The 188,989-nt window shown below is 43.4% G+C and carries 177 protein-coding genes, 1 tRNA gene and 1 pseudogene; 98 read left to right on the top strand and 81 right to left on the bottom strand.

All coding sequences use genetic code 11. The features are described from left to right. Positions 1-107: pseudogene (locus AAEO56_RS19315) on the bottom strand (PorP/SprF family type IX secretion system membrane protein); the annotation flags it as partial. 168 nt (positions 108-275) lie between these two features. Next, positions 276-7,580 (bottom strand): fibronectin type III domain-containing protein, encoded by a 7,305-nt coding sequence (locus AAEO56_RS17760; protein ID WP_341698419.1) that lies wholly within the window; start codon positions 7,578-7,580, stop codon positions 276-278. 172 nt (positions 7,581-7,752) lie between these two features. On the opposite strand from AAEO56_RS17760, the gene hflX reads away from it, so the two are divergent. The 3 genes from hflX (at position 7,753) to AAEO56_RS17745 (ending at position 11,005) form a co-directional block, all read left to right on the top strand. Further along, positions 7,753-8,988: a GTPase HflX gene (gene hflX, locus AAEO56_RS17755; RefSeq protein ID WP_341698418.1), complete on the top strand. Its 1,236-nt coding sequence runs from the start codon at positions 7,753-7,755 to the stop codon at positions 8,986-8,988. A 101-nt stretch (positions 8,989-9,089) separates the two neighbouring features. After that, a complete protein-coding gene (locus tag AAEO56_RS17750) occupies positions 9,090-9,680 on the top strand; it encodes a TetR/AcrR family transcriptional regulator (protein ID WP_341698417.1) in 591 nt (196 codons plus the stop codon). 38 nt (positions 9,681-9,718) lie between these two features. Then, on the top strand, positions 9,719-11,005 hold the full coding sequence (locus tag AAEO56_RS17745) for an MFS transporter (protein WP_341698416.1): 1,287 nt from the start codon (positions 9,719-9,721) through the stop codon (positions 11,003-11,005). A gap of 184 nt (positions 11,006-11,189) precedes the next feature. Here AAEO56_RS17745 and AAEO56_RS17740 read toward each other — a convergent pair whose 3' ends face one another. Together AAEO56_RS17740 and AAEO56_RS17735 are read right to left on the bottom strand one after the other, a co-directional pair. Further along, entirely contained in the window at positions 11,190-12,077 is an 888-nt protein-coding gene (locus AAEO56_RS17740; protein ID WP_341698415.1) for a DUF3078 domain-containing protein, read from the bottom strand. A gap of 35 nt (positions 12,078-12,112) precedes the next feature. Next, a complete protein-coding gene (locus AAEO56_RS17735) occupies positions 12,113-12,622 on the bottom strand; it encodes a DUF2480 family protein (RefSeq protein ID WP_341698414.1) in 510 nt (169 codons plus the stop codon). Positions 12,623-12,790: 168 nt separating this feature from the next. On the opposite strand from AAEO56_RS17735, the gene AAEO56_RS17730 reads away from it, so the two are divergent. Further along, complete coding sequence (locus tag AAEO56_RS17730; protein ID WP_341698413.1) at positions 12,791-13,057, top strand: hypothetical protein; 267 nt, start codon at positions 12,791-12,793, stop codon at positions 13,055-13,057. Positions 13,058-13,073: 16 nt separating this feature from the next. Further along, complete coding sequence (locus AAEO56_RS17725) at positions 13,074-13,688, top strand: hypothetical protein (RefSeq protein ID WP_341698412.1); 615 nt, start codon at positions 13,074-13,076, stop codon at positions 13,686-13,688. A gap of 121 nt (positions 13,689-13,809) precedes the next feature. On the opposite strand, the gene AAEO56_RS17720 is transcribed toward AAEO56_RS17725, so the two are convergent. The 4 genes from AAEO56_RS17720 to AAEO56_RS17705 form a co-directional block, all read right to left on the bottom strand. Beyond that, complete coding sequence (locus AAEO56_RS17720) at positions 13,810-14,133, bottom strand: SUF system Fe-S cluster assembly protein (protein ID WP_341698411.1); 324 nt, start codon at positions 14,131-14,133, stop codon at positions 13,810-13,812. 170 nt (positions 14,134-14,303) lie between these two features. Continuing rightward, positions 14,304-14,723: a SufE family protein gene (locus AAEO56_RS17715; RefSeq protein WP_341698410.1), complete on the bottom strand. Its 420-nt coding sequence runs from the start codon at positions 14,721-14,723 to the stop codon at positions 14,304-14,306. A 10-nt stretch (positions 14,724-14,733) separates the two neighbouring features. Then, positions 14,734-15,171 carry a hypothetical protein gene (locus tag AAEO56_RS17710; RefSeq protein ID WP_341698409.1) on the bottom strand — a complete coding sequence of 146 codons (438 nt, stop codon included), beginning with the start codon at positions 15,169-15,171 and terminating at the stop codon, positions 14,734-14,736. A gap of 131 nt (positions 15,172-15,302) precedes the next feature. Then, positions 15,303-16,517 (bottom strand): aminotransferase class V-fold PLP-dependent enzyme, encoded by a 1,215-nt coding sequence (locus AAEO56_RS17705; RefSeq protein WP_341698408.1) that lies wholly within the window; start codon positions 16,515-16,517, stop codon positions 15,303-15,305. A gap of 329 nt (positions 16,518-16,846) precedes the next feature. Between AAEO56_RS17705 and AAEO56_RS17700 the strand changes: the two genes are divergently transcribed. The 4 genes from AAEO56_RS17700 to AAEO56_RS17685 all read left to right on the top strand — a co-directional run bounded on the left by AAEO56_RS17700 (position 16,847) and on the right by AAEO56_RS17685 (position 20,792). Beyond that, complete coding sequence (locus AAEO56_RS17700; RefSeq protein WP_341698407.1) at positions 16,847-17,734, top strand: heme/hemin ABC transporter substrate-binding protein; 888 nt, start codon at positions 16,847-16,849, stop codon at positions 17,732-17,734. A gap of 193 nt (positions 17,735-17,927) precedes the next feature. Continuing rightward, complete coding sequence (locus tag AAEO56_RS17695) at positions 17,928-18,962, top strand: FecCD family ABC transporter permease (protein WP_341698406.1); 1,035 nt, start codon at positions 17,928-17,930, stop codon at positions 18,960-18,962. 4 nt (positions 18,963-18,966) lie between these two features. After that, complete coding sequence (locus AAEO56_RS17690; protein WP_341698405.1) at positions 18,967-19,743, top strand: heme ABC transporter ATP-binding protein; 777 nt, start codon at positions 18,967-18,969, stop codon at positions 19,741-19,743. 11 nt (positions 19,744-19,754) lie between these two features. Then, positions 19,755-20,792, top strand: a complete 1,038-nt coding sequence (locus tag AAEO56_RS17685; RefSeq protein ID WP_341698404.1) for a hemin-degrading factor — start codon at positions 19,755-19,757, stop codon at positions 20,790-20,792. 256 nt (positions 20,793-21,048) lie between these two features. Here AAEO56_RS17685 and AAEO56_RS17680 read toward each other — a convergent pair whose 3' ends face one another. Then, on the bottom strand, positions 21,049-21,747 hold the full coding sequence (locus AAEO56_RS17680; RefSeq protein ID WP_341698403.1) for a DsbA family oxidoreductase: 699 nt from the start codon (positions 21,745-21,747) through the stop codon (positions 21,049-21,051). A 156-nt stretch (positions 21,748-21,903) separates the two neighbouring features. Between AAEO56_RS17680 and AAEO56_RS17675 the strand changes: the two genes are divergently transcribed. Beyond that, a complete protein-coding gene (locus AAEO56_RS17675; RefSeq protein WP_341698402.1) occupies positions 21,904-22,995 on the top strand; it encodes a hypothetical protein in 1,092 nt (363 codons plus the stop codon). Between the two features lie 133 nt (positions 22,996-23,128). Here the strand turns inward: AAEO56_RS17675 and AAEO56_RS17670 are convergent, their stop codons facing one another. The 5 genes from AAEO56_RS17670 to AAEO56_RS17650 all read right to left on the bottom strand — a co-directional run bounded on the left by AAEO56_RS17670 (position 23,129) and on the right by AAEO56_RS17650 (position 28,985). Further along, the gene (locus AAEO56_RS17670) at positions 23,129-24,187 is read right to left on the bottom strand and encodes an HmuY family protein (protein WP_341698401.1); all 1,059 of its coding nucleotides are present in this window, start codon (positions 24,185-24,187) and stop codon (positions 23,129-23,131) included. 12 nt (positions 24,188-24,199) lie between these two features. Beyond that, complete coding sequence (locus tag AAEO56_RS17665) at positions 24,200-26,359, bottom strand: TonB-dependent receptor plug domain-containing protein (protein WP_341698400.1); 2,160 nt, start codon at positions 26,357-26,359, stop codon at positions 24,200-24,202. 127 nt (positions 26,360-26,486) lie between these two features. Beyond that, entirely contained in the window at positions 26,487-27,713 is a 1,227-nt protein-coding gene (locus AAEO56_RS17660) for a DUF6895 family protein (RefSeq protein ID WP_341698399.1), read from the bottom strand. 71 nt (positions 27,714-27,784) lie between these two features. After that, positions 27,785-28,003, bottom strand: a complete 219-nt coding sequence (locus AAEO56_RS17655; protein ID WP_341698398.1) for a hypothetical protein — start codon at positions 28,001-28,003, stop codon at positions 27,785-27,787. Positions 28,004-28,103: 100 nt separating this feature from the next. Beyond that, on the bottom strand, positions 28,104-28,985 hold the full coding sequence (locus AAEO56_RS17650) for a hypothetical protein (RefSeq protein ID WP_341698397.1): 882 nt from the start codon (positions 28,983-28,985) through the stop codon (positions 28,104-28,106). Positions 28,986-29,257: 272 nt separating this feature from the next. Between AAEO56_RS17650 and AAEO56_RS17645 the strand changes: the two genes are divergently transcribed. The 4 genes from AAEO56_RS17645 to AAEO56_RS17630 are packed head-to-tail and all read left to right on the top strand — an operon-like array spanning position 29,258 to position 32,057. Next, positions 29,258-30,004 carry a hypothetical protein gene (locus AAEO56_RS17645; RefSeq protein WP_341698396.1) on the top strand — a complete coding sequence of 249 codons (747 nt, stop codon included), beginning with the start codon at positions 29,258-29,260 and terminating at the stop codon, positions 30,002-30,004. 9 nt (positions 30,005-30,013) lie between these two features. Further along, complete coding sequence (locus AAEO56_RS17640) at positions 30,014-30,667, top strand: hypothetical protein (protein ID WP_341698395.1); 654 nt, start codon at positions 30,014-30,016, stop codon at positions 30,665-30,667. Further along, the gene (locus AAEO56_RS17635; RefSeq protein ID WP_341698394.1) at positions 30,646-31,419 is read left to right on the top strand and encodes a sensor histidine kinase; all 774 of its coding nucleotides are present in this window, start codon (positions 30,646-30,648) and stop codon (positions 31,417-31,419) included. Before AAEO56_RS17640 ends, AAEO56_RS17635 begins: the two co-directional genes overlap by 22 nt. Then, entirely contained in the window at positions 31,416-32,057 is a 642-nt protein-coding gene (locus AAEO56_RS17630; RefSeq protein ID WP_341698393.1) for a response regulator transcription factor, read from the top strand. Before AAEO56_RS17635 ends, AAEO56_RS17630 begins: the two co-directional genes overlap by 4 nt. A gap of 66 nt (positions 32,058-32,123) precedes the next feature. Here the strand turns inward: AAEO56_RS17630 and sufD are convergent, their stop codons facing one another. The 7 genes from sufD to AAEO56_RS17595 form a co-directional block, all read right to left on the bottom strand. Then, positions 32,124-33,440, bottom strand: coding sequence for a Fe-S cluster assembly protein SufD (gene sufD, locus AAEO56_RS17625; RefSeq protein ID WP_341698392.1), 1,317 nt, complete (start codon positions 33,438-33,440; stop codon positions 32,124-32,126). A 1-nt stretch (position 33,441) separates the two neighbouring features. Beyond that, positions 33,442-34,188, bottom strand: a complete 747-nt coding sequence (sufC, locus tag AAEO56_RS17620; RefSeq protein WP_341698391.1) for a Fe-S cluster assembly ATPase SufC — start codon at positions 34,186-34,188, stop codon at positions 33,442-33,444. Between the two features lie 41 nt (positions 34,189-34,229). Then, positions 34,230-34,619 (bottom strand): four helix bundle protein, encoded by a 390-nt coding sequence (locus tag AAEO56_RS17615; protein ID WP_341698390.1) that lies wholly within the window; start codon positions 34,617-34,619, stop codon positions 34,230-34,232. Between the two features lie 51 nt (positions 34,620-34,670). Next, on the bottom strand, positions 34,671-36,119 hold the full coding sequence (gene sufB, locus AAEO56_RS17610) for a Fe-S cluster assembly protein SufB (protein ID WP_341698389.1): 1,449 nt from the start codon (positions 36,117-36,119) through the stop codon (positions 34,671-34,673). Between the two features lie 29 nt (positions 36,120-36,148). Then, entirely contained in the window at positions 36,149-36,520 is a 372-nt protein-coding gene (locus AAEO56_RS17605; RefSeq protein ID WP_341698388.1) for a four helix bundle protein, read from the bottom strand. A 38-nt stretch (positions 36,521-36,558) separates the two neighbouring features. Then, on the bottom strand, positions 36,559-36,888 hold the full coding sequence (locus AAEO56_RS17600) for a HesB/IscA family protein (protein WP_341698387.1): 330 nt from the start codon (positions 36,886-36,888) through the stop codon (positions 36,559-36,561). 152 nt (positions 36,889-37,040) lie between these two features. Continuing rightward, positions 37,041-37,547 (bottom strand): hypothetical protein, encoded by a 507-nt coding sequence (locus AAEO56_RS17595; protein ID WP_341698386.1) that lies wholly within the window; start codon positions 37,545-37,547, stop codon positions 37,041-37,043. A gap of 185 nt (positions 37,548-37,732) precedes the next feature. Here AAEO56_RS17595 and AAEO56_RS17590 point away from each other — a divergent pair, with 185 nt between their 5' ends. From AAEO56_RS17590 to AAEO56_RS17580, 3 genes are all read left to right on the top strand, one after another. Continuing rightward, positions 37,733-38,593: an MBL fold metallo-hydrolase gene (locus AAEO56_RS17590; protein WP_341698385.1), complete on the top strand. Its 861-nt coding sequence runs from the start codon at positions 37,733-37,735 to the stop codon at positions 38,591-38,593. 72 nt (positions 38,594-38,665) lie between these two features. Continuing rightward, positions 38,666-40,279, top strand: coding sequence for a S8 family peptidase (locus AAEO56_RS17585; RefSeq protein WP_341698384.1), 1,614 nt, complete (start codon positions 38,666-38,668; stop codon positions 40,277-40,279). Positions 40,280-40,338: 59 nt separating this feature from the next. Further along, positions 40,339-42,237 carry a M1 family metallopeptidase gene (locus tag AAEO56_RS17580; RefSeq protein ID WP_341698383.1) on the top strand — a complete coding sequence of 633 codons (1,899 nt, stop codon included), beginning with the start codon at positions 40,339-40,341 and terminating at the stop codon, positions 42,235-42,237. Positions 42,238-42,645: 408 nt separating this feature from the next. Here AAEO56_RS17580 and AAEO56_RS17575 read toward each other — a convergent pair whose 3' ends face one another. Together AAEO56_RS17575 and AAEO56_RS17570 are read right to left on the bottom strand one after the other, a co-directional pair. Then, entirely contained in the window at positions 42,646-42,933 is a 288-nt protein-coding gene (locus tag AAEO56_RS17575; RefSeq protein ID WP_341698382.1) for a hypothetical protein, read from the bottom strand. A 210-nt stretch (positions 42,934-43,143) separates the two neighbouring features. Continuing rightward, a complete protein-coding gene (locus AAEO56_RS17570) occupies positions 43,144-43,839 on the bottom strand; it encodes a S24 family peptidase (protein WP_341698381.1) in 696 nt (231 codons plus the stop codon). 178 nt (positions 43,840-44,017) lie between these two features. Between AAEO56_RS17570 and AAEO56_RS17565 the strand changes: the two genes are divergently transcribed. The 12 genes from AAEO56_RS17565 to AAEO56_RS17510 all read left to right on the top strand — a co-directional run bounded on the left by AAEO56_RS17565 (position 44,018) and on the right by AAEO56_RS17510 (position 58,669). Beyond that, entirely contained in the window at positions 44,018-47,650 is a 3,633-nt protein-coding gene (locus AAEO56_RS17565; RefSeq protein ID WP_341698380.1) for a hypothetical protein, read from the top strand. A gap of 95 nt (positions 47,651-47,745) precedes the next feature. Then, positions 47,746-50,517, top strand: a complete 2,772-nt coding sequence (locus AAEO56_RS17560; protein ID WP_341698379.1) for a nucleotidyltransferase family protein — start codon at positions 47,746-47,748, stop codon at positions 50,515-50,517. 4 nt (positions 50,518-50,521) lie between these two features. Then, on the top strand, positions 50,522-50,737 hold the full coding sequence (locus AAEO56_RS17555) for a hypothetical protein (protein ID WP_341698378.1): 216 nt from the start codon (positions 50,522-50,524) through the stop codon (positions 50,735-50,737). 123 nt (positions 50,738-50,860) lie between these two features. Next, the gene (locus AAEO56_RS17550; protein WP_341698377.1) at positions 50,861-51,148 is read left to right on the top strand and encodes a hypothetical protein; all 288 of its coding nucleotides are present in this window, start codon (positions 50,861-50,863) and stop codon (positions 51,146-51,148) included. Between the two features lie 2 nt (positions 51,149-51,150). Next, a complete protein-coding gene (locus AAEO56_RS17545; RefSeq protein ID WP_341698376.1) occupies positions 51,151-51,423 on the top strand; it encodes a hypothetical protein in 273 nt (90 codons plus the stop codon). 181 nt (positions 51,424-51,604) lie between these two features. Then, positions 51,605-52,231, top strand: coding sequence for a zincin-like metallopeptidase toxin domain-containing protein (locus AAEO56_RS17540; protein WP_341698375.1), 627 nt, complete (start codon positions 51,605-51,607; stop codon positions 52,229-52,231). A gap of 7 nt (positions 52,232-52,238) precedes the next feature. Next, positions 52,239-52,502 (top strand): hypothetical protein, encoded by a 264-nt coding sequence (locus AAEO56_RS17535; RefSeq protein WP_341698374.1) that lies wholly within the window; start codon positions 52,239-52,241, stop codon positions 52,500-52,502. A gap of 196 nt (positions 52,503-52,698) precedes the next feature. Continuing rightward, positions 52,699-53,079 carry a ribonuclease P protein component gene (gene rnpA / locus AAEO56_RS17530; RefSeq protein ID WP_341698373.1) on the top strand — a complete coding sequence of 127 codons (381 nt, stop codon included), beginning with the start codon at positions 52,699-52,701 and terminating at the stop codon, positions 53,077-53,079. Positions 53,080-53,233: 154 nt separating this feature from the next. Continuing rightward, the gene (locus tag AAEO56_RS17525) at positions 53,234-54,871 is read left to right on the top strand and encodes a S41 family peptidase (protein ID WP_341698372.1); all 1,638 of its coding nucleotides are present in this window, start codon (positions 53,234-53,236) and stop codon (positions 54,869-54,871) included. A 33-nt stretch (positions 54,872-54,904) separates the two neighbouring features. Next, a complete protein-coding gene (locus tag AAEO56_RS17520; RefSeq protein WP_341698371.1) occupies positions 54,905-55,750 on the top strand; it encodes a sulfurtransferase in 846 nt (281 codons plus the stop codon). A 105-nt stretch (positions 55,751-55,855) separates the two neighbouring features. Further along, positions 55,856-57,850, top strand: coding sequence for a KUP/HAK/KT family potassium transporter (locus AAEO56_RS17515; protein WP_341698370.1), 1,995 nt, complete (start codon positions 55,856-55,858; stop codon positions 57,848-57,850). A 3-nt stretch (positions 57,851-57,853) separates the two neighbouring features. After that, entirely contained in the window at positions 57,854-58,669 is an 816-nt protein-coding gene (locus AAEO56_RS17510) for an OmpA family protein (RefSeq protein WP_341698369.1), read from the top strand. A gap of 250 nt (positions 58,670-58,919) precedes the next feature. On the opposite strand, the gene AAEO56_RS17505 is transcribed toward AAEO56_RS17510, so the two are convergent. The 4 genes from AAEO56_RS17505 to AAEO56_RS17490 form a co-directional block, all read right to left on the bottom strand. Then, a complete protein-coding gene (locus AAEO56_RS17505) occupies positions 58,920-59,384 on the bottom strand; it encodes a GNAT family N-acetyltransferase (RefSeq protein ID WP_341698368.1) in 465 nt (154 codons plus the stop codon). Further along, positions 59,381-60,352 carry a DUF4837 family protein gene (locus tag AAEO56_RS17500; protein WP_341698367.1) on the bottom strand — a complete coding sequence of 324 codons (972 nt, stop codon included), beginning with the start codon at positions 60,350-60,352 and terminating at the stop codon, positions 59,381-59,383. Before AAEO56_RS17500 ends, AAEO56_RS17505 begins: the two co-directional genes overlap by 4 nt. Before the next feature lie 16 nt (positions 60,353-60,368). After that, positions 60,369-62,075: a lytic transglycosylase domain-containing protein gene (locus AAEO56_RS17495; RefSeq protein WP_341698366.1), complete on the bottom strand. Its 1,707-nt coding sequence runs from the start codon at positions 62,073-62,075 to the stop codon at positions 60,369-60,371. Positions 62,076-62,171: 96 nt separating this feature from the next. Further along, positions 62,172-63,359, bottom strand: a complete 1,188-nt coding sequence (locus AAEO56_RS17490) for a phosphoglycerate kinase (RefSeq protein WP_341698365.1) — start codon at positions 63,357-63,359, stop codon at positions 62,172-62,174. A 282-nt stretch (positions 63,360-63,641) separates the two neighbouring features. On the opposite strand from AAEO56_RS17490, the gene AAEO56_RS17485 reads away from it, so the two are divergent. From AAEO56_RS17485 to AAEO56_RS17470, 4 genes are all read left to right on the top strand, one after another. Beyond that, positions 63,642-64,178, top strand: coding sequence for a hypothetical protein (locus AAEO56_RS17485; RefSeq protein ID WP_341698364.1), 537 nt, complete (start codon positions 63,642-63,644; stop codon positions 64,176-64,178). Between the two features lie 225 nt (positions 64,179-64,403). After that, positions 64,404-65,552 (top strand): DNA polymerase III subunit, encoded by a 1,149-nt coding sequence (locus AAEO56_RS17480; RefSeq protein WP_341698363.1) that lies wholly within the window; start codon positions 64,404-64,406, stop codon positions 65,550-65,552. A 6-nt stretch (positions 65,553-65,558) separates the two neighbouring features. After that, a complete protein-coding gene (locus AAEO56_RS17475) occupies positions 65,559-65,948 on the top strand; it encodes a DoxX family protein (RefSeq protein WP_341698421.1) in 390 nt (129 codons plus the stop codon). 123 nt (positions 65,949-66,071) lie between these two features. Then, complete coding sequence (locus AAEO56_RS17470; RefSeq protein WP_341698362.1) at positions 66,072-67,817, top strand: FAD/NAD(P)-binding protein; 1,746 nt, start codon at positions 66,072-66,074, stop codon at positions 67,815-67,817. Positions 67,818-68,106: 289 nt separating this feature from the next. Here AAEO56_RS17470 and AAEO56_RS17465 read toward each other — a convergent pair whose 3' ends face one another. The 8 genes from AAEO56_RS17465 to AAEO56_RS17430 form a co-directional block, all read right to left on the bottom strand. Then, the gene (locus AAEO56_RS17465) at positions 68,107-70,389 is read right to left on the bottom strand and encodes a helix-turn-helix domain-containing protein (protein WP_341698361.1); all 2,283 of its coding nucleotides are present in this window, start codon (positions 70,387-70,389) and stop codon (positions 68,107-68,109) included. Positions 70,390-70,543: 154 nt separating this feature from the next. Next, positions 70,544-71,134, bottom strand: a complete 591-nt coding sequence (locus AAEO56_RS17460) for an OmpH family outer membrane protein (protein ID WP_341698360.1) — start codon at positions 71,132-71,134, stop codon at positions 70,544-70,546. 228 nt (positions 71,135-71,362) lie between these two features. Continuing rightward, positions 71,363-72,217: a class I SAM-dependent methyltransferase gene (locus tag AAEO56_RS17455; RefSeq protein ID WP_341698359.1), complete on the bottom strand. Its 855-nt coding sequence runs from the start codon at positions 72,215-72,217 to the stop codon at positions 71,363-71,365. Further along, positions 72,217-72,726 (bottom strand): hypothetical protein, encoded by a 510-nt coding sequence (locus tag AAEO56_RS17450; protein ID WP_341698358.1) that lies wholly within the window; start codon positions 72,724-72,726, stop codon positions 72,217-72,219. The genes AAEO56_RS17455 and AAEO56_RS17450 overlap by 1 nt, the downstream gene beginning before the upstream one ends. A 14-nt stretch (positions 72,727-72,740) precedes the next feature. Beyond that, entirely contained in the window at positions 72,741-74,612 is a 1,872-nt protein-coding gene (gene mnmG / locus AAEO56_RS17445; protein WP_341698357.1) for a tRNA uridine-5-carboxymethylaminomethyl(34) synthesis enzyme MnmG, read from the bottom strand. 139 nt (positions 74,613-74,751) lie between these two features. Then, the gene (locus tag AAEO56_RS17440; RefSeq protein WP_341698356.1) at positions 74,752-76,203 is read right to left on the bottom strand and encodes a hypothetical protein; all 1,452 of its coding nucleotides are present in this window, start codon (positions 76,201-76,203) and stop codon (positions 74,752-74,754) included. Between the two features lie 9 nt (positions 76,204-76,212). Then, positions 76,213-76,620, bottom strand: a complete 408-nt coding sequence (gene ybeY / locus AAEO56_RS17435; protein ID WP_341698355.1) for an rRNA maturation RNase YbeY — start codon at positions 76,618-76,620, stop codon at positions 76,213-76,215. Further along, entirely contained in the window at positions 76,613-79,987 is a 3,375-nt protein-coding gene (locus AAEO56_RS17430) for a DUF4175 family protein (RefSeq protein WP_341698354.1), read from the bottom strand. The genes ybeY and AAEO56_RS17430 overlap by 8 nt, the downstream gene beginning before the upstream one ends. A 389-nt stretch (positions 79,988-80,376) precedes the next feature. Between AAEO56_RS17430 and gltX the strand changes: the two genes are divergently transcribed. The 3 genes from gltX to AAEO56_RS17415 all read left to right on the top strand — a co-directional run bounded on the left by gltX (position 80,377) and on the right by AAEO56_RS17415 (position 83,459). Further along, positions 80,377-81,885 (top strand): glutamate--tRNA ligase, encoded by a 1,509-nt coding sequence (gltX, locus tag AAEO56_RS17425; RefSeq protein WP_341698353.1) that lies wholly within the window; start codon positions 80,377-80,379, stop codon positions 81,883-81,885. 181 nt (positions 81,886-82,066) lie between these two features. Further along, a complete protein-coding gene (locus AAEO56_RS17420; protein WP_341698352.1) occupies positions 82,067-83,059 on the top strand; it encodes an SPFH domain-containing protein in 993 nt (330 codons plus the stop codon). Between the two features lie 115 nt (positions 83,060-83,174). Next, complete coding sequence (locus AAEO56_RS17415; protein WP_341698351.1) at positions 83,175-83,459, top strand: hypothetical protein; 285 nt, start codon at positions 83,175-83,177, stop codon at positions 83,457-83,459. A 181-nt stretch (positions 83,460-83,640) separates the two neighbouring features. Here the strand turns inward: AAEO56_RS17415 and AAEO56_RS17410 are convergent, their stop codons facing one another. The 5 genes from AAEO56_RS17410 to AAEO56_RS17390 all read right to left on the bottom strand — a co-directional run bounded on the left by AAEO56_RS17410 (position 83,641) and on the right by AAEO56_RS17390 (position 87,140). After that, positions 83,641-83,877: a DUF6327 family protein gene (locus AAEO56_RS17410; RefSeq protein WP_341698350.1), complete on the bottom strand. Its 237-nt coding sequence runs from the start codon at positions 83,875-83,877 to the stop codon at positions 83,641-83,643. A gap of 2 nt (positions 83,878-83,879) precedes the next feature. Further along, positions 83,880-84,233 (bottom strand): phage holin family protein, encoded by a 354-nt coding sequence (locus AAEO56_RS17405; RefSeq protein ID WP_341698349.1) that lies wholly within the window; start codon positions 84,231-84,233, stop codon positions 83,880-83,882. A gap of 12 nt (positions 84,234-84,245) precedes the next feature. Continuing rightward, positions 84,246-84,596: a YtxH domain-containing protein gene (locus AAEO56_RS17400; protein WP_341698348.1), complete on the bottom strand. Its 351-nt coding sequence runs from the start codon at positions 84,594-84,596 to the stop codon at positions 84,246-84,248. Between the two features lie 301 nt (positions 84,597-84,897). After that, the gene (locus AAEO56_RS17395; protein ID WP_341698347.1) at positions 84,898-85,455 is read right to left on the bottom strand and encodes a hypothetical protein; all 558 of its coding nucleotides are present in this window, start codon (positions 85,453-85,455) and stop codon (positions 84,898-84,900) included. Further along, positions 85,455-87,140, bottom strand: a complete 1,686-nt coding sequence (locus AAEO56_RS17390; protein WP_341698346.1) for a glutamine--tRNA ligase/YqeY domain fusion protein — start codon at positions 87,138-87,140, stop codon at positions 85,455-85,457. Before AAEO56_RS17390 ends, AAEO56_RS17395 begins: the two co-directional genes overlap by 1 nt. Before the next feature lie 168 nt (positions 87,141-87,308). Here AAEO56_RS17390 and folB point away from each other — a divergent pair, with 168 nt between their 5' ends. After that, positions 87,309-87,668, top strand: a complete 360-nt coding sequence (folB, locus tag AAEO56_RS17385) for a dihydroneopterin aldolase (RefSeq protein WP_341698345.1) — start codon at positions 87,309-87,311, stop codon at positions 87,666-87,668. 74 nt (positions 87,669-87,742) lie between these two features. Next, positions 87,743-87,813 (top strand) — tRNA-Cys (locus AAEO56_RS17380). 296 nt (positions 87,814-88,109) lie between these two features. Here the strand turns inward: AAEO56_RS17380 and AAEO56_RS17375 are convergent. The 5 genes from AAEO56_RS17375 to rnr all read right to left on the bottom strand — a co-directional run bounded on the left by AAEO56_RS17375 (position 88,110) and on the right by rnr (position 93,583). Continuing rightward, entirely contained in the window at positions 88,110-88,811 is a 702-nt protein-coding gene (locus AAEO56_RS17375) for a LysE family translocator (RefSeq protein ID WP_341698344.1), read from the bottom strand. A 143-nt stretch (positions 88,812-88,954) separates the two neighbouring features. Continuing rightward, positions 88,955-89,611 (bottom strand): head GIN domain-containing protein, encoded by a 657-nt coding sequence (locus AAEO56_RS17370; protein WP_341698343.1) that lies wholly within the window; start codon positions 89,609-89,611, stop codon positions 88,955-88,957. A 51-nt stretch (positions 89,612-89,662) separates the two neighbouring features. Beyond that, positions 89,663-90,301 (bottom strand): GIN domain-containing protein, encoded by a 639-nt coding sequence (locus AAEO56_RS17365; RefSeq protein WP_341698342.1) that lies wholly within the window; start codon positions 90,299-90,301, stop codon positions 89,663-89,665. 225 nt (positions 90,302-90,526) lie between these two features. Then, positions 90,527-91,201: a head GIN domain-containing protein gene (locus AAEO56_RS17360; protein ID WP_341698341.1), complete on the bottom strand. Its 675-nt coding sequence runs from the start codon at positions 91,199-91,201 to the stop codon at positions 90,527-90,529. Positions 91,202-91,396: 195 nt separating this feature from the next. Next, on the bottom strand, positions 91,397-93,583 hold the full coding sequence (gene rnr / locus AAEO56_RS17355) for a ribonuclease R (RefSeq protein ID WP_341698340.1): 2,187 nt from the start codon (positions 93,581-93,583) through the stop codon (positions 91,397-91,399). Between the two features lie 119 nt (positions 93,584-93,702). Between rnr and AAEO56_RS17350 the strand changes: the two genes are divergently transcribed. Further along, positions 93,703-93,942, top strand: coding sequence for a DUF2007 domain-containing protein (locus AAEO56_RS17350; protein ID WP_341698339.1), 240 nt, complete (start codon positions 93,703-93,705; stop codon positions 93,940-93,942). 674 nt (positions 93,943-94,616) lie between these two features. Here the strand turns inward: AAEO56_RS17350 and AAEO56_RS17345 are convergent. Beyond that, positions 94,617-94,988, bottom strand: a complete 372-nt coding sequence (locus AAEO56_RS17345; protein ID WP_341698338.1) for a hypothetical protein — start codon at positions 94,986-94,988, stop codon at positions 94,617-94,619. A gap of 96 nt (positions 94,989-95,084) precedes the next feature. On the opposite strand from AAEO56_RS17345, the gene rpiB reads away from it, so the two are divergent. Beyond that, positions 95,085-95,513 (top strand): ribose 5-phosphate isomerase B, encoded by a 429-nt coding sequence (rpiB, locus tag AAEO56_RS17340; protein ID WP_341698337.1) that lies wholly within the window; start codon positions 95,085-95,087, stop codon positions 95,511-95,513. 90 nt (positions 95,514-95,603) lie between these two features. Here rpiB and AAEO56_RS17335 read toward each other — a convergent pair whose 3' ends face one another. From AAEO56_RS17335 to AAEO56_RS17320, 4 genes are all read right to left on the bottom strand, one after another. Next, positions 95,604-96,053: a contact-dependent growth inhibition system immunity protein gene (locus AAEO56_RS17335; protein ID WP_341698336.1), complete on the bottom strand. Its 450-nt coding sequence runs from the start codon at positions 96,051-96,053 to the stop codon at positions 95,604-95,606. Between the two features lie 182 nt (positions 96,054-96,235). Beyond that, the gene (locus tag AAEO56_RS17330; protein ID WP_341698335.1) at positions 96,236-96,808 is read right to left on the bottom strand and encodes a TMEM175 family protein; all 573 of its coding nucleotides are present in this window, start codon (positions 96,806-96,808) and stop codon (positions 96,236-96,238) included. Positions 96,809-96,992: 184 nt separating this feature from the next. After that, a complete protein-coding gene (locus AAEO56_RS17325; protein WP_341698334.1) occupies positions 96,993-97,553 on the bottom strand; it encodes a hypothetical protein in 561 nt (186 codons plus the stop codon). 276 nt (positions 97,554-97,829) lie between these two features. Then, a complete protein-coding gene (locus AAEO56_RS17320; protein ID WP_341698333.1) occupies positions 97,830-98,522 on the bottom strand; it encodes a hypothetical protein in 693 nt (230 codons plus the stop codon). 148 nt (positions 98,523-98,670) lie between these two features. Here AAEO56_RS17320 and AAEO56_RS17315 point away from each other — a divergent pair, with 148 nt between their 5' ends. Continuing rightward, on the top strand, positions 98,671-100,794 hold the full coding sequence (locus tag AAEO56_RS17315; RefSeq protein ID WP_341698332.1) for a Tex family protein: 2,124 nt from the start codon (positions 98,671-98,673) through the stop codon (positions 100,792-100,794). Positions 100,795-100,862: 68 nt separating this feature from the next. On the opposite strand, the gene AAEO56_RS17310 is transcribed toward AAEO56_RS17315, so the two are convergent. Both AAEO56_RS17310 and tatA read right to left on the bottom strand, forming a co-directional pair. After that, positions 100,863-101,336, bottom strand: a complete 474-nt coding sequence (locus tag AAEO56_RS17310) for a hypothetical protein (RefSeq protein ID WP_341698331.1) — start codon at positions 101,334-101,336, stop codon at positions 100,863-100,865. Between the two features lie 131 nt (positions 101,337-101,467). Continuing rightward, complete coding sequence (gene tatA / locus AAEO56_RS17305) at positions 101,468-101,656, bottom strand: twin-arginine translocase TatA/TatE family subunit (protein ID WP_341698330.1); 189 nt, start codon at positions 101,654-101,656, stop codon at positions 101,468-101,470. A gap of 198 nt (positions 101,657-101,854) precedes the next feature. Between tatA and AAEO56_RS17300 the strand changes: the two genes are divergently transcribed. The 12 genes from AAEO56_RS17300 to AAEO56_RS17245 all read left to right on the top strand — a co-directional run bounded on the left by AAEO56_RS17300 (position 101,855) and on the right by AAEO56_RS17245 (position 114,540). Then, entirely contained in the window at positions 101,855-102,724 is an 870-nt protein-coding gene (locus AAEO56_RS17300; RefSeq protein ID WP_341698329.1) for a M23 family metallopeptidase, read from the top strand. A 1-nt stretch (position 102,725) separates the two neighbouring features. Next, positions 102,726-103,109 carry an SdpI family protein gene (locus AAEO56_RS17295; protein WP_341698328.1) on the top strand — a complete coding sequence of 128 codons (384 nt, stop codon included), beginning with the start codon at positions 102,726-102,728 and terminating at the stop codon, positions 103,107-103,109. 22 nt (positions 103,110-103,131) lie between these two features. Then, on the top strand, positions 103,132-104,616 hold the full coding sequence (locus tag AAEO56_RS17290; protein WP_341698327.1) for a GH3 auxin-responsive promoter family protein: 1,485 nt from the start codon (positions 103,132-103,134) through the stop codon (positions 104,614-104,616). A gap of 84 nt (positions 104,617-104,700) precedes the next feature. Next, positions 104,701-106,389 (top strand): DUF6909 family protein, encoded by a 1,689-nt coding sequence (locus AAEO56_RS17285; RefSeq protein ID WP_341698326.1) that lies wholly within the window; start codon positions 104,701-104,703, stop codon positions 106,387-106,389. Positions 106,390-106,392: 3 nt separating this feature from the next. Then, positions 106,393-107,400: a hypothetical protein gene (locus AAEO56_RS17280; RefSeq protein ID WP_341698325.1), complete on the top strand. Its 1,008-nt coding sequence runs from the start codon at positions 106,393-106,395 to the stop codon at positions 107,398-107,400. A gap of 2 nt (positions 107,401-107,402) precedes the next feature. After that, on the top strand, positions 107,403-108,413 hold the full coding sequence (rfbB, locus tag AAEO56_RS17275) for a dTDP-glucose 4,6-dehydratase (RefSeq protein ID WP_341698420.1): 1,011 nt from the start codon (positions 107,403-107,405) through the stop codon (positions 108,411-108,413). Between the two features lie 7 nt (positions 108,414-108,420). Then, positions 108,421-109,281, top strand: coding sequence for a glucose-1-phosphate thymidylyltransferase RfbA (gene rfbA, locus AAEO56_RS17270; RefSeq protein WP_341698324.1), 861 nt, complete (start codon positions 108,421-108,423; stop codon positions 109,279-109,281). 1 nt (position 109,282) lies between these two features. After that, positions 109,283-109,834: a dTDP-4-dehydrorhamnose 3,5-epimerase gene (gene rfbC, locus AAEO56_RS17265; protein WP_341698323.1), complete on the top strand. Its 552-nt coding sequence runs from the start codon at positions 109,283-109,285 to the stop codon at positions 109,832-109,834. Further along, positions 109,828-110,673: a dTDP-4-dehydrorhamnose reductase gene (gene rfbD, locus AAEO56_RS17260; RefSeq protein WP_341698322.1), complete on the top strand. Its 846-nt coding sequence runs from the start codon at positions 109,828-109,830 to the stop codon at positions 110,671-110,673. The genes rfbC and rfbD overlap by 7 nt, the downstream gene beginning before the upstream one ends. Continuing rightward, positions 110,666-111,622, top strand: a complete 957-nt coding sequence (locus AAEO56_RS17255) for a glycosyltransferase family 2 protein (protein ID WP_341698321.1) — start codon at positions 110,666-110,668, stop codon at positions 111,620-111,622. The genes rfbD and AAEO56_RS17255 overlap by 8 nt, the downstream gene beginning before the upstream one ends. 6 nt (positions 111,623-111,628) lie before the next feature. Next, complete coding sequence (locus AAEO56_RS17250; RefSeq protein WP_341698320.1) at positions 111,629-112,393, top strand: class I SAM-dependent methyltransferase; 765 nt, start codon at positions 111,629-111,631, stop codon at positions 112,391-112,393. Between the two features lie 11 nt (positions 112,394-112,404). Next, positions 112,405-114,540, top strand: a complete 2,136-nt coding sequence (locus AAEO56_RS17245) for a DUF6311 domain-containing protein (RefSeq protein ID WP_341698319.1) — start codon at positions 112,405-112,407, stop codon at positions 114,538-114,540. A gap of 56 nt (positions 114,541-114,596) precedes the next feature. Here AAEO56_RS17245 and AAEO56_RS17240 read toward each other — a convergent pair whose 3' ends face one another. Beyond that, positions 114,597-116,081, bottom strand: a complete 1,485-nt coding sequence (locus tag AAEO56_RS17240; protein ID WP_341698318.1) for a glucosyltransferase domain-containing protein — start codon at positions 116,079-116,081, stop codon at positions 114,597-114,599. A gap of 248 nt (positions 116,082-116,329) precedes the next feature. On the opposite strand from AAEO56_RS17240, the gene AAEO56_RS17235 reads away from it, so the two are divergent. The 3 genes from AAEO56_RS17235 (at position 116,330) to AAEO56_RS17225 (ending at position 119,557) form a co-directional block, all read left to right on the top strand. Further along, complete coding sequence (locus AAEO56_RS17235; RefSeq protein WP_341698317.1) at positions 116,330-116,854, top strand: hypothetical protein; 525 nt, start codon at positions 116,330-116,332, stop codon at positions 116,852-116,854. A 181-nt stretch (positions 116,855-117,035) separates the two neighbouring features. Continuing rightward, positions 117,036-118,310 carry an oligosaccharide flippase family protein gene (locus tag AAEO56_RS17230; RefSeq protein WP_341698316.1) on the top strand — a complete coding sequence of 425 codons (1,275 nt, stop codon included), beginning with the start codon at positions 117,036-117,038 and terminating at the stop codon, positions 118,308-118,310. Next, entirely contained in the window at positions 118,307-119,557 is a 1,251-nt protein-coding gene (locus AAEO56_RS17225) for a hypothetical protein (protein ID WP_341698315.1), read from the top strand. Before AAEO56_RS17230 ends, AAEO56_RS17225 begins: the two co-directional genes overlap by 4 nt. Positions 119,558-119,618: 61 nt before the next feature. On the opposite strand, the gene wecB is transcribed toward AAEO56_RS17225, so the two are convergent. Beyond that, positions 119,619-120,740, bottom strand: coding sequence for a non-hydrolyzing UDP-N-acetylglucosamine 2-epimerase (wecB, locus tag AAEO56_RS17220; RefSeq protein WP_341698314.1), 1,122 nt, complete (start codon positions 120,738-120,740; stop codon positions 119,619-119,621). A gap of 80 nt (positions 120,741-120,820) precedes the next feature. On the opposite strand from wecB, the gene AAEO56_RS17215 reads away from it, so the two are divergent. The 6 genes from AAEO56_RS17215 to purD all read left to right on the top strand — a co-directional run bounded on the left by AAEO56_RS17215 (position 120,821) and on the right by purD (position 128,080). Beyond that, entirely contained in the window at positions 120,821-121,945 is a 1,125-nt protein-coding gene (locus tag AAEO56_RS17215; RefSeq protein WP_341698313.1) for a glycosyltransferase family 4 protein, read from the top strand. Positions 121,946-122,058: 113 nt separating this feature from the next. Then, positions 122,059-123,171, top strand: coding sequence for a DUF1972 domain-containing protein (locus tag AAEO56_RS17210; RefSeq protein WP_341698312.1), 1,113 nt, complete (start codon positions 122,059-122,061; stop codon positions 123,169-123,171). After that, positions 123,107-124,465, top strand: coding sequence for an O-antigen ligase family protein (locus AAEO56_RS17205; RefSeq protein ID WP_341698311.1), 1,359 nt, complete (start codon positions 123,107-123,109; stop codon positions 124,463-124,465). The genes AAEO56_RS17210 and AAEO56_RS17205 overlap by 65 nt, the downstream gene beginning before the upstream one ends. After that, positions 124,410-125,393 (top strand): UDP-glucuronic acid decarboxylase family protein, encoded by a 984-nt coding sequence (locus tag AAEO56_RS17200; RefSeq protein WP_341698310.1) that lies wholly within the window; start codon positions 124,410-124,412, stop codon positions 125,391-125,393. The genes AAEO56_RS17205 and AAEO56_RS17200 overlap by 56 nt, the downstream gene beginning before the upstream one ends. 3 nt (positions 125,394-125,396) lie before the next feature. After that, positions 125,397-126,764 (top strand): undecaprenyl-phosphate glucose phosphotransferase, encoded by a 1,368-nt coding sequence (locus AAEO56_RS17195; protein WP_341698309.1) that lies wholly within the window; start codon positions 125,397-125,399, stop codon positions 126,762-126,764. Positions 126,765-126,808: 44 nt separating this feature from the next. Continuing rightward, the gene (gene purD, locus AAEO56_RS17190) at positions 126,809-128,080 is read left to right on the top strand and encodes a phosphoribosylamine--glycine ligase (protein WP_341698308.1); all 1,272 of its coding nucleotides are present in this window, start codon (positions 126,809-126,811) and stop codon (positions 128,078-128,080) included. On the opposite strand, the gene AAEO56_RS17185 is transcribed toward purD, so the two are convergent. After that, positions 128,075-128,305, bottom strand: coding sequence for a DUF6341 family protein (locus AAEO56_RS17185; protein WP_341698307.1), 231 nt, complete (start codon positions 128,303-128,305; stop codon positions 128,075-128,077). The two genes, purD and AAEO56_RS17185, sit on opposite strands and share 6 nt — an antisense overlap. A gap of 48 nt (positions 128,306-128,353) precedes the next feature. Here AAEO56_RS17185 and AAEO56_RS17180 point away from each other — a divergent pair, with 48 nt between their 5' ends. Then, positions 128,354-129,283 carry a DUF6427 family protein gene (locus tag AAEO56_RS17180; protein WP_341698306.1) on the top strand — a complete coding sequence of 310 codons (930 nt, stop codon included), beginning with the start codon at positions 128,354-128,356 and terminating at the stop codon, positions 129,281-129,283. A gap of 121 nt (positions 129,284-129,404) precedes the next feature. Here the strand turns inward: AAEO56_RS17180 and upp are convergent, their stop codons facing one another. Next, positions 129,405-130,058, bottom strand: a complete 654-nt coding sequence (upp, locus tag AAEO56_RS17175) for a uracil phosphoribosyltransferase (protein ID WP_341698305.1) — start codon at positions 130,056-130,058, stop codon at positions 129,405-129,407. Positions 130,059-130,124: 66 nt separating this feature from the next. Here upp and AAEO56_RS17170 point away from each other — a divergent pair, with 66 nt between their 5' ends. Then, complete coding sequence (locus tag AAEO56_RS17170) at positions 130,125-130,730, top strand: DUF4254 domain-containing protein (RefSeq protein WP_341698304.1); 606 nt, start codon at positions 130,125-130,127, stop codon at positions 130,728-130,730. 5 nt (positions 130,731-130,735) lie between these two features. Next, positions 130,736-131,785, top strand: coding sequence for a glycosyltransferase family 9 protein (locus tag AAEO56_RS17165; protein ID WP_341698303.1), 1,050 nt, complete (start codon positions 130,736-130,738; stop codon positions 131,783-131,785). 357 nt (positions 131,786-132,142) lie between these two features. On the opposite strand, the gene AAEO56_RS17160 is transcribed toward AAEO56_RS17165, so the two are convergent. Then, positions 132,143-133,195, bottom strand: coding sequence for a ferredoxin--NADP reductase (locus tag AAEO56_RS17160; RefSeq protein ID WP_341698302.1), 1,053 nt, complete (start codon positions 133,193-133,195; stop codon positions 132,143-132,145). Between the two features lie 128 nt (positions 133,196-133,323). Here AAEO56_RS17160 and AAEO56_RS17155 point away from each other — a divergent pair, with 128 nt between their 5' ends. The 13 genes from AAEO56_RS17155 (at position 133,324) to AAEO56_RS17095 (ending at position 144,920) form a co-directional block, all read left to right on the top strand. After that, on the top strand, positions 133,324-134,793 hold the full coding sequence (locus tag AAEO56_RS17155; RefSeq protein ID WP_341698301.1) for a DUF5687 family protein: 1,470 nt from the start codon (positions 133,324-133,326) through the stop codon (positions 134,791-134,793). An 11-nt stretch (positions 134,794-134,804) separates the two neighbouring features. Continuing rightward, positions 134,805-135,500 (top strand): ABC transporter ATP-binding protein, encoded by a 696-nt coding sequence (locus AAEO56_RS17150; protein WP_341698300.1) that lies wholly within the window; start codon positions 134,805-134,807, stop codon positions 135,498-135,500. Positions 135,501-135,631: 131 nt separating this feature from the next. Further along, a complete protein-coding gene (gene porW, locus AAEO56_RS17145; protein WP_341698299.1) occupies positions 135,632-138,391 on the top strand; it encodes a type IX secretion system periplasmic lipoprotein PorW/SprE in 2,760 nt (919 codons plus the stop codon). 6 nt (positions 138,392-138,397) lie between these two features. Continuing rightward, positions 138,398-138,796, top strand: a complete 399-nt coding sequence (locus tag AAEO56_RS17140; protein WP_341698298.1) for a bactofilin family protein — start codon at positions 138,398-138,400, stop codon at positions 138,794-138,796. Then, complete coding sequence (locus tag AAEO56_RS17135; RefSeq protein WP_341698297.1) at positions 138,774-139,001, top strand: AtpZ/AtpI family protein; 228 nt, start codon at positions 138,774-138,776, stop codon at positions 138,999-139,001. The genes AAEO56_RS17140 and AAEO56_RS17135 overlap by 23 nt, the downstream gene beginning before the upstream one ends. Beyond that, complete coding sequence (locus AAEO56_RS17130) at positions 138,998-139,390, top strand: hypothetical protein (RefSeq protein WP_341698296.1); 393 nt, start codon at positions 138,998-139,000, stop codon at positions 139,388-139,390. Before AAEO56_RS17135 ends, AAEO56_RS17130 begins: the two co-directional genes overlap by 4 nt. Positions 139,391-139,503: 113 nt before the next feature. Further along, the gene (gene atpB, locus AAEO56_RS17125; protein WP_341698295.1) at positions 139,504-140,691 is read left to right on the top strand and encodes a F0F1 ATP synthase subunit A; all 1,188 of its coding nucleotides are present in this window, start codon (positions 139,504-139,506) and stop codon (positions 140,689-140,691) included. A gap of 33 nt (positions 140,692-140,724) precedes the next feature. Next, positions 140,725-140,913: an ATP synthase F0 subunit C gene (gene atpE / locus AAEO56_RS17120; protein WP_341698294.1), complete on the top strand. Its 189-nt coding sequence runs from the start codon at positions 140,725-140,727 to the stop codon at positions 140,911-140,913. A 91-nt stretch (positions 140,914-141,004) separates the two neighbouring features. Beyond that, positions 141,005-141,505 (top strand): F0F1 ATP synthase subunit B, encoded by a 501-nt coding sequence (locus tag AAEO56_RS17115; RefSeq protein WP_341698293.1) that lies wholly within the window; start codon positions 141,005-141,007, stop codon positions 141,503-141,505. Positions 141,506-141,513: 8 nt separating this feature from the next. Next, positions 141,514-142,047: an ATP synthase F1 subunit delta gene (gene atpH, locus AAEO56_RS17110; protein ID WP_341698292.1), complete on the top strand. Its 534-nt coding sequence runs from the start codon at positions 141,514-141,516 to the stop codon at positions 142,045-142,047. A 37-nt stretch (positions 142,048-142,084) separates the two neighbouring features. Next, positions 142,085-143,659 carry a F0F1 ATP synthase subunit alpha gene (gene atpA / locus AAEO56_RS17105; RefSeq protein ID WP_341698291.1) on the top strand — a complete coding sequence of 525 codons (1,575 nt, stop codon included), beginning with the start codon at positions 142,085-142,087 and terminating at the stop codon, positions 143,657-143,659. A 70-nt stretch (positions 143,660-143,729) separates the two neighbouring features. Beyond that, positions 143,730-144,593: an ATP synthase F1 subunit gamma gene (atpG, locus tag AAEO56_RS17100; protein WP_341698290.1), complete on the top strand. Its 864-nt coding sequence runs from the start codon at positions 143,730-143,732 to the stop codon at positions 144,591-144,593. Positions 144,594-144,683: 90 nt separating this feature from the next. Then, positions 144,684-144,920, top strand: a complete 237-nt coding sequence (locus AAEO56_RS17095) for a hypothetical protein (RefSeq protein ID WP_341698289.1) — start codon at positions 144,684-144,686, stop codon at positions 144,918-144,920. On the opposite strand, the gene AAEO56_RS17090 is transcribed toward AAEO56_RS17095, so the two are convergent. Next, a complete protein-coding gene (locus AAEO56_RS17090; RefSeq protein WP_341698288.1) occupies positions 144,900-146,969 on the bottom strand; it encodes a prolyl oligopeptidase family serine peptidase in 2,070 nt (689 codons plus the stop codon). The genes AAEO56_RS17095 and AAEO56_RS17090 overlap by 21 nt on opposite strands. A 122-nt stretch (positions 146,970-147,091) precedes the next feature. Here AAEO56_RS17090 and AAEO56_RS17085 point away from each other — a divergent pair, with 122 nt between their 5' ends. From AAEO56_RS17085 to AAEO56_RS17055, 7 genes are all read left to right on the top strand, one after another. After that, positions 147,092-148,561, top strand: coding sequence for an oligosaccharide flippase family protein (locus tag AAEO56_RS17085; RefSeq protein ID WP_341698287.1), 1,470 nt, complete (start codon positions 147,092-147,094; stop codon positions 148,559-148,561). Between the two features lie 38 nt (positions 148,562-148,599). Continuing rightward, a complete protein-coding gene (gene dut, locus AAEO56_RS17080; RefSeq protein ID WP_341698286.1) occupies positions 148,600-149,034 on the top strand; it encodes a dUTP diphosphatase in 435 nt (144 codons plus the stop codon). Positions 149,035-149,049: 15 nt separating this feature from the next. Further along, entirely contained in the window at positions 149,050-149,973 is a 924-nt protein-coding gene (locus tag AAEO56_RS17075; protein ID WP_341698285.1) for a tetratricopeptide repeat protein, read from the top strand. An 11-nt stretch (positions 149,974-149,984) separates the two neighbouring features. After that, positions 149,985-150,995 carry a sugar phosphate nucleotidyltransferase gene (locus AAEO56_RS17070; RefSeq protein ID WP_341698284.1) on the top strand — a complete coding sequence of 337 codons (1,011 nt, stop codon included), beginning with the start codon at positions 149,985-149,987 and terminating at the stop codon, positions 150,993-150,995. Positions 150,996-151,057: 62 nt separating this feature from the next. Further along, the gene (locus tag AAEO56_RS17065; RefSeq protein WP_341698283.1) at positions 151,058-152,359 is read left to right on the top strand and encodes a tetratricopeptide repeat protein; all 1,302 of its coding nucleotides are present in this window, start codon (positions 151,058-151,060) and stop codon (positions 152,357-152,359) included. 19 nt (positions 152,360-152,378) lie between these two features. Beyond that, positions 152,379-153,158 (top strand): DUF4292 domain-containing protein, encoded by a 780-nt coding sequence (locus AAEO56_RS17060; protein WP_341698282.1) that lies wholly within the window; start codon positions 152,379-152,381, stop codon positions 153,156-153,158. 13 nt (positions 153,159-153,171) lie between these two features. After that, positions 153,172-154,425: a murein hydrolase activator EnvC family protein gene (locus tag AAEO56_RS17055; protein WP_341698281.1), complete on the top strand. Its 1,254-nt coding sequence runs from the start codon at positions 153,172-153,174 to the stop codon at positions 154,423-154,425. Between the two features lie 90 nt (positions 154,426-154,515). Here the strand turns inward: AAEO56_RS17055 and AAEO56_RS17050 are convergent, their stop codons facing one another. Both AAEO56_RS17050 and AAEO56_RS17045 read right to left on the bottom strand, forming a co-directional pair. Then, a complete protein-coding gene (locus tag AAEO56_RS17050; RefSeq protein WP_341698280.1) occupies positions 154,516-155,025 on the bottom strand; it encodes an acyl-CoA thioesterase in 510 nt (169 codons plus the stop codon). Between the two features lie 359 nt (positions 155,026-155,384). Continuing rightward, on the bottom strand, positions 155,385-156,326 hold the full coding sequence (locus tag AAEO56_RS17045) for an HU domain-containing protein (protein ID WP_341698279.1): 942 nt from the start codon (positions 156,324-156,326) through the stop codon (positions 155,385-155,387). Positions 156,327-156,426: 100 nt separating this feature from the next. Between AAEO56_RS17045 and dprA the strand changes: the two genes are divergently transcribed. Beyond that, positions 156,427-157,530 (top strand): DNA-processing protein DprA, encoded by a 1,104-nt coding sequence (gene dprA / locus AAEO56_RS17040; RefSeq protein WP_341698278.1) that lies wholly within the window; start codon positions 156,427-156,429, stop codon positions 157,528-157,530. Positions 157,531-157,933: 403 nt separating this feature from the next. Here dprA and trpS read toward each other — a convergent pair whose 3' ends face one another. Then, positions 157,934-158,911 (bottom strand): tryptophan--tRNA ligase, encoded by a 978-nt coding sequence (gene trpS, locus AAEO56_RS17035; protein ID WP_341698277.1) that lies wholly within the window; start codon positions 158,909-158,911, stop codon positions 157,934-157,936. A 79-nt stretch (positions 158,912-158,990) separates the two neighbouring features. On the opposite strand from trpS, the gene AAEO56_RS17030 reads away from it, so the two are divergent. Further along, on the top strand, positions 158,991-159,737 hold the full coding sequence (locus AAEO56_RS17030; RefSeq protein ID WP_341698276.1) for a lysophospholipid acyltransferase family protein: 747 nt from the start codon (positions 158,991-158,993) through the stop codon (positions 159,735-159,737). Between the two features lie 293 nt (positions 159,738-160,030). Here the strand turns inward: AAEO56_RS17030 and AAEO56_RS17025 are convergent, their stop codons facing one another. The 4 genes from AAEO56_RS17025 to recA all read right to left on the bottom strand — a co-directional run bounded on the left by AAEO56_RS17025 (position 160,031) and on the right by recA (position 163,763). Then, entirely contained in the window at positions 160,031-161,671 is a 1,641-nt protein-coding gene (locus AAEO56_RS17025; RefSeq protein WP_341698275.1) for a hypothetical protein, read from the bottom strand. Further along, a complete protein-coding gene (locus AAEO56_RS17020) occupies positions 161,668-162,210 on the bottom strand; it encodes an RNA polymerase sigma factor (protein ID WP_341698274.1) in 543 nt (180 codons plus the stop codon). The genes AAEO56_RS17025 and AAEO56_RS17020 overlap by 4 nt, the downstream gene beginning before the upstream one ends. A gap of 19 nt (positions 162,211-162,229) precedes the next feature. Next, positions 162,230-162,655 (bottom strand): hypothetical protein, encoded by a 426-nt coding sequence (locus AAEO56_RS17015; RefSeq protein ID WP_341698273.1) that lies wholly within the window; start codon positions 162,653-162,655, stop codon positions 162,230-162,232. A gap of 103 nt (positions 162,656-162,758) precedes the next feature. Beyond that, on the bottom strand, positions 162,759-163,763 hold the full coding sequence (recA, locus tag AAEO56_RS17010) for a recombinase RecA (RefSeq protein ID WP_341698272.1): 1,005 nt from the start codon (positions 163,761-163,763) through the stop codon (positions 162,759-162,761). Positions 163,764-163,922: 159 nt separating this feature from the next. Between recA and AAEO56_RS17005 the strand changes: the two genes are divergently transcribed. The 9 genes from AAEO56_RS17005 (at position 163,923) to AAEO56_RS16965 (ending at position 172,692) form a co-directional block, all read left to right on the top strand. Next, the gene (locus AAEO56_RS17005) at positions 163,923-164,456 is read left to right on the top strand and encodes a hypothetical protein (protein ID WP_341698271.1); all 534 of its coding nucleotides are present in this window, start codon (positions 163,923-163,925) and stop codon (positions 164,454-164,456) included. 114 nt (positions 164,457-164,570) lie between these two features. Next, positions 164,571-164,804 (top strand): hypothetical protein, encoded by a 234-nt coding sequence (locus AAEO56_RS17000; protein ID WP_341698270.1) that lies wholly within the window; start codon positions 164,571-164,573, stop codon positions 164,802-164,804. Further along, positions 164,792-165,097 (top strand): type II toxin-antitoxin system RelE/ParE family toxin, encoded by a 306-nt coding sequence (locus AAEO56_RS16995; RefSeq protein WP_341698269.1) that lies wholly within the window; start codon positions 164,792-164,794, stop codon positions 165,095-165,097. Before AAEO56_RS17000 ends, AAEO56_RS16995 begins: the two co-directional genes overlap by 13 nt. Before the next feature lie 95 nt (positions 165,098-165,192). Beyond that, positions 165,193-166,545, top strand: a complete 1,353-nt coding sequence (gene trhO, locus AAEO56_RS16990) for an oxygen-dependent tRNA uridine(34) hydroxylase TrhO (protein ID WP_341698268.1) — start codon at positions 165,193-165,195, stop codon at positions 166,543-166,545. Positions 166,546-167,070: 525 nt separating this feature from the next. Beyond that, complete coding sequence (locus AAEO56_RS16985; protein ID WP_341698267.1) at positions 167,071-168,477, top strand: PSP1 domain-containing protein; 1,407 nt, start codon at positions 167,071-167,073, stop codon at positions 168,475-168,477. Next, complete coding sequence (locus AAEO56_RS16980) at positions 168,449-168,949, top strand: gliding motility lipoprotein GldH (RefSeq protein WP_341698266.1); 501 nt, start codon at positions 168,449-168,451, stop codon at positions 168,947-168,949. The genes AAEO56_RS16985 and AAEO56_RS16980 overlap by 29 nt, the downstream gene beginning before the upstream one ends. A 7-nt stretch (positions 168,950-168,956) precedes the next feature. After that, positions 168,957-171,263: a penicillin-binding protein 1A gene (locus tag AAEO56_RS16975; RefSeq protein ID WP_341698265.1), complete on the top strand. Its 2,307-nt coding sequence runs from the start codon at positions 168,957-168,959 to the stop codon at positions 171,261-171,263. Between the two features lie 65 nt (positions 171,264-171,328). Next, positions 171,329-172,030 (top strand): CoA transferase subunit A, encoded by a 702-nt coding sequence (locus AAEO56_RS16970; protein ID WP_341698264.1) that lies wholly within the window; start codon positions 171,329-171,331, stop codon positions 172,028-172,030. Between the two features lie 2 nt (positions 172,031-172,032). Continuing rightward, the gene (locus AAEO56_RS16965) at positions 172,033-172,692 is read left to right on the top strand and encodes a 3-oxoacid CoA-transferase subunit B (RefSeq protein ID WP_341698263.1); all 660 of its coding nucleotides are present in this window, start codon (positions 172,033-172,035) and stop codon (positions 172,690-172,692) included. A 268-nt stretch (positions 172,693-172,960) separates the two neighbouring features. Here AAEO56_RS16965 and AAEO56_RS16960 read toward each other — a convergent pair whose 3' ends face one another. The 8 genes from AAEO56_RS16960 to AAEO56_RS16925 all read right to left on the bottom strand — a co-directional run bounded on the left by AAEO56_RS16960 (position 172,961) and on the right by AAEO56_RS16925 (position 179,178). Then, a complete protein-coding gene (locus tag AAEO56_RS16960; protein WP_341698262.1) occupies positions 172,961-174,646 on the bottom strand; it encodes an ABC transporter ATP-binding protein in 1,686 nt (561 codons plus the stop codon). 98 nt (positions 174,647-174,744) lie between these two features. Then, on the bottom strand, positions 174,745-174,957 hold the full coding sequence (locus AAEO56_RS16955) for a hypothetical protein (protein WP_341698261.1): 213 nt from the start codon (positions 174,955-174,957) through the stop codon (positions 174,745-174,747). A gap of 52 nt (positions 174,958-175,009) precedes the next feature. After that, positions 175,010-175,723: a 3'-5' exonuclease gene (locus AAEO56_RS16950; RefSeq protein ID WP_341698260.1), complete on the bottom strand. Its 714-nt coding sequence runs from the start codon at positions 175,721-175,723 to the stop codon at positions 175,010-175,012. A 41-nt stretch (positions 175,724-175,764) separates the two neighbouring features. Beyond that, the gene (locus AAEO56_RS16945) at positions 175,765-176,985 is read right to left on the bottom strand and encodes a serine hydrolase domain-containing protein (RefSeq protein ID WP_341698259.1); all 1,221 of its coding nucleotides are present in this window, start codon (positions 176,983-176,985) and stop codon (positions 175,765-175,767) included. Positions 176,986-177,250: 265 nt separating this feature from the next. Beyond that, positions 177,251-177,724 (bottom strand): methylated-DNA--[protein]-cysteine S-methyltransferase, encoded by a 474-nt coding sequence (locus tag AAEO56_RS16940; protein ID WP_341698258.1) that lies wholly within the window; start codon positions 177,722-177,724, stop codon positions 177,251-177,253. Positions 177,725-177,848: 124 nt separating this feature from the next. Next, the gene (locus AAEO56_RS16935) at positions 177,849-178,049 is read right to left on the bottom strand and encodes a helix-turn-helix transcriptional regulator (protein ID WP_341698257.1); all 201 of its coding nucleotides are present in this window, start codon (positions 178,047-178,049) and stop codon (positions 177,849-177,851) included. Next, positions 178,039-178,521, bottom strand: a complete 483-nt coding sequence (locus AAEO56_RS16930) for a hypothetical protein (RefSeq protein ID WP_341698256.1) — start codon at positions 178,519-178,521, stop codon at positions 178,039-178,041. Before AAEO56_RS16930 ends, AAEO56_RS16935 begins: the two co-directional genes overlap by 11 nt. A 129-nt stretch (positions 178,522-178,650) precedes the next feature. Next, on the bottom strand, positions 178,651-179,178 hold the full coding sequence (locus AAEO56_RS16925) for a DUF1573 domain-containing protein (protein WP_341698255.1): 528 nt from the start codon (positions 179,176-179,178) through the stop codon (positions 178,651-178,653). A 191-nt stretch (positions 179,179-179,369) separates the two neighbouring features. Between AAEO56_RS16925 and AAEO56_RS16920 the strand changes: the two genes are divergently transcribed. Continuing rightward, a complete protein-coding gene (locus tag AAEO56_RS16920; RefSeq protein WP_341698254.1) occupies positions 179,370-180,647 on the top strand; it encodes a sensor histidine kinase in 1,278 nt (425 codons plus the stop codon). Then, positions 180,644-181,324, top strand: a complete 681-nt coding sequence (locus tag AAEO56_RS16915) for a response regulator transcription factor (RefSeq protein ID WP_341698253.1) — start codon at positions 180,644-180,646, stop codon at positions 181,322-181,324. The genes AAEO56_RS16920 and AAEO56_RS16915 overlap by 4 nt, the downstream gene beginning before the upstream one ends. An 86-nt stretch (positions 181,325-181,410) precedes the next feature. Here the strand turns inward: AAEO56_RS16915 and AAEO56_RS16910 are convergent, their stop codons facing one another. The 8 genes from AAEO56_RS16910 to hemE all read right to left on the bottom strand — a co-directional run bounded on the left by AAEO56_RS16910 (position 181,411) and on the right by hemE (position 188,772). After that, a complete protein-coding gene (locus tag AAEO56_RS16910) occupies positions 181,411-181,812 on the bottom strand; it encodes a c-type cytochrome (RefSeq protein WP_341698252.1) in 402 nt (133 codons plus the stop codon). 92 nt (positions 181,813-181,904) lie between these two features. After that, positions 181,905-182,900, bottom strand: coding sequence for a porphobilinogen synthase (hemB, locus tag AAEO56_RS16905; RefSeq protein ID WP_341698251.1), 996 nt, complete (start codon positions 182,898-182,900; stop codon positions 181,905-181,907). A 23-nt stretch (positions 182,901-182,923) separates the two neighbouring features. Beyond that, the gene (locus tag AAEO56_RS16900) at positions 182,924-183,289 is read right to left on the bottom strand and encodes a four helix bundle protein (RefSeq protein WP_341698250.1); all 366 of its coding nucleotides are present in this window, start codon (positions 183,287-183,289) and stop codon (positions 182,924-182,926) included. 172 nt (positions 183,290-183,461) lie between these two features. Further along, positions 183,462-184,394, bottom strand: coding sequence for a DUF4421 family protein (locus AAEO56_RS16895; RefSeq protein WP_341698249.1), 933 nt, complete (start codon positions 184,392-184,394; stop codon positions 183,462-183,464). Further along, entirely contained in the window at positions 184,385-185,287 is a 903-nt protein-coding gene (hemF, locus tag AAEO56_RS16890) for an oxygen-dependent coproporphyrinogen oxidase (RefSeq protein ID WP_341698248.1), read from the bottom strand. Before hemF ends, AAEO56_RS16895 begins: the two co-directional genes overlap by 10 nt. Then, positions 185,284-187,095, bottom strand: coding sequence for a hypothetical protein (locus AAEO56_RS16885; RefSeq protein WP_341698247.1), 1,812 nt, complete (start codon positions 187,093-187,095; stop codon positions 185,284-185,286). Before AAEO56_RS16885 ends, hemF begins: the two co-directional genes overlap by 4 nt. Positions 187,096-187,306: 211 nt before the next feature. Then, on the bottom strand, positions 187,307-187,660 hold the full coding sequence (locus AAEO56_RS16880) for a hypothetical protein (RefSeq protein ID WP_341698246.1): 354 nt from the start codon (positions 187,658-187,660) through the stop codon (positions 187,307-187,309). Positions 187,661-187,746: 86 nt separating this feature from the next. Continuing rightward, positions 187,747-188,772, bottom strand: coding sequence for a uroporphyrinogen decarboxylase (gene hemE / locus AAEO56_RS16875; protein WP_341698245.1), 1,026 nt, complete (start codon positions 188,770-188,772; stop codon positions 187,747-187,749). Positions 188,773-188,989 lie beyond the last annotated feature (217 nt).

Raw genomic sequence — 188,989 nt, 5'->3', positions numbered from 1 at the left:
ATCACGTTCATGTTGTACATGTACTGCGTGTAGTGCGGGTCCTGCTGGGCGCTCGCGTCCAACAGCCCTCCTAGAGCTAATAATGCTGCAAGGTAAAATTTCTTCATGTGTGTGGTTTTCTAATTAACCTATTTACTTTCTAATTAATCAACTTCAAAGCAAATAAATTTTTTTGAATTTAATATGAATTTTATGAAATGTTTATGCTAAGATACAGTATTTACTGAATAACAAAAATATTCCCCCGCTTTTCGCGGGGGAAATACCTGTTAAAATTAGTTTATCTGCCTGTTGATATAAACCCAGCCAGTCTTACTCTCACCGTTGGTACGCTCAATCATATAGAAGTAAGTACCCGTCGGAAGCTCATCGCCACCGCTGGTTTGTCCTATCCACTGATTAGTATATCCATTACCGCGAGTATAAACTTCCTGTCCGTAACGGTTAAAGATGCTTATCTTCCTTACGTCAAGTGCAGTCAGGTCAAAGCTGTCATTTTTACCATCATTGTTCGGCGAGATACCTCTCGGAACATCACAAGCTGTATCGTCAACAACAACATCAGTATCCAGAGCACATTCATTGTTATTCCTAGGAATTACAGTAAGATGGTATGTATCCGGTTCTGTTACACGTATTTTAGACTCTGTGCCTATTTGTGTTCCTGCACCATCCGTCCAAACAAAATCAACCGTGTCAGCTGTATAAACTTCATCATTATCAAAAGTCACTTCCAGCATAAAAGAGCCTCCTTCACAACCCTGTAGTACTGCTACAACCGGGATAGAAGTAACCGTAACAGTTGCCGTTGCAGAAACAGCTGGACACTCTGTAGTACCAGGGATCGTATTGGTTACTGTATAAGTACCAGGGGTACTTCCGGCAAGGTCAATTGTACCTGTACTGCCATTAATTACTAATCCTGTAGTAGACGTGAATGTACCGGCACCGCCATCTAAAATTGGAGATGGGTTAGCCGCATCCTGGCAGTATGCAAGAGCGCCGTAGGCAAACGTAGCTATTGGCGCAGGGTTAATCACTATAGTAACACTATTAGTCACAACACCACATCCGTTAGCAGCTGCTATCGTATTGGTAACGATATAAGTGCCTTCTGTACTTGTACCAGGAGTTATTACACCCGTTGCAGAATTAATAGTTAGTCCTGCTACATCGGTAGTAAATGTTCCTGCTATTGCGCCTGTATTAAATGTAGGAGACTGTGTTCCGCCAGCATTCTGGCAAACCGCCGCAACTTCATACGTAAATGATGCTGAAGGTAATGCTGTAATCACAACTGTTGCAGTTGCAGTTACTTCAGAACATCCGTTGCCTGCAGCAATAGTATAAGTTACAGTATGTGTACCCGGGCTACTCGCAGCAAGGTTGATATCACCTGTTGCAGCATCGACAGAAATTCCTGCATCTCCGGTATAAGTACCGCCTGCATCGCCTGTAAACGTTACAGAAGCAGTACCGGCATCAGCACAATATGGTGAGGCGTTATAAGCAATCGTAGCTACCGGCAGTGCATTTATTACTACTGAAGTTGTAACCGATAATGGCCCACATGCTGCAGTTGCCGCAACAGTATATGTTACTGTATACGTTCCAACTGTACTTGCCGCAAGATCGATATCACCTGTAGCAGCATTTATAACAAGGCCTGGATCAGAGGTATAAGTACCACCTGTAGATCCGGTTTGAGTTACAGTGGCAGTGCCACCATTAGAGCAGTAAGGAGTAGCTGCATAAGCGATCGTTGCTTCTGGAGCCGCTTCTACTACTACTTGTGCTGTAGTTGTAAATTCAGGACAAGAAGTCGTAGCAGCAATAGTATACGTTACCGTATATGTTCCCGGTGTGCTCGAAGCAAGGGTAATTTCACCTGTAACAGCATCTATAGAAAGCGCTGCATCGGATGAATAAGTACCTCCTGTATCACCTGTTTGTGTAACTGTAGCTGTGCCACCATTAGTACAATAAGGAACTGTACCATAGCTAATCGTTGCGCTTGCCAGTACGTTTATAGTTACCTCTGTTGTAACTGCAAGTTCAGCACATGCTGTAGTTGCAGGAAGGGTATAGGTCACCGTATAAGTGCCCGCCGTACTTCCCTGAAGGTCTATTTCTCCCGTAACAGGATCTATATCCAGTCCGGCTGTAGAAGTATATGTACCACCTGCTGCACCTGTTTGCGTAACAGTTGCTGCCGTACCACTTGTACAATAAGGAGAGCTGGCATAAGCAATTGTTGCCTCCGGCGCAGCTTCTATTACTACCTGTGTTGTAGTAGTAAACTCAGGACATAATGAAGTGGCCGCTATTGTATACGTTACTGTATAAGTACCCGGCGTGCTCGAAACAAGAGTAATATCACCTGTTGCAGCATCAATAGTAAGGCCTGTAGTTGATGAATATGTACCACTCGTATCTCCTGTATTTGTAACCGCAGCTGTTCCGCTATTTGTACAATATGGAGAGTTTGCATAGCTAATAGTAGCCGTTGGTGTCGCATTAACTGTAATTGTAATTGCAACAACATCAAAACAGGTATCTACTTCAATATTATTCACTCTTGCGTAGATAACAGTTGAAGACGTTACAAAAGGTGTGCTAACATCTATTGCGCCAACACCGTTAGTCGCATCTGCTGATGTCGGGTAGTAAGTTACATCATATTCTGCAGGAGCAAGTGTTCCAAGAACATCATCATTTAGCGTTGTAAGGTCTACAGAAGTTGAACCTCCGTTACCACAATATGTAACTGCTACATCCGTAAGATTTATTTCAGGTCCAAGCGCCACAATTACATCATCGGTAATAGGATCTGTGTTTGCAGCATTTGGAACAGTAACCACAACGGTATACGTATGGTATCCAGGCTCTGTTATCAAAATTGTTTGCGTCAAACTTGTAGTGGAAACAATGGTTGGTGTGAACGGAGTTGTAGAGCCATCCATAAACCACTGGTAAGACGGTCCCTGGCCGTTGCCTGGGGTAGTAACACTAGCTGTAATTGTAGTATTAGGCTGTCCGCAAAGTATTTTGTCCGGGCCTAAAGCAACATTATAAAGAATATCACAGTCAGTAGTACCTGTACTTGAATCAAGCTGTTGCAACTGAATTTGTCCCTGGTCACCATCAAAGTTGGTTATAAGAACCGCATAGATCTCACCTTCCTGTGCATTCGGGACAGTAAAGGTCTCAATAGCTGCAGTTGAGTAACTACAGTCAATTATGTTTCCAAAAGGATAGAAGTTAGACCCAACATTGCTGAATGGACAAGTAGGACAGTCTACCAGGTCAATCTGTGCACATGCCTGTGTAAGCGATGTAAACGGCCCGAAGGCTGCAAAGTCAACGTCAAGTCCGGTACCGATAGCATTACCATTATTGTCAAATTGTGTGTTTTGAACAAGTCGGAAATCCAGTTGCCCTGTCTCATCTACCTGAAGGTAATACCAAACCGGATTTGGTGTCGAACCAAGACAAGCTACTTCTCCGTAACCTGAATCAAAGCCCTGTCCAAAAGTGTTATCAAAAATAATAGATGAGTTGGTTGTTCCGCAGAATGGCTCCGCATCAACAATAGAAACATCTGTAGTTGTAAAACTACCCTGAGCCCAAGAGCTGAGTTCGTTAGGATCGCTGCATAGCGCTCTGACATAGAACGTGTAGCTGGTGTTAGTATTAAGGCCTTCCGCTATGTACGACGTTGTATCGATAGTTGTACCGCTGGTAGGTGCAGGAGCACTTGTCGGAAGCAAAGCATATTCCCACTCTGTTTCGTCACTGCCAGGCTCCCATTCTATGTTTGCAGACGTTGATGAAACGCAGTTTACATTCAGGTCAAACGGTGGAGGACACGTAATAATGTTGATGTTGATGTTATCTATAGCACCCGGCTGCTGTGTACCGCCGCTACCATCATTTCTCCATTCGAAAATTATCCTTCTGATCGCAGCAGGGCCGGGAGTAGGAAGGTTGTAGTTTGATGTCGTCCATGTGTTGCTGCCCTGGTGGTTGCCTCCAAGCTGGACACCGCCACTGTTAGCTGCTGTAATTTGTGTTCCGGGTGTAGGTACGAAACTAATCGGTACAACCCATACCCTGATGTAGTCAAAGTTGTTTTCACCCTGGTTTCTCCAGTCAAATGATACGTTGATCATGCCTACCTCTGCCGGTACTATTACATCCCTGTACGCATGCACTACAGAAGTAGTGTTTATAACATAATTATGTGTTGTACCATTGGTATTGCTTATATATATTGAGTGTGTTGGCGAATTGCTTACCGCTGTGCCGTATACCCATTTATTGGTTTGCGTACCATTAGCTAAAGTCCATTGGTGGTTTGGATCTTCAAAATCCTGCGAATAGTTTAGCGTTGCAGGTATCTGTGGTGTAGTAAAGCTTAATGGCCCCACCCAAATACTGTTGCCGTCTGTGCTGCCACAGTTGCTCCTTACCCAGAAATAATATTGTGTAGAAGGGGTAAGTCCTAAAAGATCAACACCCGCAGGCGTTACGTTGCCGGTAGGCACAGTACCTGCTGTAGGAGCCGTGTTTGTCGTAGAATAATAATAGTCAAACGTTGGGCTTACAGATGTAGGTCCTGTCCATGTTACAGTAGCAGTATTCTCTGTCAATGGGCCTAATGCTAAATTCGTAGGCGATGGACATGTAATAATCGAGATATTAACATTGTCAATAGCTCCCGGCTGCTGTGTACCGGCGCTGGTATCGCTGGTCCATTCGAAGACAAGCCTTACCGTAGTGCCAGCATACGCTGCCGCGTTGATAATCCTGTTTTCTGTTGTCCAGTTATTGTTAAGTTGGTGATTGCCACCCAATTGAATACCGCCACTGTTGGCTACAGTTATTTGGGTTCCCGGTGTAGGCGTGTAGGTAACAGGCACTACCCATACCCTTATAAAGTCAAAGTTACTTTCACCCTGGTTCCTCCAGTCATATTGCAGCAGCACCTGGTCAAGCGGTGTTGGCAGCGCAATATCCCTATAAGCGTGAACAACCGAAGCATTGGATGTATTATAATGATGCGTTGTACCGTTAGTATCGCTTATATATAAGGAGTGTGTTGGAGAGTTGCTTACTGCGGTGCCATAGAACCATTTGTTGGTTTGGGTTCCGTTACTAAGCGTCCATTGGTAGTTTGGATCCTCAAAATCCATAGCATAATTGAGGGTTGCCGGTATTTGTGGCGTGGTGAAGCTCAACGGCCCTACCCATGCACTTGTTATACCGCCACCGCAATTGCTCCTTACCCAGAAATAGTAAGTGGTAGAAGGTGTTAGGCTGGTAAACGGTACTGTAGGTGTAGCAACGTTTCCTGTAGGAACTGTTCCTGCAACCGGGGCAGTATTGGTTGTACCAAATACATAGTCAAATGTAGGGCTAACCGATGTAGGGCCTGTCCAGTTAACAATAGCAGAGTTATTGGTAAGTGGCGTACCAAGTGCCACGTTTGTAGGAGACGGGCATGGTACAACTGATATATTAATATTATCAATTGCTCCCGGCTGCTGTGTACCTGCGCTTGTATCACTTGTCCACTCAAATACCAGCCTCATTACGGTGCCTGCATATGCTGTGGCATTAATGATTCGCGTGTCAGTTGTCCAGTTATTATTAAGCTGGAAGTTGGCTCCCAACTGAATGCGGCCTGCAGCCGCCGTTATCTGTGTACCAGGTGTAGGTGTAAAAGAAGCAGGTACTAACCACACCCTGATAAAGTCGAAATTACTTTCACCCTGATTCCTCCAGTCAAATTGTAACTGAAGCTGGTCAACTGGTGACGGTATAGCGAGGTCGCGGTAAGCATGAACAACCGAAGCATTGGATGTATTATAATGATGCGTTGTACCGTTAGTGTCGCTTATATATAAAGAGTGCGTCGGAGAATTACTCACCGCCGTACCGATAAACCATTTATTGGTTTGCGTACCGTTTGATGTCGCAAAACCACTGGTTCCTTCAAAATCCTGCACGTAAGGTATTGGCGCCGGTATTTGTGTTGTAGTAAACAAATACGGTCCTGCCCATGCGCTAAAGGTTCCATCTCCACATGCTGCCCTTACATAGTACTCATAATTCGTACCCTCTGCAAGCGGGCCTGCCTGATAGTTGGTATTTGTAGAAACATCCGTTCCTGCGCCAGCTGGTATGCCTGTGCCCGGTGCCTGTACTACTACCTGCCATGACGATGCGCCACCAGGGTTTGTCCAGGAAAGGTTTGCAGAATCTCCATCAATACCCGTTGTAGGAAGCCCTACAGGAGGTGCGCAGTTTACGCGTTGTATGGTCAACGTATATGGTGTAGACTGGGTTGTACCCGAAGTCGAGATCACAACATAATATGTTTGCCCTGCAGTTACTGCAAGGTTGATAGTAACAGGAGCTGGAGTAGCGCCAATGCCGCCTCCGGCAGCACAACCCACGCCTATATCGGCACAGTTGTTATAAATAAACATACCGGAATTAATTCCGTTATTAGTCATGCTAAAGTTGGCAGTACCTGTATAAGTTGGTGTATAAGCATATACAACCTCATCCCCATTAAGGTAATTGGCCGTTGTACCACATCCTGTAGAACCTACAGTACCTTCTATATCATCGCCAAAAAGGTTTGTATTTGAAGACTGTGTATAGGTATCTGTAGTTATAACAAGCGGTGAAGTACAGGTAGCACCCGGTACTACCGTTGCAAAATTGAATGGCCCCGCCCAGGCACTTGTAATACCGCCGGTGCAGGTTGCCCTTACATAATATTTATATTGCGTAGCAGGCTGCAATGGGTTGCCAGCGCTATCTGTTGTAGCTACATAAGACGATGGGGGTCCTGTATATGCGATCCCTGCTCCTGTAGGAGCAGATAATGCTCCAACAATATCAATTGTCCATTGTGTTGCGCCGCTTGGATTGGTCCAGTTAAGCGTAGCAGTGTTGGTACCGACATTTGTTGTAGGCAGGCCTGTCGGAGCAAGGCACTGTGATGCCACCACAACGTTATCAACCAGCCAGCGGTCGCCGTTATCACCATTCATCACAAAAGCAAGCGTTACAGTTTGCCCTACTGATGATCCAGGAAGAGTAACAATTTTTTCAAGGTAATCCGTCTGGAAAGGATCCGGATTAAGAGTAAGCTCGGTCCACGCCTGTACCTGGGTGTAATTTGCCGTTGTGCCGGCGTTAGTACCACCCACGTTTATCATGATGCGGTACGTGTTACCGTCATCACCCAATTGGGTAAGCCTTGACTGGAAATGCAGTTCCCCATTTGCGGGTACCGTAAAGGGTTTTGTAACCAACCAGTCTTCGGTTGTACCAGTTGCCACATTCTCTTTCTGGATGTAGGCCGCGTGGCCCGTTCCTCCATAAGACGGCGTAATTACACTGTGGGTAGCGACCGTCCACGCTTGTGAAGGCCCGGCAACATTTATCTGCTGCCACCCCGCCGGCAACGCATTGCCGTTGCTTTCAAAAGTTTCCAGGTCAAGTTGCGAATAACCGCACCATGACATCAGAAACATGAAAACAATGAAAGTAATTTTTTTCATAGTTATTTTAGGTTTAGGTAAAATTAATCCCCAAATTTAAAAAAATATAACTCGCGGTTAACATATACTTAAATTTTAACAAAATAAAAGTGTTTTGAGATTTTTTTCACGTAATCTACAAAAATTAAACATTTGGTTTCCGTAATTTTGTATTCCTTAAAAAAAGAGCGAAATGTTGGAAAAAGAAACAATTAATTTTGAAAAAACGGTTATAGCGGGTGTAATTACTCAAAACCAAAGTGAAGAAAAGCTCCGGGAATATCTTGATGAACTTGAATTTCTTACCTATACTGCCGGAGGCGAGGTAATTAAAAGGTTTAACCAAAAAATGGAGCGCCCCAATCCAAAAACGTTTTTGGGAACAGGGAAGATAGAGGAGATACACCTATATATTAAAGAGAATGATATTAAAACCATTATTTTTGATGATGAGCTCTCTCCTGCACAACAAAAGAACCTTACGAAAATACTGGATATTAAAGTACTTGACCGTACTAACCTCATCCTCGATATTTTTGCGCAGCGCGCCGAAACATCCTATGCACGCACACAGGTAGAACTGGCACAGTGCCAATACCTGCTGCCAAGGCTGTCCGGTATGTGGACCCACCTTGAACGCCAGCGTGGTGGTATTGGTATGCGTGGTCCCGGCGAAACAGAGATCGAGACCGACAGGCGTATCGTACGCGACCGTATTGCATTGTTGAAAGAAAAAATAAGAACTATTGATAAGCAAATGTCGGTACAGCGCAGCAACCGTGGCGCGTTAGTGCGCGTGGCACTCGTGGGCTATACTAACGTAGGCAAGTCTACCCTTATGAACGTTATAAGCAAAAGCGAAGTTTTTGTAGAGAACAAGCTGTTTGCAACGCTGGACACCACCGTTCGTAAAGTCGTAATAAAAAACCTTCCCTTCCTGCTCTCAGATACTGTAGGGTTCATCCGGAAACTGCCTACACAACTTGTAGATTCCTTTAAAAGTACTCTTGATGAAGTGCGCGAGGCCGACCTCCTGCTACATGTTGTTGATATTTCGCATCCCGAATTTGAAGACCATATCGAATCGGTAAACCAAATATTACAGGATATCAAAAGCGCCGATAAGCCCACTATAATGGTTTTCAATAAAATTGATGCCTACCAGCCGCTTACAATAGACAGCGACGACCTGACGACAGAGAAAACCAACCGACACAACACCCTTGAAGAATGGAAGGCTACCTGGATGGGCAATGTAGGCGAAAAAAATGCACTGTTCATCTCGGCCACAAACAAGGAAAACTTCGAGGAATTCAGGGAAAAGGTATATGAAGCAGTGAGGGCTATACATATTTCACGATTCCCTTATAACAACTTTTTGTATCCCGATTATAAGGAAAATACCGCTGAAGAAAAGGAGGAAGAATAGCCGCCCCAACCGCGCTATATTATGTTAGTGTGAATTTTTCCGGAAAAATTCATAACTAAACGAACATTCATTTATATTTGCCTGTAAATGAATGGGTAAGTATGCGCACACGTAATGCAGGCAAAGAAGATTTGGTTAAGCAAAAAGCCATAGTACTTTTGGTGAAAGAAGGTTTTCAGGGCTTTAGCATGAACAAGCTCGCCAGGGCATGCGGCATATCTGTGGCTACACTATACATTTACTACCAGGACAAGGATGACCTTATCCGCAAAGTAGGTGTAGAAATAGGCCAGGCCTTTTTTAGAGCAGCATTAAAAGATTTCGATCCCGATATGCCTTTTGCAGAAGGCCTACGCAAGCAATGGGACAACAGGATTGCTTTTGCCATGGAGCACCGAGAAGAGGCTGCCTGTTATGATGTTATCCGCCATTCGCCGCATGGCGAATATGTACTGGAGCAAAGTTTCGGGAATTTTAGCGAAACGATGGGTCGTTTTTGCCAGAATGCAGTAAAAAGAGGACAGTTAGTACCTTTGAGGCTGGAGGTTTTCTGGAGTATAGCCTACGGTCCGCTGTACAATATGCTCCAATTTGATGCAGAAGGCAAAAGTTTTGGGAACAGGCCATTTAAATTTAACAACGACATGAAAGAAGAAGCCTTTGCTATTGTAATAAAAGCACTTACACCCTAGTTCGATCATCAATCAATTCAATAAAAAAACGGATACCTATGGAACAACCCATTGCCACGCCGCTCTCAGGATACCAGAAATTTGTAATCTTTATCCTTGCCATTACGCAGTTTACCGTAATCCTCGATTTTATGGTGATGTCGCCACTTGGTGATATCCTTATGAAATCCCTGAAAATGGAACCCAGCCAGTTTGGCATCGCGGTTTCGGCGTATGCCTTTAGCGCCGGTGCCTCAGGATTGCTGACTGCCGGCTTTGCCGATAAATTTGACCGCAAAAAACTACTGGTGTTCTTTTATACCGGTTTTATTATCGGCACCATACTTTGCGGAATTGTCGACACCTATGAATTACTTGTAGCTGCCCGTATCTTCACCGGATTATTCGGGGGGGTTATCGGCTCCATTTCGATGGCTATTGTTGCCGATATTTTCGAAATACAACAGCGTGGCCGTGTTATGGGCTTCCTGCAGATGGGTTTCGGCGCCAGCCAGGTACTGGGAATCCCGATCGGGCTATACCTTGCCAATGCGTGGAACTGGCATACACCTTTCTTGTGGATCGGGGTCATGGCAGCAATAGTTGCTGTCCTGATCGCTGTAAAGCTAAAACCGGTCACAGCCCACCTTGCCATAAAGAGGGATAAGACCGCATTTAAGCACCTGTTGCATACGCTTATGAATAAAGATTACCGTATAGGATTTACAGCAACTGCCCTGCTATCTATAGGAGGGTTTATGATGATGCCTTTCGGGAGCGCATTCGCGATCAACAACCTGGGCATTACCAACCACCAGCTGCCTATGCTATTTATGGTAGCGGGCATCAGTACCCTTATAATCATGCCTTTTGTGGGGAAACTCAGCGATAAAATAGATAAGTTTAAGCTGTTCGCTATTGCCTGTATATGGATGATAGCTGTTGTATTGATATACACCAAATTAGAAACCACGCCGCTATGGTTAGTCATGGTATTCAACGTAATGATGATGATAGGCATCATGGGCAGGATGGTGCCCTCTACCGCACTGGTAACCGGTGTGCCCGAAATGCAGGACCGCGGCGCGTTTATGAGCATCAACTCTTCGCTGCAGCAAATAGCAGGCGGTATTGCCGCTGCGTTTGCAGGAACGATAGTTGTACAAAAGACACAGTATAGCCCATTAGAACATTATGACACCCTGGGTTATATCGTATCGGGTATTACGCTTATCAGTATCTTCTTAATGTACAGGGTAAGCCGAATGGTTAAGAGAAGAATGCAGTCGCCTACTGTACAGGCTGTAAAAACAGACGGTCCGGAAATATCTTTGAAGAAGATTTAAAAAACCTGTTTAATTAATCCCGGTTCAATATATCAAATGGGAGACGTTGAAATGCAACTTCTCTACATAGAGCATCGATCATATTAATGGGTCATGATAAAGCACCGTTGTAGAGACGTTGCATTGCAATGTCTAAGGTAAAGTTAAGATGTTCTCTTATGGGAATAACCTTTTGGATAAAGATTTAAAATCCGTAATTGGCCGCAACGCCAAATACCTGCCTCAACTGGAAGCCCCGGAAGGCATTATCGTCATAGATCGTCTGGAATGAAAGGTTTGTGGTCAGGTAACGGTTGATCCGCATCACGATGTTCAATTGGTAATCAATATCCACATTCTTAGTTTCCTCAAGGTAATTAGAATACAGGTTCAGGATATTTTCGAAAGTCACATTGGCAATAATATCCAGCTTGTAGTACATAGACGCATTGAAACCAAGCTCATAACGCATGGACTCACCTTCCTTAACACCAAAATAAGCTTCATCAGGCAACGTATATCCCTTATCCACAAAGGTAAATTTTGAAGTAGCCGGTGAGAGGTTTATCTTTAGGTTGTCGTCTTTTTTATAAAGCATACCCGGACCCACAAATAAATAGGCCGGCGAAAGGAAATTGGTATATTCCTCTCTCGTTTCTGCACCTTCTGTAGTCCTGTCATACAGATAACCTTTTGTAAACTGGGTTTTGAATCGGGCAAAAGCAGAATACGACCAGTGTTCGGTTATGCCCTTACCTACAACAGAATTGAACTCGAAGCGGTCATCGGTCTTTTTTGCGAAAGAACTGGTTTTGGTCTTTACGATACCATAGGACGCAATCACCTTGTTATCCCAGCTCCAGTCGCCTTTTTTGTAATTGAAATCATAATTGACCCCTACATTGCCCGAAATATTGTTCTCGCCCCCTGCAACCCAATTATCAAAAGTAGACTGGTTGAAAAGCAGTGAGGCATTTCCCTTTTTTGTCCATGGCCCAATGGTATCATTATCAGTGGCAACAGGGATGTCCTCCTGTGCATTAGCCGTTATAGCGCGGGCCATAAAAAGCACTCCAAATACGATTTTCTTCATAGTGTTTAGGTTTATGTGGCATTTAGGGGGATAAATTATTTCTTTTTATAAAGCGGTACCGAAGAGCATGCCTCCCCGAACATAATGCTCTTTGCGAAGGGCATCAATTTTTGTGCCGCTAACACATAGGCTTCCTGGGGGACCGGCTTGCGCGAGCATCCTTTTATAATAACAGGCTTACCTGTATATTCGGTATAATCCAGTGCGTCAAGGATTTCCTGGTACACAAGTATATTGATGTCTTCAATTTTACCCTGCACTATTTTTTTTGCAAACGGTTGCAGGTATATCGTTATGAGCATGTAGGCCCAAGCGGGCACAATAGCATCGGTGCTGCATTGTAATGCGATAAACTTACCGCTGTATTGCTGCCAATCGTGGTTTTTCAGCGCCTCGCGGAATTCCTTTTCACGCAGCACAAAGCCTTCCCAAAGCCAGCCGGATATATCGAGCGCTGCCCGCTCCCCGTCGGGATAGTAATCCTCAAGGTCGAATACCTGTAGGACACTGCCGGCAACACGGTTTATTATTTCCTGTTCTTCCATTGTCGTTTCAAACTTTATCCAAAGGTAATGAAAGTTTAAATCTTACTTTTAAACTTTATAAATCATTTTCTTTATCCAATATAGTATAGACAAATGATAGATTTCTAAATTTCATACTTACTTAGTTAACAGAAAATTATAATTTTAACAAGATTAAAACTTATAATTATGAAGAAAAAAATTTTGTTTATTTCCTTTATTTTAACTTCTCTGGTAGTTAATGCAGATCCGTGCACGCAAACGTGTTATGAATATGGCAAGAAGTATAAGCATGTTTATACATGGCCAAATCCTGATCCATCTGGCGATGGCCCTTGTGGCGATCCCAAAAAAGGAACTAAAGTTAGTTGGAAAATGTATATAAAAAATGATGAAGGAATATACATTCAGTATGGTAAGGCTGTTGATATTGATGAAAGTAATATGCACTGTTAACTTAAAATTTATCATTATGAAACAAATACTATTTTTTCTCCTTTCGCTTTTATTTTTTACGTCTTGCCAAAAGGCAGTTGAGAGTGAAGACAGCAATGACGTAGATGCCAGATTCAGTCAACTAAGAACGAATTATGCAAAATTATACATTGACGAACCCCCTTATGCGGCTGACACAGATGCGCTTACCGGGCCGGAGGCAGATTTAGAATATTCGCTGGATGACTCACTTATGCATAGCGATGCGCCATGGACATATTATGATTCAAAATATTCTGACACACTACATTATGGTATACAACAGCATATTGCCTGGATTATCCTATCACAAAAAGACCTGATAGGACTGGCGGGTTCCAATCCTTCCAATGCAACATACCAGGCTGTGCTTAAGAAGTATATAGACAACCTCGTGAAAAATAAATATTCAGGCTACTGTCTATTATACAGCGCTTTGGAAAAGGTAACCGATACGGCTTATCAAAAAGAAAAGGCTAAAGCAATTTTGGCGTATGGTAAAAATGACACTCTTTTTACAGGAAGCAAGGAAGATTTTCCTGAAGGCGTGCAGGAAGGATTACAAACCACCTATTCTTTTTTAAAACAATTAAAAGTAATGGCTGGTGAATAATAGAAATAACCGATTTCCTGAGATTTCAGGAAATCGGACTTTTATCTATGTAGGGTACGCATTTAATGCATCTCTACTATTACGTGTAATAACTAAAAACTGTGACTGCGATTGAAAAATCTTAAAGCATCCCCAGCTCCAGCTTGGCTTCTTCACTCATAAGGTCGCGGCTCCACGGCGGGTCGAAAGTGATCTCTACCTCAGCGGCTGTAACGCCTTCTATCTTTTTTATCTTCTCCTCTACTTCCAGCGGCAGGCTTTCGGCTACCGGGCAGTTGGGAGAGGTAAGCGTCATCAGGATCTTCACCTCGTTATCGGTGTTCACCATTACGTCATAAATAAGCCCAAGCTCATAAATGTCTACCGGTATTTCCGGGTCATATATGGTCTTTAGCATTTTTACTATCTCTTCGCCCAGTTGTGCGGTGTCTATTTCTTGTTCCATAGTGTTTTTATAGATTAACCACATAGGTACATAGCTTTCATAGGCTTTAAGTCAGGCCTTATAGACCACATAGGCTGAAGCTACGCTTCATCTGTGTGAGTTTATGAAGAAACTATTAAGTGATATGCCTATGTATCTATGTGATTAAATTGTTCTTTAAAATTAGTTTATTAGTTTTTGGCATTAAAGGCCAATGCATACATTTTAATTTGTTTTATCATCGATACCAATCCGTTGGCACGTGTAGGAGAAAGATGCTCTTTTAGCCCAATCTCGTCTATAAACGCGGTATCGGCTTCCAGAATAGCGGCCGGTGTCTGGTCAGAGAATACACGTATCAGTATCGCAATGATCCCCTTGGTTAGTATCGCATCACTGTCGGCAGTAAATACGATCTTGCCGTCCTGTTGTTCGCCATGCAGCCATACCTTGCTCTGGCAGCCTTTTATAATATTCTCCTCGGTCTTGTATCCTTCATCAATAAGCGGAAGCGTTTTGCCCAGGTCGATAACATACTGGTAGCGTTCGTCCCACTCATCAAACATTGAGAACTCATCTATTATCTCGTCCTGTATCTCCTTAATTTTCATTTATCCGTTTTTAGATTACAGTTATATTATCTATAATATCCTTGATAGCAGCCGGTGGGTTACCATGGTCGAAGGTTTGGGTTTGGTAGGTTTTCCCGTTCACCGTTATCTTCAGCGTTGCTCCCATCGCACCATCAAACTGGTGTTTTTTGCTTGGCGCTTCAATAGTGCCTAATTTTTCAAGGTCAACTTTTTCGGTTGCGTTAAGAAGGTCATCCCAGTCTTTATCATCAACAGGTTTCTTATAGGTAGTGATCTCGCCTCTTGAGTTTTCTTTCTGGGTAATAGAGTCTTTTGTAACCAGATAATTAACACTGCTTCCTCTTGTGATAGCACTGTATTCGAATGAAATATCTTTAGCCTGCCTCAACTGCGATGTGGATTTGGAAGTAGAGCAGCCTATGGCAACTGCTACGGTTAAAATCAGTATTGAAAGTGTTTTTTTCATTGTGTGTGTTTTGGCCTCACCCCCAACCCCTCTCCAAAGGAGAGGGGAGGAAGTACACTCTTGCCGATATGACCGGCCTGAATGCCTGAAGTATTTATTTTTATAAAATTACTAATTTATACTCACTATTATTATGAAAGCATCCTTTGCGCTTTTTTAACGGCTTCCGCCAAAGCGTCTATTTCTTCTTTGGTATTGTAAAAAGCGAACGATGCCCTTACGGTACCCGGAATTTTGAAAAACTCCATGACCGGTTGTGTACAATGATGGCCTGTACGCACCGCTATACCCATCTTGTCAACTATCGCGCCAATGTCGTATGGGTGGATACCTTTTATATTGAACGATATTACAGACGCCTTTTTGGCAGCGGTTCCCACAAATTGCATTCCATCGATTTCCGAAAGTTTTTGCACACCGTAGTCCAGCAATTCCTGCTCATACGCCGCAATGTTATCAAACCCTATTGCGGTAAGGTAGTCTATCGCTGTGCCGAGGACGATACCACCTGCTATGTGAGGCGTACCGGCTTCAAATTTATGGGGCAGGTCGGCATAGGTGGTTTTGGCAAAGGTCACCTCCTTTATCATCTCGCCTCCACCCTGGTAAGGAGGCAGCTTGTTTAGCCATTCTTCCTTGCCATATAAGATTCCTGTTCCTGTCGGCCCACAGGCTTTGTGCCCGGAAATAGCATAAAAATCGCAATCCAGTTCCTGCACATCCGGCCTCAGGTGGGGTGCGGCCTGGGCACCGTCTATCAGTACGGCTGCTCCTACAGCATGTGCTTTGTCAATAATATGCTTAACGGGGTTGATGGTCCCCAGCGAGTTCGAGATATGGTTCACCGCCACAATCTTCGTACGTTCCGAAAGCAGCCTTTCAAAGTCCTCGATGATCAGTTCTCCCTTTTCGTTCATGGGGATCACGACCAGTTTCCCGCCGGTGCGCTCGCAAAGCATTTGCCACGGCACTATGTTGCTGTGGTGCTCCATGGCCGAGATCATTACCTCATCACCTTCTTTTACGAATTTCGCAAAACCATTGGCAACCAAATTGATGCCGTGTGTAGTCCCTGCGGTGAAGAGTACTTCGAACGCATGTTTCGCGTTGATGTGCGTCTGGATCGTTTTGCGCGAAGCCTCATACGCGTCGGTAGCCAACTGGCTGAGGGTATGCACCCCGCGGTGGATGTTGGCATTGATGGTGCCATAATAGCTGCCTATCGCATTGATCACCTGCTGCGGCTTTTGCGATGTGGCGGCATTGTCAAAATAAACAAGGGGTTTTCCATTAACCTTTTGGCTCAGTATCGGGAAGTCGGCCCTTATTTTTTGTATGTCTAACATGGTATATCCTCCTTGATTAATGCTATGGTTACAGGCAATTATAATACCATAACCTTGTGCAATGCAAATTTACGGGATGTTTTTGTAATAACGGTTTTTTGGTTAAGATTTAAGTTTTTTTGGCTATACCACGAAGATGCGCAAAGATGCGCAAAGTGTCGCAAAGGTTAATAAATCTTATTGGGTCTGACTCTTTGTGTAGCTTGGTGCTCCTTTGCGCATCTTTGCGAAATAGCTTTCTAAGTTTTAACCCTTATTCTTTTTCATTCTAAATAAAAATAATAAATTTGCCGTAATTTAGAATAAATACAAACAACAGATTTATACCAATGAAAAAAATAAACCAATTGCTGGTCATGGCATTCATTATGCTGGCGACCGTTTCCTGCAAAAAAGAAGAAAAGACAACCGAAGAAACAACTGTAAAAACCGACAGCACCACCGTAGCAGCGGGCGCGCGCATCATATCGCTGAACGGGGCAGTAACCGAAGCCGTTGCGGCACTGGGCCATGAAAAAGAAATTGTGGGCAGGGATGTAACCTCCACGTATCCGGAAAGCGTTAAGACCTCTGCTAAAGACCTGGGCCATGTAAAACGCGGCATGTCCATCGAGGCGATCATGGAACTTAAGCCTACGCTCATTCTCGGTACAGAAGAAGACATTACACCGGAACTGAAGTCGAAAATAGAAGGATCAGGCATAAAGTGGGTGATCTTCAAACAGGAATTTACACCTGAAGGCGCTAAAAAGCTGATTGCTGATGTAGCCACAGCCCTTGACCACAAAGCCGACATCAAGCCGATACAGGACAAGATAGATACTGATCGCTCTGGTTTGGTTGCCTTCAAAAAAGCGCCAAAAGTTCTCTTTATTTATGCCCGTGGCGCCAACATGCTGATGGTGAGTGGCACAGGCACTCCTATCGAAAGCATGATACAACTGGCCGGCGGCGCAAATGCCGTGACTGACTTTGCCGACTTTAAGCCATTAACACCTGAAGCACTCATAAAAGGCAACCCCGATGTGATCCTGATGTTTGACAGCGGCGCCGAAAGCGTGAAAGGCATTGACGGCATCCTGAAAATACCGGGCGTTGACAAGACCAATGCCGGAAAAAATAAAAGAATCATCACTATGGACGGCGGTTTGCTTACCAACTTTGGCCCACGCACGGGCGAAGCAGCTAAAGCATTGAACCAACTGCTTGCTAAATAACTGTCCAAATTTTGCAGTGATTACTTTTCAACCACATAGGCACATAGCTTTTAGATGGCAGCTATAGGCTGTAGCTAAGTAACACAGAGCCTGAAGCTTCGCTTCACTATGTTCAACTCTATATTAGGATCAATGAAGAACTATAAACCCTATGTTACTATGTGGTCAAATACATTTCAGACTGTGATTAAGAATGCGAAATAAGCTCTTTTTATACCTGCTGCTCAGTTTCATACTGCTAATCACAATAGCGGTATGGTCACTGTACAGCGGGGTTTTTGTATTCGAAAAACATTCGTTCTTAGAAATATTCAACGGGATATTGGCCAACGATGGCAGCATCGATCCCTCCGAACGCTTTGTGCTGATGGATCTCCGTTTGCCGCGCATCGTTATGGGCATACTCATCGGGAGCGCGCTGGCCGTTTCGGGCACCTGCCTGCAGGGGATGTTCCGCAACCCACTGGCAACCCCCGACCTGCTGGGCATCACCGCCGGGGCATCGGTATTTGCGGCCATTACTATAGTTTTGGGCGGCTACATCAAACCGTACATTCCGGAGGTGCTGCACTACTCGCTATTGAGCATTATGGCATTCCTGGGCGCACTGCTTACCATGGTCACGGTGTATAAGCTATCTACACAGGGAGGGCGTACCAATATCGTCATGATGCTGCTTAGCGGCGTGGCCATCACGGCTATAGGGTTTGCCGTTATGGGGCTGCTTATCTTTTTCAGTAAAGACGAAGAGCTGCGCGACCTCACCTTCTGGAACCTTGGCAGCCTGGCGGGTGCTACATGGGCCAAGTGCGGCATACTGGCAGTTGTGGTTGGCGTGTCGTTTACCATGCTCCTCAACAAAGGCAAAGCGCTCAATGCCATGATGCTTGGCGAAACCGACGCACAGCACCTGGGCATCCCCGTTGAAAGGATAAAAAAACAAATTGTGGTACTCACCGCGCTCATGGTTGGCGCCTGCGTGGCGTTTGCCGGGACCATCAGCTTTATGGGACTCATAGTGCCGTATATATTACGACTGTTGTTTAAGAGTAAGTACAACATCATATTACCGCTCGCGGCGGTGTGGGGCAGCATACTGATGCTCACTGCCGATACCGTGAGCCGCACCATTGCCCCACCGAGCGAGATATCGGTAGGAGTGCTTACCGCCTTTATGGGCGCGCCTATATTCATGATCATCCTGTTACGCAACAGGAAACAAATGTAAACCCATGCTGCAAGCTGCCAACATATCCTACGCACACCGCAAGTTTAGTATACTTGAGGGCATCGACGTATCTGTCAATCCCGGGGAGCTGCTGGTGATAGTAGGCCCTAACGGTGCCGGCAAGAGTACCCTGCTTAGCGTACTGGCCAATGAATTAGCCAAAGGTGCCGACCCTGTACTCTTCAAAAAGAAAACCTTTAAGCAATGGGACGATAAGGAACTTGCGCATAATAAGGCCAAGTTCTCGCAAAGCAACACCAGTGATATTCCATTGTCTGTCAGCGATGTCGTGATGATGGGCCGCTACCCGTACTTTAACGCAACTCCCTCTAAAACGGATAACGAAGCCGTACAAACCGCCATGGAAGAAACCGATGTAGCTGCATTGCAGGGACGTGACTACAACTCGCTTTCAGGCGGAGAAAAACAGCGCGTGCACCTCGCGCGGGTGCTTTGCCAACTGGATAACGAGGTGTCTGAGAAGCTGGTTTTCCTTGATGAACCGCTCAATAACCTTGACGTACTGCACCAGCACCGCATACTGGATACCATAAAAAACTTTACCAAACGCGGCAACACCGCCATAATGGTACTGCACGACCTTAACCTTGCCGCGCAGTTTGCCGACAGGGTAATGCTCCTCAAAAAAGGAAAGATCGTGGCACACGATGTGCCCGGCAATGTATTTACCCGCGAGATCATCAGCAGGGTGTACAACTTTCCGTGTACGATATGCCCCAACCCCGTAAACCAGAACCCGTTAATAATATTTGGAATTTAAATACACATACTATGGATACCACCACAAACACACTGAAATCGCAGTGGGAGAGCCTGAAAGCCGAAAACCCGCACCTGAGGATACGCAATGCCGCCGAACAGCTTGGCGTTAGTGAAGCCGAACTTGTCGCTACGAGCGCAGGTGAAAACGTAACGCGCCTAAGGCCGGAGTTTGCCGCCATTCTTACGGAAGTGGAAAAACTCGGCAAAGTAATGGGCCTGACGCGCAACGATGAGTGCGTGCACGAGCGCAAAGGCGTATACCTCAACCCCGATTTCAGCAGCCCGTTTGCGGGATTGTTCGTGGGCGAGGATATCGACCTTCGTATATTCCTGATGCACTGGGACAAAGCTTTTGCCGTATCGGAAACCAGCGAACATGGCGACAGGAAAAGTCTCCAGTTCTTTGGGAAGGACGGCCTCGCGATACACAAGATCTACCTTACCAAAGACAGCAATGCAGAAGCTTTTGATGCTTTGGTAGCCCAATTTAAATCGGACAACCAAAGTCAGGACGAAACATCTGTGGAAGTGCCGCTTATCGTTGATGAGAAACCGGATGCGGATATTGACGTTGCAGGTTTCCGGGAAGCATGGAGCGGCCTCAGGGATACGCACGCGTTCTTCGGGATGATGAAGAAATTCGGCGTTACCCGCACGCAGGCGCTTCGCCTTGCGCCAAACGAGCATTTTGCTAAAAAAGTGGATAACGATACGGTGGTGAAAATGCTTGAAGGCGCGGCGGAGCAGAAGCTGCCTATCATGTGCTTTGTAGGCAACCGCGGCAACATCCAGATACACACCGGCCTGGTACGCAAGACCATGTGGCACAATGAGTGGTTCAACGTGATGGACCCCGACTTCAACCTGCACCTGGACACGAGTAAAATCGCGCAGACGTGGGTCGTACGCAAGCCTACGGAAGACGGTGAGGTGACCGCCATTGAGCTATTCAACGAAATGGGCGAGATCATCGTACAGTTTTTCGGCAAAAGGAAACCGGGCATCCCTGAACTGCAGGAGTGGAGGGAACTTGTTGCTTCGCTGTAATATAAAAGGTTATGTAATTCAGATAAGGCCGTTCCGAGAGGAGCGGCTTTTTTTCCTTACCCCCCAACCTCTTTCCCAGGGAGAGGGGGCAGCTTCACCCGGGCGATTACGGCGGAGTGAAGCTCATTCCCCTCCACCGGAGGGGTGGCTGGAAGCCGGGGTGGTTGCAGCAATTATTTTAACCACCCCGCCCTGCGGGCACCCCTCCGAAGGAGGGGAAGTGGGGACGTACCGGTAATGACTGCACATTTATTTGCTAACAAACCCCATCCACACCACAGCTGTCCCCTTCAACAACATCAAGGGGGGCATTGGCCTGTTGCCATTCGCCATACGATTTTTCCAATATGTCTAAAAACGCTTCGGCTTCCTGCGCGCCGCTAACGGCATATTTGCGGTTGAATACAAAAAATGGCACCCCGCGCACGCCGATGTTGCGGGCTTCCTGTATGTCCATCACCACATCCTGAAAGTAGGCCTCGCCACCCATGGCTTTGCCAAGCAGTTCGGTGTCCAGACCTACAGACCCGGCGATTTCGGTGAGTGTGGCGGCATCGTCAATGTTTTTGCCGTCGGTAAAGTAGGCTTTAAACAATGCCTCCTTGGCCTCGTTTTGCCTGCCGTGCTCTGCGGCAAAGTGCAGCATTCGGTGGGCGTTGAAACTGTTGGCGGGTATGGCCTTGTCCAGGTTGTATTCCAGGCCGGTATCTGCGGCCATTTTAGCTACGTGGTTATTGAGGTCTTTAGCTTCTTCTAAGGATATGCCTTTATGTTCGGCGAGGAACTCGTGGAGGTTTTTAGTGGGTTCGGTCACCATTTCGGGCGAAAGCAGGTAGCTTTTCCACTCAATCTCTACCTTCTCTTTTCCTTCAAACTTTTCGAGCGCCTGCTCAAAGCGGCGCTTTCCTATATAGCAGAACGGACACATAATGTCGCTCCATATCTCAATTTTCATGGTGTTGTAATTTTTGCAAAGGTATTTATAAAAAGAAAAGCTGTTGACGAAACAAGAATATTAAAAATACAGTAATTTTATCCTTTCGATATACAGAATTTAACATGATAAATTAAGTACCACTTATCCTGATTATAAACTCTAGCAAATTTATGTATGAAAAATAGTTTTAACGCAGATAGCATCTTATATTATCCAACTATCGAATTTCAAAATGAGACTTGGGTAAAGTCGACTTTATCATTTTGGGATAGAGTCTACCGCATAGTTCCAAATGGATACCATCCAAATGATTCTGAGGAGATTTATATTGCAAAGCAAGAAGGACTTATTGTTGATATTGATCTCACTTCTGAAGATTTAAAACGAACAGCTATTGAGTTTGAGAAATTTTGTGATGATGCGAGTTCAATACCCGCAGGACTTGATGCGAGTTTGTATGAAGTTAGGCTACATAGTGATAAAATTGATGAGAGGTTGAAGCCATTTTTTACGCAGTTTTCAAAATCAATCGATAGTGAAGGCTTTTATAAATTACCATCCAAGATTGCAAATGGGTATATGTTTTTTTTATCAGATGCTGTTTCTAAACGAAGAAATATCCCAAAGCTTACCGATAATCCAGATATGTTTACTGCAATGACATATTTTGATGTAGAAGGAAATATTGATCATTGGTATACTGATGATGAGGCTTCCGAAAGTTATTCTAATTTAGTAATAGAAAATTTAATCCCAGCAGACATTAGATCGCTATCTATCAAGGAGCTTATTAAAATAAATAGCGGGATGGCTGAATATAAAAAAGAGTTTAGAAAAAGTGTGTCAGATTTTAGTGAGAAAATCACTAAAATTGAAGATGCTGGGTTTGCATTACAAGAATTGAAAAACTTTAAGAATGAACTGACACAAATCAATGCAAATAAAAATGAGGTTTTAAGAACTTATGTAAAAGAACTACAATCATCATTACTTTACGTAGGATTACCGCTATTTACAACGAGTATGATTGGTTCAATCTATTCAACGCCACTCGATTTGTATTCTACAATGGTTCAAGTTAGTAAAGGTATTTTCTTAGGCGGTGTTGCATCATTGGGGAATGCGGCAAAAGATGTACGAAAGCGTTGGACAAGTTCACAATCTAATTACTATTTAGAACTAAAAAAGCATTTAACATCCCCAGATAATGCGCAAATTAGAATCACAAATATGAACGATCGGATGGAAGAATTTATTAACGACTAATTTTTGATAATTTTCTTCTCTTATTAATGTTAGGCGTTATCTGCTAAATATAGCTGCATCTCTACTCCCAAATATAAAAAATCCCGGAAGACAAAAGCCCCCCGGGATTCAAATAAAACAAAAACTGATGTACTTATTGCAGTAGCGCGTACTGGAACACGGGGAAGCCCCTGTGGCCGTCTGTGCTGAGCATGGATAGGAATTTAACTTTATAGTAGTTGCCGTCGCCGTCCTGCAATACAAAGAATACGTTGTTGTACACCTGCACCGGGAGTACGTTCCTCCAGTTGGCGCCTATCGCCCGCTGGTCGCTGCTGAAGTTGCCTGTATTGAGGCTTTGCAGCGTAAACGCTTCATAAGCGGCGCTGTCGCCCTGTACCGCCTGTGCCTTAACACCGGCCTTGGTATTGGTCACGATATAATCGGAAAAAAAATAGGCCCCAAACGATTCAGTGCCCTGGAACACTTCGTTGGTAAAGGTGGTAAAGTTCATGTCCCACTTGTCTTTTTGAGGCTCTGCCTGTACGGTGGCACCGGTTGTAAGGCTGAAGAACACATGGTTGTAGGCCGCATTTTTGGCAATGCTCACCGTTGTCGCCGTCGTCGCGTCAATGTTGGCATATTGTAGTTTGTACCCGCTGCCATCGCTCCAAATTTTCACTTTTTTCCAGCCACGCGGGTCACCGGCCACGTTGGATACGCCGGGATCTACCGTTGTGGTGGGTACCTGGCTGCCCAGGTTTACCAAATATACTTTGGCAGTAGCCTCACTTGAAGCGATGTTTCCAAAAGCGGTTTGCGAAAGGCTTCCGTTGGGATGGTCGATATAGGCCATGTTGCCGGCATCAAACGTCCCTACAGCCACGGTTTGATCCTCCTGCTGTACAAGGGTAATGTCGGTCGTTTCAAGCTGCTTTACGGCCATTTTAAGCGATCCGTTGAGGACTACCCTGAACTCGTCGCCGGAGTAGAACCCAAGGTCCCAGCTGTTGCGGGATACCTCAACGGCACTTTCCTCGCTAAGGTCGATATATACCTGGTTTTGCTGACTTGGTCCGCCCACATTAAGCGGGTGCTGGGCCGTACCGAATACCGTCCCTTCCGAGATCGGCTCGATAGGCGCCACGTTGGTATCTTCATCGCTGCACGCGAAGGCCAAAAAAGCCAGCGGAAGTAAGAATATCTTTTTCATAATAGTAAAGTATTAGAAGTTGAGATTATACGTAAGTTTCAAAAAGTACGAGCGCCCATAGGCCATCAGAATACTGGTGCTGCCCACGTCGTGCGTACCACCGGAGGCCACGTTCGACTGAATGTTCACTACGTCCAGCAAATTTCTTCCGCCCAGCACGGCATCGAGCTTTCCGCCGAAGAAGCTCTTTTTTACAGAGGCATCCATCAGCCCGAACGACTCTATTTCCTGCAGTACAAACTGCGACTGGCCGTTGACCGATGTCTCGATGAACTGCGGCTGCTTTCCGTTGATCTTATAATACACAGAGAAGGTGGTGTTCCACTTTGGCACTGTATAGGCTACGTTGGTATTGAACTGCATGGTGGTCAGGAACTTGTCATCCGACACCGCCGTACCCGAGCTGATCTTTTTCGATATGCCGAGGAACGCCACACCCGCCTTTACTTGCCAGTTGTAATATTCCAGCTGGTGGGTAGTGGCAATGTTGTACATTTTGTATTTATCGATGTTGATGTACTCGTACTTCCAGGAAGGTACTGTTTCCGTCAGCACCAGCTCAATGCGGTCATCTATGCCGATGTACGTCGCTGAGATGCTGTTCATCAGTCGCACATCATCGCTGAAGGATGTTGTCTTTTTAATGCTGGCCTCGTAGGAGTTGCCGGTTTCGGGCATCAGGTTTTCATTGCCCTGCACGTTGTGGTTGGAGTCTACAAAATAGGTGTACAGCTCATCGTAATTCGGCGTGCGGTACGACCTGCCGAAGGAAGCCCTTGCCTCGATATCATGGTCAAACAAATAGCGCAATCCCATGGAGGCTGACCACTGGTCGTCGAACTTCGACTGGAACGAGTAACGGAAGCCCGGACGGAAGGAAAACCTTTCGGTAACGCCGAATTCAGCCGCAGTAAACACGTCGTAGTTCTCCAGCCTTTGCTTGATGTTGCCCTCTCCTGCCCCACCGCCTACAAAAAGGCCCGATGCGGCGGCATTGTAGCCGTTGGTATTCACGAATTCATAGCCCACCTGCAGGTCGAAGCTTTTATCCTTAAAAAAGTTGCCTAAAGTACCTGTAGAATAGAGTATTTCGGTATCCTGGTAGGTCGCCTCGGTGTGGTTGGTTTCCTGCTCCGTCTGGATGTAGTAATTGAACTGCTCCAGGTCGCGGGTTTGCCTTTGGTGCGAAAGCGATACGTTGTAATCCAGCGTGCCCATCAGCTTGCCCACGGCATTAAGGTGGTGGTAAAACTTCTCAGTGTAAAACCTTCGGTCGCGCGAAAACAGCAGTATGCCCGTATCAGGAACTACCTGCCTTTCGACAATGGGATTATAGAAATCTATCTTTTCGTTGAAGTAGTCAAATTTATAGAACAGCCTGAAATTGTCCTTCTGGTAACGGATGAGGGCATTGCCAAAATACTGCTCTTTGGGCAACCAGCTAAAGCCGCGGTTGAGCCATGACGTTGCAGGGTCGTAGTCAGTGTAGTCACGTCCGCCCCTTGTATCTCTAAAGCCGGTAAAATCGTTGCGGTTGCCACCGATGGAAACGAACCAGTTATCGTTTATGGTGTGTGCGGCCCTCAGGGCCTGTATGTGGCGGCCTTGGTCATACAGCGGGGCATACTCATCGCCTATGGTCTCTTCCTGCGCTGTGGCGTTGATTTCCCACTTATTGCCGATGGCCTTTTTAGTGATAATATTGATGACCCCGCTAACGGCATTGGCTCCGTGCGTAACCCCCATGGAGCCTTCTATGATCTCAATATGGTCAATGTCGTCAAGGTTGATCTGGGTGAGGTCGATGTTATTGCCCAGGCCGGTATCGCTTACCAGCGGAATGTTGTCTACCAATATTTTAAGGTACTGGCCGTCCAGCCCAAACATCGACACGGTGGAGCGCCCTTCGCCGCTTTGCGGCTGTACCATGATATTGAGGTACTGGTTGAGTACATCGGCAAGGTTGTTGGCCGCCTGGCGCTGGATGTCCTCGCGGCTGATGACCTTAACGTTGAATACCGATTTTTTGATGGATTGCGGTTCGATCTGGCCGGTTACCACAACCTCCTGCAATTGTTCGGTTTTAATGGTATCAGTAACGGTTTCCTGCGCAGTGGAAAGGAAACCTGTAGTGAGAAGTATGAAGAGTAATGCTTTCGTCCCGTTTTGCATTCCGGCTTAACTTAGATTAATTCTAAATTGCAAAACTACACCCTCAAAATTTTATATGCAAATTATTTTTATTAATTCTAAATAAAGGTTAAGGTGTTTGGGATCAAAGATGAAATAAGCAATTCATTTAGTGGAGCATCGCTGTTTCCTTATTGCCACTAATAGTATTTAATGCCTCCAGGATGTGCTGTTTATATTGTTGTTTCAACAATTCTTTGTTTTCCTGACCAATATTTAAATACCCGAATTCTCTCTCCCATAAAATGTCTTTTTGGTTTCTTTTCAGGAAAATATCCAACATTTTAACCAGATAGCTGTCAAGAAAAGGATCCGTTCCTTCGTCATTCCTATAATTCAGATAATTATCAAGCCTTATATTCTTATCTTCAAAGTCCAGAATTACCTGCCAGGCTTTATATTCCCTGAAGGCCCTTATGTCGAATTCCGGATCTTGATGCAGTTGTTCGTTCTCCTCAGAATAAAAGATGCTTTTCTCATAGATGCCTTTTAATTTTAGGGAAAAAGCATCATTTACATTTATCAGTTTTTCAATCAGGCAGCACAAAATACCCAGTACTAAAAAGCTATGGTAAACCTGTTGGGTTATGCCTTTTTCATCCCAGCCGAACCGGATAAAATCATTTTTTATAAGGCAGTCCTGCGCTATCAGCACTATTTCCGGGTTAAGTCCGGTATAGCCCGAAAGGCTAAAATAGTTTATGCACAATTCCAGCAGAATATCAATATCATTTTCAAGGTAGCTTTTGATGATAAGGTTCTCTATCATGAACCTCATTCCTTCAACGTCCCTAATATTTTGCTTTCCTTCCATAAACCCGAAATCAAGCTTATAGAACAGTGCATGGGTGATACTATAGGTCAATTCCCTGTCAAGGTGCGACAGGTAAATGTTTTTATTCAGGATACAGGAATCCGGAATTACGACCTCTGCCTGAAGACCCAGCTTATATTTAAAAAATGACCATTCCATTTCCCTGTGCGGGAGGGCTTCGGGAGAAAAAAAGCCAAAGTCAGTAATGATATCAATATATTTTTCATACTTATCGATCTTCATTTGTTCTCTTATCGAAAGATATGGGGAAACCAAATGATAGGGCAGGTAAAAATTTTGAAATATGGTATCCGCAGACAGCGTATTCAATTCGTCGAAGATAAACCGGTTAATTTTTTCCAGCTCCCCTCCGCGTGTTATCCCATGTCCCAAGTTGCAGTATTCTGCCAGAACCGATAATTCTGTGAATTTTTTATATTGGTCCATGTGTATGTCCTTTTGTATCGAAAAAAAAGGCAGGTTTTCGGCCACTTCGTTTATAATTTTTTTGAGTAAATTCATGTTATTAGTAATAAGTAGGTTAAACATTTAAAATACAGGGGCTAAGAAATAGCCCCTGTATGTTTTAATGATCATGCTTTAGGCGTTGGTGTGGGAACCTTACCCTTACTTTCCTCATCGTCCCTGTAAATGAATTTACCTTTAACGATAAAGCACCATTTCGCCTGTACGCCATCAATTGATGTTCCGTCTAAAAACTTCGTCGCCTCCAGTAATTGTTTCAACGATACTCCTTCGTTCAGGATTTTTGATTTGATCAAAAGCTCCAGGCCATCTTGTTTTTCTAACATAATGAATAATTTAAAATTTACCTACTCTGTTCAGTTTTCGGCTTCCCTGTTTATTATCGTTTCCTTTATGGCGCACATTACAAACCGCGCTGCCGGACTTCTAATTCATAACCTCTGATTCCGTCATTATAATTTCAGTCTTCAATTCAACAGGCTTATCGGATTTCTTTATCCGTAAATTGCTGGTGCCAATTGAAAAATAAGCCGTCTGCCTCATTAACTGCCCACAGCATTTCACGTAATGAGTAACTTTGATGCAGCTGTTGTTGGGAGTGCCGCTGTAACTGATGCCGTATCCATTTACTATCCAAATAGGCGAACCCATATACGTTGTAAGGTTTCCTGCGGATGAGATATACCCGCCCCACACCCCGGTCGGGGTAAAGGAGCTGAACGGTATTGGAGCCTGCGGGCTGCAATTAGGGTACGTTCCGTTATACTGTATGCCCCACCAATGCTCCTGGCCCGGAGCCTGCATTAACGGATTTGTGGAAATGTTTATTAACCCATTTGGCTGTTGTGTAACCGTAATTAAAAAGTCGGGTTTGCAATTTGCCACAGCCACTATCGTAAACTGAAGCTGCGTACTCACAAACCTTTCCCTGCTGCACGACACCTGCCGTGTAAGCGTATATATCCCCGCCGCTGCATTTGGAGGAATTGTAAATGCGGTCGCTGTTTGTGTCGCACCCGGGATTGCCGGCGCTACCGTCCAAATCACTGTTGCCCCATCGCAGGCAGGGGAAGTAAATACAGTTCCTGAGCCGCATTTTACTTCTTTTGGCCCTGTAAGCAGCGGCGTTGGGAGGCTGTAAAATTCACCGCAGCAAAAACAGGACTTGTCGGTTACATTTGTTTTTGTTTCCAGCCTTACGCCTTTATTCGCTTCAACCTTAGTGGAACTCCCGGACGGCTTAACCTGGCCGGATGATGTATTTACACCTATCAGCATAAATACAACTGCATGCATTGCGTTTTTCATGATCGAATTATGTTTTTATTTACCTACTCTGTTCAGTTTTCGGCTTCGCTGTTTTTAATAAATGTGATCACAAAACCACTTTACAAAACTGCAAAATGCCCTGTAAACATACTATGGGCTATGGACTAGAAAAACTGCAGGTAAAGGGCTGAAAAAATTACCGTTATTCAACGGATAGTAAAAATAGTCAGACGGCCACACGAATGTCCCGGCATTAAATGGTCCTTTGTAACGAATTAAAAATTATATTTAACAACCAAAGCCTTACTATTATGAATTCAACAAGAAATTTAAAGCTCATTATTGCAGTGTTATTCATTGCGTTAGTTATTTCATTATTTTATAATCCTTTTGGCGAAAAGGCCGTTACGGTGCCGCCTGGAAACGATGTATGTTTCGATTTCAACACCTATAAGCCAAGTACCCTTACCAATGGCCTGGTTTATGATATGGTGAATAAATACCGGAACAATCAGTTACGGTCCATCAAAGGTTCCGTAACAAGTCCAATGGACGAAGATGCCCGCTGTATATGGTTTGACCTGGATACCATCAAAAAATTTATTTACCATTTTGAAAAGGGGGTGCAAAAAAATGCAGCAACAACAGACAATAAGCTGGGCCTGCGCATTTATTATGCAGCCTACCCTGATAAATCGTTATGGACAACAGTGCCCGAGTATAAAGACCTAAGGGTTTTTCTGGGCAATCCGGTTACAGAGCAGTATGAAAAAATGCATACGCTGGTGATGATACCTACACTACAGTTAGCTGATGGCATACCACATGATTTCAACCCCCTGGACCCTGCGACCTATAAAAACGGGTTAACAACCTATTCTCCGGCTCAAAATATGGAAATGCCCGGTAATATCCGTCTGAAAAGGACCAGCGCTTTAATTGGTTCGTCTGCACCTGCGGCAAGTCTGCAAAATCCTACACCCAGTAGATCTGAAATTGCTGCAAGGAACCACGGAGCATTATATCCTCCGGGAAATCCAAACGGATTAGGATTTTAATTATTTATTATGACAACGCTGCAAACCTTTTTTTATAATTTGCTATCCTTTACGGAGGCACTGTCGGCTATCATTGGAGTAGCCTATTACAGCAAGCTAAAAAATACTTATTGGAAATGGTTCGTGGCTTATTTAATTTTTATTGCCGCAGCGGAGTTATTCAGCAAATATGGGTTGCGATTTTTTCCCGAAATGAGGAAAGTGTACTACGACTTTTTAATAATCCCGATCCAGTTTTTCTTCTTCTACTGGCTCTATGCTTATAAGTCCCTAAAACGGGCACACCTGTTTTGGTCTTTATGTGCTGTATATCTATTAACATTTAGCCTAACCCATTTTTTTGACATCGATAAAACAAGGATAATCAACATGATAACCTATTCGGTCGGGACATTGCAGCTTTTAGTGCTTGTGATCTTAGAATTCTTCAAACAGATCAAATCAGATACGATCCTGAAGTTTTTTAATGTAAAGATGTTTTATGTCAATTTCGGGGTAGCGCTATTTTACATCGGCACATTGCCTTTCTTTGCTTTTGACGGCTTTGCAGTAGAGCATACGAAGGAGATATGGAACAATTACTGGACCGTTTTTTTAGTGTTGAATAATGTTTTATACCTAATTTTCACCGCTTCGTTTATATGGGGAAAACCACATTTATAATATTGCTGATCATTTTCAATCTGTTCTTTATTGCCTTTGTCAGCGCGATCATTGTCTATATACGACAATACCAGCTTAAGAAAAAAGAGCATAACGCAACAATAGCGGTGCAGGAAGAGGCGCACCAAAAAGAACTGCTGTCAGCCCGGATAGAAATACAACAGCAGACGATGCAGCATATTGGCCGCGAGATCCATGATAATATCGGGCAAAAATTGACCCTTGCCAGCCTGTACACACAACAACTGGCTTACGAGAACAAAGCCCCGCATATCAAAGAAAGTATTGAGAACATTAGCTCGATCATCAACCAGTCCCTTTCTGAATTAAGGGAGTTATCAAAGTCGCTTACCAATGATACCATAGAAAACACATCGATCTATGAGCTTTTGCAGGCAGAATGCGATAAAGTCAATACATTAAAGGTATGCAGGATCACTTTTGGATCGAATGATAAAACCATTCACCTGCCCCATCAAACGAAGACGGTACTGCTGAGGATATTGCAGGAATTCATTCAAAACAGCATTAAACATTCGGATTGTAAGCAGGTAAGGATAGTGCTTTTCAAAAAGGATAACGCAATAGAATTTTCATTGGAAGATGACGGTAAAGGTTTCGATGCCGGTATAAAAACCAACGGTATTGGCCTTAAAAACATAAAAAAACGGATAGCGATCATCCATGGAAAGTACAGCCTGCAAAGTGATCCCGCAGGGACAAAATTAAATATCGAGATAGCCTTAACATGAAAACTACAATAGCCATCGTAGACGACCATGTAATGATCGCCAAAGCATTAACCGGGATCATTGCAAACTTCGGTGAATTCGAAGTCCTTTATGAATGCGGGAATGGCAGGGAGCTGCAGGAACGTTTTAAGAATAGTGAACTAATCCCGCAGATAGTTTTGCTGGACATAAGCATGCCTGTAATGAATGGTTTTGAAACCGCCCAATGGCTGAAAGAAAACCACCCGGACATACTGGTGATGGCACTCAGTATGCAGGACGAGGACCAAAGCCTGATAACCATGATCAAAAATGGAGCCAAAGGCTACTTGCTGAAAAATGCGCACCCGGCCGAGCTTGAAAAAGCATTGGTAAGCCTGGTACAAAAAGGGTCCTATTTCCCGGAATGGGCAATAAGCAGGGTTTTTGCTAACGTGGGACAGGTTTCCGGGCAAAATAACGGCATTATATTATCCGACAGGGAGAAAGAATTCTTAAAATACAGCATTACGGAAATGACCTATAAAGAGATATCTGAAAAGATGTTCTGCAGCCCCAGGACCGTAGAGAGTTACAGGGACAGCCTGTTTGAAAAATTAGAGATGAAAACCAGGGTCGGCCTCGCTGTTTATGCTTTAAGGAATGGTTTCGGGGAATAAACAATGTGTATAGTAACAAAAAACTGCCCCTAAGGACAGTCGTTTGATAAGAATATATTTTGTCTATTACAGGTCAAAACCCATGTTTACGCCCAGTTTTGAGGCGATGAGCTTGGTGATCCTGTTTTTCAGTTCCGGTATCCTGATGCTCTCTATAACTTCATTGCTAAAGGCATACATCAATAGCGCCTTGGCTTCTTTTTTAGGGATGCCGCGCGATTGCATGTAGAACATGGCTTTCTCATCAAGCTGGCCAATGGTACACCCGTGGGAACACTTCACATCGTCGGCGAAGATCTCCAGCTGCGGCTTGGCATTGATAGAGGCTTTCTCGTTAAGGAGTATGTTGTTGTTCTGTTGGAAAGCATCCGTTTTCTGGGCTTCTTTCTCCACATAGATCTTACCATTGAAAACCCCGGTAGAATTGCCGTCAAAGATTCCTTTATAATCCTGGTGGCTTTCGCAGTTCGGCGTGGCGTGGCGCACTAATGTATAGTGGTCTACCAATTGCTTATCGCCGATGATGGTAATGCCTTTCAGCGTACTTTCAACTCGTTCCCCCTGATGGTAAAAATTCAGGTTGTTGCGGGTAATGTTCCCCCCGAAAGAAAAAGTATGCACAGAGGCATGGCTTTGGCCTTTCTGGGCTATGTAGGTGTTGTCTATCAGGTTGGCTGACTGGACATCGTTCTGTATCTTGTAATAGTCTGCAATGGCCCGTTCCTGCACGAATATCTCGGTTACGGAGTTCGTCAGTACCGGGTTGCTGTTGAGGCTTTGGTGGCGCTCAATGATCTGTACCTGGGCATTCTTGCCCACGATGATCAGGTTGCGGGGCTGCACCATCAGCGCGGCCTCATTCCCTGTAGAAAGGTACATGATCTCTATCGGCTTATCAGCTACTTTGTTTTTTGGGATATTGACATAAGCGCCTTCAATGGCAAAAGCCGTATTCAGCGACGTAAGGCTGTCCTGCGTGTTGGCTATCTTATTGAAATAGGTATCGATAACCTCTTTGTACTTAGGCTTTGTAAGCGCAGAAGACATAAGGCATACGTCAAGCCCGTCATGTGTTGTTGACGAAAGGAACGAGCTGAATACCCCATCGATAAACACTACTTTATAGGTATCGATCTCGTGCAGGAAGTATTTCTTTACATCAGTAAAATTGATGTTATTTTCCTGTTTGGGGAATACGCTGAAGTCATTTTTCAATACTGCGTTCAGCGATGTATATTTCCAGGCTTCTTCCTTTTTGGTCGGGAAGCCTTTAATTTCAAAATTCTTCAGGGCTTCGGTACGGATATCATGTAACTCTGATGTAACATCCACTTTTTCTTCAAAGGCCATAAAAGAGGACAGCATTTTTTCTTTCAGCTCCATCTTAATTCTCTGATTTTATCCAGTCGTATCCTTTTTCTTCCAATTCATAAGCCAGTTCTTTACCGCCGGACTTCACAATTTTCCCATTATAGAGTACGTGTACAAAATCAGGCACGATATAATCCAGAAGCCTTTGGTAGTGGGTAATCACGATAACGGCATTGTCTTCGCTGCGCAGCTTGTTCACTCCATTGGCCACAATGCGCAGTGCATCGATATCAAGGCCTGAGTCGGTTTCGTCCAGTATGGCCAATTTCGGCTCCAGCATTGCCATTTGGAAGATCTCATTACGTTTTTTCTCACCGCCCGAAAAGCCTTCGTTCAAAGACCTTGAAAGGAACTTGCGGTCGATTTCCAAAAGCTCCGATTTCTCACGGATGAGCTTCAGCATTTCGTTGGCAGGCATTTCCTCACGGCCCTGTGCTTTGCGGCTTTCATTGATGGCTGTTTTCATGAAGTTCGTTACCGATACGCCCGGTATTTCCACAGGGTACTGGAACGAAAGGAAAACTCCTTTGTGCGCCCTTTCTTCGGGGGCAAGCTCGCCGATATCCTCACCTTCAAGGTAGATAGCACCATCGGTCACTTCATAATTCTCATTACCGGCGATCACCGATGACAGCGTACTCTTCCCGGAACCGTTCGGTCCCATGATAGCATGTACTTCTCCGGCTCTTACCTCAAGGTTGATGCCCCTCAGGATATCTTTATCTTCAACACGTGCGTGCAGGTTTTTTATTGATAGCATTGTTTAAAGTTTAAGGTTTAAAGTTTAAAGTTTAAAGTTGCCTATTGGAACTTAGTACCTTTATAATCCTTGTTATTCAAATAAATTATAAAATTATTAATCTTACCACTAAGGTTTTCAAAACTCTCTTTCAGGGCACTAAACCGTTCTTCATCAATATAGTTATAATCAAGAACCCTATATAATTGTGACCTAGCTTCACCCGCAGAACCTTTTGCAATTGATAAAAATTGCCTGAATTCAATATTTCCATTCCTTTCGAATCCCTCAGCAATATTATCCATTACAGAACCTGATGATGCCTTTATTTGGTCGCGTAGCTTAAAATCTGTCTTTAATCCGGTTTCAATAGAGATAATATGAATTTCCTTTGCCAGCCTTCTTGCTTCCTGCCAGATCTCTAAATCTTCAAATCTCTTTATTGTCGCCATACCAATTGTTTGTCGGTTTCAAAACTTTAAACCTTAAACTTTAAACAAATATTAACCTACAGATCCCTCTAATGAAATCTCCAATAACTTCTGTGCCTCAACCGCAAATTCCATTGGTAGCTTATTGAGGACTTCCTTGCTGAAACCGTTCACGATAAGAGCGATAGCTTTCTCCGTTGGGATTCCCCTTTGGTTGCAATAGAACACCTGGTCTTCACCGATCTTGCTGGTTGTTGCCTCATGCTCTATTTTGGCCGAAGTGTTTTTCGATTCGATATACGGGAACGTATGCGCACCGCAGGCATTGCCCATCAGCAGCGAGTCACATTGCGAAAAGTTGCGTGCGTTATCGGCTCTTGAACCTATTTGTACTAGTCCGCGGTAGCTGTTTTGCGATTTTCCCGCAGAGATACCTTTGGATATAATAGTGCTTTTGGTGTTCTTGCCAAGGTGGATCATCTTGGTACCGGTATCGGCCTGCTGATAATTGTTGGTCACGGCAATGGAATAGAATTCCCCTACCGAGTTATCGCCTTTCAGCACGCAGCTTGGGTATTTCCATGTTACTGCAGAACCCGTCTCTACCTGTGTCCAGGATATTTTCGCATTCTTTTCGCAGATACCTCGCTTGGTTACGAAATTGTACACCCCGCCTTTACCTTCTTTATTGCCCGGAAACCAGTTTTGTACAGTTGAATATTTTATCTCGGCATCGTCCATTGCGATAAGCTCTACCACTGCGGCATGCAGCTGGTTCTCGTCACGGCTTGGAGCGGTACAGCCTTCAAGGTAGCTCACGTAGCTGCCTTCATCGGCAATGACCAGCGTACGCTCAAATTGCCCTGTGCCCGCCTGGTTGATACGAAAATACGTACTCAATTCCATTGGGCACCTTACCCCCTTCGGGATATAGCAGAACGACCCGTCGGAAAACACGGCCGAGTTCAGCGCTGCATAGAAATTATCTTTTTGCGGCACTACAGATCCCAAGTATCTTTGAACCAGTTCCGGATGCTCTTTAATGGCTTCGGAAATAGGGCAGAAAATAATACCTTTCTCAGCCAGTGTCTTTTTAAATGTGGTAGCAACCGACACAGAATCAACAACAATATCCATTGCGACATTGTTCATCATCTTTTGCTCATCAATAGAGATGCCGAGCTTTTTGTACATCGCCAATAATTCGGGGTCTACATCATCAAGCGTTTTACTGGCATCAATAGCCTTTGGTGCAGAGTAGTAGGATATCGCCTGGAAATCCGGCTTCTCATAATGCACGTTGGCCCAGGTGGGTTCGGTCATTTCTTTCCACGCACGAAAAGCCTCAAGGCGCCAGTCGGTCATCCATTGCGGCTCATCTTTCTTTTTAGAAAGCGCCCTCACAACGTCCTCATTGAGGCCGATGGGGAACGTATCCGATTCTATGTCAGTATAAAAACCGTACTCATACTCTTTGGTCTCGAGTTCGATCTTTAATTCCTCTTCAGTGTATTTTGTCATTAGTAGTTTTAATGTTTAAAGTTTTAATGTTATAAAGTTCCGATCAGGTACTTTATAAATCCACTTAATAACTTTGATATCTCATTCACCTTCTCATTAAGGCTATAGAATTCACTATTAGTAATATAGCCTAAATCTGAAGCCAAATAAAGCTGAGACCTGAATTCTCCAGCAGATGCTTTGGCAATATAAAGAAATCGTATAAACTCCTTTGTTGTTTCCCTTTCAAAACCTTCTGCAATATTAGAAGATACAGATATGCTTGCTCTCCTCATTTGGTCTCTCAGTCCATAATCCTTATTGAAGATCTCATTGTTATTGGTAACTCTGTATATTTCTGAATTTAATTCCCTTGCTTTTTGCCATGAAATAATTTCTTCAAAGGAATGTAATTTCGCCATACAGAAACTTTATAACTTTTTAACCTTCAACTTTATAACTATAAAGAAAAACTCTCCCCACACCCGCACGTCCTTTGCGCATTCGGGTTGTTGAAAACAAAGCCTTTACCGTTAAGCCCGCCCGAATATTCGAGTATCGTGCCTGCAAGGTACAGGAAGCTTTTTTTATCTACGGCTATCTTTATGTCATTGTCTTCGAATACTTTATCATTTTCGCCCAGGGCACTGTCAAACTTAAGTTCGTACGACAAGCCTGAACATCCGCCACTCTTTACGCCTACCCTTACATAGTCGGTCGATGGATTGAAACCCTCGTCCTCCATAAGCAGCGCAACTCTCTTCTTTGCTGTTTCAGATACTTTTATCATAACTTTATAACTTGGAATTAATCTAAATTGGGTACAAAGATACCACATTTTTAGATAATGCAATATTAACAGCCTATTTTATGACTATACAGGGATAGGTCCTATTTATGCACATTGAAAGGTTGTGGGAGCGTAAAGTCTAAATTGGATTCTTAATATACTTTCCCATCCATTACGTTTTTGCAAAAGTCGGGAAAGTCAACCCCTATATCGTAAAAATCATCTTCATCTCTAAAAGGGGTACTGTCATAAAATTCGCCAACCTGCCCATAGAGATCCGATGCCTTGTCGCAGCAGAGGAAAAAGTTGCCCCTGTCGTTTCGGTGCCCCACCGCAAGCCAAAAGGCAGGTGCATCGCCAAGGTCGCCTTCGCCGTCAAAATAGTCAAATGTATGGGTGACCATTCCGTAAAAGCCGTAAATATAAAGTTCCTTGCCCGGCAATGGCGCAACCGTATCATTATCTACCGTTTGCAGGAATTTGATATAGGCTTCCGGGATTACGAATTGTTCACTACGCTCATACGGAATCTCTTTAAACATGGAAAATGAATGAAGCAACAATTTTGTTGTCGATGATGCAAAATACTCGTGGCCTGTACTGTTGTGGCGTTCTCCTTTGTCTATCAGGTTTTGAATAGGATCTATAATGCTGTCCATGGGTAAAGAGATTAATATTAATGCGAAATTAAATTTTAGTTTTGTAATATACCTACACCTTTACCATAATGTAACTATGGATGATTGTTCGGGGCAATATTGGCAAAATTCGTACTGCATTACTTTACCCATCTTTTGTCTTTAAATCAAATTAAGCTTAATTTGCATTACAAACAAACTAAAAAATGAAACTCTATCCTATAGAAACCGGAAATTTTAAGCTCGACGGTGGTGCAATGTTTGGCGTGGTGCCAAAGACATTATGGACGAAGACCAACCCTGCCGATGAAAACAACCTTATAGATATTGCTGCCCGCTGCCTACTTATTGAAGACGGCAACAAACTGATACTCATCGATACCGGGATGGGCAACAAGCAGAGTGACAAGTTCTTTGGCTATTACTCGCTTTGGGGAGACCATAATACCGATAAGTCCCTTGCCAAATATGGCTTCCACAGGGATGATATTACCGATGTGTTCATGACCCACCTGCATTTCGATCATTGCGGGGGCAGCGTGCAGTGGAACAAAGACCGCACCGGTTATGAGCCTGCCTTTAAAAACGCCAGCTATTGGACCAATGACAAGCACTGGGAATGGGCCACCAAACCCAATGCTCGCGAAAAAGCATCGTTCCTTACTGAAAATATCCTGCCGATGCAGGAAAGCGGCCAGCTGAAATTCATCAACAGGCCGGAAGGCGATTTTCTTGCGGAAAGCGAACTGGGCTTCGGGATATTTTTTGCCGACGGGCATACAGAAAAGCAAATGATACCGCACATCAATTACAACGGCAAGACCATCGTATTTATGGCCGACCTGTTGCCTACTGCGGGGCATATTCCCCTTCCGTATGTTATGGGTTACGATACCCGACCGTTGCTGACATTGGATGAAAAAGCAAAATTCATGAATGCAGCCGCTGATAATGGGTACTATCTTTTCCTTGAGCATGATGCGCATAATGAAATGATCACTGTTGAGCATACCGATAAAGGCGTGAGGCTGAAAGAGGTATTTGGATATAGCGATATCTTAATTTAATGTTAATGCTCCGGCCCGCTGTAACAAAAACCGATAATTTTAGACCTATTTTTTAAATGTAAACTCAATAACATGAAATTCAGATCACTTTATCTGTCGGCTGCCCTCGCCTTGTTCCTTGCAGGCTGCAGCGCTACCAAAAGCATAACAGCAGAGCCTATTGCCATACCCACTTCGATAACTGCAAAAAAAGCACCGCTCAGTGATACGCAGGAAAAACGCTGGAGCCACCTGGATCTTGTAAAAGACACTATTCCCGGAATGAGCGTTGACAGGGCTTATGAATTGCTTAAAGACAGGAAAAGCACAAAAATAGTTGTTGGCGTGGTTGACTCGGGTGTGGATATCGAACACCCTGATCTTATGCCGGTGATATGGACCAATCCTAAAGAAATTGCAGGAAACAATAAAGACGATGACAACAACGGCTATATTGATGATGTACACGGATGGAACTTCCTTGGTGATGCCGAGCATGAAAACCTGGAGTTTGTACGTATCCTGAAAAAAGGTGATGACGGATCGGCGAGGTATAAAAAAGCTAAAGCCGAATATGACAAGGAATACCGTGAAGCTATGGCCGAAAAGCAAAAAATAGATGGTATTGCCAACATTGACAAGATATTCCAGGAAAAAACCGGTAAGAAGAATTATACCGTTGAAGACCTGAAAAACCTCAAACTTAGCGATTCGAGACTTGAAGAAGCAAAGCAGGGATTCATAGGTATCTTCAGCGATATATCGAAAGAAGAATTTGACAAGGAGATAAGCGGCGCCAAAGAGCATTTTGAAAATACCCTGAAATATAACCTCAACCAGAAATTCGACGGGCGCAGCATCGTAGGCGATAACCCTGACGATATCAATGACCGCAAATACGGCAACAACAATGTTATAGGCCCTGTAAAAGATGGCGCTAAGCACGGTACACACGTAGCGGGAATCATAGCGCAGGTGCGTAATAATAACCTCGGCGGAGACGGTATCGCCAGCAACAATGTAGCGATAATGTCGGTGCGTGCGGTGCCGGATGGCGATGAATACGACAAAGACGTAGCCTTGGCTATCCGTTATGCTGTAGACAATGGCGCTAAAGTGATCAACGGTAGCTTTGGAAAATATTACTCAACGCACAGTGACTGGGTATATGATGCCATAAAATATGCTGCGCAAAAAGATGTACTGATCGTTTGTGCGGCCGGTAACGAAAGCAAAGACCTTGACCCTGCCGGTGCTGTTGCAGAACGCTACCCGAATGATGACATGAACTCTGCTACAGAGATATCAGATAACTTCCTTTGCGTGGGTGCTATAAGCAACGCTTACGGTCCGGAGCTTATCGCTGATTTCTCTAACTACGGAAAAACAGATGTGGATGTATTTGGCCCGGGAGTACAGATCTACGCCACTACACCGAATAACACCTATGAATTCCTTGCGGGAACATCGATGGCTTCGCCAAATGTGGCGGGTGTGGCAGCGCTTATCCGTTCTTATTACCCGAACCTTACGGCTTCTCAGGTAAAACATATCCTTATGGATTCAGGGCTCCCTATAAGCATGGATGTAGCATTAGGCGGCGACCCTAAAGACCTGAGGTCGTTCAGCGAGCTTTCAAGGTCGGGCAGGATCGTGAATGCTTACAATGCCATTATCCTTGCAGATAAGATGTCAAGAAAAAAATAATCCGACAAAAAAGATGTAACGGAAGGGCGAAATCCCTTCCGTTTTTTTATTTTTAGCACATGAAAAAATTACTCTTAGCAGCATTACTATCGGCTTCGGGCCTTTTTGCACAGCACAACCCTAATCCCGGCTACTGGCAGCAGCACGTAAATTACAAAATGGATGTTTCCATGGATGTAAAAACGTATAAATACACAGGCAAGCAGGAACTGGTATACACTAACAATTCGCCCGATACGCTTTATCGCGTTTTTTACCATTTGTACAACAACGCTTTCCAGCCCGGCAGCGAAATGGATGCTCGCCTGAAAGCGATTTCCGATCCTGATAAAAGGATGGTAAAAAGCTTTAAGAGCGGCGACAAAACCATAAAGGAAAGCCGTATCAGTGCACTGAAGCCTGATGAGATAGGCTACCTGAAAATAACCAACCTGAAACAGGACGGGACAGACATTCGTAATAAAGTGGCAGGGACTATTCTTGAAGTAGAATTGGCCAAGCCAATATTGCCCGGAAAATCTACAACTTTTACCTTAAATTTTGACGGTCAGATACCCTTGCAGGTGCGCCGCAGCGGCAGGAACAATGCGGAGGGAGTAGCGCTGTCGATGACACAGTGGTATCCAAAAATGGCGGAATATGATTTTGAGGGCTGGCATGCCAATGCTTACATAGCGCGCGAATTTCATGGTGTATGGGGCGATTTTGATGTAAAGATCACCATAGATAAAGACTACACCATTGGTGGTACAGGTTATCTCCAGAACAAGAACGAGATAGGCAAAGGCTACCAGGACGCAGGTGTAGAAGTGAAGTATCCGAAGAAAGCCAAAACGCTTACCTGGCATTTTGTAGCGCCTATGGTACACGATTTTGCATGGGGCGCGGACAATAATTATGCGCACGACAAAATAATGGGAGACAACAATACAGAGCTTCATTTCTTTTATAAGAACACCCCGGAAAACATCGAAGGCTGGAAGAAATTGCAGCCTAAAACCGCTGAGATACTCAAGTTTTACAATAAGACTATTGGCAATTACCCTTACAAGCAATACTCTGTTATACAGGGCGGCGACGGCGGTATGGAATATGCCATGTGTACGCTTATCACCGGACATACTTATGAAGGCCTCGTTGAAGTGACCGTGCATGAGTTTGGGCACTCGTGGTTCCAGCATGTGTTAGCTTCTAACGAGACAAAGCACGGCTGGATGGATGAGGGCTTTACCTCCTATGTCGAAGCCTTGGCCATGCAGGCTGTAATGCCTCCTGTGGTAAAGAAAGGCGAGGAAGAGCCTAACCCTTTTGCAGGAGCGTATTCCAACTATTTTTATATGGTAAAAACAGGTAAAGAGCAGCCACTGACAACTCAGGCCGACCGTTTTGACCAAAACATGCTATACAGTATTGCATCCTACAGCAAAGGTGAAATATTCCTTTCGCAATTGGGTTATCTAATTGGCGAAGACAAATTGGCTAAAACTATAAAGCGGTATTATGCCGACTATAAGTTTACCCACCCTACCCCGATGGACATTAAACGTACTGCAGAAAAATTAAGCGGTGCCCACCTCGACTGGTACCTTACCGACTGGGCAGAAACGACCAATACCATAGACTATGGCATTAAGGAAATGAAGGAAGAAGGAAACGCAACCAAAGTAACTTTGGAAAGGATAGGCCGTATGCCGATGCCGTTGGATATCATTGTTGTATCCGATGATGGTACGCAGGAAAGCTATTACATACCGTTGCAAATGATGCATTTTATAAAAGACAATCCGTTCCCGAAGCTGAAAAGAAATGTTCTTGACACTTGGGATTGGGGCCATCAAACGTATGAGTTCACCATCAATAAGCCAAAAGCTTCCATACAGGTTTTTGTTATAGACCCTACGGACCTTATGGCCGATGTGAACAGAGAGAATAACGTGTTTGTGAGAGGAACGAAATAGTTGAGTAAATTCCAAAATACAAATACCAAATTACAAAAGCGGTGCCGGTTGGTGCCGCTTTTGTAATTTTATATAATTCAAGACCTGACAGGACTAAACATTAAGTGTTCGGAAGAGTTTAAATAATTCGCATGCTGCTCCTCAGGAAATCTGAGGTAATCATAGTCAATCACTGGGGCTGCCACTGATGAGTCCCGAAGGGACGGCATATTTATAGCAAAAATTCCAGCCATGTCCACCTGAGCTCCAAAGGAGCGGCATCTAAACATTTCCAATGAGACTTAATTATATAATTTGAAATATCGTATACAAAAAAACCTCTGGTTGTTGCGGACCAGAGGTTTGTGAAAACAGATAAAATAGATAAAAACCTGTTTTGCTATGGATATATATATAGGCGCTAAAAAATTAGTTAGACTTTTTAGCAGGGTCAGCCTTTTTTACGGTGGCTTTCTCTTCCTTAACGGTAGCTCCCGTTTTCTTTACTTCAGCAGGCTGTGCCGTTTTAGGTTGTGCCGTAGTTTTCACTTCGGTACTCTGCATAGCAGTTGTCTGCGTTGTTTGTGCCGGCTGCGGATTAGCAGTCGTTTGTGCCGGCTGTGGTTTAGTAGTCGTTTCTGTTTGTTTCGTAGTGGTTTCCTGCGCCATTGACATTACTCCTGTAAGCATTAAGGCACTTAAAAATAACTTTTTCATATTATATCGTTGTTTAGATTATGTCTTCTGCCAATGTATAAGGCAAGATCAATGCCTCAATGCCAATTGCATAATCCAATTCGGAATAAACACATTATAACTTACTAAAAAACAACTGTTTAAAAATAAAAATTATGCCAAGTACCACATTCCATAGCACATGCAGAAGTGTAGACTCTTGGGGAATTATGTAGAATATTTTGTGGAGAATTAGTTCATCGCGTTGACACGGATGCTGGCTTTCACTAATGCAAGGGCACGGATCTTGTCCATTTCAATGTCCTTGGCCTGGTGGTGCGGGTTCTCACTTACAAGTTTCACACAGCCGGGATATTCGGACCGCTGGATGTATTTCACGGTAATATATTCTTCACCGCTACCCATATCGATTCCGAGCAGGTACATCTCGCCCCAGAAGATACCATTCTGTATATCCTGTATCTCTTTATACATAACAATATCGCCGCTTTTCAGCAACGGGTACATACTGTCTCCGGTAACATATACGGCGCCATCACATTTCGGCAGGTGCGGTATCGAGATATGGTCGATAGGTTTTTGGACACTGTTGCTTGAAAATATCGGAACGAGTCCCGCAACGGCTTCAAGGTCGTATAACGGTATCTGCTGGCTTTCTACAGCAGTATCGGTCTTCAGGCGGTAAGTTTTTATGGTAGTCCCAGCGTCTTCACTTTCCAAAAGCATCTCGCCCTGGCCTGTAAGCAGCCATGAGGGATTAAGGTCGGTATAGGTTGCAAGAATTTTTTCCAGCATATTCGAGCCAATGCTTTTACCATCCTTAACTGCTTTAGAAATACTGCCACGGCTGGCACCAAGACTATTTTCGAAAGCATAATAACTGATTCCTTTTGCCTCTATATATTCTCCCACTCTTTGCGATACCATAATTTCATTTTTTTAGCTTCAGGTTCAAAATTACGTGTTTTTGCACAACTATAAGAGTTTTCGAAGAAAAAAATATTCATTGATAAGAAAAAAATATTGCAGGCCTTCAAAACTGAAACAAACCAGAGTCTTTTCATTATTAATGAAACGATCCCATCGTAACCATTTAATTTTATATATGATCAAAAACACGCTTTTCCGTTTTATCAGTATGAGAGCCCCGGAGCATCTCGAAAAGAAAGAAGTCGACCTTCGTTTCGTAAGGCACCCTGACACATCGCACGCGAACAACTATTTTCTTACACTCATTAATGCTGCTTCCGACAAGACCAAAAGGCATGTAATTAATACTGCTGCAACCGATTTTTCTGTTTCTGCCTGGCAAAGCCGTGAGGATGTCAAAAATACTGTTCCTCCGGAATTATATGATTTTGCGATTTGGCTATCATCGAACAGGTCCACATTTACACTTGAAGAATTGGATGAATTTCTTGCAATTGACCCAATATTGAATACATCGGTCTTACTGCAATTATGGGATAATCTTTTTTACCAGATTATTACCTTTAAATCGGGTTATGTTAGGGAAGCAATCCTGTCTGTATTAGTAGCCGACCACTTCCTGAAAAATAAGTCGTATGTAGATGGCCTTAAAGAACTGCGCAAGCTTGCCCAGGCAAGGGTGATAATCCCTAAAGAGTCATTTGGCACGATAAGAGTTCCTTCGAGAGAACTGATACTGCAAAAGAAGCTTGACAGCCTTCCGGTTAGCACCCTCCACTTGGACTTAAGCGCCAGAAGGGCATTGGCTGTATCGCGTATAGCCGACCTGGAAAAAGTGGCAAAGGAATTGAAGCTTGCACAGGCTGATTTTAACAAGCGGAACGACCGGGAATTTGCATTAGCAAAAAGGATACATGATGATGCTGTAAAAGATGCTTACGATAATGCTTCAGTAGAGATCCAGACCTATATTGACAAAGATACCGGGCTTACGAAAACAGTAAAAAGCTATCCTGATCTTAAGCTGCCAAAGTTCACTTTTCATCCAGCACATCAATTTGAAGATGTTTACATTAAAAAGCAGATGTCTGATGATTCTTATAACATACTTATAAGTATTAAGGAAAAATCTGGTGTAAGTAGTTTCAGTGAAGCCATTGAGCTCATTGAGCAAAGCATTGAAGAAGAAACTGCAACTGCATATAATGGTGCTTCTCACAGAATAGCTACGTCTGCATACCAACAGCCCGGATTATCCCAACAGGTACCGACTGTAAATTATGATATTGACAATCCCGGAGACAACAGCTCACCAGAGCCTGCGACTATACCACAGCTCGGCAGTCCAATTACAAATCCACCTGTTTTCAATATCAATTCCAGCGGTATAATGCCAGACAAATCATCGCTGTTGATGGTAATAGGAGGCATGCCTGTTACCGGGATTGAAGTGCTTAGTGCCGACTCTACTGTTACCCTCGCAAATGGTACTGTGATTACAAGGCATAATGACTTTGCATATGAATGGGTAGGCAGTAACCTGCACGCCACAATTTTTAAGGACAACAAGATAAGTACCACACAGCCACAAACCATTACACTGGAAGGGAGCCTGACATTAAGGAACGGAGCAAGCATATCTTTTTCAGGGGATTGCCACACAGAGAACGACACATCCACCATTGGCATTGCCCAACAGCGAAAAGTATATAAGGGGGATGGTACGTTTACATACACACCGATGAAAGTTACTGATGAAGACGGTAATGATATCCCGCCCCGCAATTCGGTGATCGACTACAAGCCGTCAGGCTTTGGCGTAAAGCGCCTGGGAATTGCAGATTACCGCAAGGTAGAGCAGGAAGTATGCTGCTATGTGCCAGGAGAAGTATCTAATATTGAAAATGTGATGGCGCGGGAATATAAGGAAAAATCAACCCGCAGGCTGCGCCGGAGCGAAGATACCACCACCACATCCAAAGAACAGGAAAAGGAAAAACTGACCGATACAACCTCTACCGATCGCTTTGAAATGAACCGTGAAGTCTCCAACCTGCTTGCTGAGGATACCTCTATGGGTCTCCATACTTCAGCAAGCTATGACCCTACACCAAAGAGTCAACTTAATATTGGAGCGGACTTTGCCCACAACACCACTAAAGAGCATTCGGACAACCAAGCCATTACACAGGCGAAAGAAGTTACAGAAAGGGCGCTCGAAAGGGTAGTGCAAAAGGTAAAAGAGGAGCGTATCGTAAAAATAATCGAGGAATACGAGGAAACCAACAAGCACGGCTATGACAACCGCGAAGGCAATCAGCACATTTCGGGTGTGTACCGTTGGGTAGACAAGATCTACAACAACAAGGTGGTAAACTACGGAAAGCGCCTTATGTATGAGTTCATGATACCGGAGCCTGCCGCATTCCACAATTTTGCTATAAAGGCAAAAGATATCGACCTCCCGATCAGGCCTATTGACCCAAGAACAGGTGATGGCCATGTAAGCATGGCAACACATTCCGTAATTGACAGAACCAATTATACTTTTTGGGCTGCCATGTATAATGCAGAAGTAACACCTTGTCCAGATCAATATAAATATATTGGGAAATCGTTCGCAGAAGCCGTTACAGCCCCTGCCGGCCAACCAAATGAAATGTATAAGGAAAGTGTGGATATTGATGTTCCCGAAGGGTATTTCACGTTAAGCTTTACGGCAGATTATACTTTAAAAGATGATGCGACCGGCAATATATCCGCTGGTTTAAGTGTTGGGAACTATCATACAAAATTACCTTATATTCAAACAAATTCTAGTCCTGCTACTGTTCATTATCCTATTGCTGAAAAAGGTATTAGTCCATATTATGATAAAATCCATGTAGCATGTTCATCATTCAATTACCAATTAACCGCAGTAACTGTTTCCATCAAGACCGAGCTTTCGAACGAAGCATTTGCGAAATGGCAGATGGAAACATTCAACGCCATTATTGCTGCCTATGAGAAACGCAAAGCCGAGTATGACGAACAGGTAAAAGAGCTAAAAGCGGCTATTGGCCAAAAAGTGGCTACCAACCCATTGTTCTACCGTGAGATAGAAAATATATCGCTAAAGAAAAACTGTATCGCCTACCTGGCTGACCATTCGAACATGGGACTGAATATGCTTACTGCAAGGCTTTCTGATGATGTAAATGCTGTATATAAAGAGGCAAGGTTAGAAAAATATGCGGCGTTCGTCAAGTTCTTCGAGCAGGCGTTCGAGTGGGACCTTATGAGCTACAACTTCTATCCGTTCTATTGGGCCAAACAAGACCTATGGAAAGATTTGTACAACATTGACAACGACGACCCTCTTTTCCGTTCGTTCCTGCAAAGCGGTATGGCACGCGTAGTGCTCACTGTTAGGCCGGGGTTTGAAGAGACCGTGAACTGGTATATGGGCACGGGCCAGATATGGAACGGCGGACAGGTAACAACACTGGATGACCCGTTATACCTTTCTATCGTAGAAGAAATGAAAGACCTTGAAGGAACCGTAGAAGAAACATGGGAAAGCCGCGTGCCTACCTCGCTTACTGTGCTACAGGCCGGAACCATCGGGCTTGATGTAACAGGCCTTCCATGTAACCCTGAGTGCGATGAGTACAAAGTTTTAGACAAGGATGGCAATACTATTCCGAATCCTATCAGCCAGAAGAATTTCCAGATTGGGAAGTCTTATGATGATAATGGTGAAGAACTGCCGGAAAAACCCGGTGAACCACCATTGGAAGGCGATGACCCGAAGCCTTCGGTATAACAAATGGCTAAATAATTTTAATGTAGTTTTTTTTGAGGCTTGTCACTCCGTATAGCGGAGGGGCAGGCCTCTCTTTTACCTAAAAAAAATGACGTATGGATAATATAAATGGTATACCCTTGGTGTGGGAAACACAGGGCGATAATGCCTTGTTGGGGAGTTTGATGCCGCAGGTAACAGGCAATCCAGGGCAAACACAAGGCGCAACACCTGTACCGGCTGCGTACAGAAGCTCTTCAAGGGCTATATGGGAAGAGATGCGTGCCGGTACATCTTATGAAGTAGCAACCGATTGCGATAAGCCTTTTACTGCCAATTTTTATTATGGCGGCATCCATTTCGAGAACCTGGCTGCCTTTCTTAAAAAAGCTATGCATGATGACTGCGAGCTGTTTAATTATTGCGATTATGCAAAGGAATCCAATTTATCCGAGTTCTTGGGAAATCAAAACACCGATCCTTTTAGCAGTGGCACTTGGTCTCCATTTCCTAAACTATCGCCAAATACCGGATTTAAATATAAAAATGAAAAGGGAGAAATTGTGACGGCTTCATTATCCGGACGGCTTAACACGCGTATTTGCTATCTCGAAGAATATGGCTGCTCTGTAAAGCTTGATGCTGCCAACAAAGTTTTTACAGGAACCCTGCGGTTTTATTACGAAGGCACAAAACAATTTCGCAATGATGCTACAGACACCCCTGAAACTGGCGATTTCAGGATAGACGACAGGTATGTCGCGATCGAGCTTACCGCAACGAGTATCAATGATTTCTTATATCTTATAAAAGAAATAGGCGGACAGGAAGACTTTCGTTTTTATAAAGGGGCCGTTTCACGGCTTTATGCCTCAAAAATAAAAAACACAAAAGACAGCAACGAACTGAAACTGTTTTATGAATCACTACCCGAAGCTATTATTGATGACTTTAGCCTGTATCTTGATTATGAGGTAATGTACAGCCACATAGTATTGCTAACAGAACATGATGATACAGGATGGCTTAGTGGCTGGAGGGACGGCAGCTCGTCACTGATCAACCTGCTCAGGGCAATGAGCGAATCTGTAAGGCTTTATAAAGACCTTTGCCGCGACAGGGAATTAGTTAACCGTGTTTATGAAAACCTAGATGGCACATCAGTTTTTGACGGTGTTACTATGTCCAACAAAACAGCGTTCACCAATATCCTGAAAGCTCTTTGTGCTTACAATGATTTCAACGGTGTAGCAAAATCTGGAACTGTATTTTATTATGGCCCGGGCTATGGCTTTAATGCGAATGTTTTTTCGAAAGATGATATTGAGAAAAAGGAACATTCGATCTTTTTAGAGCAGCTTAAGGAGACATCGAAATATATCCCTGAGGAGACCACTAAGTCTCCCAATATGAAATATACCACCAAAACAGGGGGATATTATGAAAAAAATACTGAACCCATGCACTCCGGCCATTATGGGCCACTCGATATGGTTTACCTTGTTGATACGCAAAACAAAGATAGCCAGCCGATTCCTGTCCCGGCAATATATATAAAGTCCCTTTCGGATGAGGCCGAATGGCAGGACATACACCAAAACATTCGTATTGGCGCCGATATTTTAGCGGTTATACTGGGTATTGCATCGCTCGGCACCGCATCGCCATTCCTGCTTGCACTTGCTTATGCCGACATAGCGCTTTCTGCGGCAGATATTGGGGTTGCCGTCTTTGAAAAAAAGCTTGAAGAAACGGATGAAGGGCGGGAATTCCTTACTGTATGGAACCAGGTAGTGATCTTGGGCGGCATTGCTACAGCAGGCCCATTGCTGGTCAGTAAGATATTCACCTCGGGGACAAAAGTGCTGCGCCTGGCAAAGGATGGAAAACTTATTGCCGGTATGCAGGATTGCCTGGCACAGGTAGCGGAAAAATCAAAAAATATTGGTAATTTCGTTAACGGGACTAAGACAGCAGTACTTGACATTAGCAAAGAATTTGCAAACCTTGACCTGGTAACCCGGATAAAGAAGCTTCAGGAACTGGGCGTTGTAGTCCTGAAAGGAGAGCTAAAGTTTACTACCTATCAAGGCAAAGGCTATGCCCTGGTCTATAAAGGCGAGGTAATTGCCGAGGGTACTGTAAAAGACCTGATAGGGGAAGTTTGGGATATTTGGAAGAAGGCTGGGAAAGAAGGTGGGATTGCGAAGTACTTGGATGAGGTTGCTGAGAGGCGGATAACCGGATTAACCCAATCTGAAACAGAGTTAAGCAAATCACTTACTGCCAAAACTGCCACTAATATAGTAGCCCAAATTACGGAAGACCTTGACGAACTCTACGTTGCCGCCGCTATTGCCAATGAAGAACTTCAAACACTTACTACGAATTTAGCAAAGGCAACTGGCGGAAAACCCGGGTTCAGGCCAAAAGGAACTACTAATGGACTAAAAGAACGTGAACGGGCACTTGAAAAGATTGCTGCAGATTATGAAGGGAATGCAGGAAAGTTGATAGATATAGCAGGAAGTAAAATTGTATATAACACCATTGAAGAGTTATACAAAGCCCTTGACAAAATAAAAGATAAGATAGAAATTATCAGGTTTAAAGACAGAATATTAAAGCCTTTACCAAATGCCTATAGAGATATTTTGATAAACATAAAAATGTCAAACGGGCATATTGTTGAATTTAGGCTTCATTTAAAGACAATGGATGAAGCTGCTGACGAAAGCCACAAGCTTTATAAGGAAGTTAGGAAATTGGATGCTATTGCTAAAGCGCGCAGGTTAACTAAAATAGAAAAAATGAAAAGAAAGGCATTAGATGTTCAACAAAACAAATTACACAGTGATGCGTGGGATAAAATAATTAAAATGAAATAATTTTATGGAAAAAAGATTTTATAAATATGGCTTAAGGCCTATTATCGAAGAAATAGAACCTGAATACTCAACTTTTTATGCTTACCAGTGGGATACAGGCAAGTTTAAAGAAAATATGAGTTATTTCACAAAAATCAGAGATGACAGATCCGGTGATGGAGAAGAACTAACTGAGCAGGAGTTTAATGCTTATGTAGCTGAGCTCAGGAAGAAATTATAAATCCTACTTACCTGCAAACTTAAGTATCGCGTATTGTAAGTTGTAAACTTAACCGCCTCCGGGCGGTTTTTTTATACGATAGCCAAAAATATTGGTGATTTCGTTAACGGGACGAAAGCAGTAGTGCACGACCTCGCCGAAGAATTTACAATCGACCTTGAAATAAGGCTAGAAAAGCTCGGCAAGACCCAACCTCAAGGCCTTTTCAGAAGGGAGTGGTATGTTTATGATAAAATGATAGAGCACATGAAATATCTTAACAAAGAAGAATTGAAACACGCTAAAAGGTATATGAATAAAAACTATCGTGATTATGGTTCCGAAAATGTAGTCGATTTTAGTTTTGATATTGACAAGATCCCTAAGAAAAGACAGCCTGTAACAATAAATAAACTTTTAAAACTGGAATAAGTATGATAAAAAAAGAGAAGGCCCGGGAGATATTAAAAAACTATTTAGATAAACATAAAATAGAATATACACGAATAAGTGATAAAGTAGAGTTTCAGGAAGAAGAAATACCATATGGCAAATATACTGATCAGGTAAAAAAAACTTATAGTTTGGCATATTTTTATGAAGGATACCAAAATGAGATATTGATCGAAATAGTTATTGATGCAGAAACAGGAGAAATGCTTTTTGGACTATCTCCCACAAGCTACTTGGATTTTTATCCTGAGTAAATCAAATTTTAAGTTTGAACGGACACTCAACCGCCCTCGTGGCGGTTTTTTACACCTTTAAGCCAAAAATATTGGTAACTTCGTTAACGGGACTAAAGCAGCAGTACTTGACATTAGCAAAGAATTTGCTGTCAATCTCACGATAAAGCTAAAGAAACTACAGGAGCTGGGCGTAGTAGTATTGAAAGGAGAGCTAAAGTTTACTACCTATCAAGGCAAAGGCTATGCCCTGGTCTATAAAGGCGAGGTAATTGCCGAGGGTACTGTAAAAGACCTGATACGGGAGGTTTTTGATATTTGGAAGAAGGCTGGGAAACAGGCAAATCTTTCAAAATATTTGGATCTTACAGCAGATAATATAAAAAAATACGGCTTATTTGGGGGTAAAATATTATCTGAAAGTGAGATAGCAAGACATGCAACGGAACTTTTACAACGATTTGGAACGAAGATAAAAAAGGTTGATGAATTTGCAGATGAGGGAGTTGAGGCGCGGTTTATTGCAGAATTGAACACGATCGAGTATAAAGAAGGTGTAACAAATTATATATTACGCCATGAATCGTTCCACGCTGAGGAATGTTTTATATTGAAAAAAGCAGAATATTTAAAAGGCTCTGCCCAAATGGGTGGAACAGATGCAGAACAACTGTTGAGAACTTACAGACGAGAAAAATATGTTTATGAGCAAATTAAGAAGCACGCAAAAAAGCAAAAATTCAATAATCATGAATTAATTCATAATGAACGGTATATTGATTGGATTGAATACCAGCTTGTGAAGAATAAAATAGAAATCCCTAAATAAACAGCACATGACAGATGTTCAGATTTTAGAAAAAGTTAAACGGTTTTTAAAAGAGCGAGGAACAAAGTACAATATTGAGAGCTTAAAATATCTTGGTATAAAGGAAAATGAAAAATTAATAGACGGAACATTAGTCGCAATGCATATTGTCAGTTACGATATAGAAAGCGATGCAGCAGATGGGAAAACTTTTTTTATTAGCCTTGATGCCAATACGGATAAATTTATATACTTAGTTACTCCAAATAGAATCATTGATATTGACGAATAGTCTCAACCGCCCTCGTGGCGGTTTTTTTATTCATAGCCAAAAATATTGGTAACTCGTTAATGCCAATGCTTGGTACAAGCCGGAAGCTCTAGCCGACAGGGGATTAATTGTTAATATTATAATTAATCTAACCGCCCTCGTGGCGGTTTTTTTATATCCCTTGCCCAACGCCATTCCTTTCGTACCTTTGCGCCTCATGGAAAACAGGCCTTATACATATCCCCGCGAAGAAAAGCTGAAAAGCCGCACCACGATTGACCTTTTATTTACAGGAGGCAAGTCGGTGTCGAAATACCCGTTGCGACTGGTATATGTGCTGCAGCCGGAGGAAGGGGCAATTATGCAGATGGGGGTTTCGGTGTCCAAAAAGTACTTCAAAAAAGCCCACGATCGCAATTATTTTAAGCGTGTGCTGCGCGAAACCTACCGCCACCACAAGCATATCCTTACCGAAAGTACCGATAAGCCCTATGCCATGATGTTTTTGTACCAAAGCAAGGACAGGCTTTCGTTTGAGGAGATCAACACGAAGACCATCCAGCTTTTTGAGAAGTTTGCTGCGCAGGAAAACCTGTAAAACATCCTGATACAGTACTATTTTATATTCCCACGCGTTTACTATCAGGGTGATGGCGAAGTTTCTTTATCAGATCGTTCGACCTTTGGCCATTAATCCTTATTTTCGTAACTGTATTATCATTATCAGGAAAAATTTAAGAAAAAGAAAAACCATGTTTAAAAGATTAAAGAGAAAATATGTGCTGCCGGCAGTTGCTGTGGGTTTTTTGTTTGTCGGGGCCAGCTTTAAAGACGATTTCTTCGAAATCGCCAAGCAAATAGAGATATTTACCACGTTGTTTAAAACCGTGAATAATAATTATGTAGATGAGACCAACCCCGGGCAGCTTATGGATAAAGCCATAAAAAGCATGCTGGCCGACCTGGATCCGTACACCAATTACTTCAACGAGGCGGACGTGGCGAAATTCAAGATAAACAATACCGGCGAGTATACCGGCATTGGCGCGCTCATTACCCGTAAGGAAGGCAAACTGATCATCAAGGAGCCGTACAAGGATTATCCTGCCGACAAAGCAGGCCTGAAAGCCGGTGATGAGATCATCCAGATCGGCGATATCGTACTGGCTGATTTTAAGGAAGATGCGAGCGAGCTGCTGAAAGGTTCCCGCAATACAAAGATCGACATCAAATACCTGCGCCAGGGAAAACCTATGAACACACAGCTTGTTCTTACCGAAGTGGATGTGAAGGCGGTGCCGTATTACGCGCTTGTAGGCAAGGAGACCGGCTATATCGTACTGTCGCAATTCAATGCTAAAGCGTCGCAGGAGACTAAGGCCGCGCTTATTGACCTGAAAGGCCAGGGCGCGAAAAATATCATCCTTGACCTGAGGGGCAACCCCGGCGGGCTTGTGAATGAGGCGGTGAACATCTGTAATCTTTTTGTTGCCCAAAACGAGATCATTGTTACCACAAAATCGAAGAACGAGAAATACAATAATACTTATAAAACCCAAAAAGCCCCGGTTGATACCGAAATACCGCTGGCCATACTGGTAGATGGCAAAAGCGCCTCGGCTTCCGAAATTGTATCCGGCGCATTGCAGGACCTTGACCGCGCTGTTATTGTAGGCAGCAGAAGTTTTGGCAAGGGTTTGGTACAGCGTCCGATCGACCTTGTTTACGGCACTCAGGTAAAAGTAACCATCTCGCGTTATTACACACCGTCAGGCCGCGGCATACAGGCGCTTGACTACACACATAAAGATCTTGACGGTAAAGCTATCCGTATTGATAAAAAGAATTACAACGCCTTCAAGACCCGCAAAGGAAGGACGGTTTATGATGGTGGGGGTATATTGCCGGATATAGAACTTGATGAGTCAAAACAAAGCGCCATAGCCGATGCATTGGTGCGCAACGACGGGATATTCAATTATGCGACAACGTATTATTATAAAAACCCGAATTTAGGCACAACGATCCCAACAATGTCTGATGCGGAGTTTGAAGCCTTTAAGCAATACCTGAAAAAAGAGAAGTTCGAGTTTGATACCGAGACTGAAAAGTCCCTGAAAGCGACCCTTGAGGTAGCCAAAAAAGAAAAAGTGGATGAAAGTATTGCCGCCGAATACCAGCAGCTTTTAACTGCCCTGCAAAAAAGCGAGGAAAAAGAGCTAATTGCCCACAAAGCGGAGATAAAACAACTGCTGCTCGATGAGCTTATCAAACGTTACCAGTACAAAGAAGGGCTGTATAAATACTACACCACCAGCAATCCTGAAATACAGAAAGCTGCTGCGATGCTGAACAACCCAACACAATACAATAAGATACTTTTAAAATAAATCATAATCCCGGCACTGTCGGGATTTTTTGTTATGAACGAAACCCTCTCCCCTATCCTGCAGCCGGAACATTTATCGGCATTGGCTAAAAATAAAACAATTGTCCTCATAGATGCCGGCCCATCGCGGGAACGTTATGAAAATGAGCATTTGAATGGCGCGCTATACGTTGACCTCAACACCGATCTTGCCGCTGTACCACAGGACGCAGCGCACGGCGGAAGGCATCCCCTGCCTACCCCGGAGCAATTTGGTAAAGTGCTGAGACGTCTTGGTATATCGGCGGAAAGCCATGTAATTGTTTATGATGATAAAAACGGGTCGAATGCGGCAGCGCGTTTTTGGTGGATGCTCCGTGCAGCCGGGCATCCTAAAGTGCAGGTGCTTAATGGCGGAATGCAGGCTGCCGTAAAAACGGGTTTTCCTGTGAGCAATAAAATCCCTGTTGCTGAACTTGTCGAAAATTACAACTTCAGCCATTGGGGATTGCGAACTGCTGATATGACAGAAGTCGAACGATCAGCTGCGGACAGCCATCATTTAGTTATAGATGTTCGGGATAAAGAGCGGTTTGACGGCATAACTGAACCCATAGACCTTGTTGCGGGCCATATCCCGGGGGCGGTTAACATCCCTTTTATCACCAATCTTGACAGTAACGGGCTATTTCTCCCGCCGGACATCCTCAAAGAAAAATATACCGAAGCGCTTGGAAACATAAGCCCGGAAAATGTAACCGTACACTGCGGGTCGGGAGTAACCGCCTGCCATACACTGCTTGCCATGGATTATGCAGGGCTACAAATCGCAAAATTATATGTTGGCTCGTGGAGCGAGTGGTCGCGAAATGATAAAATGACCGGGCGTGGTATTATGTAATTTTTCCCGGCATTTATATCTTACTACAGCTGAAGCTAAATATAACGCCTTCAAAAACGCTGTTTTATAAAAAACATATACCTTTGTCGTTTAATTCATTCTATCGTGAGCAACAGTCACAAACACATTAACAAGGTAACGTTAGGCGGACTCATTGTTACTTTGGGGATTATTTACGGGGATATCGGTACTTCACCTCTCTATGTAATGAAGGCCATAATGGGAAATTTTCCTATTCAGGAAGACGTTGTACTGGGCTCGCTGTCCTGTATATTCTGGACGCTAACATTACAAACCACGATAAAATATGTCTATCTCACACTTAAGGCCGATAATAAAGGCGAAGGTGGTATTTTCTCACTCTATACGCTTGTAAAGAGGCTTAAGAAAAAAGGACTTATAGTACCTGCAATAATTGGCGGTAGCGCCTTGCTTGCCGATGGTATAATTACTCCTCCAATCTCTGTATCTTCGGCAATAGAGGGACTTAAGATATATAAACCCGATTTAGATACTGTGCCTATAGTAATAGGTATCTTATTTGCCCTGTTTTTTATCCAGCGTTTCGGCACAAAATTTATAGGTAAGTTCTTCGGCCCTATGATGCTACTATGGTTTGGTATGCTGGGCGTATTGGGTATACTCCCGCTGATGTCAAATATTGGCGTCCTGAAAGCGCTTAATCCTTATTACGCCATTCACTTATTAAGCATCCACCACGAAGGATTTTATGTATTGGGCTTTGTATTCCTTTGTACTACAGGGGCAGAAGCTCTTTACAGCGATATGGGGCACTGCGGCAGGGATAATATCCGTGTAAGCTGGGGTTTTGTAAAGATAATGCTCGTGCTTAATTATTTTGGGCAGGGTGCCTACCTTATAGCTCATTCCGGTCAGACGCTTGTCACACTAAGCGGTGATGCCGAAAATCCGGGCAACCCGTTCTATCTCTTAATGCCTGAATGGTTCCTGCCTTTTGGAATTGCTATAGCAACATCGGCTGCAGTTATTGCCTCCCAGGCATTGATCAGCGGCTCCTTTACTCTTATAAGCGAAGCAATGAGGCTCAATTTCTGGCCTAAGGTGTCTGTAAAATTCCCAACCGAATTAAAGGGCCAGCTTTATATACCTTCCATTAACTGGCTGCTTTTTATAGGTTGTGTTTTTATAGTGCTGCATTTTAGGGAATCGGGCAATATGGAGGCTGCTTACGGCCTTGCTATTGTGCTTTGTATGCTAATGACTACAACGCTGTTGGGATATTATATGGTAATGAAGCGGTATAACTCCATTCTTATTATAGCTATTATAGCTGTTTATTTTACAATTGAAATTTCTTTCCTTATCGCCAATATGAGCAAGTTCCATCATGGGGGCTATGTATCACTGGCAATTGCGGGATTATTGGCCATTATAATGTCGGTATGGTACACAGCCAAAAAGATCAGGAGCGAATATACTGAGTTTACCAAGATCGCAAGTTATAAGCAGGTGTTGTCAGAACTTAGCAATGATGAGTCGATCCCCAAATATGCTACGCACCTGGTGTATATGACCAATGCTAACCTTGGCGACGAAATCGAATCAAAAATCATTTATTCCATTTTGCAGAAAAGGCCTAAACGGGCTGATATATACTGGTTCGTTCACGTAAATGTCGTTGATGAGCCGTATAAAATGGAGTACCGTGTGCGCGAAATTATGAAAGATGACGTTATAAGGGTAGACTTTTATCTTGGTTTCCGTGTAGCGCCGAGGATCAACCTGATGTTTAAGCAGGTAGTACGCGATATGGTGCAGCGCGGCGAGGTAGATATCACAAGCCGTTATGAATCGTTGAACCGTAATAATGTGATTGGTGACTTTAAATTTGTCCTTATAGAGAAATTCCTGTCGTATGACAATGAACTGCCGTGGTATGAAAGGATCGTACTTGATATCTATTTCATACTGAAAAAAGTCAGCCTTTCCGAGGGCAGGGCATTTGGCCTGGACAGCAGCTCGGTAAAAGTAGAGAAGTTCCCTATAGTGATCCACCCGCCGGAAGATATGGTACTGGCCAGGATAGACGAAAACAACACCACGCAGCCCCAGAACTAACCAATGAAAAAGATTTTTCTTATCGCAGTATTTTTCCTTTTCCAGGCAGCATTTTCGCAGGAGGAGACACTATATTCCGTTTATTTCGAAGTCAATAAATATAACCTTGACGATAAGCAGGGCAATAATGTTGTTGCTTTCATTAAGGCAATTGATACTGCACGTATCGAAACCATACAAATATTCGGGTACTGCGACGACCGCGGCAAAGATGAGTACAATTACAAGCTATCCACTAAGCGTGCCAATACTATCAGGGATACATTATTAGGCCGTGGCATAAGGAACAAGATTATCGTTACCATAGAAGGAAAAGGCAGGATAATGCTTGAGGAAGATATAGACAATGTAAGCGAGGCCCGGTCCAAGAACCGCCGTGTAGACGTGGTGGTAAACTTCAGGCCTGTCCCGCCGCCAAAACTGGAGCCGGGTTTTTACAATACGCTTAAAAAAGACCTTATCGTAGGCGATCATATCTATCTCGAAAACATACTGTTTGAGCGGGGCAGCAGCAAGCTGACCGCAAAATCAAGGACAGAGCTGGAGAAGGTAGCGAGGCTGTTACAGAAGTATAAAAACCTGAACTTTGAGATACAGGGGCACATTTGCTGTACGCCTTCTTTCCAAAAGGAGGCGATAGACAAGGATACCCGTAAACGTGAGTTGTCAAGCAACAGGGCGCTTACAGTATATAAATTTTTGATTTCAAAAAATATCAGCAAAAACCGTATGACCTACAAAGGGTACGGGAATACAAAATCCCTCGGAAAAGGCACGGAATATGACAGGCGTGTTGAGTTGGTTATTACGAAGATTTAATTTCAGATTTCAGAGGGTAGATTTGCTTCGCCAGTTCGGGCATTGCCCTCGGGTCAGATTGAGCTACACTCCTAATCTAAATCACTGCGCATAAAAATCAGAAAGTAATCTTACAAAAAATCGTGGAACATATTATACCGTAGTCGGGATGCGATATCAATAAGCGTTTGATTTGCTACCCGCCCACATTGACCTGCAAGAGTGAAGCTAAATCTGACCCGAGGGCAATGCCCGAACTGGCGAAGCAAATCTACCCTCTGAAATCTGAAATTTCCGCATGCATCCGGATATGCGGGATATCATCCTCCAGATATTGCTCTCCGTCCTGCACAAACCCATGCCCTTCATAAAACTTTTTCAGGTAAAGCTGTGCTGATATTGTGATGTTGGCCGTTTGGTAATACTCTTTTATTCCCTCAATAGACGCTTTCATCAGGTCATGGCCCCATTTTCGGTCACGGTATTGAGGGCTGATAACTACCCTGCCTATGGAGGCATTATCAAAATAATAGCCGGGTGCAAAAAGGCGTGTATAGGCAATAATTTTATTATCATATGTACCTAACAGGTGCAGCGCCTTTTCATCTTTACCGTCAATGTCCTGGTAAACGCAGTTTTGCTCCACTACAAACACTTCGCTGCGCAATTGCAGCAGTTGGTATAGCTCATGTAACGAAAGTTCGTTAAATCGCTTTATTTTGAATTCGGGGGTCATAAGAATTTTATAGACTTGATTATGGCTTCCAGTTCCATGATAAGATCTCTTTTAGGCGAAGAGGGGCTATAAATAAAACCTTCGACAATGAGGTAGCAATTGTGCTTGTCGTCCCTGATAGCATAGTTCAGGAATGGCCCGTTCATAAAATCGCCTTTCATTTCCCAGTTGCCGCGCGTCTCAAATGCGCTTTTATTATTAAAGCCGGTCATGAAAAAAGAAGGCGAGTAGGCTTCCTCTGTTACCATATAGGTTCCGGCCTCGGTGCCATGGATGTAAAGGCTGCCGATAGAATCACGCATCCTGATGATATTATTGAGGATATCCTTGTTCTTCTCAATCACATTGTCAGTAACGGAATACAGTAAAATATTGGTATTTCCGCTCGGGATGTCTTTCTTGAGCCACAAGAATCCATCACTTTTCACTGGCAGGCTATAGGATTTCGGGACTTTGATAGAAATACCGTAACGCGACGCAAAGCCTTTTTCAGTCAAAAGCCCTGATTTTTCATTGCGCTTTTGGTTCTCCGATATCTCGGTATTCTTTATGGTGCTTATGATCTCTTCGGAATGCATATCAATAAGCGCAACCAGGTCGTCAATGGTTTTGCCGGTTATGGTAAATACATTTTGTGGGGTACACTTGCTGTCCTGCTTGAATTTAAAATCCATTTTACCGGATTTCTCGACAACGATAATATTCCTGCGCCTTGTAAGGTCGCCTTCGAAGGATGCGCCGTTATACTGGCTAAGAGTAAAAAGGGGCTCTTCCTGGCTAAGGCCATCAATAGGCGCGGCAAGCCTTTTGCGCAGGCTGTCGCCTACTTCGCCGTTCCAGAGCACATCGCTTATAACAATTGATATTTCATTGATATTGCCTGCAGAAGCGTTAGTATCCTTATCGCTTTTGCAGGCAATACAGCAGAGAATAAAAACAAAACAAAGCAATTGTTTCATTTTTTCCATGAGCAGTTGTTTAAATTTAGTTTACCTCAACTACCTTGAGCTTCATGCCCGGCTGGATGCTCTCGCCTTGTATCTTGTTCCAGTTCTTAAGGTTTTCTACCGTAACACCCGGGTGCTTTTTGGCAATGCTGAATAAAGAGTCGCCTTTTTGCACAATGTACATGCGCTGGTCTTCATAACTGTTATCCCTTATCCTTTTTGCAGGCTCTTTTACAGCAACTGCGGTTTTTGTTTCAACAGCAACTTCTTCAGCAGTGTTTTCTTCCGTCGTAGCCGAAGCCACAGCAGTTTTAGTATCTGCAGGGGTTTCTTTAACTACTTTGGCAGCAATGGCTTCATCTTTCACCGGAACGCTTACGATAACCGTTTTCTGTATCTTCAGCTTTTGCCCGGCCATGATGTTATTGCCTTTTATTTTATTCCACTTTTTAAGCTCACCAACCGAAACACCATACTTATCAGCAATACCGCCAAGGTTATCGCCACGTTTTACAACGTATGATTTTATAGACGTTGAAGTTGTTTTCTTCTTCTTATATGATGGCCTGACAGAATCATTCGATGCAATTGTGGTTTCCGGCTTGTTCAGGAAAAACGGCTTTTCGCGAAGGCTTTCCTCATGGTCAATATAAGCATACATCGAGCTTTCGTTAGAGGCAAACATTCCTGCCTTGTCTTTCGGAAGCCTTATAAAATGCGGTTTCTCTGTAGTATAAGGAACAATATCCAGCTTGTAGATAGGGTTCAGGAATTGCAGCTGCGTTACCGGCACATCAAGCAATTGCGACAACTGCCTGAACGACATCTGGCGCTTTACCATAATGGTATCGGTCTCAAAATAAGTAAGCGGCGCTCTTTTAGCCTTGATGCCGTGCTCTTTTGCATATTCGTAAATGTACATTGTAGCAAGAAAAGTAGGCACATAAGCCTGTGTTTCCTTAGGCAGGTTTTTCCTGATGTTCCAGTAATTGTGGTAGGTGCCGGAGCGGCGTATCGCTTTGGTAACATTGCCCGGCCCCGCATTGTAAGATGCAAGCACAAGGTCCCAGTCGCCGAAGATATTGTAAAGGCTCGACAGGTACTGGCATGCAGCTTCGGTAGCTTTCAATGGGTCGCTCCTTTCGTCAACATACGAGTTCACTTCAAGGTTATATTGCTTGCCGGTAGGGTACATAAACTGCCAAAGGCCTGTTGCCCCTACCCTTGATTTTGCTCTTGGGTTAAGCGCCGACTCGATAACAGCAAGGTATTTAATTTCGATAGGCACATTGTACTTGGCAAGGCGCTCCTCGAACATGGGGAAGTAAAATTCCGAGATGGCCATAAGGCGCTCATACGAACGCGGCCTGTTCTTCAGGTAGGATTTTATGATGTTCTCAAGGCCTTTGCTGTACTCGATATTAAAGGGCGACTTAGCATCAAGCGTGGCAAGCCTTTTCTTTAAAAGATCGGTAGAAAGGTCATAATCTACCTCAACATCAGGGTTGATGTTCTTAAGGTCTTCCTGCATGTTCTCGAACAGATCCGTACTGGAGAGCTCTTTCAGCCAAAGGCTGTCGATGCAGGCCATTTCCTCGTGGTGGGCAAAGGTAGATTTTATGGAATCTAAATAGGATAATTTTTTTTCAGTCTTAAAAGTGATGCCTGCATCGGCGATTTCCTGGGCAAAACCCGCAGCGGAAAACAGTGCGAAAACAAATGGCAATGCTCTTTTTTTAATCATAATTTACTTTTTTAACCGGTTAAATTACAATGCATTATAAATAACCATTGAACTATATAACCTGAAATATTGGATTCTATTGCATATTTTAACACACTAACCCTGAATGGCAGCAATGCCTGGCAGTGTTTTTCCTTCAAGCATTTCCAGCATGGCGCCGCCGCCTGTGGAAACGTAGCTCATCTTTGACTCAAGGCCAAATTGCTTCACCGCAGCAACCGAATCGCCGCCGCCTACAAGCGAGAATGCGCCGTTTTCTGTAGCCTCTGCTATAAAATTGCCCAGCTCGATAGTGCCGTTGGCAAAGTTTTCCATCTCGAATACTCCAAGGGGCCCGTTCCATAAAATGGTTTTGGACTCCAGTATTACTTTTTTAAAATTCTCCAGCGACTTCGGCCCGGCATCAAGCCCCTGCCATCCGTCCGGAATTTTATCTACGTCCACCACCTGCGTATTGGCATCGTTCTTAAAGCCATCGGCAGCAATAACATCTACCGGAAGGTGTATCTGTACATTTTTCTCTTTCGCTTTTTTCAAGATCTCAAGGGCAAGTTCCTGCTTGTCATCTTCGCAGATGGAGTCGCCAATCTTGCCGCCCTGCGCCTTGATGAAGGTAAAGGTCATCCCCCCGCCTATGATCAGGTGGTCTACCTTGTCAAGGATATTCTCTATAACCGTGATCTTAGACGATACTTTCGACCCTCCAAGTACTGCTGTTACCGGTTTTTCGCTATTTTTCAATACTTTGTCAAGGCTTTCGATCTCTTTGGCAAGAAGTGCGCCAAAGGTTTTATTTTCTGGGAAATAATTTGCTATTATCGTTGTAGAAGCGTGCGCACGGTGGGCGGTACCAAAGGCATCGTTCACGTAGACATCGCCAAGGCCGGCCAGTTTTTTGGCAAAGCCTTCATCACCGGCTTCCTCCTCTTTGTAAAAACGAAGGTTCTCAAGCAAAAGCACTTCACCCGGTTTTAGGTCCTTAGCAGCCTGCTCTGCTTTTTCGCCGATGCAGTCGTCCACAAATTTTACGTTCACACCTAAAACTTCAGAAGCTTTGGCAACAATATGCTTAAGGGAATATTTGTCTTCTTTTCCTTTCGGCCTTCCAAGGTGCGACATCAGTATCACGCTGCCCCCGTCTTTTATAATTTTATCGATAGTCGGCTTTGCGGCTTCGATCCTGGTGTCATCGGTAACGTTGAAATTTTCGTCAAGCGGGACATTGAAATCTACCCTTATTAGTGCCTTTTTATCTTTAAAATTAATATCTCCGAGCGTTTTCATTGAATGTGTTTTTTAGCGTGTATTCGTTTTGTGGAAAGGCAAATATAGGATTTTCTGTTAATAAATAGCCAAAAAAATGTTCACAAAGATTTGTACCAACTTAGTAATGCAATGATTTGTAGATGTTTAACGGGGTGTTAATTAACATGAAACGGAAGTATTTTGTAATGAAATACCTGATTTAGTATGAGAAGGCACTTATAGATATATGATCCTTTGAATACTTGTATTCTTCAAACTTCACTAACTATATTTTCATAAATTTGCCTGTACTATACTTCAATGGATAAAAGACTCAAATATTCTATAATTGCCGCTGTACTATTAAGCGTTACTTTTGGTACCTATGCATTTTTTCAGAGTGGAATACCCGGAATTGGATGGTTCATAGGGGTATTATTCATTATCTTTTCCTGGCCTTTATCTTATTTTCGGCTATTTAATAATGTTAAAACTAGCAAATTCAACTATAACTTTGAGGACAGTAAAGAAGTGATTTATACTACTGTTGTAAATTATTATGATGAAATATATTATAGCTCAAGCCTTTTTTCAAACAGGAAAACTACCACTTCAATGGGTGGCCAACTATACTTACTTAATGACCGCCTTGTGTTCCAGACCAATTCGCTCAATCATTTTGCAAGGCGTGAGGTAATAATTTTCATTACAGATGTTTATTGCGTTTCTATAGACTTCGATTGCACATTCGGGAAATCATTCGCTGTAGAAACCGATACAAACAAATATGGCTTTTATTCCGGTGAAAGGGATGAATGGAAGACACAGATACTCCGGCGAAAGGCTGCTCTAATCTAAAAACAAGTTACGCCCCTTCAGGGCTTGGCCTGCCTTGTTATTGCGATCACGGGGCGACGCCCCGGGCTGTAAAGTATAACTCCTTCGGAGTTGCCATACGTTGGACACACGGCAACTCAATAACAAGCCATTTCATCTCCCGGAGACTTTGAAACTTTGCTGCTCTGCAACTTTGAAACTTTACAACCTTGAAACTCTAAAACTATTTTCCCCTATATTTGCCCTATGCTTTTTTCAGAGATCATCGGCCAGGGCCACATCAAAAGCCATTTGACCAAAAGCGCGTCGCAGGGCCGTATTCCCCATGCACAGCTATTCATCGGGCCGGAAGGTTCGGGTACTTTGCCTATGGCGATCTCCTATGCGCAGTACATCCTTTGTGCCAATGAAGCGGGAGAGAACAATGGCGGCAACGCTGCCTGCAACCTGAAATTCGAGAACTTTTCGCACCCCGACCTGCATTTTGTTTTTCCGGTAGCCAGCAACAGCGAGGTGAAAAGCCACCCTGTGAGCGCCAACTTCCTGAAGCCATGGCGTGAATTTATAAATGAAACGCCCTACGGCAGCCTTTTCGACTGGTACAAGAAGATCGACATACAAAACAAGCAGGGCCAGATAGGCGTTGATGAAGCAACCGAGATCATGAGGGCGCTTTCGCTAAAAGCCTATGAGGGCGGTTATAAAGTGATGATCATCTGGATGGCCGATAAAATGAATACTGCCACCGCCAACAAACTGCTGAAACTGCTGGAAGAGCCGCCGCAAAAAACGGTATTCCTCCTAATTGCCGAAAGCGAGGATGACCTGTTGCAGACCATACTATCACGCTGCCAGATCCTGCAATTCGGGCCGTTGAGCGAAAATGCGATATCCAATAATCTGGCTAACAAACTAAGCATTCCGCAGAATTCCGCTACAAAAATAGCCCACCAGGCACAGGGAAATTATAATAAAGCCCTACATTTGCTCCACAAGACCGATGATGCAATGCCGTTTGAAGAATGGTTCGTGCAGTGGGTCCGCGCCGCATTCCGTGCTAAAGGAAACGCCGCCGCCATACAGGACCTGATAGCATGGAGCGAGAGTATAGCCGGTATAGGCCGAGAGGCGCAAAAGCAGTTTTTGCACTTTTGCATCGATATGTTCCGCCAGGCACTTATGCTCAATTACAACGCCAGGGAACTGGTTTTCATGGAGCCTACGGTAGAGAAATTTAAGCTTGAGAATTTTGCCCCCTTCGTGAACGGCAACAATATCAATGATATTTTTAAGGAGCTGAGCGATGCGCTGTACCACATAGAGCGCAACGGGAATGCCAAGATCATACTAACCGACCTTTCGATAAAACTGACCCGTTTAATCCATAAAAAATAAATTATGATACCACAGCCTGCCATCATTATCATACTTGCTTTCCTTGCGATAACTTTTATTCAATCCGGCTACGACAAAGTGACCGACTGGAAAGGCAACCTGGAATGGCTGAAAGGCCATTTCTCGAAAACGGTTATAAAGAATATGGTACCACAATCACTAATGCTCATTTTGGTACTCGAAGTTATTTCCGGGGCATTTGCGGTAATCGGTATTATTGAGATATTGGTGAACGAAGGCAGCGAGTTCCCTATGCTTGCGGGGATATTATCAGCTATAACCTTGCTTTTCCTGCTTTTGGGACAGCGCATGGCAAAGGATTATGACGGTGCGCGCACTATCGTAATTTATTTTATCCCTACAGTGCTTCTTCTGCATTGGCTGCATACGGCTTAAAGCCAGCCAAATTCAAAGGTGAAACCATCTTTATAAATTTATTTGGCCTTTTTGCCATCATTTATGAATTTATAATGAAATGTTTAAATGCACATTAAATAACTTTATACTGTTGCATTAATCATGCTTTCAGATAAAATGGAAACACCAAAAAAACGAATTGCCATACTTGGCGGCGGCCCGGCAGGGTTATTCATGTACAAGCGGCTGACAGAAGCCGGAGACACCAGCCTTGAAATTGAAATATTCGAACGCAAAAAACAGCTTGGCGCGGGTATGCCGTATAGCAGGGAAGGTTCATCAGAGGAACATATAACCAATGTTTCCGGCAATGAGATCCCGGATATAGTAATGCCTGTATCGGAATGGATCACGCTACAAAAACCGATTGCCCAGAGCTTTCACATCACTCCACAGAATTTTAATGATTACAAAGTCCTTCCAAGGCTGTTGTTTGGGAAATACCTTGAAGACCAGTTTAAGCTTTTGCTCAAACACGCTTCTGATGCAGGGATAAGTACAACAGTACACCTTGGCGCAGAAGTAGTTGATATTGAAGATCATCCCGATGAAAAAAAGGTTACCGTTAAACTAAAAGATGGCACTTCTTTTGATTTTGACCGGGTTATAATCTCCACCGGGCACAACTGGCCGAAAAAAAAGGAAGGAACGATAAAAAATTATTACGATAGCCCTTACCCGCCTTCAAAGCTTGAAGCGTTGGTAAACATACCAGTTGCGGTGCGCGGTTCATCGCTTACGGCTGTTGATGCTATACGCACACTCGCAAGAAACAACGGTTCCTTTGCGGACAGCGATAATGGCATACCACATTATATCCCGAATCCGGGCACCGGAGATTTCAGGATGGTGATGCATTCCCGAAGCGGCCTGCTCCCGGCGGTTCGATTCCACCTTGAAGACTCCCACCTTAAGAACGATACTCTCCTGACTGACGAAGAGATAACCGCACACCGCGCCGGTAACGACGGCTTCCTGTCGCTTGATTACCTTTTCGAAAAAGATTTCAAGGACCAGTTCCGCGAAAAGGACCCGGCTTTTTATGAACGCATCCGCAACATGGATATCAGGGAATTTGTCGATGCCATGATGGAGTTGCGCGAACGGCTTGACCCGTTTGTATTATTAAAAGCAGAATATGCTGAGGCTGAGAAATCTATAAAAAGAATGGAATCGGTGTATTGGAAAGAAATGCTTGCGGTGCTAAGTTTCGCTATGAACTATCCTGCAAAATACTTTTCTGCCGAAGACATGCTAACGTTGAAAGAAACGCTTTCACCACTGATATCGATAGTGATTGCATTTATCCCGCAGACTTCCTGCCGGGAACTGCTTGCCCTGCACAATGCGGGAAAACTCGAAATTGTACCTGTAGGGGGCGACAGCAGCGTTGAAGCGCTTGACGAAGGGGGTATCATCTACCATTACACCGACGAGGAAGGCAAAGAAGTGGCAGTTCCCTACCCTGCTTTTGTAGATTCTATAGGCCAGCCGCACCTGATGTATGACGATTTTCCGTTTCAATCCTTAATCAAAAGTAAAACAATAGCCCCCGCGCGTCTGCGTTTCCAGAATGAAAAGGAAGGAAAAAAAGCTTTCGAAAAAGGCGATGGCAGTGTGGAAAAGGATAGCGATGGCAGCTATTTTTTGAAAGTCCCCGGCATTGGCATTAACGATGATTTCCAGGTATTAGACCAGTATGGCGCCTATAACGAACGCATTTATATCATGGCGGTGCCTTACATCGGCGGATTCAACCCGGACTATTCGGGCCTTGATTTTTGTGAAGCCGCCTCCGAAAAGATAGCCGCCAGCCTCGCACGGTCAATGGGGATAAATGTTTCGTAGTACTGATCCTTTCCCTGTTATCATTGTAACAGTCAGGACGTTCAAAAGTTTCATTCCGAAGGAATGCAATGAAGTTAAGAATCTTAGGCCTTTGACAATTAATAGATTCTTCCTTTGTCAGAATTACAGCGCCTGATAACCGCAACTGACACATTCTATTGTATTGGCTTATAAAACAATATTATCCGAATCGAAAGGCTACTACAATCGGCATTAATGTTATAAAATATGCACTTCACAAAAGTTATATTTAAAATACTGAATATCAGAATACAACTTCCGGCCTTTTTTATTCCAGTGTTGCCCGGAATAACCTGAGCTCGCCCCAGGTGAAGGCATCGCCAAGTTTTTCTTTTAATTCGCCCAGCGCTTCGCCTTCGAAGCCCTTAAAAGCTTCTGCAAGAGCCTCAATTTTCTCTTTTGGAAGAACATCCCCTATCTCAACTTTTCCAACCTCGATAAGCTTTGCCAAATGGCTCTGGATGGTGGTTTCGGTTAGTTTTCGCGCCGTTGCAATATCTGCAATAGAATTTTTTTGCTGCCAAAGCTCAAAAGTCTCTTCGAGCGTACTCTTTTTCGGCTCCCCGGTTTTTTTCTTTTTAGGGGCATAGCGTTCCCTCACATAAAGGTCTTCTTCCTCCTCATCCATAAGCGAGGCAGGGTTATTGCGCTGCGCTGCGCGTATAGCCTCAAGCTTTTTAGCCTTGTACGATTGTATTTCGGGTGAAATCAGGTTTTCGCGGCTTACTTCTTCCCCTGCCAATACAATATCCATAAGCAGCTTTGCCTTCATCAGCCTTATGGCCGCGGCTGTCTGCATTTCTTCAAGTTCTGCCAGTTCTTCATAAAATCCTTTTGCTTTGCGCTGGCGTTTTATTTCTTCCATGGTTTCCAAAATGCCCTGCGCCATTCTGTCCATAGTTGGGAAAAAGTAATTGGCCGCAGCTGTAACCCTTTCGCTTATAAAAGCCATATCAATCGGCTGCTGGCTGAACAGCTTTTGTAGCTGGCTTATGAATTTACCCGAAGCATCGAGAACGCCGTATATCGCATTTTCCTGTCGGTTGGCCCATTCGCGGTAGCCCGATTTCAATGCTTTTGGCCCTTCCTGAAGATAGCTCATCTTGTGTTTTTGCCATTCGGTCGCCAAATCGCCCCACATAAAGCTGCTTATCAGGTAATTATAAATAAAATTTTGGGTTTCGCGTTTAAGTGAGTCTTCCAGGTGTGCCTCCTCTGCCCTGCCAGAAGCATAATCCATCACATCGGCATCGCTCGAAATGCCATTCATACGCATCGGGGTAAGCAAAATAAGCCCCTCTAACGAACGCAAACGGGAAAGGGCAACATAGGCCTGACCCGGCATGAAAACCTGCGATACGTCGAGCACAGCTTTGTCAAATGTCAGTCCCTGGCTTTTGTGTACGGTTATGGCCCACGCCAAACGCAGCGGGTAGTGAACAAACGTCCCCATTACCTCTTCTTTTATTTCTTTCGAAAGCTCGTCCACGTAGTAGCGCACGTTTTTCCATTCGTATTTATCGGCTTCTATGGTAACGTTCTCTTCCGGGAAATGTACGAGTATTTCATCTTCGGAAAGCGATTTGACAATACCTATCTTTCCGTTGTAATACCTTTTTTCAGGCGAGAGGTCATTTTTGATGAACATTACCTGGGCGCCGATTTTGAGCCTTAGCTCCTGTTCTACCGGATATATTTTGTCGGGAAAATCGTCTACAATTTCTGGCTGATAGCTAAACTGTTTACCGTCAAGCTCTTCCAAAGACGTTGCATTCATCGCATCTGCCTTGGCATTATGGGTGGTAAGCGTGATATAGCCGGTATTCTTTTTCAGGTCGAAAGCGGGGTTTACAAACCCATTGAGTATGGCAAGATCCTTTTGTGTTATAACATTGTTCCTAAGATTATTAAGTACCTCTATAAATGTGGTATCTGTCTGGCGGTATATCTTATCAAGCTCAATATACAGTGGCGGATTTTGCTGTATTACATGCGAATGGAAAAAGAATTTCCCTTTATAGTATTTTTTCAACACATCCCACTCTTCATTTTTTACTACCGGGGGCAATTGCAATAAATCGCCTATAAAAAGCACCTGCACGCCTCCAAATGGCACCTGCTTCCTTCGAGTCGTGCGCAGCATATAATCAATGGCATCCAAAAGATCGGCGCGGAGCATACTCACTTCATCAATCACCAGCAATTCCAGGTTTTGGAGGACTGCCTGCTTATCGGCACGCATCCTAAAGTGGCGGCGAAGGCTGTCTTTGGTCTCAAACTTTACCGTATCAGAAAACTGGAAAGGAAGGTTGTGTTCCGGTATAAATCCTGCAAACGGCAACTGGAACATAGAATGTATTGTGACTCCCCCGGCATTTAGTGCAGCAATTCCTGTTGGCGCGACCACAACAACATTCTTGTGGGTAGTACGGATAATTTCACGAAGCAGCGTGGTTTTGCCTGTCCCTGCTTTTCCGGTGAGGAATACCGATCTGTTCGTTTGGTTTATAAAACGTAAGGTATAAGAAGCGGCGGTAGATAAAGTTTCCATTTGGCGTATATTAATTTGCCGAAAATACGGATTTTTAGCGAGTTATATGAAAAAAATCTTATGCTTGTTACAAGACTATTATTAAATATGTTTCCCGTGGAACATTAATAAAAAATGCCCCCTGTTGGGAGCATTTTTCATTTAAAAAGAAAGCTTATTTTTTGTTTTCTTCTTTTGCTGTATTTGAAGCAGAATCTTCTGTTTTAGATCCTCCTTTGTAAGTATCATTCAGTTCTTTAAGTATTTTATCTGTAATATTATAGCCTTCTTTAGCATATAATATCGAAGATATATCGGCTGTGGCATAGATATAGTCGTAACCATTCTTTTTGCCGTAATCTTTTATAAACCTTTTCATTTTGCTGGTAACACTATCGTTTTTTGGACGGAATTCATCCTGAAGCTGGCGGGTCATAGCCTGTTGCATCATGCCAAGCTCCTGCTCTCTTTTTTGAAGCTCCTGCCCTTTTAGTTGTGCCCATTGTGGTCCTTTGGCTTTAGCCTCATTTTCAAAGCTTGCTGCTTCCAGCTTAAATTGTTGTACCCTTGCATCAAGGTCCCTTCCCATTTCTTCCATCTTAACTTTACTCTGGCTTTCGAGATCTTTAAATTCCTGTAGCGAATCTGAAAGAATTTGGATGTTTACATAGGCAGTTTTAAATTCAGATGTCTTAGCCGCCTGAGTTTCTTTGTTGCATGAAAACAATGTTAAAGCAAAACCGAGTATCAATAGTGATTTTTTCATTTCCTGATTTAGATTATTAAATTTCGGTAAAAGTAAGAATTAGTTCCAACCTACCAAAACCTGTTTTTTTATTACTTTTTAAATTATAGATTTTAATTATTCAATTCGTTTATGTTATAGGTTTTTTCTTTAAAAACCGACTTCAAATAAAGCGATTTAAGCGATTTTCTACTTTTTGACAGCTTAGGCCTTATTTAAACCTTTAAAACGGCAGGAAATTCGATGTAATTAATTTTTAGCGTTTTTCAGTACGTAAATATGCGATGAATACTCCATATTTTTCGCTGCTTTACGGTTTGACTTCCATCCTGTCAAGAATCCTTTCACGAAACTCATTTTACCAATTTTATATTTTTCAGACAGAAGGCTCACGTAAAAACTGTCAAATTTCATTGGCAGGATTTTTATTAATTCTACTCCCTGGCGTGCGAAAAGTTTTTCGATAGCAGTTTTAGAAAAATGCCACAAATGCCTTGGCACATCATAAGCCGCCCAAAATTCACCATAGTATTCCGCATCATAAGATTTAAAATTTGGTACAGCGATGAAAATTACTCCATCCGGTTGCAATATTCGTTTAAGTTCCGTTATCTGCAACTCCACATCCGGCACGTGTTCCAATACATGCCACATAGTTATCACATCGAAAGAATGATCTTTAATAATTGAAAGGCTATCCGCAAATGTTACGCCTTTTGCAATCGCAATCCCTTTTGCTTTGTCACTTGGCTCAATACCTGTAGTGTCCCAGCCATTCGTTTTCGCTACTGCCAAAAAATCACCGGTACCTGCCCCAATGTCCAACAACTTGCCTTTTTGGGATTGGAATCCTGTAATTAGCTTTATCTTGTCGCGCAATGCTTTCTGCTTTACAGTATGGTACAGCTTTTCGAACAAAGAGCGCTTTCCATCAGTATGGGAAATATAATCGTCACTTTCATAATAGCGGCCCAGGTTTTCATGTGATGGTTGTGGATGGGTTTTCAGGAGTTGCAGTTCTTCGTCTAAAAGCAATTCAAATTCTTCTCCCGACACAGAATGGTCTTTAACTTTGATATAAGTAGTAGCGTTACTAAAATCCATTAGCTTTTATTGTATTCGTCTTTTAATGCTTCAAGGTACTTTATTGTGATATTTTTATACAGCGAATTATCTGCAAGGCAATCTTCATTCGATTCACTGATCACCGACATTGCCAAGAACTTCGCTTTAGAGCCCACAATGTTGGCCTCCGTCTCTACATTTGAAACCATGAACTGAGAAATATCAAAATATTTCTCAAGTTCTGCATTTTCATACAGGAAAACTTTAAGACGGTATCCATCTACAGTTACCCAATAGGAAACATCCGTGTATGTGCCGAGATTATATTTGTATGCGACAAATTGTGCAAAAGGCATTTTCCTCTGATTGTTCTCAAAGATGAAAGCTATCAGCCCTTTTTCTTTTCCTAAAATCTCCTTGCCATTCTCCATCAATACATAGCTGTTTATTTCGACGGTATGCCTTGGGGTGATGCAGGAAGTTGACAGCATCAATATTAAAAGCACGAAAAGCCCTTTGCAAAAAAGGGTTTTTATAATTGGTTTCACGTGGAACATTTTCCTCATCGTCCCATGTGTATTAAAAGTACCGAGACATCACTAGGCGAAACACCACTGATGCGCGATGCCTGCGATATGGTAACGGGTTTGATTTTCTTCATCTTTTCTCTCGCTTCATACGAAAGCGACTTTATTTTATCGTAATCGAAATTCTCCGGTATTTTTACATCCTCCAGCCTATTGAGCTTGTCGGCATTATTCTTTTCTTTTTCTATGTATCCCGAATATTTAACCTGTATCTCCACCTGCTCTATCACTTCCCTGTCGAGGTTGTGCTCGGCAACATACTGACTAACTTTTTCGAATTTAAGGATGTCCTCCAAATCAATTTGCGGACGGGAGAATACCTTAAACATTTTATCGGCCTGTACAATTGGCGATGATTCCTTGGCTTCCAATATCGGATTGGCCTCCGCAACAGTCACACTTGTTTCTTTAAAGAAATTCACGAAAGCCTCACTTTGATCGCGCTTCTTCTCCATTCTACGCAATCTATCTTCTTTAGCAAGGCCAATCTCATACGAAAGCGGGGTAAGCCTGAAATCAGCGTTATCCTGACGTAGTAACGTCCTGTACTCAGCGCGCGAAGTAAACATACGGTATGGTTCTTCGGTGCCTTTTGTAATAAGGTCGTCTATCAGTACCCCAATATAAGCTTCGTTCCTTTTCAGGATGAATGGGTCTTTATCGTGCACTTTCAGGTGAGCATTAATTCCTGCCATTAGCCCTTGCGAAGCGGCTTCCTCATAACCTGTAGTGCCATTTATCTGGCCTGCGAAATACAACCCTTCCACCAGTTTAGTCTCAAGCGTATGCTTCAACTGTGTTGGCGGGAAGTAATCGTATTCTATTGCATATCCGGGACGGAAGAACTTCACTTTCTCAAAACCTTCTACCGAACGCAGCGCTTTAAACTGCACATCTTCTGGCAGCGATGTCGAGAAGCCATTTACATATACCTCAACCGTGTCCCATCCTTCCGGCTCTACAAAAAGCTGGTGGCGGTCTTTATCAGCAAAACGGTTTATCTTATCTTCTATCGATGGGCAGTATCGTGGCCCAAGGCTTTTGATGCGCCCGTTGAACATTGGCGAGCGGTCAAAACCTTCTTTCAATATGTCATGTACAGCCTGCGACGTGTACGTCATCCAGCATGAGCGTTGTTCTTTTAGCGGCTGTGTAATGTCCATATACGAGAACTTATCCGGGTTCTCATCGCCAGGCTGTTCTATCATTTTCGAATAATCCAGTGAGCGGCCATCCACACGTGGCGGCGTACCTGTTTTCATCCTTCCGGAGGTAAAACCGGCACGAACGAGATCCTCAGTAATGCCGTAAGCAGCGCTTTCTCCTGCCCTGCCGCCACCGAATTGTTTCTCCCCAATATGGATCAATCCATTCAGGAACGTACCATTGGTAAGCACCACTGCTTTTGACTTAATCTCTATTCCCAGGGATGTTCTTATGCCCACTATCTTTCCGTCTTCGATAAGTACACTGGACACCATTTCCTGGTAAAAATCCAGGTTTGGGGTACGCTCCAGCATCAGCCTCCACTCTTCCGCAAAGCGCATCCTGTCACTCTGCACACGCGGGCTCCACATAGCAGGCCCTTTCGATTTGTTGAGCATCCTGAACTGTATGGCGGTCTTGTCGGAAACAATCCCAGAGTAACCGCCCAGCGCATCGATTTCGCGTACGATCTGCCCTTTGGCAATGCCCCCCATAGCGGGATTGCACGACATTTGCGCGATATTTTGCAGGCTCATTGTAACCAGCAAGGTCTTCGACCCCATATTAGCAGCAGCGGCCGCAGCTTCGCTTCCGGCGTGCCCGGCACCCACTACTATCACATCATACACCTCGTTAAACATTTTATTTTCCTTCCTGCTGTTCCACGTGGAACAAACAATTTTGTATTGATTATTTTTTATCTTCCATTAACATAAACAAATGTTCCACGTGGAACGTTCCTTTTCGAAGCAGTTGTTCGTTGTTGTTCCACGTGGAACACTAGTTAAGTAGTTTTATTGATTGAACCGTTTGATTAGTAAATGTTACTTTTGCTATAAGAACCTGCTGGGCAGGAAGATTGTCAATTAAACACTCTTTATTGAAAATTCCCTTCTTATAAAGCACCTCTCTGCCTAAAGTATCATAAACGATAATTTGAGATATATCATTACTTGCATTAAAATGTACAACAGAATTTTCAGAGAATACTATTGTAGAAAACTGTGAGGATTCAGGAACTTCGAGACCGAGATTTGAAGGTAGAAGCCTTGCCAAACCATGAACAGTAGAGCCATTGTAGCTTGAAAAATACCCGCCCGCTATAATTTTTCCGTCATCTTGTGTTGTAATGCAGTTAATCTCCGCGGCACCGGATAACGACTCAAATCCTTCACCAATATCAAAGGAAGTATCTGCAATTCCATTTTCACCAATTAACATCAAGTCACCTGCCGGGTTACCATTATAATACGGAATACGCCCACCGATAAGAATATCACTACCATAAGGCTTAATTGAGTAAACAACATTATTGGAAGTAGACAAGAAACCGACTTCAAAGGCATTAAAACTATCATCAACAGATCCACTATCATTAAATCGCGCCAAAATATTCCATTGGTTTGAAAAAAAAGATTTTTTAAAAAGGCCACCTAAAATGATTTTATTATTCGAATCAACATAAATGTCATAAATAAACCCAAAGACATCATTTTCTGACAGAAAAGAAACGTCTAAAGTTCCATCGGCATTAAGACGAGCTAAGCCATCTGCATCATTTGGGGCTGTAGAAATATTGAAGTAGCCTCCAATAAGTACCTTACCATCGGGTTGTACTAAAACTTTAAAGATTACATCATTATCACCCGCTATACGGGTAAACGAATTGTCATAACTGCCGTCATAATTAACCCTCATCAGCCCGGTCGCAGAACCCCATGAAGGAGTGGTTGTCCAAAAATTTCCTGCTATTAAAAGCTTTCCTGAACTATCAAAAGCCAGATCATATACAACAGATGCTTGGGAATTCGGTGAAAAAAAATCGAATGTAAAAGTAGGGTCAACACTACCATCCGCATTTAATCTCACTACTCCTTTTTTGGAAGAACCATTAAAGTTATTAAAATTTCCGCCCACATATATCTTGCCAAATGAGTCCATTGCCAAAGACGTGATGTAGTATTGTCCATTTAACCCTGTGCTCATTCCTGGATCAAAGGTAGTATCTAATGATCCGTCAATGTTTAACCTCAAAAGACTATTATGTTCAACGCCGTTATATGATGTAAAATTACCAGCTACTAAAATTTTCCCGTCGGGCTGAGTTAAAATGTCTACTACTCTCCTACCCTGTTGAAATTGGGTAGTATTGAATGACTCATCTAATGATACAATTTGTGAGTAGCTGGCACTGCACATTAAAAACAGGATATATTGTAAAATTTTTTTCATACGCTAATATTAAAATAATTTAATCTTTTCGTCTTCCTTCTCCCTCATCACCTGCGAATCTTCATCGGTCTTATCCTTATAGCCACAGTAGTGCAGTATGCCATGCGCCATTACGCGCTTGATTTCTTCTTCGAAAGGAACGTTGAATTCTTCAGCGTTTTCCTTTACCCTTTCTACCGATATAAAGATATCGCCACTGATAAGGTTGCCCATGGTATAGTCGAAACTAATGATGTCCGTGAGCGTGTCGTGGTCAAGGAATTCCTCGTTCATTTTGAGAAGGTAATCGTCATCACAGAAAATGTAATTGATCTCCCCCTCGCTTTTATCCTCCGACTCAATGACCGCAGAAAGCCATTCTTCATACTGCTGCTCGTTGCCAAGCTCAAACCCTGTCTCGTAATTAAAACTAATCATCTTTCCTGAAATAGGTTTGCACCCTTTGGTTAAAATTCGGGCGCAAAGGTAGGCTTTGTCTGTTTAATATCTCTACACTATTCAAATAATCTTTCAGAGCATCAGGGAGTTCCTTCGCGGCATTGTTGTATTCCTTTTTATTGGTTTGCGACTGCCTTTTATTCTCTTCGCCCTGCTGCTGCATAGCCTTGTCAAGTTTCAAAAGCTCGTGCTTAAGGTTCTGCATCTTCTCCATCGTCTGCCTGTTCATGCCTTTGTTGAGCAATTGTTTTTCGATGTCTTTCATCTGGCGCATTGCGTTTTGTCCGTTGCCTCCCATTCCCTGCTTATCCAGCGCTTTTTGCAACTCCTCGCGCAAGCGTTGTTGTTCTTTGTATATCTCTAATAGTTTACCGGCATCGCCTTCATTTCCGCCTTCGCCTTCTCCTTCACCACCCTGGCCCTGGCCTTCACCTTTGCCGTCTTTACCTCCTTTTTTGCCGCCGCCGGGTTCTTCGCCTTCGCCTGGTTTTTTACCTTTGCCTTTATCACCTTTCTCCATGCCATCCTGCATTTTTTTAGCAAGCCCTTCCTGTTTCTTTATAATGTCCGGGAGCTGCATTCCTTCACCGCTTCCCTTGCCTTTGCCCTGCCCCTTACCTTGTCCTTTGCCTTCTCCCATACCCTGCATTTGCATCTGCATGTTATTAAGTATATCGCTTAGGAAATCGGCAAGCTTGTTCGCCGATGATATGGCATATTGCTGGTTCGATATTCCTCTAGGCACGACGTTTTCTGCAAGGTCGGCCAAAGCCTTATCTACATAGTAATGTACATTACCAACCTCCTTAGTTATTTCTTCTGATATCCTTGGGTTACGCAGCGACATCGCAAAAAGGCTGTCATCCACATGGCGGAACTGCTGCTTCAGATCCTGCTGCCTCTTAAGGTATTTGGCATAAGAGGCCGAACGCCCTGTTGTAGATTTGAACTGCCCCATTACATCCTCCTGCGAGAACGAATAGGCCAGGAGATTATCAAGTATCTGCCTGAGCATCTTCACATCTTCTTCCATCTGCTCCATCTCCCCACCTGACATGGCATCCATCATCTGGCCGCCCATTTGCTTCATCTTTTCAGCAGCCGATTTTTGCTTTGGTTTAGCTTTATCCTTTTTCGCCTTGCTGTCTTTGTTTTCTTTCTTCAGTTCTTCCGAAGCCTTCTTCATATCCTCCTCAATGCTCTTTTCCTGCTTTTCATCGTCAGGGATATCCATGGGTTTCTTAAGCTCTTCGTTCTGTTTTTCCAGTTCACGCATCTCCTCCTGAAGTTTATCAAACTCCTTGTTGATAGCATCCTGTTTCTCAGTATTGTTGTCTTTATCTTCGGAAAGCTTATCCTGCTTGTCAGCCAGCTTCTCGAGATTTTCTGCAATCTGCTCTGCTTTTTTCTCAACATAAAAACGCTTGGTCAATTCCACCAGCTGCTCAAGGTTTTTCGAATTGTCCTTGGCATTCTGCTTGAACTTATCCATCTTGTCGAACAGCTCTTCTTCTTTCAGCTTATTGGTAAGCTCTTTCAGTTCGTCCAATAACTTCTGGTTTTTTTCGGCTTCCTTCTCATTCTTTTCAAGGCGCTTCATAAGCTCTTCCTTAAACTCGTCTTTCTTCTCAGGGTTAAACTGTTCCAGATTATCATTCAGTTTTTTAGAGAATTCCTTCATCATCTCGTCCTGCTGCTTCTGGCGGTTGATGAAATCCTGCACCTTTTTCTGGTCCTTAAAGTCCATATTGGTTTTCTCCTTGCCCATCTTCTGGAGCTTTTCCAGTTCGCTAAGCTGCTTGTCCTGGTTCTTTATGGTTTTCTCAAGGCTGTTGATATTGCTGTTCTGTTCCTGAAGCGCATTTTCCTGCTTCTCTTCCTCGGTCATTTCCCTATGCGAAAATACAGACGACTTCGTGCTTTTATAATTGTGCACCGCATCGTTATCGAATACCTCAAAATAGAACTCATAGTTAACGCCTTGTTTTATATCAAGTCCGGTTGGGAACGAATAATAGAAACGATCCACAGGTTCGCGCTTCACGGGAAGGTTGGCGCGTTTGGCAGCATTAGGATTGTCCTGAGGGTAATATACAATTTGTAGTTTCGTAAGCCCGTAATCGTCACTTAGCTGACCCAGAACGATGTCTCGTTGCAACTTCAGGCTGTCCGGAGCGCTCTCTACAGCGATGGTTGGGTACTGGTCTTTGATGGTTGTTATCTGGTATTGCAGCTTTTCGTGGTGTTTTACTTTATCATTCGAAGTAAGTATCTGGTAATCGGTATTTTGCATGATGCTTTTCGACAGGGAGAAGCCATTTTCACCTGAATTGAAGGACGTGAGTGCGCCATTGCTGCTGTATTCAATTTTATTGGTCGCAAGCGCTTCCACCCTCCAGGTTACTTTTGTGCCTTCGGGTACAACGGCGTTTCCTGTTCCACGTACAACTTCGGCTTTCTTGCCAAGGTAGCCCGGGAAGTTGAGTACCATTTCAAAATTGGCAATGGTAGGAACGGCCACCACGTTCAGCTCATAGGGTTGTGAGGTAACGTCATTGGCCTTTAATTGAAACTCAAGGTTCTTTGTCGGCTTTTCAAATCGGTATTGGAACACGCCCGGCTTTACATTCTCTAAATAGTAATTCTCTTCGCCTATGGTGATCATCGCATTCTCCGGCACAACAGTTCCCTGCGTTTTTACTTCCAATAAAAAGTCGGTGTCTTGCTCTGCGGTAAGTGTATTGTTGGTCACCACAAATTCGAATGGTGCAGGCGGGGCGTAGTGTTTGCTGTAGTGCACTACCCTGTCGAAGCTTTTTGTTAATACAGATGAGTTGCCGCTGATCAGGAAAAACACTATCAGCAACAACGGAATGGCCGCATACGGAACATATTTTAAATTCTTTTTGAAATTTACAGCATTTGTGAAAGGTACCGGTTGGAGGCTGTTGGCTTTCTGTTCGATGGAAGCGGCAAGTAATTCCGACTGTTGGGTTTGTCCCGAAAGCTGCAGGAAGTTGGTCAGCTTGTCGCTTACCTCGCTAAAGTGGCGGCCGATAATATCGGAAGCCTGGCGGTAGTCGATGCCTTTTTGTAATTTGAATAATTTGAAAGTTGGGAATAATATGAACCGGAACAGCAGGAATACCTCTACCCCGATAAAGACCCAGAACAACGCTGTCCGCCCTCCCGATGGCAGCCAAAGGAAATATTCGACCAGCAAAGTGAAGATGAGATAGAGCAATCCGAGGCCTATGAAGAAGATTGTTCCACGTAGGAGCTCGTTGGTGTAATACTTTTTGATGAATGCTTCGAGCTTGGCGTATATGATGTTTTTTGTTTCCAAAATGTTGACAATTGTTAATAACCGATAAAAATACAAATTCCGTTGGATAAGTAACGTTAAAAAAGGCATTCTATGATATGGGAAAGAATTGTTAGATGTTTTGATTCTTAGACTGTTGGAGGCTATTTCGCAAAGATTCGCAAAGGAGCACAAAGATTCGCAAAGAATTTTGACTGTTAATAACGTTGAATTGGCCTCACCCCAGCCCTCTCCAAATGAGAGGGAGAAGCTTCACTCACGCCTTATAAAGTCCCATCATCGGGTTGAGTAAGTGGCCCTGAGTGCTCCCCTCTCCTTCGGAGAGGGGCCGGGGGTGAGGTCTGCAAACTTTAAGACTTTGCAACTTTGCCACTTCTTTCCCCTATCTTTGCACCCAAAATTTACAACCAATGCCAAAGCAAGTTCGTGTGCGTTTTGCGCCAAGCCCGACCGGGCCATTACACATAGGCGGTGTCAGGACCGCCCTTTTCAATTACCTGTTTGCTAAGAAACATGGCGGCGTTTTCTATTTGCGTATAGAGGATACCGACCAGAACCGTTTCGTTCCCGGAGCAGAAGAATACATCATCGAAGCCCTCAACTGGCTGGGCATACCTTTTGATGAAGGCATTGGCAAAGAAGGCGGTTTCGGGCCGTACCGCCAAAGCGAAAGGAAAGCGATATACAGTGCGTATGCAGACGAACTGATTAACTCAGGATGGGCGTACTATGCTTTTGATACTGCCGAAGCGCTTGATGAACTCCGCAAACAGGATGAAGCCGAAGGAAAGACTTTCATCTATAACCACAGCAACAGGGAGAAACTCGACACCTCGCTTGTTATTTCGAAAGAAGAAACCCAAAAAAGGATCGATGCCGGTGAGCATTATGTCATCCGCTTCAAGACGCCTGTAGGCGAGACGCTGCACCTTAATGACATCATTCGTGGCGATATAAAGTTTGAAACTAATTTACTTGACGATAAGGTATTGTTCAAAAGCGACGGTATGCCTACCTACCACCTGGCCAACATTGTAGACGACCACCTTATGGAAACTACCCACGTGATCCGTGGCGAGGAATGGCTTCCTTCAATGCCGCTCCATGAACTTTTATACAAAGCTTTCGGTTGGGAAGCGCCGCAGTTTGCCCACCTTCCATTGATATTAAAACCAATAGGCAACGGCAAGCTCTCGAAACGCGATGGCGACAAGCTGGGCTTCCCGGTATTCCCGTTAGAATGGAAAAATCCTGATGGCACTACTTCTTCCGGTTACAGGGAAAATGGTTTCCTCCCTGAAGCGGTAATCAACTTTCTTGCGTTGCTCGGCTGGAATCCCGGCACTGACCAGGAATTATTTACGTTAGATGAACTTGTAAACCTGTTCGACCTTGAGCGTGTCCATAAGGCAGGCGCCAAATTCGACCCGGAGAAGAACAAGTGGTTCAACCACCAGTACTTTGGCAGGCAGGACAATGAAGTTTTAGCTAAAGAACTCTCTCAGGTGCTTTTGGAGAAAGGGATCAATAAGCCTGTTGAGTATATTACCGAAGCGGTACGCCTTGTAAAAGAGCGCGCTACTTTCGCCAGCGAACTTTGGGATTTGACCGACTACTTCTTTATAGGGCCAACATCTTATGATGAGAAAGCCACTAAGAACTGGAAGCCTGAAACCAATGAAGTTATGGAACAGCTTATAACTGTACTACAGAATACGCATGACTTCTCCTCTGCCAATATCGAGGCCGTTACCAAGGCCTGGATAGAAGAAAACGGCATCGGGATGGGCAAGGTAATGCAGCCGCTGCGTTTAAGCCTTGTAGGCGCTATGAAAGGTCCGCACCTGTTTGATATAATCGCTCTTATAGGAAAAGAAGAAACGATTGCCAGGATTAGAAAGGCAATGGAAACACTCTAAAAACCTGAAAGGTCTCCAAGACTTTGTAAGTTTAAATTAAATAGACAAAACCTTCCTTTGGGGAGGTTTTTTGTTTTTATAAACCTACAAGGTTGCAAAAACCTTGCAGGTTAGGGGAACATAGAATTTGTGGTTTTGCCTAAATTTCGTATCTTACCAACAATCAATTAAAATAAAAAACATGGAAAATGTCGTATTAGGAGTAGTTATCTTTTTAGGGTTGCTCATTTTTCTCTCTTCCTTTTTTACTGTCAAACAACAAACGGCGGTTATCGTGGAACGTTTTGGCAAGTACCACAGCATCCGGCAGGCAGGACTTCACCTGAAAATACCGCTTATTGACCGTATTGCAGGCAGGGTGAACCTGAAGATACAGCAGCTGGATGTTATTATCGAGACCAAGACTAAAGAGAATGTATTCGTAAAAATGAAGGTGTCAGTGCAGTTTAAAGTGATACAGGAAAAAGTGTACGATGCTTTCTATAAATTGGAATTTCCACATGACCAGATAACCTCTTATGTATTTGACGTAGTTCGTGCAGAGGTACCGAAATTGAAACTGGATGATGTTTTCGAACGTAAGGATGATATCGCCGTTGCTGTAAAACGTGAGCTGAACGAGGCTATGTCAGGCTATGGTTATGACATCATTAATACCCTTATCACCGACATTGATCCCGACCCTCAGGTGAAACATGCCATGAACCGCATCAATGCCGCTGACCGCGAAAAATCGGCTGCTGAATATGAAGCTGAAGCACAGCGTATCCGCATCGTTGCCAAAGCAAAAGCAGAAGCAGAAAGCAAAAGATTACAAGGCCAGGGTATTGCCGACCAAAGGCGGGAGATAGCGAGAGGGCTTGTAGAAAGTGTGGATATACTGAACAAGGTTGGAATCAATTCGCAGGAAGCTTCTGCCCTTATTGTGGTAACACAGCATTATGATACACTACAGGCCATAGGAAGCGATACCAACTCTAACCTGATCTTATTGCCGAATTCGCCACAGGCGGGCAGCGATATGCTGAACAACATGGTGGCCTCATTCACTGCTTCCAACCAGGTAGGTGAGTCGATAAAGAAAGGCAACAGGAAACGCGAGGAAGAGAAACGGAAAAACACTCCCTTACCTCCTGCCCTGCCATCAGCAGATCCGGAAGACAAAACCGAATAGAAATTAAGCCGCTGGATTCAGCGGTTTTTTTATGCCTTAATGTTAAATTTTGCAACTGCTTTAAACCCAAAGAATAAAACACAGTCTTATACTAAAATCAAAAAACATTTAAATTATGAAAATGAAGTTTTTAGGCGTAATGATGCTCGCAGCATTGTTTACCACAGCGGCAGCAACTGCACAGGAAAAGGAAAAAAAACATGATGGAAAAGGAAAAGGCGAAATGTTTGCAAAGCTGGATACCGACAACGATGGCAAAATAAGTAAGGCCGAAGCGGATAAAGGCGATAAAGTAAAACTGAAAGAGAACTTTGCAACTATCGATACCAACAAGGATTCATTCATTGATAAAGATGAGATGAAAGCCTACCGCCAGGAAAAAAGGAAAACAAAGAAATGAAAAAACAGAAGTAACCTGTTTGATTGTAAACACGGATACCACAGATCAGATGAATCATGATTGATTTGTATCCGTATTCGGTATCCTTTTAATGTAACTCCCCCTTTTCTTTGAAGAGGAACCCGGATCAAAAAAAGCCGCTGACATAACATCAGCGGCTTTTGCATTTTCATTTCCCCAGTTAAAACATTTTTTTGAACAGCCACGTTAGGGCTGCACTTTTTAACGGGCCGGAAAATGCTCCAAGAAGTCCAAGCACCTTTCGTGGGGTCTCCCCTATCAGGTTCATGGGCTGCAGGCTTTCTTTTGTTTCATCAAGGTCTTTTTTGAACCGGGCATAAGCAAGGTCTTTCTCAACCTTTAATATCTCAAGATCCCGGTTTATCTCGTCGTAGGTACGGTATACTTTCGTGTTCATATTTAATATTTTTTCAGGAATATTTTTGAGAAGCGCGACAGCATAGGTCCTTCAACGATCTTATCCTGTACATAATATACTACTATAGCGAGCACCAGGTAAATAAGGCCAACGATAAGGAAGCCCCAGGCAAAATTATCAAGCCAGTACCCAATACCCAGCGCAGCGGCAATGGAGAAGAATATGGTAACGATCATGAGCATTACTGCAAGCAGAAAAAGCTTGAGCATCATGGTGGTCGATTTCATGAGGATCTTAAAGCCCCACAGCTTGTAGTACCTTAAGTTGGCATCGACAAGTCGTTTGGCCTCATTCTTTAAATCTTCCGCGTTTTCCTTTACTTCTTCAAATCCCATAGCTGTACTTTATTATTTTCCGCCAGATGTACCGTTAGTACCGGCTGCTGATGCGCCTCTTGCTTTTAGCTCTTCCAATTTTCTTTCTAATGTAGCGATAACATCACCGGCTTTGTCTTCTACATTCGACACAAGGTTGTCTAATGAGCTTTCAAGATCCTGTTTTGCACCACCAAATTTGCTTTTTACCGTTTCGGTAAGTTCGCTAAGCTTGTCTTTAAGCTCATCGGTTTTAGCGCCAACGCCATCTTTAATTTTTTTCCTTGTTTTTGCGCCTTCGTCCGGAGCAAATAAAATTCCCAGAGCAGCACCTACCGCAGCGCCCGCAAGGACAGCTACTATTGTTCCTGTTTTACCAGCCATAACTTTTATTTTTTAGATTAATAATTTCTTTATATAAAGATACGGCAAATTAAATTTTGTAGGATGTTAATGTGTAGTTAATTGAACGCTAAAGTATGCACAAAAAGAAAATTAGGCGATTTAAGCTGTTTTTATTGTTCATTATAAGGCTTTGGGTTTCTTACAAAAAATAATGCAGGAGAAATGATTCTGTGAGGTCACTTTTGATAGTGAAATCCAATAGCCAACTTAAAAACTATCATTATTTACAATAATAGATATAAATGAAAGAAATTTACAAAATCATAGTTTTTTACTATAATTAATCGACATCAAATAGCTCAGGATATTTATGTGCTGATAGTACGCACAAATTTTTTTCTAAAGACCTGTCAATAAAATTTGAAAAGCCAATGACATCAAATTCTTTTTCAAGATCAAGGCAAATTTGAAAATCCTTTTCTGTTAACGAATAAGGATTTTCAGGATTTATAATTGTAATGTCGATAGTAGTCTCCGAAATCCAAATAAATGCCTTGTGGCCAAGTACAATACTGTGGCCCGGTTGCTCAAGGTCTGCGAATTGTTTTATCGCATTTTTAAACTTTGCAAATTCGTCAGCCGTATACCGCTTCCCTGTAACCGGCTTTGGATGATTTTCAGCAAGTTTGTTTAGCTGAATGCCAAGCCTATCAAGTTTCGACAGGAGATCCTGCCTGGTTTCATAGGAGAATTTCGCAATAAATTCATCTCCATCATTGGCATGGCCTCCCCAGGCACGCCTGAAATAAAAGTAATGGAGATTGTTTACCCAACGCCTGACTGTTTCTTTAGAATGCTCCTGAAAGAGCCAGGCATCGGATAACTTATCAATACTCATTAGTCTTTATTTTCCAGTTTCGCCCAGGTATCCCTAAGCCCTACTGTCTTATTGAACACAAGCCTTTCGGCATTGCTGTCCTTATCAACACAGAAATAACCCAGCCTTTGGAACTGGTACCGCTCCCCTGCTTCGGCGCTTTTCAGTCCCGGCTCAAGGTAGCCTGTTATCACTTCCAGCGAGTTGGGGTTGATGAAACTTTTAAAGTCAACATCTTTATCCCCGTCCGGTGCTTCGTGGCTAAACAGCCTGTCATATATCCTCACTTCCGCTTTTACGGCATGCGGTATCGACACCCAGTGGATCGTACCTTTTATCTTGCGCATGCTGGCCTCGCTCCCGCTTCCGCTTCGGCTGTCCTCGTCATACGTACAGTGTATCTCAGTTATGTTGCCTTCAGCATCTTTTAAAACGCTTTCGCCTTTAATGATGTAAGCGTTTTTCAGCCTTACTTCCTTACCTAATGTCAGGCGGAAATATTTGCTGTTGGCCTCCTCCATAAAGTCTTCGCGCTCGATATACAGCTCACCGGAAAAAGGTATTTCCCTCGATCCTGCACTTTCATCTTCCGGGTTGTTTTCAGCTTCAAGCCATTCTTCTTTACCCGCCGGATAGTTGGTTATAACCAGCTTTACGGGGTCAAGCACAGCCATAACGCGCGGTGCGGTTTTGTTCAGGTCTTCCCTCACACAAAACTCCAAAAGCGAAACATCGATAAGGTTGTTCCTTTTGGCAACACCAATGGTATCGGCAAAATTACGGATGGCAGCAGGCGTATAGCCTCTTCTCCTCATGCCGCTTATGGTGCTCATCCGTGGGTCGTCCCATCCGGTTACATGGCCTTCTTTTACCAGTTGCAACAACTTTCTCTTGCTAACTACGGTATGGCTCAGGTTACGGCGGGCAAATTCACGCTGTTTAGGGCGAACTCTAGTCTCATCGTATATCTGATCCAGGAACCAGTCGTAAAGCTCTCTGTGTGGCAGGAATTCGAGTGTACACAGCGAGTGCGATACCTGCTCGAGGTAGTCGCTTTCGCCATGGGCCCAGTCATACATTGGGTATATGCACCATTGGTCGCCGGTACGGTGATGGTGCTCGTGCAATATGCGGTACATGATCGGGTCACGCATCAGCATATTGGTCGATTTCATATCTATTTTGGCCCTCAGGATATGGGTACCTTCGGCAAAATCACCATTCTTCATGCCTTCAAAAAGGTCAAGGTTTTCCTGTACCGAACGGTTCCTGTAAGGGCTGTCCGTTCCCGGTTGTGTAGGCGATCCTTTTTGTTTTGCCATTTCTTCAGAGGACTGGCTGTCCACATAGGCCACGCCTTTCTTAATAAATTGAATAGCCCAGTCATACAATTCCTGGAAATAGTCGGATGCGTAACGCTCCTCGGCCCATTCGTAGCCAAGCCATTGCACATCTTTCTTTATAGCATCTACATACTCCTGCTCCTCCTTGGCCGGGTTGGTATCGTCAAAACGCAGGTTTACAGGCGCATTGTACTTTAACCCTAATCCGAAATTAAGGCAGATAGCGCTGGCATGGCCTACGTGCAGGTAACCGTTAGGCTCCGGTGGAAAACGGAAACGCAGTTTTTCCTGCGGCAGTCCTTTTCCTAAATCCTCTTCTATAATGTGCTCTATAAAATTGAGCGATTTTTCTTCAGTTGACATAGTTTTCTTGTATGAGGTGCAAATGTAACAAATAGTTGCAAAGTGGCAGAGTAGCAAAGTAGCAAAGTTTCTTAAGACATGATGATTAAATTTGTACCAGAAAATATTTAAAAATGCGCTCAAAGACTTTGCAACTTTGTAACTTTGAGACTTTGTAACTCTAAAGAAATGGGAATAATAAAACTTCAAAACATACGTACTTTCTCTTACCACGGCTGCCTTGTAGAGGAAAGCAAAATAGGCTCAGACTACCGTGTTGACCTTGAAATTAAGGCCGATCTCCGTAAATCGATGGAGACCGATGAACTTGCAGATACCGTGGATTATGTACAGCTGAATAAAATTGTGGTGGAAGAAATGGCTATACGGTCAAACTTGCTGGAGCATGTAGCACAACGCATCGTGAAGCGTGTTTTTGGCGAATTGCCCGAAGTTTCGAGGATAGTGCTTTCAGTTTCAAAGCTTAACCCACCCATTGGCGGCGATGTCGAAGCGGTAACTATCCAGCTTGAAGAATACCGAACTTGATTTTTATTGCAGTTTATAGTTATTTTTCTTGCGTTAGTGTAAAATATATGTAAATTTGCCAACCATATTATTATGGCATCTTGGCCGAGTGGCTAGGCACAGGTCTGCAAAACCTGCTACAGCGGTTCGAATCCGCTAGATGCCTCTGAAAAGCTGTCTGAAAAGGCAGCTTTTTTTGTTTTAAGCTTTTTTGAACGCGGATCACGCAGATTAACGCGGATTTCTTTTGCCACGAATTACACAAATTTCCACCAATTTTATAGGGAGTTTTGTCATTTCGAACGCAGCTTGCGAAGTGAGAAATCTCAAAATGGGACGTGGAAGTACAAAGAAAGATTGCTTCGTCGTTCCTCCTCGCAATGACGGGCGCAACGTGGGCCATTCCATATCCGGCAAGAGTGAAGCTCAATCTGAAATCTACCTTCTGAAATCTGAAATTGATTAATCCGCACTATGCGCGTTGCTGCCGGCATTTTGCTCAAGCCTTTCAATGGTAGAATTCATTTCCTTTGGGAACCATCCCTGTACCAGTAGCGCAATTCCGAAAACCATAAGGATAATGCTTATCCCCTGCTTGATTTTCGTAATGTTTTTTATGGTAAGCTTGCTTCGCAACTGCTTAGCCAACATTATCTTGCCGATGTCAATAACAAAATAAGTGCCAATTACCGATGCAAAGAAAACAAACATGCGCGATGGCTTCAGGTCAAGCTGCGGACCCCATGTAATGATGATGGCCAGCCAAAATCCCAATACGCCGATGTTGATGAAATTAAGGATAAAGCCTTTCGCAAAAAGGTTGAAATAATTTTTTTTGATAATATCGCGTGAGGCATCATCAATAAGTTCGTTTTTTGAAGTTTTCCTGATCTTAAAGAATGAAATAAGCCCATAAGTAAGCATAATAAGACCGCCGAATATAAACAGGGCAGGCTCATCTTTTATTTTTTCGAGTAATTTGTAACTACTGAAATAAGCGATAAGGATAAAAATGATATCAGAGGTTATGGCGCCAAGGTCAAAAGCAATTGCCGACCTAAAGCCCTTAATTACACTCGTTTCGAGTAATACAAAAAATACTGCGCCGGGCATAACACTCAGGAAAAATCCCAGTGGGATAGCGCTTAAAATGTCCTCTAACATATCAGTGATTAAGAGGGCAAGTTACAATTTTAAATTTTTATTTGAAAGCTGTTATCCTACTATGAAGCTTGTGTAAACTAAAAAACCCTGCCGTAATGCATAAAAATACACTCCGGCAGGGCCATAATTATAAATCAGAAAACTTATTTCACCACGTTAATTTCTCCGCCATCGGCCTTAACCTGGTTCACTTTCTTAGGGTTGCCAAGTATAGTAAGCTCGCCACCCGAAGCTACTGTTGCATCAACATTTCCTGTAGCATATATTTTTGCCTCGCCACCGGAAGCTACTACTGCAGAACTGTTTTCAGTTTTGAAGCCGCCCGCTTCCAGTTCCCCACCCGAGGCTACAGCCGCTTCCATATTCTTTGCTTTTCCGCTGAGTGTCATTTCAGAACCCGAGGCAATAGCTGTGGAAAGGTGGTCTATATCAAGTGACAATGTAGCTTTAGACCCTCCGGCAATACTTACTTCCATATTTTTTCCCTTGATGGTGCCTTTAGTAGTGATTTCTACACCACCCGATGCCGCCATTTCTTCTATAGGGCCGTTGAAATATAAAGTAACTTCATAACCCGCATTGCCTTTTGTGCTCAGGGCCAGGTTCCCTTCATCAGAGCCTATTTTAAGGCCTTTGGGATCGCCCTCTTCTATTACAAGCTTGTTCTCTTTGGATGCTACAAGTGTAACGTCAATATTGCCGCTTATTGCTAATCCGCGGAAGCTTTTAAGTTCTGTTATATTTTGTGCTACGGCAAACTGGCATGCAGCCATCACAGCTAAGGCAAGAAATGTTTTCATACTATGTTTTTAGGTTTTTTACTTAATCTTTGGTATTTATTTAATAAAAGACTATTGCATCACAATAATCTCGGCATCGCCTGATTTTGTTTCATTAACTTTCTTTGGGCCGCCATATATAGTAAGCTGCGCATCCGATGTAACAACAGCATTCACAGTACCTTTGGCTGTTATCCTGCCTTCAGCATCCGATCCAAGGGTAACATCCGCATCACCCTTTACGCTCAATTCCTTACCATTAAATTCAGCGTCAGATCCGGCAGCAACCGTTGCTTTATCTGCTTTTCCTGAAAGGGTAACCTGAGCATCAGATCCGGCAGCAACAGTAAGGTCTTTCACATTCAGGTTAAGATCAATATTGCTGTCCGAACCGGCAGTTAGTGTAAAAGATTTTCCATTTATCTCATCGCTGCCACTAACATGCGCATCTGATCCTGCCGTAATGCTTTCCAGTTCATTTTTGTAATATACTGTTACACTCCCGTCCCCATTAATTTGCAGGCTGCCGTTGCTGAAGTCTACATCGATTTCTTCATCGTTATACACAATTTTATTTTCAGAGCCTTTCACCAAGTTCAGCGTCATATCGCTTCCTAGTGTAATCCTTTTCAGGTCTTTAAGGTCTTGTGTTTTCTGTGCCAAGGTAAGCTGGCAGGCAGCGAGGGCGGCAATTGCAAATAATGTTTTCATAGTTATCGTATTAGGTTTTAATTTAATGCATTTAGAACAAAGACTACAGTATTTATTGAATGTTACAGTTTTGAGTAAAAAATTTAAATACTATAATATTTGCCGTTATCGGCAAGAAATGCCTAAAATTTGAATGATAAATTACTTTCTTGCCGATACAAAAAAATCAGCTCCGGAAAACAATTGCTTTCCGGGGCTGATTCATTTAATCTTTATAATTATAGGCTATTGTCCTACTATCGTTATAGTTCCGCCGATAACTTGTTTCTTGTCTACCTGTTTAGGGTTGCCATAAATTTTAATATCGCCGCCTGCCCTGGTTTTGGCATCCACATATTCGCTTGCATTGATATTTGCTTCCCCGCCGGCATTAATACTGATAGCTGTTTGCGAAGTTTCAAGGTTAGTAGCATTCAATATACCGCCGGATGTGATTACAACGTCGTGGTTAGCAGCGCTGCCGTCAACACTTAGTATTCCGCCTGAGCTTGCTTTTGATTTTAGTTTCTTCACATCTAACTTTAATTTTATTTCGGCACCTTCTTTGGCATTCAGCTCAAAAGAGGTTGCTTTAAAAAGATCCTGCGATGCTACCCTTGCACCTTCACTGGCTTCCACGTGATCGATATTCCCGGTATAATACACAGTAACACTGATCTCATCGCCTTTCAGCAGCTTTGTAAGCTTCATTCGTATCTTCAGCTCGTCATTCTTGGTTACAATTTCTACATCGTCTTTACGTGAACCGCTTATCTCAACCTTATTTTCTTTCGATTTTATAAGCAACACATCGATCTGGTCGAATGCTTTCACGGTAGAGAACTCCCCTATCGTTCGTGTCGACTGTGCCGACAGCAGCTGCGCCAATCCTAAAAATGCTATTACAATAAACTTTTTCATACTCTTTGTTTTTTGAATGATTAGATTTCTGTAAAGACTCAAAAATTGAACCAGTGTTACAGGTATTATATAATTAGCCACGAATTACACTAATTTTCACAAATTACATATTCAGATAACTTAATGAATAAGTATTTAAATGAATAAAATAATTTTATGTGCTTCAAAAAAATTCGTGTAATTCGTGGCAAAATATTATTCTTGCGCTTTTTTTCCTAATAGCGTAAAATCAAGCTGTTTCTTAACTAAATCGGCGTTCTTAACTTTTACATACACCTCGTCGCCAAGCTGTAAGATATTGTTAGTCACCTCTCCAACCAGTGCATATTGTTTTTCATCAAATGTGTAATAATCGTCCTTTATTTCGCGGATGCGGCACATGCCTTCGCATTTATTAGAAACAATTTCCACATAAATTCCCCATTCAGTTACACCGGAAATAACACCCAGGAATTCTTCATCTTTATGGTCAAGCATATATTTTACCTGCATGTATTTAATGCTGTCACGCTCGGCCTGTGCTGCCATATACTCCATATTTGAGGAATGGTTGCACTGCTCTTCATAGACTTCCTCATCAACTGACGCTCCTCCGTCAAGGTAATGCTGCAGCAAACGGTGTGCTATTACATCGGGATACCTGCGTATCGGCGACGTGAAATGCGAATAGTAATCGAATGCAAGCCCGTAATGCCCTATATTATGGGTAGAATATTTAGCCTTGCTCATACTCCTAATCGCCAGGGTATCTACAAGGTTCTGTTCTTTTTTACCCTGTACATCATGCAGCAGGTTATTCAATGATTTCGATATGAGGCTTTTCGATTTGAAATTAATGCTGTAACCAAATTTCGCAATAATGGTTTGCAGCGCGATAAGCTTGTCTTCATTAGGTTCATCGTGGATACGGTATACAAATGTTTTCTTCTGTTTACCAATGAATTCAGCTACTTTCCTATTGGCCAATAGCATGAATTCCTCAATAAGATGATTAGCATCTTTAGCAACTTTAAAATAAACACCGGTAGGCTCTGCTTCTTCGTTAAGGATAAACTTCACTTCTACCTTATCAAAAGAAATAGCGCCGCTTGCCAGTCGTTTCCTTCGCATGATCTTGGCCAGCTGGTCCATTTTAAGCGTCGCATTCATGATATCATCGCTCACAGTATACGCTGTATCAGTCAATGATATTTCAGCCGGTATGGTGGCACTTTTCGTCTCTATAATATGTTGCGCTTCCTCATAAGCAAAACGCTGGTCCGAATAAATAACAGTACGGCCAAACCATTGGTTCACCACTTCTGCTTTTTCATTCATTTCAAACACAGCGGAGAACGTATATTTCTCCTCGTGCGGCCTTAGCGAACACGCAAAATTCGATAATACTTCCGGAAGCATCGGTACTACCCTGTCTACCAGGTAAACCGATGTTGCACGCTGGTAGGCTTCCGCATCGAGTATGGTCCCTTCTTTCAGGTAATACGATACATCAGCAATGTGGATACCTATCTCATAATTGCCATTCTCCAATTTCTGGAAGGATAAGGCATCATCAAAATCTTTTGCATCACGGGGGTCGATAGTAAACGTGAGTGTCTTGCGCATATCCCTGCGGTTGGCAATTTCATCTTCATGTATTTCGGTATCTATTTTTTGTGCAAATACCTCTACATCAACTGGGAAATCATACGGGAGGCCATATTCGGCCAATATAGCATGGATCTCTGTATTGTGTTCTCCCGGTTTGCCAAGGACTTTTATCACTTCACCGAAGGGGCTGTCGGCTTTGGCAGGCCAGTCTTCCAGCTTTACCAATACCACATCGCCATGCTCGGCATCACCCATTTTGTTTTTCGGGATAAAAATATCCGTGTACATCTTAGGGTTGGCAGTAGATACAAAAGCAAAGTTCTTTTGTATATCGATCACGCCCACGAATTCGGTTTTATAGCGTTCAATGATCTCGACTACCTCACCTTCAGGCCTGCGCCCTCTCCTCCTGTTATAAATATAAACTTTAACCTTGTCTTTATCAAGCGCTTTGTTAAGGTTGTTCGTTGGGATAAAAATATCCTCTTCAACCTCAGGCGAAACAAAATAAGCTGTTTTCCTGCTGGTCATGTCTATCGTGCCTTCTACATAATCGGTTTTCGCGATTACTTTGTATGACCCTCTAACGGTCTCTTCTATCTGTTCCTGGGAAGCTAATATCTTTAGTTCCTTGATGATTTCGTTCCTGCTTTTGGTGTCAGTAAGTTCCAATACCGCAGCGATCTGCTTGTAATTAAAAGACTTATTAGGGTCTTTTGCGAGTATCTTGTAAATTTTTCCTGAAAAATCTTTTTCCTTTTTAGCTGACGGTTTTCCGTTCCTGTTGCTCATAATAATTTAAAATAATTCGTGAAAATTACAAATAACTATTAGATAACTGGCTGTCTTTAATGAAATAATAACTTTTAAATGCCTAAATTTATACAGGCTTTACCTAATAATATACCTATATGAACCCATTTATAACGGCTGCAGTCTTTACTTATCCGCATGAAATAACTGTCATAAAACATTTATTACAGGAAGCAGAAATTACGCATTACTTCGAGAATGAGATGATGACCGGTATTGCACCCATGTACTCACACGCATTCGGGGGAATCCAATTGAAGGTACATCCCAACGATCTTGACACCGTAAAAAATATCCTTGACCAATTTCTTTCAAATGACAATTTAAAAATCGTCTAAATCCTGAAAAGGTTTTCAACAGTTATTAAATACAACAAAAAAAGATTTATTTAAATTTAAAAATTTTGGTGGTGATTATAGCGTGTTAATAGCCGCAATAACTTTTTTTGAAAAGTATTCTATTTCCGACTTATTGAAAGTTGTACAAAGGTTTCAACAATGTTAAGAAAACGTAAAGGGATAAAAATTAGGTGTTTTCGTAATTTTCGTAAAAGGTTATTAACAATGGTTAACTACCGTTTTCATATCTGTTCTTTTGATAAGTTCACTTGTTAATTACTGTTAATAAACTGTGTTAACCTTTTCATAACATTCCCATAAAATAGTAAGAAATAAATTTGGAAATGTGCTTTGGTTTTTGTCTTATAAAAATTTGCTTACCGTTCCTAAAAAACTTCTCTTTTTCCATCTTTAGTTATCAACAATATCTGTTAAATTTTAAATCCTTTGTTTACAGCAACTTTATTAATTTATCAACAATGTAGGATTTTAACATTTTACAGAGTATATTGATAGGCCAGTAAATTGTAATATATCAATAACTTTTTGATTAGTAAGCGGTTATTGCAACAGTACATATAAATCATTTCCGGGTCTGTATGAGGTGAATACTAAATTAAAAATTGACCTAACTTTATAGAACGCAATGAAGCTTATCTTTTATGGCAAGGCTGTCAATTTCCCAAAGTTCCGTTTTCCACGAGGACCGAATATATTTCATTTAAATCTTCAGTCACGATAAATTTGCCTGCATCGGCATTTTCATTTGTGGTGATCCAATCTAAACAATGCTCTAATGTCCCTACCACATGTTCCTCTTCTCCTTCCAGATCATTTAGGGTAGAGAATGACTTTATATCATTAGATATAGCAGCTCCCTCATCAAAAGTTCTGATTTTCGTACATTTAATTCTGTTAGGATAGTATTCAAGTTTTATCCAGTCGAAGGTTTTGCTTTCGAAGTATTCGCCTACCCCTAAAAACAAAGCCATTTCTTTTTTTAATTTCAAATAGGTAAGGAGTTTCTGTTTATCAATATATTTCATTTGGATTTTTGTATTGAATACAAAGCTATCTTTTTTTGAGATTACAGATCATTATTCCTAATTTTACACGATACAACAACACACTAAATTTTAGATATGAAAATTTCCATAGGAAACGACCACGCCGGTCCCGACTACAAGCTTGCCATCGTAAAACACCTTGAAAGCAAAGGTATAGAAGTAATCAATCACGGTACCGATACTTTCGACAGTGTTGATTATCCTGATTTTGTACATCCTGTTGCGAATGACGTAGAGAATGGCACCGTTGATTTCGGTATTATCATCTGCGGAAGCGGCAATGGTGTGGCTATGACCGCCAACAAGCACCAAAAAGTACGCGCCGCCCTGTGCTGGACCAAAGAGATTTCGGCGCTGGCGCGCCAACACAACGATGCCAATATCATCAGCATCCCCGCGCGATTTACAGCGATACAGCAAGCTATCGAAATGGTGGATACGTTCCTGAATACTGCCTTTGAAGGCGGCAGGCACCAAACCAGGGTGGATAAGATTTCGTGTTAAGGGTCTGTCATTCTGAAAGAAGCTTGCGGAGTGAAGAATCTCATCTTTAGAGATTCTTCCTGCGTCAGAATGACATTGATAGCAAGAGTGTTACGCCTTTTTCCCCCTCTTTTTCGACAAAAGTTCAGTCGGAAAAACAATTCCCTCAAACCCTTCAAACGCCTTATTAATTTCTTTAAATTCCTTATTACTCTCAAAAATATTAATATTCTGCCGGAAAAGCGTTGCGACCCTCTCATGCGTTCCCTGATGTTTTTCCCAAAAACCTCCTTCGGCGGAAAGTACCGCTTTAAGCAGGTCGCCGGGATAAAAATCGCCTTCGGCGAGAATGTTTTTTTCAAGCTCCGGGATGGCCAGCGGCATGAGGTATTCCAGTGAAATGTTCTGCCCGATCATGATGCGCAAATCTTCAATAGTAAAATCCTGCAATGGTTTTTTCCGCAATGCATGGCAGGTCCGCACCAGGTAGGAACTGTAAGTTGGCTCACCCCAGTCGGTGTTTTCTAATTGGTCAAGGGTTTTAGAAAGTTCGGGTTGCATAATATTTAGATTCTTAATGGCCTGATCGGCAAGAGTTTTACGTTGCGTCACCCTCTCCTTTGGAGATCCCGATAGCTATCGGGAGGGGTGAGGACTAATCAGTATGAGTGCAGCTCCTCCCCTCTCTTTTGCTTCGCCAGTTCGGCTTTCAGCCTCTTTTGGGGAGGGGTCGGGGGTGAGGCTTACCCCACCGTTCTCTCAATCCTCTTGTCCGGAATAAGCCACATCAGCGCCACAGCAACATATATCAACCCCGAAAGCCAGCTGCTTACAAAGCTGCAACCGATACCGGCAATATACAGCACAGGCGAGAGCTTGCCTTTGATGTCGCCGCCAATAGCCACCGCCAGTAGCGACTGTTCTCCCTGCGATCTTATGATAAGGTTCTGGAGGATGACATAGGCTACACCCGCCATCAGCAGGATGAATCCGTACAGCGCCATCGGCTCCGGACCAAAATGGTTCTCCCCCATCCACCCGGTCACGAACGGTACCAGCGAAAGCCAAAACAACAGGTGCAGGTTGGCCCACAATATAGCGCCATTCACCTTAGTGACGGTATGCATCATGTGGTGGTGGTTGTTCCAGTAAATACCGATATAGATAAAGCTGAGCACATAGCTAAGGGTCACCGGCACCAACGGCAGCAGGTCCTTAAACTCCATACCGTGCGGTACTTTGATCTCCAGTACCATAATGGTTAGTATTATGGCCAGCACTCCATCGCTGAATGCCTCTAATCGTCCTTTTTGCATAGGGTTGTATTTGTAAGGCTAATGTAGGGAATTTTGAAAATTGTTTTAGGTGTTCTGTGTCATTTCGACCGGAGCCTGCGGAGTGGAGAAATCTCACATCCTGAATTTGATTTTCCGAGTGCTGGTAAGGGAATTTTGCCTCCAGTAATGTGACCCTTGAGCTTAAGGCTTACTACAAAAGGACTTATTTATTTGCATTTCTCCAATTGTAAAGCATAAGCCTTTTACGATTATCCAAGTCATTTATTTTAAAACCGGTTATATCCGCCACCTTACGCAAAACCAAGCCTTCATTTTCGCCCATTTTCCCAACACACAGCATTACAAAATCGACCTCGGTAACTCGCTGGACAAATCCGGAATAATAACTATCTCCATTTATTTCAACACTAACGATTTTTTCAACACTTCCGCTTACCTGATTCAACACCTCATATTGCCAATCCTCTTCCAGTATGATTTGGTCAATAGTGCCCTGATTGTCCAGTTCGTTGGCGTTTTCTATAAGATACCGCATAGCAATTGCATAATCATCGTTGAAATCAACACTTTCTATATCAGAAGATTGAGCGATAAAAATGCCGTCTTTTTTACCAAATTTGGTATAATGCTGTATGGTAATAATTTCATCATTATAATCAATAACACTGCCACACCAAAAGCCATCATCATCATTATATTTCCATAGCCCTATAAGTTCACTGTTTAGCTTCGAACGTTCAAGAATCTCAGAGAATATACTCATTGGATATAGATTTTAGTTTGGTATAAAAATACACTTACTTTTATTAAAACAAAATAATATATTTCTGAATGATATTTCAGGCTAGAAGAACGAAAAATAATAAACAACTCCAATTTAATTGAAATTTTTATATCCCTAACTTTCCACTCCAACACAACCACAAATACATCGCCTCACAGGTTACCGCGCCCCAAAAAAGCATCGAAGCCACACTGCAACTGCTGAGGTTTGTACCAGCAGGAATAAAAAATCCGCCTATTTTTTGGCGGATTCAGGTTATTTCAAAATTATTTTATTAAAATTTTCAGCTTCGGTTTCAAAATATGAAACCGCAAATTCATGCTTATCGGTATAACCAAATTTTTCAGGAAGGAAAAAACGTATTTTTCCTTCAGTTGACTTTATTACATGAAAATAAAATTGATCGGATGATTTATAAGGATCTTTAATCTTTTGCTGTATTTCGCTAATCAGCTTTGCATCGGTCAAATCAGCTGACTCCAATCTGGCGACCATATTAGTTTTAAGGCTCACCGGCTTGACAATATTTTGAAGCTTTTTATATTCCGCTTCAGTAAAAATATAGCCAACAGTTTCTTTAATGGTAGAATAACTACTGTAGGAGTGTTCCTGACGTCCTTCCCATTTTTCCACAAGGATCACAAAATACTTTTTATCTTTATAGTTTAGCGCTTTAGTCTGGATGCTTAAAAAACTTTGATCCGTCATTGACTGTGCCAGGCCGTCCATAGCACTTACATATTCGCCTTTATAATCTTTATCCTCACTGATCATATTGGGGTAGTCCACCCAGTCTTTGTCAGCGGAATTAAGAGCCCACCCCGTTGCTGAGGTCAGCTTGCCTGATTCCGCAGTAAATGTTGGCTTAACACCATTTACACGTTCCTGTGCACTTGCACTGGTTATTAATAATAATAAAAAAGTAGCTAGGGGTAAGATGTTTTTCATGATAAGGAGGATATACGTTAATAATTTATTTTGGCTTTAATTGTTTTTAATCATCGGTATTTGTGTCAAATGTAGAAAAAAATCTTAATATGCAACAATCTTCCAAAAAACTTTTTCTCCATCTTTGTATCCCTAAAATTTCTAATCCATGACAAACCTCCAATACATCTCCGCACAGGTTACCGCGCCGCAAAAAAGCATCGAAGCCACACTGCAACTACTGTCTGAAGACTGCACCATTCCCTTTATCGCACGTTACCGTAAGGACAAGACCGGCAACCTCGATGAGGTGGTTATCGAGCAGATCGCAAAGTCCGGCCAAGCGTATGATGCTATCGTAAAACGCAAGGACGCGATACTGAAAAGCATTGCCGAGCAAAACGCGCTTACTGCCGAATTGCAGCATAAAATAACTGCCAGCTTCGACCTGAACGAGTTGGAGGACCTTTACCTCCCGTACAAAAAGAAAAAGAAGACCCGCGCCGATGCAGCCCGCGAAAAAGGCCTGGAGCCATTGGCGAAACTGATCATGGCACAAAACGCCGACGACATAGACTTCCTTGCCTCCAAATACCTGAACGATAAGGTAGGAAACGAAGATGAGGCATTGCAGGGCGCGCGCGACATCATTGCCGAATGGATCAATGAGAACGTGTACATCCGTAAATCGCTCCGGAAAATTTTCGGCCGCAAAGCGGCCATAGGAACGAAGATCACCAAGGCGGGCAAAGAGGACGAGAAAGCCAAAAAATTCGAGCAGTATTTCGACTGGAGTGAGAACCTAACCAAGGCGCCATCGCACCGCCTGCTCGCCATGCTCCGTGCCGAAAATGAAGGTTTTATAAAACTTAAAGTCGAGGTTGATAATGATGAGGTGCTCGACTTTATGGAGGAAACCATCATAAAAAATAAACGGGAGACCGCACAACAGCTGAAGCTCGCGATCGATGACAGTTATAAAAGGCTGCTGGCACCTGCCATATCCAACGAAGTGCTGCAGGAAGCAAAGGCAAAAGCCGATACGGTGGCCATACAGGTGTTTGCTGCCAATTTGCAACAGCTGCTATTAGCACCGCCACTGGGCGAAAAGCGCATCCTTGCTATAGACCCGGGATTCAGGTCGGGGTGTAAAATAGTGTGCCTGGACGAGAACGGCGGGCTGCTGTACAACGAGACCATTTTCCCGCACGCGCCGCAAAACGAAAGCGCCACCGCCATGAAAAAGATACGTTCTATGGTGAATGCCTATAAGATTGATGCGATATCCATTGGAAATGGTACCGCCAGCCGCGAAACGGAACATTTTATAAAAAAAATCGCGTGGGACAAGCCCGTGCAGGTGTTCATCGTGAGCGAGGCAGGGGCATCGGTGTACTCGGCATCAAAAATTGCGAGGGACGAATTCTCTAATTACGATGTGACCGTGAGGGGCGCCGTTTCCATTGGCCGCCGCCTGAGCGACCCTTTGGCCGAGCTGGTAAAGATCGATCCGAAAGCAATTGGCGTAGGCCAGTACCAGCACGACGTGGACCAGGGAAAACTAAAGGACGAGCTGGACACTGTTGTAATGAGGTGCGTGAACTCGGTGGGGGTGAACATCAATACGGCGAGTAAGTCACTACTGGGTTATGTATCGGGCATTGGCGAAAAGCTGGCCGAGAATATCGTGGCGTACCGCGCGGAGAACGGCCCGTTTGAAGACCGCAAGCAACTGAAAAAAGTGCCGAGGCTGGGGGAGAAGGCCTACCAACAGGCGGCGGCGTTTATCCGCATCCCGAATGCGGAGAACCCATTGGACAACTCGGCGGTACACCCGGAGGCCTACCCGATTGTAGAGAAAATGGCGAAAGACCTGAAGCTGAAAACATCCGACCTGATATCGAATAAGGAAGCGATCTCCAAAGTCCCGGTTGACAAATACATTACCGGAGATATCGGGCTGCTCAGCCTTAAAGACATCCTGAAAGAATTAGAAAAACCGGGACTCGACCCGCGGAAGTCGGCTAAGATGTTCGAGTTCGACCCAAACGTAAAAACCATTAAAGACCTGCGCAGCGGAATGATATTGCCGGGCATTGTGAACAACATCACCAACTTCGGGTGTTTTGTCGATGTCGGCATAAAAGAGAGCGGACTGGTACACATTTCGCAATTGAAAGAAGGCTTTGTATCCGATGTAAACGAGGTGGTAAAGCTGCACCAGCATGTTACCGTAAAAGTAACCGAGGTGGATGAGGACAGGAAAAGGATAGCACTGACGATGATTCTCTAATATTCTGGATAAAACCATATAAAGGCCCGACAAGCAATTGCTTAACGGGCTTTGTTAATATTAACAGGTTACTCTTTTTCTCTTTCCATTGTTATTTGGTTGGACCAGATCATGTTTTTAGGGGAATGAGGCAGATCCCAACCATGCATCCATTTTCCCGAATAATGTATCAGGTTTAATCCAACCCTGAAATTTATTTTGGAACTATTACCGGTAAGCTCTAACCGAAGGATGACAGTCTTTCTTTGTCCGGGTGCAAGCTGTAAAATTTCCGGGATATTTTTGTCGCAAGGAACTCCTTCCACATTTAAATTGAGATTATCAACATCATAAAATTCCTGCCACGAACACGACATCGAATAATATTTAAGAGTGTCTTTAGAAGAATTTGTCAGGGTAACCGGGATCGCCCAAAATACTTTGCCACGTTCTTTAACCTCTTTACCTTTTTTGATGGTAAGGGTATAGTTGTCATTTGATGGCTGGGCATAGGCATTCGACAAAAAACATAATGTGATAATCAGCAGGAGTAATTTTTTCATTGCCATATAACTTAATAACAGATTCTATAAGATTACGCAAAAACAGGCAAAATAGTATGCGATATTGATTTACACAAAAAACCCCTCCAAGGATTCCTTAGAGGGGTTTCATTTACAATAACCTTACGTTATTATAATTTATTTTCTTCCTGCGTAGGCTTTTTAGAAGCAGCAGGCTGGTCTCCGTCTTTAGCAGCGTTTTTAAATTCTTTAATACCGGTACCCAGGCCTTTCATAAGCTCAGGGATTTTCTTGCCTCCGAACAGCAATACGATGATTACCAATATAACAAGAATTTCTGTTAAACCTAGTTTTCCCATGACAACATATTTTAATTATCCGACAAAGTTAAATATAAAATGAATTACAAAATCTATTTACGTCAAATATTTGCTTATGGTTTGCGTTAAATAAAAAATAAAAATTTAACATATTAATAAAAAGCGGCAACGGTTTTCATGCGTATTGAAATACCATAATGCCACAGGATTACTATATTTGTCAATTAAACAGTTATTATGTCGGCAAAAAGGCTCAAAAGGCAGCTCATCAAAAAGCGGCTGTTTACCAAAAATCGCCTGGTAATACTTAACGAAGAAACTTTTGAAGAGCTATTTTCCTTCAGGCTCAACCTCATGAACGTTTTTGTGGCGCTCACCACAATAAGCATCGTGATGATAGCCCTAACCACCTATATCATTGCCTTCACCCCATTACGCGAATACATCCCCGGATATGCTTCGACAAAACTAAAGCGCGAAGCTACCCAAAATGCTATAAAATCCGATTCGCTGCAAAAAATTATTAATGAAAATAGTGCCTACCTCGCCTCAATAAAAAAAGTGCTTACAGGCGATATTGAACACACAAAGCTCAGTAGGGATTCAATCGTGGTTGCGGAGCAGGCCGTACTTTCCGATGAAAAAATGAAACCCTCGGAAGCCGACCTCAAACTGCGCCGGGAAGTAGCCCTGGAAGACAAATACAACCTTTTTGAAACTGCTAAGCCAAAGGTGGGCCTCGTGTTATTTGCTCCTGTAAAAGGGCACATTACCGATAACTATAATGCGAAAGACAAGCACTTTGCCGTGGATGTCGCCCTTGCAAAAGATACCCCTATTAAAGCTGTTGCAGCAGGTACGGTCATACTGGCCGACTGGACACCGACTAACGGCAACGTAATCGTGCTGCGTCATAACGACGGAATTATATCGGTGTATAAACATGCTGCATCACTGACCAAAGAGCAGGGCGATATTGTAAAATCGGGCGAGGTGATCGCGCTGGCGGGTTCTACAGGTACGCAATCAACGGGCGTACACCTGCATTTTGAGCTTTGGAAAGACGGCTACCCTATAAACCCGACACAATTTATTAATTTTGAATAATATGGAAGATTTTATAGCCAACATATTCTTCACATCGTTTTTATGCGGCATTATTTTTTTGATAGTAGCCGCGATCACGTACTATTTTCCGCCAAAAAAGATAAATGCCTTTTATGGCTATCGCACCGCTTCCTCGATGAGGTCGCAGGAACGGTGGGATTTCGCACAGCGGTTTTCGAGCATCCAAATGATTAGGGGTTCAGTGGCGCTGATGCTAATTTCATTGCTGGGGTATTTTGTCCCAATCGCTGTCGAAGTTAAACAATCAATAGGCATGGGCCTGCTGGTACTTATGGTGGTTTATTTGATGGTTACAACAGAGAAAGCAATCAAAAAAGAGTTTAAGGATACGTCCGGCAAGAGTGAAGCTCAATCTGAATTCTAAAATCTAAAATCTGAAATCTCTCATGTCCATAAAATCATTTGCAGCAAAAATCTTCGCAGGCATCATTCACAGTAAAACCCAAAAATGGGCGGGTAATCCTGTGGGGACACAACAAAAGGTTTTCGCACAATTGATAGCCCAGGCATCGGAAACAGCTTTTGGCAGGGATCATGATTTTGGAAATATTAAATCTTTTGAAGATTTTGCTTTAAAAGTCCCGGTACGCGATTATGAAGCCATGAAAGGGTACGTTGACCGCGTTGTAAAAGGGGAGGAGAACGTACTGTGGCCAGGCAAGCCATTGTACTTTGCAAAAACATCGGGCACGACATCGGGAGCGAAATACATCCCGCTTACAAAAGAAAGCATGCCGTACCATATACAGGCAGCGCGAAACGCGATTTTGGCTTACATCCATGAAACAGGGAAAGCTGATTTCGTTGACGGCAAGATGATATTCCTGCAGGGAAGCCCCGAACTCGATGAGAAGAACGGGGTAAAACTGGGCCGCCTTTCGGGTATTGTGGCCCATTATGTTCCGGCCTACCTGCAAAAGAACCGTATGCCAAGCTGGGAAACCAACATTATAGACGATTGGGAAACCAAGGTAGATGCAATTGTGGAAGAAACCTATAATGAGGATATGCAGGTGATATCCGGCATACCATCGTGGGTACAGATGTATTTTGAAAAATTACAACAGAAGGAAGGGAAGAAAGTAGGAGACCTCTTCAAAAACTTCAACCTGTTTATATATGGCGGCGTGAACTACGAGCCCTACCGTGCGAAATTCGAAAACCTGATTGGCCGTAAGGTAGACAGCATTGAGCTGTTCCCGGCCTCCGAGGGTTTCTTTGCCTACCAGGATTCGCAGAAGGAAAAAGGCATGCTGTTGCTACTGAACTCGGGCATTTTCTATGAGTTTATAAAAGCCGATGAGTTCTTTACCGAAAACCCAAAACGACATACTATAGGAGAAGTAGAATTAGGCGTAAACTATGTCCTTATTATTTCTACCAATGCAGGGCTGTGGGCATACAACATTGGCGATACAATTGCGTTTACCTCACTCCGCCCGTACCGCGTTATTGTTACAGGCAGGATAAAGCATTACATCTCTGCCTTTGGCGAGCACGTTATCGGCAAGGAAGTAGAAAAAGCGCTAAACGAAGCTATGGAAGGTACCGGAGTGACGGTTAATGAGTTTACTGTAGCACCACAAATAACACCTGCAGAAGGATTACCCTACCATGAATGGTTTATAGAGTTTGAAAAAGAGCCGGCTGATATTGAAGCATTCGCCCTGAAAATAGATGCAGCGATGCGCAAGCAGAATGTGTATTATGACGACCTGATCGTGGGGAAAGTATTGCGTACGCTTGTCATAACACCGGTGCCCAAAGACGGTTTCAGGGACTATATGAAATCAATAGGCAAACTGGGCGGGCAGAACAAATTGCCAAGGCTGGCAAATGACAGGATTATTGCGGATGCTTTAAAAAAATGAGAATAAACAGGAAAAATAACAGCTCAACATGGGGATTAACCCCACTAAAAATAAAATCAATACATTTGCCACAAAATACTACGAATGCAGGGAATTAAAAACATATCAAGGTCGAGGGCGCAGGAATCTTCTGCGGCTATTGAGCGACTTTACATAACGATGCGGCACTTATTTAACCGCGGGTTTTACAAACCAATGGGCATATCGGGTGATACTTTAAGGGAAGCGCTACTGTCCCTTCGCCCCGAAATATACGGCTCGATTGCCGAGGAAAAAGCCGAGCTGAACGGGCTGCTGTATGTTATAGAGCGCTTGCCGGTAGGGATAGAGGAGTGCAGGTTCATTAACCTTACATCCGATGAAGGTTATTCGAAATCGCATTTTAAGGCTATAGTACCTCCGAAAAGAAGGCGTAACTGCTACCGTATCGACGAAGAGCAGATGAACGTGGAAATTACGCGTGGCCGCTCTGATATTTATGATATCATGACGCACCTTACTTTTATTTTTATCGAATCGCATAAGATAAAAGACAGGGTACTGGTAGACGATAATGGCGAGATTGCCCGCGACTGGGTAAAGCTGGAGCAGGCGATACAGCAAGAGAAAAAGCTAACACTTGAAGAGCGCGAAAAAGCGATATCGCATGTTTCGAATGTGCTGGGCAGGACATTTGCAGAGATTATAGATATCTACGATGCTTTTGGTTCAGCGGCAGCGCCCGACAGGTTCCTTCACGTTATTTACCACCTTGGCAAACTTGCGATAGAAGAAGCTATGGGTGGTGCAAAAAGGACCATTACCTTCAGCCCGATACTCCGCGAAAGGCTGGGGCACCACATTCATGGAGAGATATGGGCCAATAATATCAAGAATGTATTAAAGCAAAATGGGCTTCTCGAAAGGCCGATACACATCATCAGTGCCAACATGCACAGCGTGATGAACTCTATTTTTGCAACCCCGCTGCTCAAAACGAAATTTAAGGATAAAGATGATTTCTTTATTTATGAGGAACTAAGCAAATCGGGGAATAATGCCATGAGGGCAAAGATCGAGGAAGCAGCACTGAAAAGCGGCATGATAGCAATGCCCGATACATCGGGTACGAATATCGATGTACAGATATTTGACACTGCTAAAATAGATTTTTCCAAAAGCGCATTTCCTTCGGCTAAACTTGCTGAAGACAAGCCGGTAATTATAGTCATGGACTACGCTTTTGGCGAACAGGCCTATGAAACCATAGATGAGCTGCTAAAACCGTTCAAGGAAGACAACATCCGTACTTTTATGAATGTGGAGTCGGTATCCATTATGGGCAAGGCAGGTATATTGGAAGGCAACAAAGGCGATATCATGATTCCGTCTGCCCACATAAATGAGGGCACTGGCGATAATTATCCGTTTGAAAATGAGCTAACCGCCGCCATGTTTGAAGGCGAAGGCATACCGGTATACGTTGGCCCTATGGTTACAGTGCTGGGTACATCGCTCCAGAACAAAGACCTGCTTAAGTTTTTCAACGAATCGACATGGGGTGTGAGCGGCCTGGAAATGGAAGGTGCTTATTACCAGAAGGCAATACAGTCGGCATCGAAGATCAGGAAAAGCATCAATCCTGATGTAAAAGTACGCTACGCCTATTACGCTTCGGATAACCCGCTCGAAACCGGCAGCACGCTGGCCTCCGGAGGATTGGGTACAACAGGCGTAAAACCCACTTATCTGATAACTATTAAGATACTCGAACAAATATTCAATATTCAATAAAATATGGCAAACCAAACGAATAACGATCCTGACAGGGAAATCGACTTGTCGGAGGTATCGGCAAAAGTAAAAGGCTATTTTACACGTGTTAATGACTCATTTTTTGACGGGATATTATTTATAAAGCGCAACATTATTCTTATAGCAGGTATTGTACTGGTTGGTGCGGGACTGGGCTTCTATTTGGATATGGGCCCGAAAACCTATTCGAACAAAGTAATTGTTCACCCCAACTTCCAAAGTGTTGATTATCTTTATGAGGCTGTTGAGGGGATAAATTTGAAAATTAAGCAACGCGACACCCTTTTCCTTAAAAGTATTGGGATAAAGAAACCAAAGCGTTTTCTTAAGATAGAAATTGAGCCGCTTATTGATATTTATAATTTCATGAACCAGTCTGAAAATGACCAGAAAGAAGACAGAGACAGGAAAATGGATGTATTTAAGCTCATTGCTGAAGACGGTGACATGAAGGAGATCCTAAAGGATCCTACAACGAGTAAAAATTATGATAACCATCTCATTGAAATAATCTCAAAAGAAAAAACAAAACAATCGGATATTGTAGACCCGGTTATGGCTTATCTTAACTCGAATCCTTATTTTAAGCGGATTCAGGAGGAACAAATAAATAATGTGAATATTAAATTAGCCGCTAATGATTCTGTAATTAAGCAGGTGGATAAGATATTGAGCTATATTGTTAATCCCGGCAAAAGCCCTGGAGCGAATACGATGTATTATAGTGACAATTCACAGTTAGGCGATGTGTTGCAATTTAAGAATGCGATTTTGGCAGAGCAGGCAAGACTAAGGATAAACAAAGCCAATTACACAGAAATATTTAAGGATCGCGGCATACTGCTTAATGAAAAAAGCAGCGATGTTGTATCCGGCAATATGAAATTTATTATTCCGGTCTTGTTCTTGATATTCTTTGTAATTCTGGTATTATTCAGATCGTATTACAGGAGCCAGATAAATAAGAGAAAAATTGTAATTACAGAATAATGATCAAATCGCTGTTAATCACCGGAGGGGCAGGCTTTATAGGCTCGAACTTCATAGTGCATTTCCTGGAGAATAATCCGGAATATTTTGTGGTGAACCTTGACAATCTTACCTACGCGGGTACTTTGGATAACCTGACAGAGATTGGTGACAACAAAAATTATAAGTTTGTTGAAGGCGATATTTGCGACAGGGTTTTTGTCGATAGCCTGTTCAAAGAGTATGACTTCAGGGGAGTGATCCATTTTGCCGCAGAGTCACATGTTGATAATTCAATATCAGGGCCGGAAGCATTTATACGCACCAATGTGCTCGGGACCTTTAACTTGCTCGACGCGGCAAGGAACAACTGGATGTCAGCGCCGCAACAGTACAAGCAGGGATATGAAGGATGTCGTTTCCACCATATCTCTACCGATGAGGTTTATGGCACACTTGGAGCGGAAGGCCTGTTTACCGAAGAAACTCCCTATGCGCCAAACAGTCCGTATAGTGCCTCTAAGGCATCGAGCGACATGATCGTGAGGAGTTATTTCCATACGTACGGAATGGATGTGGTAACCACTAATTGCTCTAATAACTATGGTCCAAAACAGCATATTGAAAAACTGATACCTACGATTATAAGAAAAGCGCTTGTCGGCGAAAACATCCCCATTTACGGGACGGGCGAGAATGTGAGGGACTGGCTGTATGTGCTGGATCATTGTACAGGCATAGAATTGGTATATAAAAAAGGAAGATCCGGCGAAACCTACAACATAGGTGGCAGGAACGAAAGGAACAACCTGTATATTGCCAATAAGATATGCGACCTTATGGACACCATGAAGCCAAAAGCAGAAGGCCGTTACAGCGACCAGATAGCGTTTGTAAAAGACAGGCCGGGCCATGACATGCGCTATGCTATTGATGCTTCTAAAATAGAAAATGAACTGGGCTGGAAAGCCGATGAAAATTTTGAAACAGGAATTGTAAAGACCATTGAGTGGTATTTGCATAAGCTAACATAAAAAGCTGATGAAAGGAATAATACTGGCAGGAGGTTCCGGAACCAGGCTGCACCCGCTTACGCTGGCCGTGAGCAAGCAGTTAATGCCGATATACGACAAACCGATGATCTATTATCCGCTATCCACATTGTTATGGAGCGGTATCAGGGAAATACTGATAATATCTACACCACATGACCTCCCATTGTTCAGGCAGTTGCTCGGCGATGGCAGTAAGCTTGGATGCCGTTTTGAATATGCAGTGCAGGAGCTGCCCAACGGGCTTGCCGAGGCATTTATAATAGGAAAAGAATTCATCGGGAATGATAAAGTGGCCCTGATACTGGGTGATAATATCTTTTACGGCACGGGGCTTTCTACACTGTTGCAAAATAACAGCAACCCGGATGGCGGTATCATTTATGCCTACCATGTGCACGACCCGGAGCGCTATGGCGTAGTGGAATTTGATGACCATGGAAAAGTGCTTTCGATAGAAGAAAAACCGGAAACACCAAAATCGAATTATGCGGTGCCGGGTATTTATTTTTATGATAACGATGTGGTAGATATTGCCGCGAATATAAAGCCAAGCCACCGTGGTGAACTTGAGATAACCGACGTGAACAGGGAATACCTGAATCGCGGAAAGCTGAAAGTGAGTATATTGGACAGGGGCACAGCATGGCTGGACACCGGTACTTTCAACTCACTCATGCAGGCGGGGCAATTTGTACAGGTAATAGAAGAGCGACAGGGACTCAAGATAGGGGCTATTGAAGAGGCTGCCTATAAAATGGGCTTCATTACAGGAGATGAATTAAAAAAACTTGCCGAACCTTTATTGAAAAGCGGGTACGGCACACATTTATTAAGCATAATATCGTAAGATGACGTTTACACCTACTAAGCTGGAAGGCTGTTATATATTAGATCCTGCCATTATAAAAGATGAGAGGGGCTACTTTATGGAAAGCTTCAACGAAAGCAAATTTGAAGCCGGTACAGGCACAAAAACGCATTTTGTACAGGACAACCAGTCGTTCTCGTCAAGAGGTGTACTAAGGGGACTTCACTACCAAACAGGCGAGCATGCGCAGGCAAAGCTCGTTAGGGTGCTTAAGGGCGAAGTGCTGGATGTGGCGGTTGATATAAGGCCCGGATCTCCAACTTTTGGCCAGCATGAAGCGGTATTGCTTTCGGGCGAAAACCAAAGGCAGTTTTTTGTGCCAAGAGGATTCGCACACGGCTTTCTGGTGCTGAGCGAAACCGCTGTCTTTTTCTATAAGTGCGATAATTTTTATAATAAAGAGTCGGAAGGTGGCATCATTTATAATGATCCGTCTATTGGAATAGAGTGGGGTATGCCCGAGGGCGATTTCACTATATCTGAAAAAGATACTATTTTGCCAACCCTCCAAAACAGCAGGGCGGTATGGTAGTGTTAGTAACAGGCGGCAACGGGCAACTGGGCCAGGCATTGCAGGCTATAGCGCCGCAATATGATAAATTGCGGTTTTATTTTGCATCTTCGCAGGAAGCAGATATCACGAACATTGATAGCCTGAACGCTATATTTGCCAAAGTAAAACCGGCCTACTGCATTAATGCGGCTGCGTATACAGCCGTTGATAAAGCCGAAAGCGAACCTGAAAAAGCACATCTTATAAATGCAGAAGGCGCTAAAAACCTTGCTGAAGCGTGCTTGCAATACAACACAATATTATTGCATGTTTCAACCGATTTTGTATTTGACGGAAAGAAAAAAACGCCCTATACCGAAAATGATGAAACCGATCCGCAGGGCGTATACGGCCTGACCAAGCTGCAGGGAGAACTGGAGATACAGAATGTCTTACCCGAACATTTTATCGTGAGGACATCGTGGCTGTATTCGGAATACGGGAATAATTTTATGAAAACTATGATCAGGCTGGGCGGTGAACGCGACTCTTTGAGCGTTGTAGATGACCAGAAAGGTACCCCAACCAATGCTAATGACCTTGCCCGTGCCCTGGTACAGATGATACAAAGCGGTATAACGGAATATGGCATTTACCACTACAGCAACGAAGGCAGCGCCACATGGTATGATTTTGCAAAAAAAATATTTGATATAAACAATATTGCCATAGATTTACGCCAAATTCCTACAAGCGCATATCCAACGCCTGCCAAAAGGCCGGAGTACAGTGTGTTGGATAAGAGCAAGATAAAGAAGGTTTTTGGACTGGACATACAGGACTGGGAAACGGCATTAACGAAAACAGGACATGAGTAACGAAACTATTGATATATCTATCATTGCGCCTCTTTATAATGAGGAGCAGGTATTTTCCCTCCTTATAGAGAGACTGACTGCCGTTATTAATAAATGCGGATTTAGCTGTGAAGTAATTCTTGTGAATGATGGGAGCAGCGATGCTACAGACAGGCTTGTTGAAGAGCAATGTAAGAAAGACCCCAGGTTTACAGGTGTGCTTTTATCACGCAACCATGGTCACCAGCTTGCTGTTACGGCCGGGCTTTCGTATGTAAGGGGAAAAAAAGGGGCCATGATTATTGATGGAGACCTGCAGGACCCGCCGGAACTGATAACAGATTTTTATAAGATACTGAATGACGGGTATGACGTTATCTATGCAGTAAGGAAGAACCGCAAAGAAAGTATGCTTAAAAAAATGGCCTATAAAAGCTACTACCGTTTCCAAAAAAGCATATCCAGTTTTTCGATTCCTATTGACAGTGGCGATTTTTCGATGATCAGCCGCAGGGTTGTTGACATAATGAACGATATGCCGGAACAAAGCCGCTACCTTCGCGGTATGAGGGCATGGGTGGGCTTCAGGCAAAAGGCATTTGTATATGAAAGGGACGAGCGCCATGCAGGGGAAACAAAATACAGTTGGAGCAAATTGTTCCAGCTGGCATTCAACGGTATATTTAACTTCAGCGATTTTCCGATAAAGATTATCACTAGAATGGGTTTTATAACAGTGTTGGTCTCGCTTATTTTCTTTGGATACAACCTCTACAGAAAATTATTTTACAACGATGTTCCACAAGGATTTACAGCAACAATATTAACGATCATTCTTTTTTGTGGCGTGCAGATGATTTCCCTGGGCATCATTGGCGAATATGTACTCAGGATTTACAACCAGGTGCGTAACAGGCCATTATTTGTAGTGGATAAGGTCATACAGGAGGGTAAAGAAAAAACGGAATAAAGAAAGATGCAGCACGAATACTACAAGGAATATTATGACCTGGAACGCAGCCACTGGTGGTTTGTGGCACGCGAGCGAATAATAACCAACTATATAAAAAAACTCATAAGTACGGGAAAGCTTAAAGCAAACCCAAAAATCCTGAATGTGGGCTGTGGCCCGGGGAGAAGTTCCGAATATCTTTCGGATTTCGGAAAGGTTGTTTCCATAGAATATGATAAATTCTGTTGTGAATTTGCCTCAGAAAAAACAGGGCTTGAGATTATACACGGATCAATCACAGAATTGCCGTTTGAAGATAAAATGTTCGACCTTGTATGTGCTTTTGATGTAATAGAGCATGTAGAAGACCACCAAAAGGCAGTGCATGAAATGAAAAGGGTGGCTGTAGATGACGGGGTATTACTGATTACGGTTCCAGCATTTATGGATTTGTGGAGCCATCATGATGTTATAAACCATCACTTCAGGAGGTATAAGATGAAACAAATTGACGGCCTTTTCCAAAATGGTGAAAAAGGCAGGAATTTGTACTACACCTACTTTAATTCGTTTTTATTTCCACCGGTATATTTCTTCAGGAAGCTAAGCAATATGATGGGCAGCGGAAAAAAGAGAAAAGGATCCGGAAGTGATTTTGAAGCATTTAATCCCGGCCTTATAAACAGGATATTGTTTAAGATCATGGCATCTGAAAGCACATTTGTTAATGGTGGCATCAGGTTTCCTTTCGGGGTATCAATATTATATTGTTGGAAAAAAGAAATATGATCAGCAATTATATGGCAAAGCAAAGATCAATAGTATATTGGGGCATAATGGCGCTTGTCATAGTATGTTTCCATCTCACCTATGGACTGGATATCATAGTCCCAACGAATATCCGGTGGCTGATGGAAGCACACCACGATTGGGGTACTCATTATTTAGGATGGGCATTTTACAGAGATGCACCCTGGAGTTTTCCGATAGGCAATATACCGGATTATTGCTATCCTGCCGGGACAAATATAGGCCTTACCGATTCTATCGTGCTGCCAGCCCTTCTTTTAAAGCCTTTTTCCGGGATATTGCCCGAAGATTTTCAATATCTTGGGTTGTGGCTTTTGCTTTGTAACCTCATGGTCGCGCACTATACTATCAAGATCCTTGATATTTACAAGGCAAAAGCTGTTTATGTAATACTTGCTGCGATTTTCGTAGTCCTCAGCCCGGTGTTATTTTTCAGGGGGATGCACCCTTCGCTGTGTGCTCACGGATTTATACTGGCATCAATATATTACTATTTAAAACCGGCAACGGCAGCAACAGCGGCGGCCATTAACAGGTCGCAGGTAGTACTGGTGCTCATTGTTTCGCTGATAAGCCCTTACCTATGGCTTATGATAATAGGGTTTACTGTTATTTTACCGCTTAAGCACTGTTATTACCAAAAACTCTTCACATGGAAACAGGGACTCAAATACCCTGTTATAGCCATGCTTGGGAGCCTTCTGCTTTGGATCGTTGTAGGGGTAATCTCTTTTGATACTGGAGGCCTTGAGGTGCAAAACAGCTACGGGCAGTATAGTTTTAACCTTAATTCGTTTTATAACCCGTCAGGATTTTCAATGTTCGTTCCTACAATTCCGTGGCTGCGCCCTGAACACCAATATGAAGGTTTTCTTTACCTGGGCGTGGGCCTGATGGCACTGGCTATACTTGTGATAGGCTATCTTATAATAACGCGCAGTATAACAAGGATCTTTAAAAATAAATACCTGATACCATTATTGGTATTGACTATCCTTCTCGCGCTTTTCGCCATTACCAACGAGGTGAGCATTAATGACAAGGTGCTTTTTACATATCCGATACCGAAATTTATCAAGCAGATAGGCAGCACTTTCAGGGCGAGCGGCAGGTTTATGTGGTTGGCCTATTACCTGTTCTTTATTTTTGTCCTTGTCGTTTTCGTGAAAAGCAAGGCTCCACATTGGGTGAAAGTTCCGTTGCTGGTCGTAATCGTTGCGTTTCAGATATACGACGTAAAGAACCTTTATACCTTTAAACAGCGTAATTACGGAAGCTATGACAGCCCTCTTAATGAAACCAGGTGGAATGAGATAATTCCGCATTATGACAGGATAATCACTTATCCGCCGTTCACTTTTACATTGGTGAACAATATGGACTACCAGGACCTGTGCTTTTTGGCGCTCAAAAACAAAAAAGCGATCACACTGGGATATTCGGCACGGGTAGATGTGAAAAAATATGAGACATATACAGAATCGCTCACGAATGACCTGACGTATGGTAAGGTTAAGGAAAACGAACTGTATATCACCACACCGCAAAATCTGGACGCTTTTGGGGCGATCATTCGTAATAAGGATATTCAGATAGACCTTATTGACGGCTATTACCTGTTTTACCATAAAAGGAAACGTTCGGATGGCTTGAAAAGGGATGCAGCCACACAAAAACAGCTGGACTCGGTCAGGACAGTATATTCCAAAGATCCCGGGACTAAATTTGTAAAAGTCATAAAAAGGCCTGATTTCCCAAAGGATGAAATAAAATACAATATAGAGGACATTTATATAAATAATAATTTCATAAAGATCTCCGGATGGGCATTCATCAAAGATAAGTCCAATAATAAGGGTGATGTATTATATATAACGCTATCGACCCAGGACACGACCTACATATCGGAAGCCACACAGATAGTGCGGCCCGACATTACACAAGGCTTTAACAGAGAAGACCTGTCAAGCTCCGGTTTTTCAACGTCGGTCTTTACAGACAATATATTACGAAAGGATTATACTGTAGGGATCGCTGTTAAGGATAAAAATGATAAATGGACATTTATTAATTTAGGGACCGCAAAAGAAATTAAAGATAAAAAAACCTTTGGTAACTATAAGTAGGCATACCAAAGGGGTCCGGAACTGACAAAGGATTAATATAAAAGGAAATAAATAACTTACATCTCTACCCCCCATAGCGGCGCGCCCTTGGTTTGCCCTAACCGCACTATTATTACATTGTCCACGCGCTTTATATAACCATCTTTAGGCCATAATGGCATCGGTGCAATAGAGTCTTTCATTTTATTAAAGGTCTCAGGGTTGTCTATTACCTTATAGTATGCGACATCGGTGAACTTCATAAATCCAGTGATCCTGTGATTGCTGCCACCGTCCCACGAAAAGAAAGAGCCCCCGAAGACCTCAGATCTCGGGACCCTGAATTTGTCATGTTCTTCAAAAGGCAGCCCTCCATAAAAGTACACATAGTCTTTAGTAGGATCAAAATCAGGATATTTGGTTTTTATAGTCTGATCTATATTTTTTGCTATGTTAATGTCATGGTTATATATTTTTGACTGTGACCAGAACAGCATGGTTATAAAATAAATATTAGCCACAGCGATCAGCGACACAAGGTTCAGAGAAAGCTTGCTAAATGAGACGGTCGAGGCGAACTGCATAATGATAAAACCGAACACGATGCCCGAAGCGACATAAAGCCTTGGCGGGTGATAACCATTTGTAATAAAAAACGACATAAAGAACGGCAAGAGCAGCATACCTGTTAAAAGGAGTGCACGGATGGCAAAATGCTTTCGGTCCCAAATGATAAAACGGACCAGGAGGATCAAAACAGCTACAGTTGCAACAATGAAAGTTTTAGCGCCATAGTAAGAATTACCGGCAAGATTGGTAAACCATAATTTCAGGAAGCCTGATATTCCGGTATCAGAAGTCCCCGAAGTATAATAATCCGCGAGTCCTGCACCGGGAGGGCAGAGTATCTTTACAGAAAGATAGTAGAATAGTACGGAGGACACACAAAGCCCCACGAATAAAAGGAACTTCTTTAGTTCTCCTTTAAAAGAATACTCGCTGTAAAATGTGTTTTGGAAAAGTATTATCGTAAAAATAATCACGGGGATCATAGCCAATGATTGGTTTAGCGCGATCGTGAACATGAACAAAAGAGCTGACACAGTAAAATTAACTGCGCTTTTTAAAGAAATAGGCCCATTAATGGATTTCAGAAAGAAGGAAACAGCTAACGCCCCAGTAAGAAAACCACAGCCCAATACATCACTTTGCATGGTGAATACCAGCTGGTAGGCCATCTGGGGGAATGTTAAGAATAAGCCACAGAATACATACGCCGCCAAGCCGCCAAGCCGGAACAGCTTTGACACTTCTACCGATGCCAGGCTTAGAAATATAAGCCCGAGCAGTAATGAAAAATAGGGGGTTATGCCTCCAAAAATGTAATAGCGGAATAAGGTAGTGCCCCATCGGCCAAGGTTTAATACATAATCCTGTGAGAATACCTGTTCGCTATCTATGCTTAAGGAGAAATTCGATAGGGCAAATCCGTAGGTAATAAAAGATATAAGGATCGAGAAAATAAGAAGTTTGTAATATCCGGATGAGAATGGCTTTATCATTTTTGCAAGATTTGGAAGATTTCCCCAAAAGTAAAACTTTTTACCGAACGGCAAAGCACCTTTCGAAAAGCCTCCTAAGGTTAGGGTTATATTTTATCTTATAAAAAGGAAATTTTACGCGGTTTACAAAAAAAAATGATAATTGTAAAAAAATAACGGTAAAATATTAACTTTGCGCGGTTCGGGAATTATGTGGGATCATGTATAGTACCCGCGAATACAGAAAGAAATTTAATTATACTAATAAAATGGATCACATTAGAAACGGCATTGCGATATGCCTCCTCTTAGTAACGCTGGCAGGCTGTAAAAATGAAAAACAAGCAGAACCTGCAAAACAGGAATCCGCTAAACAGGCTGCACAGGTAGTAGTCGAAATGGTGGTTAAGAACGATGATTTATTTCAGTTGTTCTATACCGAAGGCACTTCTGATTTTGGGCCTAACAGTATATATGTAAAAGTGTCGGGAAAGGCGGAGAGCCAGGCGATAGTATTTGATCTGCCAGGCGATGCCATTGTTGGAAATCTCAGGTTTGACACAGGACAGAACGAATCTCAGGGCGAAATGATAGTTAATAAAATGGTTGTTAAGATAGGCGATAAGGAATTGGAGATTAGCGCTGCCGATTTCTTCAAATACTTTACGCCCTCAGACTACGTAAAAGCAGACCCTGCCAAATTTTCGTTCACAGGCTTAAAAGTAGATGGCATATACGACCCGTTCTTCAGTGGGAATAACGAACTTGTGGAGGTATTAAAAAAGATTAACTAAAGGCAGCTGCTAAAAAGCAGCATGATCATGTATTGTGGCTATAGCAATACTTTCGCTTCTGGGTTTACCCTTAAGGGGACGTTTCTATGAGCAGCAGCATTTCCCGCCGGGCTTTATTCCCCGTGAATTTACAAAAGAAGGCATATAGTCCCTAATATATTGTGGACATAATTAATGCAATATGGATTTAGAAAAGCTGTCTTCATTGTTAAAAAATAAAAAAACGCAAAATTTTTTTATCTACGGGGTGGGTCAGGCTTTTAATCTTATAAGCCCATTATTGGTCATTCCCTATATTGTTGCCGTTTGTGGCGAGGAAGGTTTGGGGAAAACAGGCCTGGGCTTTGCACTGTCATTGTTCCTGATCCTAATTGTCGATTATGCCTTCGATGTAAAGGGTACGAAGCAAGCCTCAGAAATGAGGGATGACAGGCAACAGCTTGAGAAGCTTTTTATAAATACTATCGCGATAAAATGCCTGCTGTTTCTGGCAGTAGTGGCGATCTTCCTCGCTCTGGTATTTTTTGTGCCTTTTTTCCAGGATGAAAAGCCGCTGTTTGCACTAAGCCTCTCTATTGTACTGGCACAGGTGTTCACACCCCACTGGTTTCTTCAGGGAACAGAACAGTACACGGCGGCAAGCATAATTAATATTTGTTCAAAAGGATTTTATTTGCTGTTAGTCTATAGCTTTGTTGCCAACAATGGAGATTATATATATGTCAATCTTTTTTTAGGGGGTAGCTCACTGGTCTTTAATATAGTGGGGCTGGCCTATATAATGAACAGATATTCATTTAAAATAGCGGTACCGGTAGTAAGCGAGGTGACCGCCATACTTAAGGGCGATTTTTCCTTTTGCATTTCGCAACTTTTCCTTTCAGCCAGGCAGCTGCTACCCATTGTCCTGGTCAGTTATTGTTTAGGGTATTATACTGCAGGACAATATAAGATCATAGAGCAGGTAATTACTTCATCAAGGACATTCATCCAGGTTTTTCTGAGGTATTTCTATCCGCTCGTTTGCTATAAAGCGGCAGAAGACCTCAAAGCTGGATTCCGTTTCTGGAAGAGGTACAGTACCTCTGATTTTCTCATTGTCCTGGCCGCAATGTCAGTAATAGCTTTAATGCCTGAGCAGTTACTATATTTTTTCAACGCCTCTGAAGAATCTGTAAATGAGCTCACACCGCCACTCTTTCTTGTACTGCTGGTACCTCCGCTTATGGCGGCCTCTACTGCGTTGGAGCAGCTTATGATGATAGCCAACAGGAACAAGGAATATATAAGAATAGTTATCAGCGTCACCATCATCAGTATAGTATCGATGTTCTCTATCCTGGGTAAGTTTGGGATAATAGGCCTGATCGCTACCTTTATTGCCGCTGAACTGTTGTTTATAAGCCTGTATTTTAAAAATTCTTATCTACATTTAAGTCATAAAACCAACGAATGAAGGTAATTGTCCCTGCAAATATTTTTTATCAGGCACTTTTTGTGCTATGTATAGCAATGCCTTATTTTGACAATTATGAGATTACCTTTATGGTATGGTCTTTTACGGCAGCGGCTACAATTTGCAGAAAATACAGCATGGAAATTATAAAGCAGCTTGCCTGTTTTGCCGGGATATTACTCATTGCCTTTTTCGCAATGTTTTTCGGCAAATACCAGATGTATAATATAATACGCGATTTTACATACCTGATTAAACCTGTATTAGGACTGCTCATTGGCTACCAGATATGCAAAAGGTCATATACTGGAATTTTTCGACTGATCGTTATAACAGGAGCAATTATAGCATCGCTGCATTATATAAAACTTGCTATCGCTGTACTGGTACTGCATGCCCATACCGTGAATGATATAAGACAACACGCGGGGTATTTTAGCGATTTTGAAGTATTTGCTTTAATACTTTTGTTGTTTTACAAACGTTTTGATCTTGGTTTTTCCAAAAAGCAGGTGTATGTATTGGTTGCGTTCATAGGATTTTCGGTATTCATGTATATGGCCAGGACAAATTTTATACAAGTAGTGGTATTATCCATGGCCATGAAAAATTATTTTAAGATCAACCGGAGGTCCGTGATACTATTATCGTCCACAATTATGCTTGTTGTAATAGGATATTCGGCAATACTTTATTATAACCCTAAACGGAACGGGGATGGCCTTGAAGCGTTGCTTTATAAAATTAAACTCGCCCCACTGGAGCCATTCCGTACACATGTAGACCTAACAGATTGGAAAGAATTCAACGATAACTACCGCTCTTACGAGAACATTATGACGATGAAGCAGGTTCCGGCCGAAGGTGTGCCCGCAGTACTCTTTGGCAAAGGAATGGGATCTACCATAGACCTTAAAGTAAAAATGTGGCTTGGCGACCAGGAGATGAGGTACATCTCTATTTTGCATAACGGCTTTATGACAGTGTTCTTAAAATCGGGACTCTTAGGGATAGTGCTGTTTATAATATCCCTGCGTCTCAATTTTAAGAAACGAAGGAGTGTGCTGCCCCGGGTACGAGAGCTGAATTTGCTCATGCTGGGTACAGGAATATTTATGATAATTTCGGCATGGGTGTTTATGGGGCTGTACTTCCTCGCCGACACCAAATCCATACTTATCGGGATGTTCATATGTGCCAGAGAGGCCTATATAAAACAACAGGCTTCAGGCCATTTACAGGAATAGAAACAACAGCCATTTATATACCGCCTGATAAGGACCTGTTATCACGATGACATAGTAAGCGCTAAGAAAGCGCTATTCCAAGAATAATTTCTTTAATTTTTTCGCTTGATTTTCCATCGCCATAAGGGTTGGAGGCTGTGGCTATTGTTGCATAGTAAAGATCATCGTTAAGGAGCTTTTCGGTTTCGTAAACTATTTTTTCTTTGTCGGATCCTACCAATATAGCTGTACCCGCCTCTACACCTTCCATGCGTTCTGTCACATCCCGCAGTACCAGTACCGGCTTCCCAAGGCTGGGGGCTTCTTCCTGTATGCCTCCCGAATCGGTAAGTATAATGTTGCTTTTATTCATGAGCCATATCAGTTCATGATAATCCAGGGGCCTTATAAGTTCTATATTTCTCCGCTTCAGTATCTCGTGTGCTGTTGCTTTAATATTTGGGTTAGGGTGTACGGGATATACGATCTGTATATCCGGATATTTGTCGGCGATCTCCAGCAGGGCTTCGCAAATCTCCAAAAAAGGCTTCCCGAAATTTTCCCTGCGATGGCAAGTAACGAGCAGGGTCTTTTTACTAAGATCGATATTGCCGAATGTTTTATCCATACCAGCTTCACCTGTGGCTTCGATCTTTTCGATCCCTGCGAACAAGGCATCGATCACGGTATTGCCCACTACGTAAACATTTTCGGTAATGTTCTCCTGCAAGAGGTTGGCGCGTGCCTGCCCGGTCGGGCAAAAATGCAGGTGTGCGAGTTTTGATGTCAGCACCCTGTTGGCTTCTTCGGGAAATGGTGAGTATATATCATGGCTCCTCAGTCCGGCCTCGATATGGGCAACCTTTATTTTCTGGTAAAAAGCAGCCAACGAAGCAGCCAGCACCGTGGTAGTATCTCCCTGTACAAAAATAAGGTCAAATTTTTCTTTTAAAAGTATGTCGTTCGTGATCTTCAGGATCAGGTTCGATGTAAGTTCATGCAGCGTTTGGTTAGGGACCATGATATTAAGGTCGTAGTCTGCTTTAATATCAAAAAAATCAAGCACCTGGTCCAGCATTTCCCTATGCTGGGCCGTAATACCAACTTTAACCGAAAAACGGCTATCCTGCATAAATGTCTTAATAAGCGGTGCCATTTTTATAGCTTCAGGTCTCGTGCCAAAAAGGAATAGTATATTTTTCATTATGCTTTATGCAGGCAATTTGTTTATTGTCCGTAAAACTACTAATTAAAACTATATTTGCAAGGTTTAAAAATGATAGGATGAAAGTGTTATTTCAATCAAGAGCCAATCTTTATGCTGCCCCGGGCGGGGATCTTGTGCAGATGGAAAAGACCAGGCAATTTCTCGAAAAGCAGGGCATAAAAGTAGATATATCGTTAGATGCTGAGCCGGACCTGGATGGATATGACCTGGTGCACCTGTTCAACCTTATGGAGCCGCAGGACATTTATTTGCAGATGAGGAATGCGAAAAGGCAGGGAAAGAAGATTGTGCTATCAACGATATACGGCTTGTATACCGAATTTGAAAGGAAAGCAAGAGGAGGATTTTTCCAGAAAGTGGCCAATGTGCTTTCGCCATACCAGATAGGCTATATAAAAACGCTTGTAAAATATATTGCCGAAGGCAGGATCCATAAGGGCGTATATAAAATGCTCTTTAAAGGGTATTATGGATTGATGAAGGAAATAGTGGATAACACAAGCGTATTCCTTCCCAATTCCGACTCCGAGATGCAAAGGGTGGCACAGGAATTCAGGCTAAAAGGGTATAAATACTTTAGCGTGCCCAATGCCATAGATAAAGATGTGTTTAACGATGACAGTGCGAAAACAGGCGATAAATTCTCACAGTTTAAGGATTGTATTCTCTGTGCTGCACGCATCGAAGGTCGTAAGTCGACGTTAAACCTCGTAAGGGCAGTAAAAAATTCCCCGTATAAACTGGTATTAGTAGGTAAAGCATCCGCTAATCAAAAGGCGTATGTTGAGCAGGTGCGGAAAGAGGCAGGCGATAACGTGTTCTTTTTAGGCGTAATGCCTCATGAAGAGCTCCGCGAATTATATAAAGCAGCTAAGGTGCACGCCCTTGTGAGCTGGATGGAAACACCCGGCCTGTCATCACTCGAAGCTGGTGCCATGAACTGTAATATCGTAGTCACGAAAAAAGGGGATACTCAGGATTATTTCGGTGACTTTGCCTTTTATTGCGAGCCAGACGATGTAGATTCTATAAGAAAGGCTATCGACGAAGCATTCCGGGCAGATGTTGACCCGGGTCTTAAAAAAAGGATTCTTGAGAATTATACATGGGAAAAAACAGCTTCAGAAACAATAAAAGGCTACAAGCTTGCTTTGGCCGGCGATAAGGGTAACCATAATTAATCATATTCACTGTTCCGGCGAAATGCCTTTATTTTACTATAATTGCAAATAATGTTGAATGCCATAATGTATTTATATGTATTTTTGGCGCGCAGTGAAAGGAAATTGAATTCATGAAAGTAGCCATATTAGGTACAAGGGGCATCCCGAACTATTACGGAGGTTTTGAGCAGTTTGCAGAATACTTCTCGGTTTACCTTGCAAAAAAGGGGCATGAGGTATATGTATATAATTCGCACAACCATCCGTATCAGGAAAAGATGTTCAATGGCGTGCATATACTCCACCAATATGATCCCGAATACAAAGTAGGTACCTTTGGCCAGTTTATTTACGATCTCAATTGCATTCGCGATATTCGGAAAAGAGATTTTGACATTATACTCCAGCTTGGCTATACCAGCAGTTCGATCTGGTATTTCCTGCTCCCTAAAAGCGCAATTGTTATTACCAATATGGACGGCCTTGAGTGGAAACGCTCGAAATATTCGGCTCCCGTGCGCCGCTTCCTTAAATATGCAGAAAGGCTTGCCGCAATGCACAGTGATTACCTTGTTGCCGATTCGCTGGGCATACAGGCATTCCTGAAAGAAGAATACAAAAAAGAATCTACCTACATAGCCTACGGTGCCCACCCTTTTTATTCCCCGGATGAAAGTGTACTGGCAGAATATGATGTTGAAAAAGAAAATTTCAATATGATCATGGCCCGCTTCGAGCCGGAGAATAACCTCGATATGGTGCTTACCGGAGTAACAGAAGGTAACGATACCACACCGATACTGGTGGTAGGCAAGCATGAAACAAAGTATGGCGCCTACCTGAAAGAAAAATTTAAGAACCATCCTAATATAAGGTTCATAGGTGGTTTGTATAACATAGATCACCTTAACAGCCTGCGCTATTATTCAAAAATATATTTCCACGGCCATTCGGTGGGAGGTACCAACCCTTCGCTGCTTGAGGCTATGGCATCGCATGCTCTTATCGCTGCACACAATAATCACTTTAACAAAGGCGTTCTACAGGATAATGCCTATTATTTTGCCAACCCTAAAGAGGTTGCCAGCCTGCTTGCAACATTGCGAAAAAGTGAGGAACAGCAGAAAATAGAGAAAAATTTTAAAGCTATAGAGAAAAATTTTAACTGGGAAAAAATCAATGGGGACTATCTACAACTTTTCGAGCAATGCCTTATTAAAAAGAATAGGGCTTTCTCCGGGTAAAAAGCCATTGGTTTTTTTCATTTCGGCAGTACTCATAACCCTGCCCCTTGGCTATGCTTATAACAGTATTGTTCTCATACTGTTTGTTTTGTATTCATTGCTTTCCGCAAAGAAAGGGAATGTGCATATAAGCAAAATGCTCCTCCTGCCAATGTTCCTTTACGGTTTCATGGTTTTATCATTGCTATGGTCTATAGATATTGAAAGCACGCTCAAGGCGCTATCCAAAGAAGCAGCACTTTTGTTCGTACCCCTTGCATTTTTTTTTAACAGGCGGTTTATCAGGATGGGGAGGTGCGCTATACTTAAAAATTTCAGCAGGGGAATGGTGCTGGCCGGCATTGTAGTCCTGGCAAGGGCATTAATACGTTATATCCTTACCGGCAATACGGATGTTTTCTTTTATCATGAACTGGCTACCCGGGATATTAATGCCATCTATCTTTCAGCACTTTTCTCAGTACCTCTATTCTGGTTTCTTACGGTAAAAAGTAAATCGTTTTGGAACTATGCAGGGTTTATATTCCTTTTTGGGCTTATCTTTCTATTGGCTTCTAAAACTGTAATTATAGTAGATGTTTTGATTACAGGGATATACCTGCTCTTCTATACACGGATGCAAAAAAGGGCAAAGATCACGATGTTTGTACTATTTATGGCATCGGCAATAATTCTGGGCTACTATGGCAAGGTAGGAGAAAGGCTTGTTGCTGAATTTACCACAAAGTCCAAAACAGAAAACGGCGTTAATATACTTACTGTAAAAGAAGCGTGGGAAACGCAACGATTTACCCATAACGACTATTTTAACGGATCTGCTTTCAGGATATACCAAATCCGTATTTTTACAGAATTGCTTACAGAAGAGCCGATAGTATTTACCGGCTACGGCCTTAATGCATCGCCAAAAAAGGTATATGAAAAGGGCATAGAGCACAATGTAAGCCCGGACGATGGTACCGGATATGGTTATGGTGTCCAGAATTTCCATAACCAATATGTCGAAACATTTGCCGATTTGGGCATATTCGGCTTTCTTTTGCTACTGCTCATCCTGGGTGCTAATCTAAAAAAGGCATTTAAAACTAAAGATTTTATACATATTGCTTTTGCAATTCTTATGATAGCCTTACTTTTGACGGAATCATTTTTATGGAGGCAGCGGGGGATAGTGTTTTTCACAATGCTGTATTGCCTCTTTAATGGCTTGTTACCAAAAGGTTTTGATAAAGAAAGACATGAAAAGAATACTAATAACGGGAGCAGCAGGCTTCCTGGGGTCACACCTTTGTGACAGGTTTATAAAAGAAGGCTATTTTGTAATAGGGATGGATAACCTGATTACGGGTGACCTTAAAAACATCGAACATCTTTTTAAGCTGGAAAATTTTGAGTTCTACCACCACGATGTTACCAAATTTGTAAATATACCCGGCAATCTCGATTATATACTGCATTTTGCATCGCCGGCAAGCCCTATAGATTATTTAAAGATCCCGATACAAACCCTTAAGGTGGGTTCTTTAGGTACGCATAACCTTCTTGGCCTTGCGAGGGTAAAAAAAGCCAGGATACTTATAGCCTCAACTTCGGAGGTATATGGCGACCCTTTAGTACACCCGCAAACCGAGGATTATTACGGTAACGTAAACACCATTGGCCCCCGCGGCGTGTATGATGAGGCCAAGCGCTTCCAGGAATCCATAACCATGGCCTACCATACGTTTCACGGCGTAGAAACCCGCATAGTAAGGATATTCAATACCTACGGCCCGCGCATGAGGCTTAATGATGGCCGTGTAATTCCGGCATTCATAGGCCAGGCCCTAAGGGGAGAAGACCTCACCATATTTGGCGACGGTATGCAAACACGTTCTTTTTGCTATGTAGACGACCAGGTAGAAGGTATCTTCAGGCTGTTGCATTCTGATTATATTTATCCTGTTAATATTGGCAACCCCGATGAGATAACCATCAGGGATTTTGCCGAAGAAATAATCAAGCTGACAGGTACTAACCAAAAAGTGGTATACATGCCCCTGCCGGTAAACGACCCGCTGCAGAGGAGGCCGGATATTACACTTGCGAAAAAGCTCTTAGGATGGGAAGCCAAAGTGGGCAGGGCGGAAGGAATGAAAATAACGTATGATTATTTCAGCTCGCTTTCACAAGAAGAGCTGCAGAAGGAAGAGCATAAAGATTTCTCCGGTTTTATACATTAAGCAATGATTTTATCCGATAAAAGGAGGTATTCTAAATATTTAAGGCCCATCAGTATATTTTTCGATATACTGGTAATTACGTTTACATTCCAGTTCTTTTTCAGGGAGCACGGGCTTAATTACCTCCATTTCGGTGCCTACCAGATAGCCTGTTGGGCCATCATTTCCTATTTTTCGGGTTTCTACGGCGTGTACCGCTATACCCCGCCTATAAAGATCATGACCAAGCTGATGGGGCAGGGCGTCCTTTTCCTGCTGGTTGTCATTGCATTTTTCCCTTTTGCCAAGCACACTGTTTTTAGCGGGCAGGCTATCGCAGCCTATCTAACGACTGTTTTTATAATTATTGGTGTTTTCAAATTCCTGATGTTTTACTACCTGAAGCGCTACAGGGTAGTTACAGGAAGCAATTACAGGACGGCTATTATCATAGGGTATACCCCGCAGGCAATACGCCTTAAAGAGGTGTTTGAAACAAGGCCGGATTATGGCTATCGTTTCGTTGGTTTTTTTTCCGATAAAAAATCTAATCCGGAAGTTATAGGGAAAACAGCCGACATAAAAGACTACATCCTGCAAAACAATATTGATGAGATTTATTGTTCCCTCAATGAGATAAGCAACCTCCAGATTAAAGAACTCGTGGAGTTTGCCGACGCATATAAAAAAGTTATAAAATTCATTCCCGATACCGATGGCATCTTTTCTAAGAATCTAAAGATGGATTATTATGAAGTGTTCCCGGTACTTTCATTGCGCAAAACAGCCCTTCACGACCCGTTTGCCCAAATGATAAAAAGGATGTTCGACATCGTGTTCTCTTTATTGGTGGTCATATTGCTTTTATCCTGGCTTACTCCAATATTAGCACTCCTGATAAAGCTGGAGTCAAAAGGGCCTGTGTTTTTTAAGCAAAGCCGCCCGGGCCTCGATGAAAAAGAATTTTTTTGCTACAAGTTCCGCTCCATGCAGATAAACGAACGCACGGAACAATCGGTAGTTAAGAACGACCCGCGCATCACAAGGATAGGGAAGTTTATAAGAAAAACAAGTATCGACGAAATGCCGCAGTTTTTCAATGTATTAAAGGGAGAAATGTCGGTGGTGGGGCCGAGGCCCCATTTATGGTCGCAAAACAACCTGTACAGCAACCGCATTAAGAAATACATGGTAAGGCTTTATGTAAGGCCGGGTATTACAGGGCTGGCTCAGGTAAGAGGGTTCAGGGGCGAGATAAGCACCAATGAAGATATGATATTCCGCATTAAATATGATGTGTTCTACATAGAGAACTGGTCGTTGCTTCTGGATTTAAAAATTATAGTGCAAACCGTTGTAAACATCTTTATGGGCGACGAGAAAGCCTATTGATGCGTACCGGCCATTAACAACAACACAACTAACAACAACACGACATGAAAATTTTATTACTTGGTTCCGGCGGAAGGGAGCACGCACTGGCATGGAAAATGCTGCAAAGCCCTTTGTGCGATACATTGTTTGTAGCGCCCGGAAATGCCGGTACATCCGCCATCGCAACAAACCTCGACCTAAGCCCGACAGATTTTGAAGCTGTAAAAGCGGCAGTACTCAGCAAAAACATCAATATGGTGGTCGTTGGCCCCGAAGACCCGTTGGTAAAGGGAATATACGACTTCTTTAAGAACGATGCCGATTTGAAGGGCATTCCGGTTATAGGGCCTTCTAAACACGGCGCACAGCTGGAAGGCAGCAAGGAGTTTGCAAAACAGTTCCTTATAAAAAATAATATACCTACCGCGGCTTATGACAGCTTTACCAAAGAGACCGTAGAGCAGGGTTGTGAGTTCCTTACCACACTAAAGCCACCTTATGTACTAAAAGCCGACGGCCTTGCTGCTGGCAAAGGCGTGCTTATATTGCCCGATCTTGCCGAAGCACAGCAGGAATTAAGGAACATGCTTGTCGATGAGAAATTTGGTGCGGCAAGCGCTAAAGTGGTAATAGAGGAATTTCTTGATGGGATAGAATTGAGCTGCTTCGTGCTTACCGATGGCAAAAGCTACAAGCTGCTGCCTACTGCCAAAGATTATAAGCGCATAGGCGAAGGAGATACCGGCCTCAACACAGGCGGCATGGGTGCGGTATCGCCGGTACCGTTTGCCGATGCAGCATTTATGGAAAAGATAGAAAAGCGCATTGTCAGGCCAACTATAGATGGGCTTAAGAACGATAATATCGATTACAAAGGGTTTGTATTCATCGGGCTTATAAAAGTGGGAGACGATCCGTTTGTTATCGAATACAATGTGAGGATGGGCGATCCGGAAACGGAAGTAGTGATACCAAGGCTGAAATCGGACCTTGTAGAATTGTTTATGGCTGTAGCCAATGAAAAGCTGGATGAGGCAGTGCTGGAAACCGATGATAGAAGCGCAGCTACGGTAATGATTGTTGCGGGTGGGTACCCGGAAGCGTATGGAAAAGGCGATGTAATTACTGGGCTGGAAAAGGTGGAAGGCTCCATTGCGTTCCATGCAGGGACAAAATCCGAAAACGGGCAGGTGGTTACAAACGGTGGCCGCGTTATAGCAGTAACTTCATACGGGGATGGCTTTATGGATGCCATAAAAAAATCTTATCAAAATATAGCGGGGCTACATTTTGATAAGATGTATTATAGAAAGGATATCGGGCTCGACTTATGATAAGAACGAGTGCGCTGTAGTATCCTGGTCGTCGTCGTTATTTTGCTTGAATATACTTAGCTGTTTTAACCAGTACCATGTAGCGGCGCAGCAGATAAGGATAAATATCCAGGTCATGATATTTGCTATCCACCAGTTTTTAAGCTCAAGGGCACGGAAAAAGTGCATAGGAACAAAAAGAAAATCAGTGAAAAGAGATCCCAGTGCTTCGAAAAATGTTTTCATTTTTAGACAAGTGTTATATTTACAGTCACAAAAGTATAAAATAATCGCATGTTAGCAAGTGTTTTTAATAAATCAAGGCCGGTAAATTACGCTTTAATTGGCGCAGGGCTGGTTTTGTTTTATGTTTTATACATTTTCAGGGAGGATAACTGGACATCCAACTATCTTTTGGTCCTGCAAAAAGCCGGGCTGTTGCTTGTTTTGGCGGGTTCGGTCTTCCTTGTTAATTTCATCACACGCAGGAATACGCTCAGTAAAGCGAACACCTATGCCATGTTCCTGTTTTTGGTTTTCCTGATACTTTTTCCCACCATACTGGTTAATACCAATATTATTATCTCCAATTTTTTCCTGCTTCTGGCATTACGGAGGCTTATTTCGCTACAGTCGTTAATCACGCCGAAAGAGAAAATTTTTGATGCCTCCTTCTGGATTTTTGCCGCGGCTGTTTTCCACTTTTGGAGCATTATCTATATAGTGCTGGTGTTTATATCCATTATTTTCCACGTTTCGAGGGATTACAGGAATTGGCTTATACCGTTTATCGCTTTTTTTGGTGTCGCGGTAATTTATTTTATGGCGGGCCTCATTGCCGGCGAAGGCTTCTTTAAACAGGTGCTCGATGAAATACAGGTAAGTTTTGACTTTACCTATTTCGAGAACATTTACCAGAATATAGCGCTGGCTGTTTTCTCTTCTATCGCGGCACTTTTTGCGGTACCCTACATATTTTCTATTACCAGCAAACCCCTGAACCTCCAGGCATCACACAAAAAAATAATTTATTCGTTTCTCATCGGGGTAGGTATATACGTGCTTTCGGCAGATAAGAATAACAGTTTCCTTGCTTTCACATTTGCGCCTCTGGCAATTATGGGAGCCAATTATCTCGAAAGCCAGGAAAATGTATGGGTCAGGGAAATCCTTTTGGCATTGATAGTCCTGATAGCGATATTCCTGTTTAGCTCGCAGTTGTAAATCCAAATCATTAGCGATCCGATTTTGAGATTTCTCCTTCGAAATGGAATAACATCTGTGTCATTTCGAACGTAGCGTGCGGAGAGAGAAATCTCAGCTGAATAATCAACACTACTGCAAATTACAACTTCACTCCATAGGCCAAATCGCCTGCATCGCCCAACCCGGGAACAATATACTTCTTCTCGTTCAGGTGGCTGTCCAAAGAGGCAACCCACAAATGGCAGTTATCCGGCAACGATTGCTGTAGCAGTTCGATACCTTCAGGCGCGGCAATAACTACCGCAATGTGGAAGGATATTGGGTTTTGACCTGGCAATATTTTTTTAAGCACTTCGGCTAACGACATCCCTGTTGCCAGCATAGGGTCCAGTACGATGAGGTTTTTGCCGGTAAACGAAGGTGCGGCCTGGTACTCTACAAGGATATCGAAAAAATCATCGTTGTTAGGGTGGTGCCTGTACGCTGAGATGAACCCGTTTTCGGCATCGTCGAAAAAACTAAGGAACCCGTCATGTAGCGCCAGTCCTGCCCTAAGTATAGAGCAAAGCACTACGCCATCTTTTATTTCCGTTGTTTTTTTAATTCCCAAAGGGGTTTTTACATCGCGGTCTTTATACTCAAGTTCCTTACTTATCTCGTAGGCCATGATCTCGCCGATGCGCTCAATATTTTTCCGGAACCGCATGCTGTCCCCCTGCACATCCACATCACGGATTTGCGAAAGAAAATGGTTTAAAATGCTGTTATTTTCTGAAAGGTAGTGTACGTGCATGGGTTAAAATTTGTGTTAGCAGGTTAAAAGTATTAAAACTATATTTGTAAAATTAAAATTAAGACTATGTTTTCTAAAATAGCTTTCCCCATATTTGAGCAGAGCATTAATGATTATCACCGGTTTGATAATGTAGACCAGCCTATAGAGAATCCATTCGGTAAAGATAAGATAGAACACCTGTTATACGCAAAAAACTGGGTAGATACTGTACAATGGCATTATGAAGACATAATCCGTAACCCGGCCATAGACCCGGTTGAAGCGCTTGTGCTTAAAAGAAAGATCGATGCCTCCAACCAGGTACGTACCGATATGGTAGAATATATTGACAGTTATTTTTTACAGAAATACAGCAATGTGAAAGTAAAAGATAATGCAAAAATAAACTCGGAAAGCCCTGCATGGGCGCTGGACAGGCTTTCGATACTTGCCCTTAAGATATACCACATGAACGAAGAAGCTACCCGTGAGGATGCTTCGCCGGAACACAGGGCGAAATGCCAGGAAAAGCTGAATGTGCTGCTGGAACAGAAGAAAGACCTCTCTACAGCTATCGACGATCTTATTACTGATATTGAGAATGGTGACAAATACATGAAGGTATACAAGCAGATGAAGATGTATAATGACGAGGAACTGAACCCCGTACTGTACCAAAACAAAAAGTAACTCCCATGCGGGGAACCAAACATATACTGGTCATAAGGCTTTCTGCTATGGGCGATGTCGCAATGACCGTACCCGTAGTGCGTGAACTAATTGAAAGGCACGAAAACGTAAAGGTAACAGTGGTATCAAAAGCGGCTTATAAGCCATTTTTTGATGATATTCCGCGTGTTAGCTTTTTTGAAGCCGATACCGAAGGAAGGCATAAAGGCTTTTTTGGCCTGTTGCGCCTTTACAACGAACTCAAATCACTCCGTGTTTATGCGGTTGCCGACCTTCATAATGTGCTCCGGTCGAAGGTCATCACAAAGCTTTTCGCCTTAAGAGGTAAAAAAACCGCAACCGTTGATAAAGCAAGAAAAGAAAGGGCTGCGCTTACAAGCCTTACTAATAAAGTGTTCGAACCACTTATGTCGGTAAGCAGGAGGTATGCTGCCGTTTTCGAAAAACTGGGCTTCCCTGTAACGCTTGAAAATCCGCTGTTTCCCGAAAAACAAAAACTCACGCTCGACCTTCTGGAGCTATTAGGCCCTAAAAACGAAAAGTGGATAGGCATAGCTCCTTTTGCCCAGCACCGCAGTAAGATATACCCACGTGAGCTTATGCAGCAGGTGATAACCGGCCTTGCCGCGAATCCTGGCTATAAGCTGATGCTGTTTGGCGGCGGCAAGCAGGAAACACATACCCTAAAAAAATATGCCGAAGGTCTTGACAATGTTTTTGTCATTGCCGGGAAAATGAACCTGAAGCAGGAGCTGCGGCTCATAAGCAACCTCGACCTTATGCTGAGCATGGACAGCGGCAATGCACATATTGCAGCTATGTTTGGGGTAAAAGTAGTAACGCTTTGGGGCGCAACGCATCCGTATACCGGTTTTGCACCATTTAACCAGCCAAAAGATTATGCGATAGTATCCGACAGGGAAAAATACCCATTGCTCCCCACATCGGTATACGGTAATAAAAAAGTGAAAGGCTATGACGATGCGATGAAGACCATCCTGCCCGGAACAGTCGTAAATAAAATAAATGATATACTTAAAAAGGATGCCCGTTAGAGCATCCTTTTTTTATGTAAAGACCTTACAGGTTTGTGAAACTATAAGCGGAAGAATTTGAATAATTCACATAGCGCTCCTCCGGAGCTCTAAGCCATTCATATTCTATATTTCTATAAACATATCGCCCCGCTGGGGCTATGTTTATGAGTCCCAGAGGGACGACATGTTTATAGCAAACAATTACGACGCACACATGAGTTCCAGAGGAACGGCATGTTACGAACACTAACAATTAGTAAAATCATACTGACGTAATTCAACTTATTGTACATCAATACATATGACTTCCCAACATTGCGTTTTGAGAACGGTCGGATCAGGTTACTGAAACCTGTGACTACCATCGAAAACTAACTACACATCATCATAATCAACATATACCTCCGGAGTGGTAGGATGTGCCTGGCAGGTAAGGATAAGCCCCTGCGCGATCTCCCCATCCGTAAGTATAGCGTTTTTCTTCATCTCCGCCTTGCCATTGGTTATGCGTGCCATACAGCTGCTGCAAATACCACCCTGACACGAATAAGGCGCATCAATACCTTGTTTCAGTGCAGCATCGAGTATCGTCATTTGCTGTGACATCAGGAAGGTAACTTCTTCGTCGTCTACCAATACGGTTATTTTCGTTTGCCCGTCCAGGTTCTCCTCGATCTTTTTCTCGGCTATCGGGGTAGAGAACAATTCGAATTTTATATTCTTTTCAGAAATGTTATTTTCTTTCAGCACCTCATTTACCGTAAGGATCATATCCTCTGGGCCGCACAGGTAAAATTTCTCAAATTCTTTTTCCTTGTGCTTGTTTTTGATAACGAAATTTACCGTAGACCGCTCTATCCTTCCGAACAGTGCATCTTCGGCCCTTGCCTGGCTGAACACGAAATGCACAAAAAAGCGGCCTACATATTCCTGCTGTAATTGGTGCAGGAAGTCGTGGAAAATGGTATCAGCGGGTGTCCGGTTACCATATACCAGTACAAAAGTGCTTTCCGGCTCGTTCTGCAAAACCGACTGTATGATAGAGAGCACAGGCGTTATCCCGCTCCCTGCCGCAAAAGCTGCATAGTTGCGCTGCCTGTCGGCTTTTGGCTCAAAAGTGAACTTTCCTTCAGGGGTACCTACTTCCATGGTATCGCCTATGGCAAGCTTTTCATTGGCAAAAACAGAGAAGCCGCCGTTCTTTACAGCCTTAATGGCAACTCGTAGCTCGCCGCTGCCCGGAGCAGAACATATAGAATAGGCTTTGCGTATTTCCTGCCCTTCAAATTGCGTCTTGATATTGATGTACTGGCCGGCGGTAAAATTATAATCTTCCTTTAATTTTTCAGGGATCTCGAAAGCGATGGAAACAGCCTGCGGTGTTTCTCTCCTGATATCTTTTATTGAAAGTGAATGGAATGTAGACATGTTTATAAATTTCAGCAAAAATAAGCATTCCTTTTACGGAAATAAAATGATTTACGATTTTGTAAAATAAAACTGTAACATTCGGTAAATTTGAAATACTAATCAGTAGAACTAAACCACCAAAACTAATGTTCAGAAAATTCATCAGCCTCGAATGGAAAGCATTCACAAGGGCATCTTCCTTTAAGGTAAATGTTGCCTTAAAGATATTTATGATCATCGGCGCTATATACTTCTCTCTGGTGTTTTTGGCATCAGGGGTTTTGGTATACAAGATCATTGAAGAAAACGGCCAGGATCCTTTGGTCATCGTCAGCAAGTACATGATCTATTATACGCTGGCAGATTTACTGATGCGCATCTTCCTGCAAAAGATCCCGGTAATGAATATCAGGCCGCTGCTTACATTGCCGATAAGACGAAGCACGATCGTACACTTCGCTATTGGCAAGACCGTACTGTCATTTTTCAACTTCCTGCACGCCTTCTTTTTAATACCGTTTACGATCATGCTGATTACCGGCGGCTATGACCCTCTTTCGGCGCTATTATGGTATCTCGGCATTACCGCGCTGGTATACTGCAATAACTTCCTTAATATTCTGGCGAATAACAAAGACTGGGTGTTTGCCGTAATCCTGGCGTTCTTTATTGGTATCGGGGCATTGCAGTACTACCAGCTGTTTGACATTACCATTATAACATCCATGTTCTATCACGGATTTTACAGCACATACTATATGTTCCTGGTACCCATTGCGGCACTGGTAGCTTTGTGGATGGCAACCTTTTCCTATTTCCGTAAAAACCTGTACCTCGATACCGGCCTTAAAGGAAAGCACGATGTCGCCGAAACGCAGGATTATACCTGGCTCAACAGGTTTGGCACTATGGGTACTTTCCTCAAGAACGACATTAAACTTATACGGAGGAACAAACGTTCTAAAACCGCTGTGCTGGCAAGCGTGCTGTTCCTGTTTTACGGGTTGCTGTTCATGACAGGCGCAATAGAGCAGTCCGATAACGCGTTCTGGAAAGTATTTGCGGCTATTTTTGTAACGGGAGGCTTCATGTTTACGTTCGGGCAGTTCGTGCCGAGTTGGGACAGCGCCTACTACCCGCTGATGATGAGCCAGAACATACAGTACAAAGAATATATCGCTTCCAAATGGTGGCTTGTAGTCATCGGTACGATTATAAGTACGGTACTGGCGGCATTTTACCTTTATTTCGGGCTGGACACTTATTTGATAATTCTTGCCGGGGCGGTATATAATATAGGAGTGAATTCGCATCTGGTACTCCTGGGCGGTGCATTTATCAAAACGCCTATCGACCTTGCCAGCAGCAAACAGGCCTTTGGTGACAAGAAGGCATTCAACCTTAAAACTTTCCTGCTTACAATACCTAAATTATTACTGCCAATCGGGTTGTACGCTTTTGGCAATTATGTTGCCGGTGCAAATGGGGGCTACGCATTTGTAGCCGGTGCCGGACTGCTTGGCTTTGCCTTCCGTAACATGATGTTCCGGCAGATAGAAAAGGTCTACAAAATGGAGAAATACAAAACACTTGACGCTTACAAACAAAAATCATAAACTACAACACAATGATACAGGCACAAAACCTTAGGAAAACATATAACGGGGTAACCGTACTGAATATAGACCACCTGCAAATTCAAAAAGGCGAAAGCTTCGGGTTAGTAGGAAACAACGGCGCAGGAAAGACGACATTCTTCAGCCTGCTGCTCGACCTGATAGAGCCTTCCAATGGCGATGTGAAGATCAAGGGCATACAGGTAAACCAAAGCGAGGCATGGAAACCGGTAACAGCGGCATTTCTTGACGAAACATTCCTGATAGGCTACCTGACCCCCGAAGAATATTTTTACTTTATAGGAGAGTTGCGCGGCCAGAACAAAGCCGATGTGGATGCACTCCTGAAAAAGCACGAAGACTTTTTTAACGGCGAAATACTCAACAAGAAAAAATACCTGCGCGACCTTTCTAAAGGAAACCAGAAGAAAGTAGGCATTATTGCAACGCTGATAGGCAATCCTGAAGTAATCGTGCTTGATGAGCCTTTTGCCAACCTGGATCCTACCACACAGTTCAGGCTCAAAAAGATCATCAAGGAGCTGGCCGACGATAAGAATGTAACAGTATTGGTATCGAGCCACGACCTTATGCATACTACCGAGGTAAGCACCCGTATTGTGGCGCTGGATAAAGGCCGTATTGTAAAAGACATACAGACATCTGACGAAACGCTGAAAGAACTGGAAGAATTCTTTGCGGTATAGTAAATTATCATCACCCGCCATGCGGGGATTTTTTTTGCCAAAAAAGTTCCACTTACCAAAAAGAAGCGTATTTTTACCCCTCTCTATACTAAAAAGAGATTTTAAAAGTTAAGGATAAAAAAGCTTTTACATTGAAAACCAGCAAGTATAAATATATTCTTCTTTGCGGGGTACTCGGCTTTGCTATAGCCTGCTCTACCAAAAAAGACTCTTTCGTAAACCGGAATTACCACGGCATGACCACCAAGTACAACGTATTGTACAATGGTGACCTTGCGCTGCAGGCCGGGCTAACCGACCTTAAAACCACCTATGCCGATAATTTTTGGGAGGTACTGCCCGTAGAAAAGATGCAGCCGGCCAAAGAGGAGATGGAGCCCACCGATAAACGGAATGCCAATTTTGAAAGGGCAGAGACCAAGGCTACCAAGGCAATACAAAAGCACTCCATGAACCTTGGGGGTACCGAAAGGAACCAGCAAATGGATGAAGCCCACTTATTATTGGGAAAATCCCGCTACTACGACAACCGTTTTATTCCCGCACTCGAAGCCTTCAATTATGTGTTGTATAAGCATAAAGGAAGCAGCAGGATAGATGAGGTAAAAGTATGGCGCGAAAAAACCAATATCCGCCTTGAGAATGAGAGTACCGCTATAAAAAACCTGAACCAGCTCCTGAAGGAAAAGAAAGACCAGATGGACGAGCAGATATATTCTGATGCCAACGCAATGCTGGCACAGGCATATATAAATACCGGCGTGAATGACAGCGCTGTTTATGTGCTTAAAAAAGCTATGGACTTTACCAGGGATCGCGAGCAGGAAGCCCGCTACCGTTTTATATTGGGGCAGCTGTATGACAAAATGAAACAGCCGGACAGCGCCTATGCCTACTACCAGTCGGTTATAGATATGAACCGGAAATCGCCGAGGCGCTATGTAATACAGGCACATGCCATGCAGGCCGGCCAGTTTGACTATGAAAAAGGAGATACGCTGGCTTTTATGACTAACATGAGGGATCTGCTGGAAGACCGGGAGAACAGGCCTTACCTTGATATCATCCATCATCAGGTCGCGCTGTACTATGATAAGCAGGGTGATGACGACAAAGCGGTAAAGAATTACAACAAATCGCTCCGTACCAAATCGGCTGACAAATACCTTATGGCTTCCAATTACAGGAACATTGCCGAGATCAATTTTGAAAAAGCGAAATACCCTACGGCCGGCAAGTATTTTGATAGCACGATGGTGTACCTTGACAACAGGGGCAGGGAGTTTAAGGCTATCAAAAAGAAAAGGGACAATCTTGAAGATGTAATAAAATATGAAGCGATTGCACAGAACAACGACAGTATACTCCGTATAGCATCGCTTTCTGAAACAGCGAGGGTTGCTTTTTTTGAGGATTATATTAAAAGGCTGAAAGAACAGGAAGAAAAGGAAAAGAAAAGACTTGAAGCAGAGGCGCAAAAGCAGGCCAATATTGCAGCAGCCGGAAATATGCGGTCATTTAACGATGATGATGCGATGATGCCGCCCGGCAGTACCAGTGGCCCGCAGACATCGCTGCGTAAAAATGCCGGTGACGATTTTAGCACAGTGGGTAAAGGAGATAATTCAAGAGTTCCGAATCAAAGTATCAATCCGGCGGCAAAAGCCCAGCCGGGTATGCCAGCATCCGGTTTGGGTGGAGCGTCCGGTGCCGGTGGAGTATCCGGGGGCAATGGCAGCAAGTTTTATTTTTATACGCCATCGACGGTTTCTTACGGTAAGCTTGAATTTAAGAAACGTTGGGGCGGCAGGCCGTTAGTAGATAACTGGAGATGGGCCTCTGAAATAAGGAACAGCGGTAAAGAAAATGAAGATCCGGAAACTGCGTCAAAAAATAACGACAGCCTTGTAGCGGATAAAAAAGGAGCTGAAAAAATAGACGAACGTTATACAACAGATTTTTACATAAAGCAACTGCCTACATCGCAAAAAATATTGGACAGCCTTGCTAAAGACCGCAACTTCGCCTATTATCAGCTGGGCCTTATTTATAAAGAGAAATTTAAGGAGTACCGGCGTGCTGCCGACAAGCTGGAGAAGCTTTTGGTAAACAGCCCGGAAGAGCGCCTTATACTTCCGGCAAAATACAACCTGTATAAGATCTACCAAATTATAGATCCTGCAAAAGCGGATAAATACAAACAGCAGGTACTGGCAGAGTATCCGGACAGCAGGTATGCCGAGATCATAAAGAATCCGGGACTGGATGCCGTAAACAACGAAAGCCCTGACGCAGTGTATGCTGCTGTATATAAAAAATATGAAGAAGGGAAGACGAGGGAAGTGCGTGCGCTTTTGGAAACCAATATAGAAACCTATACTGGCGAAGAGATCGTTTCTAAATTTGAATTGCTGAAGGCAAGGATAGTGGGAAGGCTGCAGGGGCTTGAGGAATATAAAAAATCACTCAATTTTGTCGCGCTAACGTATCCAAACAGTACCGAAGGCAAACTGGCAGAAACGATCTTAAAAACCGATCTTCCTAACCTGGAAAAAAACACATTCGGTAAGCCATCGGTAACGTATAAGATGATCTTTAAATTTGACAGCCCTACCGACCCTAAGATAGCAGTCCTCAGGGCTAAGATAGAAAAGTTCATTAAGGAAGGCCTCAACAACAGCATTACCATTTCGCAGGATGTTTATACTACTAACGAGGATTTCCTTGTAGTGCATGGCTTCAACAGCAAATTGGCTGCTGAGGATGCAGCTTCGGTACTAAAAGAATACAAGGACTATAAGATCGCTGAAACGCCGATAGTTATTTCGACGGAAGATTATAAAGTGGTACAGATCAAAAAAAATCTCACCGGGTTTTTAGCCATAAAATAAGGAACCATGTTTGAAAAGCCCCAAAAATCGTATACCGACCTGCTTGGCAAAACCAACAGGATAGTAGAAGGAACAACTATTAAAGGAGATATTATATCACAGGCCGATTTCAGGCTGGATGGCGAGCTTACGGGAAATTTTACCTCGAAAGGGAAAATAGTGATAGGCCCTGCCGGAAGCGTGACGGGCGACATCAAATGCAGGAATGCCGATATAGAAGGCCGCTTTAATGGTAAGATAGAGGTGGACGAACAGCTTAATGTAAAATCGAAGGCGCACATCAAAGGCGAAGTGATTACCGGCAAGCTTTCTGTGGAACCCGGCGCCGAATTCAGCGCGTCCTGCATTATGAAAACGACGGTAAAACCTTTACCAAAAAACAATGAGCAGCAACAAGCCGGATAAAAACCCAAACAAGTGGCTTGTACTTATAAGCCTGCCCATACAAATGGGTATCGTTATTTTTGCCTTCTCATGGTTTGGAGGATGGCTTGACGAAAAATACCCCAATGACAATGGCCTCTATAAAAAAATAATCACGCTGCTTGGCGTATTCCTCTCTTTATATTATGTAATACGGCAGGTAAACAACCTGGACAAGGACAAATGATGGCAAAATATCGCGCAATACTTATAATGACAATCACCGCATTGCTGCTCTATGCGGGAAACTGGTTTTTTCTTTCACAACCGGAGTACTCAGAAAAGTATTCGGCATATCATTATAATCTGGCTACACTGTACTGCTTTTTCTGGCTATGTGCTGCGATCATAGTATTTGCGGTCTATATATGCCATACTAAAAGTAAAGATAATACCGGCTATATATTTGTGGGTGCAACGCTGTTACAAATGGGATTGTGTTATCTGATGCTTCGCCCAATACTTGCTATGGGCGATGCCGCACGATTTGAGAAAATAAACTTCTTTATCGTATTCCTTTTATTTTTGGCAATAGAAACCCTATTAACGATAAGATTATTAAATAATAAGCAGTAATCTTAGAGGAGAGCAGCAATATTCTAAAAAAATAAATTTTTGGGTATTGGTTGTGAAAATAATTAATGTACCTTTGCACCAAATTTTAGAACGTTAAAAACTAAAATAAGGCAATGGTGATTTTCAACAAACCGCTTAAATTTATAATGGCAGCTATGCTTGCCGTTCTTCCTTTCACTGCATCTGCTAATGCGATCCAAGAGGATAGCCATAAGAGTGCTGATACTATTGAAGTTGAATCAGTTGAAGTAGTTGTAGACGAGCATGGGGCTGGACTTGATGTAAAATCAAAGAACAAAGCGCATATCCTGCACCACGTTCAGGATTCCCATGATTTCACTTTCTATTCAGATGAGGCTGAAGGAAAACATTATGGATTCCCGCTTCCGGTGATTTTGATCGATGGCGGACTTAAAGTTTTCTCTTCTGCAAAATTCAACCATGGTGAAGCCGTTGCCGAAGTTGATGGTAACTATTACAAACTCCACCACGGTAAAATATACAAGACAGATGCAAAAGGTACGCTTACTTATGAAGGCGACCACCATGATCATCCAACCAACGTAAGGCCGCTTGACTTTTCTATTACAAAAAGCGTGCTTATGATAATGATCACATGTCTTTTGATGATATGGTTGTTCAGGAGCCTTGCAAAATCATACGCTAAAAACGGCGGTGTTCCTTCGGGAGTAGGAAGGTTTTTTGAGCCATTCGTAGTATACATCCGCGATGAGATCGCTATCCCGAACATCGGCGAGAAGCACTACAAAAAATACATGAGCTATTTATTGACCATATTCTTCTTTATATGGTTCCTTAATATATTTGGATTGACACCGCTGGGAGTAAACGTTACCGGTAACTTTACCGTAACAGCTGCCCTTGCGATACTGACGTACCTTATTACAACTTTTTCCGGCAACAAACATTACTGGGGCCACATCTTCTGGATGCCGGGTGTGCCGTGGCCGATGAAGATCGTTCTTGCACCGATCGAATTACTTGGAACGATCATCAAACCATTCTCGCTGATGATACGTCTTTATGCCAACATACTTGCAGGCCACATTGTACTGATGAGCATCATCGCACTTATGTTTGCCTTTAAGAGCTGGATAGGCAGCCCTCTTTCTTTCGTGCTTGCATTCGCTCTTTCTTTCCTTGAAATATTGGTAGCATTGCTACAGGCTTATATATTCACAATGCTTTCTGCCCTTTACTTTGGTGCCGCGGTAGATGATCACGGGCATAGCGAACACCACCATGATGATGAACATGGAGTAGTAAAAGCCCACCATTAATAAATAGAACGTTTAATTTTTAATTAATATATTATGCAAATTCCAGAAATCGTAGGATCGGGCCTTATCGTAATCGGTGCAGGTCTTGGTATTGGTAAGATCGGTGGTTCAGCAATGGACGCTATCGCTCGCCAGCCTGAAGCTTCAGGTAAGATCCAGACTGCAATGCTTATCGCTGCAGCTCTTATTGAAGGTATTGGTTTCGCGGCGCTGTTCGCTTAATCCTTAAAAGAAAGCAATAGTTGCAACGGTTGGTTGTAACTATTGCTTCAATTAATTAAACAAAACTAATTAAGATACACATACTATAACTATGGAAAAGTTAATTGAGGATTTTTCATTCGGGTTGTTCTTTTGGCAGGTTTTACTATTTGTAGGCCTTATCATCGTACTAAAGATGGTAGCATGGAAACCTATCCTTAAGTCGGTAAACGACAGGGAGCAGGGAATTAAGGACGCATTGGCTTCTGCTGAAGCTGCCCGTAAAGAAATGCATAACCTTCAGGCGGATAACCAAAGGATCCTTCAGGAAGCGAGGCTTGAAAGGGATGCCATGATGAAGGAAGCACGCGAGATCAAAGAAAAAATGATCGCTGATGCCAAAGCGGAAGCTACGGCACAAGGCGAAAAAATGATAGAGCAGGCTAAAGCCGCCATTAACAGTGAGAAAAACGCTGCTATGGCAGAACTGAAAAACCAGGTAGCCGGCCTGTCACTTGAGATTGCAGAGAAATTGCTTAAAAACGAATTGTCGAACCAGGAAGCTCAAACCGCATTGGTTGAGAAAATGCTGGGCGACGTTAAATTAAACTAATCATCGTTATGACAGGTTCAAGAGCCGCAATACGATATGCCAAAGCGATACTGGAAATGAGCCAGGCTTCGGGAACTGCAGTGCAGGTAAGCGAAGATATGGCCCTTATGGCAGAAACACTTAAAGGCAACGCCGAGCTTAAAAGCTTTATCGGGAATCCTACTATTAAGGCGGATGTGAAAGAAGCTGCCCTTAAAGAAGTTTTTGCTGGAACGCAAAACATCACGCAGGGACTATTTCACCTTTTGCATGAAAACAAGAGGTTCAATATCCTTGAGCAAATTGCAATTGAGTACAAAGTACAGTTCGACGAGATGAACGGTGAGGAAGCAGCTACGGTTACTACGGCATTCCCTATCACTCCCGAACTTGAAGCCAAAGTGCTTGCTAAGGTAAAAGAGTTTTCGGATAAGAAGATAACTCTTAAGAATGTGGTTGACCCGTCTATCATAGGAGGGTTTATTCTTAGGATTGGCGATAAGCAGTTCAACGCTTCGGTGGCGAACGCGCTCCTTACATTAAAAAGAGAATTAAGTAATTAGTATTTTATCACACAACAGTGTTTAAATTATAGATCAGATGGCAGAAATTAAACCAGCTGAAATTTCAGCAATATTAAAGAAACAATTGTCCGGTTTTGAATCGGGTGCTACATTGGAAGAAGTGGGAACAGTTCTTAATGTAGGAGATGGTATTGCCCGTGTTTACGGACTTTCTAACGCACAGTATGGTGAGTTAGTACAGTTCGACAACGGGTTAGAGGCTATTGTATTGAACCTTGAAGAGGACAATGTGGGCGTAGTATTGCTTGGCCCTTCAACCGGTATCAGGGAAGGCTCTAATGTAAAAAGGACACAGCGTATCGCTTCACTTAAAACAGGTGAAGGTATCGTGGGCCGTGTTGTGGATACACTGGGTAACCCGATTGACGGTAAAGGCCCAATAAGCGGTGAGCTTTATGAAATGCCGCTTGAGCGTAAAGCTCCGGGTGTTATCTTCCGCCAGCCGGTAACTGAGCCGATGCAGACAGGTATCAAAGCGATCGATGCGATGATCCCGGTAGGACGTGGCCAGCGTGAGCTTGTTATTGGCGACCGCCAGACAGGTAAAACAACGGTTTGTATCGACACCATCCTGAACCAGAAAGAATTTTATGATGCAGGCAAACCTGTATTCTGTATATATGTAGCGGTTGGGCAAAAAGCTTCGACTGTTGCAGGTATCGCAAAAACATTAGAAGAAAAAGGCGCAATGGCTTATACCGTTATTGTTGCTGCAAATGCTTCTGACCCTGCACCGATGCAGGTTTATGCTCCGTTCGCAGGTGCTGCGATAGGTGAGTACTTCCGCGACACGGGCCGTCCTGCGCTTATCATCTATGATGATTTGTCAAAACAGGCTGTTGCTTACCGTGAGGTTTCCCTTCTACTAAGAAGGCCACCGGGCCGTGAGGCATATCCTGGTGACGTTTTCTACCTTCACTCAAGGCTTCTTGAGCGTGCTGCGAAAGTGATTGCCGATGACAACATTGCTAAAAATATGAACGACCTTCCGGAATCGTTAAGGCCAATCGTTAAAGGTGGCGGATCGCTTACAGCGCTTCCAATCATCGAAACACAGGCGGGTGACGTTTCTGCATATATCCCAACGAATGTGATCTCGATCACTGACGGACAGATATTCCTTGAATCTGACCTTTTCAACGCGGGTGTTCGCCCGGCCATCAACGTAGGTATCTCGGTATCGCGTGTAGGTGGTAACGCACAGATCAAGTCGATGAAGAAAGTTGCCGGTACGCTTAAGCTTGACCAGGCACAGTTCCGTGAGCTTGAGGCGTTCGCTAAGTTTGGTTCCGATCTTGATGCAGTTACTTTGAACGTAATTGAAAAAGGACGCAGGAACGTTGAGATCCTTAAGCAGGCAGTTAACGATCCGTTTACTGTAGAAGACCAGGTGGCAATTATCTATGCAGGTTCTAAAAACCTTCTTAGAAACGTACCGGTTAACAAGGTGAAAGAGTTCGAAAAAGACTATATAGAATATCTGAAAGCAACACACAAGGGTACCCTTGATGCGCTTAAAGCAGGTAAATTTACAGATGAGATCACAGATGTGCTTGAGAAAGCCGCGGCTGAGATCTCTGCAAAATACTAATGTATCAATTTAACAATGCGGCAATGTACCAATTGATACGTTGCTACATTGTTTCATTAAACAATTAACAATGGCAAACTTAAAGGAAATACGTAACAGGATTACTTCAGTTTCATCGACGATGCAGATCACGAGCGCGATGAAAATGGTGTCGGCAGCCAAGCTTAAAAAAGCACAGGATGCCATCACTGCCATGAGGCCTTATTCTGAAAAGCTTACCGAACTTTTGCAAAACCTTAGCGCAACGCTTGATAGCGACAACGGCGGCGTATTTGCTGAGCAACGTGCCGTAAACAAGGTGCTTATTGTTGCGATCACCTCCAACAGGGGATTGTGCGGCGCTTTCAATGCTAACGTAATGAAGCAGATAAAGAACCTTCAGGATGCATACGCAGGCAAAAAAGTTGACGTGCTTGCCATCGGTAAGAAAGGTAATGACGGCCTTAAGAAAACCTGCAATATCGTAGGCAACGAGAGCAGCCTGTTCGATACGCTTACATTTGAGAATGTGGCTAATGTTGCACAGTCGCTTATGGACAAGTTTGCAGCAGGCGATTACGACAAGATCGAAATTGTGTACAACCACTTTAAGAATGCTGCCACACAGATTGTGCTTACCGAGCAGTTCCTTCCGTTGGCCCCGGCTAAAACTACTGAGGCAGCTACAACGGCAACGGATTACATTTTTGAGCCATCAAAAGAAGAGATCGTAAAAAGCCTTGTGCCGCTTTCGCTAAAAACACAATTGTACAAAGCCATTCGTGACTCTTTTGCATCTGAGCATGGTGCACGTATGACGGCAATGCACAAAGCAACCGACAATGCCACTGATCTTAGGAACCAGCTGAAACTGACTTACAACAAAGCTCGCCAGGCTGCCATTACCAACGAGATCCTTGAGATCGTGGGTGGTGCCGAGGCATTAAATAATTAAGATTACAAACAAACATAGTTGAAGAAGGCTTCCTGAAAGGGGAGCCTTTTTTTGTGTTTTTATCATCTTTCAACGCACACATATTACAAAATGAAAAAAGAATACTGGGACGTAACCAACCAACAGGCTGTTGAAAAAGCGGGAGAAGACCTATTGGAATGGACCACTATCCTCGATGCGTTTAAAGCGATCGGGAAAAAGTCAAATGATGTAGTGGCCCACCTGCAGCAGGAATATGATGTACCGAGATATTGGGCACGGACGCTAACGACACATTTACCTGAAGCAGCAGTAAAAAAAGCGTTATTATTTCATAAGATGATATAACAGAAAGCTGTAAAATTCGGCAGCGTTTTTAGTGCGCTCATCATAGTTGGGCGATTTGTTATGGCCTGATCCACTTGTTTTTATATAAACCGGATTTTTTTGGACAGTCCTGTTTTGAAGCTTTGCGGCAAACTTATAAGACTGGAATGGTGGCACACGGTCATCATTTTCGCCGGTTATCAATAAGGTCACAGGATAGTTGACGTCTTCCTTTATCTTTTGATAAGGGGAGTAGGTAAGCATGGATTCATAATCTTCCTTAACGGCAGTATCACCGAATTCATCTTTATGATAGTTCCCCACAGTATATTGCATAGCTGAAGGTACATCTGTTACGCCCATTTCCGATATTATAACCTTAAACAGTTCCGGCCTTTGTGTCATAGCGCCTGTTGCCAGCAGCCCACCGTGGGACGCTCCTGTAAACGCAAGCCTGGCAGGCGATGTATATCTTTCAGCGATCAGGAATTCGGCGGCATCGACAACATCATTTATAGCATTTATCTTGCTCCTCCCTTGTCCTCCCGCATGCCACTTCAGCCCTTTTTCTCCACCGCCACGAACTTCTGCATACGCAAAAACGCCTCCCTGCTCAAGGAAATACAACAGCCCTGTATCATAGGCCGGTGTACTTATGCGTCCAAATCCGCCATAAGCTTTTAGCAATGTGGGATTATTCCCATCCATTGCCAGTCCCTTTTTATGTACAATGGTAATGGGGACATCTTTTCCATCGCGGCTTTTATAGGTTACGGTTTTGCTTTCAAAATGATCCAGAGGGAAAAGCGTTGGCTTTGGTTTGAATGTGGCAGAATAAAAAGGCTTGAACTCGCCGGTTTGCAGATTAAGCGTGTAGTTTTGAGGAGACAATGTATAAGAGCTCAGGCTCATGTAAAGGCAGTTGTTCTCTTCATTATAAAAGTACACCTTGCAGTCCATACCGGGTGGCAGGTCGTATTTGCGGATAAAATGGATATCCTTATCATAAACCGAAAGATGGTATTTGCCGGGTGTTTTATATTTGCAGACAACAAAGTCTGAAAATAATAACGTACTTGTGAGCAGCTGGTTATAAAATTGTGGAATAACCACTTTTTCATCAGTGCCATCCAGGTTCCTGGAGCGGAACTCACCCCAGTCATACTGTTGGGTGGAATAATAAAAGCGGCCCTTATAGTAATATTTAAAATCAAAGTCGGCCTCGACGTTAGAAATAAACCTGACAGGTGATCCCGACAGGCTGTCAAGGTGCAGGCGGTAATAATTCTTATTGTTCCCGTTGTTTATCTCCTCAGTGATGAACAGGTACTCGTCATTGACACCAAAACTAAAATGGCTGTTGGCAGCCGATGAATCAAATATTAATTTGTCTTCCTTCTGTGGCTTTCCTATAACATGATAATAGAGCTGGTATGTACTGTCTGCGGCAAACGCGGTCTTGTTTATATTATGTTTATAAAATATGCCCTCATCATTTTTCCACCGGATGCCGGAATATTTTATACCGGTAAGCACATCATCTTCAAACCGGTTTTTTTTCATATCAAGAAATTTGACATCATGCTTGTCGCCTCCGTTAGGGCTTATGCTGAATGCCAGATATGCGGAGTTAACCGAAGGGTAATAATTGATTACGAATGCCTTGCTATCATCATCGCTAAGCGGGTTAGGCAAAGGCTTTAGGGCACCGTCCGGCTTGTCCATGTAGTGGAGTTGTGGGGGTTTGCCGGGATTCATTCGCACCATTATGTAATAGTACTTCTCACGCTTCACAGGAAGCGCATAAGAAGAACCTGCATCATACTCCTTTATCTTTTTAGTGATCGCCTTTTGGGTATTTATTTCTTCGAGATGACTGGCAAAGAGCTTATTTTGCGCATCCACCCATGTCGCGGCATCTTTATCCTGCAATTCAAGCCACGTATAGTCATCAACATAAGAGATGCCATGCTTCGTAACCGCTGTAGGCGTTTTTTTGGTGGCCGGATAATTTTGCGCATTGGCAAAAAAACCGGTGCATAATAAAGTAAAAAGAAAAAGATATTTCATAGGGGGTAATATTCGGGCAAATATAATGTCTATTGGAGTAATAACGATGTAATAGGTTTTACTATTATGTAATTTCGTATTGCTTTAAAATTGTTACTTTTGTTACTAACTAAACAAACCACTTGAGCCTCTACAGAAACCTCTTTAAGCAAACCGCAATATATGGCATCGCGACAGTTGTGCCGCGGATGTTCAGCTTTTTGCTTACACCGCTATATACGCACCCTGATGTGATGGATAAAGCCGAATACGGGCAGGTGTCCATCATCTTCTCCTGGCTGGTGCTGTTCAACGTAATACTGGCTTATGGCATGGAAACTGCCTTTTTCAGGTTTTACAATACAGAGATTAAAAAGAAAGTGCTGAGTACCTCGACGATATCCCTGTTCTGGTCTACAATACTATTCCTTTGCGGGGCTTTATTGGCTCGGGATTTCCTTGCAAAAGCATCACACATCGATGTAGAATATATTACCTACACCATTTGGGTACTAGCACTTGATGCTCTTGTCATCATACCTTTTTCCAAACTACGGGCTGAAGGGAGGCCAATGTTTTATGCGTTGGTCAAAATAGGTAACGTTGCCTTAAACCTGGGACTCAACCTATTCTTCCTCCTGTACCTGCCGAAGCTGGCAGCATCGCATCCGGGCGGTTTTATGGCCAGTTTGTATGTTGAGGATTTTGCGGTAGGCTATGTTTTTGTTGCCAACATTATAGCCAGCCTGGTAACCCTGCTGGTACTATTGCCACATTATTTGAGGCTGTCCTGGCATTTCGATGCCGCGTTATGGAAAAGCATGATGAAATATTCCCTGCCGGTACTGGTGGCGGGTATGGCATTTGCTATTAACGAGAGCTTTGACAGGATATTATTGGGCTACATCCTTCCGGCGAATATTGCCGATAGCGAGGTAGGCGCCTATTCTGCATGTTATAAGCTGGCACTGTTCATGACCTTGTTCGGGACAGCGTTCCGGCTTGGTATAGAACCATTTTTCTTTAGCCATTCCGGCAGCGACAGCGCTGCGCAGACCTATGCAACGATCACGAAATACTTTGTTATTTTCGGTTCAGCGATATTGCTCGGAGTCGTTGTATTTGCCGATCTGCTAAAAGTCATCATCATACAGGATGAAACCTATTGGGAGGCAATGAAAGTCGTACCGCTGATCATACTGGCCAATTTCTTTCTTGGTATCTACCACAACCTTTCGGTATGGTACAAGCTTTCGGATAAGACTAAAATCGGAGCTTATATCTCGATCGTAGGCGCGGTTATAACACTGGCGCTGAACTTCGTATTGATACCTTACATCAGCTACATGGGTTCGGCCATTGCAACAATCGCGGCCTACGGCACCATGATGTTCATCTCCTGGAGGCTTGGCAACAAGTATTACCCGATACCGTATGACATGAAAAAGATAGCCCTTTACCTTGGGGTCTCGATAGGGCTTTCTGCAATAACATTCTACGTAGACATTTTGCGCGAAACGTATATTTTCGGTATCGCATCGCTCATCGGGTTTATGGCGCTTATTTATAAAAATGAAAAACAGGTACTTCAAAAGTTCCTGAAAAGGGGATAGCAGCATTAGAAAATAGAAATTAAAAAATATAAATAAGAATGACGGTTAAGATCATCAACAAATCATCGCACGCATTACCCAATTATGAAAGCATTGCTTCGGCAGGTATGGACCTGAGAGCCAACCTTGACGAGCCAATAGTGCTGTTGCCTTTGGGCAGGACGATTGTTAAGACAGGATTATTCATAGAGCTGCCTATAGGCTATGAAGCCCAGGTGCGTCCACGTAGCGGACTTGCTGCCAAGAAAGGGATAACAGTGCTTAACAGTCCAGGGACGGTTGATGCCGATTACCGTGGTGAAATTGGTGTAATTTTAGTAAATTTATCCAGTGAGGCCTTTACCATAGAAAATGGCGAGCGTATTGCCCAGCTGGTAATAGCAAAACATGAGCGCGCCGAATGGGAAGAAGTGGAAACGCTTACCGAAACAGTGCGTGGTGAAGGCGGCTTTGGGAGTACCGGAGTTAAGTAATTAAAGACACAATACATGAAAAATGACTTTCTATCCTGGTCTTGCTTTTTTGCGGTGCTGATAATGTGCGGTGCTGCTAGGTCGCAGGATAGTAGTGATAATGCCGCTATAAAGGCTCTTGCAGATAAGGCCTGCGAGTGTTCGGCTTCTATAAATGGTGCCCTGGCAAAAGAAAAGGTCATAGAAGAAATCAATTCATGTATCCGGAGGAACACACTCCTTAGTCAGCTTACTAAAGTAAACGAGGATTCTAAAAAATCGGAAGGCACAGGCGAAAAAAAAGAATATAACATAACCCTTGATGAAAACTTTAAGGAGATACAGGCCTATTTATATAAGAACTGTGTCGTTGTGCAAAAACTGATGGCGGGTACGGATCAGGTAGTGCTTTCTGAAAATAAAAAAGCAATGGCTTTTTATGAGGAAGGGCTGCAATATACAAATATAAAAAACTATGATATGGCTGTGGTAAGCTATAGCAAAGCGGTAAGTGCCGATCCAAAATTTGTTACCGCCTGGAACTATCTCGGGCTTAATTACCGTAGGCTTAATAAGTATTCCGAAGCCATTAAATGCTACCAAAAGTCTTTGGATATCAATCCGGAGGGAACTATGCCATTACAAAATATGGCTATAGCTTATGAATTGCTGAATGATGATAAAAAAGCAGCCGAAACCTATGTAGCCTTTACAATAAAGCATCCCACAGACCCTGAAGGTTACTTTGGCGCAGGGAGCATTTATTATAAAATGGAAGAATATGAAAAGGGAGTGGACTATATGTTCAGGGCATATAATTTATACAAGGAAGCCGAATCTCCTTATGTAAATGATGCGCTGGAAAATTTAAAACGATACTATGCCGACCTTAATCAGAAAGGCAAAAAGGATATTTTTATAACTGCTGCAAAAAACAATAACATAGATTTAAAAGAATAACCCCAAAGACAATGAAAATAATAGTACCTATGGCCGGCAGGGGCTCACGCCTGCGCCCTCACACATTAACTATCCCAAAACCGCTTATCCCTATTGCGGGAAAACCTATCGTACACCGTTTGGTGGAGGATATCGCCGGATTGATACACCAGGACCTTGAAGAAATAGCATTTATAATACATAAGGATTTTGGCCCCATAGTAGAAAAGGACCTGATCGCCATTGCTGAAAAGCTGGGCGCAAAAGGAACGATCTACTATCAGGAACAGCCGCTGGGTACGGCACATGCTATCATGAGCGCCAAAGAATCGATGAGCGGGCCGGTTGTGGTGGCTTATGCCGATACACTATTCAGGGCCGACTTTACGTTAGATACTTCAGCGGACAGTGTGATATGGGTGAAACAGGTAAATGACCCTTCTGCTTTTGGTGTGGTGAAGCTTAATGAAAAGAATGAGATCGTTGATTTTGTTGAGAAGCCAGCGGATTTTGTTTCGGACCTTGCGATCATAGGGATCTACTATTTCAAGAGTGGTGAAACGCTTCGTGACGAATTGCAGTACCTGCTTGACAACAATATAACAAAAGGCGGCGAGTACCAGCTTACCGATGGCCTTGAGAATATGAAAATAAAGGGCATGAAATTTGTTCCCGGTAAAGTGGACGAATGGATGGACTGTGGCAACAAAGCTGTTACAGTAGATACCAACACAAGGATGCTTGGATTTTTGCATGCTGATGGCGAGCACATGGTCGCAGATTCGGCAACGGTTGAGAACACAACCATCATCCCGCCATGCTATATAGGCGAGAATGTAGTGCTCAAGAATGCAACGGTAGGCCCGAATGTTTCTTTGGGAAATAAGACCGTGGTAGAAAACAGCACGATAAAAAACAGCCTGGTGCAAACGCACTCGGTAATAAAAAATGCAAACCTGGATAACGCCATGATAGGGAACTATGCCACATTCGATGGTAAGTTTACCCATATCAGCATCGGCGACTATTCGGTATTGGAATAACTAAATATTCGCTCCAACAACCCCTCTCCTTTGGAGAGGGGGCAAGGGGTGAGGCCACAAATATGAAAAAGATCCTTCTTTACGGTTTAGTGCTTTCAGGGACATTATTTAGTCCTCTCATCAGTCACGCGCAGGCAGAGCCTGATTCGCTCGCGCTGGCTAAAGACGAGTTCCAGGATAATTTCTATGAAGCATTAAAGCAAAAAGGGATCGAGAATTACGACAGGGCGATACAATCCCTTGAAAAATGTGTGGTAAAGGAACCGAACAATCCGGTACTATATAATGAGCTGGGAAAAAATTATCTGGGACTTAAAAATTATGCCGAAGCCGAAAAGGCATTCCTGAAAGCTACCCAGATCGACCCGAAGAACCGTTGGTACTGGCAGGGATTGTATGATGTATATTACGACACAAAAAATTATAACAAGTCCATTCCCGTTGTGCAGAAGCTGATGGAGTGGAAAAAGGATTTTTACCAGGAGGACCTGGTTTCGCTGTATATGTATACCCAGCAATTTGAAAAGGCGCTCGAGCTCATCAACGAGATGGAGGCAACGGTGGGCATGTCAGATAAAAGGGAAGCCTACAAAATGCAGATCCAGAACGACAGCAAATATAAAAAGCCACAGAAAGAGGCGCTTGAGGAAGCCATTAAGAAGAACCCGAAGGCCGAGTCCAATTACATCGATCTGATATACCTTTATTCGGAAAGCAACCAGGAAGCGAAAGCAGAGCAGGTGGCGAAACAGCTGGAGAAAGAGATACCGTCGTCCGATTGGGCACAGGTGAGCCTGTTCAAGTTTCACATCAGTAAAAATGAGGGCGATGCGGCAGCAGAATCGATGTTCCGTGTTTTGGGAAGCAAAAAAATAGACGGTAAGATAAAGCACAGGGTGCTGAACGAGTTCCTTATTTTTGCCAGTAGCAATCCGCAATATGCGCCACAGCTTGAAAAAGCCGTTGGGTATTTTGAAGACGATAAAAATGTAGACGTTGCAAAAGAGGTAGGCAAGTTCTTTTTCAATAAAAAGAAATACACCGAAGCTTCGAAATATTTTGAAAAGAGCCTTGGCAATAAGTCGGACGATATAGAAGCTATAGAGCTGCTCCTTTATACCTACGCCGAAAGCGGCAGGAATGATGAGCTTCTCAAAAAGTCGTCAGGCTACATTGACCTGTATCCTACCCATGCGCGGTTGTATTATTTTGCAGGGCTTGGCGCCAATGGGCTAGGGCAATATGCCAAAGCTAAGAAATGGCTCGAAGACGGGATAGACTTTGTAGTTGATGACAAGGCGCTCGAAGCCAGCTTTAAAAAGGAATTGACAACTGCAAAAAACGGCCAGGCTAAAACCAAATAATTGCGTTAGAAAAATTACAATGAGAAAGAGCATAGCAATACTTATAATAGCACTGGCATTTGCTTCCTGCAAAACAAAACAGGTAGTGGTGCCCGAGCAGGCAGTAACGGCCGAAAGCGCCAAATCAGTAAAAGAAGTGATAGATGGGCATAACAGGATACCTAAAGATTTTCAGACCCTGTACATAAAAGCAAATGCCAGTTACAAAGACAGCAAGCAGTCGCAGAATGTTACGGCCGAGATCAGGATCAAAAAAGGCGAGATGATATTGGTAAGCGTGCGTTTTTTAGGGATCACTATGGCGAAAGCGCTTATTACCCCAAAAAAAGTAAGCTACTACGAAAAGATAAACAATACCTATTTTGAAGGGAACTATGCTATGCTGAGCCGATGGCTGGGAACAGAGCTTGATTATAACAAGGTGGAAAATATGCTCCTTGGCGAAGCGCTGGATAACCTCGGAAAAGGCGATTATAAGTTTAGCGTCGAGAATGGGCAATACAAGCTACAGGGTAAAGAAGGCAAAAGCATTAATAAAGAATTCTTTTTTGAAGGTGCCAACTTCCTGCTTAAGAAACAAGTAGTCGCTCAGGGCGGGCAGGAACCCCGCAGCCTCGAGATACAATATCCCGCACACAAAGAATATCCGAAAGCGGTGCTTCCGGCAGAAATTAGGATTGAAGCTGAGCAAAAGGACAGGGTGAATATAAAAATTGAGTACAATACGGTTACCTTTGATGAGAAACTTTCGTTCCCCTATGATGTCCCCGAAGGTTACGAACAGATATTTATAGATTAACCAGACAATAAAAATGACCAGATTCTTCCTTACTATTCTCCTTATCGGATGCACCACTTTGAGTTGGGGCCAGACTGACCAGCAGAAAAAGCTGGAGCAGCGGAAAGCCCAGATCCTTAAAGAAATGAAAACGCTCCAGGGGCTTGTGAACTCGGAAAGTAAGAAGGAAAAAACTGTCGTAAGCAAGATCTCGGAAAATATTGCCAAAATAAAGCTCAGCGAAAAACTCATCAATACTACACAGAAGCAAACCAAATTGCTTACAGATGATATTTATACAAACCAGTTGAAAATAAACAAGCTCAACAGGGAGCTTAAATTGCTAAAGGAAGATTATGCCAACATGGTGGTAAGGGCTTACAAGAACCGTTCGGAGCAGAGCCGCATTATGTTTATCCTGTCTTCCCAGGATTTCCTGCAGGCCTATAAAAGGGTACAGTATATGAAGCAATATGCCAGCTTCAGGAAAATACAAGGAGACGAAATACGCAACAAAACCCTCCAGCTTGAAGAACTAAATCGCACGCTTGGCGGACAGAAAACAGCAAAAGAAACGTTGCTTACCCAAAGCGAACAGGAAAAGGAAAAACTAAAAAAGGACAAAGAGGAGCAGGAGAAGCTTGTAAAAGCGATACAGAAGGACAAGAAAAAATATGCCGGCGAAATCAAAAAGATGCAGGCAGAAGCCAAGGATATCGACAAGAAGATCGACAAGATGATCAAGGATGCGATTGCCGAAGCCAACAGGAAAGCCGCTGCCAAAGCAACCACTGTAGCAGAGAAAAAAGAAATTGCAGCTGCGGTAAAAGCCGAGCCGAACAAAATTGCGCTTACCAAAGAAGGCAGGCTGATAGCGGATAATTTCAAGGCAAACAAAGGCAGGCTGCCATGGCCGGTTAAGGAAGGCTATATATCGGTGCCTTATGGCGACCAGCCGCACCCACTTGATAAGACTCTTAAAATACATAACAGCGGTATCGATATTACCACCAATCCGGGAACTTCGGTACGGGCGGTATTTGGTGGCGAAGTAGGAAAGATACAGCTGATCCAGGGATCTATGAATAAGATTGTGTACATACAGCACGGTAACTACCTTACAGTATATTACAACCTTGCAAGCATCAATGTAAAGTCGGGCGATAAGGTAAATGCCAATGAAACTATAGGTACCGTAGCCACAAGCCCATCGGGTAAAACCGTACTTAAATTCTGCGTAATGCAGAATACCACAAGCCTCAACCCTTCATCATGGGTTGTTCAATAGGTAAATTGATATATCCCGGGATTATACTAATTTCACAATTACATTTGTGCTGATTAGTATAATTCCGGGCTATTATATTTCAATACTATATTACTGAAATAATGCCTTCAGCTCTGTAGCATCGTGCGGGCTCATTTTACCGGCAAGTACAAGGCTCAGCTGCTTCCTGCGAAGCGCGGCTTCAAAGCGTTGTTTTTCGAGTTCGGTTTGCGGTTCTATAGGGGGGACTTCTACAGGGCGGCCGGTTTCATCAACTGCAACGAAAGTGTATATGGCCTCATTGGCTTTGGCCCTTGTGCCCGATTCGCGGTCTTCCGTCCACACATCTATAAATATTTCCATCGACGATTTAAAAGTGCGCGATACTTTCGCCTCAACAGTAACCACACTTCCCAAAGGAATGGCACGGTTAAAGGCCACGTGGTTAACCGATGCCGTTACCGTAATGCGGCGCGAGTGTCTGCGTGCGGCAATACTGGCGGCGCGGTCCATACGGGCAAGGAGCTCACCCCCGAAAAGGTTATTCAATGGGTTGGTTTCACCCGGCAGCACCAGGTCGGTCATGATACAAGCGGAATCAGAAGGATATTTTGGCTGCATTGTTTTTTTTTGGCAAAGATAGTACAGAAGAAAAGAAAATTCCATTGAATACAGGACGGATTATTGGTAAACCCATCATAAAAAATAAGCCACGAATTACACTAATTTTCACAAATTTAAAATAGGTGAACTTTACCTGTCTCTTAAACTCGGTGGAAAAGAGAATAAAAATTTGTGGAAATTTGTGTAATTCGTGGCTAAACATTCCTAGAACGAACGTAGTGCGTTTACCCTGAGGGATGGATTTTTATCCGCTTTGTGAAATCCGTAATAAAGTTGCTTTACGTCCTCCTCCCCTGTCTAAAGGAGAGGGGCCGGGGGTGAGGCCTATAAAAAATCCCCCTTACGGAGGATTGATTTTATAATTCTTTTACCAGAAGCCAGGCTTCCTTATTTACGGTGCGGTGTATTTCGTTCATGTTTTCATGCGCCTCGGCATAGGTGGCAAAGCTGCCATATACTACCGGATACAATCCGAACTTATTCTTCTCTATCATGCGGGCCTTAAAGCCTTTTTCTATTAGCTGCTGTACTGCCTTTTGGGCATTGGCTTCGCTTTTAAATGCGCCTGCAACTACGTGGTATGGCAATACTTTATATTCCTCTTTCACCGGAAGCTTTACGGCCGGCATCGGGTTCTCTATAAAGAAAGTAGCCTGCTGAATCTTCTGCTGTACTTTTTCCTGTACGGCATTTTCCACAAGCAGCGTCTGGGTCGCAACTTCATTGTCGCGGTACATTTTGAAGCCTGCCCCGCCAACAGATGCCATTAGAACAAACACTGCGGCATATTTCAGGTACGAATAATCCTTTTTCCTTTCCGGTGTAAATATAACCGGCGCCAATTCTTCAATAGCTTCGGCCTGCTGTTTGTACACTTCCCTTTTAACGGCTGGAGATACAACGGCGGTTAAACCAAAAGCATCCGTAAAGTAATTGATGGGTGTATCGGGAGCAAAAACAAGGCTGCCTTCAAGGTTGCAGGACATCTCGCCAAGGTTCTTTAGCCCGAGGGTTTCCCTTTGCGAAAGCCTGGAAAGCCATGTGTCTACAACCTGTTCGATGTTGGCCACAGCCTGTGTGTAAGAAATTTTTTCCTGCAATGCGATATGGTTGGCCAAAAGCCCGTCATTATTTTTTAAATTCGCATTGAATGAAATTAGTTTTTTAGGAGGATAGAAGGTATTTGCGGCAGTATCCAGCTGTGCGGTGCGGATTTCGGTAAGGAATGCGCCGAAGCCCGGAACGGTAACGCACTGGTAGCGATATAATAAAGCCGATATATGTTTTTCTATCATCATAGAAACAAAATTAACCATTCACGGGTGAAACCAAAATTTTATCCACAAATTTTATTAACAATGCCAAAAGAATTGAATAAACGCCTGTAAAACTGTATTAATGACTGATAACGAATTACTTAACACCCTTGCCCTTCTGCGTGTAGAAGGTGTGGGAGATATAGTCGCCAAACGGCTGATAAACCATTGCGGCTCGGCCGAAGGGGTCTTCAATGCAAAGAGATCACAAATCCTGGCTATAGAAGGGATTGGCGAGATACTTTATAACAACCTGAAAAACAAGAATGTATTTGCATTGGCAGAAGCCGAAGTGAAATTCATTAAAACTTCTGGAACAATGCCACTCTTTTATCTTGAGGCGGATTATCCCGAAAGACTAAAGCACTGCATAGACGGCCCGGTGCTGTTGTTCTCTTCAGGCAACATCAACCTGCAAAGCCGCAAAACCATCAGCATTGTTGGCACACGCCAAATGACTTCTTATGGCGCTGACTTCTGTCGTAAGTTACTTGAAGATCTTGCACCACTTGACCCTGTAATAATTAGCGGATTTGCCTATGGGGTAGACATCCACGCCCACACGATTGCCATGGAGCAAAACCTGCAAACGATAGGTGTAGTAGCGCATGGCCTTAATCAGGTCTACCCGAAAGTACACAAGAAATATGTGGCAAAGATGGAAGAGAATGGCGGATTCTTTACCGAATTCTGGAGCACTTCCAATCCCGATAAAGAAAATTTTGTAAGGCGCAACCGTATTGTAGCCGGACTGTCGGAGGCTACGGTCATTATAGAAAGCGCAGACAGGGGAGGCTCGCTGATTACCGCCAATATTGCCAACGATTATAACCGTGATGTTTTTGCCGTACCGGGCCGCGTGACCGACAAATACAGTATGGGCTGCAACAACCTTATAAAAAGCCAGCGCGCCAACCTGCTCACCAGTGCCGCCGACCTAATATACATGCTCAACTGGGAACTGGAGGATAAAAAGTCAAAACCCGTACAGAAACAACTTTTCGTAATGCTGGAGGCCGAAGAACAAAAAGTCTATGACTACCTTCAAAAAAAGGGCAAAGAACTTATGGATATAATTGCGCTCGAATGCGAAATGCCCATCTTCAGGCTTTCCTCATTACTATTAACTATGGAACTCAAAGGGGTCATCAGGCCGCTGCCGGGGAAACTGTTTGAAGCTATATGATAGTTCCAGTCGCAATCGCAGTTTTCAGTCTTGTCCCGTTTGTCATTCCGAACGCAGCTTGCGGAGTTGAGGAATCTCTATTAGATAACAAAATACACTACCATCACCTGTCTTTGCGAGGAGGAACGACGAAGCAATCTTTCTAAGAAGCGAAAGGCCAGTGCTTTTCAGCCAACCATGTTCCTGCTGTCCGCTATATCCCTCCTGCGTCGGGGATGCCGCTTTCATCAGGGCTAAGGAAGAAGCTTTTGGCTTCTTTGTTGGCTTTGAGATTCTTCACTCCGCAAGCTGCGTTCAGAATGACAAATAAAAAGACCCTAATGATTTTAACCATTAGGGTCTTTACATAATTGCGTTCAACTAAAAACCGAAACCACGATTGCGGCTAATTCCCCTTTGGGGGTTAGGGGGCCTCGTACCCCAGTTTCTCCCTTACCCTTGCTAATACGCCATTCGCTACAATAGCAGCCTTCGCAGCGCCTGCCTTAAGGGCAGAATCCACTTCAGGGAGGTTGGCCATGTAGTAAGAATATTTTTCACGCTCGGTTTTAAAGGTTTCTGTTATGAGTTCAAACAGTGCCTGTTTGGCATGGCCGTAGCCATAATTGCCGCCGGTGTAATTCGCTCTCATAGCTTCAATCTGTTCAGCTGATGCCAATAACTTATAAAGCGCAAACACATTATCGGTGTCCGGATTTTTAGGGTCTTCCAGTGGTGTACTGTCGGTCTGGATGCCCATTACCTGCTTGCGCAGCGCTTTATCATCCAGGAATATATTGATGAAGTTATTGCGCGACTTGCTCATCTTTTCACCATCGGTACCGGGAACTATTTTTGTGTCATCACTGCTTATAGGTTCCGGCAGTACGAATGTTTCACCCATTTGGTGGTTAAAACGCGATGCCACATCCCTGGTGATCTCTATGTGCTGTAACTGGTCTTTACCTACAGGAACGAAGTTGGCATCATACAACAATATATCTGCCGCCATAAGCATCGGGTAGGTAAACAAGCCTGCATTCACATCTTCCAGCCTGTCGGCTTTATCCTTAAAAGAATGGGCCAGCGTTAGCCTTTGGAAAGGGAAAAAGCAGCTCAAATACCACGACAGCTCAGCCGTTTGCGGCACATCACTTTGGCGGTAAAATACCACCTTATTAATGTCAAGCCCGCAGGCAAGCCAGGTGGCAGCCACGCTGTAGGTATTTTCACGAAGTGTTTTGCCATCCTTGATCTGCGTAGCAGAATGAAGGTCGGCTATAAAAAGGAAGGACTCATTTTCAGGATTGTTAGCCATTGCTATGGCCGGAATGATTGCGCCCAAAAGGTTGCCGAGATGCGGGGTGCCGGTGCTTTGTATGCCGGTTAGTATTTTTGCCATCGTAACAGTGATCTGAATTTTGTACAAAGGTAAGGGTTTTGGGTAAAACATAGGAATTGAATTCTTACATTTGGCAGGTATGAAAATAGTGCGGTATATATTATGGACGCTGTGGCGGATTTGGTTTTACATCCTTATGGGTGTACCCATTATTATATTGTCGCCACTGCTCATACTTTCCATCCTCTCGGAGAAAACATATCCGCAGTTTTTCATCCTTGCGCGCTTTTGGGCCAAACTTATCCTTTTTGGGATGGGCTTACCCTATACTGTAGAGCGCGAACAGGAACTCGAAAAAGGTAAAAGCTACATGCTGGTTGCCAACCACACATCTATGACCGATATTATGCTGATGCTGGCGATAACCAAAAACCCGTTTGTATTTGTCGGTAAAAAAGAACTTGCCAAAATACCCATCTTCGGGTTTTTCTATAAGCGTACCTGCATATTAGTGGACAGAAACAGTTCCAAAAGCCGGTTCGAAGTATTCAAACGCGCGCAGCTGAGGCTTGAGCAGGGGCTTAGCATTTGCATATTCCCGGAGGGTGGGGTGCCGGATGATGAAATCGTGATGCTCGACGAGTTCAAGGATGGAGCTTTCCGTTTGGCAATAGAGCACCAGATACCGATTGTACCTATGACGTTTCCTGACAATAAGAAGCGGTTCTCTTTTAAATTCTTCAGTGGCAGCCCGGGCAGGATGCGTGCCAAGGTTCACACTTTCGTTGAAACCAAAGGCCTGACTTTAGAGGATAAAAAAGGGCTGAAGGATAAAGTGCGCCAGATCATTTACAGGCAATTGCTGAAATTTTCGAAAAAGTTATAGGCGCAGTTAAATCGTATTTTAAATATTTAAGTATCTCATATCTGTTTTACGTCCTGCTCCCCTCTCCTTTGGAAAGGGGGTGGGGTGAGGCCCTTGCGCGAGGGATGGAAGCGGCATCCTCCCGGCGAAGCAAGGGAGATAGAGCGTACAGCCCGGCCACGGCGTTGGAAGCAGCAGGGGTGTGGCGCGCCCAAAAAATTATTTTCTTTATTGCCCTTTGTGAAGATAAAAAAAGCGCCCCGTTCCCGGAGCGCTGATGAACTACCTAAAAAGTCTTAAGCTAACCAACAAGCTTAAAAACTAAAACTTATGCCTGAGTAAAGGCCGATAAAGTACGGCTTAAAGTTACCCGCATCCCTGCTGTAGGCATTGACCTGGTATTTAAACGTAGGTTCAAAATTAGCCTGGAACGATTTCCAGAAACGGTATTTAAAACCCAGGCCGACATTAGTACTAAAATGTATGCTGTTAAGGTTTTGCGCTTCGCCCACTTCGGTACTATAACCCTGTGTGGAAACTACGCTCACATTATTCTCGTTAAGGAAGAGTGTACTCACACCCCCAATAAGGTCGATGCCAAATTTACGGTTTACCAACGCATACGACATTTCTACAGGCACTTCAATGTAGCCTGTCCTCTGCACCATGGAGCCGTTGAAACTTTGGCTTGACAAGGAACCTAATGCAATATTTGGATTTTCCGGGACAGAATTTCGTGGTGTTACTACTATATTTGCTGTTTTGGCATTTGTCGAAACATTGTTGGTCTGCTCATTGAGCGATGCGCTAAACTGTATATCGTTGGTCGAATAATTAAGGTTTACGGTATTAATGCCCGAACGTATGGAAAGCCTGTCGTTTACTGCGTAATCGATACCTATACCGTAGCTCAGGTCATTATTGAAACTTTTGCTGTTACCGGCAAATTCGCCGTCTATCGGCGAACCTTGCGACAGTGAATTATAAAACACGGGTGCTACCTGTGGCTTGATGTTCCATTTGCCGCCACTATTTTCGGCCACAGCTTTTTCTTCGTCAGGTTTGCCCTTTAGTTTGTCCTGCAATAGTTTTTCAAGCTCATTTTCCGGAAGCAGGGCCGAAGTGGTATCCACAGGAGTTTCGGCTATGGCTTCGTCTATAGGGATATCTTTTTTAATGATCCCGCTTTCCTGTCCTGAATTATTTGGAATAACGGTGTTTTGAGATTCCGGTTGCTTGTAAGGGTTTTTACCAGTTCCGGCTGCCACCGCATTCCCACTGTTTCCTGATTTTCCCGCAAGGTCCTGTATTTCCTGTATGGTATTATTGCTATTGCTTTTTCCGGGTTTGTTTTTTTGCGCGGCAGGATTATGGGCAACGGCTCCATTGTTGTGTGCGCCTGCCGCCTGCCTTATGTTTTTATTGTGTGTGTTAGTGTTACGCTTATTATTTCCCGTTGTTCCCGATTTATCATCATGGGCTACAGCATTAGTATTGTTTTCAAAGGCAGTGCTTCCGTGTTTTTTGGCTCCGGCTGCAGGAGCGCCTGTGCTCTCTGTAGTATTTGTTTTGTGATCGCCTTTATTCCCTGACGCATCATCTCCCGATGCCACAGCCGAATTTGCACCATCTTTATTTTTTTGGCTGCCGCCAATAATTGTCTCGTGGTTCTGTACCGGATTATCGGTAGGATAAATACGTTTGTTGCCATTTTTATCTATCACAACCGGATTATCATTGGAGTCAATGCCGCTATAGTAGGGTGACATAAAAAATGTTCCCGCAACTAAAACCGCTGCCACACCCGAAAGCCTTATCCACAATGGGATAACCCTTCTTTTTTTCTTTTCCCGGAGCACTTCCTCAATGTTTTCCCAAACAAATTCAGGAGGCGCCGCTTCAAAGTCCTTGAACTTCTCCCGGAATAGTCTGTCTATGTTCTTTTGTTCATTCATTTTGCTGAAGGTAAACTATTTCCCTGCTGCGTTTCAATTTTTTCCTTTAATATCATTCTCGCCCGTGCGAGGTTCGATTTCGAAGTGCCGTCGGTAATGCCCAGCATCTCTGCAATCTCTTTGTGCGAATACCCGTCTATCACATACAGGTTGAAAACCATCCGGTACCTGTCCGGCAGTGCCTGTATTATAGCGACCAGGAACTCCATGCTTACCGATTCTTCTTCAATTTCTATATCGGGTTCGTCGGGAATGTTTTCACTAACGATCTCAAAAACCCCCTCTGTGCGGTACCGCTGTAACACGTTATTCACCATCACTCTCTTTGCCCACCCTTCAAAGGACCCTTTAAACTGGTACTGGCCTATTTTCTTAAATATAAGCAGGAAGCCATCCTGAAGGCTGTCCTGTGCATCCTCATAATTGCGCGAATACTTGAGGCACACCGCAAACAGCTTTGTGGCAAATAGCCTGTATAACTGTTCCTGTGCCTTTATGCTGTCCTTCTGACAATCCTGTATGAGTTGCTCTAACCCCAATGAGTTCCATTTATTTGGTTTATTGATGGACTGGTACTTCTATTTCAAGAAATTGCTGATTGCCCTGCGCGTCATCGCCCTTATAAAATTTAAAGAGGTAACTGGTGCCGGCATAGGTAGAAGAACAGGTAAAATCAAATGAAGACTCATCCGGTTCCAACCCGTCCAAAGGTGCGCATTGCGCATCTTCTATAACAAGGGTTTGTACGGCTATAATCTCTGCCGAAGTGTTATTGGGATCATGGTAAAAACCATCAAAATAGTGGCAATCATTGGGCCTTTTGTATTTTACCTTAATCTCATACGTTTGTCCGAATATCATTTCTTCCGGCATTTCCACGCTTATTACAGGTACAAATGCCACATGGAATTTTAGGGTATCAGGTTCATCGGTACAGGCGACTGCTATACCTATTACAGCAAGCAATACTAACAGCTTTTTCATAAATCGTTTCTAAATATAATTTCCACTTATGTTCTTTAGATGCAGGAAACCGGTAAAGGTTGCGTATTAAGCAAAAAAAACCCGAAAAAATCGGGTTTTAATTTTAGGACGCGTTTTCTTTGATCACGTCTTTTATTTTGAGTTCGAGCTCATCAGCCATTTCAGGGTTGTCTTTGATGAGTGCTTTCACAGCGTCACGTCCCTGCCCGAGCTTGGTATCTCCGTAGCTGAACCACGATCCGGACTTCTTGATGATCTCAAATTCTACTGCGAGATCCAGTATTTCCCCTGTTTTCGAAACGCCTTCGCCATACATGATGTCGAATTCGGCGGTCTTGAACGGAGGTGCCACTTTGTTCTTCACGATCTTCACCTTGGTGCGGTTACCGATAACATTTTCACCGTCTTTTATCTGAGCTGCACGGCGGATATCAATACGTACCGAAGCGTAGAATTTCAGTGCGTTACCACCGGTTGTCGTTTCCGGGTTACCGAACATCACACCGATTTTCTCACGAAGCTGGTTGATGAAGAACACAGTACAGTTGGTCTTGCTGATGGTAGCCGTTAATTTTCTTAGTGCCTGGCTCATCAAACGGGCATGAAGGCCCATCTTAGAATCGCCCATTTCGCCTTCGATCTCGCTCTTTGGCGTAAGTGCCGCAACCGAGTCGATAACCACGATGTCTATAGCTCCCGAACGGATAAGGTTTTCGGCAATTTCCAATGCCTGCTCACCATTGTCCGGCTGCGAGATGATAAGGTTCTCTACATCCACGCCCAGCTTTTCGGCATAGCCACGGTCAAAAGCGTGCTCCGCATCAATGAATGCCGCGATACCGCCCGCCTTTTGCGCTTCGGCAATAGCATGCAAAGTCAATGTTGTTTTACCCGACGATTCCGGGCCGTATATCTCTATGATCCTGCCGCGTGGGTAGCCGTTTACCCCAAGGGCAAGGTCAACACCCAGTGATCCCGATGGTATCGATTCTACTTCTTCTACCGCTTTATCGCCCAGGCGCATTACGGCGCCTTTGCCATACGATTTATCCAGTTTGTCCAGCGTAAGCTGTAATGCTTTCAGTTTTGCTTCTTTATCTCCGCTCATTTTTTAAAAAGTATATGATGTAAAAGTAATTCTTTTTTTGATGTGGTAAATATAAGAATATTTTCTAATAAAGAAATTTATTTTGATGAAAATTTTATCATTTTGGAGATAAATTTTTTCACTATGTTTATAACGGCATTTAATTGAAGTTAAATAAATATGGAAGGAATACTTAACGGAGCAATAAAAGAGATACTGGGTTTCTTAATATCCCGTAAGAATAAGTCCAAACTACAGCATCAAAAGTCAACTACTGATATTGCAACGCTGAAAGGCGGTCAGGCCGTTCATGAGTTTGAGCTGGAGATTCCCTACAATGATTCTTCATTATCGAAAATTAAGCAATTCCTTGGCGAACACAGATTCTCCGTAATCGAAGATGTTGATAATGGCATAATTGCATATTCACACGACAGTCATAAGACATCCGAGAAGCTTTGGATGCAGGTAGATCAATTTTCTTTGCCGTTGCGGGTTGTATGCATAAGGTCTCTATCAGGCAGTATTAGCGTCCGGTTTGATGACAACTATGGTGGCAGGATAGTGATCAAAAAAATAAGGCAGCGGTTCATCGATAAGTACCAACCGCTTTTTACGTATTATGAAATACTGTTGAAAAAAGCATTCAACCTTACAACTAATGTAAAATCTACAGAAAATTTTAACGGAATGATTCAAAATAACAAGCCCTGAATAATTTTGATGCTCTTACGCAATTAATTTTCCCTACCTGACCTTGGAGAGAGTTATTTGGCATCAAACTTGTAAAAATCAAACACATTCACGAACTTTACAAAAAAGAATGCTATGACTTCTCTTGAAAACACACGGCACAGTTTGATCGACAGGATACTTGCTACAAAAAATGAAAGTTTTTTGAAAGCGATCACTGCGATTTTTGATTCTTCACAGACAGAAGAAATAGTTGAGATGTCTCCTGAACAAGTAAAGATGATAATGATGGCAAAAGAAGATGTTGCTGCCGGGAGAATTATTTCGGATGAAGATTTAAAAGCATCTGACCCTGAATGGCTACGCTAAAGGTCTTTTGGTCGCAAATTGCAATTATTCAACGAAGATCAATTTTTGAATATTGGAATGAGAGAAATAAAAGTTATTCCTACTCAAGAAAGCTGAATGCTGAAATTAATGATCGTTTAAAGACACTTCAAAAAAATCCTGATATCGGAAAACTTACCAATATTGAAGATGTACGTACGCTATCTTTAGGGCATTTTAGCATTTTCTACGAATATAATTCTTCATCAATCCTTATTCTTAGTTTTTGGGATAATCGGCAGGATCCATCAAAGTTTCTTGAATCAATAGTATAGCTTACAAGCTTGCGCAATTCACATTTTTCCCTACCTTTGCCCTGGTTTCACCATCTGAAGCCATTACATAACTTTCTCACTTAAAATTGTATAGCATGCAACTGTTCAACACTTTAAGCGCGGAGGAAAGGGCCGAACTCATAGACCAGTCCGGCAAGCAGCGCCTTACGCTGTCTTTCTACGCCTACGCAAACATCGAAGACCCAAAACAATTTCGCGATTCTTTATTCCTGGCCTGGGACCCGCTTGAGGTACTCGGAAGGATTTATGTAGCTACCGAGGGCATCAACGCCCAGCTGTCGCTTCCCGCAGATAACTTCTACGCTTTCAAAGACCATCTTGATACCATACCGTTCCTCAACGGCATCCGCCTCAACGTGGCCGTGGAGCAGGACGACCACTCTTTCCTCAAGCTGACTATCAAGGTACGTAACAAGATCGTAGCCGACGGCCTTAACGATGCTACTTTCGACGTAACCAACAAAGGCATACACCTCGGCGCGAAAGATTTTAACGCCATGCTCGAAGACCCGAATACCATTGTGGTCGACTTCCGGAACCATTACGAAAGCGAAGTAGGCCATTTTACCGGGGCCATCACTCCTGACGTGGACACCTTTCGTGAGTCATTGCCAATTATAGAAAACCAGATCGCGGCGCACAAAGAAGACAAGAACCTGCTGATGTACTGCACCGGCGGCATCCGTTGCGAAAAGGCTTCGGCATTCTTTAAACATAAAGGATTTAAAAACGTGTACCAGCTCGAGGGCGGTATTATTGAATATACCCGTCAGGTAAAAGCGGAGGGGCTGGAAAGCAAATTCATAGGCAAGAACTTTGTATTCGACCACCGTTTGGGCGAGCGCATTACCGATGATATCGTAGCCCAGTGCCACCAGTGCGGCAAGCCGTGCGACAACCATACCAACTGTGCCAACGAGGCCTGCCACCTGCTGTTCATCCAATGCGATGAGTGCAAAGAGATCATGCATAACACCTGCTCGGTTGAGTGCCTCGATTATATACAGCTTCCGTTAGATGAGCAGGTAAGGCGCCGACGCGGTATTATGAACGGCAACATGATCTTCAAGAAAGGGCGTTCTGAAAAAGTTTCCCTGAAACAGGCTGGCGAAATAGCGGATGTTGCCATTGCCGTTGCGCCAAAGGTAAAGCCATCGCCAAGGCAGCGCATCAAAAAAGTGCTGGTGGGCAAAGGCGAACATTATTACCCTAAAGCCGGAATAGGGCAATTCTCTGTTGAAGGTGAATTGCGAGTGGGTGAAGCCGTTCTTATTTCGGGCCCTACCACTGGCGAACATAAATTGGTAATAGACAAAATGTTTGTAAACGGCAAAGAAGCTGATACAGCAACTGCCGGAGACAGGGTAACGTTGAACCTGCCATTCAGGATACGCCTTTCTGACAAGTTGTTTAAATTGCCGGGATAATCTAAAACAGCTTTACAGTAACAGATAGAAAATCGAAACGGGTCAGGTTGGCTTCCGTTTCGATTTTTTTTGCGTGCCGGCTCCGCTGGTTCGCCGCTTCTGCCCCTCACGCTTACGTTTTCAATTCATAATCCCCACTAACAACTATTAAAGTAGAATAATTGTCGATGATGAGGTATTGCATTTCATCAGAGTAAGCACGTCTCAGTGAAGCTCGGCCTTAAATATTTTGCGTAAAAATCAAGGGAAGGTTCAGCGTCGGGTGAAGGAGAATGACCCACGAGCGGCGCGCAGCAAGCCGCGGCTTGGGTCGCGAGGGGAGAAGCTTGCCGTAGATTTTAAGTCAAATATTTGAAGCCTTGAATTTTTGCTCCTTTTGTTTCAAGACAAAAGGAGATGAGACCTCGCGAACACATATTAACAATTTCCTGTTCATAAAAAAATACTATCTTTACCCACAAAAACGTTTTAAGTACAAACAGAATCGTAGCGGCAATGCCGCGATCTATATATACACCACAAAATATGGCATGCACAAGTTGTTCCACGAGTTCCAAAGACGGAACCCCAAAAGGATGTAAAAATAATGGCACGTGCGGAACCGACAGCTGCAACAAACTGACGGTTTTCGACTGGCTTTCCAATATGAGCCTGCCGGGCGGGCAGGCGCCCTTTGACGGTGTTGAGGTACGTTTCAAGAACGGACGCAAGGAGTTTTACCGCAATACCGAAAAGCTCACACTAAGCATTGGCGATATTGTTGCCACAGAGGCTTCACCGGGCCATGATATCGGTATCGTTACCCTTACCGGGGAACTGGTGAAGATACAAATGAAGAAAAAAGGGGTAAAGGCAAATGCCGACCTCGCTAAAATATACCGTAAAGCGAGCCAGAAGGATATAGACATCTGGAGTAATGGCCGCGATAAGGAAGAACCGATGAAAGTGGTTGCCCGCGAACTGGCCATAAAGCTTAAGCTCGAAATGAAAATTTCGGATATCGAGTTTCAGGGAGACGGATCAAAAGCCACATTCTACTACACGGCCAATGACCGTGTCGATTTTAGGCAGCTAATTAAGGATTTTGCACGCGTGTTCAGCATCAGGATCGAAATGAAGCAGGTGGGCTTCCGCCAGGAGGCATCACGCCTTGGGGGTATCGGTTCGTGCGGGCGTGAGCTTTGCTGTTCTACATGGCTGACCGATTTCAGGAGTGTAAATACCTCTGCGGCGCGCTACCAGCAGCTGTCGCTTAACCCGCAAAAACTTGCAGGCCAGTGCGGAAAGCTAAAATGCTGCCTTAACTACGAACTAGACACCTACCTGGATGCGCTGAAAGGCCTTCCGGACATGGATACAAAACTGTATACCGACAAGGGTGATGCCATCTGCCAGAAAGTAGACATTTTCAAGGGGCTGATGTGGTTTGCCTATACCGATAATATGGCACACTGGCACGTGTTAACTGCTGAGAACGTAAAGGAAATTATTGCCATCAATAAGCAAAAAGAACGGGCTTCTTCACTTGAGGATTATGCGGAAGAAGTTACAGCTGTGGAGCCTGAAAAGACTTTTCAAAATGCCATGGGCCAGGACAGCCTTACCCGTTTCGACGCGCCTAAGCGTAAGAACAGGAAAAAACCGGGCGGAGATAAAGACAGGAATAAAGTCACTGCAAACGCCGACGCGCCAAGGGACAAAAAACCACAGGACAAGGCAAGGAGCAATAACAAACCGAACCGTGAGCAGGGCCAGGGCCCAAAGATCCAAAGCGCAGAGCGCCAACAGGCACCAAAACCTGAAGGTGCAGCAAACGCAGGGCAGGACCCTAATGCCAACCGCAACAAGGACAAGAACCGCAACAGGAATAAAAACCGTAACCGCCCTCCGAGGGATAACAATAATGCAGGTACTACAGACAATAAAAATTAGCCTGTCGCTCCTTGGCGTATTGGTGCTCGTTTGCTCATGTGACAGGCAACGGGTGTTCGACGAATACAAATCCATGGACGGCAAATGGAATAAAGACAGTATTGTTTCTTTTGAATTTGAACAAAAGGACACCGTGTCAAAATATAATTTATTTGTAAATGTAAGGGACAACAACAACTACCCCTACAACAACCTGTTCCTTATCGTGCAGATGCAGGAGCCGGGTACCAAAATAATAAAGGTAGACACGCTGGAATACCAGATGGCCAATCCTGACGGCTCACTGTTGGGCGATGGCTTTAGCGACATTAAGGAAAGCAAGCTTTGGTATAAGGAAAAAGTAAATTTCCCAAAACCGGGAAAATATAAAGTAAGCATTCAGCAGGCTGTAAGGCAGGCGGGAAAAGTGCCGGGCGTTCAGGAACTGGACGGCATAACAGATGTAGGTTTTAGGATTGAGTCAACAGAATAAAAATAATATGGCAAATAAGAATAGCAACAATAACGAGGATTATTCAAAGTATGTAAGAAAGTTTTGGAAGATATTCGGTATAGGCTTCCTGTCGGTAATCTTGTTTTTCCTTTTGGCATCATGGGGTGTTTTTGGCGCCATGCCATCGTTTGACCAGCTGGAGAATCCGGATTCAAATGTCGCGACAGAAATCATTTCTTCCGATGGTGAGACCCTTGGGAAATTTTATATCGAAAACAGGACACCTGTAAAATATACGGAGCTCCCGAAGCACCTTGTAGAAGCATTGATAGCTACAGAGGACGAGCGCTTTTATGAACATTCGGGTATCGATTCGAAAGGTACGCTCAGGGCAATTGTTACCCTTGGCGGCAGCGGTGGGGCGAGTACCATTACACAGCAGCTGGCTAAAAATCTTTTTCACGGCGAAGGCTCCCACTTTTTCCTTTTCAGGATCGTACAAAAAGCGAAGGAATGGATCATTGCAACCAAACTGGAAAGGCAGTATACCAAAGAAGAGATTATTGCAATGTACCTCAATACGGTAGACTTCGTGAACAATGCTGTTGGTATCCGTTCGGCGGCGAAAACGTACTTCGGCAAAGAACCTAAGGAGCTTACCGTTGACGAAGCAGCAGTATTTGTAGGGATGCTGAAAAATCCATATTACCTTAATCCTAAAAGATTTGAAAAGGCTTCTTTTGACAGGAGGAATACAGTGCTGTCGCAAATGGAGCGATCAGGCTTCCTGACCGAAGCGCAAAAAACGGCCTACCAGAAAAAGCCTATTGTATTGCATTTTTCCCCGCAAAGCCATAAAGAAGGTATTGCTACCTACTTCAGGGAGTACCTGAGGGAATACATGAAAAAGTGGGTTAAGGAAAATAAGAAAGAAGACGGTACCGAGTACGATCTTTATACCGACGGGCTCAAGATCTATACTACGATTGATTCTAAAATGCAAAAGTATGCCGAGGAAGCAGTAGACGAGCACCTTGCCAACCTGCAGGAACAATTCTACATCGACCAGAAGAATAATAAAAATGCGCCTTTTATAAAGCTTTCGGATGCTGAAACAGAGAAGATTCTGGAAAGGGCCATGAAGAACTCCGAGCGTTGGAGGATTATGTCGGAGAAAAATATAGATGAAAGTGCGATAAAAGCATCGTTCAAAAAGAAAACCCGTATGTCGGTATTTACCTGGAAAGGCGAAAAAGATACCCTGATGACCCCTCTCGATTCTATCAGGTATTACAAGCACTTCCTGCAATCGGGTATGATGTCGATGGAACCGCAGACAGGCCATGTAAAAGCATGGGTGGGCGGTATCAATTACAAGCATTTCCAGTACGACCACGTACAGCAGGGCGCGAGGCAGGTAGGTTCTACCTTCAAGCCTTTCGTGTATGCAACGGCTATAGAGCAGCTGCATTATTCGCCATGCGACTCTATTCGCGATGAGCCTTTCAGCATGCCTAAAGGCAAGTACGGCATCGATGCCGACTGGAACCCGCAAAACTCTAATGGAAAATACCTGGGTACAGTGACCCTTAAAAAAGCGCTTGCCCTTTCGATCAATACTGTGTCGGCCAAGCTGATCGACCGCGTAGGGCCAAAGGCTGTTGTGGATATGACCCACAAGCTGGGCGTAGAATCGAATATTCCGGAACAGCCTGCTATTGCACTCGGTGCGGTAGAGATCACGGTGAGTGATATGGTGGCGGCCTATAGTACCTTTGCCAACCAGGGTATGTACGTTAAGCCAATCGTAATTACCAAAATAGAAGATAAGAACGGTGTGATTCTGTTCCAGCCAAAAGTTGAAACCCATGAAGTAGTGAGTAAAGATATCGCTTATGCAATCATAAAACTGCTTGAGGGTGTAACCGAAACCGGATCGGGCGCAAGGCTGAAATGGGGCGGTGCCGGCGGTACCGGCTACGACCGCATGACGGGTTACCCCTATAGTATAATCAATCCGGTTGCCGGTAAGACGGGGACAACCCAAAACCAGTCGGATGGGTGGTTTGTAGGAATGGTGCCCAATCTCGCTACCGGTGTCTGGGTAGGCAACGAAGACCGTTCGGCACACTTTAAGAGCCTTACATACGGACAGGGGGCAACCATGGCGCTGCCGATATGGGGACTTTTTATGAAAAAATGCTATGCCGATGACAGCCTGGTTTATAAAATATCTGAAAAGCCGTTTGACAGGCCGGCAAACCTCTCCATTAAAGTGGACTGCTGGAAACCGCCTGTGGTGGATACCACAGTCGTCGACAGCACAGCTATAGATTCTGAATTTGATTTTTAGTATATAACGCCTTCTTTTGAAGGCGTTTTTTTATATATTTATACGCGAAAATTAAATTCTGTTGTATGATTAATAAAAAAGTACAAAACGTTGAAGAAGCGTTGCGTGATATAAAAGATGGCGTGACGATTATGCTGGGTGGTTTCGGCCTTTCCGGTATACCCGAGAACAGCATTGCCGAACTGGTAAAGAAAGGCACAACCGACCTTACCTGCATTTCCAATAATGCCGGGGTAGATGACTTTGGACTTGGCCTCCTGCTTCAAAAGAAACAAATAAAGAAAATGATATCGTCGTACGTAGGCGAGAATGCCGAATTTGAAAGGCAGATGCTTAGTGGAGAGCTTGACGTAGAACTTACACCACAGGGCACGTTGGCCGAGAAATGTCGTGCCGCACAGGCAGGTATCCCTGCATTTTACACACCGGCAGGCTACGGCACAGAAGTAGCCGAAGGTAAGGAAGCACGTGAATTCAATGGTAAAATGCACATTATGGAAGAGGCGTACAAAGCCGACTTTGCCATAGTAAAAGCCTGGAAAGGCGATGAGGCGGGTAACCTTATTTTCAAGGGTACTGCACGTAACTTCAATGCCTGTATGGCGGGTGCAGCAAAAATAACCATTGCTGAGGTTGAGGAACTGGTTCCTGCCGGCGAACTTGACCCTAACTTTATCCACATCCCCGGGATCTTTGTACAAAGGATTTTCCAGGGTGAGAAGTATGAGAAAAGAATTGAGCAAAGAACCGTAAGACAAAGAAGTTAATCATGGCATTAGGTAAAGAACAAATCGCAAAGCGAATAGCAAAGGAAGTTAAAGATGGATATTTCGTGAATTTAGGAATAGGAATTCCTACATTGGTAGCCAACTACGTGAGGCATGATATATCAGTAGAATTCCAAAGTGAGAACGGCGTATTGGGCATGGGTCCGTTTCCATTCGAAGGAGAGGAAGATGCCGATGTGATCAATGCAGGCAAGCAGACGATCACCACATTGCCGGGCGCATCATTCTTTGATTCGGCATTGAGCTTTGGGATGATACGCGCACAAAAAGTAGACCTTACTATCCTGGGCGCTATGGAAGTTGCAGAGAATGGGGATATTGCCAACTGGAAAATTCCGGGCAAAATGGTAAAAGGTATGGGCGGCGCCATGGACCTTGTGGCTTCTGCAGAGAATATCATTGTTGCCATGATGCATGTGAATAAGGCAGGCGAATCGAAACTTTTGAAACGTTGCTCCTTACCGCTTACAGGTGTAGGCTGCGTAAAGAAAGTAGTAACTGAACTGGCCGTGCTCGAAATAGTTCCTGAAGGTTTCAAATTGCTTGAAAGGGCCCCGGGCGTAACGGTGGAAGATATACAAAATGCTACTGAGGGTAATCTTATAATAGAGGGTGAGATACCGGAGATGGTGATCGACTAAGGCCCCCTAACCCCCGAAGGGGGAACAGCTGCACCCGAATGTCTATCTGTGCAGTTGAACATTAAAGTTATAGTAAAAGCTCAAAGGTTTTCAAAACCTTTGGGCTTTTTTGCATATTATCCGGCGAGTGTCATTCTGACGAAGGAAGAATCTCTTTTTTCACATCCTTTATTGAGACTCTTCACTTCACTGCATTCCGTTTAGAATGACATAAACTTTCCGACATGAGTGCAGCTGTTCCCCCTTCGGGGGTTAGGGGGCTTGGGACTTAATGAGTGGGAATAGCCGCAATCAGCTTCTTTGTATATTCCTTCTGCGGATGTTCATACAAGGCATCAGCTTCGTTCATTTCCTCGATCTTTCCTTTGTTCATAACCAATACCTGGTCGCTCATATATTTCACCACGGCAAGGTCGTGCGAAATGAAAATATAGGTAAACCCGAAATTCTCTTTTAGTTCATTAAGCAGGTTCAGCACCTGCGCCTGCACCGAGATATCGAGTGCGGATACCGACTCATCGCAGACGATGAGTTTTGGCTGTAGCGCAATAGTACGCGCGATACCGATACGCTGCCTTTGTCCTCCTGAAAACTCATGCGGATAACGGTTGAAATGCTCCTCACCCAAACCAACGCGGTTGAGTATTTCTATAGTTTTGGCTCGGCGTTCTTTATCATTTTTATAGAGCTTGTGCACCTGCATAGGTTCCATAATAGCTTTGCCTACGGTTATCCTTGGATTCAGGGATGAGTAAGGATCCTGGAAAATGATCTGTATCTCTTTACGCAGTTCCCTGATCTCTTTGTTGGATAATGTCAACAGGTCTTTTCCATGGTACAGGATCTTACCGGCAGTGGCTTTGTCCAATTGCAGAATCGCATTGCCAAGCGTCGATTTTCCGCATCCGGATTCACCTACAAGCCCAAGGGTCTCACCTTCGTATATTTTAAAGCTGACATCATCAACCGCCTTAAATTTTATGTCTTTGCCAAAAAGGCCTGCATTAGAAACATATTCTTTTTCGACATTGATAACCTCCAATAGTGGGGCCTGTCCATAGAGTTTTGAATGCCTTTCACTGCGTTGTGCGGGTGTGACTTCGGAAGTGTTTACCGTTTCCTCAAGATAATCTTTTATAGTGGGCAGCCTTTCCAGCCGCACATCCAGCGAGGGCCTCGAGCTGATAAGCGCTTTGGTATACGTGTGTTTAGGGTTGTCGAAAATAGCCTGTGAATCGCCCTGCTCCACGATCTCGCCGCGATACATCACGATTACCCTGTTGGCGATTTCCGATACCAGCGAAAGGTCGTGCGAAATGAACAGGATACTCATTTTCGTTTCCTGCTGCAATTCTTTCAACAGCAGTATAATCTCTTTTTGGACTGTTACATCGAGTGCTGTGGTGGGTTCGTCTGCGATCAATATTTTCGGTTTGCAGGCTATAGCCATCGCGATCATTACGCGCTGCTTTTGCCCTCCGGATATTTCGTGCGGGTAACGGTTGTATATGGCTTCAGGATTGGGCAGCTTTACTTTTTCAAACAGAGAAAGCACCTTTGACTTGATTTCTTTTTTGGATAACGATGTGTGCTCCACCAGTATTTCCTCAACCTGGAAGCCGCATTTCAGCGACGGGTTAAGCGAACTCATCGGTTCCTGAAAGATCATGGCGATGTCATTACCGCGCAGCCCACGAAGCTCTTTTTGGCTCATGGCCGAAATATCTTTGCCTTCAAAGGTTATTTTGCCTTCAGTTATTTGAAGTACGCCTTTTGGCAGCAATCCCATTATTGCCAGCGAAGTCACCGATTTCCCGGAGCCTGATTCGCCTACAATGCCCAGTATCTCATTTTGGTTCAGGGTAAATGACGCATCTTTTACAATGGAAACCCACTGCCCCTCTTTTTTGGCAGAAATGGTAACATGGTCAAGGTGAAGCAAAGGGTTGTTCATGAAGATAAAAGTAATGAAAAAAGTCGCAGTTTTCAGTTTTAGCCAGCAGTTGCTGAAAACTGTGACTGCGACCTGCCTATGCCGGCAGGCTGATGGCTTTAAATAACTTTCTGGAGGTAAAACTTGCGGCCATCCTCCGCTACATGCTCCATATAGTCGATCTTTTTGAAGAGCCTGTAGTAAAACATGTAGGGCTTGAGGTTTTTTGCAACGCTGTTTAGCGAGATTACAAAATCTTTAAGGTTGGTACTGTATACAAGTACTTTGTTGTCGGTTTGGGCAACATATAGCTGGTCGATGTCTTTTATCATCCTGTAAAAGTAATGTTTATTTTAAAACAGAAACGCTACCGGATAAAACTGCTTAAACATGGATTATTTCGTCATCTACCAATAAATCTTCGCGCCGCATCCTGAGCAGCACCTGCGCTACCGCAATCACGTCCTTCTCGCAATAAGTTACAATGCGGTCAATGTCTTTCTCCACATGGAACACATGGCCTACCTGGCTTCCGTCGATATCGCCTTTTGGGGAAGGGATACCCAGTATTTTCGTCAATAACTTAAGTGAGGTATAACTTTTAAAATCACCGAATTTCCAAAGTTCCATGGTATCGAGGTGCGGCACTTCCCAGGGTTTTTTGCCAAACAAGTTCAGCTTGGGCGGAATAGCAATATTATTGATGATCATCCGGCGCGCAATGAACGGAAAGTCGAACTCCTTGGCATTGTGACCGCACAGGATATGCTGCGGCTGATTGAAATGGTTGTTGAGCAGGTTGTTGAAGTCTTTGAGGATCTTCACTTCCTCGCCGCAAAAAGAGGTAACCCGAAAATGCCGTATGTCACCCCGGAAAGTAAAATAGCCTACTGACAGGCATACAATTTTCCCGAATTCAGCCCAGATACCGGCACGGTCGTAAAACTCGTCGGGCTGAAATTCATCTTTACGCTGGTATTGGGTCTTGAGCGCGAACAGCTGCTGCGTCTCTTCGTCCAGCAGCCCAAAATGCTTGTGCTCCGAAACGGTTTCTATATCAAGGAAAAGAATGTTTTCCAGTTTTATTTTTTCGATCATTGTGTGGTGCTTTTCAATTCCCCCTTTGGGGGTTAGGGGGCTTATTTCATACTATCCACTTCGGCTTCGTCCTTAGTCATCGGGAGGCCGTTACTTTTACCTTCATTAGGTTTCATCAGCCCCATCATTTTGTAGGCTTCGTCTACATAAACATAAAAATCGTTGCTGTGTGCGTCTGTGGAGGTCTGCAGGCCTTTTGTGTGGCCAAGCCTTACGATGATGATATTGTCTTCCGGTACCACAATAACAAACTGTCCCAGGTGGCCTCGCATGTAGTACATCTTTTTGCCCATGTAGTCGTTCAGCCAAACGCCGTAGCCATATTGTGGTGAATCGGGAAAGCGCGGTGTTATCATTTTCTTTACGGCAGTACTGTCCAATAGTTGCTTGCCATTCCAGTTGCCCATGTGTTCGAACAGTTTCCCGAAACGCGCAAAATCGCGCGCATTGCTACCGATGCAGCAGTAGGCTTTTTCAATGCCGCCTTCATGGTCAATCTGCCATAACGCATCGTTTTCAGCGCCCATTGGCTGCCAGAAATGCTTTGAAACATAGTCGGACAAATGTTCGCCGGTCGCTTTTACGATTACCATTGCCAATAGCTGCGTGGCACCGCTTACATATTCGAATTCCTTTCCAGGTTCACGGACTACCGGAACGCCGAGTACTGTTTTTTCCAGTTCGTCGCCAAAGTAGGCGCGCGTAGTTACGGAAAAGGCGCTGCTGTACTGCTCGCCCCAATCGAGACCGGTTGCCATCGACGACAGGTCACCTACCGTAAGCTTTGCAGCAAGCCCTTCCTTATATTCGGGGAAATAATCCGATACCGGCTGGTCAAGGCTTTTTATCTTGCCCTCCATTATGGCCTTGAACATGGCTGCCGTAACAACCGTTTTCGCCATGGAAAAGGAATTCGATTTTGAATCTTTGTTATAACCGTCGTAATAGCTTTCGTGCCATATACTGTCGTTCTTTATAATAACATAAGCGACTGTGCCCAATTGCTTGTGTACTTTTTCCAGCCTTTCAGTGGCTTTTACTTTATTATAATCCCTGTGCATTCCCCAGGGCTGTGCGGTTCCCTTTTTGATTTCGCGGTTTTCAAAATAGGTGTAATCATCGAGGTAGGCCGTGGTTTTTCCGTTGAGGTAAACTACCCTTACCGCCTTGAAGAGGTAATCGACATCAAAAAGATAGGCAAGGATGATGATAAAGGAAAGCATGATGGCAAGCCACAGCAGGAATTTTTTTAGGGATCTCATAAAGCTAAGGTTAACGGACTGCTACGAATTTACGGAAAAATGTAAATGTTTTTAGCCACGAATTACACCAATTTCACAATTTGACTGCTTTGCGCAAGAAGCTATACCGCAAAGATGCGCAAAGAAGACACAAAGGGTCACAAAGTTTTAAACTGAAGGAAGGCCACAAAGTAATTCTGCTATGCAGAATAAGGGCGTTGCGACCTTATTTAGCAATAAAATTTTTCCTTAGAGAATCTTTGTGTCTTCTTTGCGATATATAAACCTAAAACAAGCTCTGTTGTACCGGCGGTGTTTCGTGTTCGAGCAGCCATTTTTTACGCCACAGTCCGCCTGCATAGCCGGTAAGCGATCCGTCACTGCCGATAACGCGGTGACACGGCACAACGATCCAAAGCGGGTTTTTACCATTGGCCGCGGCTACGGCACGGATGGCTTTTACATCGCCGAGCTTTACCGAAAGTTCATGGTAGGACATAGTTTTCCCGAAAGGTATTTCCAGCAGTGCTTCCCAAACTTTCTTTTGGAAATCGGTGCCGGTAGGATTTAATCTAAAGTCAAATATCTGTCGTTCTCCGTCGAAATATTCTTTCATTTGCTGTACCGTTTCCTGAAGTTGCGCCGGAGTGGTTTCCGACAGGTTTTCGGACACATCTACTATTGATATTTTAGATAGGCCATCAGCATCGCCCTCAATAAGGCAATGGCCGAGTGGCGTATGTATGATGGCTTTTTGCATTTTTCAAATATAAGCATTCTCTTGTATCAGAAGAACTACCGCAAAGATGCACGAAGAAGACACAAAGATTCGCAAGTTTTAACCTGAAAGAGTGTAGAGGTTTCTGTGAAATAATTTATCAATTTTAATCCCCTTCTTCAAGATCGAATATCTCATTCACGTTTTTCCCAAACAACCTGGAAAGCTTTAGAGCCAAAACGGTTGAAGGCACGTACTTCCCGGCTTCAAGCGCATTGATGGTTTGCCTGCTTACGCCGATCTTTTCAGCAAGGTCCTGTTGCGTGAGGTTAAATATGGCACGCTGCACTTTTATATTATTCTTCATCCTGGCGTGTATTATAGAAACGGTATATTTTAAAACGGAAGAGCACGATAAAGATAACCAGTTGCGAGAACATGGCACCCATCAGCACATTTAAAAAGGGCAACCCAAAAATGAACATGTAGCAGAACAGCAAAATACCGTAATTGGCAATAGTAGCCCAGGCAAGGCTATTGAGGCGAATGGCCGATACCATTTCATCTTCCTGCTTTTCTTTTGAGAAGGCAAAAATAATTCCCGAGGTAATAATCAATAGTACAAGCAATTCATCAACGATGGAATTTTTTGTAACTATAAAATATTCCGTTGGCCCGAAAAAGTCATTGTCGCCGATGATAGCAAATACGGAAACATTCAGGAACTGGCTTTCGGGATTGCTCATGGGAATGTAAACCATTAAGCTTGCTAAGGAGGCAATAAACAATACACCGCTTATCAATTTAAACCGGTGCGGAAATAAATAGTTCGTTTTCATGATAATTGATTTTTAAAGTTGAAACGAATGTAAAACAAAATTTCCAATATGACAAATAAACTTTACATTTTGTAAAATAAAAAAGCCATCAGGTTAGTGATGGCTTGATACTATATATAAGACAACTGCTTATTGGTGTGTAGCAGGAGCCGGAGCCGCTTCACCTTCAGGAGCAATTACTTTACCTTTGATGGTAAGGATCTTGTTCACGTCGCTGTCGTTTGTAGTAACGGTAACTGTTTTAGAGAAAGTACCCGCGTTAGCAGCATTGTAAGTAGCAGTAACAGTACCAGACTCTCCCGGTTTGATAGGAGTTTTAGTATAGTTAGTAGCAGTACAGCCGCACTGTGCTTTTACATTTGTAATAAGAATAGTTTGTTTTGTAGTGTTTTTGAAAGTGAAATCGTGCGATGCCGGTTTTCCTTTTTCGATATCACCAAAAGTGAAAGTATCCTCTTTCCAGGTAATTCCTGATGGAGTCATGTTTTTTGGAGCCTCAGTTCCGTCAGCAACTTTCATAGCAGCGGGTTTCGCTTCAAGTTTTGCAGGAGTTACTTTTGCAGATCCTTTTTTAGCTACAGTTTGTTGTGCATTTGCAGAGAAAGAAAGCATAAGAGCGCCCGCAACTGCAAATAGGGAAAGTTTTAAAGTTTTCATAGTTTTAAATAATTATTATAGTTAATAAATTTTTTGATGTTGTAACGATACAAATATATTTACTTAATCGCACAAAGTTGTTAACCCGTTTCAAAGTATTGTTAATAACATGTTAACGGGTTGTGCCTTAGCGTTATTTATTACGTTACGTGTCATAATTTTATCCATTAATAGCAAATGGCATTCCAAAATTGAAATTCAATAAGTTAAATATAATCGTTTTCATCGGCCTGCTCGCCATAGTGGGTGTGCTTACCATGCAACTGGTCATGCTCAACCAGGCGTATATGTTTGAAAAGAAGGAGCTTGGCGAGAAGATACATTTTGCATTGCAGGACGTTGTCAAGAAAATATACCGTGATAATGAAAGCGAGCCCCCTGCGGCAAGCCCCATAAAAAAAGTGTCGGAAGACTACTATGTTGTGGATGTCCAGGACGATTTTGAGGCAGAAATACTCAAATTTTACCTCAGGACAGAATTCCAGAAAGTAAAGCTCGACATGGATTATGAATATGCCATGTACGATTGCTCCTCTGATGAGATGGTCTATGGCGAATATGTGGCTATGAGCGGAAAAGGCGCTTCTTCAGAAAAGCTGCAATGCGAGAACTGCTTTACCAAGCGTGCCGGGCTGGTATATTATTTTGCGGTGCGCTTCCCGCAGCTGCGCCACAGCTATATCAATTCGCTGCAGCAGTACTGGATCTATACCGGGGTGCTGTTACTGGTACTGGTTATCTATGTGTATTCGGTGCTTTTGCTTTTAAAGCAGAAGAAATATACCGAGTTGCAAAAGGACTTTATCAATAACATGACACACGAGTTCAAGACACCGCTTTCTTCTATACTTATTGCATCGAACTATGCCGTGAAGCAGCATGAGATCGAAGCGAACCCAAAACTCAACAAGTACCTGAGTATCATCATCGAGCAGAGCAATAAGCTCAACCAGCATGTGGAGCGAATATTATCTGTAGCAAAGACCGACTCGAATATCATTACCCTTGAGAAGAAACCATTCAATATTGTGGAGACCCTTGAACTGGTTAAAGAGAATGCACTCCTCAAATTTGAGCAGGCTTCTGTAAAGATAGTATCTGATAAGCCCGAATACTTTGTAAAAGCAGATGAGTTCCATTTTTATAATATTGCTTATAACATTGTAGAGAATGCCGTAAAATATGGCAACTCTTCACCTGAAGTCATTATTTCGATAAATGAAAATAAGGGGATTGAATTGCAATTTTCGGATAACGGCCCAGGTATTCCACAAGAACATATCGATTATGTGTTCGACCGCTTTTACCGTGTTCCGCGCGAAAATAAGAAGGATATTGAAGGTTTCGGGATAGGCCTTTTTTATGTAAAAAAGATTTGTGAACTTCACGGCTGGAAGGCATCGATTAAAAACAATGCCGGGCAAGGCATGACGGTAACGCTGCACATTCCTAAAAAGAGCATGATATGAAGAAAAAGATATTGTATGTAGAAGACGATAACACCCTGGCATTCCTCACAGCGGATAACCTGGAACTGCATTATGAGGTAGCGCATTTTGCCAATGGGAGGGAAGCCTTCGATGCCTTTAAGCAGCAGGATTTCGACCTTTGCATACTGGATGTCATGCTACCCGAAATGGACGGGTTTGAACTGGCCGCAGCCATACGCGAACGCAATGTTGAGGTGCCAATCATTTTCCTTTCGGCAAAAACGCTGAAAGAAGACCGCATAAAAGGACTAAAGCTTGGCGCTGACGATTACCTGGTAAAGCCCTACAGCATAGAAGAGCTGATACTGAAAATAGAGGTATTCCTGCAGCGCAGCCAAAAGCAGGCTATTGTAAAAAATACGATCTGCACCATTGGCTCCTTCACTTTCGACCCCGAAAATTATGCCCTTACCAAAGGCAGCGAAAGAATAATGCTCACCGAAAGGGAGTCGGCATTGCTAAAACTGTTCATCGACAATAAGAATGCTATCCTGAAAAGGGAAAAGATACTAACCGCGCTCTGGGGCACCGACGATTATTTTATGGGGCGCAGTATGGATGTGTTCATTTCCCGCCTGCGCAAAATATTCAAGGACGACGAAAGCATCCGCATAGAGAATATCCCGAGGATCGGGTTTAAGCTGGTAGCCCCTTAAAGTACGGCCCCCTAGCCCCAGGTCCCCTAACCCCCGAAGGGGGAACTCCACTCTTGCCGACCTGTTGAGAATTCCCCCTTCGGGGGTTAGGGGGCGTGGCTCAATATGTATTCCTCCACCGCCTTCAGTTCCTCATCGCTGAAATTTTTGGTAATGTAAAAATTGGTTTTCATTACTTCATATTGCGACGGGTCAACGATAGGCTTGCCTTTGCCTTTGAGGAACGTTGGGATATCGCCGTTTTTCTCTTTGTAAATTTTGGCTATTTCCTGAATGCTCGGGCCAATGGATTTTTGCTCGGGTTTGTGGCAGGTAAAGCAGTTACCTTTGCCATCAAAAATTTCCTGTCCTGTTTTTTGTGCCGGAGTCAGGTTGGAAACTTCGCCTTCGGACACTGATTCACTGCCGGTAGTGATCTGTTCTTTTTTCTCTTCCGTTTTGCAGGAGAAGAGGGAAAGTGTGAGTAAGAGTAGTAAGATATTTTTCATTTTATAATGTATTAAACCGTTCAGCCATTTATGCGGCATGAGTGCATCGGCAGGAGTTCCCCTCTCTTTTGGAGAGGGGTTAGGGGTGAGGCCTATTCATTCAAAAGTATAGCAGCTTCTTTCGCAAAATACGTAGAGATCAGGTCGGCACCGGCACGCTTGATGCAGTACAGCTGCTCTATCATGATCTTGTCGTGTTCGAGCCAGCCCCTTTCCGATGCCGCCTTGATCATAGCATATTCGCCAGATACGTGAAATACCGACACCGGTACGTTCACGGCATTCTTCACTTCGCGTACGATATCCAGGTAGGCGATTCCGGGTTTTACCATTACGATATCAGCGCCTTCATCCACATCGTGCAGCGCTTCTTTTATCGCTTCGATACGGTTAGCATAATCCATCTGGTAGGTCTTCTTGTCCTTTGGCACTTCCACATCAGCATCTTTCGGCGCACTGTCGAGCGCATCACGGAAGGGCCCATAGAACGATGAAGCATACTTCGCACTATAGCTCATAATTCCAGTATTTTGGTGTCCTGCACTGTCCAGTCCTTCGCGAAGGCGGAGCACGCGTCCATCCATCATATCGCTGGGCGCAACAAAGTCGGCACCTGCATCAGCATGCGAAACAGCCATACGCACCAGCGCCTCCACCGTTTCGTCATTGGCAATATCACCATTCATGATAATGCCGTCATGGCCATAAATGGAGTAGGGATCAAGCGCCACATCGGGCATTACAATCATTCCCGGCACAGCATCTTTTATCGCTTTTATGGCGCGCTGCATAAGCCCTTCGGGATTCCAGGCTTCTTTGCCGGTGTTGTCTTTTAATGTGTCATCTACCTTTACATAGATGTTTACGGCTTTTATCCCAAGGCTCCAAAGCTCTTTCACTTCCTTAACAGTAAGGTCGAGCGAACGGCGGAAAATGCCAGGCATCGATGAGATGGGTATTTCAACATTCGTCCCCTCGGCAATAAACATCGGGAACATAAAGTCATTTGGTGTCACTATGGTTTCACGAACCAGCGAACGTATAGATTCGTTGGTTCTTAGTCTTCTATTTCTGTGTAATGGGAACATAATCTTAAGTTTTAAGTTTACAGTTAACGGTTTACAGTTTGAGCTATTTTGCGTATAAGTGCAGCCAGCATCTTTTTTATTTCGTTAATCTCTGTGTATAGTTTAATATATAAATCTTCATCAATGAATTTTAAATCTTTAGAAACCAAAAAAAGGTATTCCAGTTCATGCGCAGAGCCTGAGGAAATATACAGAAATCTCAATAATTCCTTTTGTGTCTCCCTTCCGCATCCTTCGGCAATATTGGTAGGTATGGATAAACATGCCCTATTAATTTGTGAAACCATATTAAAAAGTTCCGATTTAGGAAATGATGCAGTTGCCTTGTAAACTTCCAGCACAAGATCGTGGGATTTCTGCCAAACAATATATTTTTTATAATCAATCATGGTTTTTAGCAATCTGACAACGGCAAGGTCTTAAGTTTACAGTTTGATCTATTTATGTATAAGTGTAGCAAGTACTTTTTATTCGTCTCCGTTATTATAATTATATATATTTTAAAACAACCGTGGTTTTCACAATCGTGGCAGCTGTCAACCGTCAACCGTCAACTTTTAACTATTTAATCCTTTCCTTTATTTTCTCTTTTCCTTTTACTAAAAATTTTGGCGCATCAAAACGGTACCCTACAAAAGCGGTCGCGTAACTGATACTGTCGTCCATGGCAACGTCTTCCGAGGCATTATGGCTGGATGCTAATCCCTTGCTGTTTATTCCTGCAAAGAACCGCTCTGCATTATAGCCAAGTCCTATTATAGCCGATGCCTGGTACAAAGCCCTGGGACTGCTTTCGTCGGAAAGTGTTATGCCGGCACCAACACCGAGCCCTGCCGAAACCATGAAATTTTTTGCAATGACCCAATTGTAATAATAAGTTGGGGAAAGCGCTACATCTACAAAGTGATCTTTATCGCCAAACCCTTCCTGGCTTTTGCCGTTCAGTTCGGTATAATAATAGGATAGTGTCGGGGCGAATGTCCCTGCGCTTATCGTTTGCTTACCATTTTGTAACGCAATGGCACGGTAGGAGAACTGCCTGTTGAAAACAAAAGCAGTCGACCCGCCAATCTTCATGGTCTTCAGGTTCTCAAGGTACAGGTTAACGTTATCCGACTTTAGCGATATCCCCCTTTGGTAATAATAATCGAAGTGCTGCACAAAGCGTCCCGGAAAAACATCTAAGGCAAACGACACCATTTTCGAATTGGCATTGTCTTTATTATCTGCAAAAAAGGACGGTGCAAACCCCAGGCTAATGAATACAATATCATATTGTACCGAAATGCCAAGCGTTGTTTTTTTATTAGGCTCTACATCGACAGTTAAATTTTCAGCACCATAATGGAGTGAAAAACTGTTGGATGTATTCAGAGTAAATAATTGTACCGAAAGCTTATCATCGAATTCCTCGTATTTAAAGCGCAAGGTGTCGTTTTGCGCGTGGCAAAGCGTTATAAAAAGGCATGCTGCTATGATACGTATTATAGCCATTCAAGAGGTTGCTGTAGTATTTTTATCAATCGTTCTTCTTCGCTTCCCGGTTCCGGATGATGGTCATATATCCATTGCACATGTGGAGGCAGACTCATCAGGATGCTCTCTATGCGGCCATTGGTCTTCAGGCCGAAAAGCGTTCCTTTATCATGAACTAGGTTAAACTCCACGTACCTTCCACGGCGTATTTCCTGCCACGTGCGGTTGGCGTCATTCCATGATATATCTTTTCTTCGTTCCACTATCGGCACATAGGCCTCAAGGAAACTGTTGCCTACTTCGGACACAAAATTAAACCACTGCTCCATGCCAAAACCTTCCGATGCTTTGCAATGGTCGAAGAACAGGCCGCCTATACCACGGCCCTCATCGCGGTGCGCGTTCCAAAAATAGGCATCACACTGCTTTTTGAATTTAGGGTAAAATTCCGCGTTGTGCTTATCGCAGGCTGTTTTACAGGTCTGGTGAAAGTGGCGTGCATCGTCATCAAATAAATAATACGGCGTAAGATCCTGCCCGCCGCCAAACCAGCTGTCCACAATATTGCCCTGCTTGTCATACATTTCAAAATAGCGCCAGTTGGCATGCACCGTTGGCACGAATGGGTTCTTCGGGTGGATAACAAGGCTAATACCGCAGGCAAAGAAATCCACATCGCCCACATTAAAATAGGACTGCATCGGTTTTGGCAATTCGCCATGTACAGCCGAGATATTTACGCCGCCTTTTTCAAAAACGCTGCCGTTTTCAATAACCCGTGTACGCCCGCCCCCGCCTTCAGGCCGTTCCCAAAGGTCTTCACGGAATTTAGCGCTGCCATCAACATCTTCCAGTTTGGAAGTGATGGTGTCCTGTAGCGTTTGTATGTAGTTGTAAAATTTATCTTTCATTCCCCGTCTCCTGTTGATTCTGTAACTTCTAATTTATAATCGTTTGCCAGCTTGCGAACTTTTTCACCTTCGCCAAAAATGTACCAGGCAGTTTGATCACCCGTGTTTAAAGGTACAAAATGTTCTTTTATCCTGGCTTCTGCTACAATGGCTTTCAGGAGCTTGTCGAATGTTACCATATCATACCAGTCGCCAAGATCTTCCGGCATTATTATGAAACACTTATTGTTATAAACAGCAAAAAGGGTTATTGCTGAGGTTTCACTATTTTCATCATAACTGCTTTGTTGCAAAGCTTTCAGGCCTGTGATCTTTCCTCGCGATCCCTTTACAAATTGCAGCAACAGTTCATCATGCCCGGCAGGATATTCTCCCACTTCTACATCAAAGCTTTGGCTGATTCCCGCAGATTGCAAAACGGAGTACATTGAATCGTCATAGAGGTCAGCGATGCCGTCTTCCTTATAGCGGTCTTTTATCTGCTCCTGTGTTACGGGCGTAACGATAAGGCCGTTCCTGATAAGGTAACTGTTATTATCTGCAAGGGTTTTGGATTCAATTATGTAGGCTTCAGAAATCAGTTTACGCAATTCAGCCGACCTGATCCCTGTTACCGCCGACTCAAAAACAGGTTTGTTCATATCTTTTAGAGCAGTCACAAACAGTTCCTTGTCATATTTTTCGGTGAAACCGCTTTTTTCAAACAGGCGCATTAAGTGTTGCGCCACTTCTTTATCATTCAGTAATGCTTTGTCTTTAGCGACCGCATCCATAAGATCCATAAAATCATCTTTTACCGGCTCCGAATGCAGCACAGCTTCCTTCTTTTTGGCGAAATCATAAAACCGCAGCAGGTTGGGAAGCATCGCATCATGCAGTTCTTTCCTGTCGTTTGGAAGCATAAATTTACCCAGTACTGCTTCAACCTTATCTGCAAATGCGGGAACCCGTGTATCATCCGAAGCTAAAACCAATTGGATAAAATAGGTCTTAGGATCAAAACCGGATGCATCGCCTTCTTTTTCCTGTTTTATCAGGTCGGCCATGGTTACCGGGTTCTTTTCGGTATAGGCAATAGCAAAATCGATTATTTTTTTCTTTACCGGCCCGGATCCGTTTTTGAGAAAATCGCCCAGGCCATCGCTAAACCAATACGAATTTTCATCGGCATTTAATGGCATTTTCGCAAAAGAGGTAATAAAGTAGTCAACAGCCTTTTCGCTTTTTCCATCCTGGGCAAGCCAAAAGAACAGCAGCTCATTTTCCGCTGATTTCCCGGATAACAGGTACTGCTCGAAAAACGCAATATGGCCGTCAACCTTGTTAGTCCCTAAAAACCGGATGACCCGCTTTTCAAATGTATCTTCTGTGGCCAGCTTAAAAAACTCCGCTTTAATTTCCGGGTCGAGATACAAGGGTTGTGTATCGTTTGTAAAATTATAGTCGTTAAGCTGGTACATTACCTCAAGGACTTTGTCCCTGTCGCGGCTTTTTAAAATGGAAATGATCTGTGGGATAACCGTTTTATCGCCTTTTCGGTAACGCTGTCCCGGTGTCGACTCAAATGTTTGTTTAATCTGCTCTGAGCGCTTTTGTTGTTCCAGCTTTTTAGCATCAATGTAGCCTGAAATGAAAGCTACTTTTTCCTTATCAACTACTGTCAGGATTTCCTGTCCATTTTTGCGGTTGGCGGACTCATTGATGATCTTCTGGACTTTTATGCTGTCTTTTGCCAAATCCTGCGCAAAGCTATTTGCGCAAAGCATAAGGCATCCAGCCAGTATAAAATTGTAGAATTTATTTTCCATACTCTGATTTTAATAGTCCGAAATATACAAGGTCTTCAAAAGTGCCATGTCTGTTTTCCAATTCATCATTTTTCCAATTAATTTTCCCGCAAAGGTCACAAGGTTTTTTCACAAGGGTCACAAGGCATTACTCATACAGGTTTATGAACCTGGTGTAATTTCCTTGTGGCCATAGTGGTTAAATTTTACCCCGAAGGCACAAAGTTATTGGCTATAATTTTAGTGCGTTTATCTTATTGAAAATATCAAACGAGAACATCTTGCTTTCTGCCTGTATGAAATTATAAAGCGATACGGCCTTTTCCCCGAATTCAGGATCGGTTGCCAGCACATCCGCAAGCTTTTCCATATTGGCAAAATCGAAATGGAATTTAACTACATGGCTGTTGAAGTCGTCATTGCTCATTCCTGCAATGCTTTCAATAGACAGCCCTAATTGTGCCAACAGTTGTTCAGCATCGGGCGTGTTCATGCCGCCCGGAACATAAACCAGTTCCGTCAGCTTGTTGAGGATGTTATTTATCCTCTCGTTTTCCTCATCGCGCAATCCTAAGCTTAATGGCATTTTTTTAGTTTTAAGTTAACAGTTTACAGTTCACAGTATCAGCAACCGTGGCAACTGTTAACCGTTAACTGTAAACTTGTAACTCTTTATCTGTATTCCTTCACCGCATCTATAAATGCTTTCGCGTGGTCAACCGGGATGTGTGGCAATATGCCGTGACCGAGGTTCACAATATAATTGTCCTTCCCAAATTCATCGATCATCTGGTGTACCATTTTTTTGATAACGGGTATTGGCGAAAGCAGCCTGCTCGGGTCGAAATTACCCTGTAGCGTTATTTTGCCACCCGAAAGGTAACGGGCATTGCGCGCAGAACACGTCCAGTCCACACCAAGTGCCGATGCCTTGCTCTGGCCCATTTCGCCAAGCGCAAACCAGCAGCCTTTACCGAACACGATAACATGTGTTTCCGGTGCAAGCGCTTCCACGATCTGGTTGATGTATTTCCATGAGAATTCCTGGTAATCAACAGGAGAGAGCATTCCGCCCCAGCTGTCGAATACCTGCACGGCATTCACGCCCGCCTTTACTTTCTCTTTAAGATAAGCAATGGTAGTGTCGGTTATTTTTTGTAAAAGCACATGCGCTGCTTCCGGTTGTGAAAAGCAGAAGCCCTTAGCGGTATCAAAGCTTTTCGAGCCTTTGCCTTCTACGGCATAGCAGAAGATCGTCCACGGCGAACCCGCAAAGCCTATAAGCGGCACTTCGTCGTTAAGCATTTCTTTCGTAAGCTTTATGGCATCCATTACATAGCCAAGCGTCTCATGGATATCCGGCACGATCACTCTTTCCACATCTTGTATAGTACGGATAGGGTTCGGCAAAAACGGCCCCACGCTTTCCTTCATCAGTACCTCAATGCCCATGGCCTGCGGTACCACAAGGATGTCCGAGAACAATATCGCAGCATCCGGCTTTACAATGCGGATGGGCTGTACAGTGATTTCGGCGGCAAGCTCAGGTGTCTGGCAGCGGGTAAAGAAATCATACTTGTCGCGCAGTGCACGGAATTCAGGCAAATACCTGCCTGCCTGGCGCATCATCCATACCGGCGGCCTTTCTACAGGCTCGTTGCGTAATGCTTTTAAAAAAAGGTCGTTTTTTAAGGTCATATGTTGATTTGTTCCCAACCTGCAAGGTTTTCAAAACCTTGTAGGTTTAATTATTTGTTGCTAAATATTTTATTTTCATACCTACAAGGTTTTTAAAACATAAGTGTTCGGAAGACTTTAAACCATATTAGATAGTGGTATTTTGCTTGGATCTCCATCGCAGATTACCACTATTTCTTTTATTATTTCCATATTTAATTCTTCCACGAACTCGTAC

The organism is Flavobacterium arundinis (genome assembly GCF_038289855.1).
GTDB classification, from domain to species: domain Bacteria; phylum Bacteroidota; class Bacteroidia; order Flavobacteriales; family Flavobacteriaceae; genus Flavobacterium; species Flavobacterium arundinis.
Note: the sequence above shows the minus strand (reverse complement) of the source record. Positions and strands in the feature narration are given on the sequence as shown.

Excerpts from the sequence above, each read along its gene's own strand:
- AAEO56_RS17760 (WP_341698419.1), bottom strand. The coding sequence starts at position 7,580 with ATGAAAAAAATTACTTTCATTGTTTTCATGTTTCTGATGTCATGGTGC.
- hflX (WP_341698418.1), top strand. The coding sequence starts at position 7,753 with ATGTTGGAAAAAGAAACAATTAATTTTGAAAAAACGGTTATAGCGGGT.
- AAEO56_RS17750 (WP_341698417.1), top strand. The coding sequence starts at position 9,090 with ATGCGCACACGTAATGCAGGCAAAGAAGATTTGGTTAAGCAAAAAGCC.
- AAEO56_RS17745 (WP_341698416.1), top strand. The coding sequence starts at position 9,719 with ATGGAACAACCCATTGCCACGCCGCTCTCAGGATACCAGAAATTTGTA.
- AAEO56_RS17740 (WP_341698415.1), bottom strand. The coding sequence starts at position 12,077 with ATGAAGAAAATCGTATTTGGAGTGCTTTTTATGGCCCGCGCTATAACG.
- AAEO56_RS17735 (WP_341698414.1), bottom strand. The coding sequence starts at position 12,622 with ATGGAAGAACAGGAAATAATAAACCGTGTTGCCGGCAGTGTCCTACAG.
- AAEO56_RS17730 (WP_341698413.1), top strand. The coding sequence starts at position 12,791 with ATGAAGAAAAAAATTTTGTTTATTTCCTTTATTTTAACTTCTCTGGTA.
- AAEO56_RS17725 (WP_341698412.1), top strand. The coding sequence starts at position 13,074 with ATGAAACAAATACTATTTTTTCTCCTTTCGCTTTTATTTTTTACGTCT.
- AAEO56_RS17720 (WP_341698411.1), bottom strand. The coding sequence starts at position 14,133 with ATGGAACAAGAAATAGACACCGCACAACTGGGCGAAGAGATAGTAAAA.
- AAEO56_RS17715 (WP_341698410.1), bottom strand. The coding sequence starts at position 14,723 with ATGAAAATTAAGGAGATACAGGACGAGATAATAGATGAGTTCTCAATG.
- AAEO56_RS17710 (WP_341698409.1), bottom strand. The coding sequence starts at position 15,171 with ATGAAAAAAACACTTTCAATACTGATTTTAACCGTAGCAGTTGCCATA.
- AAEO56_RS17705 (WP_341698408.1), bottom strand. The coding sequence starts at position 16,517 with ATGTTAGACATACAAAAAATAAGGGCCGACTTCCCGATACTGAGCCAA.
- AAEO56_RS17700 (WP_341698407.1), top strand. The coding sequence starts at position 16,847 with ATGAAAAAAATAAACCAATTGCTGGTCATGGCATTCATTATGCTGGCG.
- AAEO56_RS17695 (WP_341698406.1), top strand. The coding sequence starts at position 17,928 with ATGCGAAATAAGCTCTTTTTATACCTGCTGCTCAGTTTCATACTGCTA.
- AAEO56_RS17690 (WP_341698405.1), top strand. The coding sequence starts at position 18,967 with ATGCTGCAAGCTGCCAACATATCCTACGCACACCGCAAGTTTAGTATA.
- AAEO56_RS17685 (WP_341698404.1), top strand. The coding sequence starts at position 19,755 with ATGGATACCACCACAAACACACTGAAATCGCAGTGGGAGAGCCTGAAA.
- AAEO56_RS17680 (WP_341698403.1), bottom strand. The coding sequence starts at position 21,747 with ATGAAAATTGAGATATGGAGCGACATTATGTGTCCGTTCTGCTATATA.
- AAEO56_RS17675 (WP_341698402.1), top strand. The coding sequence starts at position 21,904 with ATGAAAAATAGTTTTAACGCAGATAGCATCTTATATTATCCAACTATC.
- AAEO56_RS17670 (WP_341698401.1), bottom strand. The coding sequence starts at position 24,187 with ATGAAAAAGATATTCTTACTTCCGCTGGCTTTTTTGGCCTTCGCGTGC.
- AAEO56_RS17665 (WP_341698400.1), bottom strand. The coding sequence starts at position 26,359 with ATGCAAAACGGGACGAAAGCATTACTCTTCATACTTCTCACTACAGGT.
- AAEO56_RS17660 (WP_341698399.1), bottom strand. The coding sequence starts at position 27,713 with ATGAATTTACTCAAAAAAATTATAAACGAAGTGGCCGAAAACCTGCCT.
- AAEO56_RS17655 (WP_341698398.1), bottom strand. The coding sequence starts at position 28,003 with ATGTTAGAAAAACAAGATGGCCTGGAGCTTTTGATCAAATCAAAAATC.
- AAEO56_RS17650 (WP_341698397.1), bottom strand. The coding sequence starts at position 28,985 with ATGAAAAACGCAATGCATGCAGTTGTATTTATGCTGATAGGTGTAAAT.
- AAEO56_RS17645 (WP_341698396.1), top strand. The coding sequence starts at position 29,258 with ATGAATTCAACAAGAAATTTAAAGCTCATTATTGCAGTGTTATTCATT.
- AAEO56_RS17640 (WP_341698395.1), top strand. The coding sequence starts at position 30,014 with ATGACAACGCTGCAAACCTTTTTTTATAATTTGCTATCCTTTACGGAG.
- AAEO56_RS17635 (WP_341698394.1), top strand. The coding sequence starts at position 30,646 with ATGGGGAAAACCACATTTATAATATTGCTGATCATTTTCAATCTGTTC.
- AAEO56_RS17630 (WP_341698393.1), top strand. The coding sequence starts at position 31,416 with ATGAAAACTACAATAGCCATCGTAGACGACCATGTAATGATCGCCAAA.
- sufD (WP_341698392.1), bottom strand. The coding sequence starts at position 33,440 with ATGGAGCTGAAAGAAAAAATGCTGTCCTCTTTTATGGCCTTTGAAGAA.
- sufC (WP_341698391.1), bottom strand. The coding sequence starts at position 34,188 with ATGCTATCAATAAAAAACCTGCACGCACGTGTTGAAGATAAAGATATC.
- AAEO56_RS17615 (WP_341698390.1), bottom strand. The coding sequence starts at position 34,619 with ATGGCGACAATAAAGAGATTTGAAGATTTAGAGATCTGGCAGGAAGCA.
- sufB (WP_341698389.1), bottom strand. The coding sequence starts at position 36,119 with ATGACAAAATACACTGAAGAGGAATTAAAGATCGAACTCGAGACCAAA.
- AAEO56_RS17605 (WP_341698388.1), bottom strand. The coding sequence starts at position 36,520 with ATGGCGAAATTACATTCCTTTGAAGAAATTATTTCATGGCAAAAAGCA.
- AAEO56_RS17600 (WP_341698387.1), bottom strand. The coding sequence starts at position 36,888 with ATGATAAAAGTATCTGAAACAGCAAAGAAGAGAGTTGCGCTGCTTATG.
- AAEO56_RS17595 (WP_341698386.1), bottom strand. The coding sequence starts at position 37,547 with ATGGACAGCATTATAGATCCTATTCAAAACCTGATAGACAAAGGAGAA.
- AAEO56_RS17590 (WP_341698385.1), top strand. The coding sequence starts at position 37,733 with ATGAAACTCTATCCTATAGAAACCGGAAATTTTAAGCTCGACGGTGGT.
- AAEO56_RS17585 (WP_341698384.1), top strand. The coding sequence starts at position 38,666 with ATGAAATTCAGATCACTTTATCTGTCGGCTGCCCTCGCCTTGTTCCTT.
- AAEO56_RS17580 (WP_341698383.1), top strand. The coding sequence starts at position 40,339 with ATGAAAAAATTACTCTTAGCAGCATTACTATCGGCTTCGGGCCTTTTT.
- AAEO56_RS17575 (WP_341698382.1), bottom strand. The coding sequence starts at position 42,933 with ATGAAAAAGTTATTTTTAAGTGCCTTAATGCTTACAGGAGTAATGTCA.
- AAEO56_RS17570 (WP_341698381.1), bottom strand. The coding sequence starts at position 43,839 with ATGGTATCGCAAAGAGTGGGAGAATATATAGAGGCAAAAGGAATCAGT.
- AAEO56_RS17565 (WP_341698380.1), top strand. The coding sequence starts at position 44,018 with ATGATCAAAAACACGCTTTTCCGTTTTATCAGTATGAGAGCCCCGGAG.
- AAEO56_RS17560 (WP_341698379.1), top strand. The coding sequence starts at position 47,746 with ATGGATAATATAAATGGTATACCCTTGGTGTGGGAAACACAGGGCGAT.
- AAEO56_RS17555 (WP_341698378.1), top strand. The coding sequence starts at position 50,522 with ATGGAAAAAAGATTTTATAAATATGGCTTAAGGCCTATTATCGAAGAA.
- AAEO56_RS17545 (WP_341698376.1), top strand. The coding sequence starts at position 51,151 with ATGATAAAAAAAGAGAAGGCCCGGGAGATATTAAAAAACTATTTAGAT.
- AAEO56_RS17535 (WP_341698374.1), top strand. The coding sequence starts at position 52,239 with ATGACAGATGTTCAGATTTTAGAAAAAGTTAAACGGTTTTTAAAAGAG.
- rnpA (WP_341698373.1), top strand. The coding sequence starts at position 52,699 with ATGGAAAACAGGCCTTATACATATCCCCGCGAAGAAAAGCTGAAAAGC.
- AAEO56_RS17525 (WP_341698372.1), top strand. The coding sequence starts at position 53,234 with ATGTTTAAAAGATTAAAGAGAAAATATGTGCTGCCGGCAGTTGCTGTG.
- AAEO56_RS17520 (WP_341698371.1), top strand. The coding sequence starts at position 54,905 with ATGAACGAAACCCTCTCCCCTATCCTGCAGCCGGAACATTTATCGGCA.
- AAEO56_RS17510 (WP_341698369.1), top strand. The coding sequence starts at position 57,854 with ATGAAAAAGATTTTTCTTATCGCAGTATTTTTCCTTTTCCAGGCAGCA.
- AAEO56_RS17505 (WP_341698368.1), bottom strand. The coding sequence starts at position 59,384 with ATGACCCCCGAATTCAAAATAAAGCGATTTAACGAACTTTCGTTACAT.
- AAEO56_RS17500 (WP_341698367.1), bottom strand. The coding sequence starts at position 60,352 with ATGGAAAAAATGAAACAATTGCTTTGTTTTGTTTTTATTCTCTGCTGT.
- AAEO56_RS17495 (WP_341698366.1), bottom strand. The coding sequence starts at position 62,075 with ATGATTAAAAAAAGAGCATTGCCATTTGTTTTCGCACTGTTTTCCGCT.
- AAEO56_RS17490 (WP_341698365.1), bottom strand. The coding sequence starts at position 63,359 with ATGAAAACGCTCGGAGATATTAATTTTAAAGATAAAAAGGCACTAATA.
- AAEO56_RS17485 (WP_341698364.1), top strand. The coding sequence starts at position 63,642 with ATGGATAAAAGACTCAAATATTCTATAATTGCCGCTGTACTATTAAGC.
- AAEO56_RS17480 (WP_341698363.1), top strand. The coding sequence starts at position 64,404 with ATGCTTTTTTCAGAGATCATCGGCCAGGGCCACATCAAAAGCCATTTG.
- AAEO56_RS17470 (WP_341698362.1), top strand. The coding sequence starts at position 66,072 with ATGCTTTCAGATAAAATGGAAACACCAAAAAAACGAATTGCCATACTT.
- AAEO56_RS17465 (WP_341698361.1), bottom strand. The coding sequence starts at position 70,389 with ATGGAAACTTTATCTACCGCCGCTTCTTATACCTTACGTTTTATAAAC.
- AAEO56_RS17460 (WP_341698360.1), bottom strand. The coding sequence starts at position 71,134 with ATGAAAAAATCACTATTGATACTCGGTTTTGCTTTAACATTGTTTTCA.
- AAEO56_RS17455 (WP_341698359.1), bottom strand. The coding sequence starts at position 72,217 with ATGGATTTTAGTAACGCTACTACTTATATCAAAGTTAAAGACCATTCT.
- mnmG (WP_341698357.1), bottom strand. The coding sequence starts at position 74,612 with ATGTTTAACGAGGTGTATGATGTGATAGTAGTGGGTGCCGGGCACGCC.
- AAEO56_RS17440 (WP_341698356.1), bottom strand. The coding sequence starts at position 76,203 with ATGAAAAAAATTTTACAATATATCCTGTTTTTAATGTGCAGTGCCAGC.
- ybeY (WP_341698355.1), bottom strand. The coding sequence starts at position 76,620 with ATGATTAGTTTTAATTACGAGACAGGGTTTGAGCTTGGCAACGAGCAG.
- gltX (WP_341698353.1), top strand. The coding sequence starts at position 80,377 with ATGCCAAAGCAAGTTCGTGTGCGTTTTGCGCCAAGCCCGACCGGGCCA.
- AAEO56_RS17420 (WP_341698352.1), top strand. The coding sequence starts at position 82,067 with ATGGAAAATGTCGTATTAGGAGTAGTTATCTTTTTAGGGTTGCTCATT.
- AAEO56_RS17415 (WP_341698351.1), top strand. The coding sequence starts at position 83,175 with ATGAAAATGAAGTTTTTAGGCGTAATGATGCTCGCAGCATTGTTTACC.
- AAEO56_RS17410 (WP_341698350.1), bottom strand. The coding sequence starts at position 83,877 with ATGAACACGAAAGTATACCGTACCTACGACGAGATAAACCGGGATCTT.
- AAEO56_RS17405 (WP_341698349.1), bottom strand. The coding sequence starts at position 84,233 with ATGGGATTTGAAGAAGTAAAGGAAAACGCGGAAGATTTAAAGAATGAG.
- AAEO56_RS17400 (WP_341698348.1), bottom strand. The coding sequence starts at position 84,596 with ATGGCTGGTAAAACAGGAACAATAGTAGCTGTCCTTGCGGGCGCTGCG.
- AAEO56_RS17395 (WP_341698347.1), bottom strand. The coding sequence starts at position 85,455 with ATGAGTATTGATAAGTTATCCGATGCCTGGCTCTTTCAGGAGCATTCT.
- AAEO56_RS17390 (WP_341698346.1), bottom strand. The coding sequence starts at position 87,140 with ATGTCAACTGAAGAAAAATCGCTCAATTTTATAGAGCACATTATAGAA.
- folB (WP_341698345.1), top strand. The coding sequence starts at position 87,309 with ATGGGAATAATAAAACTTCAAAACATACGTACTTTCTCTTACCACGGC.
- AAEO56_RS17375 (WP_341698344.1), bottom strand. The coding sequence starts at position 88,811 with ATGTTAGAGGACATTTTAAGCGCTATCCCACTGGGATTTTTCCTGAGT.
- AAEO56_RS17370 (WP_341698343.1), bottom strand. The coding sequence starts at position 89,611 with ATGAAAACATTTCTTGCCTTAGCTGTGATGGCTGCATGCCAGTTTGCC.
- AAEO56_RS17365 (WP_341698342.1), bottom strand. The coding sequence starts at position 90,301 with ATGAAAACATTATTTGCAATTGCCGCCCTCGCTGCCTGCCAGCTTACC.
- AAEO56_RS17360 (WP_341698341.1), bottom strand. The coding sequence starts at position 91,201 with ATGAAAAAGTTTATTGTAATAGCATTTTTAGGATTGGCGCAGCTGCTG.
- rnr (WP_341698340.1), bottom strand. The coding sequence starts at position 93,583 with ATGAGCAACAGGAACGGAAAACCGTCAGCTAAAAAGGAAAAAGATTTT.
- AAEO56_RS17350 (WP_341698339.1), top strand. The coding sequence starts at position 93,703 with ATGAACCCATTTATAACGGCTGCAGTCTTTACTTATCCGCATGAAATA.
- AAEO56_RS17345 (WP_341698338.1), bottom strand. The coding sequence starts at position 94,988 with ATGAAATATATTGATAAACAGAAACTCCTTACCTATTTGAAATTAAAA.
- rpiB (WP_341698337.1), top strand. The coding sequence starts at position 95,085 with ATGAAAATTTCCATAGGAAACGACCACGCCGGTCCCGACTACAAGCTT.
- AAEO56_RS17335 (WP_341698336.1), bottom strand. The coding sequence starts at position 96,053 with ATGCAACCCGAACTTTCTAAAACCCTTGACCAATTAGAAAACACCGAC.
- AAEO56_RS17330 (WP_341698335.1), bottom strand. The coding sequence starts at position 96,808 with ATGCAAAAAGGACGATTAGAGGCATTCAGCGATGGAGTGCTGGCCATA.
- AAEO56_RS17325 (WP_341698334.1), bottom strand. The coding sequence starts at position 97,553 with ATGAGTATATTCTCTGAGATTCTTGAACGTTCGAAGCTAAACAGTGAA.
- AAEO56_RS17320 (WP_341698333.1), bottom strand. The coding sequence starts at position 98,522 with ATGAAAAACATCTTACCCCTAGCTACTTTTTTATTATTATTAATAACC.
- AAEO56_RS17315 (WP_341698332.1), top strand. The coding sequence starts at position 98,671 with ATGACAAACCTCCAATACATCTCCGCACAGGTTACCGCGCCGCAAAAA.
- AAEO56_RS17310 (WP_341698331.1), bottom strand. The coding sequence starts at position 101,336 with ATGAAAAAATTACTCCTGCTGATTATCACATTATGTTTTTTGTCGAAT.
- tatA (WP_341698330.1), bottom strand. The coding sequence starts at position 101,656 with ATGGGAAAACTAGGTTTAACAGAAATTCTTGTTATATTGGTAATCATC.
- AAEO56_RS17300 (WP_341698329.1), top strand. The coding sequence starts at position 101,855 with ATGTCGGCAAAAAGGCTCAAAAGGCAGCTCATCAAAAAGCGGCTGTTT.
- AAEO56_RS17295 (WP_341698328.1), top strand. The coding sequence starts at position 102,726 with ATGGAAGATTTTATAGCCAACATATTCTTCACATCGTTTTTATGCGGC.
- AAEO56_RS17290 (WP_341698327.1), top strand. The coding sequence starts at position 103,132 with ATGTCCATAAAATCATTTGCAGCAAAAATCTTCGCAGGCATCATTCAC.
- AAEO56_RS17285 (WP_341698326.1), top strand. The coding sequence starts at position 104,701 with ATGCAGGGAATTAAAAACATATCAAGGTCGAGGGCGCAGGAATCTTCT.
- AAEO56_RS17280 (WP_341698325.1), top strand. The coding sequence starts at position 106,393 with ATGGCAAACCAAACGAATAACGATCCTGACAGGGAAATCGACTTGTCG.
- rfbA (WP_341698324.1), top strand. The coding sequence starts at position 108,421 with ATGAAAGGAATAATACTGGCAGGAGGTTCCGGAACCAGGCTGCACCCG.
- rfbC (WP_341698323.1), top strand. The coding sequence starts at position 109,283 with ATGACGTTTACACCTACTAAGCTGGAAGGCTGTTATATATTAGATCCT.
- rfbD (WP_341698322.1), top strand. The coding sequence starts at position 109,828 with ATGGTAGTGTTAGTAACAGGCGGCAACGGGCAACTGGGCCAGGCATTG.
- AAEO56_RS17255 (WP_341698321.1), top strand. The coding sequence starts at position 110,666 with ATGAGTAACGAAACTATTGATATATCTATCATTGCGCCTCTTTATAAT.
- AAEO56_RS17250 (WP_341698320.1), top strand. The coding sequence starts at position 111,629 with ATGCAGCACGAATACTACAAGGAATATTATGACCTGGAACGCAGCCAC.
- AAEO56_RS17245 (WP_341698319.1), top strand. The coding sequence starts at position 112,405 with ATGGCAAAGCAAAGATCAATAGTATATTGGGGCATAATGGCGCTTGTC.
- AAEO56_RS17240 (WP_341698318.1), bottom strand. The coding sequence starts at position 116,081 with ATGATAAAGCCATTCTCATCCGGATATTACAAACTTCTTATTTTCTCG.
- AAEO56_RS17235 (WP_341698317.1), top strand. The coding sequence starts at position 116,330 with ATGGATCACATTAGAAACGGCATTGCGATATGCCTCCTCTTAGTAACG.
- AAEO56_RS17230 (WP_341698316.1), top strand. The coding sequence starts at position 117,036 with ATGGATTTAGAAAAGCTGTCTTCATTGTTAAAAAATAAAAAAACGCAA.
- AAEO56_RS17225 (WP_341698315.1), top strand. The coding sequence starts at position 118,307 with ATGAAGGTAATTGTCCCTGCAAATATTTTTTATCAGGCACTTTTTGTG.
- wecB (WP_341698314.1), bottom strand. The coding sequence starts at position 120,740 with ATGAAAAATATACTATTCCTTTTTGGCACGAGACCTGAAGCTATAAAA.
- AAEO56_RS17215 (WP_341698313.1), top strand. The coding sequence starts at position 120,821 with ATGAAAGTGTTATTTCAATCAAGAGCCAATCTTTATGCTGCCCCGGGC.
- AAEO56_RS17210 (WP_341698312.1), top strand. The coding sequence starts at position 122,059 with ATGAAAGTAGCCATATTAGGTACAAGGGGCATCCCGAACTATTACGGA.
- AAEO56_RS17205 (WP_341698311.1), top strand. The coding sequence starts at position 123,107 with ATGGGGACTATCTACAACTTTTCGAGCAATGCCTTATTAAAAAGAATA.
- AAEO56_RS17200 (WP_341698310.1), top strand. The coding sequence starts at position 124,410 with ATGAAAAGAATACTAATAACGGGAGCAGCAGGCTTCCTGGGGTCACAC.
- AAEO56_RS17195 (WP_341698309.1), top strand. The coding sequence starts at position 125,397 with ATGATTTTATCCGATAAAAGGAGGTATTCTAAATATTTAAGGCCCATC.
- purD (WP_341698308.1), top strand. The coding sequence starts at position 126,809 with ATGAAAATTTTATTACTTGGTTCCGGCGGAAGGGAGCACGCACTGGCA.
- AAEO56_RS17185 (WP_341698307.1), bottom strand. The coding sequence starts at position 128,305 with ATGAAAACATTTTTCGAAGCACTGGGATCTCTTTTCACTGATTTTCTT.
- AAEO56_RS17180 (WP_341698306.1), top strand. The coding sequence starts at position 128,354 with ATGTTAGCAAGTGTTTTTAATAAATCAAGGCCGGTAAATTACGCTTTA.
- upp (WP_341698305.1), bottom strand. The coding sequence starts at position 130,058 with ATGCACGTACACTACCTTTCAGAAAATAACAGCATTTTAAACCATTTT.
- AAEO56_RS17170 (WP_341698304.1), top strand. The coding sequence starts at position 130,125 with ATGTTTTCTAAAATAGCTTTCCCCATATTTGAGCAGAGCATTAATGAT.
- AAEO56_RS17165 (WP_341698303.1), top strand. The coding sequence starts at position 130,736 with ATGCGGGGAACCAAACATATACTGGTCATAAGGCTTTCTGCTATGGGC.
- AAEO56_RS17160 (WP_341698302.1), bottom strand. The coding sequence starts at position 133,195 with ATGTCTACATTCCATTCACTTTCAATAAAAGATATCAGGAGAGAAACA.
- AAEO56_RS17155 (WP_341698301.1), top strand. The coding sequence starts at position 133,324 with ATGTTCAGAAAATTCATCAGCCTCGAATGGAAAGCATTCACAAGGGCA.
- AAEO56_RS17150 (WP_341698300.1), top strand. The coding sequence starts at position 134,805 with ATGATACAGGCACAAAACCTTAGGAAAACATATAACGGGGTAACCGTA.
- AAEO56_RS17140 (WP_341698298.1), top strand. The coding sequence starts at position 138,398 with ATGTTTGAAAAGCCCCAAAAATCGTATACCGACCTGCTTGGCAAAACC.
- AAEO56_RS17135 (WP_341698297.1), top strand. The coding sequence starts at position 138,774 with ATGAGCAGCAACAAGCCGGATAAAAACCCAAACAAGTGGCTTGTACTT.
- AAEO56_RS17130 (WP_341698296.1), top strand. The coding sequence starts at position 138,998 with ATGATGGCAAAATATCGCGCAATACTTATAATGACAATCACCGCATTG.
- atpB (WP_341698295.1), top strand. The coding sequence starts at position 139,504 with ATGGTGATTTTCAACAAACCGCTTAAATTTATAATGGCAGCTATGCTT.
- atpE (WP_341698294.1), top strand. The coding sequence starts at position 140,725 with ATGCAAATTCCAGAAATCGTAGGATCGGGCCTTATCGTAATCGGTGCA.
- AAEO56_RS17115 (WP_341698293.1), top strand. The coding sequence starts at position 141,005 with ATGGAAAAGTTAATTGAGGATTTTTCATTCGGGTTGTTCTTTTGGCAG.
- atpH (WP_341698292.1), top strand. The coding sequence starts at position 141,514 with ATGACAGGTTCAAGAGCCGCAATACGATATGCCAAAGCGATACTGGAA.
- atpA (WP_341698291.1), top strand. The coding sequence starts at position 142,085 with ATGGCAGAAATTAAACCAGCTGAAATTTCAGCAATATTAAAGAAACAA.
- atpG (WP_341698290.1), top strand. The coding sequence starts at position 143,730 with ATGGCAAACTTAAAGGAAATACGTAACAGGATTACTTCAGTTTCATCG.
- AAEO56_RS17095 (WP_341698289.1), top strand. The coding sequence starts at position 144,684 with ATGAAAAAAGAATACTGGGACGTAACCAACCAACAGGCTGTTGAAAAA.
- AAEO56_RS17090 (WP_341698288.1), bottom strand. The coding sequence starts at position 146,969 with ATGAAATATCTTTTTCTTTTTACTTTATTATGCACCGGTTTTTTTGCC.
- dut (WP_341698286.1), top strand. The coding sequence starts at position 148,600 with ATGACGGTTAAGATCATCAACAAATCATCGCACGCATTACCCAATTAT.
- AAEO56_RS17075 (WP_341698285.1), top strand. The coding sequence starts at position 149,050 with ATGAAAAATGACTTTCTATCCTGGTCTTGCTTTTTTGCGGTGCTGATA.
- AAEO56_RS17070 (WP_341698284.1), top strand. The coding sequence starts at position 149,985 with ATGAAAATAATAGTACCTATGGCCGGCAGGGGCTCACGCCTGCGCCCT.
- AAEO56_RS17065 (WP_341698283.1), top strand. The coding sequence starts at position 151,058 with ATGAAAAAGATCCTTCTTTACGGTTTAGTGCTTTCAGGGACATTATTT.
- AAEO56_RS17060 (WP_341698282.1), top strand. The coding sequence starts at position 152,379 with ATGAGAAAGAGCATAGCAATACTTATAATAGCACTGGCATTTGCTTCC.
- AAEO56_RS17055 (WP_341698281.1), top strand. The coding sequence starts at position 153,172 with ATGACCAGATTCTTCCTTACTATTCTCCTTATCGGATGCACCACTTTG.
- AAEO56_RS17050 (WP_341698280.1), bottom strand. The coding sequence starts at position 155,025 with ATGCAGCCAAAATATCCTTCTGATTCCGCTTGTATCATGACCGACCTG.
- AAEO56_RS17045 (WP_341698279.1), bottom strand. The coding sequence starts at position 156,326 with ATGATGATAGAAAAACATATATCGGCTTTATTATATCGCTACCAGTGC.
- dprA (WP_341698278.1), top strand. The coding sequence starts at position 156,427 with ATGACTGATAACGAATTACTTAACACCCTTGCCCTTCTGCGTGTAGAA.
- trpS (WP_341698277.1), bottom strand. The coding sequence starts at position 158,911 with ATGGCAAAAATACTAACCGGCATACAAAGCACCGGCACCCCGCATCTC.
- AAEO56_RS17030 (WP_341698276.1), top strand. The coding sequence starts at position 158,991 with ATGAAAATAGTGCGGTATATATTATGGACGCTGTGGCGGATTTGGTTT.
- AAEO56_RS17025 (WP_341698275.1), bottom strand. The coding sequence starts at position 161,671 with ATGAATGAACAAAAGAACATAGACAGACTATTCCGGGAGAAGTTCAAG.
- AAEO56_RS17015 (WP_341698273.1), bottom strand. The coding sequence starts at position 162,655 with ATGAAAAAGCTGTTAGTATTGCTTGCTGTAATAGGTATAGCAGTCGCC.
- recA (WP_341698272.1), bottom strand. The coding sequence starts at position 163,763 with ATGAGCGGAGATAAAGAAGCAAAACTGAAAGCATTACAGCTTACGCTG.
- AAEO56_RS17005 (WP_341698271.1), top strand. The coding sequence starts at position 163,923 with ATGGAAGGAATACTTAACGGAGCAATAAAAGAGATACTGGGTTTCTTA.
- AAEO56_RS17000 (WP_341698270.1), top strand. The coding sequence starts at position 164,571 with ATGACTTCTCTTGAAAACACACGGCACAGTTTGATCGACAGGATACTT.
- AAEO56_RS16995 (WP_341698269.1), top strand. The coding sequence starts at position 164,792 with ATGGCTACGCTAAAGGTCTTTTGGTCGCAAATTGCAATTATTCAACGA.
- trhO (WP_341698268.1), top strand. The coding sequence starts at position 165,193 with ATGCAACTGTTCAACACTTTAAGCGCGGAGGAAAGGGCCGAACTCATA.
- AAEO56_RS16985 (WP_341698267.1), top strand. The coding sequence starts at position 167,071 with ATGGCATGCACAAGTTGTTCCACGAGTTCCAAAGACGGAACCCCAAAA.
- AAEO56_RS16980 (WP_341698266.1), top strand. The coding sequence starts at position 168,449 with ATGCAGGTACTACAGACAATAAAAATTAGCCTGTCGCTCCTTGGCGTA.
- AAEO56_RS16975 (WP_341698265.1), top strand. The coding sequence starts at position 168,957 with ATGGCAAATAAGAATAGCAACAATAACGAGGATTATTCAAAGTATGTA.
- AAEO56_RS16970 (WP_341698264.1), top strand. The coding sequence starts at position 171,329 with ATGATTAATAAAAAAGTACAAAACGTTGAAGAAGCGTTGCGTGATATA.
- AAEO56_RS16965 (WP_341698263.1), top strand. The coding sequence starts at position 172,033 with ATGGCATTAGGTAAAGAACAAATCGCAAAGCGAATAGCAAAGGAAGTT.
- AAEO56_RS16960 (WP_341698262.1), bottom strand. The coding sequence starts at position 174,646 with ATGAACAACCCTTTGCTTCACCTTGACCATGTTACCATTTCTGCCAAA.
- AAEO56_RS16955 (WP_341698261.1), bottom strand. The coding sequence starts at position 174,957 with ATGATAAAAGACATCGACCAGCTATATGTTGCCCAAACCGACAACAAA.
- AAEO56_RS16950 (WP_341698260.1), bottom strand. The coding sequence starts at position 175,723 with ATGATCGAAAAAATAAAACTGGAAAACATTCTTTTCCTTGATATAGAA.
- AAEO56_RS16945 (WP_341698259.1), bottom strand. The coding sequence starts at position 176,985 with ATGAGATCCCTAAAAAAATTCCTGCTGTGGCTTGCCATCATGCTTTCC.
- AAEO56_RS16940 (WP_341698258.1), bottom strand. The coding sequence starts at position 177,724 with ATGCAAAAAGCCATCATACATACGCCACTCGGCCATTGCCTTATTGAG.
- AAEO56_RS16935 (WP_341698257.1), bottom strand. The coding sequence starts at position 178,049 with ATGAAGAATAATATAAAAGTGCAGCGTGCCATATTTAACCTCACGCAA.
- AAEO56_RS16930 (WP_341698256.1), bottom strand. The coding sequence starts at position 178,521 with ATGAAAACGAACTATTTATTTCCGCACCGGTTTAAATTGATAAGCGGT.
- AAEO56_RS16925 (WP_341698255.1), bottom strand. The coding sequence starts at position 179,178 with ATGAAAACTTTAAAACTTTCCCTATTTGCAGTTGCGGGCGCTCTTATG.
- AAEO56_RS16915 (WP_341698253.1), top strand. The coding sequence starts at position 180,644 with ATGAAGAAAAAGATATTGTATGTAGAAGACGATAACACCCTGGCATTC.
- AAEO56_RS16910 (WP_341698252.1), bottom strand. The coding sequence starts at position 181,812 with ATGAAAAATATCTTACTACTCTTACTCACACTTTCCCTCTTCTCCTGC.
- hemB (WP_341698251.1), bottom strand. The coding sequence starts at position 182,900 with ATGTTCCCATTACACAGAAATAGAAGACTAAGAACCAACGAATCTATA.
- AAEO56_RS16900 (WP_341698250.1), bottom strand. The coding sequence starts at position 183,289 with ATGATTGATTATAAAAAATATATTGTTTGGCAGAAATCCCACGATCTT.
- AAEO56_RS16895 (WP_341698249.1), bottom strand. The coding sequence starts at position 184,394 with ATGGCTATAATACGTATCATAGCAGCATGCCTTTTTATAACGCTTTGC.
- hemF (WP_341698248.1), bottom strand. The coding sequence starts at position 185,287 with ATGAAAGATAAATTTTACAACTACATACAAACGCTACAGGACACCATC.
- AAEO56_RS16885 (WP_341698247.1), bottom strand. The coding sequence starts at position 187,095 with ATGGAAAATAAATTCTACAATTTTATACTGGCTGGATGCCTTATGCTT.
- AAEO56_RS16880 (WP_341698246.1), bottom strand. The coding sequence starts at position 187,660 with ATGCCATTAAGCTTAGGATTGCGCGATGAGGAAAACGAGAGGATAAAT.
- hemE (WP_341698245.1), bottom strand. The coding sequence starts at position 188,772 with ATGACCTTAAAAAACGACCTTTTTTTAAAAGCATTACGCAACGAGCCT.